Genomic DNA, 227097 nt, shown 5'->3' on the forward strand with positions numbered 1-227097 from the left:
GTGTCCAGGGCCTGCTGGACGTCGGCGTCGAAATGCGTGTCGTTGAAGTGCTGTTGCGGGGTGGGCTCGCGGCTGGGCAGGCGCTCGGCCGCGTCGTCCGCGAGGGCGTCGAAGCGGATGCGCTGCTTGCGCCGCACCGTGTCCAGGAACAGGTTCGTGGTGATGCGGTGCAGCCAGCCCTCGAAGGTGCCCGGCGTGTAGGTCGAGAGGGAGCGGAAGACACGGACGAAGACCTCCTGGGTGAGGTCCTCGGCATCGTGCTGGTTCCCGGTCAGGCGGTAGGCGAGGCGGTAGACCCGGGTGCTGTGCGTGCTGACGATCTCCTCCCACGAGGGAGGGGTCCACGCCTGCGTGTCCGCATCGGTGTCGAAAGTCGCCGTGGTCGCGGAGTCGGCGGTGCGGGACTGGTCAGCATTGTTGGTCACGGATTTCGGCTGGCCCGCCGGCCTGATGAATCGCCTGAGCAATCCCCGGTCACGAGCGGCAGCCGCACCTCCCCTGTCGGCTCTGGTGGTGTCCAGTGGAGCCCCTACCATAGCCACATCTCCCGTTAGCTCCGGATAAGCATTTTTGCCCGGCTTTTGCGAAGGCTGCCGGGCTCAGCTCTGCTTGCCAGCTTCCGTTCTTCTCTGTGCTCCACAACGTCCGGTCCCATCAGCAGGTTCCCGGACCAACGGATACAGTCACGATTGCGTGAAGGACGGGGACAGGAGAGGGCCATTACCGGCAACCGGCAGACGAGCTGGGCGTTCGCCGACGCGTACGGCGCCGAGCTGGTCGAGACCGCCGAGAGCGAAGCGCTGCGCTGGGCCAGTGAACGGGCCCGGGAGGCAGGGCTCCGTTCGGTGTCCCCGGGCACGGGCGCGGCGCTGCGGATGCTGGCGGCGACGGCGGAGGCCAAGTCCGTCGCGGAGATCGGTACGGGCACCGGCGTCTCCGGTATTCACCTGCTGCACGGCATGCGCGCGGACGGCGTGCTGACGACCGTCGATATCGAGCCGGAGCGGCAGCAGTTCGCGCGCGAGGCATTCCGCGCTGCCGGATTCGCGGGAAACAGGGCGCGATTCATCCCCGGTCGCGCACTGGACGTACTTCCCCGTCTCGCCGACGGCGGATACGACCTCGTCTTCTGTGACGGGGATCGCATGGAGTGCCTGGACTATCTCGGCGAATCGTTGCGGCTGTTGCGCCCCGGTGGGCTCATCTGTTTCGCGGGGGTCTTCGCCGACGGGCGCACGGTGGACTCCGCCGCGCAGCCCGCCGAGGTCATCCGCCTCCGTGAACTGCTGCGCACGGTGCGCGAGAGCACCACGCTGGTCCCCTCGCTGCTGCCGGTCGGCGACGGCCTGCTGTGCGCGGTCAAACGCGGAGAGTGAGAAGGAGTTCGAAGGCCCCGGAAAGCGAAGGCCCAGGGCACGAAGGCCCGGAAAACAGAGCCGCCCCGGAGCGTACGTACGCTCCGGGGCGGAAACGAGACGGGCTCAGCCGCAGACCTTCTTCAGCTCTTCGCCGAGAGCCGTCGCCTCGTCCGGGGTCAGCTCGACGACGAGTCGCCCACCGCCTTCGAGCGGAACGCGCATGACGATGCCCCGCCCCTCTTTGGTCACCTCGAGCGGACCATCGCCCGTCCGCGGCTTCATAGCCGCCATGCTCGTTCCCCTTCCTGGCCGTCCATCCATCCGTCCGTCCGCAACGGTTCCACGCCCGAAAGAGGGCAAGGTGTCACCGGCATCGAACACATTGCTTCCCGGCCATTATCCCGCATGGCACGACCCAATGACCAACATCAGTCCGCATCTCTTCTGCCATGGCCGCACACAAAACCCCCCAATGTGGCGATGAGACTGCGATACTGCCCCGCTTCATACGCCGTACGGACCGCTCCGGGTTTGACGCACCTCACACCCCGAGGACCCGCCGGGCGCCCGAGGACCTCTGTCCGGGGCCGGTGATCTACGCCATGCTTGAGCCCATGTCCGACACCGTGCTCTACGAAGTGACCGACGGCCTCGCGACGATCACGCTCAACCGGCCCGAGGCGATGAACGCGCTGAACAACGCGGCCAAGGTCGCGCTCCGCGACACCCTGCGGCAGGCCGCGGACGACGACGGGGTCCGTGCCGTGCTGCTCACCGGCAGCGGCCGTGCCTTCTGCGTGGGCCAGGACCTCAAGGAGCACACCGAGTCGCTCCAGGAGCGCGGCGGCAGCGCGCTGAACACGGTCGAGGAGCACTACAACCCGATCACGCTCACCCTCGCCACCATGGCCAAGCCCGTGGTCGCGGGCGTGAACGGGGTCGCGGCGGGCGCGGGCGCCGGGTTCGCCTTCGCCGCCGACCACCGGATCATGGCGGACACCGCGGCGTTCAACACCTCCTTCGCGGGGGTGGCGCTGACCGCCGACTCGGGCGTCTCCTGGACGCTGCCCCGGCTCGTCGGCCCCGGCCGGGCCGCCGATCTGCTGCTCTTCCCGCGCAGCGTGAAGGCGCCCGAGGCGCTGGAGCTGGGCCTGGCCAGCCGCGTCGTCCCCGCGGACGAACTCGCGGAGGCGGCGGCCGAGACGGCCCGCCGCCTCGCGGACGGGCCGACCGTGGCCTACGCGGCGCTCAAGGAGTCCCTCGCCTACGGCGCCTCGCACTCGCTGGCCGAGACCCTGGAGAAAGAGTCCGAACTCCAGCTCAGGGCCGGGGCCTCGGAGGACCACAGGACCGCCGTCGAGGCGTTCGTGAAGAAGGAGCAGCCGCGCTTCACCGGGCGCTGACGGTGTCCCTGGCCCAGCAGTCGGCCAAGTGATCGTTGACGAGGCCGCACGCCTGCATCAGCGCGTACGCCGTGGTGGGGCCGACGAAGCGGAAGCCGCGCTTCTTCAACTCCTTGGACAGCGCCGTGGATTCCGGCGTGATCGCCGGGACCTCGCCGAGGGTGCGGGGCGCGGGACGGGCACTGTGATCCGGTGCGTACGACCAGATCAGCCGGTCCAGCTCGCCCGGGCTCCACTCGGCGGCCACGCGCGCGTTGGCGAGCGCGGCGGTGATCTTGGCGCGGTTGCGGACGATGGCGGCGTCGGCCAGCAGGCGGGCCTCGTCCTCCTCCGTGAAGGCGGCGACCTCGGCGATGCGGAAGCCGGCGAAGGCGCGGCGGAAGCCCTCGCGCTTGCGGAGGATCGTCAGCCAGGACAGGCCCGACTGGAACGCCTCCAGGCAGAGCCGCTCGTACAGCGCGTCGTCCCCGTGGACCGGGTGGCCCCACTCGGTGTCGTGATACGCCGCGTAATCCTCCGCCGTGGTGCCCCAGGGGCAGCGCGGGCGGCCGTCGGGGCCCGCCACCGGGCCGCCGTCCTGTCCCTGACCCGCCCCGGGCGCGGCCTCCGTCCCCGTCCCCGTCTCCGTGCTCATCGCTCCGCTCCTCCCTCACCGGCCGCCTCCGGGCCGTCCTGCGGTCCCGCCGGGCGCCCGGACCCTCCGGGGGCGCTGTCGCGCGGCTCCGCGGCCTCGCCGCGCCCCATGGCGACGGCCTGGGCGCCCGCGAGCGCGGACTCCAGCTCGGCGATACGGGCGTCGCGCTCGGCCAGCTCGGCGCCGAGCCTGTCCAGCACGTCGTCGACCTGATCCATCCGGTATCCCCGCGCGGCGACCGGCAGGCGCAGCCCGGCCACGTCCGCGTGGCCGACGGGGCGGTCGGGCGGCAGCGGCTCGTCCAGCAGATCGGGCGGGGCGTCGGCGAGCCCGCCCGCGGCGGCCCGGCCCGTCCCGTCACCGCTCCCGACGACGGCGAGCGTGACCGCGGCGACGACCACGACGAGCGTGATCAGCAGGAACCAGTACACCGAGAACTCCCGAAGCGCTTCCGGACGTCAATGAACCCCGATCGTGCCATGGCCCACCGACAGTTATGGTCGGCGGCGGGGGACCGAGACCGAGAGGATGGCTGATGCTGCGCCTGGGCACGCGTGAGTTCGGCGAGAACGAGCCGGTGATCATGGCGATCGTGAACCGGACGCCGGACTCCTTCTACGACCGCGGCGCCACCTTCCGGGACGAGCCCGCGCTCGACCGGGTCGAGCAGGCGGTCTCGGAGGGCGCCGCGATCATCGACATCGGCGGCGTCAAGGCCGGTCCCGGCGACGAGGTCACCGCGGAGGAGGAAGCGCGCCGCACGGTCGGTTTCGTCGCCGAGGTCCGGCGGAGCTGGCCGGACGTCGTGATCAGCGTGGACACCTGGCGGCACGAGGTCGCCGGAGCCGTCTGCGAGGCGGGCGCCGACCTGCTGAACGACGCGTGGGGCGGCGTGGACTCCCGGCTGGCCGAGGTCGCCGCGCGCCATGGCGCGGGGCTCGTGTGCACGCACGCGGGCGGCGCCGAGCCGCGCACGCGCCCCCACCGGGTGGCGTACGAGGACGAGGGCGGGGTCGTCGCCGACATCCTCCGCGTCACGACCGGGCTCGCCGAGCGGGCCGCCGCACTGGGCGTACGGCGCGACGGCATCATGATCGATCCCGGTCACGACTTCGGGAAGTCGACGCGGCACTCGCTGGAGGCCACGCGGGAGCTGGGCCGGATGACGGAGACGGGGTGGCCGGTGCTGGTCTCGCTCTCGAACAAGGACTTCGTCGGCGAGACGCTCGACAAGCCCCTCAAGGAGCGGCTGATCGGCACCCTGGCGACCACCGCGGTCTCGGCCTGGCTCGGCGCCCGGGTGTACCGGGTGCACGAGGTGGCCGAGACCCGTCAGGTCCTGGAGATGGTCTCCTCCATCGCCGGCCACCGCCCGCCCGCCGTCGCCCGGCGCGGGCTGGCCTGACCCGGTCCGGCGGATCCCCCTGGACTAGACGCCCGCTTCCTTCGTCACCAGGTCGATCGCCTCGTCCATGTCGTCCGTGACGTGGAGGAGGTCCATGTCGCGGGGCGAGGCCTTGCCGGTGGCGATCACCGAGTCTCGGACCCAGTCGATCAGGCCCTTCCAGTACTCCGTGCCGCACAGCACGATCGGGAAGCGCGTGACCTTCTTCGTCTGGGTGAGGGTCAGCGCCTCGAACAGCTCGTCCAGCGTGCCGAGGCCGCCCGGCAGGACCACGAAGCCGCTGGCGTACTTGACGAACATCGTCTTCCGCACGAAGAAATAGCGGAAGTTCACGCCGATGTCGACGTACTTGTTCATCCCCTGCTCGAAGGGCAGCTCGATACCGAGGCCGACGGAGGTGCCGCCCGCCTCCAGCGCGCCCTTGTTCGCGGCCTCCATCGCGCCGGGGCCGCCGCCGGTGATCACCGCGAACCCGGCCTCCGCGAGGGCCTGCCCGATACGGACACCCTTCTCGTACTCCGGGGATTCCACCGGCGTACGGGCCGAGCCGAAGACGCTGACCGCCGGGCCCAGCTCGGCGAGGGCGCCGAAGCCCTCCACGAACTCGGACTGGATGCGCATCACGCGCCACGGGTCCTGGTGGATGAAGTCGGAGGGCCCCGCGGTGTCGAGCAGCCGCTGGTCGGTGGTGCCCGGCTGGACCTGGGTACGGCGGCGCACCACCGGGCCCAGGCGCTGCTCCTTGGGCTCTCCGGGCTCCTTGTACGCCCGCTGCCCCCGCCGGTCCGCGTTCTCCCGGCCTTCCGAGCTGTCCGCGCTGGTCATGTAGCGCTCCCTCCGCCTGCGATCTTTCCGGTTCAGGGTACGCACGCGGAGGTGGACTCCGACGAAAAACCGGACAAAGGAGCGGGGGTCTCAGGCTGTCAGCCAGGCACGGAGACGCTCCGCGCAGGCGGCGATAAGAGGCGTTTCGACCCTTTCGTCCCGCTTGTGCGCGAGATTCGGGTCACCCGGGCCGTAGTTCACGGCGGGCACCCCGAGGGCGCTGAAGCGCGAGACGTCCGTCCAGCCGTACTTCGGCCGGGGCTCGCCGCCGACCGCCTCGATGAAGGCGCGGGCCGCCGGGTGCGAGAGGCCCGGGAGCGCGCCCGGCGAGGAGTCGTCCAGGACGATCTCCTCGACGCCGCAGCCCTCGAAGACCTCGCGGACGTGCGCGAGCGCCTCCTCCGGACCGCGGTCGGGCGCGAAGCGGTAGTTGACGGTGACGGTGCACGCGTCCGGGATCACGTTGCCCGCGACGCCGCCCTCGATACGGACCGCGTTCAGCCCCTCGTGGTACTCCAGCCCGTCGATCACGGGCCTGCGCGGCTCGTACGCGGCCAGCCGGGCCAGGACCGGGCCCGCCGCGTGGATCGCGTTCTCGCCCATCCAGCCGCGCGCCGAGTGCGCCCGGACGCCGCCCGTGCGCAGCAGGACCCGCAGGGTGCCCTGGCAGCCGCCCTCGACCTGTGCGTACGACGGCTCCAGCAGCACGGCGAAGTCGCCCGCGAGCCAGTCGGGGTGGGCGTCGGCGACATGGCCGAGGCCGTTGAGGTGGGCGGCGACCTCCTCGTTGTCGTAGAAGACGAACGTGAGGTCGCGGTTGGGCTCCGGGACCGTCGCGGCGACGTGGAGCTGGAGGGCGACGCCGGACTTCATGTCGCTCGCGCCGCAGCCCCACAGCACGCCGTCCTCGTCGAGCCGGGACGGCACGTTGTCCGCGATCGGCACCGTGTCGATGTGCCCGGCGAGGATCACGCGCTCCGCGCGGCCGAGTCCGGTGCGGGCCACGACGTTGTTGCCGTGGCGGTCGACGCGGAGGTGGGGCAGCTCGCGCAGCGCCGCCTCGACGGCGTCGGCGAGCGCCTTCTCGTCGCCGCTCTCGGACGGGAAGTCGATGAGCTGCGCGGTGAGCCGCGCGGGATCCTGTCGCAGGTCGAGTGCGCTGTGGGGCATGGGACCACCCTACGGGCAGCGCCCGTGGCGCAGCCCGCCCCCGGGCCCGTCCCCGGCCCGGGGAGGGGCACCCCCGCGCAGCGGCTACCTTGGTGCGCGTGCCCCTCTCAGGACCCGTTCGCGCACTCCTCCCGACCGGCCGCGGCAGGCTGATCCGCGCCGCCGTGGCCTGCGTCGCCGTGCTCGGACTCACGGCCTATCTGGCCGTGTCGGGGATCTTCGGCCTCGGGGACGGCGGGCGCTGCACGGTGCGCGCCACCGACGGCGGCGGGGGGAGCTACTCGCTCGCCGCCGAGGCCGCGTCCAACGCCGCGGCCATCGCCGCCGTCGCCTCCCGCCGCGGACTGCCCGAACGGGCCGTGACGATAGCCCTGGCGACCGCCATGCAGGAGTCCGGGCTGCGCAACATCACCCACGGGGACCGCGATTCGGTCGGCCTCTTCCAGCAACGCCCCTCGCAGGGCTGGGGCACCGCGCGGCAGATCCAGGACCCGGTCTACTCGGCGGGGAAGTTCTACGACTACCTGGTGAAGGTCCCGGGCTACTCCCGGCTGCCCCTGACCGCCGCCGCGCAGCGCGTCCAGCGCAGCGGCTTCCCGCAGGCGTACGCGAAGCACGAGGCCGACGCCACGCTGCTCACCGCCGCGCTCACCGGGCGCAACGCAGCGGCGCTGACGTGCACCACGGGGCGCGGCGACGGCAAGAACGCGCCGGGCGACCCGGAGCGCGTACGGGCGCAGCTCGTACGGGAGTTCGGCAAGGACGTGTTCTCGGCGCGGCGGAACGGCGAGGAGCTGACCCCGACGACACCGACGACACCGGCGGACCCGGCGGACCCGGCGGACCCGGCGGACCCGGCGGACCCGGCGCCGACGGTGACCTCGGCGGGCGTACCGGCGGACGTACCGGCGGGCGGCGCGGAGTCCCGCGCGGCGGCGCGCGGCGGCGCGGGCGCACGGGCCGCGCACCCCTCCGTGACCGTCCCCGCGCACGAGCGGCGGCGGGGCTGGGAGCTGGCGCACTGGGCGGTGGCGAACGCCACCGGACTGCGCATCGAACGGATCGCGTTCCAGGGCCGCGTGTGGAGCGCGGACCGCGCGGGCGACGGCTGGCGCACGACGGGCGGCGCACGCTCCGGGGACAGCGCCGTCGCACTGCGGCTCGCCTCCGGCGGATAGCGCCGGAGCGTCCCCCGTACGAGCGAGGCGGGCGGGACGCGGGATGACGCCGTCCCCCGAGGGGCGGACACGCGAACGGGGAACCGAACTGCCCTGGAAGCGTGGCCTTCCGCTGCTCCGGGTTGATCAACGCATCGCACGGAATGCCCAGTTTGCGGCCACACTCGCCCACGGCGCATTACCAATCCTTTACCCGCGCGGGCCGCAACCTCAGCCCGGTTCCACGCGATAGGCACAGCGTCCGACCGGGCGACTCCCGGTCCGGCACCTGTGCACCACCTCCGCACCACCCGCACCACCGAAGAAGCCGAAGAACTCTCTCCGTCAAAGGAGCACCATGTCTCTCCCCCTCACGCGCAGGATTGCCCAGACCGCGCTGCTGGCCGCCGCCGGCGCCGCGTCCGTGGTCGGCGCCGCCGGTTCGGCGAGCGCTGTCGACCTGCCCGCGAGCCCCACCACCTCCGGCCTGACGAACCTGGACGGCAAGGGCACCGGCGAGACCGTGGACACGGCTGCGCGCGACACCACCGACCTCGCGGGCAAGACCGGCGGCAAGACCGTCGAGAAGGCCGTCCCCGCGACGGGCAAGACCGTCGGCAGCGCGGGCAAGACCCTCGCCCCGGCGGCCCAGAACCTCGCGGGCGAGGCCGCGGGCGAGGGCGGCGGCCTGGTCGGCCAGGCCACCAAGGACGGCCTGCCCACCGGCGGCCTCGGCCTGCCGGTCAGTAGCTGACCCACCCGCGCGGGAGCGCACAGTACGACGGTGAGGGGCCCGGATCCACCGGGCCCCTCACCGTTTTTCACACCGTTCTCACACGTCCGCCTCCGCGTACGGACGGGCTCACGCCCGCAGGCGCCGTACCGCCGCCTCGACCCGCTCGTCCGTCGCCGTGAGCGCGACCCGGACGAAACGGTCGCCCGCCGGGCCGTAGAAGTCGCCCGGCGCGACCAGGATCCCGCGCTTGGCCAGGTCGCCGACGGTGTCCCAGCAGGGCTCGTCGCGCGTCGCCCACAGGTACAGCGAGGCCTCGCTGTGCTCGATACGGAAGCCCTCGGCCTCCAGCGCGCCGCGCAGCACCGTGCGCCGTGCCGCGTACCGCGCGCGCTGCTCCTCGACGTGCGCGTCGTCGCCGAGCGCGGCCACCGTCGCCGCCTGCACCGGCGCGGGCACCATCATCCCGCCGTGCTTGCGGATCTGGAGCAGCTCGCCCAGGACCGCGGCGTCACCGGCCGCGAACGCGGCGCGGTAGCCCGCCAGATTGGAGCGCTTGGAGAGCGAGTGGACGGCCACCAGGCCCTCGAACGAGCCGCCGCTCACGTCCGGGTGGAGCACCGAGACGGGGTCGGCCTCCCAGCCCAGTTCGAGGTAGCACTCGTCGCTGAGCACCAGCACGCCGTGCTCGCGGGCCCATGCCACGATCCGGCGCAGCGTGTCCGCGTCGAGCACCCGCCCGGTGGGGTTCGAGGGGGAGTTGAGCCACAGCAGCCTGAGCCCTTCCGGGTCCAGCTCCGTCGGCTCGTCGTAGGCCACGGGCTCGGCGCCCGCGAGGCGCGCGCCCACCTCGTACGTCGGGTACGCCAGCCGCGGGAAGGCCACCCGGTCCCCCGGGCCGAGCCCGAGCTGGGTCGGCAGCCAGGCCACCAGCTCCTTCGAGCCGACGACGGGCAGCACGTTGGTGTGCTCGACGCCGCGCGCGCCGAGGCGGCGCTCGCACCAGCCGGTGAGCGCGTCACGGAGCGCGGCGGTGCCCCAGACGGTCGGATAGCCGGGGCTGTCGCTCGCGCCGGACAGCGCGCGCTGGATCAGCTCGGGCACCGGGTCGACGGGGGTGCCGACGGAGAGGTCCACGATGCCGTCGGCGTGCGCGGCGGCGGTGGTCTTGTACGGCTCCAGCCTGTCCCAGGGGAAGACGGGCAGCCGGTCGGAGACGGGAGGCACGGTGGCTCACTTTCTGGTGCGGGAAACGCCGCAGTCCCGTACGGCGCGGGCGGCGCCGTACGGGACTGCGGACTCACGCCGACGGAGGCGGGAAGGCCTTAGGCGTCAGGGCTCACTCGTCGTGTTCCTGCGGCGGGAGCGCGGCGATCAGCGGGTGGTCCCGCTCGATCAGGCCGAGCTTGCTCGCGCCGCCGGGCGAACCCAGCTCGTCGAAGAACTCCACATTCGCCTTGTAGTAGTCCTTCCACTCGTCGGGGGTGTCATCCTCGTAGAAGATGGCCTCGACCGGGCAGACCGGTTCGCAGGCTCCGCAGTCGACGCATTCGTCCGGGTGGATGTACAAGGACCGTTGGCCCTCGTAGATGCAGTCGACGGGGCACTCCTCGATGCAGGCCTTGTCCTTCAGGTCGACACAAGGCTCCGCGATGACGTAAGTCACGCTGTCGTTCCTCCTCGATAGGGCTGGCGGGCCGGTGTCCGGCTCCGCCGCGGGCGCGCGGGAGCGCTGCTTCGTTCGGACGGCGGCCGATGCCCACACCTAGTATCTCCGTTCCCGGGCACAAGACGAACAGGAGGGGCGGATAGAGCTGTGGAATTCACCACGGGCGGACGCCTTGAAGTCCGCATCACCTCTTCCGACGTGGGAAAACGCGTCTCGGTACGGTCATCGACGAACGCTCGGGAACGGCTCGGGCGGTTCACCGACACGGTCGGAGTTCTCACATCGTGGACGGACGGCGTGCTGACCGTCACGCGCAAGGACGGTACGCACGTACGGATCGAGGAGGCCTCGATGGTCGCGGGCAAGGTCGTGCCGCCCACGCCCGCGCGGCGCCGCGGGATACCCGTGGCGAGCGTGCGCGAGCTGGTCACCACGGCGGCGCGCGGCTGGCCCTGCCTGGAGTCCGAGCAGCTCGGCGCGTGGACGCTGCGCGCCTCCGGCGGCTTCACCGCGCGCGCGAACTCCGTGCTGCCGCTGGGCGATCCGGGGCCGAAGGCGGGGTCTGAGCCGGGGCCCGGGCCGGGGCCCGAGCTGGACGCGGCGCTGGAGCGCGTGGCGCGCTGGTACGGCGCGCGCGGGCTGGACGCGCGCTTCCAGGTCACGGCCGAGGACGACGCGCCGCTGGCACGGGAGTTGGACGAGCGCGGCTGGACCGCCGAACGGCACGCCCTGATGCGGGTCGGTGCCCTCGCGCCGCTCGCCGACCGGGAGCCGGACGGGCGCGTGGAGCTGTCCCGCGAGCCGGGCGACTCCTGGTTCGCGCTCTACAACCGCGCGGGCGACGGCGTCACGGACGCCGCGCGCAAGGTGCTGACCGGCGGCCCGTCCGTATGGTTCGCGACCGTGCCCGGGCGGGAGGAGGGCTCCGGCCCCGCGGCGATCGGGCGGTGCGTGGTGGACGGCCGCTGGGCGGGCTTCGCGGCCGTCGAGGTCGCGCCGGAGCGGCGCCGCGAGGGGCTGGCCGTCGCGGTGATGGCCGAGCTGGCGCGCCGCGCGCTGCACGAGGGCGCCTCGGCGGCGTACCTCCAGGTGGAGACCGGTAACGCGGCGGCACGCGCGCTCTACGACCGGCTCGGTTTCGCCGACCACCACACGTACTTCTATCTGCGTGCCCCGCGGGACTGAGGCATGGACAGTGAGGAGAACAGGCGCCGTTTCGCCGAGGAGGCCCGCGAGGAGCGGCCGGACCTGGCGCTGCTGTGCCTGCTGATCGGCGTCGAGGCCGCCGCGCACGCGCCCGCGCCGGGCACGGGCGCCGGCGTCGGCGGGGACGGCACCGGCGAGGTGCAGGGCGGGATGTCCGGCGAGGCGGGCATCGACGCGGCCCAGATCGAACTCGACCGGCTGGCCGGACTGCTGCCGTACGTGCCGTCCCGTACGCCCGCGCAGTGGGCGGCCGCACTGGAGCGGCTGCTCGGCGAGGAGCACGGCTTCCGGGGCGCGCCCGGCGACTACCGGCGGCTGGAGTCGTCCCTGCTGCACGCCGTGCTGCGGCGGCGGCGCGGGCTGCCGATCCTGCTGTCGGTGGTGTGGATCGAGGTCGCGCGGCGGGCGGGCGCGCCGGTGTACGGGGTGGCGCTGCCCGGGCACTTCGTCGTCGGCTTCGGCGACCCCACCGGCGACCACGTCCTCGCCGACCCCTTCGGGGGCGGGCGCGCGCTAGGGGAGGGCGACCTGGACCTGCTGGTGGCGGGCGCGACCGGCGGGCGCGCGCCGCTGTCGGCGGCGATGCTGCAGCCGGCGGGGCCGCTGGAGACGGTGCTGCGGATCCTCAACAACGTCCGCGCCTGGGCGGGCGCCCGCCCCGAGCAGTCCGCGGTGCAGCTCTGGGCCGTCGAGCTGTCCCTGCTCCTCCCCCACCACCCGGCCCGGCTCCGCTACGAGCGGGCGGAACTCCTGGTGGAACGCGGCGAGTTCGCGCGAGGGGCGCGGGAGATGGAGGAGTACGCGGACGTGGTCGCCGCGATGGAGCCGAATGCGGCGGATCACATGCGCAGAGCGGCTCGCGCCGCAAGAGCCCGCCTCAACTAGCCCCTGTCCACGCTTGCCCCCGCAACCCCCGTGCCCAGCACGGGCCAAGGGGGCTTGCGCCTTCAGGGGCGCGGGCCTGTGTTCAATTTGCGGCTCCGCCGCGCGGGCCCGACCGGGTCACGACACCACGGGGCTTGCCCCTTAAGGGGCGCGGGGAACTGCGCGACAAGCCACGACGCGGGCGCGCTCCGCGAAGCACAGCCCGGGGCACCCCGAACCCGGCCCAATCACCGGAGCACCCGGCCAGGGGGCTGCGCTTGCCAGCCCTGCTCCCCCAAGCTCTTCGAGCAGGGGGTACCCCCAGTGGCAGACCTCCCGAGCACAGCGGGAGGGAGAAGCAAGGGCTTCCTCCGGCAGGGGCGCAGACCTCCCAAGCACAGACGGGAGAAGTGGGGCCCGCCCCCCATCGGCGCGGGCCCAAGCACAGTGGGGTGAGGGAGAAGTGGGGTCAGAGCCAGCCTTTGTTGCGGGCTGTTTGGGCGGCTTCGGCGCGGTTTCGGGCGCCCGTTTTCTGGATCGCCGTAGAGAGATAGTTGCGCACGGTCCCATGCGAGAGGTGGAGCGCGGCGGCGATCTCCGCGTTGCTCTTACCGCCGCCCGCCGCACTCAAGACGTCCCGCTCCCGAGCGGTCAGCGGACTCGCGCCCTCCGCGAGCGCGGCGGCGGCGAGGGCGGGGTCGATGACGCGCTCACCGGCGAGCACCCGGCGCACGGCGGCGGCGAGTTCGGCCGCGGGCGCGTCCTTGACCAGGAACGCGTCGGCGCCGGACTCCATGGCCCGGCGCAGATAGCCGGGGCGCCCGAACGTCGTGAGGATGACGACCTTGAGCGCCGGGTGGCTCACGCGGAGCGCGGCGCCCACGTCGAGCCCCGAGGCGCCCGGCATCTCGATGTCGAGGAGCGCCACGTCGGGCGCGTGCGCGTCGACGGCGGCGGCCACCTCGTCGCCCCGGCCCACCTGGGCGACGACCTCCAGGTCGGGTTCGAGGCCGAGCAGCGCGGCGAGCGCCTCGCGGACCATGGCCTGGTCCTCGGCCAGCAGCAGTCTGATCACGGGCCCAGGCTACTGAGCGGGCGCCTCGGCCCGTACGGGCACCGTCGCGCGGAGCGTGAAGCCTCCCCGTACGCCGGGGGCGGTCTCCAGCACGCCCTCGACGAGGGCGAGGCGCTCCCTGAGTCCCGTCAGCCCGTTGCCCTCGGCGGAGTCGGAGGGACCGGCTCCGTTGTCCGTGACGGTGAGGCAGGCCGTGGCGTCCGCCTGGAGCGTGAGGACGACGGCGCAGCGGGACGCGTCGCTGTGCCGGACGACGTTGGTGACGGCCTCGCGCAGCGCCCAGGCGAGGGCGGCCTCCGGTTCGGGATCGAGGCGTACGCCCGCGACCGTCCCGTCGAGCCCTCCGTGCCCGTCCTGCCCGTCCTCCCCCGGCTGCGGCACGTCGGCGGCGATCCCGGCCGCCATGAGCGCCGTACGGGCGCCCGCCAGCTCGGCGGCGAGGGTGGGGCGGCGGTAGCCGCCGACGGCCTCGCGCACGTCCACGAGGGCCTGCCTGCTGACGCGTTCGATGTCGGCGACCTGGGCCGCCGCCTGCTCGGGCCGCCCGGGGAGCATCCGTCCGGCCAGCTCGCTCTTGAGCGTGATGAGGGAGAGCGAGTGGCCGAGGAGGTCGTGCAGGTCGCGGGCGAGCCGCAGCCGCTCCTCGTTCGCCGCGAGCTGGGCGACCGTGGCCCGCGCCGCGCGCAGCTCGCGCATGGCCCGCGCGGTCTTGCGCGCGGAGATCATCGCCGTTCCGGCCAGCGCGGCGGGGATGACGAAGGAGACCCAGACGTCGCTCTCCAGGTGCCGTCCGAAGTCGGTGCCGATGACCGCGATGGCCAGCACGAGCGCGGCGACAGTCCCGGTCGCGGCCCGCTCGGGCAGCACGGCGCCCGCGGCGACCGTGACGTAGACGAACAGGACGATCCAGACGTCGCCCATGGTCGCCGACAGCACGCAGGCGAGCCCGAACATCACCCCGACCATGGCCCGCACGGCCCCGGCGGGCAGCGGAAAGGTGGTGTGGCGGAAGATCAGCACGACGTACACCGCGCCGAAGAGCGCGAACGCCGTGGCCGCGGCGGCGGTCACCGCGGCGGAGTGGCCGCCGCTCGTCAGGTCCTGTACGGGCCCGCCGAGGAAGACCATCCACACCGCGATCCACACCATCTTCCGCACCCGCTGCCTGCGGGTCGCGGGGAGGACCCCGATCGCGGGCAGGATCCGGGAGTCGGCCGCCGCCCTCTCCGTGCGGCCCGTCCCCTCGCTGCTCATCCCCTCATGCCTTCCGGGTGTCCTTCCGGTAGAACCACGCCGCCGCCGTGGCGAAGACCACGAGGTAGGCGGCGAGCAGGACGGCGTCCCGCAGATGCGGCGCCTCTCCGGCCTCGACGGCCTGGCCGAGTCCCGTGTACGCCTTGGTCGGCAGCCACGCGCCGATGTCCTGCACCCAGCCGGGCAGGCTGGAGGACGGCAGCCACAGGCCGCCGAGGAACGCGAGCCCGAAGTAGACGAACATCGTGATCGGCCGTACGGCGTCGCCCGTCGCAAGGTAACCGATCGCCACGCCGAGCGCCGCGAACACGAAGCTCCCCGCCCATGAGCTAAGCGCGAGGGCCGCCCACTGCCACGCGTCGAGCCGTACGCCCTTGACGGCGGCCCCGGTGAGCAGCACGAGCACGATCGAGGGGAGGCTCACGGTGGCCGCGGCGGCGATCTTGGCGGTGACGTAGCCGCGCCCCGGCAGCGCCGTCAGCCGCAACTGGCGCACCCAGCCCTGCTCGCGCTCCTTGGCGATGCGTTCGCTGTTGCCCATCAGCACGGCGGTCATGGCGCCGAACGCGGCCATCGCGACCATGTAGTACAGCGCCATGTCGATCTTCATGCCCGGCATCGGGCTGTCGTCCGCGCGCCCGGCGATCAGGAGGTAGAGCACGGGCGGGTAGACGACCGAGAAGAACATGAACTTCCGGTTGCGCAGCGACTTCACGATCTCCAGCTTGACCAGGGTCCTCATGCCGCCGCCTCCCGCGCTTCCCGTGCGTCCTTTCCGTCCCGTGCGTCCTCCGCGTCCCGCGTCTCGGCCTGCTGGGTGAGGGTGAGGAACGCCTGTTCAAGGCCGAGCCCGGTGACCTCCAGACCGCGCGGGTAGAGCCCGAGGCCGTACAGCGCGTGCACGGTGGCGTCGGCGTCGGCGGAGCGCAGCCGTACGGTCGTCCCGGACGCCGTCGCCTCGGTCACGCCCGGCAGCCCGCGCAGCGTGCCCACGGTCGCGGACGTGAGGTCCGGCAGCGCGAAGCTGATACGGCGTACGCCCGCGCGGGCCTTGATCTCGGCGGCCGAGCCGTCCGCGAGCAGCCGCCCCCGGTGCAGGACGAGCACGCGGTCGGCGACCTCGTCGGCCTCCTCCAGGTAGTGGGTGGCGAACAGCACGGTGCGGCCGCGCGCCGCCTCGGCGCGCATCGACGCCCAGAACGCCTGCCGCGAGGAGACGTCCATGCCGGTGGTGGGCTCGTCGAGGACGATCAGGTCGTTCGCCCCGGCCGTCGCGAGCGCGAAGCGGACGCGCTGCTCCTGGCCGCCGGAGAGCTTGTCGACCAGGCGGTCGGCGATGTCGCTGATCCCGGCGCCCGCCAGCACCCGGTCCACGTCGTGGGCGCGCGGGTGCAGATCGCAGGCGAGGGCGACCAGTTCGTGGACCTTGACCCCCTCCATCAGCCCGCCGGACTGGAGCATCGCGCCGACGCGGCCGTCCGTGACGGCCTTGCGCGGGGTGCCGCCGAAGAGCCGGACGGAGCCGCCGGGGTCAGGGTTGCGGAGCCCGAGCAGCAGGTCGAGCGTGGTGGACTTGCCCGCGCCGTTGGGGCCGAGCAGGGCGACGGTCTCGCCCGGGCCGATGCTGACGGTGAGCCCGGTCAGGGCCCGGACCTCGCCGTACGTCTTGCTCGCGTCGGCGAACTCGACCGCGGGCGGAGCCGGAGTGGTTGTGCGTGTCATGGGAAGAGCCTCGCCGCGCCGGGCCGTCCGGCGGCAGAGCATCGCGTCCTGACTCCGGCCTGACAGATGTCATGGGTGGGGACATGGGCACGGGCACGGACATGGGTGGGGCGTACCGCGCGGTACGCCCCCACCCATGCCGGTGCCCTGCGGCCGGCTACTGGCTCTTGGCCCCCGGAACGACCGCCAGCCGCTCGGCGGGCTTCGGCGGGGCCTTCTTCTTCAGCGCCTGGACCATCGCCGCGGCGGCGTGCTGGGGCGTCATCTTGACGTTGCCCGTGCCGCCCTCGATCACGACGTTGTCGAACGCCGTGCCGTAGGTCGCCTTCAGCGCCTTCGGGTCGACGACCGGCTGGAGCTTCCCGCCGCCCGCCCGCATGGTCAGGAACTTGCCGATGGTCTTCTCGCTGAACGGGACCTTCACGTCGCCCGCCTTCAGCCAGACCCAGCCCGACATGGCGGTCTTGCCGAAGCCGTTGACCGCCTCGTTCAGCTCCTTCTCGCCTATCGTCGGCTGCTGCGTGCCGACCGGCAGCTTCACGGTGCTGTTCTTGCCGGAGGCGGCCCGGTCCCGGTACGCCTGCTCCAGCGCCTCGGAGGACTTCGCGGTGTCGATGCCCTTGTGCGGCTTGCCCTTGACCGCGACGGCCTTGCCGTTCACGAACTTGACCATGCCGTCCGTGGCGCCGCCGCCCGAACCGCCGCCCGTCGTCATCGCGACCCGGCCGAGGGCGGACTCCATCTTCTCGTCGTCCACCTTGATCGCCGGCTCGGCCTCGCGCTCGCCGCCGAAGAGGGAGCCGATGACGGACACCGGGTTGTAGTCCCGGCCCGCGGCGTCGCGGACGGTGGCCTCGGTGTCGAGGGTCAGCCCGGCCACGCTCGGCTTGAGCGAGGTCTGCCGGCCGCCCGCGTCGACCTTGAGCGGCGCGTTCGTCCGGCCGTCCATGGCCTCGTCCAGCTTGTTGACCGCCTCGTGCTTGGTCATGCCGCCGATGTCCACGCCGAGCACGGTGGTGCCCTTGGGCACGTCCGCGTGGTCGAGCAGCAGCCCGGCGCCGTACGCGACACCGACCACGCCGACGACCGCGACCCCCGCGAGCACCAGCTTGTTACGGCCGCCGCCCTTGCCCTTCTTCGCGGCGGGCGGGGGCGCGGGAGCGGCCGCGCCCGGCGCGGGCGCGGTCTGCACAGGACCGGGCGGCGGCGGCACGACGGGCCCGCCGGGACCGCCAGGGCCACCGGGGCCGCCAGGGCCGGGACCGCCGGGGCCGACCGGGCCCGGCGCGACGGGGCCCGCACCGGCGGGACCTCCGAGTCCGGGAGCGCCGGGAGCGCCGGGTACGCCGGGACCACCGGGGCCGGGACCGGCGGGACCGCCGGGGCCGGTCGGGCCGCCGTCGGGGCCCGCGGGGCTGCCCTGGGGCATGCCGCTGACGACCGGGTCGCCCGCGAGGTGCTGATCGTCGCCGGTCATGTCCCCGTAGAGCGCGGTGCCCGCGCCGTCCGGTGCGAAGGGCGCGGGGCCCGTGCCGAGCCCCAGCGTGGAACTGGCGGGCGGCTCACCGGGCGCGCCCGGACCGGGCCGGGCGCCGGGCGGAGTTCCGGGCGGGGCGCCGGCGGCGGGCGGGGTGCCGGGCATGCCGGGCACCGGCATCTCGCCCGTGGCGGGGCCGGTCGTCGGGCCGTCGGGGCCGCCGGGGGCTCCGCCGGCGCGCCCCAGCGAGGGGTCGAGCAGCGGCAGGCCCTCAGCCGGGGTCTCCGGGTGGCCGTCGGGCCCGGGGAAGGCGGGGGTGGGGCCGGTGGCCGGTCCCGCGTCGGGCGGTCCGTCCGGCAGCTCCGTTTCGCCCGTGTCGCCCGACACGTCCGCGTCGCCGCGCGGGCGCGTGTCCGTGAAGTACGGAAGGTCAGGACGCCCGTCGCCGCCTCCCGAGGACGGGGAGGGCGCGGGCGGCGGCGGTGAAGAAGCGTTGCTCTTCGGCATTTTGCGGGGCGCGAACCAGTCACTGGTCTGCTGCGTGAACTCCCCGTCCGAGCCGGACGAACCGGACGCACCGGACCCGCCGGACGCACCGGAGGGACCGGCCCCCTCGCCCTGGTCGCCGGAGGCGGAAGCCGCGGCGGAAGCGGAAGCCGCGGCGGAAGCGGGGGCGGAGACCGCGTCGGCGGGAGCCGGTGCGCCCACCGGCGCGCCGTTGCTCGCGCCGCCCGGGGCGGTGTCCGCGGGCGCGGAGGCCGCCCCGGCGGACCCGGGCCCGGCGCCTTCGGAGGCCCCGGAGGCGCCCTTCTCGGTGTCCTCGCTCACCGGCGTCCGCATCACCACGGGCGGGATCGGCCGGGACCCGGGGATGTTGATCCGGATGCGGGTGGTGAGCGTCGTCTCGGTCTTCGGTTCGCCCGTCTTCGCGCCCTCGCCGGGCTCGCCGGTCTCGGTCCCCGGCGGGTACGACGAACCGCCGCGCCCGTTGGGGCCGGAGGACGAACTGTCAGTTTCACGACTCAAAACAGGTACTCCCGGATGGATTCGCCGTCTTCATGATTGCCCGAAGGCGGCTCGCCGGCGCGCACCACAATACTTGGGGCGCACGATACGGGCCCCGGGACCACTGAAACGGCCCGGCAACAGCCCTCTCAGCGGTATTTGTTCGCTGGCACGGGCGGCGCGGGGAGCGCGATCGTGGTACACATCACAGCCGCGAGGATCCCGCCGAACAGATAGACATAGGACCCGATTCCGGCGGCGAACAGGAAGTCGCCCTCCGGGCGCGAGGCGGTCATCAGCAGCACCGCGATCGCCCAGCCGCCGCCGGGGGCCGCCGCCCCGACCTTCGTACGGCACAGCTTCGCGCCGCCCCAGAAGAGCCCGACCGCCCCCGCGAGCGCGAGCAGCAGCCCCGCAGGTGCCCAGGCCGACTGGACGAGCGTGCCCGCGGCACCGGTCAGCACGCCGAGCACCGCCAGCGCCACGTAGACCAGCACGCGCGGCCCGAGCGCCACGGGCCAGGCGCCCCAGCCCTCGCCCCCGCCCGTCGCGGAGCCGCCCGTCGCGGAGCCACCCGCGGCGGAACCGGCCGCCTTCGGCGACTTCGCCGCGGTCCCGGCCGCCGCGCGCGGCGCGGGTCCCCGCCGGGGCCCACCGCCCGTACCGCCGCCCGTACCGCCGGAGCCTGCCGTCCCCTTCTTCTTCCCGGCCTTCTGGCCCGCCTGTTCGCTCACCGCGCCCATCCTCACTCCTCCAGGCCCGCGAAGAGGTCGTCGCCCTTCACCGGGCCCCGACCGTCGTGCCGCTCCGCGAGCTGGAAGTACTCCGTCCCGAGCAGAGGCTGCCCGAGTCCGTTCGACAGGGCGAAGAAGTCGCCCCGCGCGGTGGAGCGTACAGAGACCTGCGTCTCGTGCGCCGCCATGGCGGACGCCTTGGCCTTCGCGTAGGCACTCGCGTCGACCGTGACGTCGACGGCCGTCATGTCCGGGACGAGGCCCGGCACGTCCTCCGGGTGGGCCAGGCCCGTTTCGCCCGGGAAGCCCGGAAAGGGGAAGACGTCCCCTCCCTCGGCGGCGGTGCGCAGCCGGGCGAAGCCCTCCTCGACGACGGGGCGGGGCGCACGGTTCCAGTAGACGCGGGCCACCTGGTGGCGGTCGGCGGCGATCTCGACGGCGCGGGTGGCGACGCGGTGGGCCTGGATGTGGTCCGGATGGCCGTAACCCCCGTTGGGGTCGTACGTGACCACGACCTGGGGGCGCACCTCGGCGATCACCTCGGCGAGGTGCCCCGCGGCCTCGTCCAGGGGGGCCTGCCAGAAGCAGCCCGGACGCTCGTTCTGCGGGGCGCCCCACATGCCGGAGTCGCGGTAGCGGCCCTGGCCGCCGAGGAAGCGGTGGTCGGTGACGCCCAGCTCGCGCATGGCGGCGGCCAGTTCGCCCGCGCGGTACGGCCCGAGCGCGTCGTCCCTGTCGGGCGCGAGGTGCGCGAGGCGGGCCGGGATCACCTCGCCCTCCTCACCGAGGGTGCAGGTGACGAGGGTGACGTGGGCGCCCTCGGCCGCGTACTTGGCCATGGTGGCGCCGGTGGTGATCGACTCGTCGTCCGGGTGCGCGTGCACCAGGAGCAGGCGGCGCGCACGCGAAAGGCGCTCAGGGGCGGACGCGGTACTCATGCCCCTGAGCCTACGACGAGGGTGCTCAGAACTTGATGTCGCCGATCATGCCCGCGACGTTGGTGGTCAGCTCATTGATGGTCGGCGCGATCGACGAACTGGCCAGGTAGAAGCCCAACAGGATGCAGACCACCGCGTGTCCGCCCTTCAGCCCGGATTTCTTCACGAGCAGGAAGACGATGACAGCCAGCAGCACCACCGCCGAAATCGAGAGTGCCACGGCGGTTCACCTCCAAGTACGCGCGGTCGGTACGGGATCGATTCGGTCTAGCGGACAGCGGGCAGCTCCACATCCGGCATGGAGGAGCCACCGGCTTCATACCCAGCACCCACCATGCGCAACGGATCATAATTATCCGCGCGACCGCACGGGTCGGTGCACAGGTGCAGACGAGGGGCGCATATTCAGTTCCAGCCAGCCGCGCACGCGGGAGCGCGGGAGCCCTGGCCCGCCAGGAGCGCGCCACAGGTCGGCTCGGGCACAGTACGGTCTGCCGCATGGCTACGACTTTCCCGCGCCAGCACGCGCGTACCCACCGGTTCACACTTGGGGCCCCGCGCGCGTTCACCGTCGCCCCGGACGGCTCACGAGTCGTCTTCCTCCGCTCCCGTCACGGCACTGACCTGGCAAATCTCCTCTGGGTCCATGAGGTGGCGACCGGCCGGGAGTACGAGGCGGCCGACCCCGCCGTCCTGCTCGGGGGCGCGCCGGAGGAGCTCTCGCCGGAGGAGCGGGCGCGCCGGGAGCGCAGCCGGGAGGGGACCGCGGGCGTCGTCGGATATGCCACGGACAGTTCCGTGGAATTGGCCGCTTTCGCTCTGTCGGGCCGCCTCTTCGTCGCTGAGCTGCGGGCGGGCTCGGCCCGCGAACTCCCCACCCCCACCCCCGTCGTGGACCCCCGCCCGTCCCCGGACGGCCGTCTCGTGGCGTACGTCAGCGGAGGCGCCCTGCGGGTGATCGCGAGCGACGGCGGCGCGGAGGCCGGTGCGGAGGGCGGCGGCACGGACCGCGCGCTGGCCGAACCGGAATCGGGGACGGTCACCTACGGAATGGCTGAATTTATCGCCGCCGAAGAGATGTCGCGGAGCCGTGGCTACTGGTGGTCGCCCGACAGCGACCGGCTCCTGGTGGCCCGTGCCGACGACGCCCCGGTGGCCCGCTGGTGGATCGCGGACCCCGCGCGGCCCGAGGCGGAGCCCACCCGAGTGGCCTATCCCGCGGCGGGCACGGCGAACGCCGAGGTGACCCTCCATCTGGTCGACGTGACGGGCGGCGGCCGTACCGAGGTGGCCTGGGACCGGGAGCGATACCCGTACCTCGCGCGCGTCCACTGGTCGGACGGCGGTGCTCCGCTTCTCCTGGTGCAGACCCGCGACCAGCGCGAGGCCCTGTGCCTCACCGTCGACACGGAGTCCGGCCGTACGTCCGTGGCGCGGCGGCTGGAGGACCCCGTCTGGATCGAGCTGTTCGGCGGCGTACCCGCCTGGACGCCGGGCGGTGAGCTGGTCACCGTCGAGGACGTCCAGGGCGCACGGGTGCTCATGGCGGGCGCACGGGCGCTCACCACGGCACGCCTGCACGTACGGGCCGTGCTCGACATCGGCGAGGACGACATCCTCTTCTCCGCCTCCGAGGGCGGCGACACGGGCCGGAGCACGCCGGGCGAGGCGCGGGTCTACCGGGTGCCGCTCGACGGCGGCGCCGAGCCCTCCCCCGTGGCCCCCGACGCCGCGGACGGGGCCCCGCACTTCGCGTCGGCCGTGCGGGGCGGGGACACGCTCGTGCACGTCGTCGCCGCGCTGGACGCGCCGGGGTCCACCGCCACGGTGCGCACCGCCTCCGCCGCCGGGGTCATCCCCTCGTACGCCGAGACGCCCGTGCTCTCCACCGCGCCCCGGCTCGTCCACACGGGCAAGCGCGAGATCCCCGCAGCCGTCGTGCTGCCCACCGGCTACCGGGAGAGCGACGGGCCGCTGCCCGTCCTCATGGACCCCTACGGCGGGCCGCACGGGCAGCGCGTGGTCGCCGCGCACAACGCGCATCTGACGGCCCAGTGGTTCGCGGACCAGGGCTTCGCCGTGGTCGCCGCCGACGGGCGCGGCACACCCGGCTACTCGCCCGGCTGGGAGAAGGCCGTCTCACGCGACCTCGCGGCCGTCACGCTGGACGACCAGGCGGAGGCGCTCACATCGCTCGCCGGGACGTTTCCCCTCGACCTGACGCGGGTCGGCATCCGCGGCTGGTCGTACGGCGGCTATCTCGCGGCGCTCGCCGTGCTGCGGCGGCCGGACGTCTTCCACGCGGCGGTCGCGGGCGCGCCCCCCACGGACTGGCGGCTGTACGACACCCACTACACGGAGCGGTACCTGGGTACGCCGGAGGCGGATCCGGAGTCGTACGCCGCGAACTCCCTGATCACCGACGAGGGCCTGTCCGGCGCGGCAGCCCCGGCACGGCCGCTCCTGCTGATCCACGGGCTGGCCGACGACAATGTGGTCGTCGCCCATTCACTGCGGCTCTCCTCCGCGCTGCTCGCTTCTGGGCGGGCGCATGAGGTGCTGCCTCTCAGTGGGGTCACGCACATGGCCTCTGACGAGACGGTCGCGGAGAATCTGCTGCTGGCGCAGGTCGCCTTTCTGAAGAGGTCCCTCGGCGTGCGGTGACGGTTCCGACTTCCCCTGCCCGTGCGTCGCGGGCCTCGCGTGCGAGGTGGCTTGGCGCGCAGTTCCCCGCGCCCCTGACGGGGCGCACTCGTACGCCCCGAAGCAGGCCCCGGAGGGGCCGCTTCAGGGGCGCGGGGAACTGCGCGGCCAGCCACGACGCAGCGGCAGCCCGCGACGCACGGCACGGGGCAGCCCCTCATCGGCCCCCCCCGTCAGGGGATCACGCCTCTTCGAGGGCGCGAAGGGCCTTGTCCATGACCACGTCTTCCTCGCGGGCCGCCGCGGACGTCGTGCCCTCCTCAGGGAAGTGGCAGGCCGTCAGGTGCCCGGCGGTGTTGCCGGGGATCTGGACCAGCGGCGGTTCCTCGGTGGCGCACTTGTCCTGGGCCTTCCAGCAGCGGGTGCGGAACCGGCAGCCGGACGGCGGGTTGATCGGGGACGGCACGTCGCCGGCGAGCCGGATGCGCTCGCGGTCGGCCGTGGCCGCGGCCTCCTCGGCCGCGTCGTCCTCGCCCATCAGCACCGCCTCGGGCACGGCGGAGAGCAGCGCGTGGGTGTACGGGTGGCGGGGGCGGTTGTAGATCGCCTCGCGCTCGCCGACCTCGACGATCTTGCCGAGGTACATCACCGCGACCCGCTCCGAGAAGTGCCGCACGATCGCGAGGTCGTGGGCGATGAAGACGAACGCGATGCCCAGCTCGCGCTGCACCTTCTGGAGCAGGTTGACGACCTGGGCCTGGATGGAGACGTCCAGCGCGGAGACCGGCTCGTCCGCCACGATCAGCTTGGGCTCCAGGGCCAGGGCGCGGGCGACGCCGATGCGCTGGCGCTGGCCGCCGGAGAACTCGTGCGGGAACCGGTTGTAGTGCTCGGGGTTGAGGCCGACCGTCTCCAGCAGCTCGCGGATCCGGTTCTCGCGCCCGCCGGGCGGGTTGATCCCGTTGACCTCCATGGGGCCGCCGATGATGCTGCCCACCGTCTGCCGGGGGTTCAGCGAGGAGTACGGGTCCTGGAAGATCATCTGGATCTCGGAGCGCACCGGCGCGAGCTGCTTGCGCGTGGAGTGCGTGATGTCCTTGCCCGCGTACTCGATCTTCCCGCCCGTGGGCTCCAGCAGCCGGGTCAGCAGGCGCCCCGTGGTCGACTTGCCGCAGCCGGACTCGCCGACCAGGCCGAAGCTCTCCCCGGGGTAGACCTCCAGGTCGATGCCGGAGACGGCCTGGACCTCGCCGACCTTCCGCTTGAAGGGGAAGCCCCCCATGATCGGGAAGTGCTTGCTGAGGTTGTCGGCCTTGAGCAGCGGCTCTCCCGTACGCCCGCCGCCCGGGGTCTCGCCGCCCGGGCTCGCGTCCTCCGGCTCGGGCTTGGTCAGGGTGACGTCATCGGTCATCGCTTCACTATCTCCCTGTTCCTAACCCAGCCTGGGCTTGATCTGCTCGATGAAGAACGTGCGCTTCTGCTCCGGCGTGAGGTGGCAGGCGGCGCCCCGTCCCGGGGGCAGCAGCGGCCGGTCGGCGGTGCAGGACTTGTCCCCCGCGACCTCGTCCACGAAGGAGCAGCGCGGGTGGAACGGGCAGCCGGGCGGCGGCGCGAGCAGGCTCGGCGGCGTGCCCTTGATGGGGGTCAGCTCCTCGCTCACGTCGCCGCTGAGCCGCGGCATCGAGCTGAGCAGGCCCCAGGTGTACGGGTGCTGGGGCGCGCGCAGCACCTCCTTCACCGTGCCGCGCTCGACCGCGCGCCCGCCGTACATCACGAGGATGTCGTCGGCGATGTTCGCGATCACGCCGAGGTCGTGGGTGATGAAGATGATCGCGGAGCCGAACTCCTGCTGGAGGTCCTTGAGCAGGTCGAGGATCTGCGCCTGGACCGTCACGTCGAGGGCCGTGGTCGGCTCGTCCGCGATCAGCAGGTCGGGGTTGCAGACGAGCGCCATGGCGATCATCGCGCGCTGCCGCATCCCGCCGCTGAACTGGTGCGGATAGTCGTCGACCCGCTGCTTGGGGTTGGGGATGCCGACCTTGTCCAGCATCTCGATGGCCCGCAGGTGCGCCTCGCGCTTGGAGACGCCGAGGTGCTTGCGGTACGGCTCGCCGATCTGGCGGCCGACCGTGTAGTACGGCGAGAGCGCGGTCAGCGGATCCTGGAAGATCATCGCCATCTTGTTGCCGCGCAGCGACTCCAGGGTCTTCTCCCGGGCGCCGGTCAGCTCCTGGCCGTCGAGCAGGATCTCCCCGGAGACCTCGGTCGTCCTGGGGTTGTGCAGCCCCAGGATCGACAGGTTGGTCACCGACTTGCCGGATCCCGACTCGCCGACGATGCCGAGCGTCTGACCGCGTTCGAGGTCGAAGGAGAGCCCGTCGACGGCCTTGACGGTGCCGTCCTCGGTGTCGAAGTGGACGTACAGGTCGCGCACCGAGAGAAAGGCGCCCGCGTTGCCCTCGTCACGCGGCGCCGGGACGTCCGCTTCTTTGGTCACGGTGGTCATGGTGCGGGTTCTCCTAGGACAGACGCACGCGCGGGTCGATGAACGCGTAGGCGGCGTCCACGATGATGTTGAACAGGATGATGAAGGTCGCGGCGAACAGCATCACGCCCATCACCATGGGCAGGTCGGTGTTCTGCACGGAGTTCACGGCCAGCGTGCCCAGCCCCGGCAGCGAGAACGTCCACTCGGTGATCATCGCGCCGCCGAACAGCGAGCCCAGGTCGACGCCGAAGATGGTGACGATCGGGATCAGCGAGCCGCGCCAGGCGTAGCGGAAGAAGACGAACTTCCCCGACATGCCCTTGGCCCGCGCCGTCCGTACGTGGTCCTCCTGCAACTGCTCGATCATGGAGGATCTCGACAGACGGGTGTAGTTCGCCGTGAAGATGATCTGGACGACCATCCAGGGGATCAGCAGGCCCATGAACCAGCCGCCGGGATCCTCGGTGAGAGGCACGTACTTCGGCTGGTCCAGCAGCTCCATGTTGTAGACGACCACCGCCAGCACGAGCGGGCCGATGAAGTAGATCTGCATCGAACTGAGCACCAGTGAGAAGGAGCTGAACGCCTTGTCGATCAGCGTCCCCTTCTTCCACGCGGCGATCATGCCCGCGCCGAGTCCGATCGTCAGGAAGACGACGGCGCCGCCGGCGGTGAGCGAGACCGTGGTCGGGAAGCGGTCGAGGATGGTCTCCCAGACCGGGTCCTGGTTGGCGAACGAGTAGCCGAAGCACGGTGCGGGGCAGTCCCCGACGGCGAAGCTCCGCCCGGCGAAGATGCCGACCATGAAGTGCCAGTACTGCATCGGGACGGGCTCGTCCAGACCCATGTTCTTGCGGATGATGGCGAGCGCGTCCGGCGTGCAGTCCTTGCCGCACGCCTGCATCGCCGGGTCCCGGGGGACCGCGTAGAAGAGGAAGAAGGTGACAGCACTGATGATCAGCAGGATCACCAGGGCGCCGAGTGTCCGGCGGAAGAGAAATCGCAGCATGACGGGAACGCAGCTCTCGTGCGAAGCGGGTTGCAGTCGGATACGGCAGGGGCCGGGGGCCAGGTGAGCCGCCCTTCCGGCGGCTCACCTGGCCCTGGCACGGGCGTGCGTTACTTCTTGACGTACAGCGAGTTCGGCGAGATGTCGTGCAGGGTCTCGTCGAAGTACGCCCCGCCGATGTTCGATCCGAAGAGCTGGATCGTCTTGTAGTAGTGCATCGGGATCGAGGGCGTGTCCTCCTTGAGGATCTTGTCGGCGAGCTTCTGCCACTCACCGGCGGCCTCGTTCGGGTTGGTGATGGCCCGGATGCGGTCCATCTCCTTGTCCCACTTCGGGTTCTTCAGGTGGGAGTAGTTCGCCGCACCGTCCTGGACCTGACGGCCCTCGAACAGGTTCGGGATCACGGTCGACGCGCTCGGCCAGTCGGCACCCCACGAGTTGTGGTAGATGTCGTAGTTGTTGTCCTTGACCTTGCCGATCTGGTCGTAGTACGTGTCGGCGATGACGTCCTTGCGCTGGACGTTGAAGCCGGCCTTCTTCAGGTTGTCCGCCGCCGCGACCGAGAAGTTCTGCCACTCGGGAGCGTTCTGGTAGGCGAAGGTGAGCTTCATGCCCTTCTTGCCGGACTCCTTGAGCAGCTTCTTGGCCTTCGCCACGTCGCCCTGGGGCTTCTTGAGCTTGCCGAAGGGGTCGGTCGGCTTGTGGCCCACCAGCGTCGGGCTGATGTAGTTGCCCGCCAGCTCACCGCCGCCGGCGCCGCCGAAGGCGGTGACGATCGACTGCGAGGGCATCGCGTAGGCGATGGCCTGACGGACCTTCTTGTTCTTGATCCGGTCCGTGTTGATGTTCAGGTAGCTGACGTACGACTGGAAGCCGGAGATCGAGCGCTTCTTGACCTCGGGGTCGGTCCGCACCTTCTGCATGCTGGACGCGTCGACGCTGTTGGTGAGGCTCGTCGCGGTCTTGTTCTCACCCGCGTCGGACATCAGGCGCTTGGTCGAGTCCTCGAAGGACACGCCGAACTGGATGTCGAAGCCGTCCGGGTACTGGTTGCGCATCGGGTCCGTCTTCGGGTCCCATTCCTTGTTCCGCACGAGCTTCATGCTCTTGCCGGACTTGAAGGACGCGATCTTGTACGGACCGCTGGTGAGCGGCTTCTTGTCGTACTTCTGCTTGGTGTCGGCCTTCTCGGACACCACCGCGTAGCCCGCCATCGCCAGCGCGTAGGGCAGCTCGCCCTGCGGCTCCTTGAAGTGGAAGACGATGGTCTTGTCGTCCGGCGTCTCCAGCATGCTCTTCGGCAGGTGCTTGCCCTTGTACGGGCCGTCCGGCAGTTCCTTGCGGGACTCGACGCTGCCCTTGCCCGTCATCCAGGACTCGATGAACGTCGGGCCCTCGGTCATGAACGAGGCGAACTTGCGCTCGATGGTGTGGCGGAAGTCCTTCGAGGTGATCGGCGAGCCGTCCTCGAACTTGATGCCGTCCTTGAGCTTGTACGTCCAGGTCTTGCCGCCGTCCGACTTCTTGCCGCTGTCGGTGGCGAGGTCGCCGACGACCTCGTACTTGTTGTCGCTGACCTTCTTGTACGTGGTCAGACCGCGGTGGATCAGCTTGGCGAGGGCGCCCTCGTCGCTGACGTAGATCTGGCCGGGGTCGAGGTGCGCGAAGCTGTCCCGCTGGAGCAGCTTGATCGTGCCGCCCTCCTTGGCCCCCTTGACCTGCGCGGCCGGGCCGGTGGACGCCTTCTCGTCGCCGAAGGAGTACGCGACGTCCTCGCCCTGCTTCTTGGCCTTGGTGTCACTGCCCTCGTCGCTGCCCCCGCCGCCGCTGCTGCAGCCGGTGAGGAACAGCGCCCCTGCGGCAAGCGCCGCGAAGGCAGCGCGGGCTGGTTTGATGCTCGCTCTGCTCATGGTGATCTCTGCACCTGCCTGTCGATTGTCCGTCGCTGCCTGACTGATGCCGTCCGGGGTGGCAGCACCCCCCACCACTCGGTCATGCCGCGCGGCCGTCATCGGCCCGCCTTCGGGTCGAACGCGTCCCTGACCGAGTCTCCGAGCAGGTTGAAGGCGAGGATGAAGATCACCATCGCGCCGCCCGGGAAGAACATGTACGTGAGGTCGCTCTGGTAGACCTCGGCGCCCTTGGCGAACATCCGTCCCCAGTCGGGGACCGGTTCGGGCATGCCGACGCCGAGGAAGGACAGGCCCGCGATGGCCGTCACGTTGTTCGGCAGCATGTAGGTGGACTGCACCAGGATCGGTGTGACCAGGTTGGGCAGCAGCTCCTTGCGGACGATACGGGCCGGAGGAGTGCCCGCCACCTTCGCGGCCTCGACGAACTCGCGTTCACGCAGTGAGAGCGTCTGGCCGCGCAGCAGACGGGCCAGCGTCATCCAGCCGAGCAGCCACATCACGTAGATGAGCACGCAGGCGCGCATCCAGGTGGGCATCTCGTCCTGCTTGTCCACGAACACGGCCGTGACGACCGGCGTGAACGCCACGAAGAAGAGCTGGTTGGGGAAGGACATCATCAGGTCGGTGAGCCGGCCGAGGAAGTAGTCGGCCCGGCCGCCGAGATATCCGCCCGCCACCCCGATCACGATGGCTGTCAGCACCGAGAGCAGGGTGATGGCGATCGCCAGCGAGAGCGAGGTCCGGATCCCGTAGACGAGCTGCATGAACACATCGCGGCCCAGGCCCGGTTCGATGCCGAACCAGAAGTCGCTGCTGATGCCGCCGTTGGGCTTGACCGGGTACCCGTTGTCGTTGAGCAGCTCGCCGATCGGCGCCTCCGCGCCGTACCGCGTGTAGGCGTCCTTGCCGTACAGCTTGGAGATCAACGGGGCCAGCGCCGCGATGGCGAAGAACGCCAGCACGATGCAGGCCGAGATGACCCCCGTGCGGTCGCGCTTGAAGCGCATCCACATGAGCTGGCCCGGTGACCTGCCCACAAGATCGTTGGGCGTCTTAGCCACTCGCGTAGAACTCAGGCCGCCGTCTTCGGGACCAGGGGTGTCGGCCCCGGCTGTCGCAGCAGCCTGGGAAGGACTCGTCATCGCGTATGTGCTCCCGCGCTCAATTCTCGCCGGAACCCGAATCGTTGGCCTGGATGCGGGCTGGGTTGAGCGGACTTTCGCAAGCCAATTAAGGCGGAGTCAAGGGGTGTTGTGCCCACCGCACGCCCGTCCGGGTTTTCTTGAGCGAACATTGTGCAGATCGAGGTCAGTACGTGCTTGACACCCGGGGTGCCCGAGGGGACATAGCGCCATAAGAGCGCCTCAAGCGCCTTAACAGGCCCGCAACTTGGCCGTCGTCTGACCGATATCCGGCACGTCCACCCTGAAGTGCGTACGTCCCGGGGGCCCTCCGGCCCGGTCGCATGTTCGTAACTCCCGCACGAGAATGCTTGTTGCCCGTGTCCCACCGCGGGTAAATCTGGGTGACCGCGACCACACACCACGGGGGGCCGGGCGGCATGGGCCAGGACAGAACACTCGCACGGGGCGCGCGGATCTTCGGGGCGCTGCTCCTGGCCGCCCTCGCGCTCCTCAGCCTCGGCTGGATCATCCGTGATTTCACCAAGGCCAGCGAGGTCACGGATGTCTGGTGGAACTGGTCGGGCGCGCCCTCCCGCGCGGAGAACGGCGACATGTGGACGACCTCGTTCACCGAGCCGACCCTGATGCTGATGTACGCGGTCGCCGCGGTGACCGCCGCGCGCTCGTCCGCCGCCGCCGGAATACTCGCCTCCGCCGGCGTGCTGACCGTGCTCCTGCGCGTCCCCGGCCTGTGGAACCTCAACGCCGACTGGCTCCAGGGGATATCCGACGGCCTGAAGAGCAAGGTGCTTTTCAGCACGATCGCGATGGTCGTCATCGGCGTGATCCTGGTGATCACCGCAATAGCCGGACGCCGCTCGCCGGAGGCCGCGGGCGGATACGGATACGGGCTCGCCCCGGCGTACGGCCCGGCGGACGAGCCCCCCGCGGCCCCCACCCGGGGTGGCGCCGTGGCGGCCTTCCTGCTGCTGACGGCCTCGGCCGTGGCGCTCGGCGGCTGGGAGATCTACTGGTGGCAGGACCGCGGCTGGGACTTCTACGAGCGCACGCTCACCGGCGAGCGCAGCATCGTCGCGCTGCTCGCCGTGCCCGGCGGCTGGCAGGCCTGGGCGGTGGCCCTCTTCGCGCTCGTCGCGGGCGTCGCGGCCCTCGTGGGCGCCCCCTTCTCCCGCCCGATGGGCCTGCTGGTGAGCGCCCCGCTGGCGGGGGCCGGGCTCTTCGCGACCTCGTTCGCCGTGAAGATGAAGCTCATCGAGAATTTCGGCGACCTCAGCACCCGCGAACAGTTCAACATCGCCACCGGCGTCCTCGAACTCGTCGCCGGACTCGCCGTGCTCCTCGCCCTCGCCCCACGCGGCGACCGCGACGCCGCCCTCGTACCGGGCTTCCAGGACCGTCCGCGGGCCTCTTACGGCGACTCGCCAGTCACCCCACCGAGGAACCGGTGATCACTCCGTAGGGCGCGCGGGAGCTGGCGAGTTGGCCGTGACGCGCGGAGTGGGCAGCAATTGATCGCTTGCTGCCCATCACTGTCACCGCTGTTGAGCGCACGATCAAGGGGCAGTCGCATAAGACTGCCCCTGACCAGCCGCCGTCCCACCGGACACCAGTCGCCCGGCGTCATCTCAAGCAGGACACCAGTTCCGTACCGGGGCCGAATGCGTGCCCCAGGAATCCCCGCCTACCGAGCAGTTCAGCTATTCACTGTCACGGTCCGGCCAGCATACTTAAGGTCGTTCCCCTTGTATGCCAGGGCGTTGATGTTGATCCTCCGGTTCTCCTTCATCTGCCTGGAGAACTTGCAGACCGTCCAGCCCGCGCGCTTCCCCTTGTAGTCCCTGCAATCAAATTTTGTCTGCGGGTTCCCGCTGTACATGGCACGCATCACGATGTGCATCCCATCGGACCGGTAGTCCTTGACCCAGAACTTATCCCCCTTGGCCCGAAAGCACACCTTACCAAGGGTCACACTCCCGCCGTTCTTCCGAACCCATATGCAGTTTCTATTGGTACTCGGCCCTCCCCGAACATTCTTGGCGTTCTTGATGTGCCAGCCTTGGATTTGGACGTCATCCGGGCCGTTCCCCTTCGCCGAGGAGGCAGAGGCAGCGGACGTCGGGGCGACTGGCGCCGCCGATGCCGGTGCAGACGTCAGGCCGAAGACGACACCGCCGACCACGACGAATGCTCCGGCCGACGTGAGAGTGCGCTGGAGCGGGCGTGGAATATCCATAGAGATCCTCTCTCCGAAAATTTACCTCGGCCGCATGAGAGGATACGAAGAGCTCTTTTCCGCCGGTATTGCATCTTTGGACCCTGCCCTTTAGGGACCCCCGGCTCACGGCCTCCGGGGTAACATCATGCGGCGAGTACAACCGTGGTGCACTTGGGCGCGAGCCTTCATGAGCAGGTGGTCTTCGCACCGTACTTGCCCCGATCGATACGGTTCCGCCCATCAGGCCTCCGTACTCAAGGCCGACATGTGCGCCAAGTCGACTGCGCACTTTGGCCAGTTCGACTCACCTCAAGGGTCAAGCTCGTCGAGGCAGTCCGGACAACATCGCCTGCATCTGATTGCCACGTGCGCCCGAAGGTCACAATGGCACGAGGCGGCCGGCGCCTCGCAGTCGCCATGCCGCCAACCATTAGCCAGGCCAATCGAGTTGGACTCTGAGCCCGCCCCAGCTCGCGCACCAAGCCACCCCACCCCCTCTTCTCTGTCATGACCCAGACACGTTAAGTTAACGTGTCTGTAGAACGAGAACTAGGGGGAAGGGGACTTGAAGATGACAATCACGCAGGCCAGAGCCCTGGAAGGGAAACATGAGGGGGCTGCGGGACCGCCTGCGGCAACGTGCACATGCCATGCAGCGCTCATCGCACAACACGACTACGTGTCATTGCATGTACTCACACCGCGGGAACGTGAAGTGCTACTGCTCCTCGGGAACGGTACAACCACCCGGGCTCTGGCCCATCAACTCGGCATAGCCGAACGTACCGTCAAGGCACACATCAACCGCATCATCAACAAGCTCGGGGTCCGGACCCGAGTAGAAGCCGCGATCATCTCCGTTCTGCACCACGATCAAATGTGTGGTGCGGTTCCTCAGATGGGCTAAAAGTGCGACGCCGTGGTAGGTGTCCGGCCTGCCGCAGCGGTGCCGTGTAGCAGTGGTTCCCGCGACCTCCCCCGCGGGATGCCCCTCCGCCCGTCAGCCCTCCCGAGAGCCGGGGGAGCTGGTGACCGGCGCCGCGTAGAGCGCCTCGATGCGGTCCGCGTAGTGTTCGGCGACGCGGGCTCTGCGGACCTTCAGGGTGGGGGTGAGCGTGCCCCGTTCGATCGAGAAGTCCTCGTCCAGCACGGCGAACGCGCGGATCCGTGCGGGCCGGGCGACCCGGGCGTTGGCCGCGGCGACGGCCTCTCCGACGCGGGCGTGGATTCCGGCCATGTCCAGACCTTCCGTTCCGGCCGGATCGACGGTGACGAGCGCGACCGGGTACGGGCGCCGGTCGCCGAGCATCACCGCGTGCGAGACACACTCGGCCTCCTCGATCAGCCCCTCGACCTCGGCGGGGCTGAGGTTCTTGCCGGACGAGGTGATCACCAGGTCTTTCTTGCGGCCGGTGAGGACGAGGTAGCCGTCCTCGTCGAGCCGTCCCAGGTCGCCGGTGTGCAGCCAGCCGTCCTCGTCGAGGGCCTCGCGGGTGGCCGCCTCGTTCGCGTGGTAGCCGGGGAAGACGCCCGCGCTGCGCGCCAGGATCTCGCCGTCCTCCGCGATCCGGACCTCGCAGCCGGGGATGGGCCTGCCGACCGTGCCGGGCCGGTACGCGCCCGGGTGGTTGAGCGAGATCACGCCACCGGACTCGGTCATTCCGTACCCCTCGTAGACGGTCACGCCGCAGGCGCGCAGGAAGCGCCGGGTGCCGGCGGAGAGCGGGGCCGCGCCGGAGACGGCCCAGGACAGCCGGCCGCCGAAGATGCCGCGCACCGGCCCGTACAGCCGCGCGTCGGCCGCCTCGTACCGCTCGCGCAGCGCGCCCTCGGGCTCCTGTCCGCGCTCGCGCAGGTCGGCGACCTCGTTGCCGAGGCGTATCGCCTCCGCGAACCGCCCGGGTCCGTCCGGACCGGTGGACTCCGCGGCGCGCCGCACCGTCGCGTACACCTTCTCGAACAGCCGTGGCACCGACGGCAGATGGGTGGGCCGGGCCTCCGCCAGCTCCGCGACGATGTTGTCGATCTTCCCGCCGAAGAACCACAGTTCACCGCCCTGCACCACCGAGCGGAACTCCACGAGCTGCGCGAGGAGATGGGCGAGCGGGAGATAGAGGTACGTGCGCGCGCCCGTGCCGCTCGCGACGAGCTGCCCCGTCGAGTCGTGCAGGTAGGAGAGGTTGCCATGGGTGAGCACGCAGCCCTTGGGCGGTCCCGTCGTGCCCGAGGTGTAGACGATCGTGCACCGGTCGTCGTCCGTGACGGAGGCCGCGCGCCGGAGCAGTTCCTCCTCCGTGCAGACGCGGTCCGGGGCGCTCATTCCGGCCATCAGCAGCACGTGCCGCAGCGCCGGGAGCCGCCCGGCCTCGCGCAGCGCGCCGACGCGCGCGGCCTGGGCCTCGTTCTCGCAGATCACGACCGAGGTGCCGGAGTCGGACAGCACCCATGCCGTCTCCTCCTCGCCCGCCGTCGGGTAGACGGGCACCACCACGGCGCCCGCCTCGAACGCCGCCAGGTGCGCGACGGTCCACTCGGGCCGCGTCTCGGAGAGGAGCGCGACCCGGTCGCCCTTCGCCACGCCGAGCGCGCCGATGAGCCCCCGCGCCACCGTGCGTACGGCCTCGCGGAGCGCCTCGTACGTCATCACCCCGTCCTTGCCGCTCAGCGCGGGTGCCGGGCCGTGGTGGTCGGCGGCCCACTCGGCGAGCAGGGCGAGGGTCGCGGGACGGTCGGACATGCGGGGCCTCCCGGGTGCGGTCGCGCCGTCGGAACGGGCGTCGTGCTTTCCGGACACTGGCCTGGCGCACGGTAGCGAGCGGCACGTGAGGGGGGAATGCCCCGTGCGGCGCCTCCTCGTTCTAGGCGTTCCCCTCCTGGGAGTCCCGGGACTCCTGGGACTCCTGGGCCCCCTGAGACTCCTCGGACTCCTGGGAGTCCCGGGACTCCTGAGAGGGCAGCACCTCTTCCTTCTCGGCCGCGAAGTGGCAGGCCGAAGGGTGGTGCGCGGGATCGTCCGGCGGGGTCTGCTCCAGCGTCTCCGGCACGGCCAGCAGCGGCTCCTCCACCGTGCACCGCTCCTGCGCCTTCCAGCAGCGCGTCCGGAAATGGCAGCCCGAGGGCGGGTTCGCGGGCGAGGGCACGTCTCCTTCGAGGACGATGCGCTCGCGCCCCTCGCGGGCCTCGGGGTCCGGCACGGGCACGGCCGAGAGCAGGGCCTGGGTATAGGGGTGCGTCGGGTGCTCGTAGATCTGTTCGTCCGTGCCCAGCTCCACCATCTTGCCGAGGTACATCACGCCGACGCGGTCGGAGATGTGGCGCACGACGGAGAGGTCGTGGGCGATGAAGATGTAGGAGAGGTCGAACTCGTTCTGGAGCTTCTCCATCAGGTTGACGACCTGGGCCTGCACGGAGACGTCGAGCGCGGACACCGGCTCGTCCGCGACGATGATCTCGGGGCGCAGGGCAAGGCCCCGCGCGATCCCGATCCGCTGCCGCTGACCGCCGCTGAACTGGTGCGGATACCGGTTGATGTACTCCGGGTTGAGCCCCACCACGTCCAGGAGTTCGCGGACCTTCGCCCTCCGGTCCCCCTTCGGCGCGACCTCGGGGTGGATGTCGAAGGGCTCCCCGATGATGTCGCCCACCGTCATCCTCGGGTTCAGGGACGTATAGGGGTCCTGGAAGACCATCTGGATGTTGCGGCGTACGGCCTTGAGCGCGCGGCCCGAGAGGTGGGTGATGTCCTCGCCCTTGTAGCGGATCGTCCCCGCCGTCGGCCGTTCCAGGTGCGTGATCATCTTCGCGACCGTGGACTTGCCGCAGCCGGACTCGCCGACGATGCCCAGGGTCTCGCCCCGGTGCAGGTCGAAGGAGACCCCGTCGACGGCCTTGACCGCGCCGACCTGGCGGCGCAGCAGGATGCCCTGGGTCAGCGGGAAGTGCTTGGCCAGGTCCCGCACTTCGAGGATCGGCTCGCCCGCCGCGTACGCGGTCTCCGCGCGGGACTTGGCGAGCAGCTTGCGCGCGGTCCAGCCCTCCTCGCGCGCCTCCTTCCGGCCCGAGTGGTCAGCGTGCATCGAGCATCTCCTCCCAGAAGTGGCACGCGCTGGCGCGGTGCTCGCCGACCTCGTAGAGCGGGGGCTCGTCCGTACGGCAGACGTCCCGGGCCATCGGGCAGCGGGGGTTGAAGGCACAGCCCGGCGGGATGGCGAGCAGGCTGGGCGGCAGGCCCTTGATCGCGTTCAGCTCGTGCCCCTTCTGGTCGAGGCGCGGGATCGAGTCGAGCAGGCCCTTGGTGTACGGGTGGGCGGGGGCGCGGTAGAGGTCGTGGACGGGCGCCGTCTCGACGATGCGGCCCGCGTACATCACCGCGATCTTGTCGGCGACGTCCGCGACGACGCCGAGGTCGTGGGTGATGAGGATGAGCCCCATGTTGAACTCGTCCTGCAGCTCGGCCAGCAGCTCCATGACCTGCGCCTGGACCGTCACGTCCAGCGCCGTCGTCGGCTCGTCCGCGATGATCAGCTCGGGGCCGAGCGCGAGAGCCATCGCGATCATGATGCGCTGGCGCATGCCGCCGGAGAACTGGTGCGGATAGTCGTTCACCCGCTCCTTGGCCGCCGGGATCCGCACCCTGTCCATCAGCTCGACGGCCTTCGCCCTGGCCTCTTTCCGGGAGAGCCCCCGGTGCACGCGGAACATCTCGCCGAGCTGGTATCCCACGCTCAGCACGGGGTTCAGCGAGGAGAGCGCGTCCTGGAAGATCATGGCCATCTTGCGGCCGCGGATCTTCCGCCGCTCCTCCCGGGGGAGCTTCAGCAGGTCCTGGTCCTGGAAGAGGACCTCGCCACCGGTGATCTTCCCCGGCGGCATGTCGAGGATGCCCATGATCGCCTGCGCGGTCACGGACTTGCCGGAGCCGGACTCGCCGAGCACCGCCAGCGTCTCGCCCGCGTCCACGGTGTAGCTGACGCCGTTGACGGCCTTGGCCACGCCGTCCCTGGTGTGGAACTCGACGTGCAGGTCGTTGACTTCGAGCAGGCTCACGGCGCACTCACCTCAGCTTCGGGTCGAGGGCGTCGCGCACCGCGTCGCCGAGCATGATGAACGCGAGCACGGTGAGGCTCAGCGCGGCGGCCGGATAGAGCAGGATGTGCGGCGCGTTGCGGAACTGCATGCCTTCGGAGGCCGCCGAGATGTCCGCGCCCCAGGAGACGGTCGGCGGCTGGAGCCCGACGCCGAGATAGCTGAGCGTCGCCTCCAGCGCGATGTACGTGCCGAGCGCGATGGTCGCCGTCACGATCACCGGCGCGACGGCGTTCGGCAGGATGTGCCGCACCATCATCCGGGTGTTGCTCGCGCCGAGGGCCCGCGCGGCCTGCACGTAGTCGTTCTGCTTGGCGGTGATCACCGAGCCGCGCGCGATACGGGCGACCTGCGGCCAGCCGAGCAGCACGATGAAGGAGACCACCGTCCACACCGAGCGGCTGCCGGTCATCGAGAGGAAGACCAGGCCGCCGAGGACGATGGGGATGCCGAAGAAGATGTCGGTGACGCGGGAGAGGATCGCGTCCCAGACCCCGCCGAAGAACCCGGCGAGCCCGCCGAGCAGGCTGCCGAGGAGCGCGACGCCGAGCGTGGAGCAGACGCCGACGGTCACGGACGTACGGGCGCCGTAGACGACCCGGGTGTAGACGTCACAGCCCTGGGTGTCGAAGCCGAACCAGTGGCCGTCGGTCGAGGAGTTCAGCGATCTGCCGAGGCCGCAGGAGAGGGGGTCGCGGGAGGCGATCAGGCCGGGCCAGAGCGAGATGAGCACGAGGAAGAGGATCAGCAGCCCCGCGATGATGAAGACGGGGTTGCGGCTCAGGTCGTGCCAGGCGTCGGACCAGAGGCTGCGGGCCCGTTCGGTGGGGCCCTTGCCGGGCGGGCGCTCGCCGGGTCCCTCCAGCGTGCCGCCCTCGTTGGCGGCCAGCTCCATGGCGCCGCCGGGTCCTCCGATGGCGGGGCCCGACATGCCGGGTGGCTCAGTCATAACGGATCCTCGGGTCGAGCACGGCGTACAGGAGGTCGACGAGCAGGTTCGCGAGCAGGAAGACGATCACGAGGATGGTCACGAAGCCGACGACGGTCGGGGAGTTCTGCCGCACGATGCCCTGCCAGAGCTGGAAGCCGACCCCCTGGATGTTGAAGATCCGCTCGGTCACCAGCGCCCCCGCCATGAGGTTGCCGACGTCGGTGCCGAGGAAGGTGACGACGGGGATCAGCGAGTTGCGCAGCAGGTGCCGCACGGTCACCCGGCGCCGCGGGAGGCCCTTGGCGACGGCCGTACGGACGTAGTCGGCGCGGGCGTTCTCCGCGATGGACGTCCTCGTGAGCCGGGTGACGTACGCGAGGGAGACCAGCGCCAGCACCAGGCCGGGGAAGATCAGCTCGCCGACCGGGGCCTCGGGGGAGACCGCGGGCCGGATCCAGCCCCACTTCACCCCGAACAGGTACTGGCCGACGGTGCCGGTCACGAAGGTGGGGATCGAGATCACGACGAGCGAGAGCATCAGCACGCCGGTGTCGATCGGCCTGCCGCGGCGCAGGCCGGTGATGACGCCCAGCGTGAGGCCGATGACGATCTCGAAGACGATCGCGACGATCGCCAGCCGGACGGTGATGGGGAACGCGTTGCCGATCAGCTCGATGACCGGCTGGCCGTTGAACGCGTTGCCGAAGTCACCGGTGAAGATCTTGCCCATGTAGAGCAGGTATTGCTGCCACACGGGCTTGTCGAGGTTGAACTCGTGGCGCAACTGGGCCGCCGTGGCGGGGTCGGGGGCCCGGTCGCCGAACATCGCGTTGACCGGGTCCCCGACGGCGTACACCATCACGAAGATGAGAAAGGTGGTCCCGATGAAGACCGGGATCATCTGGAGCAGTCGTCTGATGACGTAGCGCCCCACCGCAGGTCACTTGACCTTGATGTCGGTGAAGACCGGGACGGAGAAGGGGTTGAGCTTCACTCCGCTGACGCGGTCGGAGTACCCGGCGTTCCCGTTCTGGTACCAGAGGGGAATGGCGGGCATCTCGTCGAGGATGATTTTCTGCGCCTGCTGGAATTTCGCGATGGCGGCGCCCTCCTCCGACTCGTTCGCCTCGTCCATGAGCTTGTCGACCTGCTTGTTGGAGTAGTGCGAGTCGTTGGAGGAGGCGTCCGTGTAGTACAGCGGCTGGAGGAAGTTCTGGATCAGCGGGTAGTCCATCTGCCAGCCGGTCCGGAAGAGCCCCTTCATCTTCTTGTTGGTGACGTCGCTGCGGAACTCGCCGAAGGTGGGGACGGGGTTGACGCTGCACGCGCTGTTCTTGCCGAGCGTGTCGTTGATGCTGTTGCAGACGGCTTCCATCCACTGGCGGTGCGAGCCCGTGTCCACGTTCGAGGTGATGGTGATCTTGCCGCCGGGCAGCCCGCCGGCGTCCTCGATCATCTTCTTGGCCTTCTTCGGGTCGTACTCGCAGGTCTCGCCGCACAGCCCCTGCTTGTAGCCGCCGGCCGGGCCCAGGACGGGCGAGGTGAGGTCGGTCGCGGGCTCGCGGGTGCCGTGGTAGATCTTCTCGGTGACCTTCTCGCGGTCGATCGCCATCGACAGGCCGCGCCTGATCTGCTCGGCCTTCTCGCCCTTCCAGTCCTTGTCGTAGAGCGGGAAGGAGATGGTCTGCAGGATTCCGGCGGGCTGGTTGATGTAGCGCCCGTCGAGGTCCTTCTTCGCGTTCTTGAGCTGCCCGGCGGGGAGTTCGTCGACGACGTCGAGGTTTCCGGCCTGGAGGTCGGTGTAGCCGGTGTTCTGGTCGGTGTAGACCTTCAGCTCGACGCCCTTGTTCTTCGGCTTGTCGGGGCCCGCGTAGTGCTTGTTCCGCGACAGCTTCATGGACTGGCCCTTGGTGTACGAGTCCACCTTGTACGGGCCGTTGCCGATGGGCTTCTTCAGCCAGGCGTCGCGGTCCTTGAAGAACGCCTTGGGGAGCGGCGCGTAGGCGCTGTAGCCGAGGGTCTCGGGCCAGAGCGAGAACTTCTGGTTGAGCTTCACGGTGAAGGTGTTCTTGTCCTTCACCTTCAGCCCGGAGAGCTTCTTCGCCTTCGGCTTGCCCTTCTCGGGGTGGACCTTGTCGTAGCCCTCGATGTACTCGAAGAAATAGGAGTTGATCTGCTTGTTGGTGAGCAGCGCGCCGTAATTCCACGCGTCCACGAAGGAGTTGGCGGTGACCGGCGTGCCGTCGGAGAACTTCCAGCCCGGCTTGAGCTTCACGGTGAAGTTCTGCTGGTCGGTCGTGTCGATCGACTGGGCCATGGCGTTCTCGGCCTTGGCGGTCTCCGGGTTGTAGCGCTTGAGGCCGCGGAAGGTCATGTCGAGGACCTTGCCGCCCTGCACCTCGTTGGTGTTCGCGGGCTCGACGGGGTTCTGCGGGTCGGTCCAGAAGGCGCGGACGACGCCCTCGTCGGAGCCGCCTCCCCCGCCTCCGCCGCCGTCGCCCCCGCCGCCGCAGCCGGTGGCCGTCAGTGCGACCGCCACGGCGCTGGCGACGGCCCATGTGGCGCGCGTGGCTCCGCGCATGAGGTGCCTCCCTGGTCCCGAGATTGTGACTCGGAACCAGATAACACCCTTTTGCCCTCATATGCCCGGTTCACCGGGCCGCCGCTCCTCCCAATGGGGGCCATGGCGGCCGGGAACGCCGGTCTACGGGCCCGGGCGTGTCCCCCGCGCGAGCGCCGCCGCCTCCCCGCGCGAGGAAACGCCCAGCTTCCCCAGGATGTTGGTGACGTGGAACTTCACCGTCGACTCGCTGATGTGCAGCTCCCCCGCGATCTCCCGGTTGCGGCGGCCCAGCGCGAGCTGCTCCAGGACCTCCAGCTCACGCGGATGCAGCCCCGCCAGGGGCTGTTCGGCCGCCGACGCCGCCAGAGCCAGCGGCAGCGTGACCCGCACCGTCGTCCCCCAGTCCGGCACCGCGTCCACCGCCACCCCGCCGCCCAGCGCCGCGACCCGCTCGGCGTGGTGGCGGCTCAGCAGCGCCCCGCGGCCGAGCCGCCCCGGTCCGTCGTCCCGCACGGCCGCGCACAGCTCGTCCTCCTCCACCCACCAGCCGACATGCATCCTGGCGAGCCCCTCCTGCTCCCGCATCGCCAGCACCGCAGCGCGCACGGCGGCCCGCGCCGCGTGCGCCACGTCCGACGGCAGCGCGCGGTCCGTGCCCGGCGAGCGCAGCGAGAGCCGCACGGGGCCGTGCCGGAAGAGGGGACGCAGCTCGCGGACGAGCCGCTGGAAGGCGTCGTCGGCGCCCTCCTCGCTCCATACGCCGTCCCAGTACGGCCGCTGACGGAGCTGGGCCAGCGCGTCCACCGCCCGCTCTACGGCCACGCGGCGCGCCGTCGCGTCGTCCAGCGAGGAGGAGCGCAGCGCGGTGAGGACCCCGCCGAGCGCCGCGGCGTGCAGGTCCGTCAGCTCCGCGACGAGCTGTGCCCGCGCCGCGGCGGCGGCCCCGGACAGCGCGGTGCGCTCCGGGTATCCCTCGGCGGCCAGCCGGTACGCGTACACGGTCACCAGGTCCCACACCCGCTGCACGGTCCGCAGCACCGGGGCCGGGAGCGGGGTCTCGCCCACATCGGCGAGGGCCAGCAGGGCGCTGCCGGTCCCGCGCGAGGTGGAGCCGACGACGAGCACCCGGCGGCGCTCCCCGCCGAGCACCGCCTCGCCCTGCCAGGGCGCGCCGGCCCGCAGCCGCACGCTGAGTTCGCCCAGCTCGCGGCCGGTGATCCGGGCGGCCAGCGCGCGGTCGGTGCCGGCGGTCTGCTGCGGGGCGTACGCGCTCAGCTCGCTGAGCTGCCCGGCCGCGGTGTGCGGCACCAGGCCGCGCAGCACCTGCGAGGTCCGCTCCAGCAGCTCCTGCGGCGGCGCGTCCACCAGCTCCGCCGCGCGCGCCAGCGCCTCCTCGGGGCTCGTCCAGGCTCGGTCCACCCCGCCACCGTACGGCCGACCGGCCGGGCCCGTACTCGACCAACGGCCAGGTGGAACCCGCCGTACGGCGGGGCGGGCGGGCCGTACGGCGGGGAGAGGGTGAAGGGGCGCACCGACTCACCGACCGCGTCCGGAGGAAGCTCCCCGCCATGCCGAGCAACGCACGTATGACCGAACCCCGCACCGTCAAGGCCATCGCCTTCGACCGCCACGGCGGCCCCGACGTCCTCGCGCCCGCCGCCGTCGAGGTGCCCGCGCCCGGCCCCGGACAGATCCGGATCGCCGTCCGTACGGCCGGGGTCAACCCGCTCGACCACAAGATCCGGCGCGACGAGGTGCGGGAGCACTTCGTGGTGGCGCTCCCCCATGTGCCCGGCATCGAGGCGGCGGGGGTCGTGACGGCCACCGGGCCCGGGGTCACGGACCTCGCGGCCGGGGACGAGGTCTTCGGCCGGACCGTCACCGGCTCCTACGCCGAGGAGGCGCTGGCCGAGGCCCGCCATGTGGCCCGGCGCCCGGCCACCCTCGGCTGGGCGGAGGCCGCCGCCGTCCCCACGGCCGCCGAGACCGCCCACCGCTGCCTGCGCGAACTGGGGATGCGCGAGGGCGAGACCCTGCTGCTGCACGCCGCCGCCGGAGGGGTGGGCGTCCTCGCGGTCCAGTTCGCGGTGGCGCGCGGCATCCGCGTGATCGGCACCGCGAGCGAGGCCAACCATGGGCTGCTGCGGGAGCTGGGCGCCGAGCCGGTGGCGTACGGGGAGGGCCTGGCCGCGCGCGTACGCGCACTCGCGCCCGAGGGCGTGCACGCGGCGCTCGACGGGGCGCAGCGAGGGGGTTCGCTGGCCCTCTCCGTCGAACTGACGGGCGGTACGGAGCGGGTCCTGGCCATCGCCGAGTACGGGGACGCCGTACGGCACGGCGTCCGCTTCTCCGGAGGCAGCGACCTGGACCTGATGCCGCCGGCGCTCGCCGAGGCGCTGGCCCTGCACCGCGCGGGCACCCTCCGCTTGCCGGTCCACCGCCTCCACCCCCTGGCCGACGCGGCCCTCGCCCACGAGGAGAGCGAGCGGGGGCATGCGCGGGGCAAGCGAGTGCTGGTGATCCACTAGACCGGGCCTCGCGCCTTCGGGCCCGTGTCCGCTGTGCGGCCCCACCGCGACTTCGGGGCTTGCCCCCTCTAGGGGCGCGGGGAACTGCGCGACAAGCCACGACGCAGCCGCGTCCCGCGAAGCACAGCCCGGGGCACCCCGAACCCGGCCCTTGCACGCGCGCACCCGGCGAAGAGGGCTGCGCTTGCCGGCCCTGCTCCCCCAAGCTCTTCGAGCAGGGGGTACCCCCAGTGGCAGACCTCCCAAGCTTCGCGGGAGCGAGAAGCAGACGTGCCCCGCGGAGGGGGTGCGGGGTATCCCTTATCCGGCGGCGGTCAGCGGCTCGCGCTCTTGGGCGAAGTGGCAGGCCGACTCGTGGGCCGCACCGCCCGTCGCCCGGGCCGGAATCGCGAGGAGCGGGGTCTCCGTGGCGCAGCGGTCCTCGGCCTTCCAGCATCGCGTGCGGAACCGGCACCCGGAGGGCGGGTTGGCCGGCGAGGGCACGTCTCCTTCGAGGACGATGCGCTCGCGCCCCTCGCGGGCCTCGGGGTCCGGCACGGGCACGGCCGAGAGCAGGGCCTGGGTATAGGGGTGCGTCGGGTGCTCGTAGATCTGCTCGTCGGTGCCGATCTCGGCCATCTTGCCGAGGTACATGACACCGACCCGGTCGGAGATGTGCCGGACGATGGACAGGTCGTGCGCGATGAACATGTACGACAGGCCGAACTCGTCCTGGAGCTTCTCCATCAGGTTGACGACCTGGGCCTGCACGGAGACGTCGAGCGCGGACACCGGCTCGTCCGCGACGATGATCTCGGGGCGCAGGGCAAGACCTCGCGCGATCCCGATCCGCTGCCGCTGACCGCCGGAGAACTGGTGCGGGTACCGGTTGATGTACTCCGGGTTGAGCCCCACCACGTCCAGGAGTTCGCGGACCTTCGCCTTCCGGTCCCCCTTCGGCGCGACCTCGGGGTGGATGTCGAAGGGCTCCCCGATGATGTCCCCGACCGTCATGCGCGGGTTCAGAGATGTGTACGGGTCCTGGAACACCATCTGGATGTTCCGCCGGACGGCCTTCAGCGCGCGGCCCGACAGGCGCGAGATGTCCTCGCCCTTGTAGCGGATCGTCCCCGCGGTGGGCCGTTCCAGATTCATCAGCAGCTTGGCGACCGTGGACTTGCCGCAGCCGGACTCGCCGACGATGCCCAGGGTCTCGCCCGGGTAGAGGTCGAAGGAGACCCCGTCGACGGCCTTGACCGCGCCGACCTGCCGCTTGATCACGACGCCGCTCGTCAGCGGGAAGTGCTTGACCAGGTCCCGCACTTCCAGGATGGGCTCGGGGCGCTCAGCCATTGATGGTCTCCTTCCAGAAGTGGCAGGCGCTGCCGCGCTCCTCGCCGGCCCCGGCGAGCACGGGCAGGTCCGTGGTGCAGATGTCCTTCGCGACGGGGCAGCGCGGGTGGAAGGCGCAGCCGGCGGGCACGTGCGCCATGTTCGGCGGCAGGCCCTGGATCGCGTAGAGCTCCTTGCCCTTCTGGTCCAGGCGCGGGATCGAGTCGAGCAGGCCCCTGGTGTACGGGTGGGCCGGGGAGCGGTACAGCTCCTTGACGGGCGCGGTCTCCACGATGCGGCCCGCGTACATCACCGCGATCTTGTCGGCGACGTCCGCGACGACGCCGAGGTCGTGGGTGATGAGGATGAGCCCCATGTTGAACTCGCGCTGAAGATCCGCGAGCAGCTCCATGACCTGGGCCTGGACCGTCACGTCCAGCGCCGTCGTCGGCTCGTCCGCGATGATCAGCTCGGGCTCCAGGGCGAGGGCCATCGCGATCATGATGCGCTGGCGCATGCCGCCGGAGAACTGGTGCGGATAGTCGTTCACCCGCTCCTTGGCCGCCGGGATCCGCACTCTGTCCATCAGTTCGATCGCCTTGGCCTTGGCGGCCCTGCGGGACATGCCCTGGTGGACGCGGAACATCTCGCCGAGCTGGTAGCCGACGCTCAGCACCGGGTTCAGCGAGGAGAGCGCGTCCTGGAAGATCATGGCGATCTTGGCGCCGCGCAGCTTCCTGCGCTCCTCCTTGGACATCTTCAGCATGTCCCGGCCCTGGAAGAGGATCTCGCCCTGCGGGATGCGGCCGGGCGGCATGTCGAGGATGCCCATGATCGCCTGCGCGGTCACGGACTTGCCGGAGCCGGACTCGCCGAGCACCGCCAGGGTCTCGCCCGCGCGGACGTCGTAGCTGACGCCGTTGACGGCGTGCACCACGCCGTCCCGGGTGTGGAAGTCGACGTGCAGGTCACGCACGTCGAGCAAGGGCTTGGCCTCGGTCTTGTCGTCACTCATGGTGTTCGCGCCTCCCTCAACGGCTCTTGGGATCGAGGGCGTTGCGCACCGCATCGCCGAGCATGATGAACGCCAGGACGGTGATCGACACCATGATGGCGGGGGAAATCAGGATGTGCGGGGCCGTGCGCAGGGCGTCCTTGCCCGCCGCGACGTCGATGCCCCACGAGATCGCGGGCTCCGAGAGGCCGATGCCGAGGTACGACAGGGTGGCCTCGGCCCCGATGTAGCCGCCGAGCGCGGTGGTGGCGACGACGATGACGGGGGCCAGCGCGTTGGGCACGATGTGCCGCAGCAGGATGCGGCTGGTGCTCGCGCCGAGCGACCGCGCCGCCTGCACGTAGTCCTGCTGCTTGACGGTGATCACGGCGCCGCGCGCGATACGGGCGACCTGTGTCCAGCCGAGGAAGAGCAGCGCCGCGATGACGACGTAGACCTTGCGCTCGGCGAAGGTGGTCAGCACGACCATCGCGCCGAGCATGAAGGGGATGCCCTGGAAGATGTCGGTGATCCGGGACAGGACGCTGTCGAGCCAGCCGCCGAAGTATCCGGCGAGCATGCCGATCGTGCCGCCGACGAGCGTGACCAGCACGGTCACGGAGATGCCGACGACGACGGAGGCGCGGGCACCGTGGACCATGCGGGCCCACACGGAGCGGCCCTGGCCGTCGTAGCCGAACCAGTCGGCGGCGAAGAGGTGGCCGTAGTTCGGGTCGCCCTGGAAGTGCTTGGTCAGGTCGCCGTCGCGGGGCGAGGCGGAGGTGAACAGGCCGGGGAAGGCCACCATCACCAGCAGCACGACGATGAGCACGGCCGAGATCAGGAAGAGCGGGTTGCGCCGCAGGTCGCGCCAGGCGTCGGACCAGAGGCTGCGGCCCTTGACGGGCGCGTCCTGCTGCGCGCCGGCGGGCTCCGGGGAGGCGGGCGCGTTCTTGGTCAGCGTTGCGGTCTCAGGCATAACGGATCCTCGGGTCCAGGACCGCGTAGAGCAGGTCGACGATCAGGCTGGCGACGAGGTAGACGATGACGATCAGCGTGACGATGCCGACGACCGTCGAGCCCTCGCGGCGGTTGAGGGCCTCGAAGACCGCGTTGCCGATGCCGTGGACGTTGAAGATGCCCTCGGTCACGACCGCGCCCGCCATCAGCGAGCCGACGTCGGTCCCGAGGAAGGTGACCACGGGGATCAGCGAGTTGCGCATCAGGTGGACGCCCACGACGCGGCGGCGCGGCAGGCCCTTGGCGATCGCGGTGCGGATGTAGTCCGCGCGCATGTTCTCGGCCACGGACGTCCGGGTCAGCCGGGTGACGTACGCGAGGGAGAGCGCGGCGAGCACGATCGCGGGGAGGAAGAGCTGGCCCCAGGCCTCGGAGTCCTGCACGGTCGGGGTGACCCAGCCGAGCTGGAAGGCGAAGACGTACTGGAAGAGGAAGCCGAGCACGAAGCTCGGGACCGAGATCAGCAGCAGGGTGACGAAGAGGACGACGCGGTCGAGGGCCTTCTCCGCGCGGAGCCCGGCGACGAGGCCGAGCAGGATGCCCGCGACGACGGTGAAGACGAAGGCGAACAGCGTCAGCCGGACGGTCACGGGGAACGCCTGCGCGATGACATCGGCGACGGGCCGCTGGCTGGCGATCTGGGTGCCGAAGTCGCCCTGGAAGAGCCCGGAGAGGTAGTTCCAGTACTGCTGCCACAGCGGAAGGTCGAGGCCGAGCTGGTGCTTGAGGGCCGCCATCTGCGCCGGGTCGGCCGACTGCTCGCCCCACAGGGCCTTCACCGGGTCGCCGGGCAGCGCGTACATCATGCAGAAGATCAGCAGGGTTGACCCGATGAAGACCGGGATCATCTGGAGCAGTCGCCGCGCGACATAGCGCCCCATGGTGCCTCCGTAGGGGGTTAAGGCGTGCGCCCCGTGGCCGCGCGCGGTGCGCGGCCACGGGGACGTACGGGTGCGCGCGGACTTACTTGACGGTGACGTCCGTCATGACGACGTCGCCGCGGTAGTTGACCTTGACGTTGTCGACACCGTCGGTGTGCACGACGTTGGCGGCGTAGTCCCACAGCGGGATCGCCGGCATCTTCTCGACGATCCGGCGCTCGGCGGCCTGGTAGTCCTTGACCGTCTCCTTCAGGCTGCTGGCGTTGTCGCCCTTCTTGAACATGGCGTCGACCTCCGGGTCGGAGAACTTGCCGTAGTTCGTCTGGGCCTTGGTGCCGTACAGCTCCTTGAGGAAGTTGACGTTCAGCGGGTAGTCGGCCACCCAGCCGCCGCGGTAGAAGGACTTGACCTTGTCGGCGTCACGGTCGTCCAGGTCGGTCTGGAAGTCCGGCTTGGAGTCGCCGACGCACTCGATGCCGGTGGCCTTGCGGATGGACTCGCACACGGCGGTCACCCACTCCTTGTGGCCGCCGTCGGCGTTGAACTGGATCCAGAGCTTGTTGCCCGGGACCCCGCCGCCCTCCTTGATGAGCTTCTTCGCCTTCTTGGGGTTGTAGGTGAAGATGTCGGTGTCCAGCTTCTGGTAGCCCTGGACGAGGTCGGGCATGAAGCCGGTGGCCGGGACGCGGGTGCCCTGGAGCACGGTCTTGGTGATCGTCTTGCGGTCGATCGCCATGGACAGGCCCTGGAGGACCTTCGGGTCCACGTCCTTGAAGGTCTTGGAGTAGAAGGCCGGCGTGATGGACTGCGTCGCCGCGAAGGGCTTGTCGATGGCGCGGTTGCCGAAGTCGGCCTTGCGCTTGGGCAGGTCCTTGGGCGCGACCTGGGGGCTGATGTCCAGGTTGCCGGAGAGCACGTCCTGGTAGGACGCCTCGTAGCCGGAGTACGCCTTGAACTGGATGCCCTTGTTCTTGGCCTTGTTGTCGCCCTTGTAGCCCTTCCACGCCTTGACCTGGATGAGCTTCTTGTGCGTCCACTTCTGGAAGGTGTACGGGCCGTTGCCGACCGGCTTCTGGCCGAAGCCCTTCGGGTCCTTGAAGAAGGCCTTGGGCAGCGGGGCCCAGGTGTAGTAGCCGAGCTTCTGCTTGAAGTAGGAGACCGGGTGGGTCAGCTCGACGGTGAAGGTGTGGTCGTCGACGACCTTGAGGCCGGACATCTTGTCCTTCTTGGCCTTGCCCTTCTCCGGGTGGACGTCGTCGTAGCCCTTGATGTCCTCGAACCAGAAGCTGTTCTGCTGGTTGTTGGCGAGGTTGGCGTTCCAGTTCCAGGCGTCGACGTAGGAGTCGGCCGTGACGTCCTCGCCGTTGTGGAACTTCCAGCCCTTCTTGAGCTTGATCGTCCAGGTCTTGGAGTCCTTGGTGGTGACGGACTCCGCGTTGGCGTTCTTGAGCTTGCCGTCGGCGTCGTACTTCACCGGGCCGGTGAAGAGCGACTCGATCGCGTAGGCACCCTGGGTCTCGTTGGTGCTGGCCGGGATGAGCGGCTTCTGCGGCTCGTTGACGTTGATCGAGACATAGCCCTCGGGCTTGCCCGAGGCGGAGGACCCGCCGCTGCCGGACCCGCCGCCGCACGCCGTGGCGGCCACGGCCACCGCTGCCGCCAACGCCGACAGCTTGACCGGCGTCATCGTCTTCGCACCACGCATGGAGCCTCCTCCTCAGGAGTCGTTCACCAAGGGAGAGGGGGCGGTGCGACAGGACCGACGACCTCGTCGGCATCGCAACTCGCCCCCGTGCTCGCGGAGTCGGCGCCGTCTACGGTGCGTGACCCATTAACCCGAGCTTTATGCGCCCACTATTGGCCAATACACCCAGGTTGAACCAGGGATTCCGGATCACGTTTTGGTGAAGCGTCCGATAAACGGTGAACAAACTACCCTCAACCCGGACATTAAGCGGAGATAAATTTGAACTCCGTCCGGTATGCGGACACTCCGCGCACGCAACAGGGGCCGCACCCGGAGTGGGTACGGCCCCTGAGGAAGCCCGGAGAAGACCGAGAAGCTAGCGGAGCGTCACCGCTTGGCGCGCGCGGCGGCGCGGGCGCGCTCCTTCATGTCGAGGTTCACCTTGCGGATACGGACCGTCTCCGGGGTCACCTCGATGCACTCGTCCTCGCGGCAGAACTCCAGCGACTGCTCCAGCGAGAGCTTGCGCGGCGGCACCAGGTTCTCCGTCGTGTCGGCGGAGGCCGCGCGCATGTTGGTCATCTTCTTTTCCTTGGTGATGTTGACATCCATGTCGTCGGCGCGGGAGTTCTCGCCGACCAGCATGCCCTCGTACACCTCGGTGCCCGGCTCGATGAAGATCGTGCCGCGCTCCTGGAGATTCATCATCGCGAACGGCGTCGCCTTGCCCGCGCGGTCCGCGACCAGCGAGCCGCTGTGGCGCGTGCGCAGCTCGCCGAACCACGGCTCGTGCCCCTCGAAGATCGAGTGCGCGATGCCGGTGCCGCGCGTCTCGGTCAGGAACTCCGTACGGAAACCGATCAGGCCCCGCGACGGCACGATCCACTCCATGCGGACCCAGCCGGAGCCGTGGTTCGTCATGGTCTCCATACGGCCCTTGCGGCTGGCCATGAGCTGCGTGATGGCGCCCAGGTGCTCCTCCGGGGCGTCGATCGTCATCCGCTCGATCGGCTCGTGCAGCTTGCCGTCGATCTCCCGCGTGACGACCTCCGGCTTGCCGACGGTCAGCTCGAAGCCCTCGCGGCGCATCGTCTCGACGAGGATGGCCAGGGCCAGCTCGCCGCGCCCCTGCACCTCCCACGCGTCCGGCCGCTCGGTCGGCAGCACGCGGAGGGACACGTTGCCGATCAGCTCCCGGTCGAGCCGGTCCTTGACCAGCCGGGCCGTGACCTTGTGGCCCTTGCCGCCCTTGCCGACCAGCGGCGAGGTGTTCGTCCCGATCGTCATCGAGATCGCGGGCTCGTCCACGGTGATCAGCGGAAGCGCGACCGGGTTCTCCGGGTCGGCGAGCGTCTCGCCGATCATGATCTCCGGGATACCGGCCACGGCGCAGATGTCGCCGGGCCCGGCCTTCTCGGCGGGCTTGCGGGTCAGCGCGTCCGTCATCATCAGCTCGGTGATGCGCACGTTCTGCACGGAGCCGTCGCGCTTCATCCAGGCCACGCTCTGGCCCTTCTTCAGCTCGCCGGCCTCGACGCGCAGCAGCGCGATACGGCCGAGGAAGTTGTCCGCGTCGAGGTTGGTGACGTGCGCCTGGAGCGGCGCGCCCTCCTCGTAGACCGGCGCGGGGACCGTCTCCAGCAGCGTGGTGAAGAACGGCTCCAGGTTCTCGCTGTCGCCCGGCACCGCGCCGTCGGCGGGCTGGGTCAGCGAGGCGATGCCGTCACGCGCGCAGGCGTAGACGATCGGGAACTCGATCTGGTCCTCGTCCGCGTCCAGGTCCAGGAACAGGTCGTACGTCTCGTCCACGACCTCGGAGATACGGGCGTCGGGGCGGTCCGTCTTGTTGATGCACAGGATGACGGGCAGCCGGGCCTCCAGCGCCTTGCGCAGCACGAAGCGGGTCTGCGGCAGCGGGCCCTCGGAGGAGTCCACCAGCAGCACGACCGCGTCGACCATCGACAGGCCCCGCTCGACCTCGCCGCCGAAGTCGGCGTGGCCGGGGGTGTCGATGATGTTGATCGTGACGGGCTCGCCGCCGTCCTTGGGGTGGTACTTGACGGCCGTGTTCTTCGCGAGAATGGTGATGCCCTTCTCGCGCTCCAGGTCGTTCGAGTCCATCACCCGGTCGTCGACCGACTCGAGCTGGTGGGCTGCGAAGGCTCCCGCCTGCTTGAGCATGGCGTCGACCAGAGTCGTCTTGCCGTGGTCGACGTGGGCGACGATGGCGACGTTACGGATGTCGTTGCGCGTGGGCACTGCGGCGCTTCTCCCGGGTTGATGGGGTGGGGGTACGCCCCCTCGCCGGGCTGATTCTCGCCGCGGCCTCGTCAACCATGGTACGGGCCCGCTCGGGACCAAGCCTCCGCGGGCATTCCGGGCCCCTGAGGCGCCCGCCCCCCTTCCGGTCCCGCACCCCGGGGCGCACCCCTCCCTCCGCGCTCGGGAGGCCCGCCCCCCTTCCGCTCGCTGTGCTTGGGAGGTCTGCCATTGGGGATACCCCCTGCTCGAAGAGCTTGGGGGGCAGGGCCGGCAAGCGCAGCCCTCTGCGCCGGGCGCGCGGACATGAGGGCTGGGTACGGGCTGCCCCGGGCTGTGCATTGCAGGCTGCGGCTGCGCCGTGGCCGGGCGCGCAGTTCCCCGCGCCCCTGAAGGGGCAAGCCCCGACGTGTTGTGACCGGGCGCGCCCACGCGGCGGAGCCGCACATCGAAACAGCCCCGCGCCCCTTAACGGGCAAACCCCGACGTCTTGAGACGCAGAACAAACGCAGCCCCCGTGCCCCTGGAAGGGGCTGGCCTCTTATGTGGGGTTCAGCCTTGTGAAGGCCTCTGTCAGGAGTTCCGGGCGGCTCTTTTGGCCGTTCGAGCGGAGCCACTCCCGGGTCGCGGATTCGAGCGCCGCCCCGGCGGCAGAGGTGAGCAGGTCAGCGGAGAAGGCGTCCAGCCCGGCACCGGCACCCGCACCGGCCCGCTCCCGCAGCACCGCGGCGATCTCCCGCCGCGCTTCCTCCCGGCGCTGAACCCAGCGCGCGTGCAACGCCGGCGACTCCTCGACCAGCCGCAGCCGCGCGAGCCGCTCGGCGGAGGAGGAGATCCGCTCCTCCCACCCGCACAGCACCACGCGCAGGCTCTCCCACGGTGCCTCGCCCTCCGGCCGGGCCCGCAGCTCCGCCGCGACAGCCTCGCCCATGGCCTCGGCGGAGCCCAGGACCATGTCCTCCTTCGTCGGGAAGTAGCGGAACAGGCTGCGCTTGGACATCCCCGCGGCGCGGGCCACCTCGTCGACGGTCGTCTCCTCGAAGCCGCGCTCGGCGAACATCTCCAGCGCGAGCGCGGCCAGTTCGGCACGGACGGCGGCACGGGTGCGCTCACGGAGGCTCATGGCGCGCAGTCTACTTCCCATCACCCGTTGCCTAATCTGTCACCAGGTGACATATTCGGATCCCCTATAACGGCAAGGAGCGTGACGGCATGCGCGACGGCGACAGGACGGTCCTGGTGACCGGCAGCACCGGCGGCATCGGCAAGGAGACGGCACGGATCCTCGCGGCGCGCGGCACGCGCGTCGTCCTCACCGGCCGGGACCCGGCCCGCGCGGACGAGGCCGCCGAGGAGCTGCGCGCCGCCACCGGCAACCCGTACGTGGAGGCCCTCACCGCCGACGTGACCAGCGCCGCCGCGCTCCGCTCCCTGGCCCGCACCGTGACCGAGCGCCACGGCACGCTGCACGCCCTGGTGAACAACGCGGGCGTCAATCCGCCCCGCCGCCTGCTGACCGAGGACGGCGTCGAGTCGGCGTTCGCCGGGAACGTACTGGCGCCGTATCTGCTGACCCGGCTGCTCCTCGGCCCGCTGCGGCACGGCGCGCGGGAGAGCGGGGAGCCCTCCCGTGTCGTCAACGTCACAGGGGGAATCCCGCGCGGCACGCTCGATCCCGGCAATCTCCAGGCCGAGAAGCGCTTCTCGGGCTGGCTCACCGACACCCAGTACAACCGCTCGAAACTCGCCCTGACGGCCATGAGCCGTACGCTCGCCGAGCACTGCGCGGAGGAGGGCGGGGGCGTCGCGGTCACGGTCGTCTATCCGGGCCACGCCGACACCCCGATGAACCGCTCGCTGCCGGTCCGTACCTACCCCCGGCTCGTGCGCCCGCTCGTGCCGCTGGTGCGCGCGCTGATGCCGGTGCTGTGGGGCGACACGAGCGGGCCCGCGCGGAACGTGGCGCGCGCGGTGACCGGGCCGTACGCCGGGGACGGCGGCGTCTATGTCGATATGAAGGGCCGCCGGTCCCGCTGGCCCGCGGGCACCGGCGACCCTGTCGTCCGTGCGGCGATATGGGAGATGTGCGAGCGGCTCGCGCCGCTCGACGGCCCCGTCCCGTCAGGAGCCCCGGCGGCTCAGGAGCCCGAGCGGCGGAAGCCGATGTCCTGGTAGCGGGGGGTCTGGAAGCCGAAGGCCCCGGCGTTCACGACGCGGTCCTTGGCCGCGACGAGCTGGGGCCGCTGGTAGAGGGGCAGCGAACCGGCGGCGGCCCAGATGCGGGCATCCGCCTTCTTCATCAGGTCCTTGCGCCGCCCGTCGTCCAGCTCGCCCGCCGCCTGCTCGAAGAGCTGGTCGATCTGGTCGGTGCCGACGCGGGAGTAGTTCTGCTCGACGAGCAGCGAACCGTCGGCCGCGGGCTGCGGCTTGGCGAAGATCGGCCGGGCGTCCGTGGCCGGGTAGGCCGTGGCGGGCCAGGAGTAGAGCGCGAGGTCGTACTCGCCCGCGGCGATGTGGTCCTTGAAGTAGCTCGCGTCGGGCACCTCCTTGATCTGGGTGCGGATCCCGACCCCGTTGAGCATGTCGGCGATCCGCTCGCCCGTCGCCCGGATCTGCTCCGAGCCGGGCCCGGCCGGGAGGACGAATCGCAGCGCGAGGGGCTTGCCGTCCTTCGTGCGTACGGCCGTGGCCGAACCGACCGACAGCAGGTTCAGCTCGTGGGCCCTGGCGCCGATGGCCCGGGCCCGGGCGAGCGCGGCACGGGCACGCTTCATACCGGCGTGCGAGCCCTCCGCGCGCGCCTGGGTCATATCCGCGCGCGCGGCCTGTTCGAGGACCGCGGCGCGCTGCGCGGTGGCGGAGGGCATGAGGCTGAGGGGCCTGCCGGTCACCCGGCGGGCGACCTCCGCGCTGATCGGCACGGCGGCCGCCTCGGCCTCCAGCCGGTGCGGGGCGGGCGCGGCGGCACCGGCCGCCGGGGCCTCGGCGCCCGGCTCGGCGGGACCGCCGGGCGCCCCCTCCCTCTTCTCCTTCCCGTCCCGCCCGCCCGCGTGGCCCGCCTTGTCGGCACCGGCCGCGGCGGGATTGTCGTGGCCGCCGCGGGAGATCCGGCCGCCGCCCTTCCATCCGGCGTCGGCGAGCAGCGACTGCGCGGACTCCAGGTCCCGCCCGCCGACGGCCTCGCTGTTGTCCTCGTATCCGTCCTGGTTCGTCATCCGCAGATGGCTGCCGAGCGGCTCGGACGGGAGACCGGACGCGCCGAGCGCCTGCTTCGCCAGCGCCTCACGGTCGAGGGCGCGGGCGACGGCACGGCGGACGCGTTCGTCGGCGAGCGGGCCGCTCGCACCGTTCAGGGAGAGCTGGGTGTACGCGGGATCGAGGGCCTTGCGCAGGGCGTACGTCCGCAGCGCGCGGTCGTCGCGCTTCTCGGCCGGTGTCCGCTGCCGGGCCCGCTCCTTGCTCCGCCCCTTGTCGCTGGTGCCCTTGCCGCTGGTGCCCTTGGCGTGGTCGCCGAGGTCCGACTTGTTGGCCTCGGCGATGCGGCGGGCGGCCTTGCCGTCGATGTCCGCGAGATCGACGGTGCCGGTCCGCAGCGCGGCTCCGCGCTTCCCGCGCGGCACGGCCTTCAGCTCGATCCGGTCCAGCTTGGCGCGCTCGCCCCACCAGTGCGGGTTCCGCTCCAGCACCGTGGTGCGCGCGGCCTTCCTCCTCTCCCCTTCCCTCTCCTTCCCCGCCCTCGCGGGACGGAAGGGCCCGGCCGAAGCGGGCAGCGACGTACGGGCGCCGTCGTTGAACTTCTTCGGGTCGCCCATCACCTCGCGCGGGTAGAGCGGGGTGAACAGCGACTTCCAGTCGGCGTACGGGCGGGCGAAGACGACCTTCACCTCGTGTGCCCCCTCGCCCCTGGTGACCTTGCCGATGCGGTCGTACCCGGCGTTGCGCGCCGTCCAGTACGCGCTGTTCTTGCCGCGCAGCGCCCGCCACTGGGCCCTGAAGTCGGCCACGCCGATGGCACGGCCGTCGCTCCAGCGGGCCTTGGGGTTCAGCTTGTAGACGACGGTCTGGCGGGGCTCGGTCTTCGTGACCTCGGCCTCGCGCAGATAGTCGGGGTTCGGCTCGGGCTTCGCCTTCTCGTCCAGCGAGAAGAGGGCGGGCAGGGTGGCGCCGGCGACGCGGTCGGTGGCCTCGTCGGCGTCGGGCTGGAAGGCGTTCAGCGTCGAGGGCGCCCTGTCGACGGCCCAGCGCAGCGTGCCGCCGGACGCCACCTCGCCGCGCGCCGCCGACGGCACGTCCCGAACGGCCTCGCCGCTCGCCCCGCTCCCCCCGCCGCCCGTGTCCCCCTCGGCGGAGCTGCACCCGGCGAGGGGCAGGGGCAGCAGGACGCCCGCGGTGAGCAGGGCGACGGTACGGCGCCGGAGCGCGGCGGAACCGGCGAAGGAACCGGCGAGGGAGCCGGTGGCGGGGTCGGGGGCTGTTCTTTCGGGGACGGCTCGCATGGCTGAAACCTCCGGGGCTGGCCGCTCCCCGCTCACGTCCACGATCGGCGGCTTTGGCGGCTCATCACATCTTTGGCCCCACTGAATGCGAGCCCGCCCCGCGCATGGCGCAGACACGGCGCGGACCCCACCCCGCGCCACCCGTGCGGAGCACGCGCCCCGCCGGCGTCTCTCCGGACGCGCCCTCGGGGTGCGCTCGGCGAGCGTGCTCACACGGCGCCGACTCGAACGGGTGAACCTCGCACGAAGCCGCCCCACGCCCCGGGGCGCCCCGGGGCGCCCCGAAGGATCTCCCGGGATGTCCGGCCCCGGCGCAGCCGGGGAAACCGAGCGAGGAGGACCCGTCCACGTGCTCATCCACCGCGGCGGAGGCGAGGCCTTCGCCTTCTCCGATCCGGTGCCCCACGACGAGCCGGGCAAGACGTACTACAAGACCAAGGTCGAGGTCACGCTCGGCGACCCGCTGCCGCTGCCCGACCCCCTCCCCGCCCTGCGCACTCCGGCGCCGCCCGCCGGGGCCTGATCCCCTGCCCCGGCCCTCACCGGCTCCCTACAGCACCTCCGTGTACGGCAGCCGCCAGGCGGGCGGCTGCTCGGCGCCGACATCCGTCCAGTACTCCCGCGCGGCGGTGACGCGGCCCTCGCGGACCGTCCAGAAGGACGCGGCGCGGAAGACGCCCAGCTCGGCGTGGGGAACCTCGACCTCGGAGACGACCTGGTCGCTGCCGGGGGCTCCGGCGACCACTCGCAGCACCCGTATCGACCAGCCCTCGGGATACTCGCTGTTCACCGCGACGTAGTTCGCCCGGCCGACGATCCGCTCCCCCGTCACCGGCCACTCCACGACCGCGTCCTCGGCCAGCAGCTCGCCCACGCCCGCCCAGTCGCGGGCCTCCACGCGCTTCCACAACTCCTCGATCACGCCTGTCGGTTCCATGCCCGTAGTCTTCCAGCCAGCACTGACAACGACCGGCGAGGAGAAGCACATGAACGGGGACTGGGAGCGGCGTTCCGCCCAGGCGTGGGAGTCGATCGACGCGTACGGCGAGGAGGAGTTCCGGGCGCTGATCGACGGGCTCGCGGCCGAACTGCCGCCCGGCAGTCCCGTCGCGGCCTTCGAGCGGGCCTGCGCCTTCGACTCGACCGGCCATCCGGACCGCGCCATTCCGCTCTACCGTGAGGCGCTGGAGGGCACCCTGCCCGGCGAGCGCCGCCGCCGCGCGGTGATCCAACTGGCCAGTTCGCTCAGGAACCTCGGCCATCAGGACGAGAGCATCGCCCTGCTGACCGCCGAACTGGACGCGGGCTCCGACCACCTGGACGACGCCGTACGGGCGGTGCTCGCGCTGGCGCTGACCGACGTGGGCCGCGAGCGCGAGGCCGTCTCCCTCGCGGTCGGCGCCCTGGCCCGGCACCTCCCCCGCTACCAGCGCTCGATGGCGAACTACGCGCGCCTCCTGGTGGAACCCCCGCCGCGCACCTGAGCGGTACCAATTCCCGGAATCACGTTCCGCGTGAATTGGGAAGCGGCCGAACCGGTGAACTCGGAGCACCTGGCGCGTATTTCACTCATTCGAGCCTGAAGGGGGAAATCCGTGGACTCTGGGCAGCCTTCTCGTAGATGCTCGCAGCAGGTCGCATTCGGGGCCTGCCGGGGGTCAAAGGAGGGGCATGATGACACTCGTCCTCGTATTCTCGCAAGCCATAGAGACGCCCGGATCCGCTAACCGGCCACGGGCGCACGGGAATTCGCGCCGCATCTCATGAAACAGACGCCTCGTGAGCGCGGCATGATCGCGCTGATGACGGCCGCCGTGCTCGGATACGTGCTGCTGGTCTCGGCCGTGACGCCCGCCGACCCGCATGCGCTGCCGCCCCTGAAGGTCGGCATTCTCTATTCCCACACCGGCCGCCTCGCCGACTCCGAGAAGCCGCTGAACGACGCGACGGTCATGGCCGTCGAGGAGATCAACGAGCACGGCGGGCTGCTGGGCCGGGAGGTCGTGCCGGTGCTGGCCGACGGGCAGTCGGAGGGCCGGCGGTTCGCGCGCGCCGCCGAGAAGCTGCTGACCAGGGAGGGTGTCCGCACGGTCTTCGGGGGGTACGCCTCGGCCGCGCGGCGCAGCATGATCCCCGTCTTCGAGCGCCACGGCGGCCTGCTCTTCTACCCCGCGGTCTACGAGGGCGGCGAGACCTCGCGCCGCGTCGTCTACACGGGCGCGACCCCCAACCAGTACATCACCCCGGCCGTGCAGTGGTTCCTGGACAACGGGGACCGCCGCTTCTTTCTCGTCGGCTCCGATTATATCTATCCCCGGGTGTCCCTGGCACTCGTGCATTCCCAACTCACCGCTGCGGGCGGCAAGGTGGTCGGCGAGGACTATCTCCCTCCCGACTCCAAGAAGGTGTCCGACACGGTGCGGAGAATCCGCGAACTCAAACCCGACCTCATCGTCTCAGCACTCGCTGGAGACACAAACGCACCGTTTTTCACACGGCTTCGCAAGAAGGGAGCCGACGGCGGCTCCGTGCGTATTCCGGCGCTGAATCTGGTGGCCGACGAATGGGAGCTGCGTTCCCAGGACACCCGCAGCAAGGCGGGGGCCTACGTCGCGGGCGACTATGTCGCGGCGAACTATTTCGAGGAGCTGCCCGACGCGGCCAACACCCGCTTCGTGGCGAAGTTCAAGAAGCGCTACGGCGCCGCGCACGTCTCGGACACCGTCGCCGCCGCGTACGCACAGGTCCATCTGTGGGCGCGCGCCGTCCGCGCGGCCGGGAGCGTCGAACCACAGGAGGTGCTGCGCTCGGTGCGCGGCGCCTCGTTCCGCGCGCCGGGCGGCACGGTCTACGCCGACCGGGAGAACCGCCACCTGTGGAAGCGGGCCCGCCTGGGCCGTATCGGGCTCGACGGGAGGATCGAGCAGGTCTGGTCCTCGGAGGCCGTGATCCGCCCCGCGCCGTACAGCCCGTACCGCAGCAAGCAGGACTGGGACCGCCTGGTCAGCCACCTCTACCACGGCTGGGGCGAGCGCTGGGAGCGCCCGCCCGGCGGCCCCGAACTCTCCCAGGAATCCCGGCCCGGATCACCGTGAAACACCACCGTCTGTGGATCCACTGGATCCTCTTCCTCGGTTCGGGCGCGGCACTGGTCGTGATCCGGACCGCGGACCTCCCCGCCGTGGTGGCCGGCGTGCTGCTGGTCGCCGCGGCGGTCGTGCTGGTCAACGCGGGCCTGCCGCTGGCCAGGCACGGCGTGCGCCATGTCGTCGCCGAGCAGAACAGCGCCGTGCAGGCCGCGGTCTTCGCGATCGTCGGCTCGCTCTACGCGACGCTCGTGCACTTCTCGGTGGTGGTCGTCTACGACGGCTACACCCGCGCCGACGCGACCGTCGCGCAGGAGGCCAACGCGCTCGCCGACCTGGAGCGCATGTCCAAGGGCTTCTCCGGGCCCGTGCACCGGCAGGTGCAGGAAGCTTCCCTCACCTACGCGAGCATCGTCGTCAACGACGAATGGCACACCATGACCCGGCGCGGCTCCGACCCGCAGGCGCAGGCCGCGCTCGCCGAGCTGTGGACCATTTACACGAGCATGGGCCCCAGGGACCGCGAGAACGCGCTGTACGCGCCCTCCATCGAGCGCCTCAACCAGCTCGACGACAGCCGCCGGGTGCGGCTGCGCGCGAGCGTGCGCGACGTGCCCTCGGTCGTCTGGCTGATGTTCTACTGCGGCGGGGTGCTGGCCGTCGTGATGGTCTTCTTCTTCGGCGTGCGGCGGGACTGGGTGCAGCGGGTCATCGTCTCCGTGCTGGCCGCCGTCGTGGCGCTCTCCGTCTTCCTCGTCACCTCCTTCGAGCAGCCGTTCAGCGGCAACTCCGCGATCACGCCCGATGCCTTCGAGACCGTCCTGATCCATCTGAGATCACGCGAAAGGTGAGCCGCCCGTGTCTCCCCCGTCCGTCTGGCCCTTCGGCCGCCGTCACCGTCCGCCGCACGCCCGGGGCGACCTGCCCCCGGCACGGGTGGACGCGCTGCTGCGGTGGAAGATGAACCGCTGGTTCGACTGCCTGGACGCGGATGGGGACGGCCGGATGACGTTCCACGACTACGAACTGGCGGCGCTGCGCGCGGCACGCGCCTTCAGCCACCGCCCCGGCAGCCGCGAACAGCGGCGGCTGCACGCCTGCTTCCGCAAGCTGTGGCGGCGCCACGAGCGCCGCGCGGGCGCGGAGGAGGGTGTTCCGCTCACCCGTGAGGCCTTCGTGACGCACATGGCGCACGCCCTCGCGGAGGAGCGCCGTTCGCTGCTGTCGGCCGTGAACTCGCTGTGCTGCGCGATGGTCGACGTCGCCGACGAGGACGGCGACAACCAGGTCTCCGAGCGGGAGTACCGGGTGCTGCTCGCCGCCGCGTTCCGTCTCGTCTCCGAGCGCGATCTGCGGACGGCGTACCGCACGCTGGACCGCGACGCGAGCGGCACGCTGGAACACAACGAGATCCATGAGGCGTTCGTCGAGTTCTTCAGCAGCACCGATCCCGCGGCCCAGGGCAACTGGCTGCTCGGCGCTCCCCCGCCGACCCCGCGCCACCACCGGGCCCGGTATTAGGCGCGGCTGCCTATCCTGAGGCCATGACGTCCCAGCCCCCGGATCCCGCCTCGCACTCCACCCCCGCGGGCCGGCTCCGCGCCTCCCACGACGACCGGGAAGCCGTGGTGGAGCGGCTGCGCGACGCGGCGGCCGAGGGCCGCCTCGACCTCGACGAGCTGGACGAGCGCCTGGAGCGGGCTCTGAAGGCCAAGACCCACGGCGAACTGGCCGCCCTGACCGCCGACCTGCCGCAGCCGCCCTCCGCCGCGGACATGCCGCCCCTGGTGCTCAAGGGCGGCATGCACGGCGCGTCCCGGGGCCCCGGGCGCTGGGAGGTGCCCGGCCGGGTGATCGCCCGCGGCGGCATGGGCAGCGTCAAGCTCGACTTCAGCCGGGCCGAGTGCCGCCTCGCGGAGATCGCGGTGGAGGCGTACGGGGAGATGGGCGGGGTCACGATCGTGATCCCCGACTCCTGGGCCGCGGACACCGGCGGCATGGACCCCGGCACGGGCGGCCTGACGGACAGGACGACCCCCGACCGGCTCCCGGGCACCCCGCTGATCCGGCTCACCGGATCCGGCGGCATGGGCGGCGTGTCCATCCGCCACCCCAACCGCTGGGAACGCCGCAAACTCCGCACCAACCCGGCACTCGGCTAGGCCCTCCACCGGGCCCCGCCCGCCGGCCGGATGCGCGGGCCCTGACGTGCTCGTAGACCAGTGACGCCCGGACGTCAGCGCGTCGCGAGGTCCACCAGGCGCTGGATCAGCTCCGGGTACGTCCATCCGGCACCGGCCGCCGCGCACGGCAGCAGGCTCCCCGAGGTCAGCCCCGGGAGCGCGTTGACCTCCAGGCACATCGGCTCGCCCGAGGCGTCGCAGCGGAAGTCGGTGCGTGAGTAGGTCCCGGCGCCGAACCCCAGCGCGCGGTGGGCGCGCAGCGCGAATTCCCGCAGGCGGGCGGCGAACTCGTCCGGGACGCGCGCCGGGCACACCTCGTTCACCGCGCCCGGCTGGTACTTGGCCGTGTAGTCGAACAGCGGCGTCGTCAGCTCGATCTCGACGACCGGGAGCGCCTCGTCGCCCAGCACGGCCACGGTGAACTCGCGCCCCGGCAGGAACGGTTCGACCATCAGTTCCCCGCCGCTCGCGTGCGCCTCGGCGGCCACCCGTTCCAGCAGCGGCAGCGAGTCGACCCGGTGGACCGCCACGCTGGACCCGTCGGCGACCGGCTTGGCCACCACGGGGCCCGCCTCCACGAGCCGCCGTACGTCCGGCGGCGTCTCCTCCGCGCCGGGCCGCCACAGGACGCGCTCGGGGACCGGGAGACCGGCGGCGCCGAGGACCGCCTGGGCGCGTCCCTTGTGCCAGGCCGCCGCGCAGGCCGCGCCGTCCGCGCCGGTGAACCGCACCCCGGCCGTCTCCAGCAGAGCCTGCACATGGCCGTCCTCGCCCCAGCCGCCGTGCAGCGCCAGGAAGACCAGGTCGGCGCCGCGCAGCAGTTCCAGGACCGGGCCGCCGGTCAGCGCCGCGTGCACCCGCTCGCGCGCCCGGGCGCGCCCCGCGAGCGACGGGGGCTCCTTGCCGACCTGGGTGCCGTCCACCACGTCGCCCGGACGCAGCGGCCCGGCGAGGACCGGCGGCTCGGCGGCCGGGTCGACGAGCACCACCTCGTGCCCGCGCTCCAACAGGGCTCCGGCCACCGCCCGGCCGGAGGCCAGCGAGACATCACGTTCGGCGCTCTCGCCGCCGCACAGGACCACCACGCGCATTCCGTTCATGCGAGGGCAGCATAGTGAGCGCGCTTGGCTTTTCCAAGCACCGACTTGGGAAAGCCAAGCAGGGAGCCGAGCGGGAAGCCGAGCACGAAGCCGTTCAGGAAGCCCAGCAGGGTCCGTACGTCAGCGCTTGATGCCGACCCCGCCGTAGCCCACGTACTGCGCCAGCTCGCGGCCCTCGGGCGGCGCCTCGTCCGGGCGCCAGAGCGGCATCTGCACCAGGCCGGGCTCCAGGAGCTCGAAGCCGTCGAAGAACGGCATGATCGCGTCGTACGGGCGCAGCACGAGCTTGGCCGTGGCGTTGTCGTAGACCTTCATCGACTCGCCGAGCGCGCCCTGCGAGCGGAAGTCGGCGGTGATGTGGGTGAGCGCGAGATAGCTGCCGCCGGGCAGTGCGTCGGTGAGCGTGGAGACGATGCGGCCCGGGTCCTCGGAGTCCTCGACGAAGTGCATAACGGCCATGAGCATCAGCGCGACGGGCTCGTCGAAGTCGATGACCTCGCGCAGCACCGGGTGGGCGAGGATGCCCTCGGGGTCGCGCAGGTCGGCGAGGACGAAGCCCGCGTTGCCGGTGTTGGTCAGCTTGGCGTCCGCGTACCGCGCGACGATGGGGTCGTTGTCGACATACGCGACCCGGACGTCCGGGTCGATCTCGCGGGCGACCTCGTGGGTGTTCGGCGAGGTCGGGATGCCGGTGCCGATGTCGATGATCTGCCGGATGCCCGCGCGGACGACGGCACGCGTCGCGCGGTGCAGCAGGGCGCGGTTGCCGCGCGCGCTGACGCCGACCTCGGGCGCCAGGTCGAGGACCTGCTGGGCCGCTTCCCTGTCGACCTCGTAGTTGTCCTTGCCCCCGAGGTAGTAGTCGTACATCCGGGCCGGGTGCGGTGTGGTCGTGTCGATCTGGTCGACCGCGAAGCCCGTCTCCTTGATCCCCCGTCGAGCCTCCACGGCATCCTCCGCCTCACGTCTCACGGCATTCACTCGCTTCCCAACTCAAGCTCGGTCAACCGAAGTTTGACACGTCATACGAGACGATCACCCGGCACCCCGCGGCAACTGGGCGCCTTCCGGCAGCCCGTATGGGCGGAAAGGCGTGCGGGGCTCTTCACAAGTGGGAGTGTGACGCGTAACACTCGCCACGCGCATGGACCTAGCCAGCCGCCACCACCCATGGAGGTGGGCACGTCGTGTCTCAAGTTACGTCTCTGCACGAGGAACTGACGGTCGCTCAGCGCTGCCTGGACGATCTCGCGCGCAGCGTGAGCAGACTGGAGGAGCGGGTCGGCAGCGGGCTGGAGATCCGCCGGGTGCGCAGCGACACCGAGCACCTGCGCGAGTCGCTGTCCCTCCTCAGGGACGCCACCCCGAAGGCCGTGCCCGAGCAGCACCAGGAGATGGTGACGATCCCGGACGCGCCGTACGACAGCGGGCTGTGGACCGATGTCGACGACGAGGGGCTGGGGGCACAGGACCGGCATGCGCCGTAGCGGCGAGGGGGCCCCGTCCACGGGGCCCGGACTCCTCGACCGAAGTCGCCTTCTCCGGAGAAACCGTTGGCCACTGGCACCGAACCACAACCCAAGCTGAGGGACGAAACCCGCGGCGGCGTGCGCGAGGGGACGCGCGCCGCCATCGCAGAGCCGCATCTGCGCAAGGACCGCTGGTGGCTGGCGCCCGCCGCCACCGCGTTCGGGCTTCTCGCCTTCGTCGTCTACTCGACCTGGCGCGCGTTCGCGAACGCGGACTATTACGCCGCGCCCTATGTCTCACCGTTCTACTCGCCCTGTCTCGCGGACAACTGCGAGACGATGAAGGGCGGTCCCAACTGGGGCCTCCTGGGCGACTGGTGGGGCCTGTCCCCCGCGCTGATCATCCTCATCTTCCCGCTGGGCTTCCGCCTCACCTGCTACTACTACCGCAAGGCGTACTACCGCGGATTCTGGGCCTCGCCCCCGGCCTGCGCCGTCGCCGAGCCGCACAAGAAGTACACGGGCGAGACCCGCTTCCCGCTCATCCTCCAGAACATCCACCGGTACTTCTTCTACGCGGCGCTGCTGGTCGCGGGCGTCCTGACGTTCGACACCGTTCTCGCCTTCCGCGACGAGCACTACGCGTGGGGCCACATGGGCCTGGGCACGCTGGTCTTCCTGGTCAACATCGTCCTGATCTGGGCGTACACCCTCTCCTGCCACTCCTGCCGCCACATCGTCGGCGGCCGGCTGAAGCACTTCTCCAAGCACCCCGTGCGCTACCGCATGTGGGGCTGGGTCGGAAGGCTCAACGAGCGGCACATGCTGCTCGCCTGGGCCTCGTTGATCAGCGTGGCGCTCGCGGACTTCTACGTGTACCTGCTGGCGTCCGGCGCCTTCGACGATCCGCGGTTCTTCTGAGAGGGATGCAAGCGACATGACGCAAGTCGAACGCCATCAGTGGGACGTCGTCATCATCGGCGCGGGCGGCGCGGGTCTGCGCGCCGCGATCGAGGCCCGCGAGCAGGGCCTCCGTACGGCCGTGATCTGCAAGTCCCTCTTCGGCAAGGCCCATACGGTGATGGCCGAGGGCGGCATCGCCGCCAGCATGGGCAATGTCAACGAGGGCGACAACTGGCAGGTCCACTTCCGCGACACCATGCGCGGCGGCAAGTTCCTCAACCAGTGGCGCATGGCCGAGCTGCACGCCCGCGAGGCCCCGGACCGGGTGTGGGAGCTGGAGACGTGGGGCGCGCTGTTCGACCGTACGAAGGACGGCCGGATCTCGCAGCGTAACTTCGGCGGACACGAGTACCCCCGCCTCGCTCACGTCGGCGACAGGACCGGTCTTGAACTGATCAGGACCTTGCAGCAGAAGGTCGTCGCCCTGCAGCAGGAGGACTTCAAGGAGCACGGCGACTACGAGGCCCGCATCAAGGTCTTCCAGGAGTGCACGGTCACCCGCATCCTCAAGGACGGCGACCAGGTCTCGGGCGCGTTCTGCTACGAGCGCGAGTCCGGCCGCTTCTTCGTGCTGGAGTCCCCCTCCGTCGTCCTCGCGACCGGCGGCATCGGCAAGTCCTTCAAGGTCACATCGAACTCGTGGGAGTACACCGGCGACGGGCACGCGCTGGCGCTGCTCGCCGGGGCCTCGCTGATCAACATGGAGTTCGTGCAGTTCCACCCGACCGGCATGGTCTGGCCGCCGTCGGTCAAGGGCATCCTCGTCACCGAGTCCGTCCGCGGCGACGGCGGGGTGCTGCGCAACTCCGAGGGCAAGCGCTTCATGTTCGACTACGTGCCGGACGTCTTCAAGGAGAAGTACGCCGAGTCCGAGCAGGAGGCCGACGGCTGGTACGAGGACCCGGACAACAACCGGCGCCCGCCCGAGCTGCTCCCCCGCGACGAGGTCGCCCGCGCCATCAACGCCGAGGTCAAGGCCGGTCGCGGCACCCCGCACGGCGGCGTCTACCTCGACGTCTCCACCCGTATGCCCGCCGAAGTGATCAAGCGGCGGCTGCCCTCCATGCACCACCAGTTCCGCGAGCTGGCCGACGTGGACATCACGGCCGAGCCCATGGAGGTCGGCCCCACCTGCCACTACGTGATGGGCGGCGTGGACGTCGACTCGGACACGGCGGCGGCCGTCGGCGTCCCCGGGCTCTTCGCCGCGGGCGAGGTCGCGGGCGGCATGCACGGCTCCAACCGGCTCGGCGGCAACTCGCTCTCCGACCTGCTGGTCTTCGGCCGCCGCGCGGGGCTGTACGCGGCGGAGTACGCGAAGGAGCGGGCGGACGCACGTCCCGCCGTCAGCGACGAGCAGATCGAGGAGGCGTCGGCGGAGGCCCTGCGTCCGTTCAGCGCCTCCGAGGACGCCGGGGACGACGGGCCCGCGGAGAACCCGTACACCCTGCACCAGGAGCTGCAGCAGTCCATGAACGACCTCGTCGGGATCATCCGGCGCGAGGACGAGATGGCGCGGGCCCTGGAGAAGCTCGCCGAGCTGCGCGGGCGCGCGCGGCGGGCCGGGGTCGAGGGGCACCGCCAGTTCAACCCGGGCTGGCACCTCTCGCTCGACCTGCGCAACATGCTGCTGGTCAGCGAGTGCGTGGCCCGGGCCGCGCTCAACCGTACGGAGTCGCGCGGCGGCCACACCCGCGACGACTACCCGGAGATGGACCGCGAGTGGCGCCGGGCGAACCTCGTCTGCACCCTCGCGGAGCCCGGCCCCGAGAGCGGCGGACGCATCAGTCTGCGCCGCCGCGAGATGCCCGCGATCCGCACGGATCTGCTCGAACTCTTCGAGAAAGAGGAGCTGATCAAGTACCTGACCGACGAGGAGCTGACGGCAGAGTGACCACGGCTGAGGACACGAGCACCCCGGACACCACGAGCTACGACGCGCACTTCCGCGTCTGGCGCGGCGACCAGGAAGGCGGCGGCCTGGAGGACTTCACGGTCGAGGTGAACGAGGGCGAGGTCGTCCTCGACATCATCCACCGCCTCCAGGCGACCCAGGCCCCCGATCTGGCCGTGCGCTGGAACTGCAAGGCGGGCAAGTGCGGCTCGTGCAGCGCCGAGATCAACGGCCGCCCGAGGCTGCTCTGCATGACGCGGATGTCGGTCTTCGCGCGTACGGACGTCATCACGGTCACTCCGCTGCGGGCGTTCCCCGTGGTCCGCGACCTGGTCACGGACGTGGGCTTCAACTACGAGAAGGCCCGCGAGGTCCCCGCGTTCGTCCCGCCGCAGGGGCTCGGGCCGGGCGAGTACCGGATGCAGCAGGAGGACGTGGGGCGCTCGCAGGAGTTCCGCAAGTGCATCGAGTGCTTCCTGTGCCAGGACACCTGCCATGTGGTGCGGGACCACGAGGAGAACAAGACCGCGTTCGCGGGCCCGCGCTTCCTCATGCGCGTCGCCGAGCTGGACATGCACCCGCTCGACGGCGCGGCCGAGGACGGGCTCGACCGCAAGACCACGGCGCAGGACGAGCACGGGCTCGGCTACTGCAACATCACCAAGTGCTGCACCGAGGTCTGCCCCGAGGGCATCAAGATCACGGACAACGCCCTGATCCCCCTCAAGGAGCGCGCGGCCGACCGCAAGTACGACCCGCTGGTGTGGCTCGGGAACAAGATCCGCCGCAGGTCGTGACCCTGCCCTAGCCGCCCTGGATTCTTCGGGCCCCGCCACGGTTCCTCCGCGCCCCGACCCGGTTCCGTCGCACCTCGGAACCTTCGCGGGACCTGAACCGTCATACGCCCGGTACCCCGGAGGGGATACCCCTTCCGGGTGCCGGGCGTGCCGTGGATCACTTTGCCTGGGAACGTTCCCACCCGTAGAGTGAATGCGCTTACATTCGACGGCGAAGGACGTAGAGGGACGAGGCGAACGGAACAGGATGGGCACTCCCAGCACTCCGACGGTCTACGACGTCGCCGAACGGGCGGGGGTCTCCATCGCCACCGTCTCCCGGGTCTACCGCAACCCCGACTCGGTGCGCGCCACCACCCGCGACAAGGTGCTGGAGGCCGCCCGCGCCCTCGGATACGTGCCGAGCGGCAGCGCGCGCGGGCTCGCCAGCCGGGCCACCGGCGTCCTGGGCCTCTGCTTCCCCGACTACTCCGACCCGGACGCGGAGACCGAGGCGCTCGCGGCCGACGCCGACGACGACCACGCGTTCATGCTCTACTCCGACCAGATCATCCGCGGCATGGAGCGCGCCTCGCGCCGCCACGGGTACGCGCTGCTGATCGCCGCCTCGCTCAAGGGCGGCCCGGAGAGCCTGGTCGCGAAGGTCGCGGGCCGCGTCGACGGCTTCGCCGTCATGGCGGGGACCGTGCCGACCGACGATCTTGAGGTCATATCGCGGCGGCTGCCCGTCGTGATGCTCGCCGGGCCCCGCGGGATCGACCACCTCGACCACGTCGAGGTCGCCAACGCGGACGGGCAGCGCGAGCTGACCCGCCATCTGATCGAGGACCACGGTCTGCGGCGACTGGCCTTCGTCAGCGGCCCCCCGAACTCCCCCGACGCCGAGGCCCGCTTCCACGGCTACGCCGAGGCGTGCCGCGCCGCCGGCCTGCCGGTCCCGGCCGAGCCGGACGTCCGTACGGTGATGATGACCCAGGCCGAGGGCGCGCAGGCCGCGGAGGAACTGCTGGCGCGGACGGGGACGGTTGCGGGGGCGGGTACTCACGAGAGGCCCGAGGCGATGGTGTTCGCGAACGACCAGATGGCCGTGGGCGCGCTGCACACCCTCGAACGGAGCGGGGTGCGGGTCCCGCAGGACGTGGCCGTGACCGGCTTCGACGGCATCCCCCTCAGCCGACTCGTGCGCCCCACGCTCACCACGGTCCGCCAGCCCATGCGGGACATGGGCGAACGCGCGGTCGAGCTGCTGCTCCGGCGCATCGACGCCACGGAGCCGGGCCACGAGGAGCCGCAGTCGGTGGTCCTGCCGGTGACGCTGGCCTACCGGCAGAGCTGCGGGTGCGGCTGAGGGGCCGTGTTCCCCGGTCCCCTCCCAGTCCCCCCGTCCCCCCACCCCCAGTCCCCCAAGTCCCCCAGAGGGACCAGGGGCGTCTCCTTCTCAGGTCTGGCCGGGTGGCCGGGGGAATTGGACTTTCGGCAGTGTCGAGTGGCCAGTTGGCGTCCGTAGCGTTTCTGGGGTGAACAGCACTGTGATCGGTGGTTACGGGCTCTTGGTGGGGGCGGTGGCGGCGTCGCTGCTCGCCGGGGCCGCCGGGCCCAGGTGGGCCGTGCTGACGGCGTGTCTGACGGCGGTCTGCGCCTTCCTGGCGGGGCGATGGCCCACGGAAGGGCGGGGCGGCCGGGGCACGGGGCGCGCGGCGGCGCTCGTGCTGGTGGGCGCGCTGGCGCTGGACATGGCGGCGGTCGCCCTGGTGCCCGGCTGGCTGGTGCCGGGGACGAGATTCGTCGCGGTCTTCGTCGCGGCCGGGGTCCTGCCATGGTTCGCGGGGCGGGTCTGGCGGCTGTACCGCGAGTTGACGAGAGCGGGCTGGGAGCGTGCCGAACAGCTTGAGCGGGAGCGCCGGCTGGTCGCCGAGCAGGCCCGGCTGCGCGAGCGCTCGCGCATAGCGCAGGACATGCACGACGTGCTGGGACACGACTTGAGCCTGATAGCCCTCTCGGCGGGAGCCCTCAAGCTCTCCCCCGGCCTCGCCGAGGGCCAGCGCAGGGCGGCCGATGACATACGGGCCCGGGCGGGCACAGCCGTCGAGCGCCTGGGCGAGGTGATCGGGGTGCTGAGGGAGGGCGCGGACGTGCCGCCGACGGGCCCTTCGGAGGAGAGCGTCACGCGGCTGGTCTCCGAGGCCTCGGCCTCGGGGCTCGATGTCACGGCACAGATCGAGGGGGACCAGGAGGAGATACCGGCGGCCGTGCGGCGCGCGGTGCACCGCGTCGTGCAGGAGGGCCTGACCAACGTCGCCAAGCACGCGCCCGGCGCCCGGGCGACGGTGACGGTCGTACGTGGGGAGACGGAGACGACGGTGACGGTGGCGAACGGGCCGGGCCCCCGGGAGGGCGCCACCCGCACCCCGGCCCTCGCCGCCGCCCCCGGAGGACACGGGCTGGTCGGGCTGGACGAGCGCGTGCGGCTGGCGGGCGGCACGTTCGCCAGTGGCCCGGAGGAGGACGAGGGCTTCGCGATACGCGCCCGACTGCCCCACGTTCCCCCGGACCCGTGGACCCGGGCCGTCGGGGAGACGGCGCCCGTCGAGGAAGCGGTGCCCGTCGGGGCCACGGGAGCGGAAGGCTTCGGCGGGGACGGAACGGTTGGAGGGGACAGAGGGGAGGCACGGAGCGAGCAGTCGTACGCGCGGCGGCGGTTGCGGCGGACACTGCTGGCCTCGCTGACGGTGCCGCTGGCGGCGACGGCCCTCGCGGGCGGCGGGCTCACGCTGTGGGACACGGTGCTGGCCGAGCGCGCGGTGCTGGAGCCGGACGACTTCGCCCATCTGCGGGTCGGGCAGGACAGATCGGAGGTCGCGCCGTATCTGCCCGACAGGCAGACGCCCGAGCGCCCGGCGGAGAACCCGAGGGCGGGACGCGGAGACGAGTGCGAGTTCTACGCGATGACGGCCGACCGCTTCGCCGACCGCTCCGGCGATGTCTACCGCCTGTGCTTCGAGGGGGACACCCTGGTCTCCGCCCGGGCTCTGGCGGGGAGATGAGCGGCACGGGATGAGCGGCACCGGATGAGCGGCACCGGATGAGCGGATCGGAATGAGCGGAGTGGGCGGAGCGAGCGGGAGGAGCGGGGCGGACTCGATGGACGGAACGGTGGACGAGCTGATGTTCGGAACGCCGGAGGGGGCGTTGGGGCGACCGGCGGACGGGGCGGTGGACGGAACGGCGGGCCCGGCGGCGGATAGTGCGGGGACCGAGCCGGTCGACGGAGCGGCGGATGCGGCGTCGGACGGAACGGCGGGCGCAACGGCTGGTGCGACGTCGGACGGACCGGTGGTTCGGTTGGTGGACGGGGCCGGGGTGGGGGCGCGGCGGGTGAGGGTGCTGATCGCCGACGACGAGCCGATGGTCCGTGCGGGTGTGCGCGCGATCCTCGGCACCGCGGACGACCTGGAGATCGTCGCGGAGGCCGGGGACGGCCGGGAGGCCGTCGAGCTGGTCCGGCGCCACCGCCCCGACGTGGCCGTGCTCGACATCCGGATGCCGGAGGTCAACGGGATCGAGGCGGCGGCGCGGATACGGGACGCCGTGCCGGGGACGAAGGCGGTGATGCTCACGACGTTCGGTGAGGACGACTACATCCTCCAGGCGCTCGGGCGCGGCGCCTCGGGCTTCCTGATCAAGTCGGGCGAGCCCGAGGAGCTGGTGACGGGGGTGCGCGCCGTGGCCGACGGTGCCGCGTATCTGTCACCGAAGGTGGCCGCCCGGGTCGTGGCCCATCTCGCCGCCTCCGGGGCCGGGACCGTGGCCGGGCGCCGTACCTCGGCGCGCGAGCGGGTCGAGGCGCTCACCGTCCGCGAGCGGGAGGTGCTGTCCTACCTGGGCGCCGGGTTCTCCAACGGGCAGATCGCCCGGCGGCTGCGTGTGGTGGAGGGCACCGTGAAGGCCCATGTCAGCTCGGTCCTGGCGCGGTTGGGGGTCGACAACCGGGCGGCGGCGGCCGTCGTGGCGCACGAGGCGGGCGTCGTCTCGCCGGGGCCCGCCGGCCCCCGGCAGTAGCGGTAGCAGCCGGGCCACCCCGCGTGCGGCGAGCGGGGTTCCGGCGAGGACCGTGACGGCGGCGAGGGCGGCGCCCAGCAGGGCACCGGCCAGGACGTCGTGCGGGTAGTGCACGCCCACCAGGACCCGCAGCAGCGCGGCGGCACCGGCGAGCGGGAGCGTGACGGCGGCGAGGCGGGGGCGCAGGACGGCGAGGCCGACGGCCAGTCCGGCGGCGAGGGTGGCGTGGTTGCTGGGGAAGGACCAGTCGCCGGGTTCGGGGCACTCGGCGACGGGGTCGGCGCCGCGCACGGCGCGGCAGGGGCGTTCCTCGTCGACGACGAGCTTCAGCGCCTCGCTGACGGCGTAGGCGGCGACGGTGCCGACGCCGGTGAGCACGGTCGCGGCGACGCGGTGCGCGTCGCCCGCACGGAAGGAGGTCCACCAGGTCCACAGGAGGAGGGCGCCGAGGAGCACCAGGGTTCCCTCGGTGGCGAGTTCGAGGAAGCCGCCGAGCCAGGAGGGGCCGTCCGCCACGGCTTCGGTGAGGGCGCGGTAGAGGGAGACGGAGGTGCCGTCCGTGACCCGCGCGGGGCCCGGGTCGCCGGGTCCGCCGGGGGCCAGCAGCCAGAGGGCCAGGGCCGCGAGGGCCACCAGGACCGTGGCGAGGGCCGTCGCGGCGACCGCCGGGAGGGTGGCGGGCGGTCCACCTCCGGCGGGGGTTGCCTGTCGTGTTTCTCGTCGCATGACGGGAACGTAGAGCGGCGTGCGGCGGGATCCCCGTCCCGAAGGTCGGGGTGCGGCTATGACGAAGGTCAGGCTTGACGGCCGCTCCGGGGCTTGGCGCGTACGTGCATGCGTTCGCCCTGGCGGCCGAAGAGGCTGAGGATCTCGACCGGCCCCTCGCCGGTGCTGCCGAACCAGTGGGGCAGCCGGGTGTCGAACTCGGCGACCTCGCCCGGGCCCATCACCAGGTCGTGGTCGGCGAGGACGAGGCGGAGGCGTCCGGCGAGGACGTACAGCCACTCGTAGCCCTCGTGGGTGGTGGGGTCGGGGGTGGTCTTGGTGGCCGGGATGACCAGCTTGTAGCTCTGGAGGGGGCCGGGCTGGCGGGTCAGGGGCACCACCGTCCGGCCGCGTGCGCGGCGCGGGGTGAGGCGGACGCGGGGGTCGCCGACCTCCGGGGCGCCGACGAGTTCGTCCAGCGGCACCTGGTGTGCCTGGGAGAGGGGAAGGAGCAGTTCGAGGCTCGGGCGGCGCTGTCCCGACTCCAGGCGGGAGAGGGTGCTCTTGGAGATGCCGGTGGCCTCCGAGAGCGCGGCGAGGGTGATGCCGCGTTCGGTGCGCAGGTGCTTGAGGCGGGGGCCGACGGCGGTGAGGGCGTCGTTGAGCGCCTCGTTGGGCGCGCCGTTGAGGGCGGAGGAGGTGTCCACGGGGCCATTGCACCGCACCCGTCCCGGAAACGGCAACAATGTTTGCCGCAACTGGGCGGGGGTCGCAGAGTACGGGCATGGACGAGACAGCGAGCAGCACAGTGGACATGACCGCCGGGCAGAACGGCGGTTCGGGCAACGGGAACCGTGGGGGCGACGGGCGGTACGACGTCGTGGTGATCGGAGGGGGCGCGGGCGGGCTCAATGCCGCGCTGGTGCTGGCCCGGGCCCGTCGGCGGGTCGCGGTCGTCGACGCCGGGGAGCCGCGCAACGCTCCGGCGGCGCGTATGCAGGGCTTCCTCTCCCGGGACGGCATGCCTCCGGCCGCGCTCCTGGAGGTCGGGCGGAGCGAGGTCGCGGCGTACGGCGTGGATCTGATCGACGGTTCGGTCGATGAGGTCCTCCAGGAGCCGCGGGAGGGCGGCGGCCCGGGCGGGTTCTCCGTGGGGCTGGCGGGCGGGGCCGTGCTGCGGGGACGTCATGTCCTCCTCGCCACGGGGCTGCGCGACGAGTTGCCCGGCCTTCCCGGGGTGCGGGAGCAGTGGGGCAAGGACGTGCTGTTCTGCCCGTACTGCCACGGTTACGAGCTCCGGGACCGGCCGATCGGGGTGCTGGGGACGCACCCGGGGGCGGTGGGGCACGCGTTGCTGCTGCGTCAGTGGTCGGCGGACATCGTCCTGTTCGCGCACACCCTGGAGCCGTCCGAGGACGAGCGGGCCCGGCTCGCGGCGCGCGGGGTGCGGGTCGAGGAGGGCGAGGTCAAGCGGCTGGCCGTGGAGGACGGCACGGTGCGCGGGGTGGAGCTGGCAGACGGGCGGGTCGTGCCGCGCGAGGCGGCGTTCGTCTTCCCGCGGATGGTGCCGCGCGACGGGATGCTGGCCGGTCTCGGGTGCGCGCGGGACGAGATGGGCTGGCCGGCCACCGACCGCGCGGGCCGCACCAGCGTGCCCGGCGTGTGGGCGGTGGGCAATGCCGCCGACCCCCGCGCGCAGGTCGTCACCGCGGCGGGCATGGGAGCGGCGGCGGCCTTCGCCCTCAACCTCGACCTGGTGGACGAGGACGTGGAGCGCGCCCTCCTCGCCCCCGTCGGACAGGGCTGAGGGCAACCCCGCCCGCCCGTTCGCCCCCGCCCGTCCATCCGCCTCCCGCCCTCGCCTCCTGCCCCGGACGCCACTCGGCATCCGTCCCCCGCGGCACGCACGGCGGCCGTCGGCCCCGGCCGACGGGGCCCGACCGACTGTCCCCGGCCGACGGGGCCCGGCCGACGGGCCCGGCCGACAGGGCCCGCCTCCTCACGGGACGACGGTGTCGAAGACCGTGTCGAAGCGGGCCTCGATACGGGAGGCGAGGCGTTCTCGGAGCATTGTCAGCCGTGCGATGCGGGCGTCGAGTTCGGCCAGGCGGCGCAGGCTGACCCGGCCGACGGCGCAGCTCTCCGTCCCGTGCGCGGACTCCCCGTCCAGGATGTGGGCGAAGGAGCGGACGTCGGCGATCGTGAGGCCCGCGTCGAGCAGTTCGCGGATGACGCGGAGGCGGCGGACGTCCGCCTCGCCGTACTCCCGGTGGCCTGAGGGGGCGCGCCGGGGCCTGAGCAGGCCCTCTTCCTCGTAGTACCGCAGCGCCCGCGGGGTGAGTCCCGCTGACGCCGCCGCGTCTCCGATGCGCATGCGTGCCCCTCCCGAAGGTCGGCGACCGTCGTCACAGCTCCACGAGCACCGCGCCGAGATGGCGGCCCGCGAGCAGTTCGCACAGCGCTCGCGGCGCCTCGTCGATTCCCTTGAGGAGCGCGTGCGGCACGGAGAGCGTGCCCTCGCGCAGGCCGCGCGCGAACTCCTCGCGCCAGCGCGGCAGTTCGTCCAGGTGGTGGGCTCCCGCGATGCCGCGCAGGGTGACGCTCCGCGCGATCAGCGCCAGCGTGTCGATCTCCGTGGGCGAGCCCGCGCCCCCGCCGATCTGGCCGGACAGGCCGCCGACCAGGGCGATACGGGCGCCGGGGCGGGCGAGGGCGAGGGAGGCGCGGAGCTGTTCCCCGCCGACGTTGTCGAAGACGGCGTCGAGGCCCTCGGGGGCCGCCGCCCGGAGCTGTGCCTCCAGGTCGCCCTCGGTGCGCAGGACGACCGCGTCGTAGCCGAGTTCCTCGACCAGGTACGCGGCCTTGCGGTGGCTGCTCGTGCTGCCGATGACCCGGCCCGCGCCGCGCAGCCGCGCGAACTGGCCCGCCAGCGAGCCGACCCCGCCCGCCGCTCCGGTCACGAAGACGGTGTCCCCCTCGCGCACCTCGGCGGCCCGTACGACGCCGAGCCACGCGGTGAAGCCCTGGGAGAGGTGGGCGGCCGGGCCGGGCAGCGCTTCCAGGTCGGCGCGTTCCAGGCCGTCCACGCCGACGGCCGCGTACTCGCGCCAGCCCCCGCGCTGCGACAGCACCGGCGTGCCGGGCTCCAGCCCGCTGCCCTCGGGAGCCGTCACGACCTCTCCGAGCGCCGGGCCCCACAGGGGCTCGCCCGGCGCGTAGGGCGGCATGGGCAGATCGGCGTCGGCGCGCATGAGCGTCCGCATCACGGCCGTGACGCTCATCGTCCGGTTCCGTATCAGCGCCTCGCCCGGACCGGGCACGGGGACCGGCGCCTCGACCACCTCCAGGTGCTCCTCCCTCAGCTCGCCCTCGGGCCGGGCGGCGAGACGTACTTCCCGGTGGGTTGCGGGTACGCGGTGAGTCATGGACGGTCTCCTCCTCGGGACGGCTGCTCCGGCCGCCCGACGCTAGAACCTTCCGCGAACGTCAAGTTCAAGTCCGCGGGGACGCACGAGGGGAAGCCGGACGGGGAACGCAAGTGGCTTGCGGCGCTTGCGTTAGACTTGCGTGTATGACGCGACGACTTGCGCAGGTGGCGAAAAAGGTGGGCGTCTCCGAGGCGACCGTCAGCCGGGTGCTGAACGGCAAGCCCGGGGTCTCGGAGGGCACCCGGCAGGCGGTCCTCACGGCGCTGGACGTGCTGGGGTACGAGCGGCCGACCCAGTTGCGCGGGGAGCGCGGCAAGCTGATCGGGCTCGTGGTGCCCGAGCTGTCGAACCCGATCTTCCCCGCCTTCGCGGAGGTCGTCGGCGGCGCCCTCGCCCAGCGCGGCCTGACCCCCGTCCTGTGCACGCAGACGCCGGGCGGCATCCAGGAGACGGACTACGTGGAGCTGCTGCTCCAGCAGCAGGTCTCCGGCGTGGTCTTCGCGGGCGGGCTGTACGCGCAGGCCGAAGCGCCGCACGGGCACTACCGGCTGCTGCACGAGCGGAACCTGCCGGTCGTGCTGGTCAACGCGCCGATCGCGGGGCTCGACTTCCCCTGCGTCTCCACCGACGACGCGGTCGCGGTGCAGCAGGCCTGGCGCCATCTGGCCTCCCTCGGGCACGAGCGGATCGGCCTCGCCCTCGGGCCCTCCGACCACGTGCCCTCGCGGCGCAAGCTGGAGGCCGCGCACGCGGCGGCGCGGGCCGCGGGCGCCGGGCTGCCGGCCGAGCGCGTGGTGCGGGGGATGTACTCGATGGAGGGCGGGCACGCGGCGGCCTCGCGGCTGCTGGACACCGGGGTGACCGGCATCGTCTGCGCCAGCGACATCATCGCGCTGGGCGCCGTGCGCGCCGCGCGGCGGCGGGGGCTGCGGGTGCCGGAGGACGTGTCGGTGGTGGGGTACGACGACTCGCCGCTGATGACCGTGACGGACCCGCCGCTGTCGACCGTGCGGCAGCCGATCGACGCGATGGGCCGCGCGGCGATCCAGCTCCTGACCGCGCAGATCGACGGCAAGGAAGTCGTCCGCGACGAGATCATGTTCGAGCCGGAGCTGGTGGTGCGGGGCTCCACGGGCCCGGCGCCCTCGTGACGCGGGCGTCCTCGTGAAGCGAACACCCTCGTGACGCGGGCACCCCCCCCCGTGACGCGGGCGTCCTCGTGGGCGCGGGCACCCCCGCAGCGCTCTGTCAATCTTTTGCAAGTTCTGCTCGCTATATTGCGCTCCCCTGACCCCGGTGCAAAGGTATGGGCCATCGTTCCCGCCCAGGACGCCCAGAGGGGTCACCGATGCCATCCTCCAGAAAGCGCCTCACGCTCGCCCTCGCCGCCGCCCTCTCCCTGACCTCGCTCGCCGCCTGCGGCACGAGCAGCGAGGGCGACGGCTCCGACAGCGGACCCGGCGGCAAGGTCACGCTCGACGTCAACGGGCAGCCGCCGAAGACGCAGGCCTTCGAGCGCAAGCTCTTCGACAAGCACGTCAGGCAGTTCGAGAAGGCCAACCCGGACATCGACGTCGTCCCCCATGAGGGCTTCATGGACCCGAAGACGTTCAACGCCAAGCTGGCGGGCGGGAAGCTGGAGGACGTCTTCTACGTCTACTTCACCGACGCGCGCGGCCTCATCGCCAAGAAGCAGGCCGCCGACATCACCGGCCCCGTCAAGGACATGCCGCACCGGGGCGACGTCCAGGACGAGCTGATGAAGGTGTTCCAGGACGAGGAGGGCCGCCAGTACGGGCTGCCCACCGCCAACTACTCGATGGGCCTGCTCTACAACCGCACGCTGTTCGAGAAGGCCGGGCTCGATCCCGACAAGCCGCCCAAGACATGGGCCGAGGTCAGGACCGCCGCCAAGAAGATCGCGGACCTCGGCGACAACACCGTGGGGTACGCGGACTTCTCCAAGAACAACCAGGGCGGCTGGCACTTCGCCGCCGAGCTGTACTCGCGCGGCGGGCGGATGGCCGCCAAGGACGACGACGGCAAGTGGAAGGCCACGTTCGACTCGCCCGAGGGCAAGGCCACCCTCCAGGCCCTGCACGACATGCGGTGGAAGGACGACTCCATGGGGAGCAAGCAGCTCCTCCAGGCCGAGGACGTCCAGCGGATGATGGGCAGCGGCAAGCTCGGGATGTACATATCCGCCGCCGACAACATCACCGTCATCGCCAAGCAGTTCGGCGGCAAGTACAAGGACTACGGCCTCGCGCCCGTCCCCGAGGCCAAGTCCACGCTCATCGGCGGCGAGGGCTACATGATCAACCCCAAGGCCGACCCGGAGACCGCCAGGGCCGGGGTCAAGTGGCTCCAGTGGAAGTTCCTCAACCCCGGTCTCATCGAGCGCAACATCCAGGACAACCTCGACGCGAAGCTCCCCATCGGCCTGCCCATGCCGCCCACCCCCGACATCTGGAAGGGCTCCGTCCGCGACCGCGTGGAGAAGGCCAAGCGCACGCACGCGAACGTCCCCGTCGACAACTACCAGCCCTTCATGGACGCCGCGCCCCGCGTCCCCGGCGTCATCGAACCGCCCGAGGCCCAGAAGGTCTACGCGGCGCTCGACACCGCGATGCAGGCGGTCCTCACCAAGGAGAACGCCGACATCGACGCCCTTCTCGCCTCCGCCGAGAAGAAGGCCGACCAGATCTACCGCGCGTCCTGATGGCCGCCGCGCCCCTGCTGGAGAAGCCGGTGCCGTCGCCCGCACCCCCGCCGCGGGCCGTACGGGAGCGGCGCGCGGCGCGCCGCCGCCGCGCCGTCCGCGAGCATCTGACGGCGTACGGGTTCCTGTGCGCGGCCGTGGCCGTCTTCGCGCTCTTCTCGTGGTGGCCGATCGTCCGCAACGTGCTGCTCGCCTTCCAGGACGTCGACTTCGCCCGCGGCAGCACCTGGACCGGGCTCGCCAACTTCGAGAAGCTCTTCGGCGATCCCCTGCTGGCGACCGCGTGGAAGAACACCGCGCTGTTCTCCGCGTACGCGGTGGTGCTGGGCTTCCTCGTGCCGTTCCTGACCGCCGTGCTGCTCAACGAGTTCCGGCACGCCCGCGCGTACTTCCGGGTGCTGGTCTATCTGCCGGTGATGCTGCCGCCGGTGGTCGTCGCGCTGATGTGGAAGTGGTTCTACGACCCGGGCCCCGGCCTCATCAACGAGATCCTGCGCACCCTCCACCTGCCGACCTCCGCCTGGCTGGACTCCTCCTCGACCTCGCTGGTCTCCCTGGTGATCGTCTCGACCTGGGCCAACATGGGCACCGCCACCCTGATCTACCTCGCGGCGCTCCAGACCGTCCCCGGCGAGCTGTACGAGGCGGCGGAGCTGGACGGCGCGAACCTGTGGCAGCGGCTGCGCCATGTCACCGTCCCGCAGACCCGGTTCGTGCTGCTGGTGCTGCTCCTGCTGCAGATCGTCGCGACGATGCAGGTCTTCACCGAGCCGTACGTGATGACCGGCGGCGGGCCGGAGGACTCGACGGTGACCGTGATGTTCCTCGTCTACCGCTACGCGTTCGTCTACAACGACTTCGGCACCGCGAGCGCCCTGAGCCTGCTCCTGCTCGTCGTGCTCGCCGCGTTCTCCGCCCTCTATCTGCGCGCCACGCGCGGCTCCAAGGAGGACTGATGGCCGCCTCGACCCGCACCGCCTCGACCCGCACCGCCTCGACCCGCACCCTCGTCCGCCCCGCCGTGCTCCGCACCCGCAAGGGGAAGCTGATCTACTGGTCGGTGCTGGCCCTGGCCCTGGCGCTGTTCACCGTCGCGTTCCTCGTGCCGCTGTACTGGGCGGCAACGGGTGCCATGAAGTCCTCGACCGAGCTGGCGCAGAACCCGCCCACGTACGTCCCCTCCGAGTGGCACCCGGAGAACTACTCCCGCGCCTGGCGCGAGATGGACCTGACCCGCTACTTCCTCAACACCGTCCTGCTCGCGGGCGGCGCCTGGCTGATCCAGCTCGCCGTGCAGGTCCCCGCCGCCTACGCGCTGTCCAAGCTGCGGCCCCGGTTCGGGAACGCGGTGCTGGGGCTGATGCTCGTCACGCTGATGATGCCCGCGACCGCGCTGCTGGTGCCGGTCTATCTGACGGTGACCGACGTCCCGCTGTTCGACCGGAACCTGATCAACAGCCCGAGCGCGGTGTGGCTGCCCGCCGCCGCGAACGCCTTCAACATCTACATCCTCAAGAACTTCTTCGACCGCGTCCCCGACGAGCTGCTGGACGCCGCGCGGATCGACGGCGCGGGCCCGTTCGGCACGATGTGGCGGATCGTGCTGCCGCTGTCCCGGCCGATCCTCGCCGTGGTGTCGATCCTCTCCGTCGTCACCGCCTGGAAGGACTTCCTCTGGCCGCTGCTGGTGCTGCCCGACCCGGCGAAGCAGCCGCTGAGCGTCTTCCTCCAGCGCGTCGCCCAGGACACCCCGCTCAACAGCCTCGTCGCGGGCCTGGTCATGGCCTCGCTGCCGCTGATCGCGCTGTTCCTCGTCTTCCAGCGGCAGATCGTCGCCGGTCTCGGCGCGGGCAGCCTCAAGGGCTGACCGGCCGCCCGTACACACCCCGTACGCACCCGCCCGTACACACCTGTACGCACCCGTACGAAAGGACCCCTCCTTTGTCCCGCACGGAGTGGTGGCGCAGTGCTGCCATCTACCAGGTGTACGTCCGTTCGTTCGCCGACGGGAACGGCGACGGCACCGGCGATCTCGCCGGGGTCCGCGCCAGGCTGCCCTACCTCGCCGAACTCGGCGTCGACGCCCTCTGGTTCACGCCCTGGTACCTCTCGCCGCTCGCCGACGGCGGCTACGACGTCGCCGACTACCGCGCCATCGACCCCGCGTTCGGCACGCTCGCCGAGGCCGAGAAGCTGCTGGCCGAGGCCCGTGAGCTGGGGCTGCGCACGATCGTGGACATCGTCCCGAACCATGTCTCCGACCAGCACCCCTGGTTCAAGGCCGCGCTCGCGGCCGGGCCCGGCTCGCCCGAGCAGGAGCTGTTCCACTTCCGGCCGCCCTCCCCCGGGCCGCCGAACGACTGGACCGGCGAGTTCGGCGGCGTCCCCTGGTCCCGCACCGAGGGCGGCCAGTGGTACCTGCACCTGTTCACCCCCGAGCAGCCGGACCTCAACTGGGCCCATCCGGCGGTGCGCGAGGAGCACGAGGACGTGCTGCGCTTCTGGTTCGAGCGCGGCGCCGCGGGCGTACGCATCGACTCCGCGGCGCTGCTCGCCAAGGCCGAGGGGCTGCCCGACATGCCCCGCGACGGCGGCCCTCACCCCTTCCACGACCAGCCGGACCTGCACGACATCTACCGCTCCTGGCGGCGCGTCGCCGACGCGCACGACGCCGTGCTGATCGGCGAGATCTGGCTGCCGGACGCCGAGCGCTTCGCCCGCTATCTGCGCCCCGACGAGCTGCACACCGCCTTCAACTTCGATTTCCTGGCCCGCCCCTGGGACGCCGCCGAGCTGCGCGCCTCCATCGACCTCACCCTCGCCGCGCACGCCCCCGTCGGCGCCCCCGCCACCTGGGTGCTGGCCAACCACGACGTGACCCGTACGGTCACCCGTTACGGGCGGGCCGAGGACACCGGCTTCGCCTTCGAGCGCAAGCGCTACGGGGTCCCCACCGACCTCGCGCTCGGCACCCGCAGGGCCCGCGCCGCCGCGCTGCTCACCCTCGCGCTGCCCGGCTCCGTCTACCTCTACCAGGGCGAGGAGCTGGGCCTGCCCGAGGCGGAGGTCCCGCCCGAGCGCGTGCAGGACCCGATGCACGCCCGTTCCGGCGGCGTGGACCCGGGCCGCGACGGCTGCCGGGTGCCGCTGCCGTGGCGTACGGACGGCGACGGGCCCTCCTGGCTGCCGCGCCCCGAAGGCTGGGAGCGGTACGCGGCCGAACGGCAGGCCAGCGACCCCGATTCGATGCTCGCCCTCTACCGCACCGCGCTGCGGCTGCGCCGTACGTTCCGCGAAGCGGGGCCGCTGCGCTGGCTGCGCACGGACGCCCCGGACGTGCTCGCCTTCGCGCGGGGCGTGCCGGGGGACGCGTACGGGGACGGCACCCGCGACGTCCTGTGCGTGGTCAATCTCGGCGCGGCGGACGTGATGCTCCCCGCGCACTCCGGACTCCTGCTGGCCAGCGGTCCGCTGACCCCGGTCGGCACCCTGCCGCAGGACACGGCGGTCTGGCTCCGGGCCTGATCCGGGGCCCGGGCACGGCCCGGCCGCCGCCCTCCCTCCCCCACAGAAGGGAATGTCATGGGCACAACACAACGCACGAAGCCCTCACGGAGAAGGGCCTGGCGACCCGCACTGGCCGCCGTGCTCAGCACCGGGCTGCTGGCCACGGGCTGGCAGGCCTTCTCCGCCGACGCCGCGCCCGAATCCGCCGGCCCCCTCACGGTGCGGCTGAGCGGCGAGGACGCGTCCCGCGCGCACGACGGCGACCCGGACACGTACGCGAAGGGCACCTCCTCCCGCTGGGTACGGGCCGACCTCGGCGCGACCCGGCGCTTGGACCGCGTCACGCTCGCGCTGCCCGGCAAGGCCCAGCGCGTCCAGCTCCAGGGCTCGGCCAACGGCCGCGACTGGAACGAGCTGTCCGACACCCGCGCCCGCAGGGGCGAGGTGACGGTGCGGCTCGGCGGGGCGCCCGTACGGTACGTCCGCGCGGCGGGCGCCCGCCGCGTCGGCGAACTCGCCGTCCACGGCGCGGAGTCGGGCGACAGCACGCCGCCGAGGGCACCGGCCGGGGCCCGCCTGGACGGCGCGACGCTGCGCTGGGAGCGCACGCCGGGCGCGGCCGGGTACGACGTCTACGCGAACGGCCGCCTGCGCGCCGCGCTGCCCGCGAAGGCGGCGCGCTGGAAGGACACGGCGGCCCCGGGCGGCGCACGGCAGAGGATCACATACACCGTGCGCGCCCGGGACGCCGCGGGCAACCAGTCCCCCGACAGCCGCGAGGCCACCCGCACCGTGGCGGCGGGGAAGAGCGCCGGGCGCGCGGCGTTCGAGCCGCGGCTCGCGAAGCCCCGGCCCGAGCGCGCCGGGAAGCCCGAGCGCGCCGGGAAGAAGGCCGCGGCCGGTGCCGACATGCCGTACACCACCGTCGAGGCCGAGACCGGCACCACGGGCGGCGGCGCGCAGGTCGTCGGGCCCAACCGGAAGATCGGCGACCTGGCGGGCGAGGCCTCGGGCCGCAAGGCCGTGACGCTCAAGGAGACCGGCCAGTACGTCGAGTTCAGGACGACCGCCGAGACGAACACCCTCGTCACCCGCTTCTCCATCCCCGACGCGCCGGGCGGCGGGGGAACGGACGCCACGCTGAACGTCTACGTGGACGGCGAGAAGGCGAAGCCGCTGAGCCTCACCTCCAAGTACGCCTGGCTCTACGGCCCCGAGGCGTCGCCCGTCAACGACCCGGGCGCGGGCCCCGCGCGGCACATCTACGACGAGGCACACCTCAACCTCGGCCGCACGGTCCCCGCCGGATCCACGGTCCGGCTCCAGAAGGACGCGGACAACTCCTCGTCGTACGCGATCGACTTCGTCGACTTCGAGAAGGCCGAGGCGGCACCGAACCCGGACCCGGCCGCGTTCGTGGAGCCCGCCGGGACCGGTCACCAGGACGTGCAGAACGCCCTGGACAAGGCCCGTATGGACACCACCGGCACGATCCAGGGCGTCTATCTGCCGCCGGGCGACTACGAGACGTCCAGCAAGTTCCAGGTCTACGGCAAGCCTGTGAAGGTGATCGGCGCCGGGCCCTGGTTCACCCGCTTCCACGCGCCGTCCGGGCAGCAGAACACCGACGTCGGCTTCCGCGCCGACAACGGCGCGAACGGCTCGGTGTTCTCCGGCTTCGCGTACTTCGGGAACTACACCTCGCGGATCGACGGGCCCGGCAAGGTGTTCGACTTCCAGAACGTCTCCGGTATCACCATCGAGAACACATGGGCCGAGCACATGGTGTGCCTCTACTGGGGCGCGAACACCGACAAGATGACGCTCAAGGACAACCGCATCCGCGACACCTTCGCCGACGGCCTGAACATGACCAACGGCTCCAGCGACAACCTGGTGACCAACAACGAGACGCGGTCCACGGGCGACGACTCCTTCGCCCTGTTCTCCGCCCTCGACTCGGGCGGCGGCGAGCAGACGGGCAACGTCTACGAGCACCTCACCTCGAAGCTGACCTGGCGCGCCGCGGGCCTGGCCGTCTACGGCGGCCAGCTCAACACCTTCCGCGACATCCGTGTGGCCGACACCCTGGTCTACTCCGGAGTGACCGTCTCCTCGCTGGACTTCGGCTTCCCGATGAACGGCTTCGGGCCCGGCGAGACGACGCTGGAGAACCTCTCGGTCGAACGCGCGGGCGGCCACTTCTGGAACGGGCAGACCTTCCCCGGCATCTGGATGTTCTCGGCCTCCAAGCCGTTCCGGGCGATCCGGGTGAAGGGCGCCGAGATCACCGACCCCACGTACCACGGGATCATGTTCCAGACGAACTACGTCGGCGGTCAGCCGCAGAACCCCGTCCAGGACACGGAGCTGAGCGACGTCACGGTCTCCGGCGCGAAGAAGAGCGGTGACGAGTACGACGAGAAGTCGGGCTTCGGCATCTGGGCCAACGAGATGCCGGAGGCGGGCCAGGGCCCGGCCGTCGGCAAGGCCACCTTCCGCAACCTGACCCTCCGCGACAACGCGGAGGACATCCGCAACACGACGTCCACGTTCACGGTGGACGTGCAGTAGCGGCGAGCGGCCTCCTGGCCCGGTCTTCTCACCGGGCCAGGAGGCACGGCCGTTCCCCGCCCCGCGCTCCGTCCTACGCGGGCTTCTCCGTGAGCCCGGCGAAGAACCGGACGAGGTCACCGGCGAGCGGGTCGGGGGCGTCGTGCGCGGCCCAGTGGCTGCCGCGGTCGAACCGCGACCAGGAGACGATGTTGGGTCCACGGAGCCGAGGAGCTGCCCGATCCAGGCGAGCTGGCCCGCCGGGGAGTCCGCCAGCGCGTGCGCGAGCGTCTGCGGCTGCGCCTGCTGGGCCCGGTCGTGGACGGCGTGCTCGGTGAAGGCCCCCACGAACGACAGGTACTCGCGCTCCTCGTCGGTCAGCGACTCCAGCTCGGCCGGATCGCCCGAGGGGAAGGAGAAGACCTGGTTGAGTGTCGGCGGTGGGGCCGGAGAACCCGAAGCCGGGCAGGTCGGGGATGACCAGGTGGAACCGGTCCGACAGCGGCTCGATCAGGCCGAGGTACTCCACGTGGGTGTTGGGCCAGCCGTGGGTGAGGATCAGCGGCGTCGCGTCCGGGTTGTCCGAGCGGACGTGCACGAAGTGGATGTTCTGGCCGTCGATCTCGGTGGTGAAGTGCGGGTGGGCGTTCAGCCGCCTCTCCCACGCGCGCGCCAGTCGTAGGAGTCCAGCCAGCGCTCCACCAGACGGATCGGGCATGGTCCGATCACCACGACTGATGCGACGGTGCAGAGTAGGGGCATGGCCACCTACGAGACGATGCCCTTCCATCTGGAGACCGAGCGGCTCAGGCTGCGGCCGTGGGACGAGGGGGACGCCGAGCAGTTCAGCGCGCTCCTCGCCGAGCGGGGCGGCGAGAGACCCCCGGTGGAGCGCATCCGTACGTCCATCGGGGAGCTGCTCGCGGCGACGGCGACAACGGGCATCGCCCTGCTGCCCATCGAGCGCCGGGACGAGGGTGACTTCATCGGCTACTGCGGGCTGATCATCGGCCGTACCACTCTGGAGGAGCCCGAGATCGCGTACGAGCTGTTCCGGCACGCGCACGGGCGTGGCTACGCCACGGAGGCGGCCCGCGCGGTGCTCGGCGCCGCCGCCGCGACGGGCCGCGAGCGGCTCTGGTCGACCGTCGGGACGTGGAACGCCCCGTCGCTCCGCGTCCTGGAGAAGCTCGGGTTCGAACGGGACCATGTCTCCATGGAGGAGAACGGCGAAGTCGCCTGGCTCACCCGCGCGCTGCCGTGACGGACGAACCGGGGCCGGCGTCGTCCCCGGAGGCGGCGGGGGCGTCGTCGTCCCCGGAGGCGCCGCGGTCGGCGCCGTCCCCGGCAGCGGGGCGCCGCGTCAGGCGGGGCCGCACCACGCGCAGCCACAGCGCCAGCAGGAGCGCCGCCGCGCCCGCGAACGGCAGCAGCGCGCCGAGTGCCATCGCCACCCAGCGGAGCATCGTCACGAAGGCGTCCCAGCCGCCGCCGAGCGCGTCCGCGAATCCCGGGCCGTCGTCGCCGTCGTCCCCGCCCGACGGGCTCGCGGACAGGGAGAGGGTGATGGTCGCCAGATCCGTACGGTCCTTGAGGGAGTCCCGGCGCGAGAGCAGGGACTCCAGGTCGGCCTGGCGGGAGCCGAGTTCGCTCTCCAGCTTGACCACGTCGCCGATCTCGGTGGCGTCGTCCATCAGTTCGCGGACCCGGGCCACGCTGGCCCGCTGCGTCCTGATGCGGCTCTCGACGTCGACGACCTGCTCGGTCACGTCCCGCGCCCGCACCTCCCGGTCCAGGAGCCTTCCGGCGCCCTCCAGCCCGTCGAGCACCTTCCCGTACTTCTTCACGGGGACGCGCAGCACGACGCGCGTACGCTCGCGGCCCTCCTTGTCGCGAGTGGTGTTCTCCTTGCCGACGTAGCCGCCGGCGGCCTCGGTGGTGCGCCTGGCTCTGTCCAGCGCCTCCGGAACGTCCTTGACCCGTACGGACAGTGAGGCGGTACGGATGATGTGGCTCGCGGCGGCCCGCGCGGGCGTGGCCTTCCCGGAGCCGCGCGGAGCGCCGTCCCGGCTCTTCGACTTCGTCTCCGCCCTGGCGGCGCCGTCCCCCGAACTGTCACCGCCCGTACAGCCGGTGAGCAGGAGAGCCGTGGCGAGCAGAACGCAGGCCACGGCGTGAACACGTAACGCGGAACGATGTGCGCGCATGGGAGTCCGCCCCTCTGGAACCGTCCGGATGCCCGGATGACACCCTTTCGACGCGCGAGGGGCGGCGGACGACGGCACGGAACGGTCCCGAACGCATCACGGTCGGAACTCGCGCCTCACATGTGCGCCCCGGCGAACTCCCCCACCGCCGCCGCCAGTTCCACGCGCTCCCGCTCCTCCCCCGGGTACTCCATGTGCCCGGCGGTCAGCGGGTGGAGGGTGCGCAGGTCCTCGCGCAGCGCGTTGTGCACGGCGTACTGGCCCGGCGGCGGCACGGACGGGTCGGCGTCCGCCGCGGCGACCAGGACCGGGACCCGGATCCGCCGCGCCGCTGCCGCCGCGTCGAAGTACGGGAGGACGTCCGTGATTTCGGGATGTGTGGCGCGGTACGCCCGTACGGACTCGCCGCTGCCGACGCAGGGCAGGGTCAGGCGCAGCGGATGGTTGCCGAACGTCGGCACCGTCAGCGCCGCGCACACGAACCGGTCGTCCCAGGGCAGGGCCAGCGCGCCCAGCCCGCCGCCCAGGCTCTCGCCGAGATACGCGAGGGGCGCCGCCTCCGGGACCAGGGCCCGCAGCGCGCTCGCCGCGCACCACAGGTCGGCGACGCACTCGCCCAGGACGTAGGTGTCCCGGGAACGGATCCCGTGCAGCACGTGCGACGCCGCGTCCGCGGGAATGCCGGGGACGTGGCCTCTGGTCCCCATTCCGCGCACGCAGGGGAGGATCGCGGCGGAATCCGGTAGCGGGAGCGGCACGTCGGGCCCCGGTGCGTCCCGCCCTCCGTAACCGTGCCCGACGACGAAGCCGCGCCTCGCTCTTCCCTCGGCGGGGAGCGCGAGCCATCCGCCGAGCCGTACGCCGCCGAGCGAGGTGAACGTCACCTCGTGGATCCGTACGCCGTCCCGCGTCTCCTCCACGGGGCCGACCTCGGGGTCGGGCTCGACGTTCCGCGCGGCGTCGTACCGCCCCCGCCAGAACCCGACGAACCCTTCCGGTTCGTCCGGCACCGACACGGAGAGCAGGTCACTACGGGCATACCCGTACGCGGGATCAACGGGATCAAGGGGAAAGCCAGACACCCCTGGCACCTTACGGCTCCGCCCGCCGCCGAGTGCGGGGGCGCCCTCACGACCTCGCGCGGACGCGTGTCCGGGCGCCCCGTGACAGACGGCTCCGCCGGTTCCCTCCAGGGGCGGCAAAGAGGCAGGGGGCGACCACGGCGGGCGCCCTTATCAAGGCGTGACCTAAGTCTCCTTGCGGATTCCACCGCGCCTGTGCAGAGTTATGTATGCGCTTACAGACAGCGCATACATCAGGACGCTCAAGGAGGAGCCGCCCATGCGTCGCGCCGCCAGAACCACGTCGGTCGCCCTCGCGCTCGCAACCGCATTCGGGATCACCGCGTGCGGCAGCTCGGGCGGCGCGGGAGTCGCCGCCGACGAGAAGCAGACGCTCACCGTCTGGGCCATGGGCACCGAGGGCGAGAAGCTCGGTGACGTGGCCGGGGAGTACGAGAAGGCCCACAAGAACATCACCGTCAAGGTGACCCCGATCGGTTGGGACGTGGCACACCAGAAGCTCGTCTCGGCGGCGGCAGCGGGCAAGCTGCCCGACGTCATGCAGATCGGCACGGGGTACATGGGCGAGTTCTCGGCGCTCGGCGCGCTGGAGCCGGTCGACACCGGGACCTTCGACAAGAAGGACTTCTTCCCGGCGTCCTGGAGCGAGTACGACGGCGAGGCGTACGGCGTGCCCTGGTACGTCGAGACCCGCGCCCTCTTCTACCGCACCGACCTCGCGAAGAAGGCCGGGATCAAGAAGGCGCCCGGCACCTGGAAGGAGCTGCGCGCCGCGGCGAAAGCGTACCAGGACAAGGCCGGCACCCGCTGGGGCATCTACAACCAGCCGGGCGGCCTGGACACCGTGCAGACCTGGTGGCCGTACTTCTACTCCGCGGGCGGCAGCGTCGTGAAGGACGGCAAGACCGCGCTCGACAGCCCGGCGGCCGTCAAGGCCCTGGACATGTACGGCTCGTTCGTGAAGGACGGCCTCTCCCGCAAGGCGAGCCCGCCCGGGTACGACGTCGTGAAGGACTTCGGCAACGGCAAGGTGCCGATGTTCCTCGGCGGCCCCTGGCAGACGAACCTGATCGCCGAGGACCAGCCGGGCCTCAAGGGCAAGTGGGCCGTGGCGCCCGTCCCGAAGGAGAAGTCGTCCACGGCGCAGATCGGCGGCTCGTCGCTCGCGATCTCCAAGGAGAGCGAGCACAAGGCGGCGGCGAAGAAGTTCATCAAGTACCTGACGGACGCCAAGGGCCAGGCCGACTGGTTCGAGCGGACGAAGGACCTGCCCGCCAACACCGCGGCGTGGGAGTCGGGCCCGCTGTCCACCGAGGAGAACTGGAAGGTCTTCCGCAAGCAGTTGGAGACCGCCCACCAGGACCCGGTGCAGCCCAAGTGGACCGAGATCACCTCGAAGGTCGACGCGGCGATCGAGTCGGTCACACAGGGCAAGGCCACCCCCGAGGAGGCCGCCGAGAAGATGCAGGACCAGGCGTCCGGGCTCGTGGAGTAGGCGGGCCCAGCGGATGACCACCCCCTCCCCCGCCCTCGACCCCGTGGCGAAGGTCCCGCCGTCCGGCGGGAAGCCGCCCGCCGGGAAGCCCGGCGGGAAGAAGCCCGGCGGCAAGAAGCCGCGGCGCTCGATGTCCGCCCAGCACCTCGCGGGCTGGCTGTTCTCGACGCCGTTCCTGGTGCTGTTCGCCGTCTTCATGGCGTTCCCGATCATCGCCACGCTGCTGATGAGCTTCACGGACTTCGGGCTGCGGAACGTCACGGACCCGCTGTCCGCCGAGTTCATCGGCGTCGAGAACTACACGAAGCTCTTCGGCGACGAGAAGTTCCTCAAGGCGCTGACGAACACCGCCGTCTTCGTCGTCATCGGCGTCCCGCTGACGATCGGCGCCGGTCTCGTCGTCGCCGTGCTGCTGAACTCGGGCATCGACCGCGCCCGTACGTTCTTCCGGGTCGGGTTCTACGCGCCCGTCGTCACCAGCATCGTGGCCGTCGCCGTCGTCTGGCGGTTCGTGCTCGATCCGGAGGACGGGCTGATCTCGGGGCTCGCGGCCGAGGTGGGGCTGACCGGGCCCGACTTCCTCGGCGACGAGAGGCTGGCCCTGCCCTCGATCATCGTGATGGCCGTCTGGCGGAACCTCGGCACCGTGATGGTGCTGTTCATCGCCGGTCTCCAGGCCATCCCGACGGAGGTGCGGGAGGCGGCGCGGCTGGACGGGGCCGGGGTGTTCCAGGAGTTCCGCCGCGTCACGGTGCCGCTGCTGCGGCCGACGATGCTCTACGCGACCGTCATCACGACGATCGGCTATCTGAACGTCTTCGAGGAGCCGTTCGTGATGACGCAGGGCGGGCCGTCGGACAGCACACTCACGGTCTCCCTCGACATGTACAAGGAAGGCTTCAGCTTCTTCCACATGGGCTACGCCAGCGCGATGGCCTACGTCCTCTTCGTGATCATCATGGCCGTCACGGTGCTCCAGCTCCGCCTGCTGAAGGACAACACCAAATGAGCGCCCCGTCCTCCGCCCCCGCCCGCCCCCGGCGGAAGTTCAGCAAGCCGCTGACGTACGCCGCGCTCTCGCTCGGGCTGCTCGTCATGGCGGCGCCGTTCCTGTGGATGGCGCTGTCGGCGTTCAAGACGAAGAGCGAGCTGCTGGCCAGCCCGCCCGTGTGGATCCCCACCGAGTGGACCCTGGAGAGCTTCGACAAGCTCCTCAAGGAGCTGGACCTCCCGCTCTACTTCCTCAACTCGGCCGTCGTCGCCGTCCTGGTGACCGTCAGCAACCTGCTCTTCTGCTCGATGCTCGGCTACGCGCTGGCCAAGCTGAACTTCGCGGGCCGCGGCAAGGTCTTCGCCGTCGTGCTCGGCGCGCTGATGGTGCCCGGCAATCTGATGCTGCTGCCGCTGTTCGTGCTGATGAGCAAGCTGGAGCTGCTCGACTCGTACGCGGCGCTCGTCCTGCCCTTCGCGGCGCAGGCCATCGGGGTCTTCCTGATGCGGCAGTTCACCCAGTCCATCCCGGACGAGCTGCTGGAGGCGGCCCGGATGGACGGCGCGAGCGAGTGGTACATCTACTGGCGCATCGTGCTGCCGCTGGTCAAGCCGGGTCTGGCGACGCTGACGATCCTCACGTTCCTCGGCTCGTGGAACAACTTCGTCTGGCCGCTGATCGCCACCAACGACCCCGGCAAGTACACCCTCCCGGTCGCGCTGGCCACCTTCGCCACCGACCCGAACCGCGCGGGCGGCTCCAACGGCGTGCTGATGGCGGGCTCGTTCCTCGTCGTCCTGCCGGTCCTGATCGTCTTCGCCGTCCTCCAGCGCCACTTCACGCAGGGCATCGCCACCGCGGGCATGAAGTAGCCCCTCCCGCACGCCCCCGCATATGCACCAGAAAGGCATCGTCACGCCCATGACCACCGCACGGACCCCCTTCCCCGACGGCTTCCTGTGGGGCGCCTCCACCGCCGCCCACCAGATCGAGGGAAACAACGTCAACAGCGACTGGTGGCGCAAGGAGCACGACGGCACGGGCCGGATAGCGGAGCCCAGCCTCGACGCCGCCGACAGCTACCACCGCTGGCGCGAGGACATGGACCTGCTCGCGGAGCTGGGCTTCACCGACTACCGCTTCAGCGTCGAGTGGGCCCGCATCGAGCCCGTCGAGGGCCGCTTCTCGCGCGCCGAGATCGCCCACTACCGGCGGATGGTCGAGGGCGCCGTCGAGCGCGGGCTGCGCCCGATCGTCACGCTGCACCACTTCACCGTGCCGCAGTGGTTCGAGGACCTCGGCGGCTGGACCTCGGAGCGCGCGCCCGAGCTGTTCGCGCGGTACGTGGAGGCGTGCGCGCCGGTCATCGCCGACAGCGTCCCGTACGTCTGCACGATCAACGAGCCCAACATGATCGCCGTCATGGCGGGCCAGGCGAAGCGCGGCGACACCAGTTTTCCGCCGGCCGGGCTGCCGACGCCCGACGACGAGACGACCGACGCCGTCATCGCCGTCCACCACCGGGCCACGGCCGTCGTGCGCGCCATCAACCCGGAGATCAACGTCGGCTGGACGGTCGCCAACCAGGTCTACCAGGCCCTCCCCGGCGCCGAGGACGTCACCGCCGCCTACCGCTGGCCGCGCGAGGACGTCTTCCTGGAGGCCGCGAAGGGCGACGACTGGATCGGCGTCCAGTCCTACACCCGTACGAAGATCGGCGCCGACGGTCCGGTCCCGGCGCCCGACGAGGCCGAGCGGACCCTGACGGACTGGGAGTTCTACCCCCGCGCCGTCGGCCACGCGATCCGGCACACGGCCTCTGTCGTGGGCGATGTGCCGATCGTCGTGACGGAGAACGGCGTCGCCACCAGCGACGACGAGCGCCGCTCCGCCTATCTCGCGGGCGCCGTCGACGAGCTGGCCGCCTGCCTGGAAGAGGGCATCGACCTGCGCGGCTACCTCTACTGGAGCGCCCTCGACAACTACGAGTGGGGCTCCTTCCGGCCCACGTTCGGGCTGATCGGCATCGACTGGGAGACCTTCGAGCGCACGCCCCGCGCGTCCGCGCACTGGCTCGGCAACCTCGGCCGCACCCGCGAACTGCCGCGCACCGCCGCCTAGCCCAGGCCCGGGCTAGGGCCACACAGCCAGGGGGCCGACCGGTCCATACCCCGCCCAGGTCGGCCCTCTTTCCCTGTCCGCAGAGGTATCCGCAGAGGAGAACGCACGTATGAGACGCCGTACCTTCCTCACCGCCACCGCCGCCACAGCGGGCGCCGCCGCGCTCACCACGGGGCTCGGCACCGGGACCGCCGGAGCCGCATCCCGCGATTCCCGGCTGCTGACCTGGTTCCGGGACACCCACCGCTCCATCGAGGCGATGACCACCGGCTTCGGGCTCACCGCCGACAACCTCGACCTGAGCGGACCCGCGCCCGTCCTCTCCCGGGTCACCTCGCCCACCAACATCGGCTGCGGCCTGTGGACGACGGTCGCCGCCGCCGGGCTCGGCGTACTGGAGCGGGGCGAGGCGACGGACCGCCTGGAGCGCACCGTCGCCGCCGTCGAGAAGCTGGAGCGGCACCACGGCTTCTGGCTCAACTGGTACGACCCGCGCGACGGCTCCACCGTCACGGTCTGGCCCGGCAACGGCGAGAAGGTCCGCCCGTTCCTCTCCTCCGTCGACAACGCCTGGCTGGTCACGGGCCTGCGTATCGCGGCCGACGCGGCGCCCTCGCTGCGCGCCCGGATCAGCGCGCTGCTCGACGGCGCCGACTGGTCGTTCTTCCACACGCCCTACGACCCGCAGGACCCCGTCAAAAGCCCGGGCCAGCTCCGCGGCGGCTTCTGGACCGACAAGGACGAGTGGACCGGCCACCACTACGGCGCGCTCAACACCGAGCCGCGCATGGCCAGTTACCTCGGCATCGCCGACGGCTCGCTGCCCACGGACCACTACTGGCACGTCTTCCGCACACTGCTGCCCGACGCCGAGCAGTCGCAGAAGCCGGAGGGCCGCTACGTCACCGTCGACGGCGTGAAGGTCTGGCAGGGCCACTACACCTACCGGGGCCGCAAGCTCGTGCCCACGTGGGGCGGCTCGATGTTCGAGGCGCTGATGGTGCCGCTGTTCGTGCCCGAGGCCGAGTGGTCCCCGCGCTCCTGGGGCCGCACCCACGCCCGTTACGTCCGCAGCCAGATCGAGCACGGCCTGGACGAGGCCGGGTACGGCTACTGGGGCTTCTCCCCCGCCAACATCCCCGAGGGCGGCTACAGCGAGTACGGCGTCGACCCCATCGGCATGCTCAAGGACGGCTACACCTCGAAGGGCGTCGTCACCCCGCACGCCTCGTTCCTCACCCTGCCGTTCGCCGAGCGGGAGGCGCTCGCGAACCTCCGCGCACTGGAGGAGGACTTCGGCGCCTACGACGAGGGGTACGGCTTCCGCGACTCGGTGAACGTCCGCACGGGCCGCGTCAGCGACTTCGTCCTCGCCCTCGACCAGGGCATGATCGCCGCGGCGCTCGCCCAGCGGCTGAGCCCCGGGCTGCTGCGCCGCCCGTTCCGCACGGGCGGCTTCGCGTCCCGCGTACGGCCACTGCTGCGCAAGGAGGCGTTCAGCATCTGACGACGCGATCAGCGTCTGACTACGGACGGGCGCCGGGCGGGCACTCCCGTACCGGCGCCGGCGCCGGCTCCCGTCCGCGTGCCCGTCACGGCCGCGCGGGCCGCCGTCGCCAGGGTGCGGCGGTCGGCGCCCGCGACCGGCGGGTGCGCGGTGACGCGCACCGTCAGGTCGCGCGCCCGCGCGACGCGGCGCAGCGAGGCCGGGAAGGGCTCGTCGCCGAAGAAGCCCGGGGCCGTGCTCGTGCGGCCGTGCTGGGCGTACTCCACGGTGACGGGGCGCACCGGTGCTCCCGCGTCGACGGCGGCCTGGAAGGTGGCGCGCGCGAACCGGCCGCCGTCCGCCCCGCACCAGGTCGTGGCCTGCGGGAAGACCAGCACGGAGCGGCCCGCGCGCAGCTCGCGCGTCAGCTCCGCGACGGCGCGCGGGAGTTCGCGGAGTCCGTCGCGGTCGAGGAAGCGGGTGCCCGCGCGGCGGACCAGCGTACCGATCACGGGCCACGTCCCGACCTCCCGTTTGGCGACGAACGGGACCGGTTCGACGGCGAGCAGCGCTATCACGTCCAGCCAGGAGATGTGGTTCGCGACGACCAGGGTTCCCGTTCCCGGGACCGTGAGCGACCCGGGGTCCGCGTTCAGCCGTACGTCCAGCGCCGCGAGCACCCGGCGGGCCTCGGTGCGCAGCGTCTCCGGTTCCGCGAGCCCCTCGCCCCGTGCGAGGGCGCGGGCGAGGACGCGCGCGAGCCCGGCGCAGCGGCGGACGGCCGCGCCCGGCGGCACGCGGGGCGCGGCGTGCGCGGCGCAGGCCGGGGTGCAGAGCGGCTCGACGCCCCAGGGGCTCACCGGTCCTCCCCTGTCCCGAGGAAGTAGCGGCGGTACCGGTCGTTCATCCGCTCGGTGTCGAGCAGCACGAAGAAGTCCGCGACATCGAACTCGGGGTCGTGCGCGGGCGCCCCGCACAGCCACGCGCCGAGCCGCAGATAGCCGCGCAGCAGCGGCGGCAGCCCGGCGTACGAGGCGCGTTCCGGCGCGGGGCCCGGCGGGGTCCACGGGGTGCGGGGGTGGACGCGCAGCGCGGGCGGCGCGGCGTGCCGCGTCGTGCCGAGCAGCCAGGCGCCCGAGGCCGCCGCGCCCCCGTCGCCGAGCGGCACGGAGGCGCAGCCCGCGAGGTAGCGGTGGCCGGAGAGCAGCACGTAGCGGGCGAGGGCCGTCCACATGAGGTGGATGACGGCGCCGGAACGGTGGTCCGGGTGCACGCACGAACGCCCCGCCTCCACCAGCGAGTCCCGGATCCCGCCGAGCCCCCGCAGATCGAACTCCCCGTCCGCGTACGAGCGCTCCGCGCGCCCCGGCGGCAGCAGCCGGTAGGTGCCCACGACCTCGCCGGTCGCGGTGTCGGTGACGACGAGATGGTCGGCGATCCCGTCGTACGGATCGATGTCGTGCCCGGGCACGGGCGTGCTCAGCGCCGCGCCCATCTCCTCCCCGAACACCAGGTACCGCAGCCGCTGCGCCGCCCGCACCTGCGCGGGGGTGTGGGCGATCGAGGTGACGTAGGAGGAACGGCTGGCGGTGACGGCCTCTGTCTCTGCCGCTGTCGCTGTCTCTGTCTGTGTCTCTGCACCGGTCGTCATGGGCATGCTCCGGACGCTACGGAGCGCGACGGCGCCGGACAGGAGCCCTTCGGCAAAGCTTGGACTGCACTTTCGTGCCGGTCATTCCGCCGGAGGTAGCGTGCACGTCATGATCCGAGTGCTGCTGGCCGACGACGAGACGATGATCCGGGCCGGGGTGCGGGCGATCCTCTCCACGGCCGAGGACGTGGAGGTGGTCGCGGAGGCCGGGGACGGTCACCAGGCCGTGGAGCTGACGCGCCGGCACCGCCCCGACGTCTGTCTCCTCGACATCCGCATGCCCCGGCTGGACGGGCTCCAGGCCGCGGCCGAACTCGCGCGGACGGCGCCGGAAACGGCGGTCGTCATGCTGACGACGTTCTCCGAGGACGAGTACATCGCGGGCGCCCTCGGCTCCGGCGCCGCCGGCTTCCTGCTGAAGGCGGGCGACCCGCGCGAGCTGATCGCGGGCGTACGGGCGGTCGCCGAGGGCGGCGCGTACCTCTCCCCGGCCGTCGCACGCCGCGTCATCACGCACCTGGACTCCGGCACGCTCGGCAAGCGGGCCACGGCCCGCGCCCGTACCGACGAGCTGACCGACCGCGAACGCGAGGTCCTCGCCCTGGTCGGCGCGGGCCTCCCGAACGCGGAGATCGCCGCCCGCCTCCACGTGGTCGAGGGCACGGTGAAGACGTACGTCAGCCAGATCCTCGCGCGCCTGGGCCTCAAGAACCGGGTGCAGGCCGCGATCCTCGCGTACGAGGCGGGGCTGGTGCGCGACGGGGAGTGAATCCCTGACTTTCGTCGGGTCCGCCGCCCTGTCCCGGTCGGGGATGCTGGGGGCATGCGCAACGTGCACCACGGGCTCTTCCGGATACGGGACCGGCTCCGGAACCGGCTCCGGCCTTACGACGGCGGGCCGTGGCCCGTATACGGGCTGGCCGTGACGGTCGCGCTGGGGCTGGTCCAGAGCGTCGAGCTGTTCGCGCCGCTGTGCTGGCCCGCGCTGGTACTGCTCGCGTACGCCGCCGGGCGGCGGATGCGGAACCCGCTGCCCCTGGTGTGGTTCTTCGGCGCCCTCGCCGTGGCCGGGCTGCCGCTGTGCGCGGTGGTCGGCCGGGAGCTGTGGGCCTGGCCCACGCTGCTGCTGACCGCGCTGCTCACCATGGGGCTGCCGTGGCTCGTGGGACGGTACCGCCGTCAGCGCGCCGAACTGGCCGACGCGGGCTGGCGCATCGCGGACCGGCTGGAGCGCGAGCAGCGGGCCGTCGCGGACCGGGCCCGTATCCGCGAACGCGCGCGGATCGCGGGCGACATGCACGACTCGCTCGGCCACGAGCTGGCGCTGCTCGCGGTGCGCGCCGGGGCGCTGGAGCTGGACCCGGCGCTCGACGACCGGCAGCGGACCGCCGCGGGCGAGCTGCGGGAGAGCGCCGCCGGGGCCACGGAACGGCTGCGGGAGATCATCGGCGTCCTCCGCACCGACGACGAACAGCCGCCGGTCGCTCCCGCCGAGGAGACCGTCGAGGAACTGGTGGAGCGGGCGAGGGCGTCCGGCGTCGCGGTCACGCTGGAGCGGGACGGCGCGGACGCGCCGTTGCCGCCGATGGTCGGGCATGCCGTGCACAGGGTGGTGCAGGAGGGCGTGACGAACGCCGCGAAGCACGCGCCCGGCGCGGAGGTCCGGGTCCGGGTTCAGGTCCGGGCCCGGCTCGCGCGTGAGGATGATGGTTCCGGCGACACCGTCGAGGTCACCGTCCGCAACGGGCCCGTCCCGCACGGGGCCCGCGCGCCGGGCCTCGCCTCCGGCGGCACCGGGCTGGTGGGCCTGGACGAACGCGTACGGCTCACCGGCGGCACGCTGCGCGGCGGCGCCACGCCGGACGGCGGTTTCGAACTCGCCGCCCGGCTGCCCGCGCACGGCGCGACGCCCCGTGCGGCCGGGACCGGGCGGGACACGGACTCGGCCCGCGAACTGGAGCACGCCCGCGCCCAGGTGCGGCGTCGGCTGCGCCAGACCGTGCTCTTTCCGCTGGCCGCGCTGGCCGGGATCCTCGTGCTGATGCTGCCGGTGAGCCTGGTGAGTTCCGCGCTGTCCGTACTGGGCCGGGACGACTACGGGCGCCTTCAGCCCGGCATGTCGCGGGCCGAGGTCGAGGAATTCCTCCCCGCCTTCACCCGCGACGGCCCCCCGGACCGGGCCCCGCGCCCTCCCCGCGGGCAGGACTGCGCGTACTACAGCACGAGCGTCAACTCCTCCTCCGCCTACCGCCTCTGCTTCGCAGAAGGCCACCTCACCACCAAATCCCTCGTGGGCCCTTGAGGCCTGGTGAGTGCCGCATACGGGGTGCCCCGCACACTGCTTCGCAGGGCGCGCCTGCACCGTGGCTCGCCGCGCAGTTCCCCGCGCCCCTGACGGGGCACGTCTGCTGCTCCGCCCACTGCGCTTGCGAGGCGCGCGCCTTGGAGAGGCAAGCCCCTGCTCCTCCCTCCCGCTGCGCTTGGGAAGTCTGCGCTGGGGGCACCCCCTGCTCGAAGAGCTTGGGGGAGCAGGGTCGGCAAGCGCAGCTCCCTTGCCGGGTGCTCCGGTGAGAGGGCCGGGTTCGGGGTGCCCCGGGCTGTGGTTCGCGGGGCGCGCCCGCATCGTGGCTGGGTGCGCAGTTCCCCGCGCCCCTGAAGGGGCAAGCCCCGCTTCTTCCAAGCGCTCGGAAACCCGCGCCCCTGGAGGGGCGAGCCCTGGAGCAGAGGGGTTGTCAGGGGAGAGTGGGGGGCTTAGTTTCGCGTCGACGCCGTCGTGGCGCGCGTGCGCGCCTCCCCCACCGGCCGGAGCCCCCCATGTCGGAAGCCCCCCTTCTGATCGGCAGGGCAAAGGAGCTGCGCGCCCTGGTGGACGCGATGGCCCAGCCTCCCTCCGTGGCGCTCGTGGAGGGGGAGCCCGGAGTCGGCAAGACGCGGCTGATACGCGAGGCCCTGCGCGATCCCGCCGTACGCGGCCGCCGCGTGCTGGCCGGGAGTTGTCGCCCCCTGCGCGAACCGTTCCCGTACGGCCCGGTCCTCGACCTGCTGCGTCATTCCGCGGGCGCGCTGCCCGCCGCGCTCAGCCCGGTCTGCGGCGCGCTGCGCCCGTATCTGCCGGAGATCGCGCACCGGTTGCCGCCGGGCCCCGAGCCGTTGCGGGACGCGCGGGCGGCGCGCCACCGGCTGTTCCGCGCCGTGCGGGCGCTGCTGGACGCGCTGGGCGGCGCCGTGATGGTCGTCGAGGACCTGCACTGGGCGGACGACGGCACCCGGGACCTGCTCCGGTTCCTGGTGGACGATCCGCCGCGGGGGCTGTCGGCGGTGGTGAGCTACCGCCGCGAGGAACTCCCGGGCACGGGCCTGCCGTTCGGCCGCGCGTACCGCCGTCCGCCCGGCACGAGCACCGTCACGCTGCCCCTGCGCCCGCTGGACGCGGACGGCGTACAGGCCCTGTGCGGCGCGCTCACCGGCGCGCCGGAGCCCCCGGCGCCGTTCGCGGCGGAGCTGCACCGGCGTACCGCGGGGATTCCGTTCGTCGTGGAGGAGGTCGTCCGCGCGCTGCCCCGCGAAGGACGGCTCGGGCCGGAGGCGCTGGAGGCGATGGCCGTGCCCGCGCCGCTGCGCGAGGCGGTCACCGACCGGATGAGCGCGCTCTCGCCCCCGACGGTCGCCGTCGTGCACGCCGCCGCCGTGCTCGGCGCCCCCGCGGGCGAGGCGCTCCTCGCCGCCGTCGCGCGGGGAACGGACCGTACGGACGGGACGGAGTGCGCCGCGCCCGTACGCGAGGCCCTGCGCGCCGGAGTGCTGCACGAGTGGGGCGACGACCGGTACGGATTCCGGCACGTTCTCGCGCAGCAGGCCGTCTACGCCGCGCTGCCGGGCCCCGACCGGCACCGGCTGCACCGCGGCGCGATGCGCGCCCTGGCGGCGCAGCACCCGCAGCCGCTGGTGCAGCTCGCGTACCACGCGCGCCGCGCGGGCGAGTTCGCGCGGTGGCGGGCGTACGGCGAGGCGGCGGCGTCCTCGGCGCGGGAGGTGTGCGATCTCGCGCTCGCCGTGGGGATGCTGGAGGAGCTGCTGTCCGACGGCCGCCTGGGCCGCCGGGAGTGCGCCCGGCTCGCGGTCGAGCTGAGCCGGGACGCGGTGCTCGGGCTCACCCACCGCCGGGCCACGGAGCTGCTGCGCGGCATCGTGCGCGACAGCCGCCTGCCCCGGGACGTACGCGGCGAGATCCGCCTCAACCTGGGCCTGCTGCTCTACAACCAGGCCGGGCGGTACGAGGAGGGCCGGGCCGCGACCGCCCTCGCCGTCGAGGAGCTGCGCGACCGCCCGGCGCTCGCCGCACGCGGCATGGCGGCGCTGGCCATGCCCGCCTGGGGCGATCACCCGTACGCCGTCCACGCGCGCTGGATCGAACGGGCCGAGGAGCTGGCGGCCCGCGAGCCCGAGCCGTCGGTGTCCACCGCCGTACGCGCCAACCGGCTGGCCCTGGCGATGTACGGGGGCGACCCGGAGGTCTGGGGCCCCGCCGAACGGTTCACCGGCGCCGCCGGGCCCGGCACCGACCGCCGCCAGGCGGCCCGCGCCTGCGGCAACTTCGCGGACGCCGCCACCTGCGTCGGCCGCTTCGGCGCCGCGCACCGCTTCCGCAGGGAGGGGCGGCGACTGGCCGCGGAGTGCGGGGCGGCGTTCTACGGCGGCATCGTGGAGGGCACCGCGCTGCGCCTGGACTGGTACGAGGGCCGCTGGCAGGGCCTCGCGGAACGGGCCCGGCACGTCCTCGACACGGTGCGGGACGTCCCGGGCATCGCGGCCGACGCGCATCTCGTCCTGGGCCTGCTCGCCTGCACGCGCGGCGAGTGGGACGAGGCGGCGGAAGCGCTGCGCGCGGCCGGCCTCGCCGACCCGGCGAACGCGCCCGCGCCGATACTGGCCAGCGCCTCCGGCGCCATGGCGCGCCTGCTGCGGGCGCGCGGCGAGCCCGTGGCGGCGCGGGCCGAGGCCGAACGCGGCATCGCCAGGATCCGCCGCAAGGGCCTGTGGTCCTGGGCGGGCGACCTGGCCCCGCAGGCGGTGACGGCCCTGGTGCGCGACGGCCGCCTGCCCGAAGCGGAGCGGACCGCCGCCGAACTGGCCGAGGGCATCGAGGGCCGGGACGCGCCCCTGGCCTCGGCGGCGCTCCGGGCCTGCCGCGGCACGCTGGCGGCGGGCGGCGGACGTACGGCGGAGGCCGCCGCGCTCTTCGACGCGGCCCGAACGGCGTACGCCGCCCTGCCGCACCCCTACGCCGCGGCCCGGGCCGGGGAGGCCGCCGCGCGCTGCCGCCTCGGCGAGGGGGACGAGGGGACGGCTCAGCTCCTCGCGGTCTCCGAGGAGTTCGCGGCACTGGGCGCCACCCGGGACGCGGCGCGCTGCCGCCGGGTGCTGCGCGGCAACGATGTCGTCCTGCCGTCCCGCCGGGGGCGCCGCGGCTACGGCGACCAGCTCTCGCCCCGCGAGCAGGACGTCGCGCGGCTCGTCGCGCTCGGGCACACCAACCGGGAGATCGCCGACGTGCTGTTCCTCTCGCCGCGCACCGTCGAGCACCACGTCGCCCAGGTGCTGCGCAAGCTGAACCTGGGCTCGCGCGCCGAGGTCGCCGCCGCCCCGCTGTGAGCGATACCTAGCGAATCCCGGATTGTTTCCGGGTCCCCTTCTGCGAACTGTAGGAGCGCAAGGTGCCGTTGGCCCGTACCAACGGGTCCGCGGCGTCCCCCCGCACATCCCCCACAGCAGGAGGAGAGGCATGCGAGGAAGACTGCTCCTCAGATCCGTCCTGGTAGCGGTCCTGGCCGTGATCGCCGGAATGCTCGGCACCGGCGCCCAGGCCGCGGCCCCGCCGCAGGATGCTTCGCAGATGAAGGGCGAGGGCATCACGGCCGCGGAGTTCAAGGAGATGACGACCCCCAAGACCATTCTCGCGGCGGCCAAGCTCCAACAGGCGATGGAGCCCCCGCCGGGCGGCTGGGACGTGCCCAGTGACCGCGCCTACCACCTCGAGGCCTCGTGCCAGGGGCAGGGCGGCGTCATCGGCCAGGGCGCGGCGGCCTGGAAGGGCATGAACGAGACGGCGAACGAGGACACGCCGGTCGAGTGCCGCAACAGCTACATCACCGACTGCGGAGGCGGCGGCAACATCGTCGGCTGCAACTGGGGCCAGGGGCAGCGCATCGCGCTCTTCCTCGGCGGAGTGGGCGATCAGGCGCTCCTCGCCGCGCATGAGTTCGGCCACGACTGGTACGGGCACTCCGGGTACCAGTGTGCGGGCTGGGGCAGCCCCGAAGAGGTCATGGCCCCGTCCATATGCACCCTCGACAAGAAGAAGGAGCGCATCGACTAACCCGCGCCCCTCCCCGCGCCCCTGGTCCGCACGCGCGCCCAGGGGCGCGGGCCTGTGTCTGATGTGCGGCTCCGCCGCGCGGGCGCGCCCGGTCACAACACCACAGGGCTTGCCCCTCCAGGGGCGCGGGGAACTGCGCGCTCAGCCACGGCGCAGTCGCACCCGGCGAAGCACGGCGAGAGGCAGCCCCTGCTCAGCCGACAGCTCAGAAGAGGCTGAGGAGGGCTTCGGTGGGGTCGGCCGAAGGGGCACCCGCCTCGGGGCGGGCCATCTCGAACCAGACGGTCTTACCACGGGGGGTACGCCGACTCCCCCACCCAGCACTCAGCAGGTCCACCAACTGCAGCCCGCGCCCACCCTCGTCCGTATCGTGCGCCCGACGGCGCCGAGGCTGCACGGGACCGGCGTCCCAGACCTCGCACACCAGCGTGCGGTCCAGCAGCAGGCGGAGCCTGATGTCACCCTCCCCGTACCGCATCGCGTTCGTCACCAGCTCGCTCACCAGGAGTTCCGCCGTGTCGCCGAGGGCGTCGAGCTGCCAGGCGGCGAGCTGTTCGCGGGCGAGTTCGCGGGCACGGGAGACGGAGCGGGGCTCGGCCGGGAGCCACCAGTCGCCGACGTACGCCGGGTCGAGGCCGTGCACGCGCGCGACGAGCAGCGCGATGTCGTCCTCGCCGTGGTGCACGTTCAACGTACGGAGCACGCGGTCGGCGGTGTCCTCCAGCGGCTCGCTCGCGTCGGTGAGGACCGAACGGAACGCGTCCAGGCCCTCGTCGAGCGGGTGGTCGCGGGATTCGACGAGCCCGTCGGTGTAGAGCGCGAGCATCGCGCCGTCCGGCAGCTCGACCTCGATCTCCTCGAAGGGCTCGCCGCCGACGCCGAGGGGCACGCCCTTGGGGACCTCCAGGAGCAGCGCGGGCTCGGCCGGTTCGACGAGGACGGGCGGGAGATGGCCCGCGTTGGCGAAGGTGCAGCGGCGCGAGACCGGGTCGTAGACGGCGTAGATGCAGGTGGCCAGGTAGACCTCGGACAGATCCGTTTCGGCGGCGCCGGGCCGCTGGGAGCGGGAGCGCTGCGAGCGCGGGGTGCCGCCGAGGCCGCGGGCGATCTCGTCGAGGGCGCCGAGGACCTCGGCGGGTTCCATGTCGGTGAGGGCCAGGGTGCGCACGGCGCTGCGGAGTTCGCCCATGGCGACGGCGGAGCGCAGGCCGCGGCCCATCACGTCGCCGATGACGATCGCGGTGCGGTGCCCGGGGAGTTCGATGACGTCGAACCAGTCGCCGCCGACCTCGGTGGCCGGGTTGCCCGGGAGGTAGCGGCAGGCGATGTCGAGACCGGCGGCCTCGGGGTCGTCCGGCGGGAGCAGGCTGCGCTGGAGGATGAGGGCGCGCTCGTGCTCCCTGCGGTAGAGGCGGGCGTTGTCGATGCAGACGGCGGCGCGCGCGGCCAGCTCGGCGGCGAGCGCCCCGTCCCTTTCCCCGAACGGCTCACTGCCCTTCGCGCGGGAGAACTGGCACAGGCCCAGCACCCGGTCCCTGGCCACCATCGGCACGGCCAGCGTGGACTGGACGACGGCGCCGAACTGCGCGGGCACCCCGCCGTCCTGCCCGGGGATGTTCTGCACGCGCCCGGTGCGCAGGGCCGCGGCGAACGGCGAACTGTCCGCGTAGCAGTGCGTCGAGCCGACCGTCACGGGCCCGGCCCCGGCGCCCTGCTCGCCCGCGGCGCTCTGCGCGGCGGGCGACGAGGCGGGGGCGGGCGCGGGCGCGAAGGGGCCGTCCGAGACCGCGCTCGCGTAGGCGACCCGGCGCAGCTCGCCGTGGGGCGCGGACACGGGCCCGCCCCGCCCGCCGCCGGGCAGCCCGGGGCCTACGGTGCGGGGTTCCTCGCCCGAGAGCACGTCCTCGTACAGATCGACGGAGGCCAGGTCGCAGAACTGCGGCACGGCGACGCCGAGCAGCTCGCGTGCCGTGGTCTCCAGGTCCAGCGAGTTCCCGATACGGGCACCCGCGGCGTTGAGGAGGGCGAGGGCACGGCGAACATCGTCCGGTTTTCCCGCAGCCTCCACTGGCATGTCACTCAACGCCGCCCCTTCCCATGCCCGGTGTGCCCCCGGTCCGAGCAGTGTGACAGCCCCGGAGGGGCCGTGACCTGCTCTTCCCGATCGCCGCATGTTTTCCTGCCGCGTACGGCAAAATGCGCGCTTCCCCCGACGTCCACGGGGGTCACCTCTCTCTCCTAACCAGCGAACGCGGTGTCGAACCCCTGCGGAATGTCCCCTCCTCAGCCGCACTCACACCCCCTTCCCCACGGGCCACGGCACGCCTCCCCGCGCCACCCCGCCACGCGGCGCGCAACGCCGTTCAGGGAAGCGGAAGTTCGAACCAGACGGTCTTTCCCGCGTGCCCGTGGCGGGTGCCCCAGCGGCGGGCCTCGCGGGCGACGAGCTGGATGCCGCGCCCGCCCTCGTGCTCCTCGGTGACCACGCGCTCACGCGGCGGATCGCGCAGCGGGTCGGACACCTCGACGGTCAGCGTCCCCTCGCGCACCATCCGGACGCCGATCGGCCCGTGCGCGTACCGCAGCGCGTTGGTGACCAGTTCGCTGACCAGCAGCACGGCGGTGTCCTCCAGCGCGTCGAGCCGCCAGTCGCGCAGGGTGGCCCGTACGGCCTCGCGGGCCCGGCGCACGGCGTAGCGCTCGGTGGAGAACGACCAGGCCACGGCGGTGTCGCGGGGCAGCGGGCCCAGCTCGGCCATGAGCAGTGCCACGTCGTCGGCGGTTCCGGCGTGCTCGGTGACGGGGTTGTCGACGAGCGCGTCGCACTCCTCCTCCAGCGAGCCGAAGCCGCCGGAGGCGTCGTGGCTGAGCCGGGCGCACAGCCGGTCGATGCCCTCGCTGATGTCCTCGTCCCGGTTCTCGACCAGCCCGTCGGTGTAGAGGACGAGGACGCTGTCCTCCGGGATGTCGATCTCGGCGGAGGCGAAGCCGACGCCGCCGACGCCGAGCGGGGCGCCGGAGGGCAGGTCGATCGTGCGGGCGCGGCAGGTGCCGCCGGGCTCGCGGGTGACCAGCAGCGGCGGCATGTGCCCGGCGCGGGCGACGGTGAGCGTGCCGCTGGCGCTGTCGTCGCCCCCGCAGCTCGGCGCGGGCTCGTAGACGGCGTACACGCAGGTGGCCATCAGCGGGTCCTCGAACCCCTGCGCGAGGTCGTCGCCGAGGTCGCTGACGCGGTCGAGCAGCTCGGCGGGCGGCAGATCGAGCCCGGCCAGCGTCCGTACGGCCGTGCGGAGCCGTCCCATGGTCACGGCGGAGTGCAGCCCGTGCCCCATCACGTCCCCGACGACGAACGCGACCCGGCCGCCCGGCAGCGGGATCACGTCGAACCAGTCGCCGCCCGCCTCGTTGCCGCTGCTGCCCGGCACGTAGCGGGAGGCGACGCGGACGCCGGGCGGCTCGGTGAGGTGCTGGGGCAGCAGGCTGCGCTGGAGCATCAGCGCGCCCTCGCGCTCGCGGGCGTAGAGCCGGGCGTTGTCGAGGGAGGTGCCCGCGCGGTCGGCCAGCTCCATGGCGAGCGCGAGGTCGTCGGGGTCGAGCGGGGCGCGGCCACCGGACCTGCTGACGACGAGGAGCCCGAGGACGATGCCCCGGGCCCGCAGCGGCACGGCCAGCATGGACCGCATGTCCAGGTCCACCGCGGTCCTGGCGCGGGGGTCGCTGGGGCGGATGGAGGAGACGATCTCGGACTGCGAGGTGGCGAGGTGCGGCGTGCCGGAGTCCAGCGCCATCCCGAAGAAGGAGCCGGGCTCGTACGTGGTCGTATGGCTGAGCGCGAACATCCGCTCGACGGCCTCGCCCTCGTACCGCGCGGCGATGCCGACCTGGTGCAGCGGCGTGCCGGGCAGCGGGCCGTGCCCGGGGAGGTCGCCGCCGCGCAGCACCTGGCCGAGCAGCAGGACGCCGGAGTAGTCGGCGAAGCGCGGGACGAGCGCCGAGGCGAGGGCCTGGGAGATGGCGCGCACGTCGAGCAGGTCGCCGAGCGCGACACCGACGTCGTCCAACAGCGCGAGGCGCTCCCGCGCGGTCTCGACCTTGTTCAGCGCCTCCAGCCGCTCGGTGATGTCCATGACCGTGCAGCTCACCCCGAGCACCTGCCCGCCCCGGTCGGTGAGCCTGCCGAACGAGACGGAGCGCGCCCCCTCCCCGTCGGGAGAGGGCAGCACGAGGTCCACGACGGAACGGCCCGTCTCCAGCACGACGGACTGGACCCGCGAGATCTCCTCGGACATCGAGGCCGGCAGCACATCGCGCACGGTCTTGCCGACCAGCGCCTCGGGGCTGGAGCCGTGCAGCCGCGCGAGCGCCTCGTTGATCCGGACGAAGCGGCGGTCGCTGTCGAAGAGGGCGATGCCCAGCGGGGAGTACGCGAAGAGCGCGTCCAGCGCGGCGAGGTCGTGCTCGACGGCGCGCAGCCTGCTGGTCTCGACGATGTTCGCGAGCACGAAGGGGTGCCGCTCGGTGTCCTCCAGCAGCGTGGCGCGGCCCTCGACCTCGACGAGGTGCCCCTCGCGGTGCCGGATGTGGAGGATGCCCCGCCAGTGGTGCTCCTCGCGCAGCGCGGTCCTGACCCGCTCGTCGGTGCCGCCGCCGTCCTCGATGAACTCCTGGATGGGGCGGCCGGCGATCTCGTCGGTGGTCCAGCCGAGGATCTCCTCCGTCATGGGGCTCCACAGGAGGACATCGCCCCGGCCGTCGAGCATGACGATGCCGATGCGCAGGGTGTCGAGGAGCGACTCGGGCCCCGCACGCCCCTCGCGCGCCGCACCGGCTTCCCCGGCGTCACCGGTTCCGCCGGTGTCACCGGCTTCTGTGCTCGTCACGCTGCCCACGCCCCCAGCTCGCGTAGCGGTCTCACCGGGCTTTTCCGGGCAAGATGGACTAATTATCCCTCTTGGCGTGACGCGGGCCCCGGCAACGAGGCGGTGGAGTGAGAGCGGGGGCCAGGTGGCTGCCGGGTGACTAGTGCTAGTGCTGGTGCTCCATGTGCTCCACGACGTACCCGTCGGGCTCGGCGGGCTCCCCCTCCTTGCCCAGACGCTCCGCGAGGTGCTGGGCCTCGGCCCGGGTGGCGTAGCTGCCGACGCGATAGCGGTTGCCGTTGCCGTCCTGGCGTATCAGGAGCCAGGGAAGCACCACGTTGCTGTCGCCGCTCACACTTCGCATATGCCGGAGCTTACGCCCGACCCTCACGCAGCGCATTCAACTTTGCACAATGGGCCAACATTTTCGGCCACACGTTCGCCCCCGGTGACCACGAGGGCCGCCGGGGGCGTGAGAGGCGTGCGAGCGAACGTACGTCCGGACGACCGTCCGGACGACCGGCTACTTCACCGGCAGGTGGTACGAGATCCGGAAGCGGTCCGCCGGGACCACCACGTCGGCGGTCTCCACGGCCCGGCCGCCCGCGAAATACGTCCGCGAGATCACCAGCACCGAGTGCCCCGGGACGCCGCCCAGGGCGACGGTCTCCTCGGCGCGGCCGGGGCGGGAGGCGACCTCCTCCGCCACGTTGTCCACCACCACGTCGATGGCGGCCATCCGCTCGACCACGCCGCGCCCGCCCAGCGGGCCCTCCTCGGGGAGCATCACCGGGGTCCGCCCGGTGAGCCGCAGCGGCTCCCAGGACGTCGAGAGCATCGCGGGGTCGCCCTCCATCCGGAAGAGATACCGGGTGCGCATCACCCGCTCCCCCGTGTCGATGCCGAGCCGCTCGGCGATCAGCGGCGAGGCGTCCTCCTGCTCGCTGTGCGACTCCCAGGTGCCCTTCACCCGCTCGTCGGACTGCTCCTGACGGAAGGGCGTCGAGTCGCCGATCGCCCGGTACCCCGTCCGGGAGATGCGGCGCGGGACCGGCATCTCCCGCACATACGTCCCCGAGCCGGAGCGGCCCTCGACCAGCCCCTCGGCCATCAGCACCTTGCGGGCCTCCAGCGCGACGGTGTCCGAGACCCCGTACTCCTCGCGGATGCGGGCCTGGGAGGGGAGGCGGGCGTGCGGCGGCAGCGAGCCGTCAGCGATCTTCTTCCGCAGGTCTCCGGCGACGCGCAGATATGCGGGCTGCTCACCGAATGGCACGTGCGCCCTCCCCGTCCTTGCACTTCTCTCGGCAGGTTGACAGTGAGCAACAGCTTGGCAACTCACGGTTGTTGGCCGCAACAATCGGCCAAAGTTTCACCCGATGTGATGAGTTGCTGCTCAGGGAGCGCACAAGCCTCACGCGAGGCGCACAACTGACGCTGCGGAAACGATCCCGCTCCCCCCTACGTCACGGTCCGTGCCCGAAGGGCCGGTCCGGGCCCGCGACCGCCCGGAGCAGCTCCGCCACGGACCCCGACAGCCGCCGCGGCGTGAACGTCCCGGGCCGGGCGAGCAGCAGACGGGCGAGGCTCTCGGCGTTGTCCCGCACGAGGTGCGAGAGCAGCTCCGTGTCGAGGCCGGTCACGCCCCCGCGGGCCACGTGCTCCTCGACGGCGGCGAGGATCTGGCGCCGCACGCGCTCACGCCCCTCGGCCACGGCCTCGCGCACCCCCTCCGGCGCCCCGGCGATCGGGAGCAGGACGAGCCGGGAGATCTCCGGCTCGCGCGCGACGCTTTCGAGGTACGAGGCCAGACCCGCGCCGAGCGCCGCCCCGATCCCGCGCGCCCCGGTCCCGCGCGCCTCCACGCCGTCCGCCCCGGCCGCGTCCGCCTCGCGCGCGGCCGCGAGCGCCCTGGCGACGCGCTCGCCCGTGACCTCCTGGGCCCGCCGCATCACGGCCCGCTGGAGTCGCTCCCGGGACTCGAAGATCGCGTAACTGACGGACTTGGCCACCCCCGCCCCTGCGGCGACCCGCTCCATCGTCATGCCCTGCCAGCCGTGCTCGGCGATCGCGCGCGCCGCGGCGTCGAGGATCTGGGCGCGGCGGACCTCGCGCGGCTGCCGCGCGGCGTAACGGCGGCGCCCCGTACGGCCGTCGGCGCCGGTCGGAGAAGTCACCTCCCGATTGTACTCAGGCGAATATTCCCGGTGGTACATTCGGCCCATGAGCGGGCCGGGGCTCAACTCCCTCGCCGGGCGCCGGGTGTTCCTCACCGGCGCCGCCGGCGGCATCGGCAGGGCGACCGCCGAACGCGCGGCGGACGAGGGCGCCGTGCTGCTCCTGACCGACCGCGACGCCGAGGGGCTGGCGGCCACCGCCGGGTCCGTGCGCGACCGGGGCGGCACCGTCGCGTACGCCGGGGCGGCCGACGTCTCCTCGTACGAGCAGGTGCGGGCCATGGCCGACGAGATCCACGGGGCCGGCGGCCCGGTCGACGTCGTGATGAACATCGCCGGGATCTCCACCTGGGGCACCGTCCGGACCCTGGAGCACCGGCACTGGCGGGACGTCGTGGAGGTGGACCTCATGGGCCCCGTCCACGTCATCGAGTCGTTCCTGCCGCCGATGATCGACGCGGGCCGGGGCGGCCACCTGGTCAACGTCTCGTCGGCCGCCGGGCTGATCGGACTGCCGTGGCACGCGCCGTACAGCGCCGCGAAGTTCGGCCTGCGCGGGATCTCCGAGGTGCTCCGCTTCGACCTGCGCCGCCACCGCATCGGCGTGACCCTCGTGTGCCCGGGGGCCGTCGCCACGCCGCTCGCGGACACCGTCGAGATCGTCGGCGTGGACCGGGACAGCCCGGCGATGCGGCGGCTGCGCGCGGGCTTCCTCAAGCGCGCCGCCTCGCCCGGGCGGGCGGCGGAAGCGATCCTCGACGGGGTGCGCCGCGGCCGCTACCTCGTCCACACCTCGCGCGGCGTCCGCCTCCTCCACGGGCTCCAGCGGTACGCGCCCCCGCTGTACGTCCTCGCGATGCGCGCCGCGAACGCGGCGGCCGGGCGGCTGCTCGGGCACGCCGAGGCGCGTGGACGATGAGCGCGACGAGCGGGCCCGCGCGCGGCGGACTCCCGGACGGCGACGGACTCCCGGACGGCGGGCCCGCGTCGCCCGGCGGGCCCCGGATCGCGCCCGGGCCCCGGATCGCGCCCGGTTCGCGGCACGAGGTCGGGGGCGCCGTCTGGCTGCTGAGCCGGGCCGCCGGGATCGTCGCGGGCACCCGGCCGCCCGCGCTGTTCCTGGTCCTGGGGCGTCACCGGCGGCTCTTCCGGGGCTGGCTCCGGTTCGCAGGGCGGCTGATGCCCGGCGGCACGCTGCCGCGCAGGGAGACCGAGCTGGTCATCCTGCGCACCGCCCATCTGCGCGCGTGCGCCTACGAGTTCGCGCACCACCGGCGCCTCGGGCGCCGCGCGGGGGTGGCGCGGGACGACCTCGACCGCCTCGTCGCCGGGCCCGCGGCGCCGTCCTGGGCGTCCTGGAGCCCGCGCGAGCGGGCGCTCCTCGCGGCGACCGACATGCTGCACGAGCGCCAGGACCTCGACGACGCGACCTGGAACGGGCTGCGGGAACATCTCGACGAGCGTGCGGCGATCGAGTTCCTGCTGCTCGTCGGCCACTACCAGATGCTCGCGACCGCCCTCACCGCTCTGCGTCTGGAGCCCGATCCCCCTCGCCGTCGGCGAGCATCGCGAAGAGCATCAGGGTCGCGCTGACGCGGACGGCGCCCTCCGTGCCCGGGGGCAGGGCCCGGGCGTGGATCTCCGTGCCCAGGTCCACGGCCCGCCGGCGGATCTCCTCCCACGCCTCGGGGGCCACCCAGACCTCCGCGTCCGTCATCTCGCCCCGTACGCCGGTGTCGCGCTGGGCCGTGCGGCGGCGCAGCTCGTCGGCGAGGGCCGCCGCGAGGACCGCGTACTCCTCCGCGCTGCCCGCCGCGAGGCGGTCGCCGCTCTCGGGGTCGTGCCGGTACCGCTTCGCCGTGCCGCCCCGCACCGTCACCTCGCCCACCGCGTCCACGAGCCCGGCGGCGTGCAGCCTGCGCAGGTGATAGCTGACGTTCGCCTGGGACTGGCCGAGGGCACGTGCGGCCTCCGCCGCGCTGTACGCCTGGCCGGTGAGCAGGGACAGGAGCCGCAGCCGCAGCGGATGCGCGAGCACCCGCAGGCCGCCGATCTCCTCGCGGGACGGGGCGGAGTCGGACACGCGCCCAGTCTGCCTCACGCGACGGGAACGACGCCGTCCGCACGGTCGGCGCCCCCCTCGGCGTCCCTTTCGGCACTCCCCCCGGCATCCGCGTCGGCGCCTCCGTCGGCGCCCGGGCCCCGCGTCGTCAGCCCCCGCACCTCCCGGCTGCACAGCGCCGCGACCGTCACCAGCGTGACGAGCACGACCCCGGCCAGCAGCGTCGGCCGTACGCCGAACCGCTCGGCGAGCGGGCCCGCGGCCATCTCGCCGACGGGCAGCGCGAGGGTCGAGCCGAGTGCGTCGTACGAGTAGACGCGGGCCAGTTTCTCCTGGGGGACGTTCTCCTGGAGCGAGAGGTCCCAGGCGACGCCGAACTGCTCGATGGCCACGCCGTTCACGAACATCGCGACCAGCATCAGCATCAGCGTGGCCGACTCCGCGAGCGCCAGCAGCGGCAGCGCGTCCAGCGCGACGACGGCCACGCCGATCCGCAGCGCGTGCCGGGAGCGCGAGCGCGCCACCAGGAAGCCGCCCGCGAGCGCCCCCGCCATCTGCGTGGCCAGGACGAAGCCCCACGCCGTACGCCCGATCGTGCCGTCCGCGACCGTCGGGCCCAGCACCTGGATGCCGCCCGCGGCCACCGCGTTCACCACGAAGAACTGCAGCACCACGACCCACACCCAGGTGCGCGAGACGAACTCGCGCCAGCCCTCGCGCAGTTCGCGCAGCGGACGCGCCCGCTCCACCGGCGCGTCCGGGCGGGCGGGCAGGCGGCGCCCCGCGAGCCCGTACGCGGCCGAGGCGCCGAGGAAGGCCGCCCCGTTCAGCACCATCCCCCAGCCCGGTCCGGCGAGCGCGGCGAGCAGGCCGCCGAGCGAGGTCCCGGCGATCATGCCGGTGTTCACGCCCATCCGCGCGTACGCGTTCGCCGGGCGCAGTTCCTCGGGCGGCACGGTCAGCGGCAGCAGCGCCGCCGAGGCCGGGACGGAGACGGCCGCGACCGCGCCCTGCACGACGCTGAGCACGAGCAGCACGGCGAGCGGCGCGCGGTCGGCGAGGACCGCGAGGCCCACCGCCGCCTGCGTCGACGCGGCGGCGAACGCGGCCCCTTGCAGGACCAGCGTGCGCGGCAGCCGGTCGGCGAGCAGGCCGCCGAAGAGCAGCAGGGCCACGTTGCTCACCGAGCGGGCGCCCACCACCACGCCCACGTCCACGGCCGAACCGCCGAGGTCGAGCACGGCGAAGGCCAGCACCACGGGCGCCATCGCGTTCCCGAAGAACGTCAGGGCCCGTCCCGTCGCGAGCCGCCGGAAGGCCGGTCGGCGCAGTGTCGTCGTCTCCACGGAAGGAGTGTGCGCCGGGACGCTCTCCACTGTCAAACACTTCTTTGGGGGTTCTTTGGGGGCCGCCCGGGACCACGGGCCTTGCGCTCAACCGCGGTTGAGCGGCGACGCTGCCGCACACGCCCGTATGTAAGGGCCCGAACGGGAGGTCACCCCTTGCCGGAAGAACAGCCCCGTACCGTCGCCGACGCCGCCCGCGCGCTGCGCGCGGGCACGGTCAGCAGCGTCGCGCTCACCGAGGCGGCGCTCGCCGCCGCCGACGCGCTCGACGCACGCCTCGGCGTCCACCTGGCCCGCTTCGACGCCCGGGCCCTCGCCGCCGCGCGCCGCGCCGACCGCGAACTCGCCACGGGCCGCGACCGGGGCCCCCTGCACGGCATACCGCTGGGCGTCAAGGACGTCCTCGCGACCGCCGAGGGCCGGACGACCGCGCAGAGCCTCGTCCCCACGGGGGCCGCCGTCGACGACGCCGTCGCCGTCGCGCGGCTCCGGGCCGCCGGTGCCGTGATCACCGGCAAGACGACGACCATGGAGTACGGCTGCGGGATGCCGGACCCCGCGAAGCCGTTCCCCGTGCCGCGCAACCCCTGGAATCCGGACCGCTGGACGGGTGGGTCGAGTTCGGGGACGGCCGCGGGGATCGCCGCCGGGATGTTCCTCGCCGGGCTCGGCAGCGACACGGCGGGGAGCATCCGGATGCCCGCCGCCTTCTGCGGGGTGACGGGCCTGGTGCCGACCTACGGCCTCGTGCCGCGCACCGGCTGCGTGCCCCTCGCCTACAGCTTCGACCGCGTCGGCCCCCTGGCCCGCACCGCCCACGACTGCGGCCTGCTGCTGGACGTCCTCGCCGGGCCCGACGCGGGGGACCCGGAGTCCGCGTACGTACGGACGCCGCCCCCGGACACGGGCCCGCCGGCGGGCCTGGAAGGGCTGCGCGTCGGCGTCGTACGGGAGGGGCACGCGCCCGAGGGAGCGGACCCGGCGGTCGCGGGCGCGTTCGACGCGGCCGTGCGCGTGCTGGAGGACCTGGGCGCCCGGACCCGCGCGGTCGTACTCCCGTACCTCACAGAGATGATCACCGCCACTCTCGTGATCACGACCAGCGAGGGCCTGGCCCACCACCGCGCCGGACTCGCCCGCCGCTGGGACGACTTCGCCGCCGGGACGCGCGGACTGCTCGCGCACGGCGCGCTGTTCTCCGGCGCCGACTACGTACAGGCGCAGCGGGCCCGGCGTACGGCGCGCGAGGCCCTGCGCGCGCTCTTCCGCACGGTCGACGTGCTCGTCACCCCCACGGCCTCCCTCGGCGCCCCGCGCCTGGAGGAGCTGACGACGCCAGAGGGGCACCAGGACAACGAGGCGCTGTTCAGCAAGGTCCACACGCCCTACTGGAACGCGGTCGGCCTCCCCGTCCTCGCCCTCCCCATGGGCCTCACCGGCGAGGGCCTGCCGCTCTCGCTCCAGATCGCGGGCCCGCCGTCCGAGGACAGGACGGTGCTGCGCGTCGGCGAGGCGTACCAGGGCCGTACGTCATGGCACCGGCGCACACCCGCGCGCCTCCACGCCGAGGAGGCCGCGCGATGAGCGTCGGCGACGCGCTCGACGCGGCCGGACTGCCCGCCTCCCCCTCCGAACGGCGCGCGCTCGCCCTCGCGCTCCATGCCCTGCGCCCGGCGCTCGACGCGCTGCACGCGGTGCCGATGGCCCGGACGGTGCCACCCGCGCCCCTCTTCCACGCCGGGTTCGCCGATCCCGGCGACGACGGCGACGACGGCGGGGACGGCGGGGACGGCGGGGAAGGGGCGGACCGGTGAGCGGCCGGGAGGGCGGCGGGCCGGGGAGCGTGCTCGCGCTGGCGTGCACCGGGTCGTTCGTCGTGGTCATGGACGCCACGATCGTGTCCGTGGCGCTCCCCGACATCCGTACGGGCCTCGGCTTCGGCCCGTCCGGACTGGCCTGGGTGGTCAACGCGTACACGCTCGCCTTCGCCGGATTCCTGCTGCTGGGCGGGCGGCTGGCCGACGTGTTCGGACAGCGCCGGATGTTCGCCGTGGGCATGGGCGTCTTCACCGTCGCGCGGCTGGCGGCCGGGCTCGCCGCCACGGACGGGCAGTTGCTGGCGGCACGCGCCGTGCAGGGGCTCGGCGGGGCGCTGCTGATGCCGGTGACGCTCTCGCTGGTGACGACGGCGTTCCCCGAACCCGCAGGCCGGGCACGGGCGTTGGGGACCTGGAGCGCGGTCGGCGCGGTCGGCGCCTCGTCGGGGCCGGTGCTCGGCGGTCTGCTGACCGAGTGGGCGGGATGGCGGTGGGTGTTCTTCGTGACGGTCCCGGTCGGAGCGGCGGCCGTCGCGGCGGCGGTACGGGTCCTTCCCCCACGCGTCCTTCCCGCCCGCGCCCCGTCGGCGCGTGCCCCGGAGCGCGGCGGGCGTACGCGCCCCCGCCTGGACGTCACCGGCGCCGTCACCGCGACCGCCGGGCTCGTCGCCGTCGTCCACGGGGTGATGCGCGCGCCCGACACCGGCTGGGCCGGTGCCCCGTTCCTCGGCTCCGTGGGCGGCGGTGCCCTGCTCCTCGTCCTCTTCGCCGTGCACCAGGGACGCTGGGCACGCGAACCGCTCGTGCCCCTGGGCCTCTTCCGGCTGCGCGCGGTCAGCGGCGGCAACGCGGTGATGTTCCTGCTCGGCCTCGGCTTCTTCGCGAGCCCCGTGCTGCTGTCGCTCTACCTCCAGGACGTGCACGGGTACGCGCCCCTGGACGCCGGGCTCGCGTATCTGCCGGTCGGCGCCGCGATGTTCGCGGGCGCGACCGCCGCGAGCCGGGTCTCGCTCCGGCTGGGCCCGCGCCGGGCGGCCGTCGCCGCGTGTCTGCTGGGCGCCGCGGGATACGGCGCCATGGCCGCGCTCGCGGGTACGGACGCCTCGTACGCGGTGTCGGTGATGCTGCCCGGCGCGGTGTTCGGCCTCGGCACGGCCGCCGCGTTCACACCGATCACCGTGTCGGCGACCAGCGGCGTGCCCGCCCACCAGAACGGGCTGGCCGCGGGCGTGCTGAACACCGTCCGGCAGACCAGCGGCGCCGTCGGCCTGGCCGCGCTGAGCACGCTGTCCGCCGCGGTCACGACGGCGGCGGACGGCGACGCCTCCTCGGACGCCTCCTCAACGGGAGGCACGTCCATGGCGACCGCGTCCCGCGCCGCCCTCGCCGAGGGCTACGCGGCGGCGTTCGGCGCCTCCGCCTGTCTCCTGGGCGTCGCCGCGCTCGTGGCGTGGGTGGCGATGCCGCGCGAGCGGGGCCCGGAGGCGGCCACCGAGCGCCCGTTCCCCCGGCTCACGGTCGCGCGACGGGAACGTCGACTCGTTCCCGGAAGCCGGGACAGTCCTCGGGGCTCGTCTCGTGGGGGCAGGCGAGGAGGTGCGTGAGATACGCGTGCGCCGCGTCCAGCGCCGCGCGCCGCCGCTCGATCTCCGCGAGCCGCTCCGTGACGGCTTCCTGCCAGCCGGGGCCCGTCGCGAGAAGGGCGGCCACGTCCTCGATGCCCATCAGCCCCGTCTCCCGCCAGTGCTTGATCAGCGCGATGCGGTAGAGCTGGTCGGTGTCGTACCAGCGCTGGCCGCCCGCGCGCCGCAACGGGGCGATCAGGCCGCGCCGTTCCCAGTAGTGCAGCGTCGAGAGGGGCAGCCCGAAGTGGTCGGCGACCGCGCGTATGGGAGTGAGCGCCTCAGCCATGCCGTCAGCGTAACCAGCGGGCGGGCCGGCCCGGTCGTAGGACGGAGGTCGGACCCCGCTCCGCCCTCGGCCGGAGGAGCCGGGGGCGGCGCGGATGCCAGGGTGGCCCCATGACGACGACGCAACCGCCGCACACGCCGCCCGCCTGGCCCGACCATCTCGCCGTGGGCGCCGTACGGTTCGCGCGGCCGACCGCCCGCTACGACGCGATCGTGTCCTTCTACCGCGACGACCTGGGCCTCCCCGTCCTCGCGAGCTGGCGCGGCCACGCGGGATACGACGGCGTGGTCCTCGGCCTGCCCGGCACGCCGGTCCAGATGGAGATCACCCAGCACGGCACGTCACCCCGCATCCCCGAACCCGACCCGGAGAACCAGCTCGTCCTCTACCTGCGCGGCCCCGAGGCCCGCGACAAGGCCGTGGCCCACATGGAGGCACGCGGCCACACGCCCGTACCGGCCACGAACCCGTACTGGCCGCAGCACGGCGCCGTCCTCTTCGAGGACCCCGACGGCTGGCTCGTGGTCCTGGCCCCCTGGGTCTTCGGCGAGGAGCCCCCGCCGGGTGCCGACTGAGCGACCAAAGTCGACGGGTCAGCGACTTTCGGCGACTGCGCGGCGGGCGGGCCGGTTCCTACGCTTCCGGCATGGTCAACGAGCAGCCCGGCAAGGACATCCCCCACCCCGAACTCCCCGAGCGCCCCTCCCCGGACGGGGCGGCGACCAAGCTCGGGCACCCGCGTTCCGAGCGGGCCCTGCTGCTCGGCGGTCTGCCCCTGGTGGGCGCGGCCCTCGGGGTGGCGCTGCCCTTCCTGGCCCGGCAGCTCGTCAAGCTGCCGACGCTGCCGATGGAGAAGCTGGTCGAGTTCGTGGCGACGCTCGGCGAGGCGTGGCACTACCTCGCCCTGGCAGGCGCCGGCCTGGTCCTGGGGGTGGTGTGCGGCCTCATCGCGCTCACCGAGTCCTTGGAGATCACGCTCACCGACGCCCGTGTCGAGGCCGAGGGGGACGGCACGGAGGAGAGCCTGGCCCGGGAGGACGTCGCGGCCGTCTTCGTCGACGGCAAGCAACTCGTCGTCCTCGGGCGGGACTCGGGCCAGCTTCTCCGCGCCGAGCACGCGGCCCCCGCGGCCGCGCTCGCCGCCGCGTTCCGGGCCCACGGCTACCCCTGGTACGAGGCCGACCCGTACGCGGCCCTCTACCGGCGCTGGATCCCCCACTCCCCCGACACGGGCCCGGAGCTGAACGCCCTCCTCACGGCCCGCAAGGACGCCCGTAAGCGGAAGGACGCGGACGACGTACGCGATCTGACCCGCGCCGCCGAGCGCCTCGGCTACGCCGTCCGCGACAAGGACACCGACCAGTTCTGGCGCCCCCTCGTCCCCGTCACCGAGCAGGAGCATCGGCCCCGGCCGCCTCGGCCACCCGGGGACTGAGCCGTACGGACAGCCGGTGGCCGAACTCCGAGAGCGCGAGGGCGAGGAGCGCGAGGACGGCGGCGAGGTAGCCGAGGCTCGTCGCGCCCGCGGCGGCGAAACCGAGGCCGCCGAGCGCTCCGGCCAGGGCGATGACGAGGCAGAGGATCGAGGCGTTTAGCGAGACGAGCACGGGGGGCGAGGCCCGGGTTGAGGGCGATCAGCCGGTGCTGCTGGGGCGCGCTCATGCTGAACCCGGCGACGGCGAGCACCCCGACATAGCCGACCGCCGGGCCGAACGAGCCTGAGAACAGCGGGAGGACGAACAGGCACAGCGCCATCGCGCCGCGCCTACCGATCCGGTCCGCGAGCGGCGCGAGGCGGTGCCGCAGGCTCTCCGGCGGCGGGGTCACGATGGTGCGCGGCACCAGGCCGAGCAACGCGAGGATGCCGACGACAGCGAGCCCGGCGACGAACCACATCGTCGCCCGCCACCCGAACTGGCTGCCGAACGCGGTGCCGAGGGGCGCCCCGAACGCCGTCGCCGCCGTGAACCCGGTGAGGACGACCGCGATCGCCCGCCCGCGCCGCTCGGACGGCACCAGCGCGGCGCCGGACGCGGCGGCCACCGGCACGAACAGCCCCGTGCCCGCCGCCGCGACGGCGTGCGCGACCAGCAGCAGCCCGAACGTGGGCGCGAGCGCGGCGCCGACCGTACCGACGAGGTAGACGAGCGCGGCGCAGACGAGCGTCACCCGCCGCGACCACCCCGCGGTGACCGTCGCCAGCACGGACCCGAGCAGGGCGCAGGCCAGCGCGTAGACGGTCACGACCTGGCCCGCGGTCGCGAGCGAGACGTCCAGGGGGACCGCAGATGCGGCAGCATTCCAGCCAGCACGAATTCATTCGTGGCGACGGCGAAAACCCCGAAACCCAGAATGGGAACGCTCCACCAGGACGCTTTCCCCGCCGTTATCGATTCCGCCAGGACACCGGCACGCCTCTCCCGAATCCACGCTCTCCGCAAACACGTACATGCTCGATCGGTGAACCCGGCAAGTCCAATAGCGAGATGATCTGATTGCTATACTCGCCGCTTATGGAGATACGGCAGTTGGAGTAATTCGTGGCTGTCGCGGAGGAGCGGAGCTTCACCCGGGCCGCCGCCAGACTGCATGTCGCCCGGCCGGGTGTGAGCACCCAGATCCGCCTGCGGGAGCGGGAGTTGAAGCAGGAGTTGCTCGACCGCTCGGCCCGGACCGTGCGCCTGACGGACGTCGGCGCCACTGTCCTCCCGTACGCCCGCGAGGCCCTCGCCGCCCTCTCCCGCATCCGCGAGGCCGTGGCCGAACACACGGGCCTGCTGCGCGGCCGTGTTTCCCTCGGCATGGTGACTTCGTCCGCCACGGCGTACGATCTGCCGCACCTTCTCGCCGAATTCCACAAAGAGCACCCGGCAATCGAGGTCACCCTCGCCGAGGCGGCCTCCGACGAACTCCTGAATTCCCTGCGCGCGGGCCGTTTCGACGCGGTCACCATTTCCTCGCCGACCTCGCCACGACGGGCCTGGGCGTGGCGATCCTCCCCGCCTCCTACGCCCGCGCCCGCCCCGATTCCCTCCGCGCGACCCCGCTCACCCACCCCCCGCTGCGCGCGCACATCCTCGTCGCCTGGCGCACGACGGCCCCCATGACACCTGCTACGCGCGCACTCGTGGGGCACCTGCGGGAGGCGGTGGATACCTCGGAGCCGGCCCGCTGACGCCCCTTCGGGAATAACTTCTTGCCGGACCAGCCCTGTTGTGAGCTAGCGTTGTCCTGCACCGCATGTCCTCTTGGAGGATGTACGTGACGTGGCCTGGGGACGCACAGGCCCGTTCGGTCCGGTGACATGCCTCTTGATGCGCTCCCGGCGGGAGTCATCCGGCGCTCGTCACCGATCACGACCGAAGGGGACGCATCCGCATGACCGCTGTCGAGTACACGCCCAAGCACCGTAGTTGGGTCCGTGACGTCCTTGTCGGTCTCACGGCGAGCCTCGGCTCGAACCTGATGTGGGAGCTGGCGCAGGCTGTGGTGCACCGCCTCGGCTGAGCCGAGCGGTGGGCGGGCCTTTCGGGGCCCGCCCACACCCTCGTTGGCCCCGAGTTACGCTACGAGTCGTCATCGCGGCCCGACGGGCTTCCGCTCCGCTGCTGTGGAGTTCCGCAGGACATGCCCCCACCCGCGCGAGTCACCTCGTGCCTGGGGATCCTTCGTGCTCCTGCAATTGTCCGCGGCCGAGATCGGGCGGCTCACCGTGGCCCGTGACGGATCAGCGCGTCTTCCGCTCACCGAGCGCCTGATGGCCGCTCATGAAGTGGCCACTGGGCGACCAGCCCCCAGAGGCGAGGTCGTTTCCTGGAACAACAGCATCCCCGTTGTGGCCCAGACTCTGCTCGAATGCGGCCTCGACGAGGTCGAAGTACAGGTCGAGGTCGGCCTGCCACACACCAACTGTGCCGTCGACCTGGTGCTCTGCGGCAAGCACCCCGCCACCGGAACCGACACGTATCTGGCAGTCGAGCTGAAGCAGGTACGGCACGCGACGGTCGACCCCCGCTGCCCGGTCGCCGTCGACCTGGGTTTCGGCGACGGAAAGAACAAGCTGCATCCGGTACGGCAGATTCAACGCTACTGCGAATACATGGTGCGCTACCTGCCCCATCTTCGGGAGGACGAGGACCGGCTGCGGGGAGTGGCGTTCCTCCACAACGCGCGGGACGCCGACGTGGAAGCGCTGTTCGATCTGCCCGAGTCCAACCACGGCTTCCTCTACACCCTGGACGACCTGGACCGGTTCCGCCGGCTCCTCACCGCGCGGTTCGCCCGGGCGTCAGGCAGGCGTGCGGCGCTCGCGCTGGTCCAGGACCGCAGCGATCCGCTCCTGAAGGTCACCGACGTGGCACGGCAGCGGTCCACCACCGGCGGCGGTCTCGCTCTCCTCGATGAGCAGTGCCTCGCGTTCGACCTGATCGCCCGCCATCTGGAGAAGACCGCACCTCATACGGGATACGACGTAGGCCTGTTCCAGCCCGACGAGGCCGAGATCCAGGCGGTGGCGGCACCCGGTCCTGACAGGAAGCGCGTCTACATTCTCCGGGGCGGCCCCGGCAGCGGAAAGAGCGCCGTGGCACTGGAACTGCTGCGCGAACTCGGCGGCCAGGGACGCGAGGCGGTGCTGGCGAGTGGATCCCACGCCTACACGGAGACGCTGCGTGAGATCCACAGAGGCACGGCGCGCCCGGGGCAGAAGAGGGACAAGGACCAGTCGGCGCAGAAGCTCTACCGGTACTTCAACAGCTTCACCGAGGTCCCTGCCGACAGCATTGACGTCCTGATCTGCGACGAGGCCCATCGGTTGCGGCGCAGTTCGACGCACCGGTGGACCGCGAAGGAGTTCAGGGACGACAGCCGGCCACAGGCCGTCGAGCTGATCAATGCCGCCAAGGTGCCGATCTTCCTGCTCGACGACCATCAGTCCATCCGTCCGGACGAGGTGGGCGCTGCCGCCTACCTCAAGAATCTCGCCCAAGAACACGGCTGCCTGGTCGAAGTGATCGATCTCGAGGGAACGTTCCGTGCCGGAGGCAGCAAGCAGTATCAGGGTTGGGTCCAGCAGTTGCTGGGGCTGGGCACTTCCGACCCGGTGCCGTGGCGGCCGGACGGACGTATGACGCTCACGGTCGCCGATTCCCCTGAGCAACTGGAGCAGTTCATCCGCGCCCGTCACCTCGAAGGAGCCACGGCACGGATCACCGCGGGCTTCTGCTGGCCGTGGAGCGCCCCGGACGGGGAACGTCTCGTCGATGACGTGCAGATCGGCTGCTGGCACCGGCCCTGGAACGTCAAGCCGGAGCACAGCGTTCCCGACGCGCCCAGGTCGGACCTGTGGTCGACGGACCGCCGGGGCGTGGGCCAGATCGGCTGCGTCTACACGGCTCAGACCTTCGAATACGACTGGAACGGCGTCATCATCGGGCCCGACCTGCTGTTCCGCGACGGCACGTTCCAGGTCAACCGGGAGGCGTCCCGCGATCCGGCCTTCACCAGCAAGATCGAGGACGAAGCCGTTCGGAGGTGCGTTCTCAACGCCTACCACGTGCTCCTCACACGAGGTGTGGTCGGCACAGTGCTCTACGCGGTAGACCCGGATACGCACAACGAACTGCGCAGGCTCATCGCAGGCACCATCGGCATGCAGCAACGCGACGGCGCCGCGCCTCAGCTCACCGCCGAGGGAGCACATGTACCACCGGACTACCGTTGGCACCACGGGTAGCCTGGGCTGCGTCGTAGCTGCGGCCCGCCGGGCTTCCGCTCCGCCTCGCGGAGTCATCGAGGACATGCCCCCACCCGCACGGGTTCCTTCGTGCTGCCTGGGGGCGTCCCTTGCTGTTCCGCGACTCCGCCGCCGCGGTCGCCGCCGAGTGCCTGTCCGGTGCTCTCTTCTTCCGCCTGACGGAGCAGTTCGTGCATGTGCACGGCCACAAACCGAGTGCGTCCGAGGTCCGCTCGTGGGAGCGGAGCATCCCGGCGCTCGCCAACGCGCTCAACGACGCGGGACTCGGACAGGTGGAAGTGCTCCTCGAGTACGGGCTGCCGCTGAACAGCAAGCGGGCCGACGCCGTCCTGGCCGGGGTACACCCCGGGTCCGGGATGCCCTCGTACGTCGTCGTGGAACTGAAGCAGTGGAGCAGCGCCGAGCCGGATGACGACGACCCGGCGCTGTGCCGCGTAGACGCGTACACCCGAGCGGTGCTGAACCCCGTGCACCAGGTGCGCGGCTACTGCGAGTACCTCATCTCGTTCAACGGGGCGCTGTCCGGGTGCCCAGAACGTGTCAGCGGCGCCGCATACCTTCACAACGCCACCCAGTTCGGGGTCAACGGACTCTTCGAAGCGGAGCGGGACCAGCACGGCCAGCTCTTCATCGGCGAGCGGCGCGGGGAGTTCATCGACTTTCTGCGCACGAGGCTGGCAGCCGAGTCCGGGGCTCCGGCCGCGGACGAGCTGCTCAAGGGGAAGATCAGCCCCTCCAAGCAGCTCATGGCCGTGGCGGCCCGCGAGGTGCGGGAGCGCGAGCAGTTCGTGCTGCTGGACGAACAGATGATCGCCTACCGCACGGTTCTCAACGCCGTCCGCCGAGCCAAGCGCGCCGACCACAAGGAGGTCGTGGTCGTCACCGGTGGCCCCGGCACGGGCAAGAGTGTCATCGCGCTGTCTCTCCTCGGCGAGCTGTACCGGCAGGACATCAGCGCGCTCCACGCGACGGGTTCCAGCTCGTTCACGACGACGATGAGGAAGGTGGCGGGCACCCGGAAGCGGGAGGTGAAGAACCTCTTCAAGTACTTCAACAGCTTCATGGCCGCCGAGCGCAACGGGCTCGATGTCCTCATCTGCGACGAGGCCCACCGTATCCGGGAGACCTCGGCCAACCGCTATACCCCGGCGGCGAACCGCACCGGCAAGGCCCAGGTCGAGGAACTCATCGACGCGGCACGTGTCCCGGTCTTCCTGCTGGACGAGCATCAGGTGGTCCGGCCCGGCGAGATGGGGACCGTGGAGGAGATCAAGGCGGCGGCCGCGAAGAAAGGTCTCCGCTGCGAGGTGGTGCCGTTGGACAGCCAGTTCCGGTGCGGCGGCAGCGATGCGTACCTGCGGTGGGTGGTGAGGCTGCTGGGCCTCGAGCCGGACGGCCCCGTGGTGTGGGAGCCCGACGGGAAGATGCAGCTCGTGGTCGCGGACAGTCCGCAGGAGATGGAAGAGTTTCTCGACGACCGCCGCTCCAAGGATTACAGCGCCCGCATGTCCGCGGGCTACTGCTGGAAGTGGACGAAGAAGGTGGCGCCCGGTCAAGCGCTGCCCGCGGACGTCGTCATCGGGGCGTGGGAACGGCCCTGGAACGTCTACGGTGACCGAGCCGTCGGAGGCGCACCACCGGCCGCCCTCTGGGCCACGGACCCGGCCGGCTTCGGCCAAGTGGGCTGCGTGTACACGGCGCAGGGCTTCGAGTACGACTGGAGTGGCGTCATCATCGGGCCCGACCTCGTGTGGCGGGGTGACCGCTGGATCACCGACCGTACGGCGTCCAAGGACCCTGTCTTCAAGAAGTCGACCCCCGCCGCGGACGTGGACCGGCTCATCCGGAACACGTACAAGGTGCTGCTGACGCGCGGCATGATCGGCACGGTGGTGTACTCCACGGACGCCGAGACGCGCGAGAAACTGCGCGAACTGTCCGGCACGACCGCGGACCTCGTGCCCGCGGCATCGTCCTAGCGGCCGGAACGGGGCGGCACGTCGGCGGGACGCCCGCCCACGTCATCCTCCTTCCTACGCCCGGCGGCCGCCGTCCACCGACAGGGCGATGCCCGTGACGTAGGACGCGGCGTCCGAGGCGAGCCAGACCGCCGCGGCGGCGGCCTCCGACGGGGCGGCCAGGCGGCCGAGCGGGGTGCCCGCCTCCTGGGCCGCGATCATGTGGGTGCCGACCGCCTGGTCGAAGCCGGGGGTGCGGGTGGGGCCGGGGCAGACGGCGTTGACGCGGATGCCCTCGCCCGCGTGGTCGACGGCGGCGACCTTGGTGAGGCCGACGACACCGTGCTTGGCGGCGACGTAGGCGGGGGCGGTCGGGATGGCGTACAGGCCGCCGTTGGAGGCGATGTTGACGAGGGCGCCGCCGCCGCGCTCGCGCAGGGCCGGCAGTTCGTGCTTCATGCAGAGGAACGTCCCGGACAGGTTGACGTGGACCACCCGTTCGAACTCGGCCAGGGGCATCGTGTCGATCCGGCGGCCGTGCGAGGCCATGCCCGCGTTGTTGACGGCGAAGTCGAGGCCGCCGAACTCCGTGACCGTACGCGCGACGGCGTCCCGTACGGAGGGCTCGTCGGCGATGTCGGCGGTGACGGCGAGCGCCTCGCCGCCGTCCTTCCGGATCGTCTCGGCGGTCTCGGCCGCCGCGTCCGCGTCGATGTCGCAGACGGCGACGGCGGCGCCGAGGCGCCCGAACTCCAGTGCCGCCGCACGGCCGATCCCGCTCCCGGCGCCGGTGACGAGCCCCGCCCTCACGCCAGGGCCTCGTGATTCGCCCAGGCGACCTTGTACGGGTGCCGGGCCTGCCAGCGCTGGATGAGGTCGTGCAGGCCGGGCGCCTCGAACGCCTTCGCCAGCGCGTCGGTGTCGGCCAGGCCGAGCCGTACGATCACGGTCGCGATGAACGCGGGAATGGCCTCCTCGCCGGGGACGGACAGATGCCGCCGGGCGGCCACGGACCGCACGTGACCGGAGTCGAGCATGACGCGTTCGATGTCTGCGAGGTATTGGTCCAGCTCGGCGTCGGGAACGGGCTGGTCGAAGGATACGAGCATCGTGTGGTAGATCATGCGGCAATTCTGGGCGTGGAACGCCACCGCCGTCCAAGACCCATTCGCCATCCGGCGATAACCTGTGGGCATGGTCGAACTGGAGACACGCGAGCTGGAGTACTTCCTCGCCCTCGCCGACGAGCTGCACTTCGGCCGGGCCGCCGTCCGCCTCTCGATCGCCCAGCCCGCGCTGTCGAAGGCGATCCGCAGGACCGAGTCCCGGCTGGGCGTATCGCTGTTCGTCCGCGACAGCCGCCATGTCGAACTCACCCCGGCCGGGGAGGCGTTGCGCGAGCACGGACGGCACGCGCTCAACGCGGTCGCCGCCGCCGTCCAGCGCACCCGGCGCGCCGCCGAGCCCCAGGACCACCTGCGCCTCGTCCTCAAACCGGGCGGCGACGCGGGCCTGCTCTCCGGCCTCCTCGCCGCCTACGCCGACCGGCCCGACGCCCGCCGGGTGGACCTCCTCTTCAGCGGCCCCGCCGACCGTACGGCCTTCCTCCGCGAGGGCCGCGCCGACGTCGGCCTCCTCTACGCCCCGTTCGACGATCTCGACGGGCTGGCCCACGCCACGCTCCACACCGAGGACCGCGTGGCCATCGTCCCCTCGGGCCACCGCCTGGCGGGACGCGCCTCGATCCGCATGTCCGACCTGGCGGGCGAGACTCTCCCCCGCTGGAAGGGCGTCCCGGGCGGCGACGGCGACGGCCCCGAGGTCGCCGACGTCGTCCAGCTCCTCCACATGGTCACCGCGAACCGCATGATCGCGGTCCTCCCCCGCTCCCTGGTGACCCCGACCCCCGACACCCTGACCACACTCCCGGTAACGGACGCCCCCGCCAGCCACCTGGTCCTGGCCTGGAACGCCCGGGACGACCGCCCCTTGGTCCGCGCCTTCGTGAGGGCGGCACTCGGAGAGAACGGGAGCGGGGCCGGAGCCGGGCCCGGGGCGGCCGAGTGATCAGACGTTGAAGCGGAACTCCACCACGTCCCCGTCCTGCATGACGTAGTCCTTGCCCTCCATGCGGGCCTTGCCCTTGGCTCGGGCCTCGGCTACCGAGCCGGTGGCCATGAGGTCGTCGAAGGAGATGATCTCGGCCTTGATGAAGCCCTTCTGGAAGTCGGTGTGGATGACTCCGGCGGCTTCGGGGGCCGTGGCGCCCTTCTTGATGGTCCAGGCGCGGGCCTCCTTGGGGCCTGCCGTGAGGTAGGTCTGGAGGCCGAGGGTGTCGAAGCCGACGCGGGCGAGGGTGGCGAGGCCCGGTTCGTCCTGGCCGACGGTCTGGAGGAGCTCCAGGGCCTCGTCCTCGTCCAGCTCGGCGAGGTCGGACTCCAGCTTGGCGTTGAGGAAGACCGCCTCGGCGGGGGCGATCAGCTCGCGCTGCTCCTGCTTGAAGGACTCGTCGGTCAGCTCGTCCTCGTCGACGTTGAAGACGTAGATGAAGGGCTTCGTCGTCAGGAGGTGCAGGTCGTGGAGGGGGGCGGCCTGCTCCGTGCCCTGGCGGATGCCCGCCGCGAAGAGGGTGCGGCCCTCCTCCAGGATGGCCTTCGCCTCCTGGACGGCCTTGACCTCGGGCTGCTTGTCCTTCTTGACCCGGGCCTCCTTCTCCAGCCGGGGCAGGACCTTCTCGATGGTCTGCAGGTCGGCGAGGATCAGCTCGGTGTTGATCGTCTCGATGTCGTCCTTGGGCGAGATCTTCCCGTCGACGTGCACGACGTTGTCGTCCTTGAACGCGCGGATGACCTGGCAGATCGCGTCGGACTCGCGGATGTTCGCCAGGAACTTGTTACCCAGGCCCTCGCCCTCGCTCGCGCCGCGCACGATGCCCGCGATGTCGACGAAGTCCACGGTGGCGGGCAGGACGCGCTGGGAGTCGAAGACCTCGGCGAGCTTGCCGAGGCGGGCGTCCGGGACGCCGACGACGCCGACGTTCGGCTCGATGGTGGCGAACGGATAGTTGGCCGCGAGCACGTCGTTCTTGGTCAGGGCGTTGAACATGGTCGACTTGCCGACATTCGGCAGGCCGACGATTCCGATCGTGAGCGACACGTGGCGACTACTTCCCGTTTTCCATGGCGAGGGGTGCTGAGTGGACGGCCACCCAGTCTACGGGCGGGCCGGCGGTGGCCGCGGGGCGACCGGTGAGGGGGCGTGCGGTGAAGACGCGGAGGCCTGACGGTGGCGCGATCGGGGACATCGCGTGTCCATGACGGCCGTACACCGCACGTACGGCCTACCGTGGCTTGGTGGAGCAACGCAGCGCGCGCACGACCCAGCACGATCCGCGAGAGCGGCGGCCCGCGGCCGCGCCCGGAGAGGGCCCGGAGGAGGGGCGCGCCCCGCGCAGGCCGTACCGAAAACCCCGGCTGCCCCGCCCCACCGACTCCGAGCGCGTACCGGGGGCCGCCGAGGCCGCGGCCGGGCCGCCCCCGGCCCGTTCCGGCCGCCCGCCCGCCCCGGGGAACGCCCGGAACGCCCACGCCGGACGCCCCGCGGGCGAGGCCGTCTCCGTGCACCGGGCGCGCGGCGCCTCGGCCGGCCCGGCCGCCTCGCCGCTGGCCGCGAAGGCCGCCGCCGTGCTCGCCAAGCTGCCCGCGCCGCGGCTCACGGGGCTCGGGACCGGGGTCTTCGCGGGGCTGCTGATGGCGCTGTGGGGATGGCTGGACAGCCTGCTGTTCGACGCCTCGCCCGACGTCTACGGCGTCTTCTTCGTGCTGGTCTGCGTCGCCGCCGCGCTCTGGGTGCGGCCCGCCGAGCTGTACGCGGCGCCCGTCGCGGCGCCGCTCGCGTTCACGCTCGGCCTCTTCTGCGTGGGCGGGCCCGGCGACGGGATCGCCGGGCAGCTCCAGAACGTCTTCACGAACCTCGCGCTGCACGCGGGGTGGCTGTACGGGGGAACGATCGTGGCGGCCGTGCTGATGGTGGTGCGTCGAGTGGTGCTGCTGAACACCACTCGCCGCAACCGCGCCGCCCGCCGACGCGGCCAGGGAGCATAGAAGGGGCCTCGAAGGGTCCCCGGGCCCCCGGCAGCGCCCAGGTAGCGCCCAGGTAGCGCCCCGGCGCCCTACGACAGCAGCGGCTGGGCCTCCGTCGTCCGGGCCGGGAGCTCGCCGTCCGGGGCCAGGGCGTGGGCCGCGACGAGGCGGCGGGCCTGGTCCCCGTTCCAGTTGAGCGCGGCGAGCTGCATCGCCTCGACATGGGGCGGCAGGCCGAGCCCCAGATCGTCCGCGAAGAGCCGCTGGCAGCGCTTGATCACGCTGAGCGCGCTCGCCGCGTCGCCGTGGATGCAGTGGACGGCGGCGAGCAGCTCCCACAGCCGCTGCCGGTAGGGCGCCTCGGCGATGGCGCTCTCGATGCGCAGGGACAGTAATTCGGTCCGGTCGGCGAGGATGCGGGCCGCGAAGAGGTCCTGGAGGGCGTCGAAGCGGGCGTTGTTCAGCCCGGCCACATGGGCGTTGAACCAGCGGGTGGGCGGCAGCTCCTGGCCGAAGGGGCCGCGCCACAGGGCCATGGCGTCCTCCAGCGTGGTGACGGCGCGGGCGGCCTCGCCGCGCAGCAGCATGTTCCGCCCGTGGCGCGCGGCCAGGGTGAAGCGGGGGAGGTCGAACTCGTCGGGGTCGACCTGGAGGCCGTATCCGCTCCGGCCGCCGCGGAAGGTCTTGAGACGGTGACTGAGGCCTGGTCCGGCCTCGTCGAGACTGCGGCGGAGTCCGGTGAGGTGGCTGCGGATGTTGGCGGTGGCGGACGCCGGGGGGTCGTCCCACAGCAGCTCGGAGAGTTCCGCGACGCCGATGGTCTGGCGGGGTCGCAGGAGGAAGGCGGTGAGGATCGCGCGCCTGACGGACGAACCCATCTCGTCGATTCCCCGGACTTGGAGCGGACCAAGAATCTTGAAGAGCATGTACCCGTCTCTTTCAGATCTCATCGGATCGTGGGGCGATGGCGCCCCCTCCGCGCGAGCGGGTGGGGCGGGGGAAGGCGACGTTCCGCGCCGCACGTACGCACGGCCGGCTCGGGGGAACGTCGGGACATCGCGCCGGGGGACGGAGATCCAGGGAAAGAGAGGTCCTGGTCTGCACGCGCGGTCCGGTGGCGCCGCGGGGGCGCCCTGGGTGGTGCTGGTGCCTGGTGGCCGTCAGGCGCTAGGAGGCCGGATCCTGGCCTCGGACGCGGCTCTCCGCGGGGACGGACCGGAACTCCCGCCCGGGGCCTTCGAGGCGCTCCCGGAACGGCGGACGATAGGGCTTCCGCACGGCTGTCTCCTGCTTGGTCAAGGCGTGGAGGGCGCGGCAGTTCCGCTTCTTCGCACTGTCCCCCCGTAGACAATGTTAACGGTTTCACGGAACACACATGTTGTCAACGGATACCTGTGGGGAATGCGTGAAGCATGCGCCGGAATTCCTTGTTCCGATTACCGGAACCACCCCCCGGGGGTACTACTTGAGAGTCAGCAATAACGAATCCCGCGAAAAGAACCCGTTATCCAGTAACAGTGTCGTCACGAAGAACGGCGCTGGTCCACGCGCTGATCCAGGTCTGTCCGAAGCGCGTCAGAGGGGTCGGCGCGGGAGTGCCACACTCCGCCGGGACCCGGCGGGGAATTACGCGCCCTTATCGGCGGTGTGAGCGCATTCACCGGAACCCGCCGGTAATTGAAAGAGGAAAACGGATTTCCCGCACCGGCGCGGGGTAATTCCACGGGTCAGGAAAGGGACGGCTCTTGCGCGGCGACCAGGCGCCGCGCCTCCGCGCCGTCCCAGTCCAGCGCCGCGCGCTGCATCGCCTCGACGCGGGGCGGCAGGCCGAGCCCGAGATCCTCGGCGAAGAGCCGCCGGCAGCGGCCGATCGCGCTCAGCGCGGACGGGGCGTCGCCCCGGACACAGTGGACGGCGGCGAGCAGCTCCCACAGCCGCTGCCGGTACGGCGCCTCGGCGACCGCCCGCTCGATGCGGTACGCGAGCAGCTCGGTCCGGTCGGCGAGCACGCGGGCGGCGAAGAGGTTCTGGTACGCGTCGAAACGGGCGTCGTTCACCCCGGCGACATGGGCGCTGAACCAGCGCGTGCGCGGCAGGTCCCGCCCGAAGGGCGCGCGCCACAGGTCCAGGGCCTCCTCCAGCACGGTGACGGCCCCGTCCGGCTCGCCGCGCAGCAGCAGGGTGCGGCCGTGCCGCGCGGCGCGCGCGAAGACGTGGAGGTCCAGCTCGCCCGCGCCGACGCACAGGCTGTACCCGCCGCGCCCGCCGCGGTACGTCCGCAGCCGGCTGCTCAGCCCCGGGACGGCCGCGTCCAGGCTGCGCCGTACGCCCGTCAGATGGCTGCGGATGTTCGCGGTCGCGGAGGCCGGGGGCTCGTCCCAGAGCAGCTCGGCCAGCTCCGCGGTGCCGACGGTCTCCTGGGAGCGGAGCAGCAGCGCGGTGAGCAGCGCCCGCCGCGTCGGCGAGCCGGTCTCGTCCGTGCCCCCGATCCCGAGCGGACCAAGAATGGTGAACAGCATGTTCCCGTCCCTCTCGTCTCTCCGGGAAAGCCCGGAGGAAAGAGCGCTCACGCCGCGGGCGGGACGAGGAACGCGGCGGCTCTCTTGACTGTCTCTTTACCGTTCCACCCGGGGCCCGGAACTGTCAACGGGCGATCACCGCACGGGAGTTACGGTCACGCGTCCCTGCGCCGTATCGCCGCGTACCCCGCGATCCCCGCGAGCAGCGCCCAGGCGGTCAGCACGGCCATGCCGCTCCAGGCGTTCAGGACGGTGCCCGAGGGCGGGTCCTGGTAGAGGGCGGCGTCACCGGCCGCGTCGGGGAGGAACTGGGCCGCCTTCTTCACGCCGGGGATGTTGTTGAGGATCGTCGAGAGCATGAAGAACAGGGGGATGAGGATCCCCAGCGTGAGCGCCGAGCTGCGCAGCACGGTCGCGAGGCCCATGGAGAACACGCACAGCAGCGTCGTGTAGAGCACCGCGCACACCAGGGAGCGCGGCACGCCCTCGCCGGAGAGCCCCACGTTCCCCTCGCCGCCCAGGGCGAGCTGGGTCGCAGAGAAGCTCACGCCCACGGTGACCAGGGAGGCGGCGAACGCCGTCGCCGTACCGGCCAGCAGCTTCGCGCCGAAGAAGACCGAGCGGCGCGGTACGGCCGTGAGGGAGCAGCGGATCGTGCCCGAGGTGTACTCGCTGCTGACGGTCAGCACGCCGAAGGCGACGAGCGCGAGCATGCCGAACCGCAGCCCGCTCAGGCCCGTCGAGACCGGGTCGAACCGCGCGCGTTCCCCGGCGCTCATCCCGTCCAGGGAGTTGCCCATGAAGAAGCCGGTCAGCAGCCCGATGGCCACGCTCAGCGCGGCGAAGAGCGCGAGGCACCACACGGTGGAGCGCAGGGTCCTGATCTTGACCCACTCCGCCGACACCGCCGCGGCCAGGTCCGCGCCGGGCGCCGGAACATCTGCCTCCGGAAGGCCCGCCGAACGCCCCTTCTGTTCCCGTACGTCCGCCGCCGTCATCGGTCCACCCCCGGCATCGCCGCCATGTCCCCCGCCGCGCGGAACTCCACCGCTCCGGCCGTCAGACGCATGAACGCCTCCTCCAGAGAGGCCGTCTGGGGACTGATCTCGTACACGGTCACCTGATGCGCGGCCACGAGCGCGCCCACCGTCTCCTGCGTCGTCCCGGAGGCCTCGACCGCGCCGTCGGGGCCGTCTTCGGTACGGATGCCCTCCCCGTCGAGGACCGCGCGCAGCCGCTCGGGCTCCGGTGTGCGGATCCGGATGAACGAGCGGGAGTTGCGGGCGACGAAGTCGTCCACGGAGCACTCCGCGAGGAGCCGCCCCTGCCCGATGACGACGAGGTGGTCGGCGGTCTGCGCCATCTCGCTCATCAGGTGGCTGGAGACCAGGACCGTACGGCCCTCGCCCGCGAGCCGCCGCGCCAGTTCGCGGAACCACACGATGCCCTCGGGGTCCAGGCCGTTGGCCGGTTCGTCGAAGAGCAGCACGCGGGGGTCGCCGAGCAGCGCGGCGGCGATGCCGAGGCGCTGGGACATGCCGAGCGAGAGCCCGCCCGCGCGCTTGCCCGCGACGCTCGCGAGGCCGACGGTCTCCAGGACCTCGCCGACCCGCGCGTCGGGGATCCGGTTGCTGCGCGCGAGGCTCAGCAGATGGGCCCGCGCGGTCCGCCCGCCGTGCGCCGAGCGGGAGTCGAGCAGGGCGCCGACCGTGGTCAGGGGGCGCGCGTGGCGCTCGTAGGGTCTGCCCTCGATCAGGACGCGTCCGGAGACCGGCCGGTCGAGGCCGAGCACGGCCCGCATGGTGGTCGTCTTGCCCGCGCCGTTGGGGCCGAGGAATCCGGTGACCCGGCCGGGCTCGACGCGGAAGGAGAGGTCGTCGACGGCGACGGTCGTGCCGTACCGCACCGTGAGTCGCTGGACCTCGATCATCACTGTTCACCCCCTGTGCCGCCCGGCTGGGGAGCGGCTTCCAGGATCTCTCCGAGATCGCGTTCGGCGGCGCGCACGCCCTTGGTCAGCGCGACGCCCGTGGCGTTCAGCACCACCTCGTCGACACCCAGCGCGCGGTACTCGTCGAGCCGCGCGTGGATCTCCTCGGCGGTGCCGTGGAGGAACACCCCGCCGTCCACCAGCTTCGCGGCGTCCTCCGTGCTCCCGTCGCCGTCCACGGCGATGCCGGAGCGGCGCAGCGCCTCCCGGTAGTGCGGGGCCCGGAGATGGGCGCCGCAGGCGGCGTGCGCGAGTTCGGCGGGCGTACGGCCGGGGCCCGAGAGCCCGACGGGGACGTACGCGGCGACGTGCGGCGGCCCGCCCCCGGCACGCCCCTCGGCTCCCTTGCGGAGCGCGGGCAGCAGCGTCTCCCCCAGGTACGAGGCGCTCGCGAGCCAGGTGACGGCAGTGTCGGCGGTCTCCCCGGCCAGCAGCGCCATCCGCTCCCTGAGCACGCCCAGGCCGACGAGGACGCGGGGCGCGGGCAGTTCGACAAGCCGGGCGCTCGTGGCGAACTCCGCGCCCGTCACGTCCGTCGGGGCGCCGCGGAGCAGTCCGCGCACGATACGGACGTACTCGCGCACGGCCCCGAGCTGGCTCGCGTACGGCCTGCCCAGGAACGCCCGCTGGCCCGCGATCCCGCCGGGCCCGAAGCCCGCGACGACCGACCGCCCGGTGGCCAGCGCGACGGAACGGGCCTCCACGGCCGCCTGGTACGGGGAGCGGAGCGGCATGAGGGACACGCCGAACCCGCTGCGGACCCTGATCCCCTGCCCGGCGAGCCAGGCCACGAGGTGGTGGCTGTCCACCGCGAGGCCCTGGCCCTGCCACAGGCGGTGGGCGCCGGGCCGCTGCGTCAGCAGCGCGAACGGCACGGCCTGTTCGGGCCGGGTGAGCTGGGGCGGGAGCTGGAGCGAGAACCGCATCGGCATCAGCCCTCCACGGTGAGGGCGACCGGCACGGGCAGCGCCGGGACCCCCTGCTCCGTGGCGGCGTGCAGCAGGAGATCCGTGTCGCCGACACCGGCCCAGCCGAGCATGTAGCCCAGCAGTGAGGAGCGGCCCCGGGCGCCGGTGAAGAAGCCCCGCGTACGGGCGGTTCCGAGGACGTCCTCCTGGTACGCCCGCGCCCGCTCCAGCAGCGCGGGCTCGCCGAGGAGCCCGGCCGCGGCGATCAGCGACTGGACGACGCCGCTGCTGCCGTGGCACACGGACAGGTCCACGGGCCGGTCGGCGGGCAGCCGGGTCGCCCTGGCGACCAGGGCCTCCAGCCGCCCGCCGGTGAGCTGGTCGCGGCGTCCGGCGGTGGTGAGGATCTCGGCGGCGGCCAGCAGTTCACCGGCGGCGCCCTTGCACCAGCCGTGGTGCGGGGTCTCCTCGCCGTCCTTCCAGCGGGCGAGCAGCCAGTCGGCCGCCTCCTCCGCCGCGGACGGGACGCCGAGGACCCGGCCCGCGCGGGCCGCCGCCCAGTGCAGGCCGAGGCCGCCGTGCGCGACGTCGTACCAGGCCTCCGTGCGGGGGACGTCCCGGTGCGCGAGGGCCAGGTCGGCGAGCGCGCCCAGCCGCCCGGAGCCGAGCGGCGGTTCGGCCCCGCCCCTCTCTCTGTGGGAGAGCAGCACCATCAGCGGCCCGGCGGGGCCGTTCGCGAGGTCGGTGACCAGGTCGCCGGAGGCGTCGCGCTCGGCGGTCCGCTCCAGGATCCGCTCCAGCCAGGCCGCGTCCAGCTCGCCGGGGCGGGTCAGCAGCCGGGAGGAGGCGCCGGTGAAGACGGACTCGGCGGTGTCCATGAGGAACGCCTCACGGAATCCGAGGAGTTCGCCCAGACCGCGTTCGGCGGCGTCGGCGGCGGGGCGCAGCCCGGCGTCGTGCCCGGCGGCCCGGGTGAGGAAGGTGGCGATCCCGCCGAAGTCGTGGAACGAGACGAACTCGCCCGCGCACACCGTGGGGACGCCCCGGTCGGGGCCGATGCCGCCGATCCAGCCGGACACCGCGCCGTCGGGTCCCTCGTGGACGACGCTGAGGTCGTCGAGCGTACGGGCGATTCCGCGCCACCACCCGCCCGGCCGTACGGCGTCGAGGGCGTCCCCGCCGAAGACGCCGTGCGCGGAGAGCCCGGCGGGGCGGTCGTCGCCGAACAGCTCGCTCAGGCACTCCTCCAGCAGGAACCGGTGGTAGCGGTCGGAGCGGGCGCCGTTGAGGGCGACGCCGAGGCGGGCGGCGTCGGCCGACGGCATCTCGAAGAAGCCGGGGAAGCGGGCGTGGTGGGTGGCCAGCTCGACCGCGTCGGAACGGGCGAGGAAGAGCGGCACGTTCCCGGTGCCCAGCGCCGCCCGCTCCTGCTCCATGACGAACGCGGAGGCGGCGGGCGGCACGGTGTCCGGGGACTTGGCGAGGATCCGCAGCAGCCGGTCGGCCTCCGCCTGGTCCGCCAGGTAGGAGGGGTGGGTGGCGGCGTCGAGGAAGCGGCCGTAGACCATCGTCGGCCGCAGCACGGTGCGGACGGGGAAACCGGCGTGGGCGTCGAGGATCTTGTCGACGGCGTCGCTGCGGACGAACGCGAGCGCGTCGGCGCAGCCCGCGGCCATCGCCTCGAAGTGGTCGCCGGCCGAGAGGCGGGCCTCGCCGAGGCGCGGCACGTTGTCGCTCTGCTCGATGAGGACGGGCTCCCAGCTCACCCCGATGCCGTCCGACTCGCGGTCGAGGACGACGGGCCGCTTGAGCTTGGCCGACTCGGTGGGCGTGACGCTCGCGCCGGACAGATCGACGTCGAAGTGCGACTGGGGGTTGGCGACCGGGAGGAGCATCGTGTGGACGACGGAGAGCTTGAACTGGTTCGTCAGGGTGGAGAGGAACGAGGGCTCCGGCGGGGCGATGTCGGCCCGCAGCATCGTCTCCGTGTCGAGCAGGCAGGGGTGCTCGCCGCGCGCCGTCAGGTTCTCGTGGTGGAGGTCGCAGGCGCCGATGGCGCTGAAGAGCGCGCAGAGCGCCCCGAACCGGTAGAAGTAGCGCTCCACCTGCTCGGGCTCCGTCATGGCGCCCGCGACAGCGAACTCCTGCCAGCCGTGCGAGCCGACGGTGACGGAGCGCGGTATGCACTGCTCCAGGGAGTGCGTGAGATACGGGCCGGCCGCCGCGTAGAGGTCCCGGACGAAGCGGTCCGCCTCCAGGGCGCGCGGCTTGAACGCCAGCCTGGTGCCGTCGGTCAGCTCGACGATGAGGACCTGGCGGTTGTCGTTGTGCGCGTCGGAGCCGGTGGCGGTGGCCCGCGCGATACGCGCCTCGCCCGCCGGTCCCGGGCCGCTGAGCAGGCCCGCGGCGCGCAGCTCCGCGCGGTCCTCGGCGAACGCCGTGAACATCTCGGCCCAGGCCTCGGTCATGTTGCGCAGGACGGTCGTGAAGCGCCGCTCGTAGACGGGGTACGTGTCGAGGATCCGGCGGCAGACGGCGGGGTCCGCGAGGTGCCGCTCGAATTCCCGCAGCGCGGTGTCACTCTCGGTGCTGAACGGCATTCCGCGCTCCTCGCGGAAGGCGTGGAACTCGCCGATGAGCATGCGGAACGAGCCCTCTTCGACGGTGAGGACCAGCGTCGCCCAGATGCCGTCCAGCATCTCCTCGACGCGCTCGGGCGCGGTGACCGCGGATATCCGCTCGCGCAGCGCGTCCTCGACAGTTCCGCGGGGGGCGAGATGGAGATAGAACGGCCGGAAGGCCGGTATCGAGACTTCTGGTCCTGTCATGTCGCCTCTCCTCCAACGAGAACGTCGACGGTCTTGTCGGGGTCCGTGTAGAGGTCCGCGTAGACCGCGCCCGTGGCGAGGAGTTCCGCGTGTCCTCCCTGCTCGACCACGCGGCCGCTCTCCAGCACGTAGATCTGGTCGGCGGACTTAATCGTGGAGAGCCGGTGCGCGATGATGATCTGGGTCGCGCCGATTCCCTGGATGATCTCCGAGACGCGCCGTTCGTTGACGGTGTCCAGCGAGGCGGTCGCCTCGTCCAGGAGCAGGATCGAGGGGCGCTTGAGCAGCGCGCGGACGATGGCGAGGCGCTGCCGCTGGCCGCCGGAGAAATTGGCGCCCATTTCCGAGACCACGGTGTTGAGCCCCATGGGCAGTTCCTCGACGAAATCGAGGATGCCGACGCTCTCGCAGTATTCCCGGACCTTCTCCACCGAGATGTCCTGGCCCAGCGTGAGGTTCTCCAGGATCGTCCTGTTGTGGAGGTGGACCTCCTGTGGGATGTAGCCGATCCGGCGGCGCAGCGCGTCCTTGTCGTACTCGTCCATCGCGTGCCCGCCGAACGACACGGAGCCGCGCGTCGGCTCGTAGAGGCCGCACATGACGCGGCCCAGGGTGCTCTTCCCCGAGCCCGAGGCGCCGACGAGCGCGATCTTCGCCCCGGGCTCGATGTCCAGCGAGACGTCGCGCACCACGAAGTCGCTGTGCTGCGTGTAGCGGAAGCTGACGTCCTGGAGCCGGACCGAGGTCGAGGGGAGCTTCGTGCGCGAGCCGCCGCGCGATTCCGAGGGGGTCTTGGCGATGTCGTTCAGCCGCGCCATGTAGCGGGTGACCTCGGCGACCTCGGTGAAGGTCTGGAATATCGAGTTCGACAGCGCGAAGTACGTGGCGGACACGGCCTGGACGGCGATTCCCGCGCCGAGCGAGATGTGTCCGTGGCTCACGAAATAGAGGCTGCACAGCAGCAGCAGCATCGGGCCGAACATCTGCGTCGTGGTCGTCACGCCCGAGATCCAGCCCTGCTGGAGCCGCATCCGGGACTTCATGGCGTCCAGCGACGAGGCGTAGCTCTCGCCCCAGCTCTCGATGAACTCCCGTGAATAGCCGCCCATCTTGATGTTCGGGATCGACACGATCGCGTCGAGCTGCGTGGACTGGCTCTTGCTGAGGTGCGCGATCTCGGAGTCGACGGCCTCGGCCACCCGCTGCCGGGTGCGCATCAGATGGAGGGCGTTCAGCAGGAACAGCACGGTCGCTATCAGGCCCAGCCGCCATTCGACGACGAGCAGATAGATGTTGACGCACACCAGGGTGCCGACGTCGAGGATTCCCTGGGCGACGCGCGAGGAGAGCAGGTCGCGGATGGAATTCACGCTGTTCAGCCGGAACAGCAGCTCGCCGGGTTGTCGCGTGGCGAAGAATCTGTAGGGCAGGGAGAGCAGTTTGGTGAAGACGTGCGTCATCAGGTGCTTGCCGAGCAGCGCGACGACCGACGACAGCACGAAGATCCGGACGATCTGCAGCAGGAAGTACGCGACCGCCACGCCCAGAACCGCGCCCAGCACGAGCATCAGCCCGTTCAGGTCGTCCCAGCGCCCGCTCTCGTCGACGGCCCACTCGGTGAGCATCGGGATGCCGAGCACCGCCCCGTAGCCGCTGAAGGACAGCAGCGCGACCAGGGCGATGCGCTTGCGGGCCCCGTCCGCGAAGAGCGGGATGGAGCGCCACTCGGCGAGCGGCTTCTGCTTGAGGCGCTCGAAGCGCGGGCCGGGTTCGGCGGAGACCACGATGCCGCTGAACCCGGCCTCCAGCTCCGCCCTGCTCAGCCGGCGCCGCCCCACGGCGGGGTCCATGACGACGGCCTTCCTGCCGTCGAACTTCTCCAGGACCAGGAAGTGGTAGTCCTCCCAGTAGAGGATCACCGGCGCGGTGAAGCGCTCCAGCGCGGCGACGCTCTTGGCGCGGAAGAGCCGGGTCTCCATGCCGCGGCTGCGCAGGAACCGCGAGAGCTGCCCGGCGCTGAGGCCGTCGCGCCCCGCCTCCATGTCGCGCCGGACGCTGGAGATGTCCTCGGCGCGTCCGTAGTACCGCAGGAGCGAGACGCAGCAGCACAGCCCGCACTCGGTCTGCGTGACCTGCGTGACGGTGGGCAGCCTGCGCGCGTGGGCCCGGCGGGTGAGGGTGGGACTCATATCCGGCGCTCCTCCACTGCGAGGGTGACGGGCGAGACGCGCAGGTCCGGGTCGAGCCGGTTGGCGAGGTGCAGCGCGACGCCGGACGAGCCGACCATGAGGCTGCTGGTGTGCGCGTAGCGGCTTCTCGGGTCGGCGAGCTTGCGGCGGAAGACCTCGGGGGTGAGCCAGGCGCGCTCGACCCGGGTGAGCGCCGCGCGCAGCCGCCCGCCGGGGTCGCCCGTGGCGCGGATCAGCTCGCGCAGGATGTCGTGGTTGCCCAGGTCGCCGTGGCACCAGGTGACGTTGCGGCCGAAGCCGTCCCGCAGCACGTTGCCGACGGCCGTCTCCCGGGCTCGCAGCGCCTTCTCGTCCCCGCTCAGCGCGGCGTACGCGGACAGTCCGAGGGCGATCCCGGCGGAGCCGTGGCACCAGCCGGTGGAGAACTTCGCGGTCGTCGCCATGTTGGTGAACCAGTCGCCCGCCTCCGCGTCGTAGAAGGCGCCGAGCCGCTCGTGGAGCCGCTCCAGCACGTCCTCGACGGCGGCCCGCCCGTCCGGCAGGTACGGGTAGGCGCGGCTCAGCACGGCGAGCAGGCCGCTGACGCCGTGCGCGTAGCCGGACTGGCCGAGTTCGGCCGGGTGGCGGTCCGGGCGCAGGGCCCCGGTCAGCAGCGCGGTCAGCTCGGCGACGGCGCCCTCGGCGTGCGGCCCGCCGATCGCCAGCACGCAGGAGAGCACGCCCGCGAGGCCGCTGATCACGTCCGGCGGCAGTTCCTCGGGCGGCTGGGCCCGCACCTGGTCGAGGACGAGGGGCAGGGCGCCCTGGGCGGCGCCGGTCCACTCGTCCTCGCCGAGCAGCCGTCCGGCGGCGGCGAGCGCGAAGAGCGTCCCGGACAGTCCCGTGTAGGCCGCGTATCCGGCCTGCCGCACGCTGCGCGCCTCGTACGTGTGGCCGGAGAGGATGTCGGCGACGGTGGCGAAGACCTGGCCCGCGAGGCCGCGGCAGGCGTCGTCGCCCCGCACCCGGGCGCCCGCCGCGAGGGCGAGCGCGGGTCCGGAGCGCCCGGTGTAGAGGTCGTAGCCGAGCACGGTCGGCGGCCAGGGCCGGTCGATCTCGGCGGACGCGCTCGGCCCGACCCACGTACGGGGCAGATGCCCGAACCGGTCGGGCAGCGAGGTGGCGAGGAGGTTCTCGCAGACGCTGTCGAGCAGCAGCGCGAGCCCGGCGTCGTCGGCACCGCCCGCGCGCCCGGACGGCTCGGCGGTCGGTCCGGCGGACGGCTCGGCGGACGGCCCTGACGGCCCTGACGGCCCGGACGTCCTGGCGCCCGCGAGGTGGTCGTCGGGGAAGCGGGAGGCGAACGCGGAGTGCAGGAGCCGGAGCTGCTCGCCCAGCCCGAACTCGGAGAGGCCCTCGGTCTTCGCCAGGGCCGTGGCCAGCGGTGACTCGTCGAACTCCGCGCCCGTCGGCGTCCCGTCGCCGTCCTCCACCGCGACGCCCGTTGCGGCGACGGTGAAGTACGGGACGTCGCGCCGCGCGAGCTGGCGCAGCTCGGACAGGACGAGGTGGCGCGAGGAGGTCTTGCTGGCGATGGCGATCCGCTTGAGCAGCGCGAGGTAGGGCGCGTAGCCGTCGAGGGCCCGGGGCCCCGAGGTCATGCGCAGCGTCTGCCCGTACAGCAGCGTCGGGTTGTGCACGTAGCGGACGCGGATGCCCGCGGCGGTCTCCCGCAGCAGCGTGCGCCAGCCCTCCTTGTCGGCGAGGACCGCGCGGTAGACGCGGCTGAACCCCTCGGCCATGCGCGCGCCGAGCGCGAAGGTCTCCTCCTCGGTCAGCGCGTCCACGACGGTCTGCCGCGACTGCCCCTGCGGCGCCTGGAAGGCGAGCCGCATGCGGTCGGTGTACGGGTCGAGGAAGCGGACGGTCTTGAACGGCGAGCTGCCGTGGCCCTGTCCGCCGAGGAAGCCGAGATCGACATGTCCCGCGGCCCCGTCGCCGTCGTTCTTGCCGACCATGACGAGGGGCAGGATGCCGATGCCGTAGATGGACTGCCCGAGCGTCTCGTACGCGTTGCCGGGCGTCTCCGGCGTCGGGCCCGCGTGCAGCCGCGAGGGGTGCAGGATCGTCTCCAGGTCGACGGGGACGGGGCCGCGCCGGGTGGGGACGATGTTCTCGAAGTGCATGTCGCGGGCGTTGAGCAGGTAGAGCACGGCGGCCAGTTCGCCGCTCGCGTGCAGGAACTCCCCCGCGGCGTCGGAGACGTCCTCGGAGGGGACGAACTCGACGTACCCGTACCCCTCCCGTTCCAGGACGGAGGCGGCGGCCAGCGCGGTGCCGTACCGCGCGTTGAGGCGGCCGGCGAGGGCGGCGTACGCGGCCTCGCAGGAGACGTCCCTGGGCTTGTAGACCAGCCGCTTGCCGGAGGAGAAGACGAGGACGGAGACGCTGCGCCCGCGGTTGTGGACGTCGCCCTCGGAGAAGCCGCAGGAGACGACGGGGTCGGTGGGCCCGATCCCGAAGGCCCGCGCGAGGTCGTCCCGGTCGGCGCGCAGCCGCTCGCACAGCTCCCGCACGCTCTCCGCCTCGTACCGCAGCACGGTCCGCGTCAGATCGCGCAGCACGGGGAACGACAGCCCGCTGACCTCCTCGACGGACGTACGGGCGACGCGCGCGGCGAAGTCGTCGTACCGCGCCTCGGAGCTGCCCCCCACGAGCAGTCCCTCGGCGCGCGCGTGGTTGAGGGCCGCGACGAGCGGGCGGGTCCACAGCTCCCGTATCCGGCCCTCGGCCCGGCCGAGCACCTGGCGCAGGGTCGCGCGCGGGTCGTGGAAGAGACCGTCGCCGGGCCCCAGCGGACGGGCGTCCGCGACGGACGCGGCCACGGTCCGCGTCACGTGCTGGAAGGGGTATTCCTCGGGCTCGGCGAGCCACTCGTCCACGACCGCGCGCGCCGCCGCGTCCGGCCCCGGGGGCGCCGGTGACGGCTCGTCGGCACGGAGGGCGCCGGTGATGTCCCCGTCCCACTCCGCCAACGGCGCGATGGTCTCCTCGACTTCCGCGCTGTCGAATTCCGGATAGTACGTGGCTGGAGATGTCACTGTGTTCTCGCTCTCCCTCTCCGCGCGAATTTTCCGGCATGGGCGGAACGGGAGCCCGAAGAATGCGGCGGCCCCCGTTCCGCCCGGCTGTGCTAAATGCCCGGTCCGCCGTGCGGCGTTGTCAGCACTTGCTGCTGCACGCCGACGACGGGCAGACCGTGACGGTCGCGGCGGTGATGCAGGTCCAGGACGACGTGGTGATCGTCGGGTGCGTACCGCCGTGCGCCTCCGAGTCGGCCAGCTCGGCCAGCTCGGTCTCGTCGTAGGCGCCGAGAAGGTCCTTGTTCTCCTTCATGGAGATCCCCTTTCCGGGAAAGTTACGGGTGGTCAGTTGCAGGAGCGCATGCATTCCTTGGTGAGCGTGCACCACCAGCCGTCGTTGCCCGCGGCGTCGCTCAGCGAGAACGTGTTGGTGCTGCAGGCGCCGTACGCGACACCGTCGAAGTCCTGCTCGGAGAATTCCTCCAGCAGGGAAATGTCGCCCTGGTACTCGTGAGCCATTGCTGCCTCCTTGACTACGGACATGGACCCGCCGGAACCGGCCCGTTCCGCACGTTCCGGACCGGCGGTACGTCCACCACCCTGGCGCCCCTCCGTTCGCCCCCGGCATCGCTTCCGCACGGGCGCCACACAGGACGGTGCACCCCTTTCGCACGCCCGCTGCACCCGCGCCGCACCCGCCGCGCACCCGTTCCGCATCCGCCGCGCATACGCGCCGCACACCCGCCGTGAACGGCCCGGAAGAGCGGCCGGAAAAGGGCCAGGAAAGGACCCGGAAAAGGGCACGAAAAAGTCGGGGCCGGTCCTCGAAGGACCGGCCCCGACGGGCCCGTGAGCGGGGTGGTGGCGCGGCGGCGTCAGGCCTGGAGCTTCTCCGCGGCCTCGGCGCGCAGGTCGCGCCGCAGCTCCTTGGGCAGCGAGAACTGCATGTGCTCGTCGACCGGCTTGACGATCTCGACGTCCTCCCAGCCGCGCTGGGCCAGCCACTCCAGGACGCCGTCGACCAGGACCTCGGGGACGGAGGCGCCGGAGGAGAGGCCGATCGTCTCCACGCCCTCCAGCCACGCCTCGTCGATCTCCTCGGCGCTGTCGACCAGATGGCCCGCCTTGGCGCCGTGCTGGAGCGCGGTCTCGACCAGCCGGACCGAGTTCGAGGAGTTCTTGGAGCCGACGACCAGCACCAGGTCGGAGTCGGCGGCGACCTGCTTGATGGCGGTCTGGCGGTTCTGCGTGGCGTAGCAGATGTCGTCGCTGGGCGGCGAGAGCAGGTTCGGGTAGCGGCCCTGGATGGCCTCCACCGTCTCCATCGTCTCGTCGACGGACAGCGTGGTCTGGGAGAGCCAGACGACCTTCTCCGGGTCGCGGACCTCGATGTTCTCCACATCGTCCGGACCGTCGACCAGGGTGATGTGCTCGGGGGCCTCGCCGCTGGTGCCGATGACCTCCTCGTGGCCCTCGTGGCCGATCAGGAGGATGTCGTAGTCCTCCTTCGCATAGCGCACCGCCTCCTTGTGGACCTTGGTGACCAGGGGGCAGGTCGCGTCGATGGTGGCGAGCTTGCCGCGCTGCGCCTCCTCGTGGACCACGGGGGCCACGCCGTGCGCGGAGAAGATGACGATCTCCCCCTCGGGCACTTCCTCCGTCTCCTCGACGAAGATCGCGCCCTTCTTCTCCAGGGTCTTGACCACGTACTTGTTGTGGACGATCTCGTGGCGCACGTAGACCGGTGCGCCGTACTGCTCAAGAGCTTGTTCGACGGCGATTACGGCTCGGTCCACGCCGGCGCAGTAGCCGCGGGGGGCGGCGAGCAGGACACGGCGCGAGGGCGTTGCAGTCATACAGCCATCGTACGGGCGTGAGCCCGACGCGTGGCCCGCCCTCCGTTCCACGGCGGACGGGGCGGAGTACGGCAAGCTGGGCCCATGCCTGGAGCCCGCAGCCGCACGGCGGCCCTCAACCGCATGAAACGCAGCCTGGGCGGCGACCTGCAGGGCAGCCTGCGCCGCACCCTCACCCTCCGCGACCTCATCGTCTACGGCCTGCTCTTCATCGCGCCCATGGCCCCGGTCGGGATCTACGGGGCGCTCGACGCGCGCAGCCACGGCGTGGTCCCGCTCGTCTACGTCGTCGCCACGATCGCGATGTCCTTCACCGCCTACTCGTACGCCCGTATGGTCCACGCCGTGCCCCAGGCCGGGTCCGTGTACGCCTACGCCCGCGCGGGGCTCGGCGAGGCGCCCGGCTTCATCGCCGGGTGGATGATGATGCTCGACTACCTGCTGATCCCCGCGGTGGCCTACCTCTTCTCCGGCATCGCGATGGAGCAGCTCGTGCCCTCCGTCGACCAGTGGGTGTGGACGGCGCTCGCGGTCGTCGTCTCGACGGCCCTGAACCTGTCCGGGGTGCACAGGGCGGCCGTCGTCGGCTTCGTGATCCTCGTCATGGAGATCGCGGTGCTGCTCGTCTTCTGCGCCGCCGCCGTGGTGGTGCTGGCCCAGGAGGGCCCGGCGCGCGGCTGGCTCACCCCGCTCACGGGCGACCGGGACTTCTCGATGGTCGCGGTCTTCAGCGCGGTCTCGGTCGCGGTCCTCTCCTTCCTCGGCTTCGACGCCATCGCGAACTTCGCGGAGGAGGCCACCGGCGGCAAGGGCCGCGAGGGGGACGGCCCGTCGCTCGTCGCGCGGGCGCTCGTATGGTGCCTGGTCCTGGCGGGTCTGCTGTTCATCGCGCAGACGTACCTGGCGGCGCTGCTGTCCGAGGACTCCTCGCGCAAGCTCGCCGACGACCCGGCCTCGCAGGGCGCGGCCTTCTACACGGCGGTCAACGCGTCGGTCGGCGAGTGGCTGGAGAAGACGATCGCGGTGAGCAAGGCGATCGGCGCCGCGTTCGCCGCGCTGGCCGGACAGGCGGCGGCGGGCCGCCTGCTGTACGCGATGGCGAGAGACGGGCGGCTGCCCAAGGCCCTCTCCCGCGTCCACCGGGGCACGGGCGTGCCGCGCCGCACGCTGCTGCTGAGCGCGGTGCTCACACTGTGCGCCGCGGTGTGGGCGGCACGGACAGCGGAGGGCCTGGACCGGCTCGTCTCGATCGTGGACATGGGCGCGCTGACCGCGTTCTGCCTGCTGCACCTGTCCGTCATCGGCTACTACGGGCTGCGCCGCGGCGGCACGGCCCTGGGCGACCGCGCCGTGAGCCCGCTGCGGGACTGGGCCGTGCCGCTCGTCGGGCTCGGCATCATGATCGCCGTGATCGTGACGGCCAACGAGGAGGCCCACTACGTCGGGCTGGTCTGGCTGGCGGCGGGCCTGATCGTGGCGTACGTGCTGCACCGCCGCGACAAGCTGCGCGGCGGGCTCGGCGACGGGCCGGGCGGGAATGTCGGCGGGACGCCCTAGCCTGCTCGTATGGCTCTCACCACATCAGCGGAGACTCCGGTCCCGGTCGCCGAGGTCTCGCGGCTGATCCGGGGATGGATCGACCGGCTCGGCGCCGTGTGGGTGGAGGGGCAGGTCATCCAGCTCTCGCCGCGCCCCGGCGCCGGGATGGTCTTCCTCACCCTGCGCGACCCCTCGCGGGACGTCTCGATCAGCGTCACCTGCTTCCGGCAGGTGTACGAGCAGGTGAAGGACGTCCTCACCGAGGGCGCCCGCGTGGTGGTCCACGCCAAGCCGGAGTGGTACGAGAAGACGGGCCGGCTCTCCCTGCGCGCCGCCGAGATCCGCCCGGTGGGCGTGGGCGAGCTGCTGGCCCGGCTGGAGCGGCTGAAGAAGGCGCTCGCGGCCGAGGGGCTGTTCGCGCCGGAGCGCAAGAAGCGGCTGCCGTTCCTGCCCGGCCGCATAGGGCTGATCACCGGCCGCGCCTCGGACGCCGAGCGGGACGTGCTGCACACCGCGCGCGAGCGCTGGCCCGCCGTCCGCTTCGAGGTCCGCAACACCGCGGTCCAGGGGGCGTACGCGGTCGCGCAGATCATCGACGCGCTCCAGGAGCTGGACGCGCGCGGGGACGTGGACGTCATCATCATCACGCGCGGGGGCGGCGGCATGGAGGACCTGCTGCCGTTCTCCGACGAGCGCCTGGTGCGGGCCGTGGCCGCGGCCCGTACGCCCGTGGTCTCCGCGATCGGGCACGAGGCGGACCAGCCCCTGCTCGACCTGGTCGCCGACCTGCGCTCGCGGACGCCGACGCACGCGGCGAAGGACACCGTGCCGGACGTGGGCGAGGAGCACGAGCGGGTGCGGGCGCTGCGCGAGCGGGCCTGGCGGGTGGTCACCGGCACGCTGGACCGCGAGGAGCGCGGGCTCGACGACGTGATGAGCCGCCCGGTGATGGCGGACCCGCACGCGATGGTGGAGCGCCGCGAGGACGAGATCGCCTCGGCCCTGGACCGCGCCCGGCGCGTGCTGGGCCACCGGCTGGACCGCGCGGAGGACGAGCTGGAGCACACCCGCGCCCGGGTCGTCGCGCTCTCCCCGGCCGCCACCCTCCAGCGGGGTTACGCGGTGCTGCAGCGCGGCGACGGCGCCGTCGTGCGGGACGCGGAGGACGTCGCCGAGGGCGACAAACTGCGGGCCCGGGTAGCGAGCGGCGAGTTCGGCGTGACCGTCGTACCCCGCGCATAGGGTGGCCCGCATGACGACGACGGAAACGGACGGGGCGGCGGGTTCCGCGCTGAGTTACGAGCAGGCGAGGGCCGAGCTGGTCGAGGTCGTGCGCAAGCTGGAGGCGGGCGGCTCCACGCTGGAGGAGTCGCTGGAGCTGTGGGAGCGCGGCGAGGAGCTGGCGGGCATCTGCCGCGAGTGGCTGGAGGGCGCCCGGGCCCGGCTGGACGCGGTGCTGGAGGCGGAGGACGAGGAGTCCGGCGAGGCCTCGGACAGCGAGGCCGATGACGAAGAAGAGGACGAAGACGACGAGGGTGATGAAGCGGACTAGAGGGCGGCATTCGTCACACTTGATTCAACCTTGAACTAGTGCTGGCTACACTCATAGACGTACACCGCATCCCCATGCGCCCCCGCAGGAAAAGGCACCGCTCCATGGCACTCGCCCTCGACCCCGCCGCCCAGGATCTGCTCTTCCGTGAGGCCCGGACGGCCAATACGTTCACCGACGAGCCGGTCACCGACGAGCAGGTCCAGGCGATCTACGACCTCGTGAAATACGGGCCGACGGCCTTCAACCAGTCCCCGCTGCGCGTCACCCTCGTCCGCTCCCCCGAGGCCCGCGCCCGCCTGGTCGCGCACATGGCCGAGGGCAACCGGCCGAAGACCAGCACCGCGCCGCTGACCGCGATCCTCTCCGTGGACATCGACTTCCACGAGCGCCTGCCCGAGCTGCTGCCGCAGGCCCCGCACCTCAAGGACGCCGTCTTCGGCGAGGAGGCGGTCCGCGAGTCGGCCGGGTCGTTCAACGCGGCGCTCCAGGCCGGGTACTTCATCGTCGGCGTCCGCGCCGCCGGGCTCGCCGCGGGCCCGATGACCGGCTTCGACGCCGACGGCGTCAACAAGGAGTTCTTCGGCGACGGCCGCCAGAAGGCGCTGATGGTGATCAACATCGGCAGGCCCGGCCCCGACGCCTTCAAGCCGCGCAACCCGCGCCTCGCCTACCAGGACGCGGTCGTCTCGGTCTGACCGCTCCTCCCCATGAACCGCCCCCCGCGCGACTTCCCCCCCTCGCGCGGGGGGCTTCCCCTTCCCGGCGGGCTACTTCCCGGTCGGCGACTGCGTCGGCGCGGGGACCTTCTCCTTACGGGCCTCCAGCGAGTCCGCGAGCCGCGACAGCTCCTTGAACGACGCCGTGCCGGTGACGACCGTCGTGGGCTCGCCCTCGCCGGACGCCTTCAGCACGAGCGCGTCGTACTTCCCGCCCGTGTAGCGCACCCACTCCTCGCCGCCCAGGCGTTCGGTCTTCCCGGTCTTCTTCGCGCTGTGCGTGACCCGGGAGATGTACCGGTCCGCGCGGGGCTCGTCGCTCTGCTCGACCGCCGCGTACTCGTCCCGGGGCGTGACGAAGCCCAGGTGCCAGGCGGAGCCGTCGGCGTCCTTGGCCCGGCCCGCCGCCTCGTACCGCACCGAGGTCGCGCGCCAGTCCTTGGACAGCCCCACGGGCCCGGCCACCGGATACGGGGCCGCACGGCGCGCCGACTTCAGCTCGATGCCGTAACTCACCGTCTTCACCGGGTCCTTGTCCTCGTCGTGCGGGACGAAGAGATAGATCACCCAGGCCGCGAGCACGATGACCGCCAGCGAGATCACCATGTCCCGGACGGTCTGCCTGCCGCGCTTCTTGTCTGCTGCCACGCCTCCATCGTCCCTTATGCCGGTCCGGCGCCCGGCGCCAGGGTGACCGCCCCACAAGCCGTCAATCCGCTCATACGTGGGCACCCCTGCTCACACTGCCGCCGCCCGGTATTGTCATAGGCACCCTCACCCAGCAAGGCACGGCCGTCGTCGCCGTACAGAAAGGTGTGTTCCGATGACCGAACACCACCATCTCCCCTCCTCGCTCGAAGTGGATCCGGAGGCTCCGGACCGCAACCTCGCGCTGGAGCTCGTCCGTGTCACCGAGGCCGGGGCGATGGCCTCGGGCCGCTGGGTCGGCCGCGGCGACAAGAACGGCGCGGACGGCGCCGCCGTCAAGGCCATGCGCACCCTCGTCTCCACCGTCTCGATGAACGGCGTCGTCGTCATCGGCGAGGGCGAGAAGGACGAGGCGCCGATGCTCTTCAACGGCGAGCGGGTCGGGGACGGGACGGGCGCCGAGTGCGACGTCGCCGTGGACCCGGTGGACGGCACGACGCTCACGGCCAAGGGCATGGCCAACGCGGTGTCGGTGCTGGCGGTCGCCGAGCGCGGCACGATGTTCGACCCCAGCGCGGTCTTCTACATGGACAAGCTGGTCACGGGCCCCGAGGCCGCCGAGTTCGTGGACATCACCGCGCCCCCGGCCGTCAACATCCGCCGCATCGCCAAGGCGAAGGGCTGCGCCAACGAGGACGTCACCGTCGTCGTCCTCGACCGCCCCCGGCACGACGGCCTGGTGAAGGAGATCCGGGAGGCGGGCGCCCGCATCAAGTTCATCTCCGACGGCGACGTCGCGGGCGCGATCATGACGGTGCGCGAGGGCACCGGCGTCGACCTGCTGCTCGGCGTCGGCGGCACCCCCGAGGGCATCATCGCGGCCTGCGCGATCAAGTGCCTCGGCGGGACGATACAGGGCAAGCTGTGGCCCAAGGACGACGAGGAGCGCCAGCGCGCGCTGGACGCGGGGCACGACCTGGACCGCGTGCTGACCACCGAGGACCTCGTCAGCGGCGAGAACGTCTTCTTCGTCGCGACCGGCATCACCGACGGCGACCTGCTGCGCGGCGTCCACTACCGGGGCCAGCGCGCGTACACCCAGTCGCTGGTGATGCGGTCCAAGTCCGGGACGATCCGGCAGATCGACTCCACGCACCAGCTCTCGAAGCTGCGTGCCTACAGCGCCGTGGACTTCGACAGGGCCCGCTGACGGGAGGCATGATCGCCTGATGCCCGCACAGCACACACGGCGCCTGCCGTTCTGGTACGGGCCGACGGCGGCCCTCGTCCTCGCGGGTTACGGCATCGGCATGGCCGCCCTCGACATCGGCGGCTCCTCCAGCGCCTGGGCGTGGGCCGCACCCGTGGCCCTCGCCCTGGCGGGCGGTCTCGTACTGGTGAGACGGCGCGTCCTGGGGCCGCGCCACCGCACGCCGGAACGCCGGCGCGCGGTGGCGCTGGCCGCCGTCGCGACGTTCTTCGGTGCGGCGGCGGTCTGCGTGGCCTTCGGCCTCGGCACGGACGTCGCGATCGCCGTCGGCGCCACGGTCCTAGGCCTCGCGGTCTGGGCCCACACCCTCCACCACAACCGCCGCTGACCGCTGATCGCTGACCGCCCACCAAAGGTCCCGATCCCGACACCTCGGGGCTTGCCCCCCAGGGGCGCGGGCCTGTATCCGATATGCGGCTCCGCCGCGCGGGCGCGCCCGGTCACAACACACCGGGGCTTGCCCCCTCAGGGGCGCGGGCCTGTATCCGATGTGCGGCTCCGCCGCGCGGGCGCGCCCGGTCACAACACACCGGGGCTTGCCCCTCAGGGGCGCGGGGAACTGCGCGACCGGCCACGGCGCAGCCGCAGCCTGCAATGCACAGTACGGGGCAGCCCGAACCCAGCCCTCAAGTCCGGCGCACCCGGCGAAGAGGGCTGCGCTTGCCGGCCCTGCTCCCCCAAGCTCTTCGAGCAGGGGGTACCCCCAATGGCAGACCGCCCAGGCTTCGCGGGACGGAGGGAGAAGCTGGGTCCCGTCCGGGTCAGGCGATTCGGGGGACTTCTGTGGGGGCTGAGGCCCCGTTGGCGATACGTCGGCGCCGCGTGAGGACCACGCGGCGCTCGGCCGCGGTCAGACCGCCCCACACCCCATAAGGCTCCGGCATGACGAGCGCATGCTCCCGGCATTCGAGGAGGACCGGACAGCGGGCGCACACCCGCTTCGCCGCCTGCTCCCTCGACAGCCGCGCGGCGGTGGGCTCCTTGGAGGGAGCGAAGAAGAGCCCGGCCTCGTCCCGGCGGCAGACCGCCTCCGCGTGCCAGGGGCCCGCCTGGTCATCGCGCGCGGGCGTTCGCTGGGCGGGGACGGTGGCGGCTGCCGGCAGGGACTGATGCGGCGTTTGCAGCACGGTCTGCTCCTGACAAGACGACGGAGTTTCCCCTTACATCCGTCTTGCTGCGCACGGCAGTTCGCGAGGCAGCCGTACGAGAGACGATGCCCGAGCCCTACCCGCTGTGCGCGGTGGTATGCATTCCGTGGCGCCTTGCGGAACGGATCGTGAGGGCCGTGTGAGCGGCGCGTGCGTGCGCGGGGAGGCGCTTCACAACTCCTTGCGGAAGCGCTCCCGCAGGTCCCTGATGATCTTCCCGCGCTTGGGCTTGGCGTCCACGCCGCCGAAGATCCCCGCGCCCTGCACCAGCACCACGGGCGCGTTCGGGTCCGGGGAGTCCATGACCTGGATGTCGAAGCCGCCGAAGATGCCCGAACCCTTCTGCTGGAGCGTGACGTTCTCCGGCACGCGGATCTCGATGCCGCCGAAGATCGCGGTCGCGTTGATCACCAGATGCGGGTGCTCGAAGACCGCCTCGGAGAGGTCGATCTCGATACCGCCGAACATCGCGAAGGCGTTGATCTTGCGCGGCACGCGCCAGCGCCCCTTGCGCACCGAGCCGCTGAAGATCGCGACGAGGTTCTCCTTCGGGCCGAACGCCGCGCCGTGCATCCCGTGCCCGTACGCCGCGGGACCCGAGGAGTACGAGGCCGAGAAGGAGGCCGACGGGCCCGAGGACGCCCCGCGCGCGGGCTCCGCCGGGCCGCGGGAGGCCGGCAGGTCCCGGACGACGGGCTCCAGTTCGCCGACGGTCTTCGCCGCGTAGACCGCGTCGAGCCGCTCGGCGTGCTCCTCCGCGTCGAGCCGCCCCTCGGCGAGCGCCTCGCGGAGGATGTCGGCGACCCGGTCGCGGTCGGCGTCCGAGGCGCGCACGTCGCCCTCGGCCACGGGCGCCGGGGCCGGCCGCTTCTCGGCGGCCTGCGCGGGCTTCTTCTCAAGCGGGGCGTCTTCAGTCACGGCGCCAGCGTACCCAAACGCGATAGATCGCGACTACCCCCACGGCCCTTCGGCGCCCCGGCGTTCTACGCTGTGAGGCGCGCTCCCACCGTCGAGAGCCGTAGCGAGAGGAAGAAGCAGCCCCATGTCGTCTGGTAAGCCCCAGCCGGAGTTCGCCTACACGGACCTCCTCCCCTCCGGCGAGGACCCCACCCCGTACCGCCTCGTCACCGCGGAGGGCGTGAGCACCTTCGAGGCCGACGGGCGGACGTTCCTCAAGGTCGAGCCCGAGGCGCTGCGCAAGCTCGCGGCGGAGGCGATCCACGACATCCAGCACTATCTGCGCCCCGAGCACCTCGCGCAGCTCCGCCGGATCCTCGACGACCCGGAGGCCAGCCCCAACGACCGCTTCGTCGCCCTCGACCTGCTCAAGAACGCCAACATCGCCGCCGCGGGCGTCCTCCCGATGTGCCAGGACACCGGCACCGCGATCGTCATGGGCAAGCGCGGCCAGCAGGTGCTGACGGCGGGCGGCGACGAGGAGGCCCTCTCGCGCGGCATCTTCGACGCCTACACCGAGCTGAATCTGCGCTATTCGCAGATGGCTCCGCTGACGATGTGGGACGAGAAGAACACCGGCTCCAACCTCCCGGCCCAGATCGAGCTGTACGCCACGGACGGCGACGCGTACAAGTTCCTCTTCATGGCCAAGGGCGGCGGCAGCGCCAACAAGTCCTTCCTCTACCAGGAGACGAAGGCCGTGCTCAACGAGGCGAGCATGATGAAGTTCCTGGAGCAGAAGATCCGTTCGCTGGGCACGGCCGCCTGCCCGCCGTACCACCTGGCGATCGTCGTCGGCGGTACGAGCGCCGAGTACGCGCTGAAGACCGCGAAGTACGCCTCCGCGCACTACCTCGACGAGCTGCCGACCGAGGGCTCGCCGACGGGCCACGGCTTCCGGGACACGGAGCTGGAGGAGAAGGTCTTCGAGCTGACGCAGAAGATCGGCATCGGCGCACAGTTCGGCGGCAAGTACTTCTGCCACGACGTCCGCGTCGTCCGCCTCCCCCGGCACGGCGCCTCCTGCCCCGTCGCCATCGCCGTCTCCTGCTCGGCCGACCGCCAGGCCAAGGCGAAGATCACCGCCGAGGGCGTCTTCCTGGAGCAGTTGGAGACCGACCCCGCGCGCTTCCTCCCGGAGACGACCGAGTCGGAGCTGACCGAGGGCGCGGGCCCCGACCTGGACGCGGTGAAGGTGGACCTGGCCCGTCCCATGGACGAGATCCTGGCCGAGCTGACCAAGCACCCGGTCAAGACCCGCCTCTCGCTGACCGGCACGCTCGTCGTCGCGCGCGACATCGCCCACGCCAAGATCAAGGAGCGGCTGGACGCGGGCGAGGAGATCCCCCAGTACCTCAAGGACCACCCCGTCTACTACGCGGGCCCGGCCAAGACCCCCGAGGGCTACGCCTCCGGCTCCTTCGGCCCGACGACGGCGGGCCGTATGGACGCCTACGTCGAGCAGTTCCAGGCCGCGGGCGGCTCCAAGGTCATGCTCGCCAAGGGCAACCGCAGCAAGCAGGTCACCGACGCGTGCGCCGCGCACGGCGGCTTCTACCTCGGCTCCATCGGCGGCCCGGCGGCCCGCCTCGCGCAGGACTGCATCAAGAAGGTGGAGGTCCTGGAGTACGAGGAGCTGGGCATGGAGGCCGTCTGGCGCATCGAGGTCGAGGACTTCCCCGCGTTCATCGTCGTCGACGACAAGGGCAACGACTTCTTCGCGGACCCGTCCCCGGAGCAGACCTTCGTGACCTCGATCCCGGTCCGCGCCGGGAACTGAGCGGCCCGGGGTCCGTTCCGTGAGCGCGTCGGGCGTCTGGGCCGTCGGGGCACTCCCCGGCCCGGACGTCGCACGCCTCGCGCCGGTGGCGGCCCCGGCGATACGGGCCGCGGCGGCGCGCCCCTCGGCGCGGGCCGCCTGGCGCCGCTGGGAGCGGGACGCCGCGCGGGGCGGCGGCGCCGTGCCCGTACTGCGGCCCGACGGATACAGCTCCGACGAGGCCCTGCGCCTGCTCGACCTGGTGAACGACTCCCCCGTCGAGGCGCTCGACGAGGCGGGCGAGCTGGACGTGATGACCTGGTGGGGGCGGCTCGAAGGGCCCGTCGAGCCGTTCGCCGCGGCCGCCCGCAAGGACAATCCGGTGGCCGCGCTCTTCCACGCCCTCGGCCCGGCCCGCGCCGCCGCGCTGCCCGGCTGGGCGGGCGACGCGGTGCTGACGCCCGCCGAACTGCGCGCCGCGCTCCCCCGTACGGAGGCGGCCCTCGCTTTCACGGCCCCCGAGCGCGCGACGGCGCTGGCCCGCGCGGCAGAGTGGCCGGAGACCGACGACCCCGCCGGGCTGCTCGACGGCCCCCTCCGCGTCGTACGGGAGGCGGCGGCGTCGGGCCACGGGCTCTTCGCGGCCCGCCTCTGGATCTGAGCCGGTCTCAGGCCTCCCCGGCGCCCTCCTTCAATCCCTCCGTCAGTCCCTCCGTCAGTCCCTCCGTCAGTCCCTCCGCGGTCAGGGTGAGGTGCTGGGCCAGCACCTCGGCCGCGGCGTCGGCGTCGCGCGAGAGCGCGGCCTCCTCCAGCAGGCGGTGCTCGCGGACGCCGTCCCTGCCGGGGTTGCGGCGCGCCGACCAGAGGCGGGCCAGCTCGCTCGCCGTCCACATCCGGTCGAAGGTCTCCAGCAGGACGTCGTTGCCGCAGCCCTCCAGCAGCGTGCGGTGGAAGGCCCGGTGGGCCTCGGCCCAGGCCGCGCTGTAGAACTCGCCGTCCTCCGGCTCGTACGCCGGGGTGCGGCTGAGGCGGTGGTGCGCGGCGCGGACCCGGGCCTCCCAGTCGACGTCGCCGCGCTCGACCGACATCCGCAGCATCACCGGCTCGACGGCCCGGCGCGCCTCCGCGATCTCCTGCCAGCGGCGGTCGGAACAGGCCGGCACGGCGAAGCCCCGGTTGGGCAGCCGGTCGGCGAGCCCCTCGCCCGCCAGCCGTACGAGCGCCTCGCGCACGACGGCCAGGCTCACCCCCCGCTCCTTGGCGAGGACCTGCGGTTTGAGGGCGTCACCGGGGGCGTGCTCGCCCCGCATGATCGCGTCCCGCAGTTGTGCGTGGACCCGCTCGGAAAGCATCTGCGTCATGAGGGCAGCATAGACGATCTCAGAGATAATCGATTATCTGTGTTACGGTCGATTTACTGGCGGGGCGTGGACACGGATCACGGACCCACCCCCCGCCCCGCCAATCCGCGGCACACGCTGAAAGGAACGACGCGATGAGCGCCAACGACCCCTTCGCCCGCCTCCCCGAGGCGGCCTCCTTCACCGTCACCAGCACCACCGTCGACGAGGGCGCCCCCTGGCCGCCCGAGCAGCACGCCTCCGGCGTCCCCGGCGGCAAGGACGTCTCCCCGCAGCTCTCCTGGAGCGGCGCGCCGGAGGGCACCCGGAGCTACGCCGTGACGGTCTACGACCCCGACGCGCCCACCGGCTCCGGCTTCTGGCACTGGGCCGTCGCCGACATCCCCGCCACCGTCACCGCGCTCCCCGAGGGCGCGGGCGACGACACGGGCTCGGGCCTGCCGGAGGGCGCGTTCCAACTGCCGAACGACGCCCGCGCGCCCCGCTACCTCGGTGCCGCCCCGCCCGCCGGGCACGGCCCGCACCGCTACGTCACGGTGGTGCACGCCCTCGACGTCGAGTCCATCGGCGTCCCGGCCGACGCCACCCCCGCGGTCCTCGGCTTCACCATGGCCGGGCACATACTGGGCCGCGCGGTGCTGACCACCAGCGCCGAGACCCCCGCGGCATGACCCACCTCATCGACACCGCGGAGATGTATCTCCGCACCGTCCTGGAGCTGGAGGAAGAGGGCGTGGTCCCGATGCGTGCCCGCATCGCCGAGCGCCTCGACCAGAGCGGCCCGACCGTGAGCCAGACCGTCGCCCGCATGGAACGCGACGGCCTGCTGCGGCTCGCCGACGACCGGCGTCTGGAACTGACGGACGGCGGGCGGCTCCTGGCGACCCGCGTGATGCGCAAGCACCGCCTCGCCGAGTGCCTGCTGGTCGACGTCGTCGGCCTGGAGTGGGAGCAGGTGCACGCCGAGGCGTGCCGCTGGGAGCACGTCATGAGCGAGGCGGTCGAGCGCCGCCTCCTGGAACTCCTCCACCACCCCACCGAGTCGCCGTACGGGAACCCGATCCCGGGCCTGGAGGAGCTGGGCGGCGACGGCACCGGAGGGGATGGCGCCCTCGACGACGGCCTGGTGAACCTGAGCGAACTGGAGCCGGGCGGCGAAGGCAGGACGGTCGTCGTCCGCAGGATCAGCGAACCGCTCCAGGCCGACGCCCGCCTGCTGCGCACCCTGCGGCACGCCGGGGTCCACCCCGGCGCGGTCGTCCACGTCACGAGGTCGCCCGACGGCGTACGGGTGGGCGGCGAGGAACCCGCCGAACTGCCGCTGCGGACCGCCGCGCACGTGCTGGTGTCCGCGAGCTGAGCGGCCGGGAGCCCCCTTCGCGTACGGGAGGGGGCTCCCACGGCGTGGTCACAGCGCGCTGAACGTCCCCGTGCCGAACAGCAGGGTGCCCGTGCCCCGTTCGACCATCCCGGGCAGCCCCGCGCCGACGGCGTCGAGCGCCGGATAGACCCAGCTCATCGCCGTCCACCCCCTCCCGACCCCACCCCTCACCCGAACCCAGCTCATAAAGATCACAGGCCGACCGGTGACCTGACCTCGGAGCGCCGGGGGCGGAATAGGGGGGATTCGCGCGACGCTGATCGTCATGGAGGTGCAGACAGAGATGACGGAGAACAGCGACAGCGGGGCGTACCGGGTCGAGCGTGACTCGATGGGGGAGGTGCGGGTGCCCGCGTATGCGAAGTGGCGGGCGCAGACGCAGCGGGCGGTGGAGAACTTCCCCGTGAGCGGGCAGCGCCTGGAGCGCGCGCACATCGAGGCGCTGGCGCGGATCAAGGCCGCGGCGGCGGTCGTGAACGGACGGCTCGGGGTGATCGACGAGGACATGGCCGAGGCCGTCCGGGAGGCCGCCGAGGAGGTGGCCTCGGGGAAGTGGGACGAGCACTTCCCCGTCGACGTCTTCCAGACCGGCTCCGGGACCTCGTCGAACATGAACATGAACGAGGTCGTGGCCACCCTCGCCACCGAACGGCTGGGCGGCGGTGACGGCGGTGACGGCAAGGGCGTTCACCCCAACGATCACGTCAACGCCTCGCAGTCGTCCAACGACGTCTTCCCGTCCTCGATCCACATCGCCGCCACCGCCGCCGTGACCGCGGACCTGATCCCGGCGCTGGAGCACCTCGCCGCCGCGCTGGAGCGCAAGGCGGAGGAGTTCGCCGAGGTCGTGAAGTCGGGGCGGACGCATCTGATGGACGCCACGCCGGTGACGCTGGGCCAGGAGTTCGGGGGATACGCGGCCCAGGTGCGGTACGGGGTGGAGAGGCTCTCCGCCTCCCTCCCCCGCCTCGCCGAACTCCCCCTCGGCGGCACGGCGGTCGGCACCGGGATCAACACCCCGCACGGCTTCTCCGCCGCCGTCATCGCGGAGGTGGCCCGGACGACCGGACTGCCGCTGACCGAGGCCCGCAACCACTTCGAGGCGCAGGGCGCGCGCGACGCGCTCGTGGAGACCAGCGGTCAGCTCCGCACGATCGGCACGGGACTGACGAAGATCGCGAACGATCTGCGGTGGATGGCCTCCGGCCCCCGCACCGGCCTCGCCGAGATCGCCCTGCCCGACCTCCAGCCGGGCTCCAGCATCATGCCCGGCAAGGTCAACCCGGTGATCCCCGAGGCCGTGCTGATGGTCGCCGCGCAGGTGACGGGGAACGACGCCACGGTCGCCGCCGCCGGCGCCGCCGGCAACTTCGAGCTGAACGTGATGCTGCCGGTCATGGCGAAGAACCTGCTGGAGTCCGTCCGGCTCCTCGCCAACGCCTCCCGCCTCCTCGCCGACCGCACGGTCGACGGCATCACCGCCAATGCCGAACGGGCCCGCGAGTACGCCGAGTCGTCCCCGTCCGTCGTGACGCCCCTCAACAAGTACATCGGGTACGAGAACGCGGCGGCGGTCGCCAAGAAGGCCCTCGCCGAACGCAAGACGATCCGCGCCGTGGTCCTGGAGAGCGGATACGTCGAACGGGGCGACCTCACCCTCGAACAGCTCGACGAGGCCCTCGATGTCCTGCGGATGACCCGTCCGTAGGGCGGCGCCCCGTCAGGGGCGCGGGGAACTGCGCGACCGGCCACGGCGCAGCCGCAGCCCGCGACGCGCCGCGCGCGGCAGCCCGTCCGCGGCAGCGGGAGAGACGCCGACATCGAGGTGCGGCGGGCCTACGGCAACCCCAGTTCGAACCAGACCACCTTGCCCGTCGAGAGGCGTGTGGCGCCCCAGCGGCGGGCGAGGCGGTTGACGAGGTAGAGGCCCCGGCCGCCCTCGTCCGTGGCGCGGGCCTGGCGGAGGCGGGGGAGCTGGGGGACGTCGTCGCCGACCTCGCAGCGGAGGGTGTCGGTGCGCAGCAGGCGGAGGGTGATGGGTCGTTCCGCGTACCGCACCGCGTTGGTGACGATCTCGCTCACCAGCAGCTCGACGGGCTCGGTCAGCTCCTCCAGGTCCCAGCGGGCCAGCGCGCGGCGCGCGAGGCGGCGGGCCTGCCCGGCGGTCTGGGCGCGCGGGTCGAGGAACCAGTACGCGACGTCGCTGGGCGCGATGCCGTCGAAGCGGGCGGCGAGCAGGGCGATGTCGTCGTCGCGGTCGCCGGGACCGAGGATGTCGAGGACCTCGTCGCAGAGCGGTTCGAGCGGTGCCGCCGCGCCCGGGCGGGTCAGGCGGGCCGTCGCCGCCAGGCGTTCGCGCAGGTGCTCGATGCCCGTCCAGACGTCGCGCTGCCGGGACTCGACCAGCCCGTCGGTGTAGAGGAGCAGCGTGGCGCCCGCCGGGGCGTCCAGTTCGACGGCCTCGAAGTCGACGCCGCCCACACCGATCGGGGCGCCCGCCGGTATGCGGAGCACCTCGGCGCGGCCGCCGCGGTGCAGCATCACGGGCGGCGGGTGGCCCGCGTTGGCGACGACGATGCGGTGGGCGACGGGGTCGTAGACCGCGTAGAGACAGGTGGCCATGCGGTCGCTGCCGAGGCGCTGGGCCTGCTCGTCGAGATGGTGCAGGACCTCCTGCGGCGGCAGGTCGAGCCCGGCCAGCGTCTGCGCGGTCGTACGGAGCTGGCCCATGATCGCCGCGGAGGTCATCGAGTGGCCCATGACGTCGCCGACGACGAGGGCGACGCGCGAGCCGGGCAGCGGGATCGCGTCGTACCAGTCGCCGCCCACCCGGGCCGTCTCGGCGGCGGGCAGATAGCGGCTGGCGAGCTGCACGCCCGTGGGCTGCGGGAGTTCGTCGGGCAGCATGGTGCGCTGCAGCTCGTCGGCGATGTACGCCTCACGGCCGTACAGCACGGCCTTGTCCACGCCCAGCGCGGTGTGCGTGGCGAGCTGGGCGGCGATCAAGAGGTCGTCCGGCTCGAACGCCGGGCGGTCGGGCCGCCGCAGGAAGACGGCGGCACCGATCACTCTTCGGCGCCCGCGCAGGGGCGCGAGGACCGCGCGGTGCCCGCCGGGCACGTCCCGGCCCGGGCCCAGGAGTTCGGGCAGGGCGGCGCTGGCCGCGGGCGAGTCGGCGAAGACGGGACGCACCCCGCGCAGCACCTCGGCGAGGGGCCCGCCGGGGCGCACCTCGGCCAGTTCGGAGGCGGCGGGGCCCGACTGCCCCTGGCCGCCCGCGGCGCCCGCGACCGCGCGCCCGGCGTCCTGGCCCGCGCCCGCGGCGCCGAGCAGCGGCAGCATCGGGACGGCGCCCAGGGCCCCGGCGGCCGGGTCGTCCGGCGCCGTCGCCCGCGCCTCGGGGATCTGCGGTTGCGTCTGCGTCTGCGTGAACTGCGGGTACTCGGGGATACGGTCGCTGCGCCGCAGCCGCAGCACGACGGGGCCCGTGGGCCGCTCGTCGCCGACGGGAAGCGGGTCGCGCAGATAGACGAGGATCGCGTCCGCGTACGCCGGAACGCTCGCCCGGCACAGCCCGAGCACCGTCTCGTCGAGGTCGACACCGCGCGCGATACGGCGGGTCGCGGCGCCCACGAAGCGCAGCCGGTCGCCGCCGCGCCGCTCGCGCTCGGCGCGCTCGCCCTCGGCGGGGTCCCGCTGCCCCGCGCCCTCGGGGAGCGGGGAGGAGGAGGCCATCGGCGTGACGGAACCGGAGGACGACTGACCAGAAGGCTGAGCCTGCGCCTGTACCTGCGACTGCGACTGCGGCTGCGGCTGCGGCGCGTGCTCATCGGCCGCCTCCGGCCGGGGGCGTCCCACGGCGTCATGGCCCAACGGGCCCAGCGGGCCCGCCGGGCCGCCGGACCCGGCAGGGCTCGCGCCCGGGGGCCCCGCCGGGTTCCCCTGGCCGCGCCGGGAGTTGCCCGCAGGCGGGGGCGGCGTCGGCTCGGTGGCGCTCGCCGCAGGCTTCTCGTGCTCCGTCACGCGTTCGGTTTCCATCCATCCGGGGCTGCGCGTCGGCGCACGCCCAGCGCTGGGTGCTCGCGGTCTATGGGCGTCGTCGGCAGTGCAGGAAGAGCTGGATCTCGGGGGGTACGTCGGTACTCGCCGGAGCGTACGCGTAGGCGTCCTCGCTCGCGATCTCGAAGCCCGCCTCGCTCACGATCCGCCGCAAATCGTCTCGCAGATAGCCGGATACCCGGATCGTGTTGCCCAGGAACGGAATGGAGAAGTCGTCCACGTCCGCCTCGACCATGGCGAGCGCCAGGGGGCCGTCGTCCCTGATCTGCTCGTGCAGCATCCGCAGAGCGAAGGGGATCTCCACCCGGGGCAGCATCAGCAGGGAGAAGAAGGCGACGGCTCCGTCGAAGGGCCCGAGGCCCGACGACTCCAGGTCCGCCATGTCGACGCGGAGGAACTCGCCTTCCGGAACGTTGTCGTGGCACAGCTTCAGCATCGCAGGTGACACGTCGATGCCGGTCACCCGGTGCCCCGCGTCCGCCAGTTGGCGCGCGGAGGGCAGGCCCGTGCCACAGCCGACGTCCAGCACCCGCGAGCCCGGCGGGAGCAGGTCCGCGAGCCACTGCCCGGCCGCGAGCTGTCCCTCCTTGTGCGGGAACGCCTCGTCGTAGCGGTCGCCGATGGCGTCGAACGCCTCGGCCTGGCCCGACCTGTCGATGCTGGCCCGGTCGAAGGCCCCGTAGGCCCCGTGGTACGCCCCGTGCCCGTCGCTGCCGCTCACGAGTGGGCTCCTCTCTGACCGTTCTGACCGTCTGCCAAGTCCTCGGGGAGCGAGGGAAGTTGTTGTGGCCATCCGCTTACGGATGTTGATCCTACGTTTGCAGTATGGGGGCCTATCAAGGGGCATTGGGAGGTCGGTGCAGGCACGTGTTGAACGATCCCCCGTGCGCCCCCGGCCCGGGGCCCGTTCAGGGCCCCGCCTGCTCGTGCTCGCGCACGGGGCGCCGGTCCCAGTCGGCGGGCAGCTCCGGCACAGGCCAGGAGGGGTCCGGGCGCCAGTCCTCCCAGCCGTCGGCGAAGGGCGTGCGCCACTCCCGGATCGCGGCGACGGCCTCGCGCCCCGCCGCGCGTACGCGCGCCGCCTGGTCCGCGCTCATCAGTCCCGCCCGCTGTGCCTCCGCGAACTCGTCCTCGTCGTGCCACTCGTAACGGCCGTCCGGGTGGACGGCGAGGTCGAGGAAGTGATCCTCCGAGTCCACGCCGCCGGCCCAGCGGCGCAGCGGCTCCTCCAGGTTCACGTAGTAGTTCTTGAAGACCCAGTCCCGCTCCCAGAACACCCACACCGACCACGGCTCGCCGGGCCGCGCGAGCTTCAGCACGCCGGTGCCGAACCAGCGCGAGAGCGTGGTGGTGCGGGGCTTGGTGTAGCGGGTGGCCAGCGGCTCGCGGTGAACCGGCGTGCCGTCGGCCAGCTCCGGCTTCACGCACAGCGTGCCGGGTGCCATCCATGCCGCGAGCAGCGCGTCGTCGTCCCTGACCACGGTGACAGGGCGGCAGATGTGGGGGTGCGGGGTGCCGTTGGCTCGATAGCGCCACAGGATGTGGGTGCCGGGGGGCCAGTGCGCCGTCATGAACGAATTCTAGGTGCACCCCCCACTTTCCCCCGCCATTTCCATGCCGAGCGCCCCGACTTCGCCGCCGAGCGCGGGGTCCCCGCACTGCGCTTCTCCCTCCGTCCCCCTGCGCGCCCCTGACGGGGCGAGCCCAGAAGTCTCGAACCCGGTGTGCCGGAGAGGGCAAGGTCGCTATTCCGGGGGCTGGATCAAGGTGATGTGGGATTGGGCGCAGTGGGTGGGGAGGGTGGGTGGGGCCTGGGCGTCCGTGACGAGGGTCCAGGTGCCGCCGGGCCAGGCCCACGCAGGCGCCGCCGGCGCCACAGGCACCAGCTTCGTCGCGTCGGCCAGCACCACAACGCGCCCCGCCCGCGCGGCGATCCGCTCCTTGACCGCCGTCTCCTCCAGCGTCGGCTCGCCCACACCCCGCGCCGGATCGACCGCGTCCGCGCCCAGGAACGCGACGGCGAAGGAGAGCCGATCCAGGGCGAGTTCCGTCAGCGGCCCCACGAGCCCGTGGCTCAGCGGGCGTACGCTGCCGCCGAGCATCACGACGTCGATCCCGGGCGCGTCGGCGAGCAGCGCCGCCGTCTCCAGGCCGCGGGTGACGACCAGTCCCTCGTGGCCGCCCTCCGCGAGCCGCCGGGCCAGCGCCGCGCACGTCGTGCCCGCGTCGATGAAGACCGCGCCGGATCTCGGCACGAGCGGTTCGGCCGCCGCCGCGATGGCCGCCTTCGCGGCGGGCCGTACGAGCGCGCTCTCGGCGACCGGCCGTTCCTGGAAGGCCTCGGGCACGACGGCCCCGCCGTACGTACGGGCCACCTTGCGGTCCTCGGTCAGGCGTCCGAGGTCGCGGCGGACCGTGGAGGGCGAGACGCCGACCGCGGCGGCGAGTTCGTCGACGTGCGTGGTGCCCTCGCGCAGCAGCCGGAGCAGCGCGTCGTGCCGCGCGCGGGTGCTCCGGCGGGCCTGGGGCGTACGGGGCTCGGGGTCAGTGGCCATAGGTCTCACGGATCAGCGGGGCGAACGGGGCGTAGTCGACGGCGGCGAGGTAGGCGGAGAGCATCGTCGCGTGGTCGGCCCTGCCGGTGCCCGCGATGTCGAACGCCGTGCCGTGGTCGACCGACGTACGGAGGATCGGCAGCCCGACCGTCACCGAGATGGTGCCGTCGAAGTCGTAGGTCTTGGCCGGGATGTGGCCCTGGTCGTGGAAGTGGGAGAGCACCCCGTCGTAGCGGCCGGTCAGGCCCTGGTGGAAGACGGAGTCGGCGGGGACCGGGCCTGTGACGTCGAGTCCCTCGGCGCGCGCGGCCTCCACCGCCGGGGCGAGGTGGACGATCTCCTCGTCGCCGAAGGCGCCGTTCTCCCCGCCGTGCGGGTTGATCGCGGCGACGGCGAGCCGCGGACGCTCGGTGCCGAAGACGCGCAGCGCGGTGACCGCCTCCCGGATCGAGTGCCCCACGCGCTCCTCGGTGATCTGGTCGAGGGCCCTGCGCAGCGACACATGCCTCGTGGTGAAGAAGATGCGCAGGTGGTGGCCCGGCGCGGCGGTGCCCCGCACCACGAACATGGTGTCCTGGCGCGTCACTCCGGTCAGCTCCCCCAGCATCTCGGTGTGCCCGAGGTGCTCCGAGCCAGTCTGCCAGATCGCCTCTTTGTTGATCGGGCCGGTGACGATGCCGCTGACGGCGCCGTCGAGGGCCGCGCGGGTGGCGGCCTCGATGGCGGTGACGGCGGCACGCCCGGCGCGCGCGTCGACGGTGCCCCACTCCGGTACGTCCGTGCCGAGCACCCCCGTGTCGTACACGTCGATGACGCCGGGCCCGGCGGGCGCGGTGCCGAAGTCGCGCACTTCGCGCACCTCCACGTCGGCCCCGGCGGCGCGGGCGCCCCGGCGCAGGGCCTCCGCGTCGCCGACGGCGATCCCGTGGTGGCCCTCCTCGCCCGCGACCTGGGCGAGGGTACGGGCGGTGATCTCGGGGCCGATGCCTGCCGGGTCGCCGAGGGTGACGGCGAGGACGGGACGGTTCATGACGCTTCCTCCTGCGGGATGTGCGGGATGTGCGGGGCGTGCCGGGTATGCGCGGTGTGCGGGGCGCCGCCCGCTTCCGCGGCGCGTACGTGCCGGCGGGCCACGGCGGCGGCCCGCCGCAGATGGGAGACGCAGGCGACGGTCGTACCGGCGTCGCCGACGAGCCCGCCCTTGGTGACCACCGGCAGCCCTGCCCATGGTCCTCCCACGAACGTGCCCGCCACGGCGAGCGGCACCAGTTCCTCCTCGACGTCCAGGCCGCGCGCGGAGAGTTCGGCGAAGAGCGCGGCGGCGACGTCGCCGCCGGTGGCGAACAGCCCGTCGACCGTGTGCCGTTCGAGCGCCCGGCGCACGGTGCGGGCCAGCACGCGGGGGAGCCGTTCGGCGTCCTCGGGGCCGATCCGCTCGACGACGTCCGCGTCGTCGAGGACCGTGGCGAGCAGCACGACGTCCTCGGGGCCCGCCGCCGCCAGGGCCGCGTCGAGGGCGGCCTCCGTCTCGCCGGGCGCCGGAGCGGACGAGGGCGCGGCGGGCATCCGTACGACCGTGACCGGGAACTCGGCGCGCAGCCGGGCGAGCTGGAGGCGGGTGAGCCGGGTCGCCGAGCCGGAGACGGCGAGCACGGGCGCCCCGGCCGTGTGGCGGGTGAGGCCGAGCGCGCGGGCGAGCGCGACGGAGCCGGGGCCGGGGTCGACGCCGACCCAGACGAGGTCGTCGCCGCCCTCCCGTACGGCCGCCGCCGCGGCCCGGTCCAGGTGCTCGGTGGTCAGCGCGTCGGCGATCAGCACCTCGGCGCCGTCCGCGAGCGCGCGGGCGACGTGTGCGCGCGGGCCGCCGCCGTCGGTGCCGGTGACGGCGGCCAGCGGGAGGTGCGCCGTACGCAGCTCGGCCTGGCGCCGGAGCAGGGCCGCCACATCGGAGGTCGGCAGCGGCGAACGGGGGTCGCGGGCCAGCTCGGTCTCCTCCAGGCGTACGCCGTCGAGGAGTTGGCAGCCCTGGACGGTCAGCCGCCGCGCCTCGGGGTGCGCGGGGGCGCACAGCGCGACGGCCCGGCGCCCGGTCGTCTCCCGCACGGCTGCCAGCGCGGCGGCGGTCGTCGCGCCGAGGTTGCCGCGGAGGGTGGAGTCGACGCGGTTGCTGACGAGGGCCCGCGGCCCGGCCGCACGTACGAGGTCCCGCATCCGGGCCGCCGCGTGCTCCGGCGGGCTGTGCCGGGCGTCCGTGCTGACGACCACCACGTCGAAGCGGGAGGCGAACTCGGCGGCGGCGTCGGGCGGCTGGTCGGCGCCGAGCGTGACGGCCCGCAGGCCCGTACGGGCGAAGGCGGCGGCCGTCGCGTTGGCACCGGTCAGGTCGTCGGCGACGACGAGCACCCCGTGCCCCGCACGTCCCCCGCCGCTCACAGGACCGCGCTCCCGACCAGGAGCAGCGGCAGCGAGCCCAGCCAGACCGCGGTCGTGATGCCGGACCAGCCCTTGAGGGCCGCGACCCCGTCGAGGCCGGCGAAGCGGGTCACGACCCAGAAGTAGGAGTCGTTGAAGTAGCTGAAGACCATCGAGCCCGCGCAGCAGGCGAGGGCGGCGAGGAGCGGGGAGATCCCGAGCCCGGCGACGAGGGGCGCGGAGACCGAGGCCGCGGTGATCATCGCGACGGTGCCGGAGCCCTGCGCGAGCCGGACGAGCGACGCGATCAGGAACGGGACGAGCACGCCCGGCAGGCTCCAGGAGGCGATGGCCTCCGCCATCTCGTCGCCGACGCCGGAGGCGCGCAGCACCTCGCCGAGCGCGCCGCCCGCGCCGGTGATGAGGATGATCAGGCCCGCCGAGGCGGCGGCCTCCGAGAGCCAGCCGCCGACCTGCGTACGGGTCGTCCAGCGCGGCAGGAGCACATAGACGGCGAGGACGAGGCCGATGAGCAGCGCGACGACCGGGTTGCCGACGAAGGAGAGGGCCTCGGCGAGGGGCGAGGGGTCGTACTTCTTCTCGTCTCCGACCGCGTCCTGCGCGTTCTGGTCGACGGCGGTGGCGACGGTGTTCGCGATGATCAGCGCCAGCGGGACGAGGAGCGGGAGGAAGGCCGTCCAGGCCGACATCCGGTGCGGCTTCGCGCCCTCGGGCGCCGGGCCGAGCGCGGCGGCGGGGTCGCGCTCCTCCCCCTGCTGCTCCTCGCCCTCCTTCCCGTAGACCGCCTCGCGCACCTCGGGGAGGAGCCGGTCCTCCAGCCTGGGCCCGATCCAGCGGGCGTAGAGCACGACGACGGGGAGCAGGAGCAGTGCGAACACCAGCCCCGCGAGCACGAGTCCGCCCAGGTCGGCACCCAGGATGCCCGCGACGCCGAGCGGGCCGGGAGTGGGCGGGACGAGGTGGTGGGTCAGCGTCATGCCGCAGCCGAGGGCGAGCGCGAGGGTGACGTATCCGGCGCGCTTGCGGCGGGCGATGGAGCGGGCCAGCGGATTCATGATCACGTACCCCGAGTCGCAGAAGACGGGGATCGAGACGACCGCTCCGGTGCCGCCCATGGCCCAGGGCTCGCGGCCCTTGCCGAGGGCCTTCACAAAGGCCTTGGCCAGGGCGTCGGCGGCGCCGGAGACTTCGAGGATCTTGCCGAGCCCGACGCCGAGGCCGATCACGATGCCGATCGAGCCGAGGGTGTTGCCGAATCCGGTCGTGATCGCGTCGATGACCTTGGTGGCGGGTTCACCCGCGACGAAGCCGGTGACCAGGGCGGCCACGAGCAGGGCGAAGAACGCGTCCATCCGGGTGCGCAGCACGATCACGACGATCGTGGCTATCCCGAGGACGAGTGCGGCGAGCAATTGAAGATCCACGCTGACCTCCTCCGAGCGGTCCGCCCATCATGAGGGCGCCCAATTGCTCAGAACAAGCACTTGTGCAGATCTTTTTTGCGCACTCTGCGCAGCTTCGGCGGCGGGCACCCGGAAAGCGGAACGGCCCGTACCCGGCGCCGGAGCGTCGGACACGGGCCGTTCGCGGCCGCGCGGAGGTCAGGAGGCGAGCTGGGCCTCTGCCTCCAGGGTGGTGCCGACCGCCTGGACGACGGCGGCGATCTTGAAGGCCTCCTGGATCGTCTCGCGGTCGACCCCGGCCTTGCGCAGCACCTGCTCGTGCGAGTCGAGGCACTGGCCGCAGCCGTTGATCGCGGAGACCGCGAGGGACCACAGCTCGAAGTCGGTCTTCTCGACACCGGGGTTGCCGATGACGTTCATCCGCAGCCCGGCGCGCAGCGTGCCGTACTCCGGGTCCGACAGCAGGTGCCGGGTGCGGTAGAAGACGTTGTTCATCGCCATGACGGCGGCGGCGGACTTCGCCGCGGTGTACGCCTCGTCGCTCAGGTTCTCCTTCGCCTCGGGCTCCAGCGCGCGCAGCGCGATGCCCGAGCGGGAGGCGATGGCGCAGGCGAGCACCGTGCCCCAGAGCTGCTGCTTGGGCAGCTCCGAGTTGCCTATGACGGAACCGAGGTTGAGCTTGAGGTCCTTCGCGTAGTCCGGAAGGGCCTGCTTCAGGTCATCGAGCGCCATGGGGAATCACTCACCGGCCAGCAGCGCGACCGGGTCCAGGGTCTCCTCGCCCTGGGTCCAGTTGCACGGGCACAGCTCGTCGGTCTGGAGCGCGTCGAGGACCCGGAGGACCTCCTTCGGGTTACGGCCGACGGAGCCGGCGGTCACCATCGTGAACTGGATCTCGTTGTTCTGGTCCACGATGAAGACGGCGCGCTGCGCGAAGCCGTCCTCGCCCTCGATGCCCAGGTCGCGCATCAGCTCGTGCTTGGAGTCGGCCAGCATCGGGAAGGGCAGGTCGGTCAGGTCCGGGTGGTCCTTGCGCCAGGCGTGGTGCACGAACTCGCTGTCACCGGAGAAGCCGAGGATCTGCGCGTCACGGTCGGCGAACTCGTCGTTCAGCTTGCCGAAGGCGGCGATCTCCGTCGGGCAGACGAAGGTGAAGTCCTTGGGCCAGGCGAAGACGATCTTCCACTTGCCCTCGTAGGTCTTGTGGTTGATCTGCTCGAACTCCTTGCCCTTCTCCAGCGAGACACAGGCAGTCAGATCGAACTCGGGGAACTTGTCACCGACAGTGAGCAACACGCACTCCTTGCAGGGCGAAATGCCCTATACGCCAGACTAGCGGGGCATTTCAACGGGTTGGACCCGACCACCTAACCACAGGCGGCATTGATCGCGGAAATAGCTAAGCTGGGTCGGGTTGATCGGAACCCCTTATCAGCGAGCAGCGAGTATGAGTGCGAGGCGTCACAGTGAAGCCCAGCCTGTCCCAGTTGCGGGCGTTCTCCGCCGTCGCGGAGCATCTCCACTTCCGGGAGGCCGCTAGCGCGATCGGGATGAGCCAGCCCGCGCTCTCGGGCGCGGTGGCCGCGCTGGAGGAGACGCTGGGCGTCCGGCTGCTGGAGAGGACCACCCGAAAGGTACTCCTCTCCCCCGCCGGTGAACGCATGGCCGTCCGCGCACGGGCCGTGCTGCACGCCCTCGGCGATCTGCTGGAGGAGGCGGAGGCCGCGCGGGCCCCGTTCACCGGGGTGCTGCGGCTGGGCGTGATCCCCACGGTCGCCCCGTATCTGCTGCCCGCCGTGCTCGGCCTCGTCCAGGAGCGCTACCCGGAGCTGGACCTCCAGGTCCACGAGGAGCAGACGGCCTCGCTGCTCGACGGGCTCGGCGAGGGGCGGCTCGACCTGCTGCTGCTCGCGATGCCGCTGGGCGCCGCGGGCGTACGGGAGATCCCCCTGTTCGACGAGGACTTCGTGCTCGTCACGCCCGACGGCCACCCGCACGCGGGCCGCCGCGACCTGCCGCGCGCGCTGCTGCCCGAGCTGGACCTGCTGCTCCTGGACGAGGGGCACTGCCTGCGCGACCAGGCCCTCGACATCTGCCGCGAGGCCGGGCACACCCAGGGCACGCAGGTCTCCACGAGCGCGGCCGGGCTCTCCACGCTGGTCCAGCTCGTCGCGGGCGGCATGGGCGTCACGCTGCTGCCGCGCACCGCCGTCCGCGTGGAGACGGGCCGCAACGGCTCGCTGCGTACGGCGCACTTCGCCGATCCCGCGCCGTCACGCCGGGTCGGCCTCGCGATGCGGGCCGGGTCCGCGCGGGAGGACGAGTTCACCGCGTTCGCCGCCGCGCTGCGCTCGACGCTGCGCCACCTGCCGGTACGGGTCGCGGACGAGGGAACACCGTCACGAGCCGCTTGAGCCGCTTGAGCCGCTCGGGCCGCCGGAACCGCCGGAACCGCCGGAACCGCTGGAACCGCCTGAGCCGCTCGCGCCGCCGTGGCGCATCTCACGCGGGCTCACCCCGTAGCGCTGCCGGAACGCCGTGCTCAGGGCGCTGGCCGAGGAGAAGCCGGAGGAGTGGGCGAGGTCGGCGATGGTGAGGTGGTCGCATTCGGCGCAGCGCAGGCGGTCGCGGACCAGGCGGAGGCGCTCCTCGCGGATGAGTTCGCGCGGCGTGGTGCCCGCGCGCTGCAGGGCGAGCTGGACCTGGCGCAGGGACCAGCCCAGCGCGCGGGCCACCGTGTTGCCGGTGAGGCCGGGGTCGGCGGCGTGTTCGCGCACGTGCCGTCGGACGTGCTTCTCGACCTCCGCCAGATGCCCGGGCGCGTCCGGGCGGTCGTCGCCGGAGACGAGCATGCACAGCAGCTCGACGACACGGTCGGTGACCGCGTCGAAGTGCCCGGCCGTGAGGCTGTCGCGCTCGTCGTAGAGGGTGCCCAGCATGGTGCCGACGATCCGCCCGAGCCCCGTGCTGAGGTCCGGGAAGGCCGCGAGCGGGGACCGGCGGCCGAGCGGGCCGTCGATCTCGCGGGCGGGGACGGTGAGGAGGAGGGCACCCGAGTCGTCGGCCTGGCGGCACTCGAACGGCGCGCTGAAGGGGAACAGGAGGCCGCTGCCGGGGGCGAGGGCGGTCTCCTGGCCGTCCTGGCGCAGCAGCAGGCTGCCGCCGAGCGGCACCAGGAAGCGGTAGTCCTCGTCGGGGTCGGCGCGGATCTGCCGTGCCGTACGGGCGTAATCGATCTGGTCCGACCAGAAGCGGACGATCTGGTACGTGCCGGTGCGCTGGCAGACCGTACGGCCGTGGAAGTCGTCGGTGTGCGGATAGGCGTACGCCATCCTCGACTGGTAACCGCCGGTGCGCTCCAGCCAGTAGCGGGCACGCTCCGGGGGCGCGACGTCGCCGGTTCTCAGCTCTTCCACCGTGTACGTGCTCGTCGCGGACACCGAACTCCCTCCGGCCCTCTGCGCCTCTGCCTGATCGTTCTGCGCCCGAAGGGTAGTGCAGGGCGCGCTCCCCGCCGTCACATCGCTGCGTATGACGGAAACTTCCCTGCGCGCACGCTGAAGAGCGGGGCGGGGAGCCGGAGTTAGCATCCTCCGGCCCGTAGGTTCACATCTGCCTCTAGGACACCAATGACTTACGACACACCGGAGGCGGTGGTGCTGTGGTGCCTCGCCGCCGGCCTGCTCGCCGTCGCTGTTCTGCTGGTCCGGCAGAGCGGGATCACCGCGCGGACGCGGCGGCGGAACGCGGAGCTGACGGAGAGTCTGCGGGCACGTGACGAGGAGGTCCGGCACCTGGTGGCCGTACGGCTGCCCGCCGTGGAGAGCGCCCCGCCGGGCGGGGCGGGCCACCGCGTCCAGGGGGCCGGGCTGCTGGACGAGCGGCTGGCGTCCACCGAGTTCGCCCTCGGCCTCGAAGGCGTCCTGGAGCGCTTCACCGGCGCGGTCGCCCACGCGCAGGCCCGTGCCGACCGCTCGGCGAAGGCCGCGCTCAAGACCTCGATGCGCGCCGTCCAAGCGCTCGCCAACGAACAGCAGGTCGCCATCTCCGCCATGCAGGACCGGCACGACCACCCCGACGTGCTGCGGGACCTGCTGGAGATCGACCACACGAACGCGCAGTTCGGGCGGCGCGCCCAGGCCATCGCCGTGCTCAGCGGCTCCTGGCCCGGCAGGCAGCGCGCGGCCGCCCCCCTCACCGACGTCGTACGGGGCGCGAAGTCGCGCATCCGCGACTACCGGCGCGTGCGGATCCACGGCCAGGCCGATATCGCCCTGGAGAGCCGCGCGGTGGAGCCGGTGGTCCTCGCCGTCGCCGAGCTGCTCGACAACGCCGCGCGGCACTCGCAGCCCAACACCGGCGTCGAGGTCGATGTCCAGACGGTGCACAACGGCGCCTGCGTCGTCATCGACGACGCGGGGGTCGGCATGGACCGGCAGGCCACGCAGCGCGCCGCGCTGCTGCTGTCCGGGCGGAAGGCCGTGAACGTCACCCAGCTCGACGACCCCCCGCAGTTCGGCTTCGCGGCGATCGGCGTGCTCGCGGCGCGGTACGGCTTCGAGGTGTCCGTCGACACACGGTCCCCGTACGGGGGCGTACGTGCCGTGCTGTTCCTCCCCGCGTCCCTGCTCACCCATGTGACCGGAGACACCGTGCCCCCCACGCCTCCCGCTTCCCCCGCCGCTCCCGCTGCCCCCTCCCCCGTTGAGCCCGCTGAGCCCGCTGAGCCCGCTGAGCCCGCTGAGCCCGTTGGGCCCGTTGAGCCCGCCGCTCCCGCCGAGCCCGCCGCGTCCCTCGGGACCACAGCGGGCGGCCTCCCCAGACGGCGCCGAAGAACGCCCGCGCAGAGCGCCGCCGAGCAGCACGCACCCGAGCAGCACCCCGCTCGCGGCGCCGCGCAGCCGCAGGGCCGTACGGCCGCCGAAACCGCCCAGCGCATGGGGGCGTTCGCGCGCGGCACCCGTCATGGCCGGGCAGGCCGTGCCGCCGCCTCCCCCGACCACGAAAGGACCACAGAAGAATGATCGAGCCCACGACCAACGAGCTGGGTTGGATGCTCGACGAGGTCCTCAGGGTGCCGGAGGCGCTGCACGCGATCCTGCTCTCGGCGGACGGCATGCTCCGGGCACACTCCGCGGAGATCGGCAGGGACGACGCCGAGCGGCTCGCCGCCGGGCTCTCCGGCGTGCAGTCGATCAGCCGCAGCACCGCCGAGTTCTGCGGCAGCCCCGACACCCCCTGGCAGCAGACGCTGATCGAGTTCGCGCACGGCTACGTGTTCCTGGTGGCCGCCGGCCAGGGCGCCTACCTGGCGGTCTCCACCACGGAGAACGTGGACATGGAGGCCGTCACGTACCGCATGCACAAGCTGGTGGACCGGCTCGGACGCGAGCTGACCAGCCCGGTCCGGACGGACACCGGCAGCTTCCTGTGACACCGCCCCCGAGGGAACGGAAGGGGGAGCGGCTGGTACGTCCGTACGTCCTGACCGACGGGCGTTCCCAGCCCACCCGCAACACCCTGGACCTGGTCACGCTGCTGATCGCCACGGACGATCTGCCGCTGACCGGGCTGAGTCCGGAGAAGCGCGGGGTGATGGAGCTGTGCCGGCCGGGGGCGCTCTCGGTCGCCGAGGTGGCCGGGCATCTCGCACTGCCCGTCAGCGTCGCCAAGGTGCTGATCGCCGACCTGATGGACAGCGGTCACATCGTCACCCGCGCCCCCGTCCCCACCGCTCAGCCAACCGAAGTCCGCATCCTCCAGGAGGTGCTCGATGGGCTCCGCGCCCTCCTCTGACGGCTCCGGCGTCCATCTGCGACGTACGGTGCAGACCGCCGCGAAGCTGCTGGTCGTCGGCCACTTCGCCGTCGGCAAGACCACGTACGTCCGTACGCTGTCCGAGATCCGGCCGCTGCACACCGAGGAGGTGATGACGCAGGCCGGCGCCGTCGTCGACGACCTGGCCGGGGTCAGCGGCAAGACCACCACCACGGTCGCCATGGACTTCGGGCGGCTCACGCTCAGCGACACGCTCGTCCTCTATCTCTTCGGCACGCCCGGACAGCAGCGCTTCACGTCGCTGTGGCGGGACATGACCCGCGGCGCGCTCGGCGCGCTCGTCCTCGCCGACACCCGCCATCTCGGCGACTCCTTCGAGGTGATGGGGGTCCTGGAGGAGATGGACCTGCCGTACGCCGTGGCGGTCAACCAGTTCGAGGGCGCGCCCGCCTTCGCGCTCGAAGAGGTGCGGGACGCGCTCGACCTGCTGCCCGGCACCCCGCTCGTCCGCTGCGACGCGCGCGACCGCGTCTCCTCCACGCACGCGCTGATCTCGCTGGTCGAGCACCTCCAGTCCCGCAGAGCAGAACCCCGTCCCCTGGAGCAAGCGTGACCCCTCCCCCCGGCGCACACGGCGCCGCTGCCGCCCCGCCGCCCGGCTGCCCCGCGCACGCCGGGACGCCCGGGGCGCCCGCGGCGCCCGCGGCGCCCGCGGCATCGCTGTACGCCCCCGAGTTCGCCGCCGACCCCGCCGCCACCTACGCACGGCTGCGCGCGCTGGGTCCCGTCGTGCCGGTCGAACTCACCTCCGGCGTACGCGCCCGGCTCGTCGTCGGCTACGAAGCGGCCCTGCACGTGCTGCGCAGCCCGGAGACCTTCTCCAAGGACGCCCGGCTGTGGGCCGACTTCGCGAACGGCACGGTGCCCCCGGACTCCCCGGTCGTCCCGATGATGGCCTTCCGGCCGAACGCCCTGTTCACCCACGGCGAGGAGCACCGCAGGCTGCGCGAGGCGATCACCGACAGCCTCGCGCGCGTCGAATCGGACGCGCTGCGGCGCTACGTCGAGCACGCCGCGGAGATGCTCATCGACCGTTTCGCCCCGGCCGGGCGGGCCGATCTGCTCGGCCAGTACGCGCGTGTGCTGCCGCTGCTCGTCTTCAACCAGATGTTCGGCTGCCCGCCGGGGATCGGGGACAGGCTCGTCGAGGGCATGTCCGGCATCTTCGACGGCGTCGACCCCGAGCGCGCCAACGCGCTCCTGACCAGCTCCGTCCTCGAACTCATCGCCCTCAAGCGCGAGCGCCCGGGGCCGGACGTGACGTCCTGGCTCCTCGCCCACCCCGCCCGGCTCAGCGAGGAGGAGATGCTGCACACGCTCGTCGTCCTGCTGGGCGCGGGCACCGAGCCCGAGCAGAACCTCATCGCCAACAGCCTGCGGCTGCTGCTGTCCGACGACCGCTTCGCTGGCGACCTGGCCGGCGGCAGCATGCCCGTCGAGGACGCCCTCGACGAGGTCCTGTGGACCGACCCGCCGATGGCCAACTACGGCGTGCACTACCCCACGCACGACACCATGTACGAGGGCACCGTCCTGGAGCAGGGGGTGCCGCTGGTCATCAGCTTCGCCGCCGCCAACAACGACCCGGCCCTCGCGGCCGACCGGCGCGCGGGCAACCGCGCCCACCTGGCGTGGAGCGCGGGGCCGCACGTCTGCCCCGCGCAGGGACCGGCCCGGCTGATCGCCGGAGTGGCCATCGAGACGCTCCTGGACCGGCTGCCCGACCTGGAGCTGGCCGTACCGGCCGGGGAACTCCGGTGGCGGCCGGGGCCGTTCCACCGGGCACTCGCCACCCTGCCGGTGCGCTTCCCTCCGGCCTCCGGGGCGTCCGGGGCGTCCGCTCCCCTGTCTCCATCCCCCTCCACCCTCGACCTCGGCACAGGGCCCGCGGCGGGCATGCCCGTGCCCCCGCACCCCGCGCGCTCGCACGGGGTGTGGGGGAAGCTGCGGGCCTGGTGGCGCGGGGAGTGAGCGGCCGTCAGCCCAGCCGTACGGGGAGCGTGCGGTGGCCGTTGGAGATGAAGGACTCCACCGGCTCCAGCTCCTCCGGCGGGACCGCGAGCGCGAGGTCCGGGAACCGCTCGAAGAGCGCCGGGAGCGCCATGCGCGCCTCCAGGCGTGCCAGCGGGGCGCCGAGGCAGAAGTGCGCCCCGTGGCCGAAGGCCAGGTGCTCCTTCCCGACCCGGGTCACGTCGAAGTCGTCGGCGTCCGGGCCGTACCACCCCGGGTCCCGTCCGGCGGCGGCGTACGAGGCGAGAATCGCCTCCCCCGCGCGGATCACGGAGCCCTCGCCCGCGCCGCCCACGTCGATGTCCGTCACCGCGTACCGCAGCGGAATGCTGGCCACCGGGGAGTCGTAGCGGAGCGTCTCCTCGATCACGTCGTCCCAGCTCGCGCGGCCCTCCCGTACGTGCTCCAGCTCCCGGGGGCGGGTGAGCAGGGCGTGGACGGCGTTGTCGAGGAGGTTCACGGTGGTCTCGTGGCCCGCGCTGATCACCAGAAGCAGGGTGTCCACGAGTTCCTGTTCGCTCAGCCGGGAGCCGTCCTCGTCGCGGGCGGCGATCAGCCCGCTCGTGAGGTCGTCGCCGGGGGTCTCCCGCTTGAGCGCCACGAGTTCGCCGAGGACCGTGTGGAACCCGGCGAACGTGGCGGCGGCCTCCTCCGGGTCGGCGGAGGTGTGGAAGATGCCGTCCACGAGGGTCCGCAGCCGCGCGCCGCGCTCCTCGGGCAGTCCGAACAGCTCGGCGATCACCTGGATCGGCAGCGGATAGCACAGCGCTTCCCGCAGGTCCACCGGGTCGCCGCGGCGGCCGGACTCCGCGACGCCGTCGAGGAGTTCCCCGACGATCTGCCCGACACGGGGCCGCAGCGCGGCCGTTCTGCGGGCCGTGAACGCCTTGGCGACCAGCGTGCGCAGGCGCCTGTGATCGCCGCCGTACGCCGTGAACATGTTCCGCACCGCGACCCAGGTGAAGAGCGGCCACTCCGGGGAGATCTCCCCGTTGATCCATTTCGGCCAGTGCCGGCGCGGGTCCTTCGAGACGCGCGAGTCGGTCAGCAGCTTCCTGAGCAGCGCGGGGTCGGTGACCGCCCAGGCGACCACCCCGCCCGGGAGTTCGACGGGCGCCATCGGCCCGCCCTCCCGTATCCGTGCGGCTTCCGCGTGGATGTCCCGGCCGGTCGGGTCAATCACTACCGGGGATGCGGCTCCCATCGGCGTCTCCCATGCACTCGAACCCTCAACGACGAGTGATCACGCTATGGCGCCGCCCGGATCCGGAGGGAGACCGCCGGCCGTGCGCTGCGCGCGTTCGCAACTTCCCTACGCGCAGGCCAAAGTGGGTGCCGCCGCTCACTCCTCGGCCGGCGGGCGGCCCCGGGGCGGGTGCGGCTTGGCCTCCTTGGGGAGGCGGCCCGCGTCCCGCAGGGCCCGGCGCAGCAGGAAGTCGATCTGCGCGTTCGTGGAGCGCAGTTCGTCCGCGGCCCAGCGCGCCAGCGCGTCGTGCACCGCCGGGTCGAGGCGGAGCAGGACCTGCTTGCGCGGGGCGCGCCGGGGCCGCTGCGGGGGCTCGGTCACTGGTAGAGCGACCCGGTGTTCATGACGGGCTGCGGCGAACGGTCGCCGCACAGCACCACCAGCAGGTTGCTCACCATCGAAGCCCGCCGCTCTTCGTCCAGCTCGACGAAGTCCTGCGCGGTGATACGGGCGAGCGCGTCCTCGACCATCCCGCAGGCTCCCTCCACGATCTGCTTGCGCGCCGCGACCACGGCGCCGGCCTGCTGCCGCTGGAGCATGGCAGAGGCGATCTCCGGAGCGTACGCGAGATGCGTGAAGCGGGACTCGATGATCGTCACTCCGGCCGCCCGGACCCGCGCCGTCAGCTCGGCGGCGAGCTTCTCGGTGATCTCCTCCGCGTTGCCCCGCAGGGAGAGGCCCGTCTCCTCGTGCGCGTCGTACGGGTACTCGATCGCGATGTGGCGGACCGCGGCCTCGGTCTGGGTGGAGACGAACTCGATGTAGTCGTCGACGGAGAACGTGGCCTGCGCGGTGTCCTCGACCTGCCAGACGACGACGGCGGCCAGCTCGATCGGGTTCCCGTACGCGTCGTTGACCTTGAGGACCGCGGTCTCGTGGTTGCGGACGCGGGTGGAGATCTTGTGGCGGCTGGTGAGCGGGTTGACCCAGCGGAGGCCGTCGGTGCGGATCGTGCCCGTGTACCGCCCGAAGAGCTGGACGACGCGGGCCTCGCCCGGCGCCACCATGTTCAGCCCCGACATCGCGAAGACCGAGCCGATCAGCAGCAGCACGCCGAGCACGATGAGGGTCGCGCCCGCGGCCCCCGAGCCGCCGGAGGCGAGGGCCCCGCCGCCGACGACCATGCCGACCCCGGCCAGGAAGCCGACCAGGCCGAGGAGGAGCGCGAGCCCTCCCGGGATGCTGTGCGCCTGCACCTCGCGCACCTCGGGCGTCGGCATCTCCGGCCCACCTGGCTTCGCGTCGTTCACGGACATGAGCGGTCCCCCGTTTCTCGCTGCGGTCGCGGCCGTCTGTCACGGCCTAGCAAAGTGATATCACTTTAACGCAGAGGACCCGCTCCTGACGAGACCCCGCCGCGTGCGGCCCGAAGGATGAGGCCCCGGCCGGCACGGGGGACCGGCCGGGGCCTCGGTCCGTTCCGTACGGAGGCCGCTATTCCGTACGGAGGCCGTCGGGCCGCATCAGCCGCCACAGCGGCGGCAGGCTCACCAGCGTCACCGCGACGATCATCGCGGCGCCGCCCGCCACGATGGGCAGGAAGCCGAACCAGTCGACGACGGGCCTGCCGAGCATCCGCATCAGCACCCAGCCCAGCGCCGAGCCGAAGACCACCGCCAGGGCCAGGCCGAGCACCACGGGCACGGCGGTCTGCCACAGCACCGAGGCGCCCAGCGTCGTGCGGCGGGTGCCGAACGCGACGAGGACCGCGAGCTGCCGCCGCCGCTCGCGCAGTTGCTCCAGCATCGAGACGATCATGCTGAGGCCGATCAGCACCAGCACACCCGCGGCCCCGGCGAGGACCGCGCGCCTGATGTCCCCGAAGAAATCCTCCTCCGAGGAGTCCCCGGCACCGCCCACGTAGAGGGAGGGGTTGGCCTGGTAGAGGGCGGTACGGGCACGCTCCAGGGCCTCGGGGTCGTCCGGGTCGACGCGCATCCAGCCCTCCAGCGTGGGCCAGTCCGTCTTCTCCGCCGCCAGCGCGGCGGGCGTGGCGAGCACGCCCTCGATGGGCATCTCGTCGTTCAGCCGCCTGCCCCGGACGTCGCGCGCCGAGTCCGGGACCGTCCAGCCGAAGCTCTTCTCCCGGGCCCCCTCGCTCGCGTCGAACCGCACCTTCTCGCCCGGCTCGGGGATCCGCACGTCCTCCATGCGCTCCCCGGACCGCGGGGCCACGAACACGTCGCCGTCGCGGCAGGCGCCGACGGTCGCCATCTTGCGCAGCATCTCGCAGGTGCCCACCGAGACGGGGACGATGACGTCCTCGTCCTTCGGCGTGTACCCGTACACGTCGACGCGGGCCATCGCCGCCGTGACCCCGTCGACGCGCTCCAGCTCCCGCTGGAGCGCGTCGGCCTGCCGGACCGTGGTCGTCGCCCCGGAGATCATGTACTGGCCCTTCTCGGCCTCCGAGCCCGGCAGGGCGGCGTCCGCCCCCGTGAAGAGGATCTGCAGGGCCACCGCACCGGCCACCGCGATGGTGATGCCGCTGACCGCGCGGGTCGCCGAGCCGCTGCCGAGCTGGAGCCGCCGCACGGCGAGCTGCCAGGACGGGAAGCCGCCGCGCAGCTTCCCCACGATCCGCTCCACGACCCAGGGCAGCAGCAGCGCGACGCCGCCCAGCAGGAGCACCACGCCGACGACGACCCGGGGCTTGTTCACCCCGGTCGCCCCGCCCGGCGGGCCGCTCACGACCGTCCCCGCCAGCGGCAGGAGCAGCAGCATGCCGACCACCGGCGGCACCAGCCGCCACCACAGGCGGCGCGGGCGCGGCTCGCTCTCCCGCACCACGCCCAGCGGCTCCACGGCGATCGCGCGCATGGCGAACTGGGCGACGGTGACCGCCACCAGCGGCACGCCGAGGGTGATCAGCGCCACGATGGGCCCGCTGGGCACGACGTCGGCGGGGAAGACGCTCAGCCCGAACACCGTGAGGCCGCCGACGGCCGCGCGCAGCGCCAGGAACAGGCCGCCGCCGAGCAGCAGTCCGAGCGCGGCGCCGACCAGGGACTCGCCCGCGACCATCCGGTGCGCCATGGCGGTGTCGGCGCCGACCAGCCGCAGCGCGGCCAGCCGCTGGTCGCGCCGCTCGCCGCCGAACCGCGCCGCCGTGCCGATGAAGACCGCGACCGGCATCACCAGCACCGCGCACGCGACGACGACGAGCAGGAGCAGCACGGGGTCGAGGGGCTCCTCGTCGACCGTTCCGCCGAAGGCCCCGTACCGCTGCGCGTCCTGCGGGTCGAGCTGGTCGGCGCCCTGGTAGAAGGCGAGTTCGTGGGGACCGAGCAGGCCCTCGTCGCCGATGGTGCCGACGACGCGGCCGTCGAGCCGGCGGGTCAGCTCCTCGTTGCCCTCGTCGTCCAGCGCCTTCCGCAGCGCGGGCGAGACGAGCATCTCGCCGGGCGCGGGCAGGCGGTCGACGCCGGGCGGCGTGACGGGGTCGTCGCCCTCGGCCTCGACGAGTTTCCCGTTGATGTCCTTGCCGTGGAACGTCGTTCCCGCCTCGGCCATCAGCAGCGAGTGCGGGCCGCGGTGGGGTTCACCGGTCCCGCCGCTCGTACGGGCGTCCTCGCGGACGTCCCGCTCGTGCAGCACGCTGGGCACGGAGGCGGCGAACAGCAGCACCGCGACCCCGAGCCCGACGCCGACGGCCGTGAGCGCGGTGCGCACCCAGCCCTGGCGTCCGCCCGCGAGCGCGAACCGGCCACCCATGACCAGATCACGCGCCCAGGCCCGCGGCCCTCCCGGGCTCGCGTATGCGCTCATACGCCGGACCCGTGATCCTTCACCCGGCCGTCGCGGACGACGACCTCGCGGTCGGAATAGGCGGCGACGCGGGTCTCGTGGGTGACGAGGACCACCGCGGCGTCGGTGTCACGGGCCGCCCGGGTCAGGAGCTGCATGGCGCGCTCCCCGTTGAGGGAGTCGAGCGCGCCGGTCGGCTCGTCGGCGAAGAGGACCCGGGGCCTGCCCGCGAGCGCCCGCGCGATGGCCACGCGCTGGCCCTGGCCGCCGGAGAGCTGGCCGGGGCGGTGGTGACGCACGTCGTCGACCTCCAGCCGGTCCAGCCATTCGCGCGCGGTGGCCTCGGCCTTCTTGCGCCCGGCGCCCGCGAGGCGCAGCGGCAGCGCCGCGTTCTCCAGGCAGGTCAGCTCCGGCACGAGCTGGCCGAACTGGAAGACGAACCCGAACTCCGTGCGGCGCAGCGCGCTGCGCGCGGAGTCCGACATCGCGGAGACCTCGCGGTCCCGGTAATGGACCGTCCCGGCGTCCGGCGGCACGATGCCCGCGAGGCAGTGCAGCAGCGTGGACTTGCCCGAGCCCGAGGGGCCCATCACGGCGACGACCTCGCCGGCCCGGATGGAGAAGTCCGCGCCGTCGAGCGCGGGCGTCGAGCCGTACGTCTTGCGCAGGCCCTGGGCCGACAGCAGCGCGCCGCCCGGGCCCGGTCCGGTGCCGGAGGCGGCGGCCTCGGTGACGGGGGCCTGGTGCGTGGCCGTCATGCACCGACCTCCTTCGCGAGCCGGTCGAGCCGCGCCGCGGCCGTCTCCAGCCAGCGCAGGTCGGCCTCCAGGTGGAAGAGCGCGTGGTCGCAGATGAGCTGGTCGGCCAGGTCGCCCTCGGTCTTGCGGCGGGTCAGCTCACGCATCAGCCGCAGGTGCTCGGAGCGCTGGGTGTCCAGCAGCTCGGCCCCGTCGCGCTGGGTGAGCAGCGCGAGGACGAGCTTGGTGTAGAGCGTGCTCTGGAGGTACGGCTCGGGCTTCTCGGGGCGGGAGAGCCACTCCTCGACGTCGGTGACCCCGGCGTGCGTGATCGCGTACCGCTTCCGCTCGGGGCCGCCCCCGGGCTCGATCCCGTCGACCTCCACCAGGCCGTTCTTCAGGAGGCGGGACATGGTCGAGTAGACCTGCCCGTAGTGGAGCGGCCGGTCGTGGCCGAACTTCTCGTCGAAGGCCCGCTTGAGGTCGTACCCGTGCCGGGGTCCGGTCTCCAGGAGGCCGAGCAGGGTGTGGCTGATGGACATGGGCCCACTCTAGCCGAGGCGTATACACCATGTGTATACGCCTCGGGAAGAGAGGTCGGCGCAAGGGCCGGAATCAGCCGCCGCTGACCTTGGCGGCCACGCGGTCGCCGAGCGTCTTGTCGACGTTCCGCCAGTACTGCACCGCGCGCTCCAGCACCGGGGTGCTCACGCCGCCCAGCAGATGGCCGGAGATGTTGTTCACCAGCCGGTCGCGGGCCGCGTCGTCCAGGACCTCGCGCACCATCGTGCCCGCCTGGCCCCAGTCGTCGTCGTCCCGCCGCAGCGTGTACGCGTGCCGCACCATCTCGCTGTCCTCCACGCTCCAGCCGACCGGCGGGAAGCGCCGGGGGTCGGCCGCGGGACCGCCGTAGGAGTTCGGCGCGTACGGCCGGGCCACGTTCGGCGTCACGTACCGCATCGGCCCGTCCTTGGCGTACGAGGCGGGCTGGACGTGCGGCCGGTTGGGCGGGAGCTGCGCGTAGTTCGGCCCGATCCGGTGGCGGTGCGTGTCGGGGTACGAGAAGAGGCGGCCCAGCAGCATCTTGTCCGGCGACGGGGCGATGCCCGGCACCAGGTTCGAGGGCTCGAAGGCGGCCTGCTCGATGTGGATGAAGAAATCCTCGGGGTTCCGGTTCAGCGTCATCCGGCCGACGTCGATCAGGGGGTAGTCGCCGTGCGGCCACACCTTGGTCAGGTCGAAGGGGTTGAACCGGTAGTCCGGCGCGTCGTCGAACGGCATGATCTGGACCCTCAGCGTCCAGGACGGGTGGTCGCCGCCCTCGATCGCCTCCCACAGGTCCCTGCGGTGCAGGTCGGCGTCCTCGCCGGCGAGCCGGTCGGCGTCCTCCTGGGTGAGGAAGCCGATGCCCTGGTCGGTCTTGAAGTGGTACTTCACCCAGAACTTCTCGCCCGCCGCGTTGATCCACATGTAGGTGTGCGAGCTGTACCCGTTCATATGGCGGTACGAGCTGGGGAGGCCGCGGTCGCCCATCAGCCAGGTGACCTGGTGCGCGGACTCCGGCGAGAGGGTCCAGAAGTCCCACTGCATGTCGTTGTCGCGCAGGCCGCTGCCGATGTGGCGCTTCTGGCTGCGGATGAAGTCCTGGAACTTGATGGTGTCGCGCACGAAGAAGACGGGGGTGTTGTTCCCGACCATGTCGTAGTTGCCGTGGTCGGTGTAGAACTTCAGCGCGAAACCCCGCGGGTCGCGCCAGGTGTCCGGGCTGCCCTGCTCCCCCGCGACGGTCGAGAAGCGGGCCAGCATCTCCGTCCGCCTCCCCGGCTGGAACAGGTCGGCCTTGGTGAACTGGCTGACGTCGTTCGTGACCTCGAAGAACCCGTACGCCCCGCTGCCCTTCGCGTGCACCACGCGCTCGGGCACCCGCTCGCGGTTGAACTGGGCCATCTTCTCGATCAGATAGTGGTCCTGGAGCAGGATCGGCCCGTCGGCTCCGACGGTGAGCGAGTGCTCGTCGCTCTCCACCGGGATGCCCACGTTGTTGGTGGTGTAGTCGCTCATCGAGCGTCCTCCGCTGTACGAGGGTGAGGTGCGGGATCCGAGACCGCCTTCCTCAGGAAAACCCGCCGACGCACTGTCGGCAACCGCGTGCGGGCGCCGCCGCGGGCCGCCCGGGCGCCGCGGGGCAACCCGGCCACCCCCCGCTGCGTCCGCGATCACGGACGTCGATACTTACCCGGGGACGAAGAGCACCGAAGAGCACTGAAGAGCGAGAAAGCGAGCGATGCGGGACATGGCGGGCGCCACGCGCCAGGTGATCAGGCGTCTGCTGAGACGTCCGTACTGGGATCCCCCGCACCCCTCCTGGGTCGTGCGCCGCTGGCCCGGACTCGCCGGGATGTGGGGCGCGACCCTCTTCTTCTGGCTCTCACTGACGCCCTCGCTCGTGCCCCGCCCCTGGTACCTCCAGGGCGTGATCGGCGGCATCACCGCCGCGATCGGTTACGCCATCGGAGCGCTCGCCTGGTGGCTCGTCCGGCTGCTGCTGCGGTTCGCCACTCACAAGAGGTGGCAGCTCTCCCGGCGGCTGCGGGCCCGGGCATGGCTCGCGTACTACGTGCTCAGCACCGGGATGACCATCGCCGCGCTCTCCTGGAGCGCCGACGCGCAGCGCACGCTGCGGCGGCTCCAGGAGATGCCGGAGACGCTGACCTGGCACTCGATGATGATCGCGCTGATGGCGATCGCCATCTGCTGGGTCCTGGTCGCGCTCGCCCGCGCCGTCCGGCTCGCCACCCGCAAGCTGATCCGGCTGCTCGGCCGCTACGTCCCCCGGCCCGTCGCCATCGTCGCCGGGCTGCTGATCAGCGCGACCGCCGTCACGGTCGGCACCCGGGACGTGATCTTCGAGCGGGGCATCATCGACGTCGCCGCGCACTTCGCCGAGGCCACCGACGAGGGCACCAAGGACGGCATCGTCCAGTCCGGCTCCCGCTATGTCTCCGGCAGCCCGCACTCGCTCGTCCGCTGGGACGACCTGGGCTACGAGGGCCGCAACTTCACCGGCTCCTCCCTCTCCCCCGGCGAGATCACCGCCGTCACGCACCGCCCCGCCGAGCAGCCGATCCGGGTCTACGTCGGCCAGGAGTCCGCCGACGGCTTCAAGGCCCGCGCGAAGCTGGCGGTGCGCGAGCTGGAACGGACCGGCGCCTTCCGCCGCGACGTACTGGCCATCGCGGGCACGACGGGCCGGGGCTGGGTGAACTCCACGGACGCCGAGCCCCTGGAGTTCCTGCACGGCGGGAACACCGCGATCGTCGCGGTGCAGTACTCGTACCTGCCGAGCTGGGTCTCCTTCCTCGTCGACAAGGAGCAGGCGGGCCGCGCCAACCGCGCCCTCGTCCAGGCCGTACGGGAACGCTGGCTCCAGGAGCCCCCGTCCCGGCGCCCCAAGCTGCTCGTCTTCGGCGAGAGCCTGGGCGCGTACGGGATCGAGGCCGCGTTCGACGGCCCCGACGACCTGCTGGCCAAGGTCGACGGGGCGCTGCTCGCCGGGCCGCCGAACTTCTCCCCGATCCGCCGCGAGCTGACCCGCGAACGCGACCCCGGCAGTCCGGTCTGGCGCCCGGTGTACGCCGAGGGCCGCAACTTCCGCTTCGCGCAGTGGCCCCGCGAGGACCTCTCCCGGCCCGGGCCGTGGGCGAGGACCTGGAAGCACCCGCGTGTGGTCTACCTCCAGAACGCGTCCGACGCGATCGTCTGGTGGTCCCCCGACCTCGCCCTCCACCGCCCCGAGTGGCTCCGCGAACCCCTGGGCCCGGACATCACGGGCAACGTGGACTGGTTCCCCTTCGTCACCTTCTGGCAGACGACGGTCGACATGGCCGTCTCCTACGCGGTCGACGCCCCCCACGGCCACCGCTACGGCAACGGTTCCGTCGACGGCTGGCTGGCGGTGGCCCGCCCGAAGGACTGGACGAACGAGGACACGACCCGCCTCAGACAGCACATGGCCCTTCGGGAAGCACCGTACTAACCCGTGCCCCTCTTGCGGGTTCCGAGCACGGGGTGCCCCGTCCTGTGCTTCGCGGTCTGCGGACGCGCGTCGGCTGGGCGCGCAGTTCCCCGCGCCCCTTGAGCGGCACCTCCGATGTGCCCCGTCAGGGGCGCGGGGAACTGCGCGAGCGGCCACGACGCACCCGCAGACCGCATGGTGCGGGAAGGGGCAGCCCCTGCCCCCCCCCGAGAGGGGGTCAGCTCTCCGCTGGGGAGACGGGCTTGTCCGTGGGAGTGCCCGGAGGGGAAGGCGCGGCTTCCACCTCGCGGAGCGCCTGCTCGTGGGCGTAGGCCTTGAGGTAGCCGACGACCGTGTTCGCGACGGCGACCAGGGGGACGGCGACGACCGCGCCGGGGATGCCGGCGATGAGCCCGCCGCCGGTGACGGCGAGGACGACGGCCAGCGGATGCACCCGCACCAGCCGCCCCAGGATGAACGGCTGGAGGATGTGGCTCTCGATCTGCTGCACCGCGAGCACGACGGCCAGCGCGAGGACCGCGCTGAAGATGCCGTTGGTGACGAGCGCGACCACGACCGCCAGCGCCCCGGAGATCACCGCACCCACGATCGGGATGAAGGCGAACAGGAAGATGAAGACGGCGAGCGGCACCGCCATCGGCACATCGAGGAAGTAGAGGCCGACGCCGATGAAGACGGCGTCGATGAGGGCCACTATCACCGTGCCCCGCACATAGCCGGTCAGCGTCTTCCACGCGCGCGGGCCCGCGCCCGCGACGCCCTCGCGCGCGGTCGCCGGGACGAACTTGAGGGCCCAGCCCCAGATCCGCTTGCCGTCGTAGAGGAGGAAGAGCGTCACGAACATCGACAGCAGCGCGCCCGAGAGGAACTCGACGACGACGGTGACGCCCTCGATCCCGGCCGAGGTGACTTCCTTGCTGTTGTCGCCGAGCCAGTCGGAGAGATTCTTGGCGATGTCGTTGATCTGGGCCTCGGAGACATGGAACGGGCCGTTCAGCGCCCAGCTCTTCAGCTCCTGGATGCCGTCCTGCACCTTGTTCGTGAGGGTGTCCAGGTTCTCCATGACCTGCCACACCACGAACCAGCCGACGAGCCCCATGATCACGAAGCCGCCGATGAAGGTGATGGCCGTCGCGAACCCGCGTCCCAGCCCGAGGCGGCGCAGCCGCGCCACGGTCGGCTGGAGCAGCGCGGTGATCAGCAGACCCGCGGAGAAGGCGATGATCAGCAGGCTGATGGCGCTGACCACCTTCATCAGCACCCAGACGACACCGGCGAGCACCAGCAGCCGCCAGCCGGCCTCGGCGGCGACGCGGACGCCCCACGGCACGGCCGCCGCGGGTTCCGGTTTCGCCGCTATGGCCGGGGCGTACTGCGGCGGGGGCGGCACCAGGCCCTTGTCCCGCTCCTCCTCGGCCGCGGCGTCGGCGGCGGCCTTGCCCGCGGCGCGGTCGTCCTCGGCCGCCTCGCCCTGGGTCTCGGCGTCCACCTCGTCCCGCCGCTCGGCGGCACGCTCGGCCCAGCGCTGCACCGCCGACCTGAGCCTGTCCCGTCTGCTCGCCATTCCGGTTCCTCCGCCCCCCTTGCCAGCTCGTTCGCGTACGCGTGTGAGGGACGACGTTACCCGGGCCCATGGTTGCTTCCGTACGACGACGCCCCCCGTGGAACCTTCTCGGTCCACGAGGGGCGGTCGTACGAGGCTGTGTGGTGCCCGGCCCGGTACCTCAGTACCAGTTGTTCGCCTGCCAGAAGTCCCACGCGCCGCAGGGGCTGCCGTAGCGGTCGTTCATGTAGTTCAGGCCCCACTTGATCTGGGTCGCCGGGTTGGTGCGCCAGTCGGCACCGGCGGAGGCCATCTTGGAGCCGGGGAGGGCCTGGACGAGGCCGTAGGCACCGGAGGACGCGTTGGTCGCCCGGTAGTTCCAGCTCGACTCGTGGTCCACGATGTTGGAGAAGCACTGGTACTGACCGCTGCCGACGATCTGCTTCGCCATCGACTGGACTTCGGCGGTCGAGTAGGAGCTCTTGGAGGGGAAGCTGGCGTCCGAGTCGCCACCGCCGCCACCGCCCTTGTCGGAGCGGTCCGAGTCGCGGCTCGCGGCCTGCGTCTCCAGCTTCTCGCGCTTCTTGGCGTCGGCTTCCGCCTTCTTCTTGGCGGCCGCCTTCTGCGCCTTCTCCTTCTTGGCCGCCGCGTCCTTGGCGGCCTGCTTGCGAGCGGCCTCCTCGGCAGACCTCTTGGCCTTCGCCTCGGCAGCGTTGGACGCGGTGTCCGCCTGCTGGTTGAGGGAAGCGGTCTGCACCTGGGTCTGCTGATCCGCAGGTATGTCTGCGAGGAGCGTCGCCTCAGCGGCGGTGGCCTCGACGTCGTTGGACGACGAGCCCTGGTCGCTGCCCGAGGCCACACCGACGACGGCGCCGACGGTGGTGACCGCGGTGGCGGACGCCACGGCGAATCCCCGGACCGAGATCCGAGCAGTCACACGGTTTCCTTCCAACATGCCCGCTGGGGTGACCTCGCGGGCGCAATCGTGCCCCTGGCACTGACCTCCCTCGTACATGGCCACGAGAGGTACTGGCCCGGTTGGGTCCCCCGAGAGGAGAGCCCGCGTGGTACTTCGGGCGGCATACGGCGACTGCTGTTCAGTTCTGTACTGCTGTGCTGCGTCGCACCATTGGTGGTGCGGGTGTGCCGTATGCGGGGCCTGACAGAACCCACACCCTGCCGGACGCGGACGCACGGAGGCAATTCCGTGTTGAGTGGGAAAGCTCACACGGCGTTTGGGGCTGATGATTCGAGGAAATGCGGGCGCAGCCGGGCCCCGTGAGGCTAGGCTGCTGCGCCCTTTCCCACGGGGCCCGGCTTTCGCGCGGTTATACCCCTGTATCAAAAACCGCTATACGCGCCCTTCTTCGAGCATTTCGGTCACCAGAGCGGCGATCGGCGACCGCTCGGAGCGGTTCAGGGTGATGTGGGAGAAGAGGGGATGCCCCTTCAGCTTCTCCACGACGGCCACGACCCCGTCGTACCGTCCTACGCGCAGATTGTCGCGCTGCGCCACGTCGTGGGTGAGGACCACGCGCGAGCCCGTGCCGATGCGGGAGAGCACCGTCAGCAGCACGTTCCGCTCCAGGGACTGGGCCTCGTCCACGATGACGAACGCGTCGTGCAGCGAGCGGCCCCTGATGTGGGTCAGCGGCAGCACCTCCAGCATGCCGCGCCCCACGACCTCCTCGATGACCTCGCGGCTGGTGACGGCCGACAGCGTGTCGAAGACCGCCTGCCCCCACGGGTTCATCTTCTCGGCCTCGGTGCCCGGCAGATAGCCGAGGTCCTGCCCGCCCACCGCGTACAGCGGGCGGAACACCATCACCTTGCTGTGCTGGCGGCGCTCCAGGACGGACTCCAGCCCCGCGCAGAGCGCCAGCGCGCTCTTGCCGGTGCCCGCGCGCCCGCCCATCGAGAGGATGCCGATGTCCGGGTCGAGCAGGAGATCGAGCGCGATCCGCTGCTCGGCGCTGCGGCCCTTGATGCCGAACGCCTCCCGGTCGCCCCGCACCAGCTTGATCCGCCCGTCGGCGGTCACCCGGCCGAGCGCCTTGCCCTTCTCGGACTGCAGGACCAGTCCGGTGTGCACGGGCAGTTCGGGCGCGTCGAGAGGGAGGGGGACGCTCTCGGCGGCGAACAGCTCGTCGATCTCCTCGCCGGGCAGCGTGAGTTCCGCCATGCCCGTCCAGCCGGAGTCGGTGATGGCCAGCTCCGCGCGGTACTCCTCCGCGAGCAGGCCGACCGAGGACGCCTTGATGCGGAGGGGCAGGTCCTTGGAGACGACGGTGACGTCGAACCCCTCGGCCTGGAGGTTCCTGGCGACCGCGAGGATCCGCGAGTCGTTGTCCTCCAGCCGGAACCCTGCGGGGAGCACGGTGGTGTCCGAGTGGTTCAGCTCGACCCTGAGGGTGCCGCCCTGGTCGCTGAGGGGGATCGGCGCGTCGAGCCTGCCGTACCGGATCCGGTACTCGTCCAGCCGGCGGAGGGCCTGCCGGGCGAAGTACCCGAGCTCCGGATGGTGACGCTTGGCCTCCAGTTCGGTGACGACGACTAGGGGGAGCACGACCTCGTGTTCGTCGAAGCGGTCCATGGCCGCTGGATCGGCGAGCAGCACGCTGGTGTCGATGACATACGTGCGCCGGTCGGACTCGCTGCGCTTCTTGCTGGTCACCACGGTGGGACGTACCCCCTCGGATGAGGTCGGGGAGCGACGGCGTCGCGGGGGAAGAGACCGGACCTGGCCCGCGCGTGACGGGCCGGGAACCGGCCCTCCGCGTCCTCCGGCCGAACCGGGGTCCGGCCTCGCGGCCTCCCGGTCCGGGCGGCTGTCCGTGGTCTGCAAACGGGCCTCCCGGGGACCGGCCCGTGAGGGGCACGGTCTGGAATGGATATTCCCCTGGGAATGCCACCCCATGCAACGCCCTTTACGGGCCACCCAAAATGGGACATACCCGACCGAATTTCCCCTGGCATGTCCCCCCGTACAGAGGGATACGTGTCCCCTATATAGGGGGCAGCTTCCCGTCAGCTCCCGTAGCGGCGGTGGCGGGCGGCGTAGTCGCGGAGGGCGCGGAGGAAATCGACCTTGCGGAAACCGGGCCAGAAGACTTCGCAGAAGTAGTACTCGGAGTGCGCGCTCTGCCAGAGCATGAAGCCCGAGAGGCGCTGCTCGCCGCTGGTGCGGATGATGAGGTCGGGGTCGGGCTGGCCGCGCGTGTAGAGGTGCTCGGAGATGTCCTCGACCGTGAGCGACTCGGACAGCTCGTCGAGGCTCACGCCGTGCGAGGCCCGGTCGGAGAGGAGGGAGCGGACCGCGTCCGTGATCTCCTGGCGGCCGCCGTATCCCACGGCGACGTTCACGAGTATGCCCTGGTTCTCCCCGGCCTCCTGCTCGGCCTCCTTCAGGACGCGCTGCGTGCGCGCGGGGAGCAGGTCGAGCTGGCCGACGTGGTGGACGCGCCAGCGCCCGTCGGCGGCGATGTCGCGCACGACGCCCTCGATGATGCCGAGCAGCGGGACGAGTTCGTCCTTGGCGCGGTCGAGGTTGTCGGTGGACAGCAGCCAGAGCGTGACGACCTCGACGTCGGTCTCGGCGCACCAGCCGAGCAGCTCGCGCACCTTGTCGGCACCGGCCTTGTGCCCCTGCTCGGTGGTCCCGCCGGAGGCGCGGGCCCACCTTCTGTTGCCGTCGAGGATGACCCCGATGTGCTTCGGCACCTGTGCGTGGTCGAGACGGTCCTCCACCCGGCGCGCATAGAGCTTGTACACCAGGTCGCGCAGCTTCATGGGAATGGCCAGCCCCTCCGTGCCGAGTCGGGAATCCATGGAGCTTACTGCCGCTCGGCCGGGCGTACGAAGTCGGGCCGGTCAGAGGCCGATGAGAGGATTTGGCATATGACGCAGCACGTACCATTCCCCGCTTCCCTCTCGCCTTTCCCCTCTCTCCCGTCCACGAGCCTCCACCGGGCCGACGACGCGCGGTACGAGTCGATGGAGTACCGGCGCACCGGGCGGTCCGGCCTGAAGCTGCCCGCGATCTCGCTCGGGCTGTGGCACAACTTCGGCGACGACCGCGCGCTGGAGACCCAGCGGGCGATCCTGCGCCGCGCCTTCGACCTCGGCGTCACCCACTTCGACCTGGCCAACAACTACGGACCGCCGCCCGGCTCCGCCGAGCTGAACTTCGGCAAGCTGCTCCACCAGGACTTCCTGCCGTACCGGGACGAACTAGTCATCTCGACCAAGGCCGGGTACGACATGCATCCGGGCCCGTACGGCGAGTGGGGCTCGCGCAAGTACCTGCTGTCCTCGCTCGACGCCTCGCTGCGCCGGATGGGCCTCGACTACGTCGACATCTTCTACTCGCACCGCTTCGACCCGGACACCCCGCTGGAGGAGACGATGGGGGCCCTCGCCTCCGCCGTCCACCAGGGCAAGGCGCTCTACGCCGGGATCTCCTCGTACAACGCGGCCCGTACCCGCGAGGCGGCCGGGCTGCTGCGCGAGATGGGCGTGCCGCTGCTGATCCACCAGCCCTCCTACTCGATGATCAACCGCTGGACCGAGGAGGACGGGCTGCTCGACGCGCTGGAGGAGGCGGGCGCGGGCTGTATCGCGTTCGCGCCGCTGGCCCAGGGGATGCTCACCGACAAGTACCTGTCCGGCATCCCGGAGGGCTCGCGCGCCTCCCAGGGCAAGTCGCTGGACCCGGGCCTGCTGACCGACGAGGTCGTGCGCCGCCTGCGCGGGCTGAACGCGATCGCCGAGCGGCGCGGCCAGTCCCTGGCCCAGATGGCGCTCCGCTGGGTGCTGCGCGACCCGCGGATGACGTCCGCGCTGATCGGCGCGAGCAGCGTGCGGCAGTTGGAGGCGAACGTCGACGCGCTGCGCGCGGACCCGCTGGGCGACGACGAGCTGGCCGAGATCGACGCCCTCGCGGTGTCGGAGCCGGGCGCCAACATCTGGGCCGCCAGCAGCGACGGCTGAGCCCGGAGAACACCCCGCCGAACGAAAAGCGGGCCGGTCCGTGGGGGGATACGGACCGGCCCGAGGGGGGGTTTCCACCATAGCCCCTCGGGGGCGATGCTCAGCGCATCAACAACCGTGTCGCGCAAGCGGATCCGCCGCGGCTCAGGCGGCCAGTCCGCCCAGCGCGACCCCCGCCAGAGCCCCGAGCACCATGAAAGGCCCGAAGGCCAGGGCGGTGCCGCGGCCGGCGCGCCGGGTCAGTATCAGCGCGACGCCATAGACGGCCCCCACCAGAAAGCCCAGGAAGGCTCCAACAAACAACACATCCCAGCCGTACCACCCAAGAGCTACCCCGAGCGCGAGCGCCAGCTTGACGTCCCCGAAGCCGACAGCCCGGGGGCTGATGACAAAGAGGACGAAATACGCGCCGGCCAGCACGGCGCCCCCGCCCAGCGCCCGCCCCCAGCTCCCCTCGGCACCCGGCAGCAGCGCGGCCAGCCCCAGCAGGGCGGCCGCCCCGGCGGCGAGCGGCAGCGTCAGCACGTCGGGCAGCCGGTTCACGCGGCGGTCGACGGCGGAGAGCAGCAGTCCGCAGGGGACCATCAGCAGCCACACGGCGAGTTCGGGCCGCGGCCCGACGGCCGCCGCGAGCCCCGCGCAGACGAGTGCGCCCGGGACGGCGAAGGCCCGGCGCCCGCTTCCGTGCGCCCCTGCGCGCGTGGCGCGCTCCGCGCATGTGGCCGGTCCGAGCCATGCCCGTACGCGCCCCTGGTCCGCGTACGGGTGCCCGTCCGGGCAGGCCTCGCGCCACGCCTCGTCCGGCTCCACGGAGAGCCGGTAGGCGGGCCGCGGCAGCAGTGCGCCGGCGCCCGCGCCGTACGCGGCGGCCCCCGCGATCAGTACCCATGGCAGCAACACAGTGTGAGCCTACGTCCCCTCACCGCCCCGAAGGGGCCCCATACGTCGGGGCCTGCCCCTCAGGGGCGCGGGGAACTGCGCGAGCGGCCACGGCGCAGCCGCAGCCTGCGAAGCACAGCCCGGGGCAGCCCGTACCCAGCCCTCATGTCCGCGCGCCCGGCGAAGGGGGCTGCGCTTGCCGGCCCTGCTCCCCCAAGCTCTTCGAGCAGGGGGTACCCCCAATGGCAGACCTCCCAAGCGCAGCAGGGAGAAGTGGGGGCCTGCCCCCGTTGGGGGCGCCCCCTACTGCGTGGGGGCCGCGGCGGTGCCGCGGAAGGTTCGGCGGTAGGACTGGGGCGTGGTGTCGAGCCGCCGCAGAAAGTGGTGGCGGAGCGCCGCCGCGTTCCCGAACCCGGCCCGCACTGCGAGAGCGTCCACCGTGAGGTCGGTCTCCTCCAGCAGATGCTGCGCGTACAGCAGCCGCTGCCCCAGCACCCACTGGTACGGCGTGGTGCCCGTCTCCTGGAGGAAGCGGCGCGCGAACGTGCGGGGCGCCATGTGGGCGCGGGCGGCGAGGCGCTCGACGGTGACGTCCTCGTCGAGGTGCTCCTGCATCCAGCTCAGGGCCGCGCCGATCGCGTCGTCCTGCCGTACGGGCGGCAGCGGGTGCTCGATGTACTGCGCCTGGCCGCCCTCGCGGTGCGGCGGGACGACCATGCGGCGGGCTATGGCGTTGGCCACCCTGTTGCCCTGCTCCTTGCGGACCAGGTGCAGGCAGGCGTCGATGCCCGCGGCCGTACCGGCCGAGGTGATCACCGGGTCGTCGTCGACGTAGAGCACGCCGGGCTCGATGAGCGCCTCGGGGTGGCGGCGGGAGAGGGCGTCCGTGTACCGCCAGTGCGTGGTGCAGCGGCGCCCGTCGAGCAGCCCGGCCGCGCCGAGCACGAACGCGCCGGAGCAGACGCCGAGCACCCGCGCGCCCCGGCCGACGGCGGCGCGGAGCGCGTCGAGCAGGGCGGCGGGGAAGTCGCGCTCGGTGTACCGCTGGCCCGCGGGGACGGCGATGAGGTCGGCCTCCGCGAGCCGTTCGAGGCCGTGCGGGGTGTCCATGGTGAAGCCGGGGTGGGCCCGGATGGGCCGGGGTTCGGCGGCGGCGAGCGCGAAGTCGTACACCGGCAGGCCCTGTTCGCTGCGGTCCATGCCGAAGACCTCGCAGACGACGCCCAGTTCGAAGGCGTTCACGCCGTGCGTGAGGACGGTCACCACGTTCGTCAGCATGTTCCCAGTGTGGCAGTAATTCGATGCCGGGCGACAGCCCTGCCACTGCCGTACGCGGCCCGTGAGCGCGAGCCTTGAGTCATGCCGAACGCACTCGAAACCGCCCTCAACGTCCTCATCTCCCTGACCCTGTTGGCACTGCTGCTCGGACCCGAGATCGTCGGCCATCTCCGCGAGCGCCGCATCGACCGTCAACTCCGGGATGCGGAACGGGGAATCCGCCCCTCGGACGGAACACTCCCGGACAAGGCCGCGGAGAAGGAGATTGCGGTGCATCTCACACCGGTCGCGGACAGGCCCGCATGCCGCGGCGACGACACCTGCACCGCTGCCTGACCAGGGGAACCAACCACCCCGTAATGCCCCTGCCGTTGTCAGTGGAGGGCCGTACTGTAGGGGGCATGGAACCGACTTCCTCCGTGCCGCCCGTGTCCGCGTCCGCGGCGAACGAGGCCATTCGGGAGTTCGTCGCGGGCCGCACCGACTGGCCGAAGGACGCGCTCGCCGAGCTGGACCGCCTGCGCGCCGAGTGGCGCCGCGCCGTGCGCGCCGAGATCGTCCGGGCCGCCTGAGCCGCCCGCACCCTTCGCGAACGGGCAAGAGGCGTAGACCTTTTGGCCTGCAGGGGTCTCGTCAGCCGCCCCTTGATCCGGAAACATGTTCCTGGTGAAGAAGCTGCTGGAGCTGTGGCGGGGGCGGGAAGAGCGGAACGGGCAGGAAGAGCCCCCCGAGCAGGGCGATCCCGACGACCCCGAGGAGCGGGCGCGGCGCGGGCGCTGGCGCCTGCTGGTGGCCGGGGCGCTCTTCGCGACCCTCATCCTGCCCAAGGTCGTCAGCTCCGCGAGCTACACCGATCCGGCGCTCGCCCAGCCCTCGCCGAGCGGCTCGGCGTCCACCGTTCCGGCCTATCCGTCCTCGGGCCCGACGAGCGGCCCGACCGTCTCCCCCAGCTTCCCCTCCCTGCCGACGACCTCGCCCTCCTCCACGTCCTCGGACGCGTTCCCGGAGCCCGGCTCGGGGCCGTCGAGCCCGCCGACGAGCGGGGCGCCCTCCCCCACGCGTGCGGGCGGCGCCTCCGGCGACCCGGCGGCGGACGCCTTCCGCGCGGTCCGCGCGGGCCACTGTCTCACCGTGCACAGCACCGGCAAGGGCTGGAGCCGCGCGGCCCCGACGAAGGGCGCGCGGGTCGGCTGCGGCAGCGATCGGGCGTACGTCCGTGTCACCTCCGTCCGCGACGACCCCGGCTCCTGCCCGGACGGCAACGGGCGCGACGCGTGGTCCCACACCGCGAAGGGCCGTACGGTCGCGCTCTGCCTCACCCGGCAGTACCGCGTCGACGAGTGCCTGCTCGCCGACGGCGGGGGCGGCGAGATGCGGGCCGCGCTCATGTCGGCGCCCGCGTGCGGCGGCGAGCCCTCGAAGCCGTACGACCGGGTGCTGCGCATCAGCAGCATCCACGCCAAGGACGCCGGCTCGTCCAAGGGCCTGTGCGCCCGCGGCGACAAGGACCGCGAGCGGTACTGGACCTGGCGCGTGGACGGCGGCCGCTACACGCTCTGCGCGCGGGAGGCGTGAGCGAGCCCTCCGGGGCTCAACCGGGCGGCGTGTCCCGGGTTTCCGGGGGTTCCGGGGATTCCCGGGATTCCTGGGGTCCCCAGGGCTCCCGGGGTTCCCGCCGGGTGGCCGCCGCGACGGCCACGCCGCCCAGCACCAGCGCGAAGGGCAGCGCGAATCCCGCGAGCGCGAAGTAGGGGATCCCCGCGAGGGCGAGGACCACGCAGTACGCCGCGCCCAGCAACGAGAGCACGCACTGCGTCCGGGGCGGCCCCTCCCTGTTGAACCGCACGACCAGCGCCGCGCACACGGCCGCCCACAGCGCGGCGCGCGGCTCGTGGAGCGTCAGCGCGTCGCTCGCGTCCCGCGCCAGCCGGTACCAGCCCTGGTCGCCCAGGGAGTCCTGGAGGCGGGGGAAGTCCTCGGCGTACGAGGGCAGTCGGGCCCCCGCGCGGACCTTCTCGCCGAGCGCGGTCACGTCCTCCCGTACGAACTCGCTGATGAGCAGCAGCGCGGCGCCGAGCGCCTGGGCGACGCCCGCCGCCCAGCCGGTCGCCCACTTCCGCACCGCGGGAAGCGGTGCGGGGCCGTCCGATCCGGGTGCCGTTCCGGGTGCCGTCCCGCCCACCGTCTCCACGACCGTCGCCTCCGCCACGTCCCCATCCCTTGCCACGCCCGCCCGCCCCCAACCCCCTGAGCCTCACCCTCTGTTAATGATCACCCCAAATCCGTGCGGGGTCGAGGTGTCTGCGGCCTGTCGTCGCCCGCGCGCCGTCGAGGACAGCCGTTGACCGCGAGGGGTCGTAACGTCGTCCGCATGCCGACAGAATTCGCGTGGACCGACGCCAACGCCCGCCGTCTCGCCCGCAACGGGCTCACCGCGCCCGCGCGGGACGTGTCGCCCGCCGACGTCGCCGCCGACATGCTGGGCGCGCACGCGCAGGTGATGGCCGCCGGGGAGGTGTCGCTCGCGATGCGGATCGCGGGTGCGACGCGTACGGACGTACAGGACGCGCTCTGGGACGCGCACTCGCTCGTGAAGACGCACGGGCCGCGCGGCACCGTGCACCTGCTGGCCACGCGCGATCTGCCGATGTGGACGGGGGCCCTCTCCGGGATCCCGCGCCGGGCCGGGGCCCCGGCCAAGGGGAAGGACGGGCGTCCGCTGCTCACCCCCGAGCAGGAGACGGAGGTCGTGGCCGGGATCGGGAAGGCCCTGGCCGAGGACGAGTTGACGGTGGACGAGCTGACGGAGGCGCTGGGCGGGATCGTGGGGAGCTGGGCGGTGGACCCGGTGATGGACGCGTTCCAGACGCTCTGGCCGCGCTGGCGCGCCGCCACGCACATCGCGGCCCACGCGGGGACGCTCTGCTTCGGGCACAACCGGGGCCGCAAGGTCACGTACACCAACCCGCACCGCTGGCTGCCCGGGTTCCGGCCGCTGCCCGCCGCCGAGGCGCACACCGCGCTCGCCACCCGCTACCTGCGCGCGTACGGGCCCGCAGAGCCCGCGCACTTCGCCAAGTGGCTGGGTGCCCCCGGCGGCTGGGCGACGGAGCTGTTCGCCTCGCTGGAGGCCGCGGGGACGCTGGAGCGGGTGACGCTGGAGGGCGCGGACGCGTGGCGCGTGACCGGGGACGGGGACGGGGGCGAGCAGGAGTGGGCGCCGCCCGCTCCGCGCGTACGGCTGCTGCCGTACTTCGACGCGTTCGGCATCGCGAGCCACCCGCGCGCCCTGCTCTTCCCCGGCCGGGCCTACGAGCGTGCCCTCGCGGGCGGGCAGGCGGGCAACTATCCGCTGCTGCTCCTCGACGGCATCGTCGGCGGCGTCTGGCACCAGCGGCGGTCCGGGCGGCGGATCCAGGTGACCGTCGAGCCCCTGGAGCCGCTGGACGCGGCACGGCACGCGGCGCTGGAGGAGGAGGTCGCGCGGCTCGGGCGGATCCTGGACGGGCGGCCCGAGCTGACGGTCGGGACGGTGGCCGTGGGGCCGCACGCGTAAGAGCCCCGTTTTGCCTCAGAGGCAAAATTTTTGCCTCTGAGGTCAGGTGCGTGCCTTAATCGAGGGCATGAACCAGTACGCGCCGCAGATGCGGCGCCTGCGGCAGCGTGGCGGCCTCACCCTGGAGGCCGCGGCGCAGCGCGCCGGGCTCTCGCCCGCGCATCTGTCCCGCCTGGAGACGGGGAAGCGCCAGCCGTCGCTGCCGCTTCTGCTCACCCTCGCACGTGTCTACGGTACGACCGTCGGCGAGCTGCTCGGCGAGAGCCCTTCCGTCCCGAATCCGGTGGTGCGCGCGGAGGAGATGGAGGCGGCGGACGCGGGCGGCTGGCGCTACCGGCAGGCCGGGCTCGCGGGCCGGGCCATGCAGGCCCTCCACATCCACGTACCGCGCGGCCCGCAGCGCGATCTCGTACGGGTCCATCCCGGCGAGGAGTGGCTCTACGTCGAGAGCGGCGCTCTGCGCCTCACCCTGGGTGAGGACGAGGAGGTCCTGCACCCCGGGGACTCGGCGCACTTCGACTCGCTCACCCCGCATCGCCTGGAGTCCGCCTCGCCGCAGGGGACGGACCTGCTCTTCGTCCACACGCTGCTCCAGAGCCCCGCTTCCGATCTCTGCGTCCACACCGCCCCGAGGGGAGGCCGACACCCATGACCCCGGCCAAGGACGACACCGGCGCCGAGCGCGGCGACGGCCGCTTCCCGCGCGGCCTCGCGCTCCGCCTCTTCGCCTATCTGATCGCCGGCCACCTGCTGGCCGGCTTCCTCTACCTGCTCTTCGAGCTGGGCGGCGGGCAGTAGCCCCTCCCTGTTGCCGTCTCCCCCGGAAAAGCGATAGGTGCCGGACCGGGCGTCGTCCTACCGTGAGCCCATGCGACTGACGGTGCTGGGCGGGAGCGGCGCGTGGCCCACCGCCGACCAGGGGTGCGGGGGCTTCCTCGCCGAGCACGACGGCTTCCGCCTCCTGATCGACCCCGGGTACGCCACCTTCCCCCGCCTGCTGGCCTCCGGCCACCCGGCCGACGCGCTGGACGCCGTGCTCGTCAGCCATGGCCACCCGGACCACTGTGCCGACCTCAACCCGCTGCTGCGCGCACGCCGGTTGGCGGACGTCCCGGCCGCGCCGCTGCCCCTGCACGCCCCGCGCGGCGCCCTCGACGCGGTCCTGGCGCTGGACAAGCGGAGCATGCTGGCGGGGTCGTACCGGCTCCACGAGTTCTGGCCGACGGCGGAGAAGGGGGCCTTCTTCGAGATCGGCCCGTTCCGCGTGGAGGCCCGGCCGCTCCCCCACTTCGTCCCGAACGCGGGCCTCCGCCTCACCGCGCCGGACGGCACGGTCCTCGCCTACACGGGCGACACGGGGCCGAGTCCGCTCGTCCCGCACCTCGCCCGCGACGCCGACCTGTTCCTGTGCGAGGCGACGTACGTCCACGAGGTGCCGGACCCGTCGGACGCGCCGTACCTCCTCACGGCGGGGCTCGCGGGCACGTACGCGGAGCGCGCGGGCGCCCGCGCGCTCCTCCTCACCCACCTGTGGCCCGGCACGGACCCGGCCGCCTCGCTGGCGTCGGCCGCCGCCCGCTTCGGGGGCCCGACGCGGGTGACGGCGCCGGGCCTGACCGTGTCCCCCGGAACCGGAGACGAACGATGATCACCTGGCGCCGCCTCACGGAGAACGACTTCCCCCTGCTCAGAGACTGGCTGGAGCAGCCCCACGTGGCCCGCTGGTGGAACCACGAGACCTCCCCCGAGGCCGTCGCCCGCGACTTCGGGCCCGCCGCGCGGGGCGAGGAGCCCTCCGAGGATCTGCTGGCCCACCTCGACGGCGAGCCGGTCGGCCTGGTCCAGCGCTGCCGCCTGGCCGACTACCCCGACTATCTGGCAGAACTGGCCGCCGTCACGGACATCCCGGACGGCACGATGACCCTCGACTACCTGATCGGCTACCCCGCCCTGACCGGCCAGGGCCTCGGCCCCCGCCTCCTCGCCTCGGCCCTCGCGTCCCTCTGGACGGAACACCCCTCGGCCCCGTGCGTCCTCGTGCCGGTCGTCGTGGCCAACCGCCGCTCGTGGCGCGCCCTGGAGAAGACGGGCCTGCGCCGGGTCGCCGAGGGCGAGCTGGAACCGGACAACCCCGCCGACGGCCGCGCCCACTACGTCTACCGCGCGGACCGCCCCTGACCCGCAGCGCGCCGAACCCGTCGCTCCCGGCCCAGGGCGCCGCGCACCGTGATGCCGTATCCCGTACGCAGCCGCCGCAGCTCCCAGAGGGAGAGCGCCGTCACCGACAGCGGGGGCACGACGAGGAACACCGCGCGTACGGCCGCGGGCGCGACGACCGGCGGCTCGTCGAAGAGCTGGAAGACGAACATCGCCCAGACCAGGGCCGGCGACACCAGCGGCGGCAGCACCTCGTGCACGTCCGCCGTACGGAAGACGTAGTGCACGGCGAGGAGCGCCCCCGCGATGCCGAACGGGATCGAGAAGAGGAACACGGGCAGCGCGAGGAACACCCCCATGCCGACGCCGCTCACGCCCCCGGAGATCACGAACACGAACACGGCCCCGGTCCCGAAGAACGCCCCGATCGCGCGCAGCGGCTCGTGGACCCGCCCCCGGTAGACCCGCCGCAGCGGCGGCCGCGCGCACAGCACGAACACCGTCATCGCCACCGGGCCCGCCACGATCAGCACCCCGGCGCTGAGAATGACCTCCCCCAGCTTGCCGATGAACACGGCGCTCGGGTCCTCCCGCAACGGGTACGCGTAGAGCAGCCAGAGCGACGCCACCACGCCGATCGCCGTACGCCCGATCTGCGCCGCCTCGATCCCCGCGTCCACCACGCGGTCCTCCCGCGCGGGCCGGAACACCCGTGCCGCGAGAACGAACGGGAACGCGAGGCATCCGGCACAGCCGCGCGGGCGCGTACGGGGGCCACTGGGGTCAGCGCTCAACGTCTCTCCGGTCCACGGTGCCGGGGGAGGCGGGCGCGGTCGTCACCGTCCGGGCGTCAGTCTTCCTTCCGGGGGAACGAGACCTCGACGCGCCGGTTCTTCTTCCGCCCCTCCTCCGTCCTGTTGTCCGCGACAGGGTAATCCTCGCTGTAGCCCCGCACGTTGAAACTGACGTCCGAGCCGAGCGCGGTCGCCAGCTCCGACTGCACGGCGGACGCGCGCTTCTTCGACAGCGTCTTGCCGTGTGCGTACGAGCCGAGGTCGTCGGTGAACCCGAAGACGTTCACCTGGTCCGCCTCCTGCTTCTTGGCCTCGTCCGCGATGGTCTTGATCCGCGCCTTGGCCCCGCTGTTCAGCTTGGGGCTGTCCTTCGGGAAGAGGACCTCCGCCTGGAGCGTGAACTTCGTCTTCTCCGTGCTGTCCTCGCGGCGCTCCTCGCCCCCGAGGTCCTCGGTGACGAACTTGATGTCCAGCACCTTCGGCTCCGCGAGCTTCGCCCCGTCCGCGAGCTTCAGCCCTTCGGCGTCCGGATCCACCTTCGTCGGCGGCTTGGAGTCCCCGATGTTGTCCGGCGGCTCACTGAACCCCTTCTCCCCGGGCCCCGTCTCCCCCGGAAGGGAGGGGGCCGCGCCGGTGGGGATGGTGGTGGGGTCGTCCGTGGGGAGAGTGGAAGGCGTGGGCAGCGTGGACGGCCGCGAGAATGAGGGTCTCGGGGTGGGATCGTCCGCGTAGGCGACCTCGGCGGTCACACCGAGAACGAGCGCGGTCGACGCCGACGTGCACGCGACGGTGCGAAGCAGCCGCATCTCGTCACTCCCCCGAGATCGTGATGCTGGTGGCGGGGAGATCGGCCATCTGGAAGTCGACCTTGTCGTTCCCCTCGGGGGGCGCCGGGAACTGCGCGAACCAGGTCTTCGTCTTGCCGGGGAAGAGCCCGCCCTTGAACGAGGTGCACAGGCACCGGCCCTCGGTGTCGCGCAGCACGTAGTAGCGCTTCTTCCCGGCCTTGTCGACAAGGCGGGCAGCCGCCATGGACGAGGGGTTGGCCTTGGCCACCTCGGTCTCGTCCGACTTCCACTCGACGCCGCTCCAGGCACCGGTACCGGTGTTCTTCACCTCGCCGGAGAGCGTCACGAACCCTCCCTCGTCCCGCTTGGCCTGCGTGATCGTCAGCACGACCTTGTCGGCGCCCTTGAGTTCGGCCAACGGCTCGCCGTCGGAGGCGTCGTCCCCGGCCTGCTCGCCGCTTTTGTCCTCGTTCTCTTGCCCGGAGGGTGCCGAGGACTTCTCGTTGCCGTCACCGCCGCCGTCGTCACCACTGCTGCAACCGACGACCGTGAGGACGAGGCCCGCTGTGATCGCCACAGCGGCTATTGCCCTGCGGCCCGTCATGGTGCGCCGAATGCTCATCTGTCGCTCGTCCTCTGTCGTCGTTGGCTCATCAGTCGGCCAGCACCACATCGAAGAGATCCGCCGGCTTCAGGTCGATGTCCTCGTCGTCGGGGTCGATCGTGAAGTCCTCGTCCTCGCAGGTGATGTGGATCTCGTCCCCGCCGCCCTCGTCCTCGTCGGGCTCGCAGAGGGGCTGGATCACCGCGGTGGCCTCCGCCTTGGCCTTCTTGTTGTCCGTGCCGGGGACGATCGTGTCGCCGGTGTCGAAGCGCGTTTCGATCTCCACGGTGTAGCCGTCGTCCCCGTTGCGGGTGATCGCGTCGCAGCTCAGTACGTCCGAACGGTTCTGGCCCGCGAAGTGGTCGGCCTCGCCGCAGCCATCGCCCTCAAGGGGCCCGTCGCCCGCCAGCCACTCCTTCCACGCGTCTCCGTCGTCGAGCGCGTCCATGAAACCGTCGAAGAGTTCGTCCCGGTCGTCCTGGGCGGCGCCGAGCGCGGCCGAATCAGCCGCCGACTGGCCTCCGTTGCGCACCGTGCTGGCCTGGGCAACTGCAAAGAAGGCGAACGCGAGAAAGAGCAGACCCGCCATCACCACGGCGTACATGATGAGGGTCTGCCCCTTGTCCCCGTACGGGGTCCGACGACGGTTCAGCCGCCCAGAACCTGGTTGACGGCGTTGAGGATCGCCGTGGAGATCAGCGCGTCCAGTCCCAGCGCGCGGATCGCGATGATGATGCCCGCGACCAGGATCACGATGCCCGCGTATTCCGTCGCGCTCGCGCCGCGGTCCGCGTAACGGCCGCGCATGTGGGTCACCAGTCGGTCCCGCCAACTCCTGCGCCTGGAACTCGGCATCGCGATCTCCTCCGTACGTGGCTGAGAGGGTGTCCCCCACGGGGCCCGCGGCGCGGTGCGCGGTACCGGCCGCCGGTGGGGGGCCGCCGGTACCGCCCTCGCTGCTGACGGGGGGACCGTACTTCCGGTTCGTACGGGACCGCATGGGTCCACGGGCCCAACGGGAGGCCCAATCGTGCGGATCGTGCGGATCGTGCGGAATTCCGCGTCGGGGGTCAGCCACGGCCGCTCGCGCCCCCTCCCGGTGCCGTGCCGAGCCAGAGGGCGATGGCCTCGCTCCGGCTGGAGGCCCGCAGCTTGGTGAAGATGCGGTTGATGTGGTTCTTGACCGTCTTCTCGCTGATGAAACAGGTGGCGGCGATCTCGGAGTTGGTCATGCCGGAGGCGATGAGGTCCATGACTTCCACCTCCCTGTCGCTCAGACTGTCCGTCAGACCGTGCGCCACGCGGTGTTGCTGTCCGGATGCAGACTGTGCCACAACTCGTTGCGGCGGCGAAGAGGTACGCGAAATCCGGGACGGAATTACGGGGTTTGACGGCCGGAAATCATCCGTCGCCGTGCCGAGGGATTCCGGTAGGGGGTACGACGCGGTGCGGGCGCGCGCCTGGTCGAGGACGGCGCGGGAGGCGGTCGCGGAGAAGGGGGCACGGCCCGCCGCGACGTCGTGGACGGCGGTGGCCAACTGGTCCGCGTCGAACTCGCCGTGGACGAGATAGCCGCGGGCCCCCAGGCGTAAGGACTCGTGGACGATCGCGTCCTCGCGGCTGTACGTGAGCATCAGCACCGGCGCGAGCGCGACCAGGTGCGGCAGGGCCGAGATGCCGTCGACGCCGGGCATGCGGACGTCGAGGAGGACGACGTCGGGGCGGTGGGTCCGCGTCACCTCGTACGCCCGCGCGCCGTCGGCCGCCTCGGCGACGACCGCGAGGTCGGGGCGGCCCTCCAGCAGGACGCCGAGCCCGGCCCGGACGACGGGGTTGTCGTCGACGACCACGACGCGGAGCGCGGCGGACGTGCTCCGCGTGCTCTTCCGCATGGTGCGCCGCCTCCTCTCGTCCGCCGGGGTGGTGCGTGAGGGGAACGTGTGACCAAGCGGTCACGTACCGTCCCTCACCATAGCGACGGGCGGTGCGGGTGTCCCGGCCCGCGGCGGAACGGCGGGACGACGGACGGGTGAATAGGCGAATGGGCGGATGGGCGGAACCGGGGCTGGGAGACCCGGAGTTGGGCCGCACCGGCCGCATCGCTCGCCGCACCGTCCCCGCCCCGTTCCCCTCGTCTCTCGCTCCCCTCCCTCGCGCGCCCCGAAACGCTCCAACCAGCCATTTTCCGCTCCCGGTGGCGCGTTCGACGGTCTAGACACGAACGTCTGTTCGAGGTTCACTCGAAGCATGGGGGAACGGTCGAGCAGCTCAGCGGAAGTACTCGTGTCCGGGTCCGAGCGGCCCGGGGTCGAGGAGAGGTGGCGGGGATTACCGGGCCGGGTGCGGCGCGTGGTGGGCTGCGCGCTGGCCGTCGTCCTGCTGATGGCCCTGGGGAGTTACGCGTACGCGCAGCGGGCCGACCGGCCGCCGCCACCGCCGCCCGGCCCGCCGCGCCCCGCGCAGGCCGTGCAGATGTGGAGCACCGGCGTCGGGGACCTGACCTCGAACCCTTCCGGGACGTTCACGCTGGGCTTTGTCGCCAACTCCTCGTCCAAGGTCACCGTCGAGCGCGTCCGGCAGACGTACGGCGGGATCCAGCTCGATCTGTACGGGGACCGTCCCGTCCGGGTGCCGCGCGAGCGGCGGGTCACCGTCGACGCGCGGATCGTCTCGTGCTCCGGGCTGCCGCCGGACGCGCGGATGCCGGTCGTGGAGTTCACCGTCCGCAACGCGCGCGGCCGCCAGACCTTCCGCTTCTCCCCCGGCGAGCGTTACGCGCAGGCCCTCGCCGCGACCGTCCGTACGGCCTGTGCGCGCGAGGGGCGGGCCGTGCCGGGCAGCCGTTGACTTCGAGTGTGCTCCAAATGGTTCAGTCAGGGTCGGCCACGTCGGCTGCGTCAGCTACGTCGGCCACAACATCCTGACACTTCTGGGGAGTTCCGTATGAGCACATCGCCCGTCACCCTCATCACCGGCGGCAGCAGCGGGATCGGTGCGGCGGCGGCGCGGCGCCTGCTGGAGCGGGGGCACCGGGTCGCCGTCACCGGAAGGAGCGAGGAGCGGCTCGCGCGGTTCGCGGAGGAGGCCAAGGAGGTCGCGGAGCCCGGGCGGCTGCGGACGTTCGCGGGGGACGCGGCGGACTTCGCGCACGTGGAGGCGGCCGTGAACGGGACCGTGGAGGCCTTCGGGCGGCTCGACCACGCCGTCGCCAACGCCGGTTTCGCGACGGCCGGTTCGCTGGCCGACGGCGACCCGGAGGAGTGGCGCGCCATGGTCCTCACGAACGTGCTGGGGCCCGCGCTGCTCGTACGGGCCGCGCTGCCGGCGCTGCGGGAGTCGCGGGGGCGCCTCGTCATGGTGGGCAGCGTCGCGGGCTTCATCCACTCGCCGGGGAACCTGTACGGGGCCACGAAATGGGCCGTGACCGGACTCGCGGAGAACACCCGGCGCATGGTCACCGACGAGGGCGTCGGCGTCACGCTCGTCGCGCCGGGGCGGGTCGAGACCCCGTTCTGGGAGAACTCGGGCCGGGTCCCGGAGGGCAATGTCCTCAGCGCCGAGCAGATCGCGGACGCGCTGGTCTGGTCCCTGAGCCAGCCCCCGAACGTGGACGTCAACACCCTCACCGTCCGCCCGGTCGGCCAGCCGGTCTGAGGCGGTCCTCAGCTCTTCTTCCGGAGAACGTGACCGTCGGCTCGTCGCTGACGTGCAGGGTGACGGTCTCGGCCTCCGGGGCGGGCCGGGGCGCCCGCCGGGCTCGCGGCAGCACCGGAGGCGACGGCACCGGCAGCGCGTACAGGTCGAAGTCCTTGCGCACCGCGAGGAACGCGCCGGACAGGGCGAACGAGAAGGTCCCCAGAAGGTCCATCAGGTACTGGATCGTGCCGCTCAGGTCCTCGACGTGCATCGTGCTGGTCCCTCTCCCCCTCGCCCCGTCCGCCACTCGCGTCACGTACCGGCACGGACGCGGGGGCGGAACAGGTCACTCGCGCTGTTCCGCGGCGGGCAGGGGGAGTTCGAGGAGGACCTGGGTCCCCCTCGGGGCGGCGCCGCGGCCCACGCGGAGGCGGGCGCCGATCTCCGCGGCGCGCTCCACCATGCCGAGGAGCCCGAAGTGGCCCGCCTCGCGGAGGGTGTCGAGGGTGACGGCGGGCGGGAGGCCGTGGCCGTCGTCCGTGACCGTGACGCGGTACGTGCCGCCCACGCGGCCCGCGGTGACCTCGACCAGCGTCGGCGCCGCGTGACGGTAGGCGTTCTCCAGGGCCTCCTCGACGATCGTGAGGGCCTGCCGGGCCTCGTACGGCCGTACGTCCGCCTCGGGGCCGGTCTGGTCGAAGTCGGCGCGGATGCCCGTGCGGTTGGCGAAGTCCTTCACCCTGTGCCGGAGTTCGTCCGTGAGGTCCAGCCCGGTCGGGGCGCCGCGCAGCCCGGAGAGGATGTCGCGGGACTCGGCCGCGGCGCGGCGCGCGGCGGAGGCGACGACGCCCGCCTGGCGCCCCAGCGTCGCGGGGTCCGTGCGGTGCGCGGAGCGGGCAAGGCCCTCGGCGGCGAGGGCGAGGCCGTGCAGCGTCTTGGCGACCGAGTCGTGCATCTCGCGGGCGAGCCGGGTGCGTTCGGCCTCGACGGCGTCCGTCACGGCGAGCCGCGAGCGGGCCTCGGACAGCGCCTGCGTGGCCGCGCCGAAGCGGAACATCAGGTTGCGCAGCGTCACGCCGACGACCCCGGCGACCGCGCAGAACCCCGCCAGCAGCAGGGTGCTGGCGGCCAGGGACAGGTCCTGCCCCCAGGCGTTGTACGCCACGCACAGCAGCGCCATCTGCAGCCCCGTGAACAGCCCCGCGCGCCGCCACCCGTAGAGCAGGCCCGCGAGGAGCGAGGTGCTGACGGTGATGTAGCCGACCGGCGAGTTCGAGGTGGCCGTCACCAGCATCGGGGCCAGGCACGCGGCGTCGGCGGCGAGCAGCGCGGGGTGGCGCAGCAGCAGCGGCCCGAAGCGGTCCCAGTCGCGCAGCACGGCGTACGAGACGAGCACCGTCAGACAGATCGCGCCGCCCACCAGCCACACGGGCAGCGAGGCGCCCGAGAGCGCGAACGGCGTGCTGACGGCGGTGATGGCGATCCGGAAGGCGAAGACCTGGCGGCAGAGCGCCTGGAGGGCGTTGAGCTGGATGCCGGGTGCCGGAGCGTCGGAGCCCGCATCCAAGGGGCGCGAGGAACTGCGCGACAAGCCACGACGAAGCCGCAGCCTGCGAAGCACAGCAAGGGGCTCCCCCTGCCCGGCCCCCGGGAAGAGGGCACGGTCGACAGCCACGGTCAGCCGCCGTTCAGGACGGACCCGAAGTCCGTGTCGGACCCGAGGATGAACGTCGCCACGATCAGGATCAGCGTGCCGGGCAGGAGGAAGGCGATCGTCGTCATCGTCGCCTTCGGCACGGTCTTGGCCGCCTTGCGGCGCGCGTTCTGCGCGTCCGTGCGCCGCATGTCCGTGGCGATCTGGATGAGCGTCTCCGCGATGGGCGCGCCCAGCTCCTCGCCCTGCTGGAGGGCGGTGACGAACTGGTCGACCTGGTCGCTGGCGTTCCGCTTGCGCAGCTCGTCGAAGGCCTGGCGGCGGCTGACGCCCATGTCCATCTGGCGCAGGGTGATGCGGAGTTCGTCGGCCCAGGGACCGGTGTAGCGGTCGGCGACGCGTTCGAGCGCCTGCCGGAAGCCGAGCCCGGCCGAGACGACGACCGCGAGGACGTCCAGGAAGTCCGGGAGCGTCCGCTCGATGACGCGCTTGCGGTCCCGGATCGCCTGCCAGATGCCCAGGTCGGCGGCGAACCAGCCGAAGGCGAGAACGAGGACCAGGAAGAAGACGCTCCCGGCGGCGAGCCCGAGCAGGCCCATGACGATGCCGAACATCCCGTACGCGGCCCGCCGCGCGGCGTACCGCTGGATGGTGAGGCCGCCGGGGTTGCCCGCCTGGTCGATCTTCTTGCGCTTCTTGTCGACCAGGGCCGGGCCCATGAGCTGGAGGACGAGGGGCGCGAAGCGCATGCCTATCCGGTCGATGGCGCGCTGGCGCGGCGTCGCGCGGGTGGCGCCGACCTCCAGCGCGATCTCCAGGTCGGGCGGCAGCCGGGTCTCCGCGCGGTACATCCGTACGCCGGTGAAGGCGCCGTAGACCGCGAGGCCGAAGAGCGCGGCGAGCAGCAGGGCGGTCATCGCGTCAGACCTCGATCCTGCCGAGGCGGCGGATGACGAGGAACCCGGCGGCGAAGAGGCCGACCGCGATCAGCATCGCGACCTGCCCTATCGGCGAGCCGGTGACGCGGGCGAGGGCGCCCGGCATCATCGAGTTCATCATCAGCATCGCGCCCAGGCCGAGCAGGGGGATGGTGAACGCCGTGGCGTTGACCTCGGCGAGCATCGTGCGGACCTCGCGCCGGGTCTCCTTGCGCTCCTCCAGCGTGTTGGTGAGGTTGCGCAGCGAGCCGACGATGGTGCCGCCCGCCCGGTTGGAGAGGACGAGGGTGGTGACGAGGACGACGAGTTCGCGGGAGGGGAGGCGCTCGGCCAGCTCGTTGAGCGCGTCGTCGATCGAGCGGCCGACGGCGAGCTGGTTGGTGACGAGGCGCAGCTCGTCGCCCGCCGGGGCCTCCAGCTCCTCGGCGGCCATGCCCAGGGCCGTACGGAGCGCGAGCCCGGCCGAGGTCGCGTTGGCCAGGATGCGGGACAGCTCGGGGAGCTGGTTGATGAACTGCTCGGTACGCCGCTGCCGCTGGTAGTTGAGGAACGCGTTCGCGGCGAGCACCCCGAACAGGCCCGCGATCGGCCCGAAGAACGGCGCGAGGACCGAGGCGGCGCCCAGCCACAGCACGGCCACGAGCCCCGTCAGATAGACGAAGAACTCGCCGGGCGTCAGGTCGAGCCCGGTCGCGGCCAGCTTGAGCTGGAGCTTGCGGCCCACGCCCGTGGCGCGCAGCCGGCGGTCGAGCGCGGCGAAGTGGCGGCGCCTGCCGCCGCTGCCGGACGGCAGCTCCAGGCCGTGGCCGCCGCTCGCGGTCAGCCGTTCGATCAGCGCGCGGCGGCGGGCGCGCCCGGAGGCGTAGGTCAGGACGCCGAGGGTGGCGAAGGCGCCCGCGACGAGCGTGGCGCCGAGCGCGAACTGGGCGGTGGCGTCCAGCGCGAGGGGGAGCAGTGGGGCACGAGGGGGCGGGGTCGTCATGGCGGGGTCCTCAGACTGCCTCTCTGGTGTCGAGCTGGTCGGCGGAGCGGGCCACGCCGAAGGCCGGGGGGACGGGTTCGCTGGCCATGTAGAGGCGGTCGGCCACGCGTGCCGGTACGGGCAGGTGCTCGAAGGTGCCGTGCACGCGCCCGTCAGCGGACATGGGGCGGGCCGCGAAGCGCGAGACGGTGGCTATCTGGAAGGTCTCCCTGCCGTGCGAGGCGAGGATCGAGATCTCCACGATCTTCCGGGAGCCGTCGGCGAGCCGCGCGAGCTGGATGATCACGTCGACGGCGGAGTTGATCTGGTCCTGGAGCGCGGCGAACGGCACCTCGACCTCCGACATCGAGGCGAGGGTCTGCAGCCGCATCAGCGCGTCCTCCGCGCTGTTGGCGTGCACGGTCGCGAGGGAGCCGTCGTGGCCCGTGGACATGGCCTGGAGCATGTCCAGGGTCTCGCCGCCGCGGACCTCGCCGACGATGATCCGGTCCGGCCGCATGCGCAGCGAGTTCCGTACGAGGTCGCGGACGGTGACCTGGCCCTTGCCCTCGACGTTCGCGGGGCGCGTCTCCAGCCGGATCACGTGCTGCTGCTGGAGCTGCAGCTCGGCGGCGTCCTCGACCGTGATGATGCGCTCGTGGTCGGGGATCAGCGCGGACATCGCGTTGAGCAGCGTCGTCTTGCCGCTGCCCGTACCGCCCGAGACGATCAGGTTGAAACGGGCCCGGATGAAGCCGGAGAGCAGCGAGAGGATGTGCTCGTCGAGGGTGCCGAGCCCGATCAGCTCGTTGAGCGTGTACGCGCGGGGGAAGCGGCGGATCGTGAGCGTCGCGCCGGTGAGGGAGAGCGGCGGGATGATCACGTTGACGCGCTCGCCGGACGGCAGGCGCGCGTCCACCATCGGGTTCGACTCGTCCACACGCCTGTTGACGGTCGAGACGATGCGCTCGATCGTCTGCATGAGCTGCTCTTCGGAGGCGAAGCGGACGGGGACCTGCTCGACGCGTCCGCCGCGCTCCACGAAGATCTGGTCCGGGCCGTTGACCATGATCTCGGTGATCGAGCCGTCCTCCAGGAGCGGTTCGAGCACGCCGAGGCCGAGCGCCTCGTCCACGACACGGCGGATGAGCAGCGACCGGTCCTGCGTCGCGAGGACGGGGCCCTCGCGGCTGATGATGTGGCCCAGTACGCGTTCGAGGCGGGCGCGGCGCTCGGCGGGCGTCAGCGCCGACATCTCGGCGAGGTCGATCTCCTCCAGCAGCTTGGTGCGGTAGGCCGACACGAGGTGGCTCGTGCTGTCGGCGGCGGGCCGCCCCCCGTTCTGGGACAGGGCGCCATCGGGCGTGGTGATGCGCGAGCGCAGGCTCACCGTCGGCCTCCTCTCTCTTCTCCGGCTCAGTCGCGGGGCATGGTCGCGGAGCGGCTGGCCTCGCCGAGGTTGCCGAGGCCGGGGATGAGGGACGGGATGGTCACGGTCGTCGTCACCTTCACCTCCTCGCCACCGCCGGCCAGCGCGAAACTCGCCCTGTTCGCCGTCCAGTTGGACATCGCGGCGCGCCCGCTGGCCTCGTACTGGTCTTCCGTGTCCTCGTGGGTGGCGGTACGGGCCGCCGCGCGGGCGCCGGTCCCCGCCTGCTGGACGGCATAGCCGACGAGCCCCAACTGGATCGCGGCGACGGCAACGAGGAGGAGCAGGGGCAACATCCCGGCGAACTCGATAGAGCTGGCGCCTCTGTCGCCGGAGCAGCGTCGCCGTACGTCCCGCCATCGCCGGGTGCCGGTTCGCCTGCGGCGGGCCCGTTCCCCAATCCCGCCCCTTCCCGGAACCGGGGGCTCCGCCCCCGGACCCCCGGCATCCCGCCGTAGGGCTCCTCGCCGTTGCCGAATTCCGGCACGTCGTGGCTGGTCGCGCAGTTCCCCGCGCCCCTTCGGGGCGCGGGACAGTATCGGTCTGCGGCTCCGCCGCGCGGGCGCGAGCGCGCGCAGCGCAGCGGTTCCGGGCGCGGAACGTGCCCCGTCAGGGGCGCGGGGAACTGCGCGAGCGGGCACGACGCGCCCGCGGTCTGCAGCGCAGCGGAAGGGGCTGCTCCTGGGCAGCAAGGAGCGCGGGGCACCATTTAAGTGACGGCCCTTCATTCCGGTTCGCCCTCCTCTGCCGCGCCGGCCTCGCCGTTCACGGTGAAGGGCAGTCCCGCCCCGCCCGGGAAGAGGATCGGGGTCTTCAGGTCGACGTCGGCCTTCCAGAGGTTGTCCCCGCGCGAGCAGGTGATCGTCGCGCCCTCGGCCCACTTGGCCGGAAGATGCTCCCGCGCAGCGGACTCGCACGCCCCCTGGGGGTCCCCGTACGCCGCGGCCGAGGTCGCCGCGCGTGCCGCCTCGTCGGCGGCGTTGCCCGCGAGGGAGAAGGTGTAGCCGATCAGGACGCACTGCCACAGCAGGACCAGCGTGACGAGGACGATCGGGGCCATGCCCGCGAACTCGACGGTCAGCGAGCCCCGGTCGGAGCCGAGATCGCGGCCGGGCGGCAGGGCGCGCTGGGCCGGGATGCCCTTGCCGCGCGGGAGTCCGGGCCCGGGCGCGGAGGACGTGTCGGAGGACGCGGCGGACCCCGAGGGGGACTTGCGGTCGGCGCCGCGCGCCTTCGGCTTGCGGCGGGACCGGGGCCGCGAGGCCCGCTCCTCGTCGGCCACGAGGCCCAGTTCCCCGGCGAGCGCCCACAGCGCCTGCCGGACGCTGCCGCGGCTGTCGAGGTCCTGGACGCGGCCCGCGTCCACCGCGGACTGCAGCTCCTTGAAGTTCGAGGGGACGGTGGAGCCCGCGACCGGCGTGCCGATGATGCGGGCGATCAGCGGGGGCTGGATCTCGGTGTGCCGGGAGGCCCGGTTGACGAGGGTGAGGGTCTCCTCGGCCTTGCGGATCTGCAGCCGTTCCCAGAGGCGGACCATGCGCCGGGCCGCCCGTACGGACACGACGTCCGGGGTGGTGAGGAGGAGCGCGGTGTCGGCGGTCTCGACGGCGGCGGCGTTGGCGGCGTTCATCTGGGTGCCGCAGTCGATGACGACGAGGTCGTAGCGGGAGCGCATCGCGGCGACGATCTGGCGGGCCGCGCGGTCGTCGACGTCCTCGCCGCGCTCGCCCTCGCCGGGGGCGAGGAGGAGGCCGAGCCCGGACTCGTGGGTGTAGACGGCGTCCTGGAGGACGCGGGGCGAGATGTCCTTGATGCCCGCGAGGTCGGCGACGGAGCGGCGGAACTGGACGTCGAGGTAGGAGCCGACGTCGCCCGCCTGGAGGTCCATGTCCACGAGCGCGGCGTTGCGCCCGGAGGCACGCGCGGCGAGCGCGAGCTGGGTGGCGGCGAGGGTGGTGCCGACGCCGCCCTTCGCGCCGGTGACCGTGACGACGGTGCCGCCCTGGCCGCCGGGCCCGCCGGGACCGCCGAGGGCCGCCATGCCCTCGGGTCCGGCGGCGGCGCCCAGATGGCGGCGTACGCCCGTCGCCCAGGCCGAGGCGGCGCCGACGCGCGCGGCCAGCTCGTCGTAGACGAGGGGCAGCCCGAGGACGCCGCGGGCGCCCGCGTCCATGGCGGCCGAGTAGAGGCCGGGGCTGGTGTCCTGGGTGATGAGGATGACGCCGACGGCCGGAAACCGGAGGGCCACCTCCCGGATCAGCTCCAGCGCGGGCAGCGGGCCGATCAGCTCGTGGACGAGGACGACTTCGGGCAGGTCGCCCAGGGACGGCGGCTCGCCGGGCCCGGCCTGCTGCGCGAGGGTGTCCAGGAGCTGCGTGGAGTCGATGGCGGGCGGGACGGGCTCGCTGTCCGGGAGCTGGCTGAGCAGGGTGACGACCGAACGGGCCGCGTCGGGATCGCTGACGGCGGGCTGGATACGAGTGACCATGGGCTGCCTCACGTGTCCTCACTCACCCTCACTTGTCGCCGGGGAGGGTGTAGGTGCGGTCGTCCTCGGGGACCTCGGCGTCATCGCCGGGAGCGACGAGGGCGAGACGGACGTTCTCGGCGAACGACTCGGCGTAGGCGACGCGCTGCGCGTCCACCGTGCTGAGGGCGAAGGTGATCGGGACGCCTTCGCGCTCGCGCTGACGGGCGCGCTGCTCGTCGGCGTCGTCGCCCTCCTTCTTCAGCGGGGTCAGCTCGCCCACGTCGATGACCTTGGCCCGGCTGACGATGACCTTGGACTGGGCGGGGGTCTTGTTCGCCCCGCCCTTGGAGCTGTCGCGCTGCTCGCCCTCGAACGTCGCGTAGATGTTGACGCGGCTGCCGGGGTTGATCTTTCCGGCGACGCCGGTCTCGGCGTCGATCATGATGGCGATCTCCTGCTCGCCCGGGGCGAGTTCGGGGCGCTCGGCCATCATGTCGGACTGGAGCAGCGAGCCCTTCTTCAGCGGGTTGATGGCGATCCGGTGCCGGAGGTCGTCGAGATCGGTGACGGCGGTCTCCGGCAGCCAGCGCTTCGGCATCGAGACCTTCTTGACGTGCGAGGCGTCCAGCGACCGGTACGCGGGCACGTCCTCCTTCAGCTCGTACGCCGTCGTCTCGTTACCGACCTTGGACTCGACGTTCCTGATCACGGCGAGCACCCCGGCGAACGCCGCGAGGGCGCACAGGAGCGAGACGACCAGGAGTATGACGCCGCGGCGCTGGCGTGAGTTCATCGACGGATTCCTCGGGGGTCGGCGACGACGGCCTGGGCGGCCGGATCGGGGGAGGGCGGAGCGGCCGTGTCCTCCGGCTGCCGGTCCGGGGCGCGGTCCGGGGCGTGGGAGGGGGGCGGGGGCGGCGGCGCCGGGGCGGCGCAGAACGCGCAGCGGTCACCGATGAGTTCGAGCCCGCACCAGTGGCACTCGTCCCTGCGCACCGACGACACGAGCTGGTAGAGCACCGACACGTCGGCGATGGCGGCGGTGAACTCGACGAGCTTGCCCGTCCCCCACCACCGCGCCGAGTCCCCCGGCAGCCGCTCCTCGGCGACCTCGCCGACCCGCCACTCGCCCGCCAGCTCGGTGTGCGCCCAGTCCGAGGTGAGCCCTCCGCGCGCGACGGTGAGCTGCGTGGCGAACTGCGGCCCGGTGAGCGTGGTGCCGCGGCCGATGTCGCCGGTGTCGCCCACCCGTACGAGCTGCGGCTGGGGCGCCGCGAGGCACGCGAACTGGGCGCCGGGCATCCAGGACTTGGTGTGCGAGGAGAGCGTGACCGGCACCCGGTCGAGCTTGGCGACGGAGCCCAGCACGGCGCCCGCGTACAGGTAGTGGGTGAGCAGCCGGGCCGCCGCGCCCAGCACTCCGGGGGTGAAGTCGCAGAGGGAGAGCTGCCGCAACTGCCGGACGAGCACGCCCGTGGCGAGCGGCGGGAGAGCGACGGGCAGCAGCGCGACGCGGTGGCTGTCGAGCAGGGAGCGGAGGGTGTGCAGCCGGTGCACATAGGCCCGGGGCAGGGTGGCCGGGTAGACGGCGATCAGATACCCGTGCTGCTCCAGCAGCGTGTGGGTCTCGGCCAGCGCCGCCTCCAGCGGCTGCTCATCGGGCGGCGTGAAGACGTGGGCGCGGGGGGTGTGGCGGTCGGGCGGGGACAGCATGTGGTCCTGGCTGGTGACCGCTAACGCCGTAGACACATCCGCCTCCGCACTCTGCGCCGTCCGGTCTGTCCCGCCTTGTTGATCTCGTTGTGTACCTGACGACATAACACCTTATCTGGGGGGCTCCTGCCAGAGAACCGTTCTTCTCACACAGGGCTCCGCCGCCAGCACTACCCGCGTAGGTGCCCCGCCGAATCCCCGAACGGGCAGAGGCTTCCGTCGGCTTCAGGAGCCGCCGGCCATCTTCGGCGGCGTCTTGTAGTCGCGGGCGCTGCCCCGCTCGGGCAGGGCGTACGCGGTCAGGGACTTCTCGTTCGCCTCGCGGTCGGTGTCCTGGACGTAGAGGTGGCGGGAGTCCCAGGCGAGCACCTCTTCGAAGGCCCGGCCCGGGACGCGTCCCAGCGTGCGCGGCGCTCCGGTGCGCAGGTCGCGGTCGCGCACCCAGGTCTCGGGTCCGGCGTAGCGATGGGTGGTCAGGAGCGCGCCGCCGCGGACGCCTTCGAGGTTCTCCCGCTCCGAAAGCCCGCGCTGCCACACCGGCTTGCCGGTGCGCAGGTCGTACGCGTAGGCGCCGTGGTCGCCCGGGAACCGGGCCACGAGGACGCCGCGCCCGGTCAGCGGGGTGTTGAGCGCCTTCTTGTCCAGCTCCTTGCCGATCCGGTCCCGCACGCCCGGCTGGTCCTGCCGGTACGTGCGGTAGTACCGGCGTCCCTTCTCGATCGTGTCCAGGACCACGGGGTCGGCCGAGACCAGGCCGTCCAGAGCGGCGTCCCGGGACCGGGCCGGGCGGTGCCACAGGCGGGTGCCCTCGTCCGCGTCGTACAGCGCGAACCCGCTCCGGGTCTCCACGGCGATGTGCCGCCCGTCGTGGTCCACGGGACCGGGGTTGGCCCCGCCGTCCCGGAAGTGCGGGAGGCCCGGGAGCTCGCGCCCCTTGCCGTCCCCGTCGAGGCGGAACCGGGCCAGGTCGTTCCAGCCGACGGTGGCGGTGAGGGTCTTCCCGCTGACGCTCACGGACGCCTTGCTGCCCGAGGGTTCGCTCTTGCGGCCCAGCGGCTCCGTCCACAGCACCGTGCCCCGCCGGATGTCGACGGCGGCGGCGACGGTGCAGCGTTCGTCGCCGTCGCCCGCGTCGAGCAGGACCCCGCCGATGCCCTCCTTGTTGACCTGCCCCGAGAGCGCGCACACGCCCGTGGTGCCCTTGGGGAGGGGAAGATTCCAGCGCTGCTCGCCCGAGGCCGCCGAGTGGCCGACGAGCCGGCTGTTCGTGTCCCCGGTGCGCAGCGCGAGCACGCCCTTGCCGAGCCAGGCGTCCTCGTCCGGCGACGGCATGGCGGGCCTGTCCGCCGCCGGAACGCTCCACAGCTTCTTCAGCCGCGGCGGCTTCGACGGCTCCCGCCCGCCCTCTCCCCCGCCGCCCCCGCCGCCGGTGCAGGCCGTGGCGGCGAGCAGGGCGAGGACGGGAAGCAGCGCTCTCCCCGCGTCAGTCCTCCGCATCTGCGCTGTACTCCTTCCCGAGCCGGTCCGGTGGCTTGGGTGCCGGTCCGGCGTCGAGGGTACGCAGCACGTCCGCCGCCGCGCGCAGCGCGCCGCGCTCCGACTCGCGCAGGTCCGGCGCGTCGCGGGAGGACGGTTGGCCGCCGGAGGACTCCGTGTGCGTCTCCACCGCGAGCGTGCGGGTGCCCGTACGGACGAGGAGACGGACGCTGTTGTACTCGCGCGAGCCGCCGAACGTGATCGCCCTGGCCTGGTCGCCGAGGCCCCGCACGGGGCGGGCCCGGCCGAGGCTCTCGTTGCTCCGCAGATGCGTGGGATCCCGGTAGGCCTTCTCGGCCTCCTTGCGTGTGCCGTGCTCCTCGACGGTGACGTCCAGCTCGCGGGACACGTCGTCCGGCTCGTACTCCTCCTTCCACCAGCAGCTCTCCGGCGGCGGTCGGTCCTCGTTCAGCCGCAGGGTGCGCAGCGCCGTGTCCGAGACCTTCTCGCACTTCACGGCGAGGGGGTTCTCCCCTCCCGTGCCCGGCGTTCGGGGCGCGGCGTAGCGGCGGTCGGTCCCGGTGCGCGGCAGCGCGTACGCGAAGAGGGCCTCGGTGCCGTCGCGGCGCTGCCCGGTGGCGTACAGCCGCCGGGAGTCCGCGGCGACCGGGGCGAACCGGGACGCCGTGCCAGTCAGCCGGCCCAGGGTCCGCTGTTCACCGCCGCGCAGGTCGCGGGAGACCAGCCACTGTTCCGCGAGGTAGGGGCGTGAGAAGAGCACGCCGCCGCCGCGGACGAACAGGGGCTTCTGGGCGGGCGTCCGCTTCCGTGCCCACAGTTGCTCGCCGGTGCGCATGTCGTACGCGTACGTGCGCGGGTCGTCGGCGAAGTCGGTCACGAGGACGCCGCGCCCCGTCAGCGGCTCCGCCCGCACGCCGACCCGGCTCAGCTCCTTGCCCAGCAGGCCCTTGTTCCCCGGGCCCGCACCGTACGCGCGGAAGAAACGGTGCCCCTTCTCCGTGGCGTCGAGGACAACGGGGTCGGCGGAGACCAGGCCCTCCAGCGCGCCGCCCCGGCGCTCGGCCGGGCGGTGCCACAGGCGGGTGCCCTTGTCCGCGTCGTACAGCGCGAAGCCGCTCCGGGTCTGCAGGGCGATGTGCGTGCCGTCGTGGTCGATCCCGTCGACCGCGCTCTCGCCCTCGGGCACGTGCGGCAGGCGCGGGAGCGCGCGCCTCTTCGCGTCGCCCTCCAGCCGGAACCGGGCCACCTTGTGGTAGCGGACGGTGACGGTGAGGGTCTTCCCGCTGACGCTCACGGGCGGCTCGTCGCCCATGTCCTCGATCGTGTCGCCCACCCGTTCCGTCCACAGCACCTTTCCCGCGCGGATGTCGACGGCGGCGGCGACGGAGCAGCGCCTCTCCCCCCGCGTCGCGTTGAGGACGACGCCGCCGATCCCCGCGCTGTTGACCGTCTCCGAGATGCCGCAGACGGCGTCCGTGCCCTCGGGGAGACGCAGCGTCCAGCGCCGGTCGCCGGAGGAGGTGGCGTAGCCGCTGAGGCTCCGGTCGTCGGTGCCGACGCGCGTGGCGAGGATGCCGTGGCCGAGCCAGGGCCCGCCCGCCCTGGCGTCGCTCACCGGCGCAGACACGCTCCAGAGCTGCTTCAGCCGCGGCGGCTTCGCCCGGTTCTTCCCGTGCTCCTCCCCGTCTTCCCCGCCGCCCTCTCCACCGCCGCCGGTGCAGGCCGCCGCGGTGAGCAGCGCGAGCCCCGCCGCGAGTGCGGCACGCATTCGGTACATGCGGGGAGCCTAGGAAGCCCGGACCCGCCCGCCACCCTGTTTCGTTCCTCCCCGAAACACCGCCTCACCAGGGAAGGTCCCGGATCTCCTCGACGCACAGCACCACGAAGAGGACGGCGGAGGCGGCCAGCAGGCCGTTGCTGAGCCAGCCGTTGCGCCATTCCTCAGGTGTGCGGGAGGTGTTGAGGAGCCAGAGCAGGGTGACGGCGAGGAACGGCATGAAGAAGGCGCCGAGCACGCCGTACGCGATCACGAGGCCGAACGGCTGGTCGAGCCAGAGCAGCGCCATCGGCGGGAACGTCAGCCAGAGCAGGTAGAGCCGGAAGGGGAGCGAGCGCTCGCGCGCGCCGCGCGCGATCTCCACGACCTCCGTCTCCGCGGGGTCCTTGCCCGCGCGGTGCGCCCGTACGTGCTCGACGAAGTCGGCGAACATCAGGCCCACGCCGTGCCACACGCCGATCAGCGAGGAGAAGGACGCGGCGAGGAAGCCGATCAGGAAGAGGTTCGCGGTGAACGCGCCGAAGCGGTTCTCCAGTACCTCGTCCAGGTCGAGCAGCCCCTTGTCGCCCTCGGCGAGCGCGATCTGCGTGGAGTGCAGCAGCTCGGCGCCGACGATGAGCATGGCGACGACGAAGATGCCGGTGGTGACGTACGCGACGCGGTTGTCGAGCCGCATCATGCGCAGCCAGCTCACGTCGGTCCAGCCCTTGGCGTTGATCCAGTAGCCGTAGGCGGCCATGGTGATGGTGCCGCCGACGCCGCCGATGAGGCCCAGGGTGTAGATCATCGAGCCGGACGGGAGGGTGGGGGCCAGCCCGGCGAAGGCGTCGCCGAGGTCGGGGGAGACGCGGATCGCGCAGTAGACGACGACCACGAACATCACGCCGACGAAGACCATCATGATCTTCTCGACGATCGCGTAGCGGTTGCCCCAGACGAAGGCGAGGCCGAGGAGCCCGGTGATGATCGCCCACGCCTTGAGCGGCATGACGTCGGGGAAGAGGGCCTGGAGCGGCAGTGCCGAGGACGACATCGCGGTGGCCCCGTAGACGAAGCCCCACACGACGACGTACACGGCGAAGTAGACCGTGGTCCAGGGGCCGAGGCTGCGCCAGCCGTCGAAGATGGTGCGGCCGGTGGCCAGGTGCCATCTGCCGGTGGCCTCGGCCAGGGCGATCTTGACGACGCAGCCGATGACCGCGGCCCACAGCAGCGTGTAGCCGAACTTGCTGCCCGCGATCAGCGTGGCGACGAGGTCGCCCGCGCCGACGCCGGTCGCGGCCACGACCATGCCGGGGCCGATCATCTTCCAGCTCGGCTTGCGGACGGGCAGGCGGGTCTCCCCGTGGATCTCCTCTGCTGGCATGCCGCGCATGAAACCGCCGGAAGTCGATCAGCACAAGGGGAACGGACGTACCGGGTGCCCCGTCAGAGGTCTTGACAAGCCCATTGGTCTGGACCACGTTGTACGGCAAGCGCCGGGCCCAGCGCAGCACCACCCACCCCCCATGTCCCCCCACATCGGAGGAAGTTGTGGCACGCGCAAAAAGACGCAGCAACCGGGTTCGCATGATCGTCGGGCTCGCGGCGGGGGCGCTCGCCGCCGGTGGGCTGTTCGCGTTCGGGACGGCGAACGCGAACGCCGATGAGACCGCGGCGAGTTCTCCCCGCGTCGGCGCCTCGGCCGTACCGAAGCACGCGGTCACCGGTTACTGGCAGAACTTCGACAACGGCGCCAAGGTCCAGACGATCGCCGACGTCCAGGACGAGTACGACATCATCGCGGTCGCCTTCGCGGACGCGACGACCACTCCGGGCCAGGTCGACTTCAAGCTCGACCCGGCGCTGAACTACGACGAGGCGAAGTTCAAGGAGGATGTCGCCGCCAAGCAGAAGGCCGGCAAGTCCGTGATCGTCTCGGTCGGCGGCGAGAAGGGCGCCGTCCAGGTCAGCGACGACGCGTCCGCGGACGCCTTCGCCAAGTCGATCACCGGCCTGATGGACGAGTACGGCTTCGACGGCGTCGACATCGACCTGGAGAACGGGCTCAACTCGACCTACATGACCAAGGCGCTCAAGGCGATCCACTCCGCCAAGCCCGACGTCGTGGTCACGATGGCGCCGCAGACCGTGGACATGCAGTCCCCGGAGAACGAGTACTTCAAGACGGCGCTCAACATCAAGGACTTCCTGACCGTCGTCAACATGCAGTACTACAACAGCGGTTCGATGAACGGCTGCGACGGCAAGGTCTACTCCTCCGGCACCGTCGACTTCCTCACGGCCCTGGCCTGTACGCAGATCAAGGGCGGCCTCGACCCCTCGCAGGTCGGCATCGGCACCCCGGCCTCCTCGAAGGCCGCGGGCTCGGGCTACGTCGAGCCGAGTGTCGTGAACAACGCCCTGGACTGCCTGGCCAAGGGCGAGAACTGCGGCAGCTTCAAGCCCGACGAGAAGTGGCCGGGGATCCGGGGCGCCATGACCTGGTCCACGGCCTGGGACGCCGCCGACGGCGACAAGTGGTCCTCCACCGTCGGACCGCACGTCCACGCGCTGCCGTAACGGCCACTGGTAAGGACCCGCGTGCGGGGTCACACCCCACCGCCTCGCACGTGCGCGCGACGCCCCCGGGCAGTCTCCGGCCCGGGGGCGTCGTCATGCGCTGTCCTGCGGGAAGCCCGTGACTACGGCTTGGGCAGCACGCAGCGCGGGTTGTCCAGGTCGAGCTTGTTCCCCTTGCCGAAGCACGGCGTGATCAGGTACGTCTGCTGCCCGTAGGCGTTCAGGTGGCGGACGGTGACCTCGCCGTTCTTGTCCACCTCACAGGGGTTGTTGAGGGTGCACTCCTCGCCGTCCTCGTTGTGGGTGTTGTTCACGCCCACGACCTTGCCGGTCTTGTTGTCGACGACCGGGGAGCCGGAGGTGCCGCCCTTGGTCTGGCAGTCCATCGTGTAGCGGATGGAGTCCTTCCAGGTCCAGTCGGCCTCCTTCAGGCGGTACGCGAAGCCGTCCACCGCGCAGCCGAAGGTCTCCTTCCAGTACCCGGAGACGACCGTGATCGCCCGGCCCTGGCGGGGGTGCTGGGGGTCGAGCTTGAGCGCGTCGATCCCGTACTTCTTCTTGATGTCCTTGTACGTGGACGTGGTCTCGTACAGCGAGATGTCGGTGTCCGTCATCGTCGCGTACGCGATCTTGTCCGAGTGGATCTTCCCGGCGTCGCTGCCGTCGGCCTTGAGCAGGGTGAAGTCCCGGCTCGTCTTCTTGTTGACGACGACCTCGCCGGCCCCCGGCATGCCCTCCTGGAGGCAGTGCCCGTTGGAGAGCACGAGCGCCTTGTCGGTGGCCTTCGAGCCCTTGAGCTTGACGACCGAGCCCGAGCAGTTGCTGAGCGCGACCGTGCCCTCGAAGGTCGGCGTCTTGGCCTTGGCCTTCGCCGGGGCCTCCTGGGCGGCGGCGGGCGAGGTGGCTATGCCCGCCAGCGCCGCCGCGCCGAACAGCGCGGCGGCGAGCGTACTGACGAGGGATCTCTTCATTTCTGCCTACTCCCTGTAGAGATACAGCGTGACGGAACTGCGGCGCCGCAGCGCTGCATCTCTACAGCGCACCCCTGCCGTTCAGGCTCAGGGCTTGGGAAGAGCGCAACCCTCCCGACCGAGGTCGATCTTGTTGCCCTCCGCCACGCACGGCGCGATGAGGTAGGTCTGCTGGCCGTAGCCGATCCCCTGGCGGACGGTGGTCTCGCCGTTCTCGTCCACCTCGCAGGGGTTGTTCATCGTGCACTCCTCGCCGCTCTCGTTCATCGTGTTGTTGACGCCCACGACCTTGCCCGAGGCGTCGTCGATGACCGGCGAGCCGGAGGTACCGCCCTTGATCTTGCAGTCGGCGGTGTAGCGGATCGAGTCCTTCCAGGTCCAGTCGCCCTCCTTGAGCTGGTGGACGAAGTCCTCGGCCGCGCAGGAGTACGTCTCCTTCCAGTACCCGGAGACGACCGTGATCTTGTTGCCCTTGGCGGGGTGCTCCGCGTCCAGCTCCAGGGCCTTGAGGCCGTACTTGTCCTCGATCTCCTTGTACGTGGACGTGGCCTCGTACAGCGAGACGTCGGTGTCGGTCATCGTCGCGTACGCGATCTTCTCGGAGCTGATCTGCCCCGCGTCGCTGCCGTCGGCCTTCAGCAGCGTGAAGTCGCGGTTGGTGGGCTTGTCGACGATCACCTCGCCCGCGCCCGGCATGCCCTCCTCCAGGCAGTGCCCGTTGGACATGACCAGGGCCTTGTCCTCGGGCTTGGAGTTGGGCATCTTCACGACCGAGCCCGAGCAGTTGCTGAGCGCGACCGTGCCCTCGAAGGTCGGGGCCTTCGGAGCCTTGGCCTGCGCCTCGGCGCCCGTCGCGCCCGCGGGTGACGCGGCCAGGCCCGTGAGCGCCACGGCGCCGAAGAAGGCGGCGGCGCAGGTGCCTATGAGCGGCTTCTTACGCATGGGAGCCTCCTACGGCTTGGGGAGTTCGCAGCCTTCGCGACCGAGGTCGATCTTGTTGCCCTCACCCACGCAGGGCGCGATGAGGTAGGTCTGCTGGCCGTAGTTGATGCCCTTGCGAACGGTCACCTCGCCGTTCTCGTCCACCTCGCACGGGTTGTTCATCGTGCACTCCTCGCCGTCCTCGTTGCCCGTGTTGTTGACGCCGACGACCTTGCCGGTGGCGTCGTCGACGATCGGGGAGCCCGAGGTGCCGCCCTTGGTCTTGCAGTCGGCGGTGTAGCGGATCGAGTCCTTCTGCGTCCAGCCGCCCTCCTTGAGCTGGTGCACGAAGTCGTCGATCTGGCAGGAGTACGTCTCCTTCCAGTACCCGGAGACGACGGTGATGGCCGAGCCCTTCTCCGGGTGCTCGGCGTTGAGTTCGAGCGCCTTGACGCCGTACTTCGACTCGATGTCCTTGTACGTGGAGTCGGTCTCGTACAGGGATATGTCCGTGTCGGTCATCGTCGCGTACGCGAGCTTCGTCGCCTTGATCTGGCCCGCGTCGCTGCCGTCCGCCTTCAGCACGGTGAAGCCGCGGCTGGAGGGCTGGTCGGTGACGACCGTGCCCGGGTCGGGCATGCCCTCTTCCAGGCAGTGGCCGTTGGAGAGGACGAGCGCCTTGTCGTCGGGCTGCGAGTTCGGCATCTTCACGACCGAGCCCGAACAGTTGCTGAGCGCCACGGTGCCCTCGAAGCTGGGCGCCTTGGCCTTCTGGGCCTTCTGTGTGGGGGCCGGCGCCTCCTGTGCCGCGGCGGGTGACGTGGCGAGGCCGGTGAGCGCGCCCGCGCCGAACAGCGCGAGGGCGAACGAGCCGACGAGAGGTCTTTTCATGTGGGGGTTCCTCTCTTGGTACCGAAGGTCTATTCGGTGTGACGCCGTGCATTCTTGGGCCAGGAGAGGTTCACCCACAAGAGTGCCCCCGGAAATGATCAATCCAATTCCGGGGGCAAAACTCTGAGTTGGGCTGTTTTCGGCCGGAAGATCCCTAGACGACGATGCTCACGAGCGCCGCGACGACGAATCCCGCGACCGACAGGACCGACTCCAGCACCGTCCACGACTTGAGGGTGTCGCGCTCGGAGATGCCGAAGTACTTCGCGACCATCCAGAACCCGCCGTCGTTCACGTGCGAGGCGAAGATCGAACCGGCCGAGATCGCCATGATGACCAGCGCGACGTGCGCCTGCGAGGGATCGCTCTCGGCGAGCAGCGGCGCCACGATGCCCGCCGTCGTGACGATGGCGACGGTGGCCGACCCCTGCGCGACACGCAGCACCACCGAGATCAGATACGCGAGCACGATCACCGGCAGCCCCGCGTCCCCGAACACATCGGCGAGGGCCTGCGCGACGCCCGACCCCTGGAGCACGGCGCCGAAGATCCCGCCCGCGCCGACGACGAGAAGGATGTTGCCGACCGGCTTGAGCGAGGCGGTGGACACGGTCTCCAGCGACTTGCGGCTCCAGCCGCGCCGCAGCCCCAGCAGGTAGTACGCCAGCAGCAGGGCCACCGTCAGCGCGACGAAGGGGTGCCCGATGAACTCGATGACGGACCGCGCGGTGGACGGGTCCAGGGCGATGGAGGAGAACGTCGCGGCGAGGATCAGCACCAGCGGCGTCCCGATGATCGCCAGCACGGTCCCGACGGAGACGGGCTTCTCGGCCGCGTCGATCCCGCTGGCCCGCTGCTCGTCGGCGACGGCCTTCTTCGACTCCTCGGCCGCCTCGACCATCTCCTGCGGCACCGGCACGAAGACCTTGTTGCCGATCCACGCGGAGTACGCCCACCCGGCGAGCACGGCGGGGACACCGCAGACGACGCCCATGAGGATGACCCACCCGAGGTCCACCTTGAGCAGCCCGGCGGCGGCGACGGGCCCCGGGTGCGGCGGCAGGAAGGCGTGCGTCATGGACAGGCCCGCCAGCATCGGCATGCAGTACAGCAGCACGGACTTGCCGCTGCGCTTGGCCGCCGCGTAGACGATCGGCGCGAGGACGAAGATGCCGACGTCGAAGAAGACGGGGATGCCGAAGATGAGCCCCGTCAGCCCCATCGCGAGCGGCGCCCGCTTCTCCCCGAACATGCCCAGGAGCCGCGCGGACAGGGCCTCGGCCCCGCCGCTGACCTCCAGGATCGCGCCGAGCATGGTGCCCAGGCCGATGATGATCGCGACGTGCCCGAGGATGCCGCCCATCCCGGACTCGATCATCGAGACGGCGTCGGACTTCTGGACGGTGCCGAAGAGTTCGGTGACGGAGAGCCCGGCGCCGAGCCCCACCGCGATGGACACGGCGAGCAGCGCGACGAACGGCTGGATGCGGACCTTGATGATGAGGAAGAGCAGCAGCGCGATCCCGAGCGCGGCGACGGTCAGCAGCCCGCCGGTCCCGGATATGAGCGCGAGCAACCCGCCGGTGTGCGGGGGCGCCTTCGGCGCCTGTTCGGCCAGAAGCATGGTTGAACCTCGTTGTTCAAGGGGGGGAGGGCGCCCGTGCCGCGGCAGGGTGGGGGTGCGCGTGGTCGGGCGGGTGCGGGTGCTGCGCTTGCCCACCCTGCGCCCCTGGCGCAGACTGCCCAAGCGCATCCGGGGGTGCAGGGGGCGGAGCCCCCGCGGGGGTCCGGGGGCGAAGCCCCCGGTTTCGGGAAGGGGCGGGCTTGGGGAAGGAACCCGTCCCCGGCTCAGCCCAATACGGCGAGGGCGTCGATCTCGACGAGGAGCCCGGCGGGGAGGCCGACGTACACGGTCGTACGGGCGGCCGGCGCCTCGCCCAGCCCCGCGAAATACTCGTTGTAGATCTCGTTGAACTCGGCGAAGTGGGACGTGTCCGTCAGGTAGACGCGCAGCATCATCGCGTCCTCCCAGCTCGCGCCGCCCTCCTTGAGGATGGCCTCGACGTTCGCGAACGTCTGGAGCGTCTGCTCCCGCAGCTCCGGGCCCACCGGCGTCGGCGCCTGGCCCTCGACGGCCGGGCCGAAGCCGACCTGCCCGGCGACCTGGAGGATGTTGCCCTTCTTCACGCCGTGCGAGAACTTCGCGGGCGGGGTGGTGTGCGTGGACGGCGTGAGGGCGGTCTTCGTCAGCTTCTCGCTGTGCTCGCTCATGGTGCTGCTCTCTCGGTTCGGGGAGGAGTGGACGCCCTCCCGGCGTACTCCGCGCTGATGGCCTCAGCGGTACGGCGTACGCGCGGGAGGAGGGTGAGGAGTTCGTCGGCGGAGACGACGACGTTCGGCGCGGACACCGACATCGCCGCGGCCACCCGCCCCGAGGCGTCCCTGATGGGCGCCGCGACGCAGTTGATGGACTCCTCGTGGCCACCGAGGTCGGTGGCCCAGCCCTGCTCGCGCACCTTGGCCAGCTCCGTGAGGAAGGCGGCGGCGTCGGTGGTCGAACGGGCGGTGTACCGGGGGTAGTCGAGCCGCTCGGCGACGGCGCGCCGCTCGGGCTCGGGCAGGTCGGAGAGCAGCAGCTTCGCCACGGCCGCGACGGTGATCGCGACGGGCTTGCCGATGCGGGAGTACATCCGCACCGGATAGCGGCTCTCGACCTTGTCGATGTAGAGAACCTCGTCCTCCTCGTACACGGCGAGATGGACCGTGTGCCCGCAGGCCGCGTTGAGTTCGGCCAGGTGGGGGTGGGCGATCCCGCGGATGTCGAGGTTCTCCATGGCCTCCTGCGCGAGCGCGAACAGCCGCGCGCCGAGCCGGTAGCGCTGGTCGGGCTGGCGGTAGACGATCCCGTGCTCGTGCAGGGTGCGCAGCAGCCGCAGCGCGGTGGACTTGTGCACGTCGAGCCGCTGCGCGACCTGTTCGAGGTTCGCGGGGCCCTCCGCGAGCAGGGGCAGGATGCTGAGCGCCCTGTCTACGGTCTGGCTCATGCGCTGCGTACCTCCGGCGTCCGTTCCTCCGGCCCGGCCTGTGTCCAGCCGGGCCCGAGTCGCAGTCTCCCCCACGCCGCGTCGTCGAGGGCCACGAGCCCGTCGGCGTGCGCGCGGGACGGCGGTACGCCCAGATCGCCGGGCTCGACGAGGGCCGCGGCGGCCATCAGGTGGCCGTGCCGCAGCCGGTCGCGCGCCGGCAGTCCGCGCAGCGCTCCCGAGAGGTACCCGGCGGCGAACGCGTCCCCGGCGCCTACCGGCGAGGCGACCTCGACGCGCGGCGCGGGCACCCGCACGGGCGCCTCGCCGGTGACGAACGCGACGGCCCCGGCCGCGCCCTGCTTGACGACGAGCGCGGACGGCTCGGGCAGCGCCTCCCGCACGGCCTCGGGCCCGCCCCGTACGCCCCAGGCCGCGGCGGCCTCGTCCTCGCCGACGAACACCAGGTCGCTGCGGCGCGCGAGGTCGAGCAGCACGCGCGGGCCCTCGTCGGGGGCGGGGTCGCGCCACAGGCCGACGCGGTAGTTGACGTCGAAGGAGACCGGGGGCCGGCCGGGGGCGCCGACCAGGGCGCGGGTCAGCGCGAGGCAGTCGGCGGAGAGCGCGGGGGTGATGCCGGTCAGGTGCAGGAAGCGGCCGGCGGTGACGGCCTCGCGGTCCACGGTGGCGGGGGACATCGCGGAGGCGGCGGACCCGGCGCGGTAGTAGACGACCTCGGACAGCGGGCCGTCCGCCGCCGCGTCCTCACCGGTGGCGCGCTCGCCGTCGGTGCGGAAGTAGATCCCCGTGGGGCGCGCGGGGTCGCGCTGGACGGCGGAGACGTCGACGCCCTGGCCGGCGATCGTCCGGACGAGGTGCTCGCCGAAGCCGTCGGCGCCCACCCGGCTCACCCAGCGGGCGCGGTGCCCGGCGCCCGCGAGGGCGCAGGCGACGTTCGACTCGGCGCCGCCGATGACGCGGTCGAAGGACGGCACGTCGGCCAGGGGCCCCGGTCGGGAGGGCAGGAACGTGACCATCGACTCGCCCAGGCAGACGACGTCCATGTGCGGGGTGGTGGTCACGATGCGTACCGCTCCTCGTCTGTCGATCTCTGTTGCTTCCATTGACCGGCCGTTCGGCGGGATGCTAGACAGCATCAAGCGTTATACGCAATGGTCATTGCAAAATATGCAACGATCACCGTCACGGAGCTATGGAGTCCGCATGGCCGCCGCCCCCGTTCCCGCCCTCGACGCCGCCGCCCTCGCCCGCCTCGCCGACGAGACCGTGGACCACCGCTTCAAGGGCCTGCCGCCGGACGCGGCGGGCACCACGGTGGGCGCCCTCGCGGCCGAGCACCGGAACCTGTTCACCGGCGGCTTCACCACGCCCGTCCTCGCGCTCTCCGCCGAGCGCCTGGAGCACAACCTGGCGGCCATGGAGACGTACACCGCGCGGCACGGGCTGGCCTTCGCGCCGCACGGCAAGACGCCGATGGCGCCCCAGCTCTTCGCCCGCCAGCTCGACCGCGGCGCCTGGGGCATCACGTTCGCCGTCCCGCACCAGGTCCGGGTGGCCCGCGCCTTCGGCGTCCCCCGGATCTTCCTCGCGAACGAGCTGGTCGACGCCCCGGCGCTGCGCTGGCTCGCGCGCGAGCTGGACGCCGACCCGGACTTCCGCTTCGTCTGCTACGTCGACTCGGTGCGCGGCGCCGGGCTCATGGACGAGGCCCTGCGCGCCGCGGGCGCCCGCCGCCCCGTGGACGTCGTGGTCGAGCTGGGCGCGGGCGACGGCGCCCGCACCGGCGTCCGTACGGAGGCCGAGTGCGCGGAGGTCGCCGACGCGGTCGCCGCGGCCCCGACGCTGCGCCTCGTGGGCGTCGCCGGGTACGAGGGCGAGGTGCCGGACGCCGACTACGGGAGGGTGACGGCCTGGCTGCGCCGGCTGACCGCGCTGGCCGCGGACTTCGACGCCGCCGGACGCTTCGCGGACGCCGGCGAGATCGTGCTGAGCGCGGGCGGCAGCGCCTGGTTCGACGCGGTGGCCGAGGTCTTCGCCGAGCTGCCGGACCTCTCCTCCCCCGTGCTGAAGCTGCTGCGCTCCGGCGCGTACGTCTCGCACGACGACGGCCACTACCGGGAGATCACCCCCTTCAACCGCGTCCCCGGCGAGGGCGGACTCCAGCCCGCCTTCACGCTCTGGGCCCAGGTCGTCTCCCGCCCCGCGCCGGACCAGGCGTTCCTCAACGCGGGCAAGCGCGACGCGGCCTACGACCTGCACCTGCCCATGCCGCACACGGTGCGCGACCGCGCCGGGGAGGTCCGCGACGCGAAGGGCGTCACCGTGACCGGGCTGAGCGACCAGCACGCCTGGCTCCGTACGGACGAGGGCGTCGGCCTGGAGGTCGGCGAGTGGGTGGGCCTGGGCCTCTCCCACCCCTGCACGATCTTCGACAAGTGGCAGCTCATCCCTGTCGCGGAGGCGGACGGCACGGTCGTCGACTACATCCGCACGTTCTTCTAGGAGAGGCCCGCACCCATGGATCTGGTCATCAGAGACGCCCGAGTCATCGACGGCACAGGCGGGACAAGGGCCTACCGGGCGGACGTCGGCATCACAGCGAACCGCATCTCGCACATCGCCCGGGAGGGCGAACCGCGCCTCTCCGGCGCCAGGA

General features: G+C 72.2%; 210 protein-coding genes and 5 pseudogenes (2 of these 215 cut by a window edge). 89 read left to right on the forward strand and 126 right to left on the reverse strand.

Going from position 1 to position 227097, the window contains the following annotated elements; translation table 11 throughout:
* Positions 1 to 536: the 5' portion of an RNA polymerase sigma factor SigE gene (gene sigE, locus ABD343_RS12425; protein ID WP_344527200.1), read on the reverse strand. Its footprint begins 238 nt before the window's first position; 536 of the gene's 774 nt are visible here — the first part of the coding sequence; its start codon is at positions 534 to 536; the stop codon falls past the left edge of the window.
* Between the two features lie 153 nt (positions 537 to 689).
* On the opposite strand from sigE, the gene ABD343_RS12430 reads away from it, so the two are divergent.
* Complete coding sequence (locus tag ABD343_RS12430) at positions 690 to 1376, forward strand: O-methyltransferase (protein ID WP_344527202.1); 687 nt, start codon at positions 690 to 692, stop codon at positions 1374 to 1376.
* A gap of 105 nt (positions 1377 to 1481) precedes the next feature.
* Here ABD343_RS12430 and ABD343_RS12435 read toward each other — a convergent pair whose 3' ends face one another.
* Positions 1482 to 1649: a DUF3117 domain-containing protein gene (locus ABD343_RS12435; RefSeq protein ID WP_016469583.1), complete on the reverse strand. Its 168-nt coding sequence runs from the start codon at positions 1647 to 1649 to the stop codon at positions 1482 to 1484.
* A gap of 323 nt (positions 1650 to 1972) precedes the next feature.
* Here ABD343_RS12435 and chcB point away from each other — a divergent pair, with 323 nt between their 5' ends.
* Complete coding sequence (gene chcB / locus ABD343_RS12440) at positions 1973 to 2761, forward strand: 2-cyclohexenylcarbonyl CoA isomerase (protein ID WP_344527204.1); 789 nt, start codon at positions 1973 to 1975, stop codon at positions 2759 to 2761.
* Here the strand turns inward: chcB and ABD343_RS12445 are convergent.
* Both ABD343_RS12445 and ABD343_RS12450 read right to left on the reverse strand, forming a co-directional pair.
* Positions 2748 to 3395 carry a DNA-3-methyladenine glycosylase I gene (locus ABD343_RS12445; RefSeq protein ID WP_344527206.1) on the reverse strand — a complete coding sequence of 216 codons (648 nt, stop codon included), beginning with the start codon at positions 3393 to 3395 and terminating at the stop codon, positions 2748 to 2750. The two genes, chcB and ABD343_RS12445, sit on opposite strands and share 14 nt — an antisense overlap.
* Entirely contained in the window at positions 3392 to 3826 is a 435-nt protein-coding gene (locus ABD343_RS12450) for a DivIVA domain-containing protein (protein WP_344527208.1), read from the reverse strand. Before ABD343_RS12450 ends, ABD343_RS12445 begins: the two co-directional genes overlap by 4 nt.
* A 104-nt stretch (positions 3827 to 3930) precedes the next feature.
* Here ABD343_RS12450 and folP point away from each other — a divergent pair, with 104 nt between their 5' ends.
* Positions 3931 to 4800 (forward strand): dihydropteroate synthase, encoded by an 870-nt coding sequence (gene folP, locus ABD343_RS12455; RefSeq protein ID WP_344527210.1) that lies wholly within the window; start codon positions 3931 to 3933, stop codon positions 4798 to 4800.
* A 24-nt stretch (positions 4801 to 4824) separates the two neighbouring features.
* Here folP and ABD343_RS12460 read toward each other — a convergent pair whose 3' ends face one another.
* Both ABD343_RS12460 and dapE read right to left on the reverse strand, forming a co-directional pair.
* Positions 4825 to 5625, reverse strand: coding sequence for an LOG family protein (locus ABD343_RS12460; protein ID WP_344527212.1), 801 nt, complete (start codon positions 5623 to 5625; stop codon positions 4825 to 4827).
* A 90-nt stretch (positions 5626 to 5715) separates the two neighbouring features.
* A complete protein-coding gene (dapE, locus tag ABD343_RS12465; RefSeq protein WP_344527214.1) occupies positions 5716 to 6795 on the reverse strand; it encodes a succinyl-diaminopimelate desuccinylase in 1080 nt (359 codons plus the stop codon).
* Between the two features lie 89 nt (positions 6796 to 6884).
* Between dapE and ABD343_RS12470 the strand changes: the two genes are divergently transcribed.
* Both ABD343_RS12470 and ABD343_RS12475 read left to right on the forward strand, forming a co-directional pair.
* Positions 6885 to 7973, forward strand: a complete 1089-nt coding sequence (locus tag ABD343_RS12470) for a VldE C-terminal domain-containing protein (protein ID WP_425578163.1) — start codon at positions 6885 to 6887, stop codon at positions 7971 to 7973.
* A gap of 337 nt (positions 7974 to 8310) precedes the next feature.
* Positions 8311 to 8706, forward strand: coding sequence for an ATP-binding protein (locus ABD343_RS12475; protein ID WP_344527218.1), 396 nt, complete (start codon positions 8311 to 8313; stop codon positions 8704 to 8706).
* Between the two features lie 108 nt (positions 8707 to 8814).
* Here the strand turns inward: ABD343_RS12475 and dapC are convergent, their stop codons facing one another.
* Together dapC and fdxA are read right to left on the reverse strand one after the other, a co-directional pair.
* Positions 8815 to 9912 (reverse strand): succinyldiaminopimelate transaminase, encoded by a 1098-nt coding sequence (gene dapC, locus ABD343_RS12480; protein WP_344527220.1) that lies wholly within the window; start codon positions 9910 to 9912, stop codon positions 8815 to 8817.
* Positions 9913 to 10024: 112 nt separating this feature from the next.
* Entirely contained in the window at positions 10025 to 10351 is a 327-nt protein-coding gene (gene fdxA, locus ABD343_RS12485; protein WP_165299419.1) for a ferredoxin, read from the reverse strand.
* 150 nt (positions 10352 to 10501) lie between these two features.
* Between fdxA and ABD343_RS12490 the strand changes: the two genes are divergently transcribed.
* Both ABD343_RS12490 and ABD343_RS12495 read left to right on the forward strand, forming a co-directional pair.
* Positions 10502 to 11539 carry a GNAT family N-acetyltransferase gene (locus ABD343_RS12490; RefSeq protein ID WP_344527225.1) on the forward strand — a complete coding sequence of 346 codons (1038 nt, stop codon included), beginning with the start codon at positions 10502 to 10504 and terminating at the stop codon, positions 11537 to 11539.
* 3 nt (positions 11540 to 11542) lie between these two features.
* Positions 11543 to 12445, forward strand: a complete 903-nt coding sequence (locus ABD343_RS12495) for a transglutaminase-like and tetratricopeptide repeat-containing protein (RefSeq protein WP_344527227.1) — start codon at positions 11543 to 11545, stop codon at positions 12443 to 12445.
* 448 nt (positions 12446 to 12893) lie between these two features.
* Here the strand turns inward: ABD343_RS12495 and ABD343_RS12500 are convergent, their stop codons facing one another.
* The 8 genes from ABD343_RS12500 to ABD343_RS12535 all read right to left on the reverse strand — a co-directional run bounded on the left by ABD343_RS12500 (position 12894) and on the right by ABD343_RS12535 (position 20849).
* The gene (locus ABD343_RS12500) at positions 12894 to 13466 is read right to left on the reverse strand and encodes a response regulator transcription factor (protein WP_344528533.1); all 573 of its coding nucleotides are present in this window, start codon (positions 13464 to 13466) and stop codon (positions 12894 to 12896) included.
* Between the two features lie 42 nt (positions 13467 to 13508).
* Positions 13509 to 14753 carry a sensor histidine kinase gene (locus ABD343_RS12505; RefSeq protein ID WP_344527229.1) on the reverse strand — a complete coding sequence of 415 codons (1245 nt, stop codon included), beginning with the start codon at positions 14751 to 14753 and terminating at the stop codon, positions 13509 to 13511.
* A 4-nt stretch (positions 14754 to 14757) separates the two neighbouring features.
* A complete protein-coding gene (locus ABD343_RS12510; protein ID WP_344527231.1) occupies positions 14758 to 15495 on the reverse strand; it encodes an ABC transporter permease in 738 nt (245 codons plus the stop codon).
* On the reverse strand, positions 15492 to 16475 hold the full coding sequence (locus ABD343_RS12515) for an ABC transporter ATP-binding protein (RefSeq protein ID WP_344527233.1): 984 nt from the start codon (positions 16473 to 16475) through the stop codon (positions 15492 to 15494). Before ABD343_RS12515 ends, ABD343_RS12510 begins: the two co-directional genes overlap by 4 nt.
* A gap of 157 nt (positions 16476 to 16632) precedes the next feature.
* Positions 16633 to 18978 carry a hypothetical protein gene (locus ABD343_RS12520; protein WP_344527235.1) on the reverse strand — a complete coding sequence of 782 codons (2346 nt, stop codon included), beginning with the start codon at positions 18976 to 18978 and terminating at the stop codon, positions 16633 to 16635.
* 128 nt (positions 18979 to 19106) lie between these two features.
* On the reverse strand, positions 19107 to 19700 hold the full coding sequence (locus ABD343_RS12525) for a DUF6113 family protein (RefSeq protein ID WP_344527237.1): 594 nt from the start codon (positions 19698 to 19700) through the stop codon (positions 19107 to 19109).
* Positions 19701 to 19702: 2 nt separating this feature from the next.
* Entirely contained in the window at positions 19703 to 20629 is a 927-nt protein-coding gene (mshB, locus tag ABD343_RS12530) for an N-acetyl-1-D-myo-inositol-2-amino-2-deoxy-alpha-D-glucopyranoside deacetylase (RefSeq protein WP_344527239.1), read from the reverse strand.
* A 25-nt stretch (positions 20630 to 20654) separates the two neighbouring features.
* Complete coding sequence (locus ABD343_RS12535; RefSeq protein ID WP_344527241.1) at positions 20655 to 20849, reverse strand: hypothetical protein; 195 nt, start codon at positions 20847 to 20849, stop codon at positions 20655 to 20657.
* A gap of 278 nt (positions 20850 to 21127) precedes the next feature.
* Between ABD343_RS12535 and ABD343_RS12540 the strand changes: the two genes are divergently transcribed.
* A complete protein-coding gene (locus tag ABD343_RS12540) occupies positions 21128 to 23293 on the forward strand; it encodes a S9 family peptidase (protein WP_344527243.1) in 2166 nt (721 codons plus the stop codon).
* Positions 23294 to 23513: 220 nt separating this feature from the next.
* On the opposite strand, the gene ABD343_RS12545 is transcribed toward ABD343_RS12540, so the two are convergent.
* The 5 genes from ABD343_RS12545 to ABD343_RS12565 form a co-directional block, all read right to left on the reverse strand.
* A complete protein-coding gene (locus tag ABD343_RS12545) occupies positions 23514 to 24683 on the reverse strand; it encodes an ABC transporter ATP-binding protein (protein WP_344527245.1) in 1170 nt (389 codons plus the stop codon).
* Between the two features lie 21 nt (positions 24684 to 24704).
* Positions 24705 to 25778, reverse strand: coding sequence for an ABC transporter ATP-binding protein (locus ABD343_RS12550; protein WP_344527247.1), 1074 nt, complete (start codon positions 25776 to 25778; stop codon positions 24705 to 24707).
* A gap of 13 nt (positions 25779 to 25791) precedes the next feature.
* Complete coding sequence (locus ABD343_RS12555; RefSeq protein ID WP_344527249.1) at positions 25792 to 26769, reverse strand: ABC transporter permease; 978 nt, start codon at positions 26767 to 26769, stop codon at positions 25792 to 25794.
* A gap of 110 nt (positions 26770 to 26879) precedes the next feature.
* Complete coding sequence (locus ABD343_RS12560; protein ID WP_425578190.1) at positions 26880 to 28460, reverse strand: ABC transporter substrate-binding protein; 1581 nt, start codon at positions 28458 to 28460, stop codon at positions 26880 to 26882.
* A 317-nt stretch (positions 28461 to 28777) separates the two neighbouring features.
* On the reverse strand, positions 28778 to 29824 hold the full coding sequence (locus tag ABD343_RS12565) for an ABC transporter permease (protein ID WP_344527253.1): 1047 nt from the start codon (positions 29822 to 29824) through the stop codon (positions 28778 to 28780).
* Positions 29825 to 30207: 383 nt separating this feature from the next.
* On the opposite strand from ABD343_RS12565, the gene ABD343_RS12570 reads away from it, so the two are divergent.
* Positions 30208 to 31275 (forward strand): hypothetical protein, encoded by a 1068-nt coding sequence (locus ABD343_RS12570; RefSeq protein ID WP_344527255.1) that lies wholly within the window; start codon positions 30208 to 30210, stop codon positions 31273 to 31275.
* Positions 31276 to 31520: 245 nt separating this feature from the next.
* Here the strand turns inward: ABD343_RS12570 and ABD343_RS12575 are convergent, their stop codons facing one another.
* Positions 31521 to 32060, reverse strand: coding sequence for a hypothetical protein (locus ABD343_RS12575; RefSeq protein ID WP_344527257.1), 540 nt, complete (start codon positions 32058 to 32060; stop codon positions 31521 to 31523).
* A 553-nt stretch (positions 32061 to 32613) separates the two neighbouring features.
* On the opposite strand from ABD343_RS12575, the gene ABD343_RS12580 reads away from it, so the two are divergent.
* On the forward strand, positions 32614 to 32949 hold the full coding sequence (locus tag ABD343_RS12580) for a helix-turn-helix domain-containing protein (RefSeq protein ID WP_344527259.1): 336 nt from the start codon (positions 32614 to 32616) through the stop codon (positions 32947 to 32949).
* 93 nt (positions 32950 to 33042) lie between these two features.
* On the opposite strand, the gene ABD343_RS12585 is transcribed toward ABD343_RS12580, so the two are convergent.
* The 7 genes from ABD343_RS12585 to ABD343_RS12615 all read right to left on the reverse strand — a co-directional run bounded on the left by ABD343_RS12585 (position 33043) and on the right by ABD343_RS12615 (position 42040).
* The gene (locus tag ABD343_RS12585; RefSeq protein ID WP_344527261.1) at positions 33043 to 34779 is read right to left on the reverse strand and encodes an AMP-dependent synthetase/ligase; all 1737 of its coding nucleotides are present in this window, start codon (positions 34777 to 34779) and stop codon (positions 33043 to 33045) included.
* 121 nt (positions 34780 to 34900) lie between these two features.
* Positions 34901 to 36118 carry an ABC transporter ATP-binding protein gene (locus tag ABD343_RS12590; RefSeq protein ID WP_344527263.1) on the reverse strand — a complete coding sequence of 406 codons (1218 nt, stop codon included), beginning with the start codon at positions 36116 to 36118 and terminating at the stop codon, positions 34901 to 34903.
* A complete protein-coding gene (locus ABD343_RS12595; RefSeq protein WP_344527265.1) occupies positions 36108 to 37088 on the reverse strand; it encodes an ABC transporter ATP-binding protein in 981 nt (326 codons plus the stop codon). The genes ABD343_RS12590 and ABD343_RS12595 overlap by 11 nt, the downstream gene beginning before the upstream one ends.
* Positions 37089 to 37095: 7 nt before the next feature.
* Positions 37096 to 38076, reverse strand: a complete 981-nt coding sequence (locus ABD343_RS12600) for an ABC transporter permease (protein ID WP_344527267.1) — start codon at positions 38074 to 38076, stop codon at positions 37096 to 37098.
* Positions 38069 to 38992, reverse strand: coding sequence for an ABC transporter permease (locus ABD343_RS12605; protein ID WP_344527269.1), 924 nt, complete (start codon positions 38990 to 38992; stop codon positions 38069 to 38071). The genes ABD343_RS12600 and ABD343_RS12605 overlap by 8 nt, the downstream gene beginning before the upstream one ends.
* Before the next feature lie 6 nt (positions 38993 to 38998).
* The gene (locus ABD343_RS12610) at positions 38999 to 40639 is read right to left on the reverse strand and encodes a peptide ABC transporter substrate-binding protein (RefSeq protein WP_344527271.1); all 1641 of its coding nucleotides are present in this window, start codon (positions 40637 to 40639) and stop codon (positions 38999 to 39001) included.
* 123 nt (positions 40640 to 40762) lie between these two features.
* Entirely contained in the window at positions 40763 to 42040 is a 1278-nt protein-coding gene (locus ABD343_RS12615; protein WP_344527273.1) for a helix-turn-helix transcriptional regulator, read from the reverse strand.
* A 149-nt stretch (positions 42041 to 42189) separates the two neighbouring features.
* Here ABD343_RS12615 and ABD343_RS12620 point away from each other — a divergent pair, with 149 nt between their 5' ends.
* Positions 42190 to 43149: an NADP-dependent oxidoreductase gene (locus tag ABD343_RS12620; RefSeq protein ID WP_344527275.1), complete on the forward strand. Its 960-nt coding sequence runs from the start codon at positions 42190 to 42192 to the stop codon at positions 43147 to 43149.
* Positions 43150 to 43449: 300 nt separating this feature from the next.
* Here the strand turns inward: ABD343_RS12620 and ABD343_RS12625 are convergent, their stop codons facing one another.
* The 7 genes from ABD343_RS12625 to ABD343_RS12655 form a co-directional block, all read right to left on the reverse strand.
* Positions 43450 to 44481, reverse strand: coding sequence for an ABC transporter ATP-binding protein (locus ABD343_RS12625; RefSeq protein ID WP_344527277.1), 1032 nt, complete (start codon positions 44479 to 44481; stop codon positions 43450 to 43452).
* Entirely contained in the window at positions 44474 to 45475 is a 1002-nt protein-coding gene (locus tag ABD343_RS12630) for an ABC transporter ATP-binding protein (protein WP_344527279.1), read from the reverse strand. The genes ABD343_RS12625 and ABD343_RS12630 overlap by 8 nt, the downstream gene beginning before the upstream one ends.
* A 16-nt stretch (positions 45476 to 45491) precedes the next feature.
* Entirely contained in the window at positions 45492 to 46433 is a 942-nt protein-coding gene (locus ABD343_RS12635) for an ABC transporter permease (RefSeq protein WP_344527281.1), read from the reverse strand.
* Positions 46426 to 47355, reverse strand: coding sequence for an ABC transporter permease (locus ABD343_RS12640; RefSeq protein ID WP_344527283.1), 930 nt, complete (start codon positions 47353 to 47355; stop codon positions 46426 to 46428). The genes ABD343_RS12635 and ABD343_RS12640 overlap by 8 nt, the downstream gene beginning before the upstream one ends.
* Positions 47356 to 47437: 82 nt before the next feature.
* Positions 47438 to 49060, reverse strand: coding sequence for a peptide ABC transporter substrate-binding protein (locus ABD343_RS12645; RefSeq protein WP_344527285.1), 1623 nt, complete (start codon positions 49058 to 49060; stop codon positions 47438 to 47440).
* A 369-nt stretch (positions 49061 to 49429) separates the two neighbouring features.
* Positions 49430 to 51301, reverse strand: coding sequence for a translational GTPase TypA (typA, locus tag ABD343_RS12650; RefSeq protein ID WP_344527287.1), 1872 nt, complete (start codon positions 51299 to 51301; stop codon positions 49430 to 49432).
* Between the two features lie 541 nt (positions 51302 to 51842).
* Positions 51843 to 52424, reverse strand: a complete 582-nt coding sequence (locus ABD343_RS12655) for a TetR family transcriptional regulator (RefSeq protein ID WP_344527289.1) — start codon at positions 52422 to 52424, stop codon at positions 51843 to 51845.
* 89 nt (positions 52425 to 52513) lie between these two features.
* On the opposite strand from ABD343_RS12655, the gene ABD343_RS12660 reads away from it, so the two are divergent.
* Positions 52514 to 53476, forward strand: a complete 963-nt coding sequence (locus ABD343_RS12660; RefSeq protein WP_344527291.1) for an SDR family NAD(P)-dependent oxidoreductase — start codon at positions 52514 to 52516, stop codon at positions 53474 to 53476.
* On the opposite strand, the gene ABD343_RS12665 is transcribed toward ABD343_RS12660, so the two are convergent.
* Positions 53440 to 55797, reverse strand: a complete 2358-nt coding sequence (locus tag ABD343_RS12665) for an ABC transporter family substrate-binding protein (protein WP_344527293.1) — start codon at positions 55795 to 55797, stop codon at positions 53440 to 53442. The genes ABD343_RS12660 and ABD343_RS12665 overlap by 37 nt on opposite strands.
* A gap of 349 nt (positions 55798 to 56146) precedes the next feature.
* On the opposite strand from ABD343_RS12665, the gene ABD343_RS12670 reads away from it, so the two are divergent.
* Complete coding sequence (locus ABD343_RS12670) at positions 56147 to 56320, forward strand: hypothetical protein (RefSeq protein WP_344527295.1); 174 nt, start codon at positions 56147 to 56149, stop codon at positions 56318 to 56320.
* A gap of 27 nt (positions 56321 to 56347) precedes the next feature.
* Here the strand turns inward: ABD343_RS12670 and ABD343_RS12675 are convergent, their stop codons facing one another.
* Positions 56348 to 56734, reverse strand: coding sequence for a nuclear transport factor 2 family protein (locus ABD343_RS12675; RefSeq protein ID WP_344527297.1), 387 nt, complete (start codon positions 56732 to 56734; stop codon positions 56348 to 56350).
* Between the two features lie 49 nt (positions 56735 to 56783).
* Here ABD343_RS12675 and ABD343_RS12680 point away from each other — a divergent pair, with 49 nt between their 5' ends.
* The 5 genes from ABD343_RS12680 to ABD343_RS12700 all read left to right on the forward strand — a co-directional run bounded on the left by ABD343_RS12680 (position 56784) and on the right by ABD343_RS12700 (position 61045).
* Positions 56784 to 57281 (forward strand): tetratricopeptide repeat protein, encoded by a 498-nt coding sequence (locus ABD343_RS12680; protein WP_344527299.1) that lies wholly within the window; start codon positions 56784 to 56786, stop codon positions 57279 to 57281.
* 279 nt (positions 57282 to 57560) lie between these two features.
* Positions 57561 to 58892 carry an urea ABC transporter substrate-binding protein gene (locus ABD343_RS12685; protein ID WP_344527301.1) on the forward strand — a complete coding sequence of 444 codons (1332 nt, stop codon included), beginning with the start codon at positions 57561 to 57563 and terminating at the stop codon, positions 58890 to 58892.
* Positions 58889 to 59734 (forward strand): bestrophin-like domain, encoded by an 846-nt coding sequence (locus ABD343_RS12690; RefSeq protein WP_344527303.1) that lies wholly within the window; start codon positions 58889 to 58891, stop codon positions 59732 to 59734. The genes ABD343_RS12685 and ABD343_RS12690 overlap by 4 nt, the downstream gene beginning before the upstream one ends.
* Positions 59735 to 59741: 7 nt before the next feature.
* Complete coding sequence (locus ABD343_RS12695) at positions 59742 to 60404, forward strand: EF-hand domain-containing protein (RefSeq protein WP_344527305.1); 663 nt, start codon at positions 59742 to 59744, stop codon at positions 60402 to 60404.
* Between the two features lie 23 nt (positions 60405 to 60427).
* A complete protein-coding gene (locus ABD343_RS12700; protein ID WP_344527307.1) occupies positions 60428 to 61045 on the forward strand; it encodes a DUF1707 domain-containing protein in 618 nt (205 codons plus the stop codon).
* Positions 61046 to 61119: 74 nt separating this feature from the next.
* Here the strand turns inward: ABD343_RS12700 and ABD343_RS12705 are convergent, their stop codons facing one another.
* Together ABD343_RS12705 and ABD343_RS12710 are read right to left on the reverse strand one after the other, a co-directional pair.
* The gene (locus ABD343_RS12705) at positions 61120 to 62166 is read right to left on the reverse strand and encodes a D-alanine--D-alanine ligase family protein (protein WP_344527309.1); all 1047 of its coding nucleotides are present in this window, start codon (positions 62164 to 62166) and stop codon (positions 61120 to 61122) included.
* A 120-nt stretch (positions 62167 to 62286) separates the two neighbouring features.
* Positions 62287 to 63114, reverse strand: coding sequence for an SAM-dependent methyltransferase (locus ABD343_RS12710; protein WP_344527311.1), 828 nt, complete (start codon positions 63112 to 63114; stop codon positions 62287 to 62289).
* 239 nt (positions 63115 to 63353) lie between these two features.
* Between ABD343_RS12710 and ABD343_RS12715 the strand changes: the two genes are divergently transcribed.
* The 7 genes from ABD343_RS12715 to ABD343_RS12745 all read left to right on the forward strand — a co-directional run bounded on the left by ABD343_RS12715 (position 63354) and on the right by ABD343_RS12745 (position 71348).
* Positions 63354 to 63653, forward strand: coding sequence for a hypothetical protein (locus ABD343_RS12715; protein ID WP_344527313.1), 300 nt, complete (start codon positions 63354 to 63356; stop codon positions 63651 to 63653).
* A 66-nt stretch (positions 63654 to 63719) separates the two neighbouring features.
* Entirely contained in the window at positions 63720 to 64556 is an 837-nt protein-coding gene (locus ABD343_RS12720; RefSeq protein ID WP_344527315.1) for a hypothetical protein, read from the forward strand.
* Between the two features lie 16 nt (positions 64557 to 64572).
* Positions 64573 to 66492: a fumarate reductase/succinate dehydrogenase flavoprotein subunit gene (locus ABD343_RS12725; RefSeq protein WP_344527317.1), complete on the forward strand. Its 1920-nt coding sequence runs from the start codon at positions 64573 to 64575 to the stop codon at positions 66490 to 66492.
* Positions 66489 to 67289 carry a succinate dehydrogenase/fumarate reductase iron-sulfur subunit gene (locus tag ABD343_RS12730; RefSeq protein WP_344527319.1) on the forward strand — a complete coding sequence of 267 codons (801 nt, stop codon included), beginning with the start codon at positions 66489 to 66491 and terminating at the stop codon, positions 67287 to 67289. The genes ABD343_RS12725 and ABD343_RS12730 overlap by 4 nt, the downstream gene beginning before the upstream one ends.
* A gap of 247 nt (positions 67290 to 67536) precedes the next feature.
* Positions 67537 to 68637, forward strand: a complete 1101-nt coding sequence (locus tag ABD343_RS12735) for a LacI family DNA-binding transcriptional regulator (RefSeq protein ID WP_344527321.1) — start codon at positions 67537 to 67539, stop codon at positions 68635 to 68637.
* 169 nt (positions 68638 to 68806) lie between these two features.
* Positions 68807 to 70333, forward strand: coding sequence for a sensor histidine kinase (locus tag ABD343_RS12740; protein WP_344527323.1), 1527 nt, complete (start codon positions 68807 to 68809; stop codon positions 70331 to 70333).
* 331 nt (positions 70334 to 70664) lie between these two features.
* Positions 70665 to 71348, forward strand: coding sequence for a response regulator (locus ABD343_RS12745; protein ID WP_344527325.1), 684 nt, complete (start codon positions 70665 to 70667; stop codon positions 71346 to 71348).
* 105 nt (positions 71349 to 71453) lie between these two features.
* Here ABD343_RS12745 and ABD343_RS12750 read toward each other — a convergent pair.
* Both ABD343_RS12750 and ABD343_RS12755 read right to left on the reverse strand, forming a co-directional pair.
* Positions 71454 to 72074, reverse strand: a pseudogene (locus tag ABD343_RS12750) (phosphatase PAP2 family protein); the annotation flags it as partial.
* 68 nt (positions 72075 to 72142) lie between these two features.
* Complete coding sequence (locus ABD343_RS12755; RefSeq protein WP_344527327.1) at positions 72143 to 72760, reverse strand: helix-turn-helix domain-containing protein; 618 nt, start codon at positions 72758 to 72760, stop codon at positions 72143 to 72145.
* A 107-nt stretch (positions 72761 to 72867) separates the two neighbouring features.
* On the opposite strand from ABD343_RS12755, the gene ABD343_RS12760 reads away from it, so the two are divergent.
* Complete coding sequence (locus tag ABD343_RS12760; RefSeq protein ID WP_344528535.1) at positions 72868 to 73860, forward strand: NAD(P)/FAD-dependent oxidoreductase; 993 nt, start codon at positions 72868 to 72870, stop codon at positions 73858 to 73860.
* A 192-nt stretch (positions 73861 to 74052) separates the two neighbouring features.
* On the opposite strand, the gene ABD343_RS12765 is transcribed toward ABD343_RS12760, so the two are convergent.
* Both ABD343_RS12765 and ABD343_RS12770 read right to left on the reverse strand, forming a co-directional pair.
* Complete coding sequence (locus ABD343_RS12765; protein WP_344527329.1) at positions 74053 to 74427, reverse strand: MerR family transcriptional regulator; 375 nt, start codon at positions 74425 to 74427, stop codon at positions 74053 to 74055.
* 31 nt (positions 74428 to 74458) lie between these two features.
* Positions 74459 to 75478, reverse strand: a complete 1020-nt coding sequence (locus tag ABD343_RS12770; RefSeq protein ID WP_344527331.1) for an MDR family NADP-dependent oxidoreductase — start codon at positions 75476 to 75478, stop codon at positions 74459 to 74461.
* Between the two features lie 146 nt (positions 75479 to 75624).
* On the opposite strand from ABD343_RS12770, the gene ABD343_RS12775 reads away from it, so the two are divergent.
* From ABD343_RS12775 to ABD343_RS12800, 7 genes and pseudogenes are all read left to right on the forward strand, one after another.
* Positions 75625 to 76632, forward strand: a complete 1008-nt coding sequence (locus tag ABD343_RS12775) for a LacI family DNA-binding transcriptional regulator (RefSeq protein WP_344527333.1) — start codon at positions 75625 to 75627, stop codon at positions 76630 to 76632.
* A 197-nt stretch (positions 76633 to 76829) separates the two neighbouring features.
* Positions 76830 to 78203, forward strand: a complete 1374-nt coding sequence (locus tag ABD343_RS12780; protein WP_344527335.1) for an extracellular solute-binding protein — start codon at positions 76830 to 76832, stop codon at positions 78201 to 78203.
* Positions 78203 to 79159, forward strand: coding sequence for a carbohydrate ABC transporter permease (locus tag ABD343_RS12785; protein WP_344527337.1), 957 nt, complete (start codon positions 78203 to 78205; stop codon positions 79157 to 79159). The genes ABD343_RS12780 and ABD343_RS12785 overlap by 1 nt, the downstream gene beginning before the upstream one ends.
* Positions 79159 to 80070: a carbohydrate ABC transporter permease gene (locus ABD343_RS12790; protein WP_344527339.1), complete on the forward strand. Its 912-nt coding sequence runs from the start codon at positions 79159 to 79161 to the stop codon at positions 80068 to 80070. Before ABD343_RS12785 ends, ABD343_RS12790 begins: the two co-directional genes overlap by 1 nt.
* Positions 80071 to 80144: 74 nt before the next feature.
* A complete protein-coding gene (locus tag ABD343_RS12795; protein WP_344527341.1) occupies positions 80145 to 81728 on the forward strand; it encodes a glycoside hydrolase family 13 protein in 1584 nt (527 codons plus the stop codon).
* 57 nt (positions 81729 to 81785) lie between these two features.
* Positions 81786 to 82184: pseudogene (locus tag ABD343_RS40990) on the forward strand (discoidin domain-containing protein); the annotation flags it as partial.
* A 426-nt stretch (positions 82185 to 82610) separates the two neighbouring features.
* Positions 82611 to 84284, forward strand: a pseudogene (locus ABD343_RS12800) (glycosyl hydrolase); the annotation flags it as partial.
* A 73-nt stretch (positions 84285 to 84357) separates the two neighbouring features.
* Here the strand turns inward: ABD343_RS12800 and ABD343_RS12805 are convergent.
* Positions 84358 to 85053, reverse strand: a complete 696-nt coding sequence (locus ABD343_RS12805; protein WP_344527343.1) for an epoxide hydrolase N-terminal domain-containing protein — start codon at positions 85051 to 85053, stop codon at positions 84358 to 84360.
* Here ABD343_RS12805 and ABD343_RS12810 point away from each other — a divergent pair.
* Positions 85024 to 85527: a GNAT family N-acetyltransferase gene (locus tag ABD343_RS12810; protein WP_344527345.1), complete on the forward strand. Its 504-nt coding sequence runs from the start codon at positions 85024 to 85026 to the stop codon at positions 85525 to 85527. The genes ABD343_RS12805 and ABD343_RS12810 overlap by 30 nt on opposite strands.
* On the opposite strand, the gene ABD343_RS12815 is transcribed toward ABD343_RS12810, so the two are convergent.
* Complete coding sequence (locus ABD343_RS12815) at positions 85508 to 86434, reverse strand: DUF4349 domain-containing protein (RefSeq protein ID WP_425578164.1); 927 nt, start codon at positions 86432 to 86434, stop codon at positions 85508 to 85510. The two genes, ABD343_RS12810 and ABD343_RS12815, sit on opposite strands and share 20 nt — an antisense overlap.
* Positions 86435 to 86586: 152 nt before the next feature.
* On the reverse strand, positions 86587 to 87486 hold the full coding sequence (locus ABD343_RS12820) for an acetylxylan esterase (protein ID WP_425578165.1): 900 nt from the start codon (positions 87484 to 87486) through the stop codon (positions 86587 to 86589).
* 325 nt (positions 87487 to 87811) lie between these two features.
* On the opposite strand from ABD343_RS12820, the gene ABD343_RS12825 reads away from it, so the two are divergent.
* The 5 genes from ABD343_RS12825 to ABD343_RS12845 all read left to right on the forward strand — a co-directional run bounded on the left by ABD343_RS12825 (position 87812) and on the right by ABD343_RS12845 (position 93666).
* Positions 87812 to 89047, forward strand: coding sequence for a sugar ABC transporter substrate-binding protein (locus ABD343_RS12825; RefSeq protein ID WP_344527349.1), 1236 nt, complete (start codon positions 87812 to 87814; stop codon positions 89045 to 89047).
* Positions 89048 to 89177: 130 nt separating this feature from the next.
* On the forward strand, positions 89178 to 90056 hold the full coding sequence (locus ABD343_RS12830; RefSeq protein ID WP_344528539.1) for a carbohydrate ABC transporter permease: 879 nt from the start codon (positions 89178 to 89180) through the stop codon (positions 90054 to 90056).
* Positions 90053 to 90910, forward strand: coding sequence for a carbohydrate ABC transporter permease (locus tag ABD343_RS12835; RefSeq protein ID WP_344527351.1), 858 nt, complete (start codon positions 90053 to 90055; stop codon positions 90908 to 90910). The genes ABD343_RS12830 and ABD343_RS12835 overlap by 4 nt, the downstream gene beginning before the upstream one ends.
* Positions 90911 to 90959: 49 nt before the next feature.
* Positions 90960 to 92159: a glycoside hydrolase family 1 protein gene (locus ABD343_RS12840; protein WP_344527353.1), complete on the forward strand. Its 1200-nt coding sequence runs from the start codon at positions 90960 to 90962 to the stop codon at positions 92157 to 92159.
* A gap of 109 nt (positions 92160 to 92268) precedes the next feature.
* Positions 92269 to 93666, forward strand: coding sequence for a glucoamylase family protein (locus tag ABD343_RS12845; RefSeq protein ID WP_344527355.1), 1398 nt, complete (start codon positions 92269 to 92271; stop codon positions 93664 to 93666).
* An 8-nt stretch (positions 93667 to 93674) separates the two neighbouring features.
* On the opposite strand, the gene ABD343_RS12850 is transcribed toward ABD343_RS12845, so the two are convergent.
* Together ABD343_RS12850 and ABD343_RS12855 are read right to left on the reverse strand one after the other, a co-directional pair.
* Entirely contained in the window at positions 93675 to 94505 is an 831-nt protein-coding gene (locus ABD343_RS12850) for a lysophospholipid acyltransferase family protein (protein ID WP_344527357.1), read from the reverse strand.
* Positions 94502 to 95302 (reverse strand): GNAT family N-acetyltransferase, encoded by an 801-nt coding sequence (locus ABD343_RS12855; protein WP_425578166.1) that lies wholly within the window; start codon positions 95300 to 95302, stop codon positions 94502 to 94504. The genes ABD343_RS12850 and ABD343_RS12855 overlap by 4 nt, the downstream gene beginning before the upstream one ends.
* A 103-nt stretch (positions 95303 to 95405) precedes the next feature.
* Between ABD343_RS12855 and ABD343_RS12860 the strand changes: the two genes are divergently transcribed.
* The 4 genes from ABD343_RS12860 (at position 95406) to ABD343_RS12875 (ending at position 101672) form a co-directional block, all read left to right on the forward strand.
* Entirely contained in the window at positions 95406 to 96065 is a 660-nt protein-coding gene (locus ABD343_RS12860; protein WP_344527361.1) for a response regulator, read from the forward strand.
* A 54-nt stretch (positions 96066 to 96119) separates the two neighbouring features.
* Positions 96120 to 97598, forward strand: coding sequence for a sensor histidine kinase (locus tag ABD343_RS12865; protein WP_344527363.1), 1479 nt, complete (start codon positions 96120 to 96122; stop codon positions 97596 to 97598).
* A gap of 512 nt (positions 97599 to 98110) precedes the next feature.
* A complete protein-coding gene (locus ABD343_RS12870; protein ID WP_344527365.1) occupies positions 98111 to 100948 on the forward strand; it encodes an ATP-binding protein in 2838 nt (945 codons plus the stop codon).
* Positions 100949 to 101078: 130 nt separating this feature from the next.
* A complete protein-coding gene (locus ABD343_RS12875) occupies positions 101079 to 101672 on the forward strand; it encodes a hypothetical protein (RefSeq protein WP_344527367.1) in 594 nt (197 codons plus the stop codon).
* Between the two features lie 205 nt (positions 101673 to 101877).
* On the opposite strand, the gene ABD343_RS12880 is transcribed toward ABD343_RS12875, so the two are convergent.
* The 5 genes from ABD343_RS12880 to ABD343_RS12900 all read right to left on the reverse strand — a co-directional run bounded on the left by ABD343_RS12880 (position 101878) and on the right by ABD343_RS12900 (position 108708).
* A complete protein-coding gene (locus ABD343_RS12880) occupies positions 101878 to 103755 on the reverse strand; it encodes a SpoIIE family protein phosphatase (protein ID WP_344527369.1) in 1878 nt (625 codons plus the stop codon).
* A 280-nt stretch (positions 103756 to 104035) separates the two neighbouring features.
* Entirely contained in the window at positions 104036 to 106552 is a 2517-nt protein-coding gene (locus tag ABD343_RS12885; protein ID WP_344527371.1) for a SpoIIE family protein phosphatase, read from the reverse strand.
* Positions 106553 to 106697: 145 nt separating this feature from the next.
* Complete coding sequence (locus tag ABD343_RS12890) at positions 106698 to 106895, reverse strand: SPOR domain-containing protein (RefSeq protein ID WP_344527373.1); 198 nt, start codon at positions 106893 to 106895, stop codon at positions 106698 to 106700.
* 159 nt (positions 106896 to 107054) lie between these two features.
* Positions 107055 to 107807: a GntR family transcriptional regulator gene (locus ABD343_RS12895; RefSeq protein WP_344527375.1), complete on the reverse strand. Its 753-nt coding sequence runs from the start codon at positions 107805 to 107807 to the stop codon at positions 107055 to 107057.
* 190 nt (positions 107808 to 107997) lie between these two features.
* Entirely contained in the window at positions 107998 to 108708 is a 711-nt protein-coding gene (locus tag ABD343_RS12900) for a TetR/AcrR family transcriptional regulator (RefSeq protein WP_344527377.1), read from the reverse strand.
* Between the two features lie 46 nt (positions 108709 to 108754).
* On the opposite strand from ABD343_RS12900, the gene ABD343_RS12905 reads away from it, so the two are divergent.
* Both ABD343_RS12905 and ABD343_RS12910 read left to right on the forward strand, forming a co-directional pair.
* Positions 108755 to 109627, forward strand: a complete 873-nt coding sequence (locus tag ABD343_RS12905) for an SDR family oxidoreductase (RefSeq protein ID WP_344527379.1) — start codon at positions 108755 to 108757, stop codon at positions 109625 to 109627.
* Positions 109624 to 110301 (forward strand): carboxymuconolactone decarboxylase family protein, encoded by a 678-nt coding sequence (locus ABD343_RS12910; protein WP_344527381.1) that lies wholly within the window; start codon positions 109624 to 109626, stop codon positions 110299 to 110301. Before ABD343_RS12905 ends, ABD343_RS12910 begins: the two co-directional genes overlap by 4 nt.
* Here ABD343_RS12910 and ABD343_RS12915 read toward each other — a convergent pair.
* Together ABD343_RS12915 and ABD343_RS12920 are read right to left on the reverse strand one after the other, a co-directional pair.
* Positions 110228 to 110791, reverse strand: a complete 564-nt coding sequence (locus ABD343_RS12915; protein ID WP_344527383.1) for a helix-turn-helix domain-containing protein — start codon at positions 110789 to 110791, stop codon at positions 110228 to 110230. The genes ABD343_RS12910 and ABD343_RS12915 overlap by 74 nt on opposite strands.
* Before the next feature lie 14 nt (positions 110792 to 110805).
* Positions 110806 to 112116, reverse strand: a complete 1311-nt coding sequence (locus ABD343_RS12920; RefSeq protein WP_344527385.1) for an MFS transporter — start codon at positions 112114 to 112116, stop codon at positions 110806 to 110808.
* Between the two features lie 156 nt (positions 112117 to 112272).
* Here ABD343_RS12920 and ABD343_RS12925 point away from each other — a divergent pair, with 156 nt between their 5' ends.
* From ABD343_RS12925 to ABD343_RS12935, 3 genes are read left to right on the forward strand one after another with little or no spacing between them, the layout of a single operon-like run.
* Complete coding sequence (locus ABD343_RS12925; protein WP_344527387.1) at positions 112273 to 113700, forward strand: amidase; 1428 nt, start codon at positions 112273 to 112275, stop codon at positions 113698 to 113700.
* The gene (locus ABD343_RS12930) at positions 113697 to 113930 is read left to right on the forward strand and encodes a hypothetical protein (RefSeq protein ID WP_344527389.1); all 234 of its coding nucleotides are present in this window, start codon (positions 113697 to 113699) and stop codon (positions 113928 to 113930) included. Before ABD343_RS12925 ends, ABD343_RS12930 begins: the two co-directional genes overlap by 4 nt.
* Positions 113927 to 115537, forward strand: coding sequence for a DHA2 family efflux MFS transporter permease subunit (locus ABD343_RS12935; protein ID WP_344527391.1), 1611 nt, complete (start codon positions 113927 to 113929; stop codon positions 115535 to 115537). The genes ABD343_RS12930 and ABD343_RS12935 overlap by 4 nt, the downstream gene beginning before the upstream one ends.
* Here the strand turns inward: ABD343_RS12935 and ABD343_RS12940 are convergent.
* The gene (locus ABD343_RS12940; RefSeq protein WP_344527393.1) at positions 115446 to 115844 is read right to left on the reverse strand and encodes a helix-turn-helix domain-containing protein; all 399 of its coding nucleotides are present in this window, start codon (positions 115842 to 115844) and stop codon (positions 115446 to 115448) included. The two genes, ABD343_RS12935 and ABD343_RS12940, sit on opposite strands and share 92 nt — an antisense overlap.
* Before the next feature lie 110 nt (positions 115845 to 115954).
* On the opposite strand from ABD343_RS12940, the gene ABD343_RS12945 reads away from it, so the two are divergent.
* Together ABD343_RS12945 and ABD343_RS12950 are read left to right on the forward strand one after the other, a co-directional pair.
* Positions 115955 to 116419 carry a VOC family protein gene (locus tag ABD343_RS12945; protein WP_344527395.1) on the forward strand — a complete coding sequence of 155 codons (465 nt, stop codon included), beginning with the start codon at positions 115955 to 115957 and terminating at the stop codon, positions 116417 to 116419.
* Positions 116420 to 116490: 71 nt separating this feature from the next.
* Positions 116491 to 117279: a YqeB family protein gene (locus ABD343_RS12950; protein ID WP_344527397.1), complete on the forward strand. Its 789-nt coding sequence runs from the start codon at positions 116491 to 116493 to the stop codon at positions 117277 to 117279.
* Here the strand turns inward: ABD343_RS12950 and ABD343_RS12955 are convergent.
* The gene (locus ABD343_RS12955) at positions 117230 to 117451 is read right to left on the reverse strand and encodes a hypothetical protein (RefSeq protein ID WP_344527399.1); all 222 of its coding nucleotides are present in this window, start codon (positions 117449 to 117451) and stop codon (positions 117230 to 117232) included. The genes ABD343_RS12950 and ABD343_RS12955 overlap by 50 nt on opposite strands.
* A 112-nt stretch (positions 117452 to 117563) precedes the next feature.
* Positions 117564 to 118088, reverse strand: a pseudogene (locus ABD343_RS40995) (MFS transporter); the annotation flags it as partial.
* Between the two features lie 296 nt (positions 118089 to 118384).
* On the opposite strand from ABD343_RS40995, the pseudogene ABD343_RS12965 reads away from it, so the two are divergent.
* From ABD343_RS12965 to ABD343_RS12985, 5 genes and pseudogenes are all read left to right on the forward strand, one after another.
* Positions 118385 to 118734, forward strand: a pseudogene (locus ABD343_RS12965) (LysR family transcriptional regulator); the annotation flags it as partial.
* A 96-nt stretch (positions 118735 to 118830) separates the two neighbouring features.
* The gene (locus ABD343_RS12970; RefSeq protein ID WP_344527403.1) at positions 118831 to 119019 is read left to right on the forward strand and encodes a LysR substrate-binding domain-containing protein; all 189 of its coding nucleotides are present in this window, start codon (positions 118831 to 118833) and stop codon (positions 119017 to 119019) included.
* A gap of 203 nt (positions 119020 to 119222) precedes the next feature.
* Complete coding sequence (locus ABD343_RS12975) at positions 119223 to 119351, forward strand: DUF6408 family protein (RefSeq protein ID WP_344527405.1); 129 nt, start codon at positions 119223 to 119225, stop codon at positions 119349 to 119351.
* Between the two features lie 163 nt (positions 119352 to 119514).
* The gene (locus ABD343_RS12980) at positions 119515 to 121578 is read left to right on the forward strand and encodes a DNA/RNA helicase domain-containing protein (protein WP_344527407.1); all 2064 of its coding nucleotides are present in this window, start codon (positions 119515 to 119517) and stop codon (positions 121576 to 121578) included.
* A gap of 110 nt (positions 121579 to 121688) precedes the next feature.
* A complete protein-coding gene (locus ABD343_RS12985; RefSeq protein ID WP_344527409.1) occupies positions 121689 to 123578 on the forward strand; it encodes a DNA/RNA helicase domain-containing protein in 1890 nt (629 codons plus the stop codon).
* Positions 123579 to 123632: 54 nt separating this feature from the next.
* Here ABD343_RS12985 and ABD343_RS12990 read toward each other — a convergent pair whose 3' ends face one another.
* Together ABD343_RS12990 and ABD343_RS12995 are read right to left on the reverse strand one after the other, a co-directional pair.
* Complete coding sequence (locus tag ABD343_RS12990) at positions 123633 to 124367, reverse strand: SDR family NAD(P)-dependent oxidoreductase (protein ID WP_344527411.1); 735 nt, start codon at positions 124365 to 124367, stop codon at positions 123633 to 123635.
* Positions 124364 to 124681: a hypothetical protein gene (locus ABD343_RS12995; RefSeq protein ID WP_344527413.1), complete on the reverse strand. Its 318-nt coding sequence runs from the start codon at positions 124679 to 124681 to the stop codon at positions 124364 to 124366. Before ABD343_RS12995 ends, ABD343_RS12990 begins: the two co-directional genes overlap by 4 nt.
* 70 nt (positions 124682 to 124751) lie before the next feature.
* Here ABD343_RS12995 and ABD343_RS13000 point away from each other — a divergent pair, with 70 nt between their 5' ends.
* Entirely contained in the window at positions 124752 to 125624 is an 873-nt protein-coding gene (locus ABD343_RS13000) for a LysR family transcriptional regulator (protein ID WP_344527415.1), read from the forward strand.
* Here ABD343_RS13000 and ychF read toward each other — a convergent pair whose 3' ends face one another.
* On the reverse strand, positions 125625 to 126713 hold the full coding sequence (gene ychF, locus ABD343_RS13005) for a redox-regulated ATPase YchF (RefSeq protein ID WP_344527417.1): 1089 nt from the start codon (positions 126711 to 126713) through the stop codon (positions 125625 to 125627).
* A 197-nt stretch (positions 126714 to 126910) separates the two neighbouring features.
* On the opposite strand from ychF, the gene ABD343_RS13010 reads away from it, so the two are divergent.
* A complete protein-coding gene (locus tag ABD343_RS13010; RefSeq protein WP_344527420.1) occupies positions 126911 to 127660 on the forward strand; it encodes a DUF6542 domain-containing protein in 750 nt (249 codons plus the stop codon).
* A gap of 68 nt (positions 127661 to 127728) precedes the next feature.
* Here the strand turns inward: ABD343_RS13010 and ABD343_RS13015 are convergent, their stop codons facing one another.
* From ABD343_RS13015 to ABD343_RS13065, 11 genes are all read right to left on the reverse strand, one after another.
* A complete protein-coding gene (locus tag ABD343_RS13015; protein ID WP_344527422.1) occupies positions 127729 to 128517 on the reverse strand; it encodes an AfsR/SARP family transcriptional regulator in 789 nt (262 codons plus the stop codon).
* A gap of 849 nt (positions 128518 to 129366) precedes the next feature.
* Positions 129367 to 130158, reverse strand: a complete 792-nt coding sequence (locus ABD343_RS13020) for an AfsR/SARP family transcriptional regulator (RefSeq protein WP_344527424.1) — start codon at positions 130156 to 130158, stop codon at positions 129367 to 129369.
* Between the two features lie 155 nt (positions 130159 to 130313).
* Positions 130314 to 131156 (reverse strand): ABC transporter permease subunit, encoded by an 843-nt coding sequence (locus ABD343_RS13025; protein ID WP_344527426.1) that lies wholly within the window; start codon positions 131154 to 131156, stop codon positions 130314 to 130316.
* On the reverse strand, positions 131153 to 132088 hold the full coding sequence (locus ABD343_RS13030) for an ABC transporter ATP-binding protein (RefSeq protein ID WP_344527428.1): 936 nt from the start codon (positions 132086 to 132088) through the stop codon (positions 131153 to 131155). Before ABD343_RS13030 ends, ABD343_RS13025 begins: the two co-directional genes overlap by 4 nt.
* Complete coding sequence (locus ABD343_RS13035) at positions 132088 to 133080, reverse strand: LLM class flavin-dependent oxidoreductase (RefSeq protein ID WP_344527430.1); 993 nt, start codon at positions 133078 to 133080, stop codon at positions 132088 to 132090. The genes ABD343_RS13030 and ABD343_RS13035 overlap by 1 nt, the downstream gene beginning before the upstream one ends.
* The gene (locus tag ABD343_RS13040; protein ID WP_344527432.1) at positions 133080 to 135884 is read right to left on the reverse strand and encodes a DUF4135 domain-containing protein; all 2805 of its coding nucleotides are present in this window, start codon (positions 135882 to 135884) and stop codon (positions 133080 to 133082) included. Before ABD343_RS13040 ends, ABD343_RS13035 begins: the two co-directional genes overlap by 1 nt.
* The gene (locus tag ABD343_RS13045; RefSeq protein ID WP_344527434.1) at positions 135881 to 138073 is read right to left on the reverse strand and encodes a peptidase domain-containing ABC transporter; all 2193 of its coding nucleotides are present in this window, start codon (positions 138071 to 138073) and stop codon (positions 135881 to 135883) included. Before ABD343_RS13045 ends, ABD343_RS13040 begins: the two co-directional genes overlap by 4 nt.
* Positions 138070 to 141153, reverse strand: a complete 3084-nt coding sequence (locus ABD343_RS13050; protein WP_344527436.1) for a type 2 lanthipeptide synthetase LanM family protein — start codon at positions 141151 to 141153, stop codon at positions 138070 to 138072. Before ABD343_RS13050 ends, ABD343_RS13045 begins: the two co-directional genes overlap by 4 nt.
* A gap of 121 nt (positions 141154 to 141274) precedes the next feature.
* The gene (locus ABD343_RS13055) at positions 141275 to 141448 is read right to left on the reverse strand and encodes a class II lanthipeptide, LchA2/BrtA2 family (RefSeq protein WP_344527438.1); all 174 of its coding nucleotides are present in this window, start codon (positions 141446 to 141448) and stop codon (positions 141275 to 141277) included.
* A 32-nt stretch (positions 141449 to 141480) separates the two neighbouring features.
* Entirely contained in the window at positions 141481 to 141654 is a 174-nt protein-coding gene (locus tag ABD343_RS13060; protein ID WP_344527440.1) for a plantaricin C family lantibiotic, read from the reverse strand.
* A gap of 356 nt (positions 141655 to 142010) precedes the next feature.
* Positions 142011 to 142991: a 4-hydroxy-3-methylbut-2-enyl diphosphate reductase gene (locus tag ABD343_RS13065; RefSeq protein WP_344527442.1), complete on the reverse strand. Its 981-nt coding sequence runs from the start codon at positions 142989 to 142991 to the stop codon at positions 142011 to 142013.
* An 84-nt stretch (positions 142992 to 143075) separates the two neighbouring features.
* On the opposite strand from ABD343_RS13065, the gene ABD343_RS13070 reads away from it, so the two are divergent.
* From ABD343_RS13070 to ABD343_RS13085, 4 genes are all read left to right on the forward strand, one after another.
* Positions 143076 to 144548: an APC family permease gene (locus ABD343_RS13070; RefSeq protein ID WP_425578167.1), complete on the forward strand. Its 1473-nt coding sequence runs from the start codon at positions 143076 to 143078 to the stop codon at positions 144546 to 144548.
* 9 nt (positions 144549 to 144557) lie between these two features.
* Complete coding sequence (xseA, locus tag ABD343_RS13075; RefSeq protein ID WP_344527444.1) at positions 144558 to 145772, forward strand: exodeoxyribonuclease VII large subunit; 1215 nt, start codon at positions 144558 to 144560, stop codon at positions 145770 to 145772.
* A 10-nt stretch (positions 145773 to 145782) separates the two neighbouring features.
* Positions 145783 to 146082 carry an exodeoxyribonuclease VII small subunit gene (locus tag ABD343_RS13080; protein WP_344527446.1) on the forward strand — a complete coding sequence of 100 codons (300 nt, stop codon included), beginning with the start codon at positions 145783 to 145785 and terminating at the stop codon, positions 146080 to 146082.
* Positions 146083 to 146186: 104 nt separating this feature from the next.
* The gene (locus tag ABD343_RS13085; RefSeq protein ID WP_344527448.1) at positions 146187 to 146780 is read left to right on the forward strand and encodes a malonic semialdehyde reductase; all 594 of its coding nucleotides are present in this window, start codon (positions 146187 to 146189) and stop codon (positions 146778 to 146780) included.
* A 72-nt stretch (positions 146781 to 146852) separates the two neighbouring features.
* Here the strand turns inward: ABD343_RS13085 and ABD343_RS13090 are convergent, their stop codons facing one another.
* Entirely contained in the window at positions 146853 to 147449 is a 597-nt protein-coding gene (locus tag ABD343_RS13090; RefSeq protein ID WP_344527450.1) for a DUF4245 domain-containing protein, read from the reverse strand.
* A 175-nt stretch (positions 147450 to 147624) separates the two neighbouring features.
* Between ABD343_RS13090 and glpX the strand changes: the two genes are divergently transcribed.
* On the forward strand, positions 147625 to 148659 hold the full coding sequence (glpX, locus tag ABD343_RS13095) for a class II fructose-bisphosphatase (protein ID WP_344527452.1): 1035 nt from the start codon (positions 147625 to 147627) through the stop codon (positions 148657 to 148659).
* Between the two features lie 19 nt (positions 148660 to 148678).
* Positions 148679 to 149047 (forward strand): hypothetical protein, encoded by a 369-nt coding sequence (locus tag ABD343_RS13100; protein WP_344527454.1) that lies wholly within the window; start codon positions 148679 to 148681, stop codon positions 149045 to 149047.
* A gap of 433 nt (positions 149048 to 149480) precedes the next feature.
* Here ABD343_RS13100 and ABD343_RS13105 read toward each other — a convergent pair whose 3' ends face one another.
* Positions 149481 to 149846 (reverse strand): WhiB family transcriptional regulator, encoded by a 366-nt coding sequence (locus ABD343_RS13105; protein WP_344527456.1) that lies wholly within the window; start codon positions 149844 to 149846, stop codon positions 149481 to 149483.
* 192 nt (positions 149847 to 150038) lie between these two features.
* Complete coding sequence (locus tag ABD343_RS13110) at positions 150039 to 150785, reverse strand: DUF1707 SHOCT-like domain-containing protein (RefSeq protein ID WP_344527458.1); 747 nt, start codon at positions 150783 to 150785, stop codon at positions 150039 to 150041.
* 124 nt (positions 150786 to 150909) lie between these two features.
* Here ABD343_RS13110 and ABD343_RS13115 point away from each other — a divergent pair, with 124 nt between their 5' ends.
* Positions 150910 to 152604 carry a fumarate hydratase gene (locus ABD343_RS13115; protein WP_344527460.1) on the forward strand — a complete coding sequence of 565 codons (1695 nt, stop codon included), beginning with the start codon at positions 150910 to 150912 and terminating at the stop codon, positions 152602 to 152604.
* 19 nt (positions 152605 to 152623) lie between these two features.
* Positions 152624 to 153244, forward strand: coding sequence for a hypothetical protein (locus ABD343_RS13120; RefSeq protein ID WP_344527462.1), 621 nt, complete (start codon positions 152624 to 152626; stop codon positions 153242 to 153244).
* 7 nt (positions 153245 to 153251) lie between these two features.
* On the opposite strand, the gene ABD343_RS13125 is transcribed toward ABD343_RS13120, so the two are convergent.
* Positions 153252 to 153935: a GntR family transcriptional regulator gene (locus tag ABD343_RS13125; protein ID WP_344528543.1), complete on the reverse strand. Its 684-nt coding sequence runs from the start codon at positions 153933 to 153935 to the stop codon at positions 153252 to 153254.
* A 143-nt stretch (positions 153936 to 154078) separates the two neighbouring features.
* Between ABD343_RS13125 and ABD343_RS13130 the strand changes: the two genes are divergently transcribed.
* From ABD343_RS13130 to ABD343_RS13140, 3 genes are all read left to right on the forward strand, one after another.
* A complete protein-coding gene (locus ABD343_RS13130; protein ID WP_344527464.1) occupies positions 154079 to 154615 on the forward strand; it encodes a YbhB/YbcL family Raf kinase inhibitor-like protein in 537 nt (178 codons plus the stop codon).
* On the forward strand, positions 154612 to 155304 hold the full coding sequence (locus tag ABD343_RS13135) for an iron-dependent transcriptional repressor DtxR (RefSeq protein ID WP_344527466.1): 693 nt from the start codon (positions 154612 to 154614) through the stop codon (positions 155302 to 155304). The genes ABD343_RS13130 and ABD343_RS13135 overlap by 4 nt, the downstream gene beginning before the upstream one ends.
* A gap of 304 nt (positions 155305 to 155608) precedes the next feature.
* A complete protein-coding gene (locus ABD343_RS13140; RefSeq protein ID WP_344528545.1) occupies positions 155609 to 157033 on the forward strand; it encodes a class II fumarate hydratase in 1425 nt (474 codons plus the stop codon).
* Between the two features lie 128 nt (positions 157034 to 157161).
* On the opposite strand, the gene ABD343_RS13145 is transcribed toward ABD343_RS13140, so the two are convergent.
* The 9 genes from ABD343_RS13145 to ABD343_RS13185 all read right to left on the reverse strand — a co-directional run bounded on the left by ABD343_RS13145 (position 157162) and on the right by ABD343_RS13185 (position 167068).
* Positions 157162 to 159363, reverse strand: a complete 2202-nt coding sequence (locus ABD343_RS13145; protein WP_344527467.1) for a SpoIIE family protein phosphatase — start codon at positions 159361 to 159363, stop codon at positions 157162 to 157164.
* A 49-nt stretch (positions 159364 to 159412) separates the two neighbouring features.
* Positions 159413 to 160105 (reverse strand): class I SAM-dependent DNA methyltransferase, encoded by a 693-nt coding sequence (locus ABD343_RS13150; RefSeq protein WP_344527469.1) that lies wholly within the window; start codon positions 160103 to 160105, stop codon positions 159413 to 159415.
* A gap of 187 nt (positions 160106 to 160292) precedes the next feature.
* Positions 160293 to 160955 (reverse strand): cytidylyl-2-hydroxypropylphosphonate hydrolase, encoded by a 663-nt coding sequence (gene fomD / locus ABD343_RS13155; protein WP_344527471.1) that lies wholly within the window; start codon positions 160953 to 160955, stop codon positions 160293 to 160295.
* Positions 160956 to 161129: 174 nt separating this feature from the next.
* Positions 161130 to 161939, reverse strand: coding sequence for a DeoR/GlpR family DNA-binding transcription regulator (locus ABD343_RS13160; RefSeq protein ID WP_344527473.1), 810 nt, complete (start codon positions 161937 to 161939; stop codon positions 161130 to 161132).
* Positions 161929 to 162969, reverse strand: coding sequence for a 4-hydroxythreonine-4-phosphate dehydrogenase PdxA (pdxA, locus tag ABD343_RS13165; protein WP_344527475.1), 1041 nt, complete (start codon positions 162967 to 162969; stop codon positions 161929 to 161931). Before pdxA ends, ABD343_RS13160 begins: the two co-directional genes overlap by 11 nt.
* A complete protein-coding gene (locus tag ABD343_RS13170; RefSeq protein WP_344527476.1) occupies positions 162966 to 164372 on the reverse strand; it encodes a four-carbon acid sugar kinase family protein in 1407 nt (468 codons plus the stop codon). The genes pdxA and ABD343_RS13170 overlap by 4 nt, the downstream gene beginning before the upstream one ends.
* Positions 164369 to 165796 carry a GntP family permease gene (locus tag ABD343_RS13175; protein ID WP_344527478.1) on the reverse strand — a complete coding sequence of 476 codons (1428 nt, stop codon included), beginning with the start codon at positions 165794 to 165796 and terminating at the stop codon, positions 164369 to 164371. The genes ABD343_RS13170 and ABD343_RS13175 overlap by 4 nt, the downstream gene beginning before the upstream one ends.
* 177 nt (positions 165797 to 165973) lie before the next feature.
* Positions 165974 to 166507 (reverse strand): alkyl hydroperoxide reductase, encoded by a 534-nt coding sequence (locus ABD343_RS13180; protein WP_344527480.1) that lies wholly within the window; start codon positions 166505 to 166507, stop codon positions 165974 to 165976.
* Between the two features lie 6 nt (positions 166508 to 166513).
* Entirely contained in the window at positions 166514 to 167068 is a 555-nt protein-coding gene (locus tag ABD343_RS13185; protein WP_344527482.1) for a peroxiredoxin, read from the reverse strand.
* Between the two features lie 173 nt (positions 167069 to 167241).
* Between ABD343_RS13185 and ABD343_RS13190 the strand changes: the two genes are divergently transcribed.
* Positions 167242 to 168189, forward strand: a complete 948-nt coding sequence (locus tag ABD343_RS13190) for a hydrogen peroxide-inducible genes activator (protein WP_344527484.1) — start codon at positions 167242 to 167244, stop codon at positions 168187 to 168189.
* Here the strand turns inward: ABD343_RS13190 and ABD343_RS13195 are convergent.
* Positions 168175 to 169215, reverse strand: a complete 1041-nt coding sequence (locus ABD343_RS13195) for an AraC-like ligand-binding domain-containing protein (RefSeq protein ID WP_344527486.1) — start codon at positions 169213 to 169215, stop codon at positions 168175 to 168177. The two genes, ABD343_RS13190 and ABD343_RS13195, sit on opposite strands and share 15 nt — an antisense overlap.
* 189 nt (positions 169216 to 169404) lie before the next feature.
* Between ABD343_RS13195 and ABD343_RS13200 the strand changes: the two genes are divergently transcribed.
* The 5 genes from ABD343_RS13200 to ABD343_RS13220 are packed head-to-tail and all read left to right on the forward strand — an operon-like array spanning position 169405 to position 173584.
* Entirely contained in the window at positions 169405 to 170799 is a 1395-nt protein-coding gene (locus ABD343_RS13200) for an ATP-binding protein (RefSeq protein ID WP_344527488.1), read from the forward strand.
* A complete protein-coding gene (locus tag ABD343_RS13205) occupies positions 170796 to 171209 on the forward strand; it encodes a roadblock/LC7 domain-containing protein (protein WP_344527490.1) in 414 nt (137 codons plus the stop codon). Before ABD343_RS13200 ends, ABD343_RS13205 begins: the two co-directional genes overlap by 4 nt.
* Positions 171206 to 171571, forward strand: a complete 366-nt coding sequence (locus ABD343_RS13210) for a DUF742 domain-containing protein (RefSeq protein WP_344527492.1) — start codon at positions 171206 to 171208, stop codon at positions 171569 to 171571. Before ABD343_RS13205 ends, ABD343_RS13210 begins: the two co-directional genes overlap by 4 nt.
* Positions 171549 to 172166 carry a GTP-binding protein gene (locus ABD343_RS13215; protein ID WP_344527494.1) on the forward strand — a complete coding sequence of 206 codons (618 nt, stop codon included), beginning with the start codon at positions 171549 to 171551 and terminating at the stop codon, positions 172164 to 172166. The genes ABD343_RS13210 and ABD343_RS13215 overlap by 23 nt, the downstream gene beginning before the upstream one ends.
* Complete coding sequence (locus tag ABD343_RS13220) at positions 172163 to 173584, forward strand: cytochrome P450 (RefSeq protein WP_425578168.1); 1422 nt, start codon at positions 172163 to 172165, stop codon at positions 173582 to 173584. The genes ABD343_RS13215 and ABD343_RS13220 overlap by 4 nt, the downstream gene beginning before the upstream one ends.
* 7 nt (positions 173585 to 173591) lie before the next feature.
* On the opposite strand, the gene ABD343_RS13225 is transcribed toward ABD343_RS13220, so the two are convergent.
* The 7 genes from ABD343_RS13225 to ABD343_RS13255 form a co-directional block, all read right to left on the reverse strand.
* The gene (locus ABD343_RS13225; RefSeq protein ID WP_344527496.1) at positions 173592 to 174827 is read right to left on the reverse strand and encodes a cytochrome P450 family protein; all 1236 of its coding nucleotides are present in this window, start codon (positions 174825 to 174827) and stop codon (positions 173592 to 173594) included.
* A gap of 138 nt (positions 174828 to 174965) precedes the next feature.
* Positions 174966 to 175190: a type II toxin-antitoxin system antitoxin gene (locus ABD343_RS13230; protein WP_344527498.1), complete on the reverse strand. Its 225-nt coding sequence runs from the start codon at positions 175188 to 175190 to the stop codon at positions 174966 to 174968.
* Positions 175187 to 176125 carry an SPFH domain-containing protein gene (locus tag ABD343_RS13235; protein ID WP_344527499.1) on the reverse strand — a complete coding sequence of 313 codons (939 nt, stop codon included), beginning with the start codon at positions 176123 to 176125 and terminating at the stop codon, positions 175187 to 175189. Before ABD343_RS13235 ends, ABD343_RS13230 begins: the two co-directional genes overlap by 4 nt.
* Positions 176126 to 176303: 178 nt before the next feature.
* On the reverse strand, positions 176304 to 178637 hold the full coding sequence (locus tag ABD343_RS13240) for an ABC transporter permease (protein ID WP_344527501.1): 2334 nt from the start codon (positions 178635 to 178637) through the stop codon (positions 176304 to 176306).
* Positions 178634 to 179374 carry an ABC transporter ATP-binding protein gene (locus ABD343_RS13245; RefSeq protein WP_344527503.1) on the reverse strand — a complete coding sequence of 247 codons (741 nt, stop codon included), beginning with the start codon at positions 179372 to 179374 and terminating at the stop codon, positions 178634 to 178636. The genes ABD343_RS13240 and ABD343_RS13245 overlap by 4 nt, the downstream gene beginning before the upstream one ends.
* Complete coding sequence (locus tag ABD343_RS13250) at positions 179371 to 179895, reverse strand: PadR family transcriptional regulator (RefSeq protein WP_344527505.1); 525 nt, start codon at positions 179893 to 179895, stop codon at positions 179371 to 179373. Before ABD343_RS13250 ends, ABD343_RS13245 begins: the two co-directional genes overlap by 4 nt.
* Positions 179896 to 179968: 73 nt before the next feature.
* Positions 179969 to 181414, reverse strand: coding sequence for a catalase (locus ABD343_RS13255; protein WP_344527507.1), 1446 nt, complete (start codon positions 181412 to 181414; stop codon positions 179969 to 179971).
* A 223-nt stretch (positions 181415 to 181637) separates the two neighbouring features.
* Here ABD343_RS13255 and ABD343_RS13260 point away from each other — a divergent pair, with 223 nt between their 5' ends.
* Positions 181638 to 183389 (forward strand): alpha/beta hydrolase, encoded by a 1752-nt coding sequence (locus ABD343_RS13260; protein ID WP_344527508.1) that lies wholly within the window; start codon positions 181638 to 181640, stop codon positions 183387 to 183389.
* 217 nt (positions 183390 to 183606) lie between these two features.
* On the opposite strand, the gene ABD343_RS13265 is transcribed toward ABD343_RS13260, so the two are convergent.
* The 4 genes from ABD343_RS13265 to ABD343_RS13280 all read right to left on the reverse strand — a co-directional run bounded on the left by ABD343_RS13265 (position 183607) and on the right by ABD343_RS13280 (position 188721).
* Positions 183607 to 184953: an AI-2E family transporter gene (locus ABD343_RS13265; protein WP_344527510.1), complete on the reverse strand. Its 1347-nt coding sequence runs from the start codon at positions 184951 to 184953 to the stop codon at positions 183607 to 183609.
* A 160-nt stretch (positions 184954 to 185113) separates the two neighbouring features.
* Complete coding sequence (locus ABD343_RS13270) at positions 185114 to 185887, reverse strand: aggregation-promoting factor C-terminal-like domain-containing protein (protein ID WP_344527512.1); 774 nt, start codon at positions 185885 to 185887, stop codon at positions 185114 to 185116.
* A gap of 396 nt (positions 185888 to 186283) precedes the next feature.
* Positions 186284 to 187609 carry an RNA 5'-3' helicase PhoH2 gene (gene phoH2, locus ABD343_RS13275; RefSeq protein ID WP_344527514.1) on the reverse strand — a complete coding sequence of 442 codons (1326 nt, stop codon included), beginning with the start codon at positions 187607 to 187609 and terminating at the stop codon, positions 186284 to 186286.
* Positions 187610 to 187959: 350 nt separating this feature from the next.
* Positions 187960 to 188721 carry an isoprenyl transferase gene (locus ABD343_RS13280; RefSeq protein ID WP_344528548.1) on the reverse strand — a complete coding sequence of 254 codons (762 nt, stop codon included), beginning with the start codon at positions 188719 to 188721 and terminating at the stop codon, positions 187960 to 187962.
* Between the two features lie 108 nt (positions 188722 to 188829).
* On the opposite strand from ABD343_RS13280, the gene mgrA reads away from it, so the two are divergent.
* Positions 188830 to 189921 carry an L-glyceraldehyde 3-phosphate reductase gene (gene mgrA, locus ABD343_RS13285; RefSeq protein WP_344527515.1) on the forward strand — a complete coding sequence of 364 codons (1092 nt, stop codon included), beginning with the start codon at positions 188830 to 188832 and terminating at the stop codon, positions 189919 to 189921.
* Positions 189922 to 190065: 144 nt separating this feature from the next.
* Here mgrA and ABD343_RS13290 read toward each other — a convergent pair whose 3' ends face one another.
* Together ABD343_RS13290 and ABD343_RS13295 are read right to left on the reverse strand one after the other, a co-directional pair.
* Entirely contained in the window at positions 190066 to 190821 is a 756-nt protein-coding gene (locus ABD343_RS13290) for a prepilin peptidase (protein WP_344527517.1), read from the reverse strand.
* A 282-nt stretch (positions 190822 to 191103) separates the two neighbouring features.
* Entirely contained in the window at positions 191104 to 192078 is a 975-nt protein-coding gene (locus tag ABD343_RS13295; protein WP_344527519.1) for a helix-turn-helix domain-containing protein, read from the reverse strand.
* A gap of 81 nt (positions 192079 to 192159) precedes the next feature.
* On the opposite strand from ABD343_RS13295, the gene ABD343_RS13300 reads away from it, so the two are divergent.
* From ABD343_RS13300 to ABD343_RS13310, 3 genes are all read left to right on the forward strand, one after another.
* Complete coding sequence (locus ABD343_RS13300; RefSeq protein WP_344527521.1) at positions 192160 to 192414, forward strand: hypothetical protein; 255 nt, start codon at positions 192160 to 192162, stop codon at positions 192412 to 192414.
* Positions 192415 to 192479: 65 nt separating this feature from the next.
* The gene (locus tag ABD343_RS13305; protein ID WP_344527522.1) at positions 192480 to 192650 is read left to right on the forward strand and encodes a hypothetical protein; all 171 of its coding nucleotides are present in this window, start codon (positions 192480 to 192482) and stop codon (positions 192648 to 192650) included.
* 94 nt (positions 192651 to 192744) lie between these two features.
* On the forward strand, positions 192745 to 193653 hold the full coding sequence (locus tag ABD343_RS13310; RefSeq protein ID WP_344527524.1) for an LppU/SCO3897 family protein: 909 nt from the start codon (positions 192745 to 192747) through the stop codon (positions 193651 to 193653).
* A gap of 16 nt (positions 193654 to 193669) precedes the next feature.
* Here ABD343_RS13310 and ABD343_RS13315 read toward each other — a convergent pair whose 3' ends face one another.
* Positions 193670 to 194287: a hypothetical protein gene (locus ABD343_RS13315; protein WP_344527526.1), complete on the reverse strand. Its 618-nt coding sequence runs from the start codon at positions 194285 to 194287 to the stop codon at positions 193670 to 193672.
* Between the two features lie 162 nt (positions 194288 to 194449).
* Between ABD343_RS13315 and ABD343_RS13320 the strand changes: the two genes are divergently transcribed.
* The 5 genes from ABD343_RS13320 to ABD343_RS13340 all read left to right on the forward strand — a co-directional run bounded on the left by ABD343_RS13320 (position 194450) and on the right by ABD343_RS13340 (position 197812).
* Positions 194450 to 195634 carry a winged helix DNA-binding domain-containing protein gene (locus tag ABD343_RS13320; RefSeq protein ID WP_344527528.1) on the forward strand — a complete coding sequence of 395 codons (1185 nt, stop codon included), beginning with the start codon at positions 194450 to 194452 and terminating at the stop codon, positions 195632 to 195634.
* A 67-nt stretch (positions 195635 to 195701) separates the two neighbouring features.
* A complete protein-coding gene (locus ABD343_RS13325) occupies positions 195702 to 196286 on the forward strand; it encodes a helix-turn-helix domain-containing protein (RefSeq protein WP_344527529.1) in 585 nt (194 codons plus the stop codon).
* Positions 196283 to 196432 (forward strand): DUF6126 family protein, encoded by a 150-nt coding sequence (locus ABD343_RS13330; RefSeq protein ID WP_344527531.1) that lies wholly within the window; start codon positions 196283 to 196285, stop codon positions 196430 to 196432. Before ABD343_RS13325 ends, ABD343_RS13330 begins: the two co-directional genes overlap by 4 nt.
* Positions 196433 to 196502: 70 nt before the next feature.
* Entirely contained in the window at positions 196503 to 197282 is a 780-nt protein-coding gene (locus ABD343_RS13335) for an MBL fold metallo-hydrolase (protein ID WP_344527532.1), read from the forward strand.
* Positions 197279 to 197812: a GNAT family N-acetyltransferase gene (locus ABD343_RS13340; RefSeq protein WP_344527534.1), complete on the forward strand. Its 534-nt coding sequence runs from the start codon at positions 197279 to 197281 to the stop codon at positions 197810 to 197812. Before ABD343_RS13335 ends, ABD343_RS13340 begins: the two co-directional genes overlap by 4 nt.
* Here ABD343_RS13340 and ABD343_RS13345 read toward each other — a convergent pair.
* From ABD343_RS13345 to ABD343_RS13370, 6 genes are all read right to left on the reverse strand, one after another.
* Positions 197791 to 198585 carry a hypothetical protein gene (locus ABD343_RS13345; protein WP_344527536.1) on the reverse strand — a complete coding sequence of 265 codons (795 nt, stop codon included), beginning with the start codon at positions 198583 to 198585 and terminating at the stop codon, positions 197791 to 197793. The genes ABD343_RS13340 and ABD343_RS13345 overlap by 22 nt on opposite strands.
* Positions 198586 to 198641: 56 nt before the next feature.
* Complete coding sequence (locus ABD343_RS13350) at positions 198642 to 199391, reverse strand: OmpA family protein (protein WP_344527537.1); 750 nt, start codon at positions 199389 to 199391, stop codon at positions 198642 to 198644.
* Positions 199392 to 199395: 4 nt separating this feature from the next.
* Entirely contained in the window at positions 199396 to 199995 is a 600-nt protein-coding gene (locus tag ABD343_RS13355; protein WP_344527539.1) for a hypothetical protein, read from the reverse strand.
* Between the two features lie 31 nt (positions 199996 to 200026).
* Complete coding sequence (locus ABD343_RS13360) at positions 200027 to 200581, reverse strand: hypothetical protein (RefSeq protein ID WP_344527541.1); 555 nt, start codon at positions 200579 to 200581, stop codon at positions 200027 to 200029.
* Positions 200582 to 200625: 44 nt separating this feature from the next.
* Complete coding sequence (locus tag ABD343_RS13365) at positions 200626 to 200832, reverse strand: hypothetical protein (RefSeq protein ID WP_344527542.1); 207 nt, start codon at positions 200830 to 200832, stop codon at positions 200626 to 200628.
* Positions 200833 to 201047: 215 nt separating this feature from the next.
* Positions 201048 to 201869 (reverse strand): response regulator, encoded by an 822-nt coding sequence (locus ABD343_RS13370; protein WP_344527544.1) that lies wholly within the window; start codon positions 201867 to 201869, stop codon positions 201048 to 201050.
* A gap of 391 nt (positions 201870 to 202260) precedes the next feature.
* Between ABD343_RS13370 and ABD343_RS13375 the strand changes: the two genes are divergently transcribed.
* Both ABD343_RS13375 and ABD343_RS13380 read left to right on the forward strand, forming a co-directional pair.
* The gene (locus tag ABD343_RS13375; protein WP_344527545.1) at positions 202261 to 202824 is read left to right on the forward strand and encodes a hypothetical protein; all 564 of its coding nucleotides are present in this window, start codon (positions 202261 to 202263) and stop codon (positions 202822 to 202824) included.
* Positions 202825 to 202920: 96 nt separating this feature from the next.
* Positions 202921 to 203631 (forward strand): SDR family oxidoreductase, encoded by a 711-nt coding sequence (locus ABD343_RS13380; protein ID WP_344527547.1) that lies wholly within the window; start codon positions 202921 to 202923, stop codon positions 203629 to 203631.
* On the opposite strand, the gene ABD343_RS13385 is transcribed toward ABD343_RS13380, so the two are convergent.
* From ABD343_RS13385 to ABD343_RS13440, 12 genes are all read right to left on the reverse strand, one after another.
* On the reverse strand, positions 203600 to 203884 hold the full coding sequence (locus ABD343_RS13385; protein WP_344527549.1) for a TRIC cation channel family protein: 285 nt from the start codon (positions 203882 to 203884) through the stop codon (positions 203600 to 203602). The two genes, ABD343_RS13380 and ABD343_RS13385, sit on opposite strands and share 32 nt — an antisense overlap.
* A 75-nt stretch (positions 203885 to 203959) precedes the next feature.
* Positions 203960 to 205180, reverse strand: coding sequence for a sensor histidine kinase (locus tag ABD343_RS13390; protein ID WP_344527550.1), 1221 nt, complete (start codon positions 205178 to 205180; stop codon positions 203960 to 203962).
* 110 nt (positions 205181 to 205290) lie between these two features.
* Positions 205291 to 206184, reverse strand: a complete 894-nt coding sequence (locus tag ABD343_RS13395; RefSeq protein ID WP_344527552.1) for a DUF5936 domain-containing protein — start codon at positions 206182 to 206184, stop codon at positions 205291 to 205293.
* A gap of 4 nt (positions 206185 to 206188) precedes the next feature.
* Positions 206189 to 207187, reverse strand: a complete 999-nt coding sequence (locus ABD343_RS13400; protein WP_344527553.1) for a type II secretion system F family protein — start codon at positions 207185 to 207187, stop codon at positions 206189 to 206191.
* Between the two features lie 10 nt (positions 207188 to 207197).
* On the reverse strand, positions 207198 to 208556 hold the full coding sequence (locus ABD343_RS13405; RefSeq protein ID WP_344527555.1) for a TadA family conjugal transfer-associated ATPase: 1359 nt from the start codon (positions 208554 to 208556) through the stop codon (positions 207198 to 207200).
* A gap of 26 nt (positions 208557 to 208582) precedes the next feature.
* The gene (locus tag ABD343_RS13410; RefSeq protein ID WP_425578191.1) at positions 208583 to 208996 is read right to left on the reverse strand and encodes a TadE/TadG family type IV pilus assembly protein; all 414 of its coding nucleotides are present in this window, start codon (positions 208994 to 208996) and stop codon (positions 208583 to 208585) included.
* 323 nt (positions 208997 to 209319) lie between these two features.
* Complete coding sequence (locus ABD343_RS13415; RefSeq protein ID WP_344527556.1) at positions 209320 to 211083, reverse strand: CpaE/TadZ family protein; 1764 nt, start codon at positions 211081 to 211083, stop codon at positions 209320 to 209322.
* A gap of 28 nt (positions 211084 to 211111) precedes the next feature.
* Positions 211112 to 211858, reverse strand: coding sequence for a Flp pilus assembly protein CpaB (gene cpaB, locus ABD343_RS13420; protein WP_344527557.1), 747 nt, complete (start codon positions 211856 to 211858; stop codon positions 211112 to 211114).
* Positions 211855 to 212814, reverse strand: coding sequence for a hypothetical protein (locus ABD343_RS13425; protein WP_344527558.1), 960 nt, complete (start codon positions 212812 to 212814; stop codon positions 211855 to 211857). The genes cpaB and ABD343_RS13425 overlap by 4 nt, the downstream gene beginning before the upstream one ends.
* Before the next feature lie 189 nt (positions 212815 to 213003).
* Positions 213004 to 214275 carry an outer membrane protein assembly factor BamB family protein gene (locus tag ABD343_RS13430; protein ID WP_344527559.1) on the reverse strand — a complete coding sequence of 424 codons (1272 nt, stop codon included), beginning with the start codon at positions 214273 to 214275 and terminating at the stop codon, positions 213004 to 213006.
* A complete protein-coding gene (locus ABD343_RS13435; protein ID WP_344527560.1) occupies positions 214262 to 216052 on the reverse strand; it encodes an outer membrane protein assembly factor BamB family protein in 1791 nt (596 codons plus the stop codon). Before ABD343_RS13435 ends, ABD343_RS13430 begins: the two co-directional genes overlap by 14 nt.
* Positions 216053 to 216116: 64 nt before the next feature.
* Entirely contained in the window at positions 216117 to 217418 is a 1302-nt protein-coding gene (locus tag ABD343_RS13440; RefSeq protein ID WP_344527561.1) for an Nramp family divalent metal transporter, read from the reverse strand.
* Between the two features lie 203 nt (positions 217419 to 217621).
* On the opposite strand from ABD343_RS13440, the gene ABD343_RS13445 reads away from it, so the two are divergent.
* Complete coding sequence (locus tag ABD343_RS13445; RefSeq protein ID WP_425578169.1) at positions 217622 to 218614, forward strand: chitinase; 993 nt, start codon at positions 217622 to 217624, stop codon at positions 218612 to 218614.
* Between the two features lie 122 nt (positions 218615 to 218736).
* Here the strand turns inward: ABD343_RS13445 and ABD343_RS13450 are convergent, their stop codons facing one another.
* The 7 genes from ABD343_RS13450 to ABD343_RS13480 form a co-directional block, all read right to left on the reverse strand.
* Positions 218737 to 219585: a S1 family peptidase gene (locus ABD343_RS13450; RefSeq protein WP_344527564.1), complete on the reverse strand. Its 849-nt coding sequence runs from the start codon at positions 219583 to 219585 to the stop codon at positions 218737 to 218739.
* Between the two features lie 87 nt (positions 219586 to 219672).
* On the reverse strand, positions 219673 to 220527 hold the full coding sequence (locus tag ABD343_RS13455; RefSeq protein WP_344527566.1) for a S1 family peptidase: 855 nt from the start codon (positions 220525 to 220527) through the stop codon (positions 219673 to 219675).
* 9 nt (positions 220528 to 220536) lie between these two features.
* Positions 220537 to 221397: a S1 family peptidase gene (locus ABD343_RS13460; RefSeq protein ID WP_344527567.1), complete on the reverse strand. Its 861-nt coding sequence runs from the start codon at positions 221395 to 221397 to the stop codon at positions 220537 to 220539.
* 154 nt (positions 221398 to 221551) lie between these two features.
* On the reverse strand, positions 221552 to 223021 hold the full coding sequence (locus ABD343_RS13465; RefSeq protein ID WP_344527569.1) for a GntP family permease: 1470 nt from the start codon (positions 223019 to 223021) through the stop codon (positions 221552 to 221554).
* Positions 223022 to 223245: 224 nt separating this feature from the next.
* Positions 223246 to 223668: a RidA family protein gene (locus ABD343_RS13470; RefSeq protein WP_344527571.1), complete on the reverse strand. Its 423-nt coding sequence runs from the start codon at positions 223666 to 223668 to the stop codon at positions 223246 to 223248.
* Positions 223665 to 224441, reverse strand: a complete 777-nt coding sequence (locus ABD343_RS13475) for an IclR family transcriptional regulator (protein WP_344527572.1) — start codon at positions 224439 to 224441, stop codon at positions 223665 to 223667. Before ABD343_RS13475 ends, ABD343_RS13470 begins: the two co-directional genes overlap by 4 nt.
* Positions 224438 to 225484 carry a sugar kinase gene (locus ABD343_RS13480; protein WP_344528552.1) on the reverse strand — a complete coding sequence of 349 codons (1047 nt, stop codon included), beginning with the start codon at positions 225482 to 225484 and terminating at the stop codon, positions 224438 to 224440. The genes ABD343_RS13475 and ABD343_RS13480 overlap by 4 nt, the downstream gene beginning before the upstream one ends.
* 160 nt (positions 225485 to 225644) lie before the next feature.
* On the opposite strand from ABD343_RS13480, the gene ABD343_RS13485 reads away from it, so the two are divergent.
* Together ABD343_RS13485 and ABD343_RS13490 are read left to right on the forward strand one after the other, a co-directional pair.
* Positions 225645 to 226943, forward strand: coding sequence for an alanine racemase (locus ABD343_RS13485; protein WP_344527574.1), 1299 nt, complete (start codon positions 225645 to 225647; stop codon positions 226941 to 226943).
* 15 nt (positions 226944 to 226958) lie between these two features.
* Positions 226959 to 227097, forward strand: partial view of an N-acyl-D-amino-acid deacylase family protein gene (locus ABD343_RS13490; protein ID WP_344527576.1) — the 5' portion only. Its footprint extends 1457 nt past the window's final position; only the first 139 of its 1596 coding nucleotides appear in the window; its start codon is at positions 226959 to 226961; its stop codon lies off the right edge, out of view.

Origin of the sequence: Streptomyces albiaxialis (assembly GCF_039530985.1) — a bacterium.
Classification (GTDB): Bacteria; Actinomycetota; Actinomycetes; order Streptomycetales; family Streptomycetaceae; genus Streptomyces; species Streptomyces albiaxialis.

Coding starts and splice junctions, on each gene's coding strand:
- ABD343_RS12435 (WP_016469583.1), bottom strand. CDS start 1,649: ATGGCGGCTATGAAGCCGCGGACGGGCGATGGTCCGCTCGAGGTGACC.
- chcB (WP_344527204.1), top strand. CDS start 1,973: ATGTCCGACACCGTGCTCTACGAAGTGACCGACGGCCTCGCGACGATC.
- ABD343_RS12445 (WP_344527206.1), bottom strand. CDS start 3,395: ATGAGCACGGAGACGGGGACGGGGACGGAGGCCGCGCCCGGGGCGGGT.
- folP (WP_344527210.1), top strand. CDS start 3,931: ATGCTGCGCCTGGGCACGCGTGAGTTCGGCGAGAACGAGCCGGTGATC.
- ABD343_RS12460 (WP_344527212.1), bottom strand. CDS start 5,625: ATGACCAGCGCGGACAGCTCGGAAGGCCGGGAGAACGCGGACCGGCGG.
- dapE (WP_344527214.1), bottom strand. CDS start 6,795: ATGCCCCACAGCGCACTCGACCTGCGACAGGATCCCGCGCGGCTCACC.
- ABD343_RS12475 (WP_344527218.1), top strand. CDS start 8,311: ATGTCTCTCCCCCTCACGCGCAGGATTGCCCAGACCGCGCTGCTGGCC.
- ABD343_RS12495 (WP_344527227.1), top strand. CDS start 11,543: ATGGACAGTGAGGAGAACAGGCGCCGTTTCGCCGAGGAGGCCCGCGAG.
- ABD343_RS12500 (WP_344528533.1), bottom strand. CDS start 13,466: ATGGTCCGCGAGGCGCTCGCCGCGCTGCTCGGCCTCGAACCCGACCTG.
- ABD343_RS12505 (WP_344527229.1), bottom strand. CDS start 14,753: ATGAGCAGCGAGGGGACGGGCCGCACGGAGAGGGCGGCGGCCGACTCC.
- ABD343_RS12510 (WP_344527231.1), bottom strand. CDS start 15,495: ATGAGGACCCTGGTCAAGCTGGAGATCGTGAAGTCGCTGCGCAACCGG.
- ABD343_RS12515 (WP_344527233.1), bottom strand. CDS start 16,475: ATGACACGCACAACCACTCCGGCTCCGCCCGCGGTCGAGTTCGCCGAC.
- ABD343_RS12525 (WP_344527237.1), bottom strand. CDS start 19,700: ATGGGCGCGGTGAGCGAACAGGCGGGCCAGAAGGCCGGGAAGAAGAAG.
- mshB (WP_344527239.1), bottom strand. CDS start 20,629: ATGAGTACCGCGTCCGCCCCTGAGCGCCTTTCGCGTGCGCGCCGCCTG.
- ABD343_RS12540 (WP_344527243.1), top strand. CDS start 21,128: ATGGCTACGACTTTCCCGCGCCAGCACGCGCGTACCCACCGGTTCACA.
- ABD343_RS12545 (WP_344527245.1), bottom strand. CDS start 24,683: ATGACCGATGACGTCACCCTGACCAAGCCCGAGCCGGAGGACGCGAGC.
- ABD343_RS12550 (WP_344527247.1), bottom strand. CDS start 25,778: ATGACCACCGTGACCAAAGAAGCGGACGTCCCGGCGCCGCGTGACGAG.
- ABD343_RS12555 (WP_344527249.1), bottom strand. CDS start 26,769: ATGCTGCGATTTCTCTTCCGCCGGACACTCGGCGCCCTGGTGATCCTG.
- ABD343_RS12565 (WP_344527253.1), bottom strand. CDS start 29,824: ATGACGAGTCCTTCCCAGGCTGCTGCGACAGCCGGGGCCGACACCCCT.
- ABD343_RS12575 (WP_344527257.1), bottom strand. CDS start 32,060: ATGGATATTCCACGCCCGCTCCAGCGCACTCTCACGTCGGCCGGAGCA.
- ABD343_RS12580 (WP_344527259.1), top strand. CDS start 32,614: ATGACAATCACGCAGGCCAGAGCCCTGGAAGGGAAACATGAGGGGGCT.
- ABD343_RS12585 (WP_344527261.1), bottom strand. CDS start 34,779: ATGTCCGACCGTCCCGCGACCCTCGCCCTGCTCGCCGAGTGGGCCGCC.
- ABD343_RS12590 (WP_344527263.1), bottom strand. CDS start 36,118: ATGCACGCTGACCACTCGGGCCGGAAGGAGGCGCGCGAGGAGGGCTGG.
- ABD343_RS12600 (WP_344527267.1), bottom strand. CDS start 38,076: ATGACTGAGCCACCCGGCATGTCGGGCCCCGCCATCGGAGGACCCGGC.
- ABD343_RS12610 (WP_344527271.1), bottom strand. CDS start 40,639: ATGCGCGGAGCCACGCGCGCCACATGGGCCGTCGCCAGCGCCGTGGCG.
- ABD343_RS12620 (WP_344527275.1), top strand. CDS start 42,190: ATGCCGAGCAACGCACGTATGACCGAACCCCGCACCGTCAAGGCCATC.
- ABD343_RS12625 (WP_344527277.1), bottom strand. CDS start 44,481: ATGGCTGAGCGCCCCGAGCCCATCCTGGAAGTGCGGGACCTGGTCAAG.
- ABD343_RS12630 (WP_344527279.1), bottom strand. CDS start 45,475: ATGAGTGACGACAAGACCGAGGCCAAGCCCTTGCTCGACGTGCGTGAC.
- ABD343_RS12635 (WP_344527281.1), bottom strand. CDS start 46,433: ATGCCTGAGACCGCAACGCTGACCAAGAACGCGCCCGCCTCCCCGGAG.
- ABD343_RS12640 (WP_344527283.1), bottom strand. CDS start 47,355: ATGGGGCGCTATGTCGCGCGGCGACTGCTCCAGATGATCCCGGTCTTC.
- ABD343_RS12645 (WP_344527285.1), bottom strand. CDS start 49,060: ATGCGTGGTGCGAAGACGATGACGCCGGTCAAGCTGTCGGCGTTGGCG.
- ABD343_RS12655 (WP_344527289.1), bottom strand. CDS start 52,424: ATGAGCCTCCGTGAGCGCACCCGTGCCGCCGTCCGTGCCGAACTGGCC.
- ABD343_RS12660 (WP_344527291.1), top strand. CDS start 52,514: ATGCGCGACGGCGACAGGACGGTCCTGGTGACCGGCAGCACCGGCGGC.
- ABD343_RS12665 (WP_344527293.1), bottom strand. CDS start 55,797: ATGCGAGCCGTCCCCGAAAGAACAGCCCCCGACCCCGCCACCGGCTCC.
- ABD343_RS12675 (WP_344527297.1), bottom strand. CDS start 56,734: ATGGAACCGACAGGCGTGATCGAGGAGTTGTGGAAGCGCGTGGAGGCC.
- ABD343_RS12680 (WP_344527299.1), top strand. CDS start 56,784: ATGAACGGGGACTGGGAGCGGCGTTCCGCCCAGGCGTGGGAGTCGATC.
- ABD343_RS12685 (WP_344527301.1), top strand. CDS start 57,561: ATGAAACAGACGCCTCGTGAGCGCGGCATGATCGCGCTGATGACGGCC.
- ABD343_RS12700 (WP_344527307.1), top strand. CDS start 60,428: ATGACGTCCCAGCCCCCGGATCCCGCCTCGCACTCCACCCCCGCGGGC.
- ABD343_RS12705 (WP_344527309.1), bottom strand. CDS start 62,166: ATGAACGGAATGCGCGTGGTGGTCCTGTGCGGCGGCGAGAGCGCCGAA.
- ABD343_RS12725 (WP_344527317.1), top strand. CDS start 64,573: ATGACGCAAGTCGAACGCCATCAGTGGGACGTCGTCATCATCGGCGCG.
- ABD343_RS12735 (WP_344527321.1), top strand. CDS start 67,537: ATGGGCACTCCCAGCACTCCGACGGTCTACGACGTCGCCGAACGGGCG.
- ABD343_RS12760 (WP_344528535.1), top strand. CDS start 72,868: ATGACCGCCGGGCAGAACGGCGGTTCGGGCAACGGGAACCGTGGGGGC.
- ABD343_RS12765 (WP_344527329.1), bottom strand. CDS start 74,427: ATGCGCATCGGAGACGCGGCGGCGTCAGCGGGACTCACCCCGCGGGCG.
- ABD343_RS12770 (WP_344527331.1), bottom strand. CDS start 75,478: ATGACTCACCGCGTACCCGCAACCCACCGGGAAGTACGTCTCGCCGCC.
- ABD343_RS12775 (WP_344527333.1), top strand. CDS start 75,625: ATGACGCGACGACTTGCGCAGGTGGCGAAAAAGGTGGGCGTCTCCGAG.
- ABD343_RS12780 (WP_344527335.1), top strand. CDS start 76,830: ATGCCATCCTCCAGAAAGCGCCTCACGCTCGCCCTCGCCGCCGCCCTC.
- ABD343_RS12785 (WP_344527337.1), top strand. CDS start 78,203: ATGGCCGCCGCGCCCCTGCTGGAGAAGCCGGTGCCGTCGCCCGCACCC.
- ABD343_RS12790 (WP_344527339.1), top strand. CDS start 79,159: ATGGCCGCCTCGACCCGCACCGCCTCGACCCGCACCGCCTCGACCCGC.
- ABD343_RS12810 (WP_344527345.1), top strand. CDS start 85,024: ATGGCCACCTACGAGACGATGCCCTTCCATCTGGAGACCGAGCGGCTC.
- ABD343_RS12805 (WP_344527343.1), bottom strand. CDS start 85,053: ATGGAAGGGCATCGTCTCGTAGGTGGCCATGCCCCTACTCTGCACCGT.
- ABD343_RS12825 (WP_344527349.1), top strand. CDS start 87,812: ATGCGTCGCGCCGCCAGAACCACGTCGGTCGCCCTCGCGCTCGCAACC.
- ABD343_RS12830 (WP_344528539.1), top strand. CDS start 89,178: ATGTCCGCCCAGCACCTCGCGGGCTGGCTGTTCTCGACGCCGTTCCTG.
- ABD343_RS12835 (WP_344527351.1), top strand. CDS start 90,053: ATGAGCGCCCCGTCCTCCGCCCCCGCCCGCCCCCGGCGGAAGTTCAGC.
- ABD343_RS12840 (WP_344527353.1), top strand. CDS start 90,960: ATGACCACCGCACGGACCCCCTTCCCCGACGGCTTCCTGTGGGGCGCC.
- ABD343_RS12845 (WP_344527355.1), top strand. CDS start 92,269: ATGAGACGCCGTACCTTCCTCACCGCCACCGCCGCCACAGCGGGCGCC.
- ABD343_RS12855 (WP_425578166.1), bottom strand. CDS start 95,302: ATGCCCATGACGACCGGTGCAGAGACACAGACAGAGACAGCGACAGCG.
- ABD343_RS12860 (WP_344527361.1), top strand. CDS start 95,406: ATGATCCGAGTGCTGCTGGCCGACGACGAGACGATGATCCGGGCCGGG.
- ABD343_RS12865 (WP_344527363.1), top strand. CDS start 96,120: ATGCGCAACGTGCACCACGGGCTCTTCCGGATACGGGACCGGCTCCGG.
- ABD343_RS12870 (WP_344527365.1), top strand. CDS start 98,111: ATGTCGGAAGCCCCCCTTCTGATCGGCAGGGCAAAGGAGCTGCGCGCC.
- ABD343_RS12875 (WP_344527367.1), top strand. CDS start 101,079: ATGCGAGGAAGACTGCTCCTCAGATCCGTCCTGGTAGCGGTCCTGGCC.
- ABD343_RS12890 (WP_344527373.1), bottom strand. CDS start 106,895: ATGCGAAGTGTGAGCGGCGACAGCAACGTGGTGCTTCCCTGGCTCCTG.
- ABD343_RS12905 (WP_344527379.1), top strand. CDS start 108,755: ATGAGCGGGCCGGGGCTCAACTCCCTCGCCGGGCGCCGGGTGTTCCTC.
- ABD343_RS12910 (WP_344527381.1), top strand. CDS start 109,624: ATGAGCGCGACGAGCGGGCCCGCGCGCGGCGGACTCCCGGACGGCGAC.
- ABD343_RS12930 (WP_344527389.1), top strand. CDS start 113,697: ATGAGCGTCGGCGACGCGCTCGACGCGGCCGGACTGCCCGCCTCCCCC.
- ABD343_RS12940 (WP_344527393.1), bottom strand. CDS start 115,844: ATGGCTGAGGCGCTCACTCCCATACGCGCGGTCGCCGACCACTTCGGG.
- ABD343_RS12945 (WP_344527395.1), top strand. CDS start 115,955: ATGACGACGACGCAACCGCCGCACACGCCGCCCGCCTGGCCCGACCAT.
- ABD343_RS12950 (WP_344527397.1), top strand. CDS start 116,491: ATGGTCAACGAGCAGCCCGGCAAGGACATCCCCCACCCCGAACTCCCC.
- ABD343_RS12975 (WP_344527405.1), top strand. CDS start 119,223: ATGACCGCTGTCGAGTACACGCCCAAGCACCGTAGTTGGGTCCGTGAC.
- ABD343_RS12995 (WP_344527413.1), bottom strand. CDS start 124,681: ATGATCTACCACACGATGCTCGTATCCTTCGACCAGCCCGTTCCCGAC.
- ABD343_RS13000 (WP_344527415.1), top strand. CDS start 124,752: ATGGTCGAACTGGAGACACGCGAGCTGGAGTACTTCCTCGCCCTCGCC.
- ABD343_RS13015 (WP_344527422.1), bottom strand. CDS start 128,517: ATGGGTTCGTCCGTCAGGCGCGCGATCCTCACCGCCTTCCTCCTGCGA.
- ABD343_RS13020 (WP_344527424.1), bottom strand. CDS start 130,158: ATGCTGTTCACCATTCTTGGTCCGCTCGGGATCGGGGGCACGGACGAG.
- ABD343_RS13025 (WP_344527426.1), bottom strand. CDS start 131,156: ATGACGGCGGCGGACGTACGGGAACAGAAGGGGCGTTCGGCGGGCCTT.
- ABD343_RS13030 (WP_344527428.1), bottom strand. CDS start 132,088: ATGATCGAGGTCCAGCGACTCACGGTGCGGTACGGCACGACCGTCGCC.
- ABD343_RS13035 (WP_344527430.1), bottom strand. CDS start 133,080: ATGCCGATGCGGTTCTCGCTCCAGCTCCCGCCCCAGCTCACCCGGCCC.
- ABD343_RS13040 (WP_344527432.1), bottom strand. CDS start 135,884: ATGACAGGACCAGAAGTCTCGATACCGGCCTTCCGGCCGTTCTATCTC.
- ABD343_RS13045 (WP_344527434.1), bottom strand. CDS start 138,073: ATGAGTCCCACCCTCACCCGCCGGGCCCACGCGCGCAGGCTGCCCACC.
- ABD343_RS13055 (WP_344527438.1), bottom strand. CDS start 141,448: ATGAAGGAGAACAAGGACCTTCTCGGCGCCTACGACGAGACCGAGCTG.
- ABD343_RS13060 (WP_344527440.1), bottom strand. CDS start 141,654: ATGGCTCACGAGTACCAGGGCGACATTTCCCTGCTGGAGGAATTCTCC.
- ABD343_RS13065 (WP_344527442.1), bottom strand. CDS start 142,991: ATGACTGCAACGCCCTCGCGCCGTGTCCTGCTCGCCGCCCCCCGCGGC.
- ABD343_RS13070 (WP_425578167.1), top strand. CDS start 143,076: ATGCCTGGAGCCCGCAGCCGCACGGCGGCCCTCAACCGCATGAAACGC.
- xseA (WP_344527444.1), top strand. CDS start 144,558: ATGGCTCTCACCACATCAGCGGAGACTCCGGTCCCGGTCGCCGAGGTC.
- ABD343_RS13080 (WP_344527446.1), top strand. CDS start 145,783: ATGACGACGACGGAAACGGACGGGGCGGCGGGTTCCGCGCTGAGTTAC.
- ABD343_RS13085 (WP_344527448.1), top strand. CDS start 146,187: ATGGCACTCGCCCTCGACCCCGCCGCCCAGGATCTGCTCTTCCGTGAG.
- glpX (WP_344527452.1), top strand. CDS start 147,625: ATGACCGAACACCACCATCTCCCCTCCTCGCTCGAAGTGGATCCGGAG.
- ABD343_RS13100 (WP_344527454.1), top strand. CDS start 148,679: ATGCCCGCACAGCACACACGGCGCCTGCCGTTCTGGTACGGGCCGACG.
- ABD343_RS13115 (WP_344527460.1), top strand. CDS start 150,910: ATGTCGTCTGGTAAGCCCCAGCCGGAGTTCGCCTACACGGACCTCCTC.
- ABD343_RS13125 (WP_344528543.1), bottom strand. CDS start 153,935: ATGCTTTCCGAGCGGGTCCACGCACAACTGCGGGACGCGATCATGCGG.
- ABD343_RS13130 (WP_344527464.1), top strand. CDS start 154,079: ATGAGCGCCAACGACCCCTTCGCCCGCCTCCCCGAGGCGGCCTCCTTC.
- ABD343_RS13135 (WP_344527466.1), top strand. CDS start 154,612: ATGACCCACCTCATCGACACCGCGGAGATGTATCTCCGCACCGTCCTG.
- ABD343_RS13140 (WP_344528545.1), top strand. CDS start 155,609: ATGACGGAGAACAGCGACAGCGGGGCGTACCGGGTCGAGCGTGACTCG.
- ABD343_RS13145 (WP_344527467.1), bottom strand. CDS start 159,363: ATGGAAACCGAACGCGTGACGGAGCACGAGAAGCCTGCGGCGAGCGCC.
- fomD (WP_344527471.1), bottom strand. CDS start 160,955: ATGACGGCGCACTGGCCCCCCGGCACCCACATCCTGTGGCGCTATCGA.
- ABD343_RS13160 (WP_344527473.1), bottom strand. CDS start 161,939: ATGGCCACTGACCCCGAGCCCCGTACGCCCCAGGCCCGCCGGAGCACC.
- pdxA (WP_344527475.1), bottom strand. CDS start 162,969: ATGAACCGTCCCGTCCTCGCCGTCACCCTCGGCGACCCGGCAGGCATC.
- ABD343_RS13180 (WP_344527480.1), bottom strand. CDS start 166,507: ATGGCGCTCGATGACCTGAAGCAGGCCCTTCCGGACTACGCGAAGGAC.
- ABD343_RS13200 (WP_344527488.1), top strand. CDS start 169,405: ATGACTTACGACACACCGGAGGCGGTGGTGCTGTGGTGCCTCGCCGCC.
- ABD343_RS13205 (WP_344527490.1), top strand. CDS start 170,796: ATGATCGAGCCCACGACCAACGAGCTGGGTTGGATGCTCGACGAGGTC.
- ABD343_RS13215 (WP_344527494.1), top strand. CDS start 171,549: ATGGGCTCCGCGCCCTCCTCTGACGGCTCCGGCGTCCATCTGCGACGT.
- ABD343_RS13225 (WP_344527496.1), bottom strand. CDS start 174,827: ATGGGAGCCGCATCCCCGGTAGTGATTGACCCGACCGGCCGGGACATC.
- ABD343_RS13235 (WP_344527499.1), bottom strand. CDS start 176,125: ATGTCCGTGAACGACGCGAAGCCAGGTGGGCCGGAGATGCCGACGCCC.
- ABD343_RS13240 (WP_344527501.1), bottom strand. CDS start 178,637: ATGAGCGCATACGCGAGCCCGGGAGGGCCGCGGGCCTGGGCGCGTGAT.
- ABD343_RS13245 (WP_344527503.1), bottom strand. CDS start 179,374: ATGACGGCCACGCACCAGGCCCCCGTCACCGAGGCCGCCGCCTCCGGC.
- ABD343_RS13250 (WP_344527505.1), bottom strand. CDS start 179,895: ATGTCCATCAGCCACACCCTGCTCGGCCTCCTGGAGACCGGACCCCGG.
- ABD343_RS13255 (WP_344527507.1), bottom strand. CDS start 181,414: ATGAGCGACTACACCACCAACAACGTGGGCATCCCGGTGGAGAGCGAC.
- ABD343_RS13260 (WP_344527508.1), top strand. CDS start 181,638: ATGCGGGACATGGCGGGCGCCACGCGCCAGGTGATCAGGCGTCTGCTG.
- ABD343_RS13265 (WP_344527510.1), bottom strand. CDS start 184,953: ATGGCGAGCAGACGGGACAGGCTCAGGTCGGCGGTGCAGCGCTGGGCC.
- ABD343_RS13270 (WP_344527512.1), bottom strand. CDS start 185,887: ATGTTGGAAGGAAACCGTGTGACTGCTCGGATCTCGGTCCGGGGATTC.
- ABD343_RS13280 (WP_344528548.1), bottom strand. CDS start 188,721: ATGAAGCTGCGCGACCTGGTGTACAAGCTCTATGCGCGCCGGGTGGAG.
- mgrA (WP_344527515.1), top strand. CDS start 188,830: ATGACGCAGCACGTACCATTCCCCGCTTCCCTCTCGCCTTTCCCCTCT.
- ABD343_RS13295 (WP_344527519.1), bottom strand. CDS start 192,078: ATGCTGACGAACGTGGTGACCGTCCTCACGCACGGCGTGAACGCCTTC.
- ABD343_RS13300 (WP_344527521.1), top strand. CDS start 192,160: ATGCCGAACGCACTCGAAACCGCCCTCAACGTCCTCATCTCCCTGACC.
- ABD343_RS13305 (WP_344527522.1), top strand. CDS start 192,480: ATGGAACCGACTTCCTCCGTGCCGCCCGTGTCCGCGTCCGCGGCGAAC.
- ABD343_RS13320 (WP_344527528.1), top strand. CDS start 194,450: ATGCCGACAGAATTCGCGTGGACCGACGCCAACGCCCGCCGTCTCGCC.
- ABD343_RS13325 (WP_344527529.1), top strand. CDS start 195,702: ATGAACCAGTACGCGCCGCAGATGCGGCGCCTGCGGCAGCGTGGCGGC.
- ABD343_RS13330 (WP_344527531.1), top strand. CDS start 196,283: ATGACCCCGGCCAAGGACGACACCGGCGCCGAGCGCGGCGACGGCCGC.
- ABD343_RS13335 (WP_344527532.1), top strand. CDS start 196,503: ATGCGACTGACGGTGCTGGGCGGGAGCGGCGCGTGGCCCACCGCCGAC.
- ABD343_RS13340 (WP_344527534.1), top strand. CDS start 197,279: ATGATCACCTGGCGCCGCCTCACGGAGAACGACTTCCCCCTGCTCAGA.
- ABD343_RS13350 (WP_344527537.1), bottom strand. CDS start 199,391: ATGCGGCTGCTTCGCACCGTCGCGTGCACGTCGGCGTCGACCGCGCTC.
- ABD343_RS13355 (WP_344527539.1), bottom strand. CDS start 199,995: ATGAGCATTCGGCGCACCATGACGGGCCGCAGGGCAATAGCCGCTGTG.
- ABD343_RS13360 (WP_344527541.1), bottom strand. CDS start 200,581: ATGTACGCCGTGGTGATGGCGGGTCTGCTCTTTCTCGCGTTCGCCTTC.
- ABD343_RS13365 (WP_344527542.1), bottom strand. CDS start 200,832: ATGCCGAGTTCCAGGCGCAGGAGTTGGCGGGACCGACTGGTGACCCAC.
- ABD343_RS13370 (WP_344527544.1), bottom strand. CDS start 201,869: ATGCGGAAGAGCACGCGGAGCACGTCCGCCGCGCTCCGCGTCGTGGTC.
- ABD343_RS13380 (WP_344527547.1), top strand. CDS start 202,921: ATGAGCACATCGCCCGTCACCCTCATCACCGGCGGCAGCAGCGGGATC.
- ABD343_RS13385 (WP_344527549.1), bottom strand. CDS start 203,884: ATGCACGTCGAGGACCTGAGCGGCACGATCCAGTACCTGATGGACCTT.
- ABD343_RS13395 (WP_344527552.1), bottom strand. CDS start 206,184: ATGACCGCCCTGCTGCTCGCCGCGCTCTTCGGCCTCGCGGTCTACGGC.
- ABD343_RS13400 (WP_344527553.1), bottom strand. CDS start 207,187: ATGACGACCCCGCCCCCTCGTGCCCCACTGCTCCCCCTCGCGCTGGAC.
- ABD343_RS13415 (WP_344527556.1), bottom strand. CDS start 211,083: ATGGTCACTCGTATCCAGCCCGCCGTCAGCGATCCCGACGCGGCCCGT.
- cpaB (WP_344527557.1), bottom strand. CDS start 211,858: ATGAACTCACGCCAGCGCCGCGGCGTCATACTCCTGGTCGTCTCGCTC.
- ABD343_RS13430 (WP_344527559.1), bottom strand. CDS start 214,275: ATGCGGAGGACTGACGCGGGGAGAGCGCTGCTTCCCGTCCTCGCCCTG.
- ABD343_RS13435 (WP_344527560.1), bottom strand. CDS start 216,052: ATGTACCGAATGCGTGCCGCACTCGCGGCGGGGCTCGCGCTGCTCACC.
- ABD343_RS13440 (WP_344527561.1), bottom strand. CDS start 217,418: ATGCCAGCAGAGGAGATCCACGGGGAGACCCGCCTGCCCGTCCGCAAG.
- ABD343_RS13445 (WP_425578169.1), top strand. CDS start 217,622: ATGATCGTCGGGCTCGCGGCGGGGGCGCTCGCCGCCGGTGGGCTGTTC.
- ABD343_RS13450 (WP_344527564.1), bottom strand. CDS start 219,585: ATGAAGAGATCCCTCGTCAGTACGCTCGCCGCCGCGCTGTTCGGCGCG.
- ABD343_RS13455 (WP_344527566.1), bottom strand. CDS start 220,527: ATGCGTAAGAAGCCGCTCATAGGCACCTGCGCCGCCGCCTTCTTCGGC.
- ABD343_RS13460 (WP_344527567.1), bottom strand. CDS start 221,397: ATGAAAAGACCTCTCGTCGGCTCGTTCGCCCTCGCGCTGTTCGGCGCG.
- ABD343_RS13465 (WP_344527569.1), bottom strand. CDS start 223,021: ATGCTTCTGGCCGAACAGGCGCCGAAGGCGCCCCCGCACACCGGCGGG.
- ABD343_RS13470 (WP_344527571.1), bottom strand. CDS start 223,668: ATGAGCGAGCACAGCGAGAAGCTGACGAAGACCGCCCTCACGCCGTCC.
- ABD343_RS13475 (WP_344527572.1), bottom strand. CDS start 224,441: ATGAGCCAGACCGTAGACAGGGCGCTCAGCATCCTGCCCCTGCTCGCG.
- ABD343_RS13480 (WP_344528552.1), bottom strand. CDS start 225,484: ATGGACGTCGTCTGCCTGGGCGAGTCGATGGTCACGTTCCTGCCCTCC.
- ABD343_RS13485 (WP_344527574.1), top strand. CDS start 225,645: ATGGCCGCCGCCCCCGTTCCCGCCCTCGACGCCGCCGCCCTCGCCCGC.